The organism is Pseudomonas umsongensis (assembly GCF_012647205.1).
GTDB classification, from domain to species: Bacteria; Pseudomonadota; Gammaproteobacteria; order Pseudomonadales; family Pseudomonadaceae; genus Aquipseudomonas; species Aquipseudomonas umsongensis.
In genome coordinates this window covers 1,015,514-1,246,199 of record NZ_CP051487.1, presented here as the reverse complement: position 1 = coordinate 1,246,199, position 230,686 = coordinate 1,015,514, and the positions used below count along the sequence as shown (strand labels likewise).

Annotated in this window: 219 protein-coding genes, 1 tRNA gene and 2 pseudogenes (2 of these 222 cut by a window edge); 93 read left to right on the top strand and 129 right to left on the bottom strand. The window is 59.3% G+C overall.

Annotation, left to right across the window (positions count from 1 at the left end; translation table 11 throughout):
* From purT to HGP31_RS05510, 5 genes are all read right to left on the bottom strand, one after another.
* On the bottom strand, positions 1-222 hold the 5' end (the start) of the coding sequence (gene purT / locus HGP31_RS05530; protein WP_168757293.1) for a formate-dependent phosphoribosylglycinamide formyltransferase. It extends 960 nt beyond the left edge of the window; the window shows 222 of its 1,182 coding nt (coding positions 1-222); it begins with the start codon at positions 220-222; its stop codon lies off the left edge, out of view.
* Between the two features lie 99 nt (positions 223-321).
* Positions 322-789, bottom strand: a complete 468-nt coding sequence (locus HGP31_RS05525; RefSeq protein WP_110755143.1) for a preQ0 transporter — start codon at positions 787-789, stop codon at positions 322-324.
* Positions 790-914: 125 nt separating this feature from the next.
* Positions 915-1,130 carry a DUF1289 domain-containing protein gene (locus HGP31_RS05520; protein ID WP_020795636.1) on the bottom strand — a complete coding sequence of 72 codons (216 nt, stop codon included), beginning with the start codon at positions 1,128-1,130 and terminating at the stop codon, positions 915-917.
* The gene (locus HGP31_RS05515; RefSeq protein ID WP_168757292.1) at positions 1,127-1,651 is read right to left on the bottom strand and encodes a gamma carbonic anhydrase family protein; all 525 of its coding nucleotides are present in this window, start codon (positions 1,649-1,651) and stop codon (positions 1,127-1,129) included. The genes HGP31_RS05520 and HGP31_RS05515 overlap by 4 nt, the downstream gene beginning before the upstream one ends.
* 55 nt (positions 1,652-1,706) lie before the next feature.
* Entirely contained in the window at positions 1,707-2,306 is a 600-nt protein-coding gene (locus tag HGP31_RS05510) for a CoA pyrophosphatase (RefSeq protein ID WP_110755146.1), read from the bottom strand.
* Between the two features lie 147 nt (positions 2,307-2,453).
* Between HGP31_RS05510 and HGP31_RS05505 the strand changes: the two genes are divergently transcribed.
* The 9 genes from HGP31_RS05505 to cmoB all read left to right on the top strand — a co-directional run bounded on the left by HGP31_RS05505 (position 2,454) and on the right by cmoB (position 10,476).
* Positions 2,454-3,005, top strand: coding sequence for an NUDIX hydrolase (locus HGP31_RS05505; RefSeq protein WP_020795633.1), 552 nt, complete (start codon positions 2,454-2,456; stop codon positions 3,003-3,005).
* Between the two features lie 125 nt (positions 3,006-3,130).
* A complete protein-coding gene (locus HGP31_RS05500) occupies positions 3,131-3,634 on the top strand; it encodes a L,D-transpeptidase family protein (RefSeq protein ID WP_020795632.1) in 504 nt (167 codons plus the stop codon).
* A 184-nt stretch (positions 3,635-3,818) separates the two neighbouring features.
* A complete protein-coding gene (gene lon, locus HGP31_RS05495) occupies positions 3,819-6,236 on the top strand; it encodes an endopeptidase La (protein ID WP_033042241.1) in 2,418 nt (805 codons plus the stop codon).
* A gap of 167 nt (positions 6,237-6,403) precedes the next feature.
* Complete coding sequence (locus tag HGP31_RS05490; protein WP_168757291.1) at positions 6,404-6,790, top strand: hypothetical protein; 387 nt, start codon at positions 6,404-6,406, stop codon at positions 6,788-6,790.
* Between the two features lie 137 nt (positions 6,791-6,927).
* Positions 6,928-7,320 carry a protease inhibitor I42 family protein gene (locus HGP31_RS05485; RefSeq protein WP_033041515.1) on the top strand — a complete coding sequence of 131 codons (393 nt, stop codon included), beginning with the start codon at positions 6,928-6,930 and terminating at the stop codon, positions 7,318-7,320.
* Positions 7,321-7,322: 2 nt separating this feature from the next.
* Positions 7,323-7,958: a lysoplasmalogenase gene (locus HGP31_RS05480; protein ID WP_020795629.1), complete on the top strand. Its 636-nt coding sequence runs from the start codon at positions 7,323-7,325 to the stop codon at positions 7,956-7,958.
* A 182-nt stretch (positions 7,959-8,140) separates the two neighbouring features.
* Positions 8,141-8,599: a hypothetical protein gene (locus HGP31_RS05475; RefSeq protein WP_083348296.1), complete on the top strand. Its 459-nt coding sequence runs from the start codon at positions 8,141-8,143 to the stop codon at positions 8,597-8,599.
* 180 nt (positions 8,600-8,779) lie between these two features.
* Positions 8,780-9,523, top strand: a complete 744-nt coding sequence (gene cmoA / locus HGP31_RS05470; protein ID WP_020795627.1) for a carboxy-S-adenosyl-L-methionine synthase CmoA — start codon at positions 8,780-8,782, stop codon at positions 9,521-9,523.
* Positions 9,520-10,476 (top strand): tRNA 5-methoxyuridine(34)/uridine 5-oxyacetic acid(34) synthase CmoB, encoded by a 957-nt coding sequence (cmoB, locus tag HGP31_RS05465; protein WP_033044405.1) that lies wholly within the window; start codon positions 9,520-9,522, stop codon positions 10,474-10,476. The genes cmoA and cmoB overlap by 4 nt, the downstream gene beginning before the upstream one ends.
* A 132-nt stretch (positions 10,477-10,608) precedes the next feature.
* Here the strand turns inward: cmoB and tadA are convergent, their stop codons facing one another.
* From tadA to HGP31_RS05435, 6 genes are all read right to left on the bottom strand, one after another.
* On the bottom strand, positions 10,609-11,106 hold the full coding sequence (gene tadA / locus HGP31_RS05460) for a tRNA adenosine(34) deaminase TadA (RefSeq protein WP_110747066.1): 498 nt from the start codon (positions 11,104-11,106) through the stop codon (positions 10,609-10,611).
* On the bottom strand, positions 11,106-12,482 hold the full coding sequence (locus HGP31_RS05455; RefSeq protein WP_042955222.1) for a multicopper oxidase family protein: 1,377 nt from the start codon (positions 12,480-12,482) through the stop codon (positions 11,106-11,108). The genes tadA and HGP31_RS05455 overlap by 1 nt, the downstream gene beginning before the upstream one ends.
* Before the next feature lie 200 nt (positions 12,483-12,682).
* Entirely contained in the window at positions 12,683-14,260 is a 1,578-nt protein-coding gene (gene guaA, locus HGP31_RS05450; RefSeq protein ID WP_083348292.1) for a glutamine-hydrolyzing GMP synthase, read from the bottom strand.
* Positions 14,261-14,359: 99 nt separating this feature from the next.
* A complete protein-coding gene (guaB, locus tag HGP31_RS05445; protein WP_020795621.1) occupies positions 14,360-15,829 on the bottom strand; it encodes an IMP dehydrogenase in 1,470 nt (489 codons plus the stop codon).
* 217 nt (positions 15,830-16,046) lie between these two features.
* Positions 16,047-16,595: a hypothetical protein gene (locus tag HGP31_RS05440; RefSeq protein WP_033042611.1), complete on the bottom strand. Its 549-nt coding sequence runs from the start codon at positions 16,593-16,595 to the stop codon at positions 16,047-16,049.
* Positions 16,596-16,656: 61 nt separating this feature from the next.
* Positions 16,657-17,424: a sulfite exporter TauE/SafE family protein gene (locus tag HGP31_RS05435; RefSeq protein WP_168757290.1), complete on the bottom strand. Its 768-nt coding sequence runs from the start codon at positions 17,422-17,424 to the stop codon at positions 16,657-16,659.
* A gap of 182 nt (positions 17,425-17,606) precedes the next feature.
* Between HGP31_RS05435 and xseA the strand changes: the two genes are divergently transcribed.
* Both xseA and HGP31_RS05425 read left to right on the top strand, forming a co-directional pair.
* Positions 17,607-18,986, top strand: coding sequence for an exodeoxyribonuclease VII large subunit (gene xseA / locus HGP31_RS05430; RefSeq protein WP_033041363.1), 1,380 nt, complete (start codon positions 17,607-17,609; stop codon positions 18,984-18,986).
* A 3-nt stretch (positions 18,987-18,989) separates the two neighbouring features.
* Positions 18,990-19,811: a M23 family metallopeptidase gene (locus tag HGP31_RS05425; protein WP_083348290.1), complete on the top strand. Its 822-nt coding sequence runs from the start codon at positions 18,990-18,992 to the stop codon at positions 19,809-19,811.
* Between the two features lie 100 nt (positions 19,812-19,911).
* On the opposite strand, the gene HGP31_RS05420 is transcribed toward HGP31_RS05425, so the two are convergent.
* Positions 19,912-20,268 carry a hypothetical protein gene (locus HGP31_RS05420; RefSeq protein ID WP_020795616.1) on the bottom strand — a complete coding sequence of 119 codons (357 nt, stop codon included), beginning with the start codon at positions 20,266-20,268 and terminating at the stop codon, positions 19,912-19,914.
* Between the two features lie 388 nt (positions 20,269-20,656).
* Here HGP31_RS05420 and leuA point away from each other — a divergent pair, with 388 nt between their 5' ends.
* Positions 20,657-22,336, top strand: a complete 1,680-nt coding sequence (leuA, locus tag HGP31_RS05415; RefSeq protein WP_020795615.1) for a 2-isopropylmalate synthase — start codon at positions 20,657-20,659, stop codon at positions 22,334-22,336.
* 179 nt (positions 22,337-22,515) lie between these two features.
* Here the strand turns inward: leuA and HGP31_RS05410 are convergent, their stop codons facing one another.
* The 21 genes from HGP31_RS05410 to trmJ form a co-directional block, all read right to left on the bottom strand.
* The gene (locus HGP31_RS05410) at positions 22,516-23,307 is read right to left on the bottom strand and encodes an amidohydrolase (protein WP_168757289.1); all 792 of its coding nucleotides are present in this window, start codon (positions 23,305-23,307) and stop codon (positions 22,516-22,518) included.
* Entirely contained in the window at positions 23,295-24,443 is a 1,149-nt protein-coding gene (locus HGP31_RS05405) for a pyridoxal phosphate-dependent aminotransferase (RefSeq protein WP_168757288.1), read from the bottom strand. Before HGP31_RS05405 ends, HGP31_RS05410 begins: the two co-directional genes overlap by 13 nt.
* A gap of 225 nt (positions 24,444-24,668) precedes the next feature.
* Positions 24,669-26,138: a ribosome biogenesis GTPase Der gene (der, locus tag HGP31_RS05400; protein WP_110747055.1), complete on the bottom strand. Its 1,470-nt coding sequence runs from the start codon at positions 26,136-26,138 to the stop codon at positions 24,669-24,671.
* Between the two features lie 251 nt (positions 26,139-26,389).
* Positions 26,390-27,541: an outer membrane protein assembly factor BamB gene (gene bamB, locus HGP31_RS05395; RefSeq protein WP_020795610.1), complete on the bottom strand. Its 1,152-nt coding sequence runs from the start codon at positions 27,539-27,541 to the stop codon at positions 26,390-26,392.
* On the bottom strand, positions 27,534-28,175 hold the full coding sequence (locus HGP31_RS05390; protein ID WP_020795609.1) for a tetratricopeptide repeat protein: 642 nt from the start codon (positions 28,173-28,175) through the stop codon (positions 27,534-27,536). Before HGP31_RS05390 ends, bamB begins: the two co-directional genes overlap by 8 nt.
* Positions 28,176-28,216: 41 nt before the next feature.
* Entirely contained in the window at positions 28,217-29,506 is a 1,290-nt protein-coding gene (hisS, locus tag HGP31_RS05385) for a histidine--tRNA ligase (RefSeq protein ID WP_020795608.1), read from the bottom strand.
* 37 nt (positions 29,507-29,543) lie between these two features.
* Positions 29,544-30,653, bottom strand: coding sequence for a flavodoxin-dependent (E)-4-hydroxy-3-methylbut-2-enyl-diphosphate synthase (gene ispG / locus HGP31_RS05380; RefSeq protein ID WP_020795607.1), 1,110 nt, complete (start codon positions 30,651-30,653; stop codon positions 29,544-29,546).
* A gap of 3 nt (positions 30,654-30,656) precedes the next feature.
* Entirely contained in the window at positions 30,657-31,679 is a 1,023-nt protein-coding gene (locus HGP31_RS05375) for a RodZ domain-containing protein (protein WP_168757287.1), read from the bottom strand.
* Positions 31,679-32,437: a type IV pilus biogenesis/stability protein PilW gene (gene pilW / locus HGP31_RS05370; protein ID WP_033043496.1), complete on the bottom strand. Its 759-nt coding sequence runs from the start codon at positions 32,435-32,437 to the stop codon at positions 31,679-31,681. The genes HGP31_RS05375 and pilW overlap by 1 nt, the downstream gene beginning before the upstream one ends.
* 16 nt (positions 32,438-32,453) lie before the next feature.
* Positions 32,454-33,596 carry a dual-specificity RNA methyltransferase RlmN gene (rlmN, locus tag HGP31_RS05365; RefSeq protein ID WP_020795604.1) on the bottom strand — a complete coding sequence of 381 codons (1,143 nt, stop codon included), beginning with the start codon at positions 33,594-33,596 and terminating at the stop codon, positions 32,454-32,456.
* Positions 33,597-33,624: 28 nt separating this feature from the next.
* Complete coding sequence (gene ndk, locus HGP31_RS05360; RefSeq protein WP_020795603.1) at positions 33,625-34,050, bottom strand: nucleoside-diphosphate kinase; 426 nt, start codon at positions 34,048-34,050, stop codon at positions 33,625-33,627.
* A gap of 88 nt (positions 34,051-34,138) precedes the next feature.
* Positions 34,139-34,339, bottom strand: coding sequence for a Fe-S cluster assembly protein IscX (iscX, locus tag HGP31_RS05355; RefSeq protein ID WP_168757286.1), 201 nt, complete (start codon positions 34,337-34,339; stop codon positions 34,139-34,141).
* Positions 34,340-34,353: 14 nt separating this feature from the next.
* On the bottom strand, positions 34,354-34,695 hold the full coding sequence (gene fdx / locus HGP31_RS05350) for an ISC system 2Fe-2S type ferredoxin (RefSeq protein ID WP_020795601.1): 342 nt from the start codon (positions 34,693-34,695) through the stop codon (positions 34,354-34,356).
* Between the two features lie 2 nt (positions 34,696-34,697).
* The gene (gene hscA, locus HGP31_RS05345) at positions 34,698-36,560 is read right to left on the bottom strand and encodes a Fe-S protein assembly chaperone HscA (RefSeq protein WP_168757285.1); all 1,863 of its coding nucleotides are present in this window, start codon (positions 36,558-36,560) and stop codon (positions 34,698-34,700) included.
* A 51-nt stretch (positions 36,561-36,611) separates the two neighbouring features.
* A complete protein-coding gene (gene hscB, locus HGP31_RS05340; RefSeq protein WP_008025499.1) occupies positions 36,612-37,133 on the bottom strand; it encodes a co-chaperone HscB in 522 nt (173 codons plus the stop codon).
* Between the two features lie 8 nt (positions 37,134-37,141).
* Positions 37,142-37,465: an iron-sulfur cluster assembly protein IscA gene (gene iscA, locus HGP31_RS05335; protein WP_003227904.1), complete on the bottom strand. Its 324-nt coding sequence runs from the start codon at positions 37,463-37,465 to the stop codon at positions 37,142-37,144.
* A 34-nt stretch (positions 37,466-37,499) separates the two neighbouring features.
* Complete coding sequence (gene iscU, locus HGP31_RS05330; protein WP_007974006.1) at positions 37,500-37,886, bottom strand: Fe-S cluster assembly scaffold IscU; 387 nt, start codon at positions 37,884-37,886, stop codon at positions 37,500-37,502.
* Between the two features lie 102 nt (positions 37,887-37,988).
* A complete protein-coding gene (locus tag HGP31_RS05325; RefSeq protein ID WP_020795599.1) occupies positions 37,989-39,203 on the bottom strand; it encodes an IscS subfamily cysteine desulfurase in 1,215 nt (404 codons plus the stop codon).
* A 50-nt stretch (positions 39,204-39,253) separates the two neighbouring features.
* Positions 39,254-39,745, bottom strand: a complete 492-nt coding sequence (gene iscR, locus HGP31_RS05320) for a Fe-S cluster assembly transcriptional regulator IscR (protein ID WP_007903581.1) — start codon at positions 39,743-39,745, stop codon at positions 39,254-39,256.
* Between the two features lie 272 nt (positions 39,746-40,017).
* Positions 40,018-40,794, bottom strand: a complete 777-nt coding sequence (gene cysE, locus HGP31_RS05315) for a serine O-acetyltransferase (RefSeq protein ID WP_020795597.1) — start codon at positions 40,792-40,794, stop codon at positions 40,018-40,020.
* Between the two features lie 2 nt (positions 40,795-40,796).
* Entirely contained in the window at positions 40,797-41,567 is a 771-nt protein-coding gene (gene trmJ / locus HGP31_RS05310) for a tRNA (cytosine(32)/uridine(32)-2'-O)-methyltransferase TrmJ (RefSeq protein WP_033042604.1), read from the bottom strand.
* A 145-nt stretch (positions 41,568-41,712) separates the two neighbouring features.
* Here trmJ and suhB point away from each other — a divergent pair, with 145 nt between their 5' ends.
* Complete coding sequence (suhB, locus tag HGP31_RS05305; protein ID WP_110747042.1) at positions 41,713-42,531, top strand: type III secretion system regulator SuhB; 819 nt, start codon at positions 41,713-41,715, stop codon at positions 42,529-42,531.
* 250 nt (positions 42,532-42,781) lie between these two features.
* On the opposite strand, the gene HGP31_RS05300 is transcribed toward suhB, so the two are convergent.
* The 6 genes from HGP31_RS05300 to queA form a co-directional block, all read right to left on the bottom strand.
* A complete protein-coding gene (locus HGP31_RS05300) occupies positions 42,782-43,333 on the bottom strand; it encodes a glycine zipper 2TM domain-containing protein (RefSeq protein ID WP_020795595.1) in 552 nt (183 codons plus the stop codon).
* Between the two features lie 119 nt (positions 43,334-43,452).
* Complete coding sequence (gene secF, locus HGP31_RS05295; protein WP_168757284.1) at positions 43,453-44,367, bottom strand: protein translocase subunit SecF; 915 nt, start codon at positions 44,365-44,367, stop codon at positions 43,453-43,455.
* 9 nt (positions 44,368-44,376) lie between these two features.
* The gene (gene secD / locus HGP31_RS05290) at positions 44,377-46,245 is read right to left on the bottom strand and encodes a protein translocase subunit SecD (RefSeq protein WP_151140555.1); all 1,869 of its coding nucleotides are present in this window, start codon (positions 46,243-46,245) and stop codon (positions 44,377-44,379) included.
* A 63-nt stretch (positions 46,246-46,308) separates the two neighbouring features.
* A complete protein-coding gene (gene yajC / locus HGP31_RS05285; RefSeq protein WP_007982729.1) occupies positions 46,309-46,644 on the bottom strand; it encodes a preprotein translocase subunit YajC in 336 nt (111 codons plus the stop codon).
* Positions 46,645-46,687: 43 nt separating this feature from the next.
* Positions 46,688-47,803 (bottom strand): tRNA guanosine(34) transglycosylase Tgt, encoded by a 1,116-nt coding sequence (gene tgt / locus HGP31_RS05280; protein ID WP_020795592.1) that lies wholly within the window; start codon positions 47,801-47,803, stop codon positions 46,688-46,690.
* A 14-nt stretch (positions 47,804-47,817) separates the two neighbouring features.
* Positions 47,818-48,867, bottom strand: coding sequence for a tRNA preQ1(34) S-adenosylmethionine ribosyltransferase-isomerase QueA (gene queA / locus HGP31_RS05275; RefSeq protein ID WP_168757283.1), 1,050 nt, complete (start codon positions 48,865-48,867; stop codon positions 47,818-47,820).
* 105 nt (positions 48,868-48,972) lie between these two features.
* Here queA and HGP31_RS05270 point away from each other — a divergent pair.
* The 3 genes from HGP31_RS05270 to HGP31_RS05260 all read left to right on the top strand — a co-directional run bounded on the left by HGP31_RS05270 (position 48,973) and on the right by HGP31_RS05260 (position 50,867).
* Positions 48,973-49,057 (top strand) — tRNA-Leu (locus HGP31_RS05270).
* A gap of 177 nt (positions 49,058-49,234) precedes the next feature.
* Positions 49,235-49,564 carry a hypothetical protein gene (locus tag HGP31_RS05265; protein WP_168757282.1) on the top strand — a complete coding sequence of 110 codons (330 nt, stop codon included), beginning with the start codon at positions 49,235-49,237 and terminating at the stop codon, positions 49,562-49,564.
* Positions 49,565-49,841: 277 nt separating this feature from the next.
* Entirely contained in the window at positions 49,842-50,867 is a 1,026-nt protein-coding gene (locus HGP31_RS05260; protein WP_168757281.1) for a YaaC family protein, read from the top strand.
* Between the two features lie 262 nt (positions 50,868-51,129).
* On the opposite strand, the gene HGP31_RS05255 is transcribed toward HGP31_RS05260, so the two are convergent.
* The 3 genes from HGP31_RS05255 to HGP31_RS05245 are packed head-to-tail and all read right to left on the bottom strand — an operon-like array spanning position 51,130 to position 54,541.
* Entirely contained in the window at positions 51,130-52,899 is a 1,770-nt protein-coding gene (locus tag HGP31_RS05255) for a P-loop NTPase family protein (protein ID WP_168757280.1), read from the bottom strand.
* Positions 52,896-53,375 carry a hypothetical protein gene (locus HGP31_RS05250; protein WP_168757279.1) on the bottom strand — a complete coding sequence of 160 codons (480 nt, stop codon included), beginning with the start codon at positions 53,373-53,375 and terminating at the stop codon, positions 52,896-52,898. The genes HGP31_RS05255 and HGP31_RS05250 overlap by 4 nt, the downstream gene beginning before the upstream one ends.
* Positions 53,372-54,541, bottom strand: a complete 1,170-nt coding sequence (locus HGP31_RS05245; protein WP_168757278.1) for a dsDNA nuclease domain-containing protein — start codon at positions 54,539-54,541, stop codon at positions 53,372-53,374. Before HGP31_RS05245 ends, HGP31_RS05250 begins: the two co-directional genes overlap by 4 nt.
* An 809-nt stretch (positions 54,542-55,350) precedes the next feature.
* Between HGP31_RS05245 and HGP31_RS05240 the strand changes: the two genes are divergently transcribed.
* The 5 genes from HGP31_RS05240 (at position 55,351) to HGP31_RS05220 (ending at position 61,712) form a co-directional block, all read left to right on the top strand.
* A complete protein-coding gene (locus tag HGP31_RS05240; RefSeq protein WP_033044400.1) occupies positions 55,351-55,659 on the top strand; it encodes a DUF3077 domain-containing protein in 309 nt (102 codons plus the stop codon).
* A gap of 923 nt (positions 55,660-56,582) precedes the next feature.
* A complete protein-coding gene (locus tag HGP31_RS05235) occupies positions 56,583-57,059 on the top strand; it encodes a formate dehydrogenase subunit gamma (RefSeq protein ID WP_020795582.1) in 477 nt (158 codons plus the stop codon).
* A complete protein-coding gene (locus HGP31_RS05230) occupies positions 57,056-58,615 on the top strand; it encodes a formate dehydrogenase beta subunit (RefSeq protein WP_205896190.1) in 1,560 nt (519 codons plus the stop codon). The genes HGP31_RS05235 and HGP31_RS05230 overlap by 4 nt, the downstream gene beginning before the upstream one ends.
* Positions 58,612-61,494, top strand: a complete 2,883-nt coding sequence (gene fdhF / locus HGP31_RS05225; RefSeq protein WP_168757277.1) for a formate dehydrogenase subunit alpha — start codon at positions 58,612-58,614, stop codon at positions 61,492-61,494. The genes HGP31_RS05230 and fdhF overlap by 4 nt, the downstream gene beginning before the upstream one ends.
* Complete coding sequence (locus HGP31_RS05220) at positions 61,491-61,712, top strand: formate dehydrogenase subunit delta (RefSeq protein ID WP_168757276.1); 222 nt, start codon at positions 61,491-61,493, stop codon at positions 61,710-61,712. Before fdhF ends, HGP31_RS05220 begins: the two co-directional genes overlap by 4 nt.
* 142 nt (positions 61,713-61,854) lie before the next feature.
* On the opposite strand, the gene HGP31_RS05215 is transcribed toward HGP31_RS05220, so the two are convergent.
* The 7 genes from HGP31_RS05215 to HGP31_RS05185 all read right to left on the bottom strand — a co-directional run bounded on the left by HGP31_RS05215 (position 61,855) and on the right by HGP31_RS05185 (position 68,774).
* Positions 61,855-62,850 carry an asparaginase gene (locus HGP31_RS05215; RefSeq protein ID WP_168757275.1) on the bottom strand — a complete coding sequence of 332 codons (996 nt, stop codon included), beginning with the start codon at positions 62,848-62,850 and terminating at the stop codon, positions 61,855-61,857.
* Positions 62,851-62,926: 76 nt separating this feature from the next.
* Positions 62,927-64,126, bottom strand: coding sequence for a hypothetical protein (locus tag HGP31_RS05210; protein WP_168757274.1), 1,200 nt, complete (start codon positions 64,124-64,126; stop codon positions 62,927-62,929).
* Positions 64,127-64,141: 15 nt separating this feature from the next.
* The gene (locus HGP31_RS05205; protein WP_168757273.1) at positions 64,142-65,029 is read right to left on the bottom strand and encodes a nitrilase family protein; all 888 of its coding nucleotides are present in this window, start codon (positions 65,027-65,029) and stop codon (positions 64,142-64,144) included.
* A gap of 200 nt (positions 65,030-65,229) precedes the next feature.
* Positions 65,230-67,176 (bottom strand): flavin monoamine oxidase family protein, encoded by a 1,947-nt coding sequence (locus HGP31_RS05200; protein WP_168757272.1) that lies wholly within the window; start codon positions 67,174-67,176, stop codon positions 65,230-65,232.
* A 185-nt stretch (positions 67,177-67,361) separates the two neighbouring features.
* Positions 67,362-67,814, bottom strand: coding sequence for a hypothetical protein (locus tag HGP31_RS05195; RefSeq protein ID WP_020795574.1), 453 nt, complete (start codon positions 67,812-67,814; stop codon positions 67,362-67,364).
* A 188-nt stretch (positions 67,815-68,002) separates the two neighbouring features.
* A complete protein-coding gene (locus tag HGP31_RS05190; protein ID WP_020795573.1) occupies positions 68,003-68,371 on the bottom strand; it encodes a PH domain-containing protein in 369 nt (122 codons plus the stop codon).
* Between the two features lie 61 nt (positions 68,372-68,432).
* Entirely contained in the window at positions 68,433-68,774 is a 342-nt protein-coding gene (locus HGP31_RS05185) for a potassium channel family protein (RefSeq protein ID WP_168757271.1), read from the bottom strand.
* A gap of 127 nt (positions 68,775-68,901) precedes the next feature.
* Between HGP31_RS05185 and HGP31_RS05180 the strand changes: the two genes are divergently transcribed.
* The 4 genes from HGP31_RS05180 to HGP31_RS05165 all read left to right on the top strand — a co-directional run bounded on the left by HGP31_RS05180 (position 68,902) and on the right by HGP31_RS05165 (position 72,144).
* Positions 68,902-70,821 carry an alkaline phosphatase D family protein gene (locus tag HGP31_RS05180; RefSeq protein WP_168757270.1) on the top strand — a complete coding sequence of 640 codons (1,920 nt, stop codon included), beginning with the start codon at positions 68,902-68,904 and terminating at the stop codon, positions 70,819-70,821.
* Positions 70,822-70,962: 141 nt separating this feature from the next.
* Positions 70,963-71,457 (top strand): P-loop NTPase family protein, encoded by a 495-nt coding sequence (locus tag HGP31_RS05175; RefSeq protein WP_083348259.1) that lies wholly within the window; start codon positions 70,963-70,965, stop codon positions 71,455-71,457.
* A 181-nt stretch (positions 71,458-71,638) separates the two neighbouring features.
* A complete protein-coding gene (locus HGP31_RS05170) occupies positions 71,639-71,893 on the top strand; it encodes a type II toxin-antitoxin system Phd/YefM family antitoxin (RefSeq protein WP_020795569.1) in 255 nt (84 codons plus the stop codon).
* Positions 71,890-72,144, top strand: a complete 255-nt coding sequence (locus HGP31_RS05165; RefSeq protein ID WP_020795568.1) for a Txe/YoeB family addiction module toxin — start codon at positions 71,890-71,892, stop codon at positions 72,142-72,144. The genes HGP31_RS05170 and HGP31_RS05165 overlap by 4 nt, the downstream gene beginning before the upstream one ends.
* On the opposite strand, the gene HGP31_RS05160 is transcribed toward HGP31_RS05165, so the two are convergent.
* Positions 72,112-73,299: an aspartate aminotransferase family protein gene (locus HGP31_RS05160; RefSeq protein ID WP_151140526.1), complete on the bottom strand. Its 1,188-nt coding sequence runs from the start codon at positions 73,297-73,299 to the stop codon at positions 72,112-72,114. The two genes, HGP31_RS05165 and HGP31_RS05160, sit on opposite strands and share 33 nt — an antisense overlap.
* Positions 73,300-73,401: 102 nt before the next feature.
* On the opposite strand from HGP31_RS05160, the gene HGP31_RS05155 reads away from it, so the two are divergent.
* Positions 73,402-74,307 carry a LysR family transcriptional regulator gene (locus HGP31_RS05155; RefSeq protein ID WP_020795566.1) on the top strand — a complete coding sequence of 302 codons (906 nt, stop codon included), beginning with the start codon at positions 73,402-73,404 and terminating at the stop codon, positions 74,305-74,307.
* 77 nt (positions 74,308-74,384) lie between these two features.
* A complete protein-coding gene (locus HGP31_RS05150) occupies positions 74,385-75,398 on the top strand; it encodes a sensor domain-containing diguanylate cyclase (RefSeq protein WP_151140524.1) in 1,014 nt (337 codons plus the stop codon).
* Between the two features lie 6 nt (positions 75,399-75,404).
* Here HGP31_RS05150 and msrA read toward each other — a convergent pair whose 3' ends face one another.
* Positions 75,405-76,112: a peptide-methionine (S)-S-oxide reductase MsrA gene (msrA, locus tag HGP31_RS05145; protein ID WP_033043128.1), complete on the bottom strand. Its 708-nt coding sequence runs from the start codon at positions 76,110-76,112 to the stop codon at positions 75,405-75,407.
* 20 nt (positions 76,113-76,132) lie between these two features.
* Positions 76,133-76,651 (bottom strand): peptide-methionine (R)-S-oxide reductase MsrB, encoded by a 519-nt coding sequence (gene msrB, locus HGP31_RS05140; protein WP_020795563.1) that lies wholly within the window; start codon positions 76,649-76,651, stop codon positions 76,133-76,135.
* A gap of 285 nt (positions 76,652-76,936) precedes the next feature.
* Between msrB and HGP31_RS05135 the strand changes: the two genes are divergently transcribed.
* A complete protein-coding gene (locus HGP31_RS05135) occupies positions 76,937-77,656 on the top strand; it encodes a response regulator transcription factor (protein ID WP_083348256.1) in 720 nt (239 codons plus the stop codon).
* Complete coding sequence (locus HGP31_RS05130) at positions 77,653-79,173, top strand: sensor histidine kinase (RefSeq protein WP_168757269.1); 1,521 nt, start codon at positions 77,653-77,655, stop codon at positions 79,171-79,173. The genes HGP31_RS05135 and HGP31_RS05130 overlap by 4 nt, the downstream gene beginning before the upstream one ends.
* Positions 79,174-79,321: 148 nt before the next feature.
* Here HGP31_RS05130 and HGP31_RS05125 read toward each other — a convergent pair.
* Positions 79,322-80,017, bottom strand: a pseudogene (locus tag HGP31_RS05125) (class II aldolase/adducin family protein); the annotation flags it as partial.
* A 78-nt stretch (positions 80,018-80,095) separates the two neighbouring features.
* Here HGP31_RS05125 and HGP31_RS05120 point away from each other — a divergent pair.
* From HGP31_RS05120 to HGP31_RS05110, 3 genes are all read left to right on the top strand, one after another.
* Complete coding sequence (locus HGP31_RS05120; protein ID WP_033044637.1) at positions 80,096-80,614, top strand: ABC transporter permease; 519 nt, start codon at positions 80,096-80,098, stop codon at positions 80,612-80,614.
* A 239-nt stretch (positions 80,615-80,853) separates the two neighbouring features.
* Entirely contained in the window at positions 80,854-81,558 is a 705-nt protein-coding gene (locus HGP31_RS05115) for a hypothetical protein (protein ID WP_020796833.1), read from the top strand.
* Positions 81,559-81,757: 199 nt separating this feature from the next.
* A complete protein-coding gene (locus tag HGP31_RS05110; protein WP_020796834.1) occupies positions 81,758-83,188 on the top strand; it encodes an aminotransferase-like domain-containing protein in 1,431 nt (476 codons plus the stop codon).
* Between the two features lie 91 nt (positions 83,189-83,279).
* Here the strand turns inward: HGP31_RS05110 and HGP31_RS05105 are convergent, their stop codons facing one another.
* The 10 genes from HGP31_RS05105 to HGP31_RS05060 form a co-directional block, all read right to left on the bottom strand.
* On the bottom strand, positions 83,280-84,080 hold the full coding sequence (locus tag HGP31_RS05105) for an N-acyl homoserine lactonase family protein (protein WP_020796835.1): 801 nt from the start codon (positions 84,078-84,080) through the stop codon (positions 83,280-83,282).
* 14 nt (positions 84,081-84,094) lie between these two features.
* Complete coding sequence (locus HGP31_RS05100) at positions 84,095-85,054, bottom strand: diiron oxygenase (protein WP_168757268.1); 960 nt, start codon at positions 85,052-85,054, stop codon at positions 84,095-84,097.
* A 62-nt stretch (positions 85,055-85,116) separates the two neighbouring features.
* Positions 85,117-85,875 (bottom strand): TauD/TfdA family dioxygenase, encoded by a 759-nt coding sequence (locus tag HGP31_RS05095; RefSeq protein ID WP_083348252.1) that lies wholly within the window; start codon positions 85,873-85,875, stop codon positions 85,117-85,119.
* Positions 85,876-85,896: 21 nt separating this feature from the next.
* A complete protein-coding gene (locus HGP31_RS05090; RefSeq protein ID WP_168757267.1) occupies positions 85,897-86,769 on the bottom strand; it encodes a branched-chain amino acid aminotransferase in 873 nt (290 codons plus the stop codon).
* 31 nt (positions 86,770-86,800) lie between these two features.
* Positions 86,801-88,153 (bottom strand): KamA family radical SAM protein, encoded by a 1,353-nt coding sequence (locus tag HGP31_RS05085; RefSeq protein ID WP_168757266.1) that lies wholly within the window; start codon positions 88,151-88,153, stop codon positions 86,801-86,803.
* Between the two features lie 34 nt (positions 88,154-88,187).
* A complete protein-coding gene (yfcF, locus tag HGP31_RS05080) occupies positions 88,188-88,844 on the bottom strand; it encodes a glutathione transferase (RefSeq protein ID WP_020796840.1) in 657 nt (218 codons plus the stop codon).
* A 210-nt stretch (positions 88,845-89,054) separates the two neighbouring features.
* Positions 89,055-89,540, bottom strand: a complete 486-nt coding sequence (locus tag HGP31_RS05075) for a cupin domain-containing protein (protein WP_020796841.1) — start codon at positions 89,538-89,540, stop codon at positions 89,055-89,057.
* Between the two features lie 84 nt (positions 89,541-89,624).
* Positions 89,625-90,119 (bottom strand): RidA family protein, encoded by a 495-nt coding sequence (locus tag HGP31_RS05070; RefSeq protein WP_020796842.1) that lies wholly within the window; start codon positions 90,117-90,119, stop codon positions 89,625-89,627.
* Positions 90,120-90,167: 48 nt separating this feature from the next.
* On the bottom strand, positions 90,168-91,448 hold the full coding sequence (locus HGP31_RS05065) for an ATP-grasp domain-containing protein (RefSeq protein ID WP_083348251.1): 1,281 nt from the start codon (positions 91,446-91,448) through the stop codon (positions 90,168-90,170).
* A gap of 42 nt (positions 91,449-91,490) precedes the next feature.
* Positions 91,491-92,588: a hypothetical protein gene (locus HGP31_RS05060; protein WP_168757265.1), complete on the bottom strand. Its 1,098-nt coding sequence runs from the start codon at positions 92,586-92,588 to the stop codon at positions 91,491-91,493.
* A gap of 148 nt (positions 92,589-92,736) precedes the next feature.
* On the opposite strand from HGP31_RS05060, the gene HGP31_RS05055 reads away from it, so the two are divergent.
* Positions 92,737-94,155 (top strand): aminotransferase-like domain-containing protein, encoded by a 1,419-nt coding sequence (locus HGP31_RS05055; RefSeq protein WP_168757264.1) that lies wholly within the window; start codon positions 92,737-92,739, stop codon positions 94,153-94,155.
* Positions 94,156-94,253: 98 nt separating this feature from the next.
* On the opposite strand, the gene cyoE is transcribed toward HGP31_RS05055, so the two are convergent.
* The 7 genes from cyoE to HGP31_RS05020 all read right to left on the bottom strand — a co-directional run bounded on the left by cyoE (position 94,254) and on the right by HGP31_RS05020 (position 101,409).
* Entirely contained in the window at positions 94,254-95,141 is an 888-nt protein-coding gene (gene cyoE / locus HGP31_RS05050) for a heme o synthase (RefSeq protein ID WP_020796846.1), read from the bottom strand.
* Positions 95,142-95,151: 10 nt separating this feature from the next.
* On the bottom strand, positions 95,152-95,487 hold the full coding sequence (cyoD, locus tag HGP31_RS05045; RefSeq protein ID WP_007916940.1) for a cytochrome o ubiquinol oxidase subunit IV: 336 nt from the start codon (positions 95,485-95,487) through the stop codon (positions 95,152-95,154).
* Positions 95,487-96,110: a cytochrome o ubiquinol oxidase subunit III gene (locus tag HGP31_RS05040; protein ID WP_033038499.1), complete on the bottom strand. Its 624-nt coding sequence runs from the start codon at positions 96,108-96,110 to the stop codon at positions 95,487-95,489. Before HGP31_RS05040 ends, cyoD begins: the two co-directional genes overlap by 1 nt.
* Before the next feature lie 3 nt (positions 96,111-96,113).
* Entirely contained in the window at positions 96,114-98,144 is a 2,031-nt protein-coding gene (gene cyoB, locus HGP31_RS05035; protein WP_020796848.1) for a cytochrome o ubiquinol oxidase subunit I, read from the bottom strand.
* A 3-nt stretch (positions 98,145-98,147) separates the two neighbouring features.
* Positions 98,148-99,083, bottom strand: coding sequence for a ubiquinol oxidase subunit II (cyoA, locus tag HGP31_RS05030; RefSeq protein WP_033038503.1), 936 nt, complete (start codon positions 99,081-99,083; stop codon positions 98,148-98,150).
* 815 nt (positions 99,084-99,898) lie between these two features.
* Complete coding sequence (locus HGP31_RS05025) at positions 99,899-100,408, bottom strand: disulfide bond formation protein B (protein WP_033038505.1); 510 nt, start codon at positions 100,406-100,408, stop codon at positions 99,899-99,901.
* 107 nt (positions 100,409-100,515) lie between these two features.
* Positions 100,516-101,409, bottom strand: coding sequence for a LysR family transcriptional regulator (locus HGP31_RS05020; RefSeq protein ID WP_168757263.1), 894 nt, complete (start codon positions 101,407-101,409; stop codon positions 100,516-100,518).
* Between the two features lie 121 nt (positions 101,410-101,530).
* Here HGP31_RS05020 and HGP31_RS05015 point away from each other — a divergent pair, with 121 nt between their 5' ends.
* A complete protein-coding gene (locus HGP31_RS05015; RefSeq protein WP_168757262.1) occupies positions 101,531-102,466 on the top strand; it encodes a DMT family transporter in 936 nt (311 codons plus the stop codon).
* 21 nt (positions 102,467-102,487) lie between these two features.
* Here the strand turns inward: HGP31_RS05015 and HGP31_RS05010 are convergent, their stop codons facing one another.
* From HGP31_RS05010 to HGP31_RS04985, 6 genes are all read right to left on the bottom strand, one after another.
* Entirely contained in the window at positions 102,488-103,264 is a 777-nt protein-coding gene (locus tag HGP31_RS05010) for an ABC transporter substrate-binding protein (RefSeq protein ID WP_020796854.1), read from the bottom strand.
* Between the two features lie 306 nt (positions 103,265-103,570).
* Positions 103,571-104,023, bottom strand: coding sequence for a molybdopterin synthase catalytic subunit MoaE (moaE, locus tag HGP31_RS05005; RefSeq protein ID WP_033042207.1), 453 nt, complete (start codon positions 104,021-104,023; stop codon positions 103,571-103,573).
* Between the two features lie 3 nt (positions 104,024-104,026).
* A complete protein-coding gene (gene moaD, locus HGP31_RS05000) occupies positions 104,027-104,269 on the bottom strand; it encodes a molybdopterin converting factor subunit 1 (RefSeq protein WP_020796856.1) in 243 nt (80 codons plus the stop codon).
* Positions 104,266-104,739 (bottom strand): cyclic pyranopterin monophosphate synthase MoaC, encoded by a 474-nt coding sequence (moaC, locus tag HGP31_RS04995; protein WP_020796857.1) that lies wholly within the window; start codon positions 104,737-104,739, stop codon positions 104,266-104,268. The genes moaD and moaC overlap by 4 nt, the downstream gene beginning before the upstream one ends.
* Before the next feature lie 233 nt (positions 104,740-104,972).
* The gene (locus HGP31_RS04990) at positions 104,973-106,367 is read right to left on the bottom strand and encodes a PhoH family protein (RefSeq protein ID WP_020796858.1); all 1,395 of its coding nucleotides are present in this window, start codon (positions 106,365-106,367) and stop codon (positions 104,973-104,975) included.
* A 336-nt stretch (positions 106,368-106,703) separates the two neighbouring features.
* A complete protein-coding gene (locus HGP31_RS04985; RefSeq protein WP_168757261.1) occupies positions 106,704-107,828 on the bottom strand; it encodes a polysaccharide deacetylase family protein in 1,125 nt (374 codons plus the stop codon).
* A gap of 254 nt (positions 107,829-108,082) precedes the next feature.
* Between HGP31_RS04985 and yaaA the strand changes: the two genes are divergently transcribed.
* The 16 genes from yaaA (at position 108,083) to HGP31_RS04905 (ending at position 128,504) form a co-directional block, all read left to right on the top strand.
* Complete coding sequence (gene yaaA, locus HGP31_RS04980; RefSeq protein ID WP_168757260.1) at positions 108,083-108,862, top strand: peroxide stress protein YaaA; 780 nt, start codon at positions 108,083-108,085, stop codon at positions 108,860-108,862.
* A gap of 820 nt (positions 108,863-109,682) precedes the next feature.
* Complete coding sequence (locus HGP31_RS04975) at positions 109,683-110,999, top strand: nucleotide sugar dehydrogenase (protein WP_168757259.1); 1,317 nt, start codon at positions 109,683-109,685, stop codon at positions 110,997-110,999.
* Between the two features lie 169 nt (positions 111,000-111,168).
* Positions 111,169-112,650 carry a mannuronan synthase gene (gene alg8, locus HGP31_RS04970; protein WP_020796862.1) on the top strand — a complete coding sequence of 494 codons (1,482 nt, stop codon included), beginning with the start codon at positions 111,169-111,171 and terminating at the stop codon, positions 112,648-112,650.
* A gap of 36 nt (positions 112,651-112,686) precedes the next feature.
* A complete protein-coding gene (locus HGP31_RS04965) occupies positions 112,687-113,856 on the top strand; it encodes an alginate biosynthesis protein Alg44 (RefSeq protein ID WP_020796863.1) in 1,170 nt (389 codons plus the stop codon).
* 138 nt (positions 113,857-113,994) lie between these two features.
* Positions 113,995-115,374, top strand: a complete 1,380-nt coding sequence (algK, locus tag HGP31_RS04960; protein ID WP_020796864.1) for an alginate biosynthesis TPR repeat lipoprotein AlgK — start codon at positions 113,995-113,997, stop codon at positions 115,372-115,374.
* On the top strand, positions 115,371-116,861 hold the full coding sequence (locus tag HGP31_RS04955) for an alginate export family protein (RefSeq protein ID WP_020796865.1): 1,491 nt from the start codon (positions 115,371-115,373) through the stop codon (positions 116,859-116,861). The genes algK and HGP31_RS04955 overlap by 4 nt, the downstream gene beginning before the upstream one ends.
* A 26-nt stretch (positions 116,862-116,887) precedes the next feature.
* Entirely contained in the window at positions 116,888-118,492 is a 1,605-nt protein-coding gene (gene algG, locus HGP31_RS04950) for a mannuronan 5-epimerase AlgG (RefSeq protein ID WP_151140510.1), read from the top strand.
* A gap of 10 nt (positions 118,493-118,502) precedes the next feature.
* Entirely contained in the window at positions 118,503-119,966 is a 1,464-nt protein-coding gene (locus HGP31_RS04945) for an alginate O-acetyltransferase (protein ID WP_020796867.1), read from the top strand.
* An 8-nt stretch (positions 119,967-119,974) separates the two neighbouring features.
* Positions 119,975-121,099: a mannuronate-specific alginate lyase gene (locus HGP31_RS04940; RefSeq protein ID WP_020796868.1), complete on the top strand. Its 1,125-nt coding sequence runs from the start codon at positions 119,975-119,977 to the stop codon at positions 121,097-121,099.
* Positions 121,100-121,298: 199 nt separating this feature from the next.
* Positions 121,299-122,864 carry an MBOAT family O-acyltransferase gene (locus HGP31_RS04935; protein ID WP_020796869.1) on the top strand — a complete coding sequence of 522 codons (1,566 nt, stop codon included), beginning with the start codon at positions 121,299-121,301 and terminating at the stop codon, positions 122,862-122,864.
* An 11-nt stretch (positions 122,865-122,875) separates the two neighbouring features.
* Positions 122,876-124,051, top strand: a complete 1,176-nt coding sequence (locus tag HGP31_RS04930) for an alginate O-acetyltransferase (protein ID WP_020796870.1) — start codon at positions 122,876-122,878, stop codon at positions 124,049-124,051.
* 17 nt (positions 124,052-124,068) lie between these two features.
* Positions 124,069-124,725: an alginate O-acetyltransferase AlgF gene (locus tag HGP31_RS04925; protein ID WP_042955313.1), complete on the top strand. Its 657-nt coding sequence runs from the start codon at positions 124,069-124,071 to the stop codon at positions 124,723-124,725.
* 219 nt (positions 124,726-124,944) lie between these two features.
* Positions 124,945-126,396 (top strand): mannose-1-phosphate guanylyltransferase/mannose-6-phosphate isomerase, encoded by a 1,452-nt coding sequence (locus HGP31_RS04920; RefSeq protein WP_020796872.1) that lies wholly within the window; start codon positions 124,945-124,947, stop codon positions 126,394-126,396.
* Positions 126,397-126,687: 291 nt separating this feature from the next.
* Positions 126,688-127,152, top strand: a complete 465-nt coding sequence (locus HGP31_RS04915; RefSeq protein WP_033044341.1) for a hypothetical protein — start codon at positions 126,688-126,690, stop codon at positions 127,150-127,152.
* Positions 127,153-127,185: 33 nt separating this feature from the next.
* Complete coding sequence (locus HGP31_RS04910) at positions 127,186-128,010, top strand: SDR family oxidoreductase (RefSeq protein WP_151140504.1); 825 nt, start codon at positions 127,186-127,188, stop codon at positions 128,008-128,010.
* A gap of 104 nt (positions 128,011-128,114) precedes the next feature.
* Positions 128,115-128,504 (top strand): DUF4440 domain-containing protein, encoded by a 390-nt coding sequence (locus tag HGP31_RS04905; RefSeq protein ID WP_168757258.1) that lies wholly within the window; start codon positions 128,115-128,117, stop codon positions 128,502-128,504.
* Between the two features lie 3 nt (positions 128,505-128,507).
* Here HGP31_RS04905 and HGP31_RS04900 read toward each other — a convergent pair whose 3' ends face one another.
* From HGP31_RS04900 to HGP31_RS04885, 4 genes are all read right to left on the bottom strand, one after another.
* On the bottom strand, positions 128,508-129,362 hold the full coding sequence (locus HGP31_RS04900; RefSeq protein WP_020800722.1) for an efflux RND transporter periplasmic adaptor subunit: 855 nt from the start codon (positions 129,360-129,362) through the stop codon (positions 128,508-128,510).
* 24 nt (positions 129,363-129,386) lie between these two features.
* Complete coding sequence (locus tag HGP31_RS04895) at positions 129,387-129,587, bottom strand: DUF1656 domain-containing protein (RefSeq protein ID WP_007896379.1); 201 nt, start codon at positions 129,585-129,587, stop codon at positions 129,387-129,389.
* Positions 129,577-131,769 (bottom strand): FUSC family protein, encoded by a 2,193-nt coding sequence (locus HGP31_RS04890; RefSeq protein ID WP_151140498.1) that lies wholly within the window; start codon positions 131,767-131,769, stop codon positions 129,577-129,579. Before HGP31_RS04890 ends, HGP31_RS04895 begins: the two co-directional genes overlap by 11 nt.
* A gap of 139 nt (positions 131,770-131,908) precedes the next feature.
* Complete coding sequence (locus tag HGP31_RS04885) at positions 131,909-133,408, bottom strand: efflux transporter outer membrane subunit (protein ID WP_168757257.1); 1,500 nt, start codon at positions 133,406-133,408, stop codon at positions 131,909-131,911.
* 183 nt (positions 133,409-133,591) lie between these two features.
* Between HGP31_RS04885 and HGP31_RS04880 the strand changes: the two genes are divergently transcribed.
* Entirely contained in the window at positions 133,592-134,560 is a 969-nt protein-coding gene (locus HGP31_RS04880) for a LysR family transcriptional regulator (RefSeq protein WP_020800725.1), read from the top strand.
* Between the two features lie 953 nt (positions 134,561-135,513).
* Here HGP31_RS04880 and HGP31_RS04875 read toward each other — a convergent pair.
* The 4 genes from HGP31_RS04875 to HGP31_RS04860 form a co-directional block, all read right to left on the bottom strand.
* A complete protein-coding gene (locus HGP31_RS04875) occupies positions 135,514-136,278 on the bottom strand; it encodes an amino acid ABC transporter ATP-binding protein (RefSeq protein ID WP_007905492.1) in 765 nt (254 codons plus the stop codon).
* Between the two features lie 10 nt (positions 136,279-136,288).
* Positions 136,289-137,386, bottom strand: coding sequence for an amino acid ABC transporter permease (locus HGP31_RS04870; protein WP_020796719.1), 1,098 nt, complete (start codon positions 137,384-137,386; stop codon positions 136,289-136,291).
* Positions 137,387-137,396: 10 nt separating this feature from the next.
* Positions 137,397-138,578, bottom strand: a complete 1,182-nt coding sequence (locus HGP31_RS04865; RefSeq protein WP_020796718.1) for an amino acid ABC transporter permease — start codon at positions 138,576-138,578, stop codon at positions 137,397-137,399.
* A gap of 65 nt (positions 138,579-138,643) precedes the next feature.
* The gene (locus HGP31_RS04860) at positions 138,644-139,675 is read right to left on the bottom strand and encodes an amino acid ABC transporter substrate-binding protein (RefSeq protein WP_020796717.1); all 1,032 of its coding nucleotides are present in this window, start codon (positions 139,673-139,675) and stop codon (positions 138,644-138,646) included.
* 468 nt (positions 139,676-140,143) lie between these two features.
* On the opposite strand from HGP31_RS04860, the gene HGP31_RS04855 reads away from it, so the two are divergent.
* From HGP31_RS04855 to HGP31_RS04835, 5 genes are all read left to right on the top strand, one after another.
* Positions 140,144-140,800, top strand: coding sequence for an alpha/beta hydrolase (locus HGP31_RS04855; RefSeq protein WP_168757256.1), 657 nt, complete (start codon positions 140,144-140,146; stop codon positions 140,798-140,800).
* A 98-nt stretch (positions 140,801-140,898) separates the two neighbouring features.
* Positions 140,899-142,389, top strand: coding sequence for an ATP-dependent RNA helicase RhlB (gene rhlB / locus HGP31_RS04850; RefSeq protein WP_033044034.1), 1,491 nt, complete (start codon positions 140,899-140,901; stop codon positions 142,387-142,389).
* Positions 142,390-142,514: 125 nt separating this feature from the next.
* Positions 142,515-143,459, top strand: coding sequence for an ornithine cyclodeaminase family protein (locus HGP31_RS04845; RefSeq protein WP_168757255.1), 945 nt, complete (start codon positions 142,515-142,517; stop codon positions 143,457-143,459).
* Positions 143,460-143,609: 150 nt separating this feature from the next.
* Positions 143,610-144,737 carry an NAD(P)/FAD-dependent oxidoreductase gene (locus HGP31_RS04840; RefSeq protein ID WP_168757254.1) on the top strand — a complete coding sequence of 376 codons (1,128 nt, stop codon included), beginning with the start codon at positions 143,610-143,612 and terminating at the stop codon, positions 144,735-144,737.
* Between the two features lie 91 nt (positions 144,738-144,828).
* Positions 144,829-145,470, top strand: coding sequence for a helix-turn-helix transcriptional regulator (locus HGP31_RS04835; protein ID WP_008054465.1), 642 nt, complete (start codon positions 144,829-144,831; stop codon positions 145,468-145,470).
* Positions 145,471-145,679: 209 nt separating this feature from the next.
* Here HGP31_RS04835 and hmpA read toward each other — a convergent pair whose 3' ends face one another.
* Positions 145,680-146,861 carry an NO-inducible flavohemoprotein gene (hmpA, locus tag HGP31_RS04830; protein ID WP_020796709.1) on the bottom strand — a complete coding sequence of 394 codons (1,182 nt, stop codon included), beginning with the start codon at positions 146,859-146,861 and terminating at the stop codon, positions 145,680-145,682.
* A 155-nt stretch (positions 146,862-147,016) separates the two neighbouring features.
* On the opposite strand from hmpA, the gene norR reads away from it, so the two are divergent.
* Positions 147,017-148,567, top strand: coding sequence for a nitric oxide reductase transcriptional regulator NorR (norR, locus tag HGP31_RS04825; protein WP_020796708.1), 1,551 nt, complete (start codon positions 147,017-147,019; stop codon positions 148,565-148,567).
* Positions 148,568-148,672: 105 nt separating this feature from the next.
* Positions 148,673-149,422, top strand: a complete 750-nt coding sequence (locus tag HGP31_RS04820) for a YkgJ family cysteine cluster protein (protein WP_168757253.1) — start codon at positions 148,673-148,675, stop codon at positions 149,420-149,422.
* Between the two features lie 59 nt (positions 149,423-149,481).
* Here the strand turns inward: HGP31_RS04820 and HGP31_RS04815 are convergent, their stop codons facing one another.
* Complete coding sequence (locus HGP31_RS04815) at positions 149,482-149,739, bottom strand: hypothetical protein (RefSeq protein WP_020796706.1); 258 nt, start codon at positions 149,737-149,739, stop codon at positions 149,482-149,484.
* A 198-nt stretch (positions 149,740-149,937) separates the two neighbouring features.
* On the opposite strand from HGP31_RS04815, the gene HGP31_RS04810 reads away from it, so the two are divergent.
* Together HGP31_RS04810 and HGP31_RS04805 are read left to right on the top strand one after the other, a co-directional pair.
* Positions 149,938-150,912 (top strand): 2-hydroxyacid dehydrogenase, encoded by a 975-nt coding sequence (locus tag HGP31_RS04810; protein WP_020796705.1) that lies wholly within the window; start codon positions 149,938-149,940, stop codon positions 150,910-150,912.
* A gap of 174 nt (positions 150,913-151,086) precedes the next feature.
* Complete coding sequence (locus HGP31_RS04805) at positions 151,087-151,596, top strand: DUF2165 family protein (protein ID WP_083348242.1); 510 nt, start codon at positions 151,087-151,089, stop codon at positions 151,594-151,596.
* A 12-nt stretch (positions 151,597-151,608) separates the two neighbouring features.
* Here the strand turns inward: HGP31_RS04805 and HGP31_RS04800 are convergent, their stop codons facing one another.
* A complete protein-coding gene (locus tag HGP31_RS04800) occupies positions 151,609-152,511 on the bottom strand; it encodes a DMT family transporter (RefSeq protein WP_168757252.1) in 903 nt (300 codons plus the stop codon).
* Between the two features lie 138 nt (positions 152,512-152,649).
* Between HGP31_RS04800 and HGP31_RS04795 the strand changes: the two genes are divergently transcribed.
* Complete coding sequence (locus tag HGP31_RS04795; protein WP_020796702.1) at positions 152,650-153,525, top strand: helix-turn-helix domain-containing protein; 876 nt, start codon at positions 152,650-152,652, stop codon at positions 153,523-153,525.
* Between the two features lie 130 nt (positions 153,526-153,655).
* On the opposite strand, the gene HGP31_RS04790 is transcribed toward HGP31_RS04795, so the two are convergent.
* From HGP31_RS04790 to HGP31_RS04770, 5 genes are all read right to left on the bottom strand, one after another.
* Positions 153,656-156,082, bottom strand: a complete 2,427-nt coding sequence (locus tag HGP31_RS04790) for a TonB-dependent siderophore receptor (RefSeq protein ID WP_083348240.1) — start codon at positions 156,080-156,082, stop codon at positions 153,656-153,658.
* 213 nt (positions 156,083-156,295) lie between these two features.
* A complete protein-coding gene (locus tag HGP31_RS04785) occupies positions 156,296-157,285 on the bottom strand; it encodes a FecR family protein (RefSeq protein ID WP_168757251.1) in 990 nt (329 codons plus the stop codon).
* Positions 157,282-157,848 carry an RNA polymerase sigma factor gene (locus HGP31_RS04780; protein WP_033045642.1) on the bottom strand — a complete coding sequence of 189 codons (567 nt, stop codon included), beginning with the start codon at positions 157,846-157,848 and terminating at the stop codon, positions 157,282-157,284. Before HGP31_RS04780 ends, HGP31_RS04785 begins: the two co-directional genes overlap by 4 nt.
* A gap of 241 nt (positions 157,849-158,089) precedes the next feature.
* A complete protein-coding gene (locus tag HGP31_RS04775; RefSeq protein ID WP_008054445.1) occupies positions 158,090-158,500 on the bottom strand; it encodes an HPF/RaiA family ribosome-associated protein in 411 nt (136 codons plus the stop codon).
* Between the two features lie 214 nt (positions 158,501-158,714).
* Complete coding sequence (locus HGP31_RS04770) at positions 158,715-159,662, bottom strand: LysR substrate-binding domain-containing protein (RefSeq protein ID WP_020796698.1); 948 nt, start codon at positions 159,660-159,662, stop codon at positions 158,715-158,717.
* 135 nt (positions 159,663-159,797) lie between these two features.
* Between HGP31_RS04770 and HGP31_RS04765 the strand changes: the two genes are divergently transcribed.
* Positions 159,798-161,174: an L-serine ammonia-lyase gene (locus HGP31_RS04765; RefSeq protein WP_083348239.1), complete on the top strand. Its 1,377-nt coding sequence runs from the start codon at positions 159,798-159,800 to the stop codon at positions 161,172-161,174.
* Between the two features lie 301 nt (positions 161,175-161,475).
* Complete coding sequence (locus HGP31_RS04760) at positions 161,476-161,793, top strand: DUF3509 domain-containing protein (protein ID WP_020796696.1); 318 nt, start codon at positions 161,476-161,478, stop codon at positions 161,791-161,793.
* On the opposite strand, the gene HGP31_RS04755 is transcribed toward HGP31_RS04760, so the two are convergent.
* Positions 161,790-162,290, bottom strand: coding sequence for a phosphate-starvation-inducible protein PsiE (locus HGP31_RS04755; RefSeq protein WP_008054441.1), 501 nt, complete (start codon positions 162,288-162,290; stop codon positions 161,790-161,792). The genes HGP31_RS04760 and HGP31_RS04755 overlap by 4 nt on opposite strands.
* A gap of 291 nt (positions 162,291-162,581) precedes the next feature.
* On the opposite strand from HGP31_RS04755, the pseudogene HGP31_RS04750 reads away from it, so the two are divergent.
* A pseudogene (locus HGP31_RS04750) lies at positions 162,582-162,821 on the top strand (YebG family protein); the annotation flags it as partial.
* Between the two features lie 161 nt (positions 162,822-162,982).
* On the opposite strand, the gene HGP31_RS04745 reads toward HGP31_RS04750, so the two are convergent.
* Positions 162,983-164,002: a Glu/Leu/Phe/Val dehydrogenase family protein gene (locus tag HGP31_RS04745; protein ID WP_020796694.1), complete on the bottom strand. Its 1,020-nt coding sequence runs from the start codon at positions 164,000-164,002 to the stop codon at positions 162,983-162,985.
* Positions 164,003-164,185: 183 nt separating this feature from the next.
* Here HGP31_RS04745 and HGP31_RS04740 point away from each other — a divergent pair, with 183 nt between their 5' ends.
* Positions 164,186-164,989 carry a SirB1 family protein gene (locus tag HGP31_RS04740; protein ID WP_020796693.1) on the top strand — a complete coding sequence of 268 codons (804 nt, stop codon included), beginning with the start codon at positions 164,186-164,188 and terminating at the stop codon, positions 164,987-164,989.
* Positions 164,990-165,051: 62 nt separating this feature from the next.
* Here HGP31_RS04740 and maiA read toward each other — a convergent pair whose 3' ends face one another.
* From maiA to hmgA, 3 genes are read right to left on the bottom strand one after another with little or no spacing between them, the layout of a single operon-like run.
* Positions 165,052-165,687: a maleylacetoacetate isomerase gene (gene maiA / locus HGP31_RS04735; RefSeq protein WP_020796692.1), complete on the bottom strand. Its 636-nt coding sequence runs from the start codon at positions 165,685-165,687 to the stop codon at positions 165,052-165,054.
* Positions 165,688-165,699: 12 nt separating this feature from the next.
* A complete protein-coding gene (gene fahA / locus HGP31_RS04730; RefSeq protein WP_033039329.1) occupies positions 165,700-167,004 on the bottom strand; it encodes a fumarylacetoacetase in 1,305 nt (434 codons plus the stop codon).
* Between the two features lie 3 nt (positions 167,005-167,007).
* Positions 167,008-168,312: a homogentisate 1,2-dioxygenase gene (hmgA, locus tag HGP31_RS04725; protein WP_020796690.1), complete on the bottom strand. Its 1,305-nt coding sequence runs from the start codon at positions 168,310-168,312 to the stop codon at positions 167,008-167,010.
* Positions 168,313-168,477: 165 nt separating this feature from the next.
* Between hmgA and HGP31_RS04720 the strand changes: the two genes are divergently transcribed.
* Entirely contained in the window at positions 168,478-169,272 is a 795-nt protein-coding gene (locus HGP31_RS04720; protein ID WP_020796689.1) for an IclR family transcriptional regulator, read from the top strand.
* Positions 169,273-169,277: 5 nt separating this feature from the next.
* On the opposite strand, the gene HGP31_RS04715 is transcribed toward HGP31_RS04720, so the two are convergent.
* From HGP31_RS04715 to HGP31_RS04695, 5 genes are all read right to left on the bottom strand, one after another.
* On the bottom strand, positions 169,278-171,719 hold the full coding sequence (locus tag HGP31_RS04715) for a dermonecrotic toxin domain-containing protein (RefSeq protein ID WP_168757250.1): 2,442 nt from the start codon (positions 171,717-171,719) through the stop codon (positions 169,278-169,280).
* 186 nt (positions 171,720-171,905) lie between these two features.
* Positions 171,906-174,461 (bottom strand): LuxR C-terminal-related transcriptional regulator, encoded by a 2,556-nt coding sequence (locus tag HGP31_RS04710; RefSeq protein ID WP_168757249.1) that lies wholly within the window; start codon positions 174,459-174,461, stop codon positions 171,906-171,908.
* 140 nt (positions 174,462-174,601) lie between these two features.
* Positions 174,602-175,972 carry a DUF1329 domain-containing protein gene (locus HGP31_RS04705; protein WP_033039341.1) on the bottom strand — a complete coding sequence of 457 codons (1,371 nt, stop codon included), beginning with the start codon at positions 175,970-175,972 and terminating at the stop codon, positions 174,602-174,604.
* A 24-nt stretch (positions 175,973-175,996) separates the two neighbouring features.
* A complete protein-coding gene (locus tag HGP31_RS04700; RefSeq protein WP_168757248.1) occupies positions 175,997-177,790 on the bottom strand; it encodes a DUF1302 domain-containing protein in 1,794 nt (597 codons plus the stop codon).
* A 369-nt stretch (positions 177,791-178,159) separates the two neighbouring features.
* Entirely contained in the window at positions 178,160-178,348 is a 189-nt protein-coding gene (locus HGP31_RS04695; protein WP_020796684.1) for a hypothetical protein, read from the bottom strand.
* 332 nt (positions 178,349-178,680) lie between these two features.
* Between HGP31_RS04695 and HGP31_RS04690 the strand changes: the two genes are divergently transcribed.
* Entirely contained in the window at positions 178,681-180,813 is a 2,133-nt protein-coding gene (locus HGP31_RS04690; RefSeq protein WP_240963521.1) for an S-type pyocin domain-containing protein, read from the top strand.
* Complete coding sequence (locus HGP31_RS04685; RefSeq protein ID WP_168757247.1) at positions 180,810-181,067, top strand: hypothetical protein; 258 nt, start codon at positions 180,810-180,812, stop codon at positions 181,065-181,067. The genes HGP31_RS04690 and HGP31_RS04685 overlap by 4 nt, the downstream gene beginning before the upstream one ends.
* Before the next feature lie 50 nt (positions 181,068-181,117).
* On the opposite strand, the gene HGP31_RS04680 is transcribed toward HGP31_RS04685, so the two are convergent.
* From HGP31_RS04680 to HGP31_RS04665, 4 genes are all read right to left on the bottom strand, one after another.
* Positions 181,118-182,029, bottom strand: coding sequence for an SDR family oxidoreductase (locus tag HGP31_RS04680; RefSeq protein WP_020796681.1), 912 nt, complete (start codon positions 182,027-182,029; stop codon positions 181,118-181,120).
* A 372-nt stretch (positions 182,030-182,401) separates the two neighbouring features.
* Positions 182,402-183,304: an alpha/beta fold hydrolase gene (locus HGP31_RS04675; protein ID WP_020796680.1), complete on the bottom strand. Its 903-nt coding sequence runs from the start codon at positions 183,302-183,304 to the stop codon at positions 182,402-182,404.
* The gene (locus tag HGP31_RS04670) at positions 183,304-184,089 is read right to left on the bottom strand and encodes a class II aldolase/adducin family protein (RefSeq protein ID WP_020796679.1); all 786 of its coding nucleotides are present in this window, start codon (positions 184,087-184,089) and stop codon (positions 183,304-183,306) included. Before HGP31_RS04670 ends, HGP31_RS04675 begins: the two co-directional genes overlap by 1 nt.
* A 167-nt stretch (positions 184,090-184,256) precedes the next feature.
* Positions 184,257-184,712 carry a flavodoxin gene (locus tag HGP31_RS04665; protein WP_168757246.1) on the bottom strand — a complete coding sequence of 152 codons (456 nt, stop codon included), beginning with the start codon at positions 184,710-184,712 and terminating at the stop codon, positions 184,257-184,259.
* Between the two features lie 102 nt (positions 184,713-184,814).
* Here HGP31_RS04665 and HGP31_RS04660 point away from each other — a divergent pair, with 102 nt between their 5' ends.
* Positions 184,815-185,279: a PAS domain-containing protein gene (locus tag HGP31_RS04660; RefSeq protein ID WP_020796677.1), complete on the top strand. Its 465-nt coding sequence runs from the start codon at positions 184,815-184,817 to the stop codon at positions 185,277-185,279.
* Positions 185,280-185,346: 67 nt separating this feature from the next.
* Positions 185,347-185,952, top strand: coding sequence for a hypothetical protein (locus HGP31_RS04655; protein ID WP_168757245.1), 606 nt, complete (start codon positions 185,347-185,349; stop codon positions 185,950-185,952).
* Positions 185,953-185,955: 3 nt separating this feature from the next.
* On the opposite strand, the gene HGP31_RS04650 is transcribed toward HGP31_RS04655, so the two are convergent.
* Entirely contained in the window at positions 185,956-186,915 is a 960-nt protein-coding gene (locus HGP31_RS04650) for a MerR family transcriptional regulator (RefSeq protein WP_168757244.1), read from the bottom strand.
* Between the two features lie 240 nt (positions 186,916-187,155).
* Here HGP31_RS04650 and folM point away from each other — a divergent pair, with 240 nt between their 5' ends.
* The 6 genes from folM (at position 187,156) to HGP31_RS04620 (ending at position 191,043) form a co-directional block, all read left to right on the top strand.
* Complete coding sequence (gene folM / locus HGP31_RS04645; protein ID WP_168757243.1) at positions 187,156-187,866, top strand: dihydromonapterin reductase; 711 nt, start codon at positions 187,156-187,158, stop codon at positions 187,864-187,866.
* A gap of 18 nt (positions 187,867-187,884) precedes the next feature.
* A complete protein-coding gene (gene folE / locus HGP31_RS04640) occupies positions 187,885-188,460 on the top strand; it encodes a GTP cyclohydrolase I FolE (protein ID WP_020796673.1) in 576 nt (191 codons plus the stop codon).
* 2 nt (positions 188,461-188,462) lie between these two features.
* The gene (gene folX, locus HGP31_RS04635) at positions 188,463-188,834 is read left to right on the top strand and encodes a dihydroneopterin triphosphate 2'-epimerase (RefSeq protein WP_020796672.1); all 372 of its coding nucleotides are present in this window, start codon (positions 188,463-188,465) and stop codon (positions 188,832-188,834) included.
* 113 nt (positions 188,835-188,947) lie between these two features.
* Positions 188,948-189,244 (top strand): DUF1244 domain-containing protein, encoded by a 297-nt coding sequence (locus HGP31_RS04630; RefSeq protein WP_020796671.1) that lies wholly within the window; start codon positions 188,948-188,950, stop codon positions 189,242-189,244.
* Entirely contained in the window at positions 189,237-189,575 is a 339-nt protein-coding gene (locus HGP31_RS04625) for a HopJ type III effector protein (RefSeq protein ID WP_020796670.1), read from the top strand. Before HGP31_RS04630 ends, HGP31_RS04625 begins: the two co-directional genes overlap by 8 nt.
* A gap of 217 nt (positions 189,576-189,792) precedes the next feature.
* A complete protein-coding gene (locus tag HGP31_RS04620; RefSeq protein WP_168757242.1) occupies positions 189,793-191,043 on the top strand; it encodes a 2-aminoadipate transaminase in 1,251 nt (416 codons plus the stop codon).
* 162 nt (positions 191,044-191,205) lie between these two features.
* On the opposite strand, the gene trxB is transcribed toward HGP31_RS04620, so the two are convergent.
* A complete protein-coding gene (trxB, locus tag HGP31_RS04615) occupies positions 191,206-192,162 on the bottom strand; it encodes a thioredoxin-disulfide reductase (protein WP_033042914.1) in 957 nt (318 codons plus the stop codon).
* A 314-nt stretch (positions 192,163-192,476) separates the two neighbouring features.
* On the opposite strand from trxB, the gene cysZ reads away from it, so the two are divergent.
* On the top strand, positions 192,477-193,229 hold the full coding sequence (cysZ, locus tag HGP31_RS04610) for a sulfate transporter CysZ (RefSeq protein ID WP_020796667.1): 753 nt from the start codon (positions 192,477-192,479) through the stop codon (positions 193,227-193,229).
* A 40-nt stretch (positions 193,230-193,269) separates the two neighbouring features.
* Entirely contained in the window at positions 193,270-194,469 is a 1,200-nt protein-coding gene (locus HGP31_RS04605) for a glycosyltransferase family 4 protein (RefSeq protein WP_168757241.1), read from the top strand.
* A 118-nt stretch (positions 194,470-194,587) separates the two neighbouring features.
* Here the strand turns inward: HGP31_RS04605 and HGP31_RS04600 are convergent, their stop codons facing one another.
* From HGP31_RS04600 to HGP31_RS04590, 3 genes are all read right to left on the bottom strand, one after another.
* Positions 194,588-195,691 carry an NADH:flavin oxidoreductase gene (locus HGP31_RS04600; protein WP_168757240.1) on the bottom strand — a complete coding sequence of 368 codons (1,104 nt, stop codon included), beginning with the start codon at positions 195,689-195,691 and terminating at the stop codon, positions 194,588-194,590.
* Positions 195,692-195,907: 216 nt separating this feature from the next.
* A complete protein-coding gene (locus HGP31_RS04595; RefSeq protein ID WP_020796663.1) occupies positions 195,908-196,390 on the bottom strand; it encodes a glutathione peroxidase in 483 nt (160 codons plus the stop codon).
* A gap of 122 nt (positions 196,391-196,512) precedes the next feature.
* A complete protein-coding gene (locus HGP31_RS04590; protein WP_008054392.1) occupies positions 196,513-196,998 on the bottom strand; it encodes an FKBP-type peptidyl-prolyl cis-trans isomerase in 486 nt (161 codons plus the stop codon).
* On the opposite strand from HGP31_RS04590, the gene HGP31_RS04585 reads away from it, so the two are divergent.
* Genes HGP31_RS04585 through HGP31_RS04575 form a run of 3 tightly spaced genes read left to right on the top strand, consistent with a single transcriptional unit; the run spans position 196,967 to position 200,356 of the window.
* On the top strand, positions 196,967-197,293 hold the full coding sequence (locus HGP31_RS04585) for a DUF3565 domain-containing protein (RefSeq protein ID WP_033042908.1): 327 nt from the start codon (positions 196,967-196,969) through the stop codon (positions 197,291-197,293). The two genes, HGP31_RS04590 and HGP31_RS04585, sit on opposite strands and share 32 nt — an antisense overlap.
* A 60-nt stretch (positions 197,294-197,353) precedes the next feature.
* Positions 197,354-199,453 (top strand): phosphate acetyltransferase, encoded by a 2,100-nt coding sequence (gene pta / locus HGP31_RS04580; protein WP_033042906.1) that lies wholly within the window; start codon positions 197,354-197,356, stop codon positions 199,451-199,453.
* The gene (locus HGP31_RS04575) at positions 199,454-200,356 is read left to right on the top strand and encodes an acyltransferase (protein WP_168757239.1); all 903 of its coding nucleotides are present in this window, start codon (positions 199,454-199,456) and stop codon (positions 200,354-200,356) included.
* 101 nt (positions 200,357-200,457) lie between these two features.
* Here HGP31_RS04575 and HGP31_RS04570 read toward each other — a convergent pair whose 3' ends face one another.
* The 4 genes from HGP31_RS04570 to HGP31_RS04555 form a co-directional block, all read right to left on the bottom strand.
* Positions 200,458-201,405 carry an IS110 family RNA-guided transposase gene (locus tag HGP31_RS04570; protein WP_168757207.1) on the bottom strand — a complete coding sequence of 316 codons (948 nt, stop codon included), beginning with the start codon at positions 201,403-201,405 and terminating at the stop codon, positions 200,458-200,460.
* Between the two features lie 292 nt (positions 201,406-201,697).
* Entirely contained in the window at positions 201,698-203,596 is a 1,899-nt protein-coding gene (cysN, locus tag HGP31_RS04565) for a sulfate adenylyltransferase subunit CysN (protein WP_020796658.1), read from the bottom strand.
* Positions 203,597-203,605: 9 nt separating this feature from the next.
* The gene (gene cysD, locus HGP31_RS04560) at positions 203,606-204,523 is read right to left on the bottom strand and encodes a sulfate adenylyltransferase subunit CysD (RefSeq protein WP_020796656.1); all 918 of its coding nucleotides are present in this window, start codon (positions 204,521-204,523) and stop codon (positions 203,606-203,608) included.
* Positions 204,524-204,773: 250 nt separating this feature from the next.
* Positions 204,774-205,532, bottom strand: coding sequence for a Nif3-like dinuclear metal center hexameric protein (locus HGP31_RS04555; RefSeq protein WP_020796655.1), 759 nt, complete (start codon positions 205,530-205,532; stop codon positions 204,774-204,776).
* Between the two features lie 103 nt (positions 205,533-205,635).
* Between HGP31_RS04555 and algW the strand changes: the two genes are divergently transcribed.
* Positions 205,636-206,808: a Do family serine endopeptidase AlgW gene (gene algW, locus HGP31_RS04550; protein WP_168757238.1), complete on the top strand. Its 1,173-nt coding sequence runs from the start codon at positions 205,636-205,638 to the stop codon at positions 206,806-206,808.
* 133 nt (positions 206,809-206,941) lie between these two features.
* On the opposite strand, the gene hisC is transcribed toward algW, so the two are convergent.
* From hisC to HGP31_RS04500, 10 genes are all read right to left on the bottom strand, one after another.
* On the bottom strand, positions 206,942-207,994 hold the full coding sequence (gene hisC / locus HGP31_RS04545; RefSeq protein ID WP_020796653.1) for a histidinol-phosphate transaminase: 1,053 nt from the start codon (positions 207,992-207,994) through the stop codon (positions 206,942-206,944).
* Position 207,995: 1 nt separating this feature from the next.
* Positions 207,996-209,321, bottom strand: coding sequence for a histidinol dehydrogenase (gene hisD, locus HGP31_RS04540; protein ID WP_020796652.1), 1,326 nt, complete (start codon positions 209,319-209,321; stop codon positions 207,996-207,998).
* A gap of 125 nt (positions 209,322-209,446) precedes the next feature.
* Positions 209,447-210,082, bottom strand: a complete 636-nt coding sequence (gene hisG / locus HGP31_RS04535; RefSeq protein WP_008018703.1) for an ATP phosphoribosyltransferase — start codon at positions 210,080-210,082, stop codon at positions 209,447-209,449.
* A 127-nt stretch (positions 210,083-210,209) separates the two neighbouring features.
* A complete protein-coding gene (murA, locus tag HGP31_RS04530; RefSeq protein ID WP_020796651.1) occupies positions 210,210-211,475 on the bottom strand; it encodes a UDP-N-acetylglucosamine 1-carboxyvinyltransferase in 1,266 nt (421 codons plus the stop codon).
* A gap of 22 nt (positions 211,476-211,497) precedes the next feature.
* Positions 211,498-211,737 carry a BolA family protein gene (locus tag HGP31_RS04525; protein ID WP_020796650.1) on the bottom strand — a complete coding sequence of 80 codons (240 nt, stop codon included), beginning with the start codon at positions 211,735-211,737 and terminating at the stop codon, positions 211,498-211,500.
* Positions 211,738-211,851: 114 nt separating this feature from the next.
* Positions 211,852-212,157, bottom strand: a complete 306-nt coding sequence (locus HGP31_RS04520; protein WP_033044847.1) for an STAS domain-containing protein — start codon at positions 212,155-212,157, stop codon at positions 211,852-211,854.
* Positions 212,154-212,807 carry an MlaC/ttg2D family ABC transporter substrate-binding protein gene (locus HGP31_RS04515; protein ID WP_020796648.1) on the bottom strand — a complete coding sequence of 218 codons (654 nt, stop codon included), beginning with the start codon at positions 212,805-212,807 and terminating at the stop codon, positions 212,154-212,156. The genes HGP31_RS04520 and HGP31_RS04515 overlap by 4 nt, the downstream gene beginning before the upstream one ends.
* A gap of 11 nt (positions 212,808-212,818) precedes the next feature.
* On the bottom strand, positions 212,819-213,286 hold the full coding sequence (mlaD, locus tag HGP31_RS04510) for an outer membrane lipid asymmetry maintenance protein MlaD (protein WP_008054374.1): 468 nt from the start codon (positions 213,284-213,286) through the stop codon (positions 212,819-212,821).
* Positions 213,286-214,083 (bottom strand): lipid asymmetry maintenance ABC transporter permease subunit MlaE, encoded by a 798-nt coding sequence (gene mlaE, locus HGP31_RS04505; RefSeq protein ID WP_020796647.1) that lies wholly within the window; start codon positions 214,081-214,083, stop codon positions 213,286-213,288. Before mlaE ends, mlaD begins: the two co-directional genes overlap by 1 nt.
* A complete protein-coding gene (locus HGP31_RS04500) occupies positions 214,083-214,892 on the bottom strand; it encodes an ATP-binding cassette domain-containing protein (RefSeq protein WP_020796646.1) in 810 nt (269 codons plus the stop codon). The genes mlaE and HGP31_RS04500 overlap by 1 nt, the downstream gene beginning before the upstream one ends.
* Positions 214,893-215,166: 274 nt before the next feature.
* Between HGP31_RS04500 and HGP31_RS04495 the strand changes: the two genes are divergently transcribed.
* The 10 genes from HGP31_RS04495 to HGP31_RS04450 all read left to right on the top strand — a co-directional run bounded on the left by HGP31_RS04495 (position 215,167) and on the right by HGP31_RS04450 (position 222,196).
* The gene (locus HGP31_RS04495) at positions 215,167-216,141 is read left to right on the top strand and encodes a KpsF/GutQ family sugar-phosphate isomerase (protein ID WP_020796645.1); all 975 of its coding nucleotides are present in this window, start codon (positions 215,167-215,169) and stop codon (positions 216,139-216,141) included.
* Positions 216,141-216,665: a KdsC family phosphatase gene (locus HGP31_RS04490; protein ID WP_020796644.1), complete on the top strand. Its 525-nt coding sequence runs from the start codon at positions 216,141-216,143 to the stop codon at positions 216,663-216,665. Before HGP31_RS04495 ends, HGP31_RS04490 begins: the two co-directional genes overlap by 1 nt.
* Positions 216,666-216,673: 8 nt before the next feature.
* Positions 216,674-217,246, top strand: coding sequence for an LPS export ABC transporter periplasmic protein LptC (gene lptC / locus HGP31_RS04485; protein ID WP_020796643.1), 573 nt, complete (start codon positions 216,674-216,676; stop codon positions 217,244-217,246).
* A complete protein-coding gene (lptA, locus tag HGP31_RS04480; protein WP_033044848.1) occupies positions 217,233-217,781 on the top strand; it encodes a lipopolysaccharide transport periplasmic protein LptA in 549 nt (182 codons plus the stop codon). Before lptC ends, lptA begins: the two co-directional genes overlap by 14 nt.
* Positions 217,781-218,506: an LPS export ABC transporter ATP-binding protein gene (gene lptB / locus HGP31_RS04475; protein ID WP_008054366.1), complete on the top strand. Its 726-nt coding sequence runs from the start codon at positions 217,781-217,783 to the stop codon at positions 218,504-218,506. Before lptA ends, lptB begins: the two co-directional genes overlap by 1 nt.
* Before the next feature lie 184 nt (positions 218,507-218,690).
* Positions 218,691-220,184 (top strand): RNA polymerase factor sigma-54, encoded by a 1,494-nt coding sequence (locus HGP31_RS04470; RefSeq protein WP_033044849.1) that lies wholly within the window; start codon positions 218,691-218,693, stop codon positions 220,182-220,184.
* A gap of 75 nt (positions 220,185-220,259) precedes the next feature.
* A complete protein-coding gene (gene hpf, locus HGP31_RS04465) occupies positions 220,260-220,568 on the top strand; it encodes a ribosome hibernation-promoting factor, HPF/YfiA family (RefSeq protein ID WP_020796640.1) in 309 nt (102 codons plus the stop codon).
* 12 nt (positions 220,569-220,580) lie between these two features.
* Positions 220,581-221,045, top strand: coding sequence for a PTS IIA-like nitrogen regulatory protein PtsN (ptsN, locus tag HGP31_RS04460; protein WP_151140482.1), 465 nt, complete (start codon positions 220,581-220,583; stop codon positions 221,043-221,045).
* 2 nt (positions 221,046-221,047) lie between these two features.
* Complete coding sequence (gene rapZ / locus HGP31_RS04455; RefSeq protein WP_020796638.1) at positions 221,048-221,905, top strand: RNase adapter RapZ; 858 nt, start codon at positions 221,048-221,050, stop codon at positions 221,903-221,905.
* 15 nt (positions 221,906-221,920) lie between these two features.
* On the top strand, positions 221,921-222,196 hold the full coding sequence (locus HGP31_RS04450) for an HPr family phosphocarrier protein (protein WP_020796637.1): 276 nt from the start codon (positions 221,921-221,923) through the stop codon (positions 222,194-222,196).
* A gap of 185 nt (positions 222,197-222,381) precedes the next feature.
* Here HGP31_RS04450 and pmbA read toward each other — a convergent pair whose 3' ends face one another.
* Entirely contained in the window at positions 222,382-223,728 is a 1,347-nt protein-coding gene (gene pmbA / locus HGP31_RS04445) for a metalloprotease PmbA (protein WP_033043844.1), read from the bottom strand.
* A gap of 108 nt (positions 223,729-223,836) precedes the next feature.
* Between pmbA and yjgA the strand changes: the two genes are divergently transcribed.
* Positions 223,837-224,361 (top strand): ribosome biogenesis factor YjgA, encoded by a 525-nt coding sequence (yjgA, locus tag HGP31_RS04440; protein WP_008054354.1) that lies wholly within the window; start codon positions 223,837-223,839, stop codon positions 224,359-224,361.
* A gap of 105 nt (positions 224,362-224,466) precedes the next feature.
* On the opposite strand, the gene tldD is transcribed toward yjgA, so the two are convergent.
* From tldD to HGP31_RS04425, 3 genes are all read right to left on the bottom strand, one after another.
* On the bottom strand, positions 224,467-225,909 hold the full coding sequence (gene tldD / locus HGP31_RS04435) for a metalloprotease TldD (RefSeq protein ID WP_020796634.1): 1,443 nt from the start codon (positions 225,907-225,909) through the stop codon (positions 224,467-224,469).
* 18 nt (positions 225,910-225,927) lie between these two features.
* Positions 225,928-226,776, bottom strand: a complete 849-nt coding sequence (locus HGP31_RS04430; protein WP_020796633.1) for a carbon-nitrogen hydrolase family protein — start codon at positions 226,774-226,776, stop codon at positions 225,928-225,930.
* Positions 226,777-226,935: 159 nt separating this feature from the next.
* A protein-coding gene (locus HGP31_RS04425) for a YhdP family protein (RefSeq protein WP_168757237.1) crosses the window boundary here: on the bottom strand, positions 226,936-230,686 show its 3' portion. The gene runs 53 nt beyond the window's last position; the window shows 3,751 of its 3,804 coding nt (coding positions 54-3,804); its start codon lies beyond the right edge, outside the window; its stop codon occupies positions 226,936-226,938.

Sequence of the window (230,686 nt, the reverse complement as noted above, 5' to 3'; positions counted from 1 at the left end):
CTCGGCTTCGATGACCGCGCGCAGTGCCGCGCCATCGAGCATGTTGATCACGTGGCTGCGATGCGCCACCTGCATGGCCGGCGCATTGGCGTAGCGATCCACGGCAATCACTTCAACGCCCAGGCGCTGCAGCTCGATCACCACTTCCTTGCCCAGTTCGCCACAGCCACACATCAATACGCGGGTCGCGGTGGGCGACAATGGAGTTCCGATACGGGTCATCTCAAGTCCTCAAGAAGCGGATCATCGAGGGATGCGGCGCCTGGCGCGCTTCCCATGGGGAGAAAGCGCGGCATTTTACATGAACCGCAGGGTTTGGCTTCAGCTGACGAGCGCCTGCTTGCGCAAGCGCCAGGCCATGATCAGCCATACCGCCGTAACGCCGGCGAACTTGGACCCCAGCGCGGTGAGAATCACGCCCGGAGTCAGAGCGTCGATCATGCCGAAGAAAATAAACGTATCGAGCGGAATGCTCAGGGCTGAACTTATCCACAGCCGGTCGTGCAACGGGCGCCGGGTGATGCTGAACACCAGCCAGTCAATGCACTCCGACACGGCAAATGCCGTGGCGCTGGCCAGGGCAATGGAGGGATCGGAGGTGATGTAGGACAACACCAGCGCCGCCAGCATCGCCGCGATTGCGCCGTGACCGAAGCGGATTTGCACCATGTCGCGCAACACGAACACCAGGCCGCCCCAGGCCGACCAGATGATGTCCAGGTGCGGGGCGGTGGAAAAGGCGTAGTTGATCAGCACGACGCTGCTGATATAGGCGATCAGGAAGAACATGGAGGCACCTGTCAATTTGGCGCACAGGGTACTTCAACCAAACGCCAAATCAAAAGATCGCAGCCTGCGGCAGCTCCTACAGGGGATCAAATGTAGGAGCTGCCGCAGGCTGCGATTTTTTGATCTTATCGGCCGGGTGTCTTGCCGATCATCCACACCAACCCACTGGCCTTGGCCCGCTCATGGCACAACCCCAACACCGTGCGGCGCTCGTCGTTGCTCATGCGGCTCCAGCGGGTGATTTCCTCTACCGTGCGCTGACAGCCCGTGCAAATGTCATCGTCGTCCAGTGCGCAAATATTCACACAAGGCGATGCAACCGGGCGTTCGGGAGTGCTCATTCTTCCTGCTCAGCCAGATCGCGGGCATACCGCTGTGAGTTATGCACGTAGTGGGCGGCACTGGCTTCCAGCATCTTTTTCTGCGGTTCGGTCAGCTCGCGCACCACTTTGCCAGGGGACCCCATGACCAGCGAACCGTCGGGTATTTCCTTGCCTTCGCCGATCAGCGAATTGGCGCCGATGATGCAGTTCTTGCCGATTTTCGCGCCGTTGAGGATCACCGCGTTGATACCGATCAGGCTGTAGTCGCCCACGGTGCAGCCGTGCAGCATGGCATTATGGCCGATGGTCACGCCGATACCGATGGTCAGCGGGTACCCCATGTCGGTATGCATCACGGTGCCATCCTGGACGTTGCTGTTCCTGCCGATCAGGATCAACTCGTTGTCGCCCCGCAGCACGGCGTTGAACCAGACATTGGCGCCCTCTTCCAGTTTGACCTTGCCCACCAGCACGGCATTGGGAGCGACCCAGCTCTGCGGATGGGTCTCGACACGGGCGTCGCCCAGGCGGTATTTCATCTTGTTGTCCTCAAGGCTCAGGCAGCGGCGTGTTCAAGCCATTCGAGTGATGGCTTCAGGTATTGATAAAACTTTTAGGCGGTAGGTGCAGGCTGATCTTCGCGTCATAGAGCAGATTGATCAACTCGACAATCATGATCGCCGTCAGGCCCCAGATCTTGAATTCACCATAGCGATAACTCGGCACGTACCAACTTCGTCCCTGGTAATCGATGCGATGGGTGTGCTCGCGCGGGTCTTCGCGAAAGAACTCCAAGGGCACACTGAACACGGCGGCGATCTCGGCATCGTTGGCCCGGTACTCGACAAAATCCGGAATCACCCCGACATAAGGTGTGACCTTGATGCCGTGCAGGGAGATCAGCGGGCTCAGCGGGCCGATCACTTCGACCAGGCCCGGTGGCAGGCCGATTTCTTCTTCGGCTTCGCGCAGCGCGGTAAAAACCAGGTCGGGGTCTTCGGGGTCGCGTCGACCACCGGGAAAGGCGACTTCGCCACCATGGGTCGACAGCCCGCTGGCGCGCAGGGTCAATACCAGTTCCGGCTCGTCACTGCGGGTGATCGGCACCAGGACGGCGGCCTCTGGGAAACGTCGGTCGGTCTCCAACGTACGCGGTGTGTGGTGACTTACCCGATGCAGTAGCTCGTCCAGCATGAGTGTTCTCGATCAGTGCCTTACCCTGCATCATGCACCAATCGCTTCGGTCGCCCAACCCCCCGGACAGTGGCATGTCGCGAAACGACAACTTGCCGACAGCCACCGCCGCACGCCAAGATAGGCGCAGCATTCAGGAACCCAAGCATGAAATTTTGCAGTCAGTGCGGCAACCCGGTGACCCAACGCATTCCCGAGGGCGATTCACGCCTGCGTTTTGTCTGCGACAGCTGTCACGCCATTCACTACCAGAACCCCAACATCGTCGCCGGTTGTGTCGCGACCTGGGGCACCCAGGTCCTGTTGTGCCGTCGTGCCATCGAGCCGCGCCGGGGCTATTGGACCCTGCCCGCCGGCTTCATGGAAAACGGTGAGACCATCGAGCAGGCGGCCATTCGCGAGACGGCCGAGGAAGCCTGCGCCCGTGTGCGCAACCTGAGCATCTATACGCTGATCGATGTGCCGCACATCAGCCAGGTGCACGTGTTCTTCCGCGCCGAGTTGGCGGACCTCGATTTTGCCGCCGGTATAGAGAGCCTTGAGGTGCAACTATTCGACGAAGCCGACATCCCTTGGGACGAGCTGGCTTTCCGCACGGTGGGCCGTACCTTAGAATGCTTCTTCGCTGACCGGAAAACCGAAGTCTATCCCGTGCGGTCCGAATCGATCCCGCCGCTGGTTCAGTCTGTCATCACTTGATGTCATCTTGGTATCATCGCCAGGCGCATACAGATCGTCCGAACTCGGCCCGGACCTTCGGCAGCGCCTGCAAAAACACCTATAAATAGATATATGGTCGCGACACCTCTTGGGGAATCGTTTCAATGCGCTGGTTGCTTGCCCTGTTCTGCTTGTCGTTCATCACGGTGTCCCAGGCTACTGCCATGGAGCCCCTGGACGGCAAGGTCATCGAGAAAATCCTGGTTCTCAAGTCGGCCCATCAATTGCAGTTGATCAATGACGGCAAGCCATTCAAGACCTATCGAATTTCCCTGGGTAAACGGCCCAAGGGCCCCAAGCTGATGGAAGGCGACAAACGCACACCAGAAGGTTTCTACTGGATCGACTGGCGCAAGGTCAGCGACCGCTTCAACCTGGCGATGCACATTTCCTACCCGAACATCAGCGATTCCGCCCGCTCACGGCGTGAAGGCGTCGATCCCGGCGGCATGATCATGATCCACGGCACGCCGGACACCGAAGAAAACCCCGAGCACCTGTTCCACACCCTGGACTGGACCGACGGTTGCATTGCCATGCGCAACATGGACATGCGTGAAATCTGGAACCTGGTGCCGGACGGCACGATGATCGAGATTCGCCCTTGATTTGACGAATGAGCGTTCCCTTACTGTGGGAACGCTGCCCGTTTTGCCCTGCGCGCCAGGCGTGTAACAGACTGATCCCCGGGACCTGTCCAGATCCTGAACGCTCCCCGAATATCCCCTCCCCCATTGAAACCACCCTCGGCCTGCCCCATCTAACACCCATACCCCATTGCGCAGGTGCCCCATGAGCGACCAGCAAGCATTCCCCGAAGACCCCAGCGAATACGCCGACCCGGAACACGTCGAACACCACCACACCGGCAAGGGCCTCGCCCTGCCCGGCCAGAACCTGCCGGACAAGGTCTACATCATTCCGATTCACAACCGCCCTTTCTTCCCGGCCCAAGTGCTGCCGGTCATCGTCAATGAAGAACCCTGGGCGGAAACCCTCGACCTGGTCGCCAAATCCGAACATCACTCCCTGGCCCTGTTCTACATGGACACGCCCCAGGAAGACCCGCGCCATTTTGATACCTCGGCGCTGCCGCTGTACGGCACCCTGGTCAAGGTGCACCACGCCAGTCGCGAAAACGGCAAATTGCAATTCGTCGCCCAGGGCCTGACCCGTGTGCGTCTCAAGACCTGGCTCAAGCACCATCGCCCGCCGTACCTGGTGGAAGTCGAATACCCGCACCAGCCCACCGAGCCGACCGACGAGGTCAAGGCCTACGGGATGGCGCTGATCAATGCAATCAAGGAGCTGCTGCCCCTCAATCCGCTGTACAGCGAAGAGCTGAAGAACTACCTCAACCGCTTCAGCCCCAACGATCCATCGCCGTTGACCGACTTCGCCGCCGCACTGACGTCGGCGACCGGCAGCGAACTGCAGGAAGTGCTCGACTGCGTGCCCATGCTCAAGCGCATGGAAAAAGTCCTGCCGATGCTGCGCAAGGAAGTCGAGGTCGCACGCCTGCAGAAAGAGATTTCCGCCGAAGTGAACCGCAAGATTGGCGAGCATCAGCGCGAATTCTTCCTCAAGGAACAACTCAAGGTCATCCAGCAGGAGTTGGGGCTGACCAAGGACGATCGCAGCGCCGACATCGAACAATTCGAGCAACGGCTGGCCGGCAAGGTGCTGCCAGCGCAGGCGCAGAAGCGCATCGAAGAAGAGATGAACAAGCTCTCGATCCTCGAAACCGGCTCACCGGAGTACGCGGTCACGCGCAACTACCTGGACTGGGCGACATCGGTGCCATGGGGTGTGTACGGCGAGGACAAACTGGACCTCAAGCACGCCCGCAAGATCCTGGACAACCACCATGCCGGCCTCGACGATATCAAGGACCGCATCCTCGAGTTCCTCGCGGTCGGTGCCTACAAGGGTGAAATCAGCGGCTCCATCGTGCTGCTGGTGGGGCCGCCGGGCGTGGGCAAGACCAGCGTCGGCAAATCCATCGCCGAATCCCTCGGCCGACCGTTCTATCGCTTCAGCCTCGGCGGCATGCGCGACGAAGCGGAAATCAAGGGCCACCGCCGTACTTACATTGGTGCGATGCCGGGCAAACTCGTGCAAGCGCTGAAAGACGTCGAAGTGATGAACCCGGTGATCATGCTCGACGAAATCGACAAGATGGGCCAAAGCTATCAGGGCGACCCGGCCTCGGCGCTGCTGGAAACCCTCGACCCGGAGCAGAACGTCGAATTCCTCGACCACTACCTGGACCTGCGCCTGGACCTGTCGAAAGTGCTGTTCGTCTGCACCGCCAACACCCTGGACTCGATTCCCGGCCCCCTGCTGGACCGGATGGAAGTCATCCGCCTGTCGGGTTACATCACCGAAGAAAAAGTCGCCATCGCCAAACGCCACTTGTGGCCCAAACAGCTTGAGAAGGCCGGAGTCTCGAAAGGCAGCCTGAGCATCAGCGACAGCGCCCTCAGAGCGCTGATCGACGGTTATGCCCGTGAAGCCGGCGTTCGCCAACTGGAGAAAAATCTCGGCAAACTGGTGCGCAAAGCCGTGGTGAAGCTGCTCGAAGATCCAGGAGCGGTGATCAAATTTGGTCCGAAAGACCTCGAGGCTTCATTGGGCAAACCCGTGTTCCGTAATGAACAAGTACTGTCCGGGACGGGGGTAATCACCGGCCTGGCCTGGACCAGCATGGGCGGTGCAACCCTGCCGATCGAAGCCACACGCATTCATACCCTCAATCGCGGTTTCAAGCTCACCGGGCAACTGGGCGAAGTGATGAAAGAGTCCGCGGAAATTGCCTACAGCTACGTCAGCTCCAATCTGAAGTCGTTTGGCGGTGATCCGAAATTCTTCGACGAAGCCTTCGTGCACCTGCATGTTCCGGAAGGCGCCACTCCGAAAGACGGCCCGAGCGCTGGCGTGACCATGGCCAGTGCCCTGTTGTCGCTGGCACGCAACCAGCCGCCGAAAAAAGGCGTGGCCATGACCGGCGAACTGACGTTGACCGGGCATGTACTGCCGATTGGCGGAGTACGTGAGAAGGTGATTGCAGCGCGGCGGCAGAAGATTTTCGAGCTGATCTTGCCGGAGCCCAACCGTGGCAGCTTTGAAGAACTGCCGGACTACCTGAAGGAAGGGATTACCGTGCACTTTGCCAAGCGATTTGCGGATGTGGCGAAGGTGTTGTTCTAGTCACACACTGCAGTGGCCAGAGCGTGCTCTGGCCACTGCACACATGATTTTCTGAACAGCTATCGCGATCGGATATAAAAACTGTCATTAATGACAGTATTAACCCTATTACTAATGCCCTAGCCTGTCACTCGACTATCCGAACATCTTCAAGGGACGACCACAATATGTCGACTGATAAAACTCCGCGCGGGACGAAGTCTAGCGGTCATTTCGAATGGACAATTAAAGGAGAAAAATTTTATACCGACCAAATTTATATATGGCACGAAGGACCCAACATACAAATCAACGGTTATTTCGATTTTGCCGGCCCAAACCAAAAAATAATGACTGTCCTTATCGATCGCGACACCCCTGGAGAGGAGCAAACATTTGACCCTCCAACGTGGCTAAAGGAAGTGAGTTACCAAGCTGATAGCGGATCGGCTTATGCCATTACCGGAAAATACACTGCCACTCTCAACAAACACACTAAACAGTATAAGTTATCGTTCGACTTACTGTTTGGTGGCGGCCTATCAATTCAATGTAAGCTCGACGTTAGCGAGTAGATACTCAATCCGCTTAAATGCGCACCACTCGCGCCAGAGCCTGTACGTTAGCCATTCCTCGACCCGGCTCTGGTCACATTTTGTCTCATCTTCAGTTATGCTCGCCGTTCGTCGTGAATGCCGGAGCCACTGACCCCATGTCCCCCACCCGCCTGTTTGTTCCCCTCGCCCTCGCCTTGCTGGCCGCCTGTGCCACGCAACCGAAACATAACGTGACCGTGGAAAAACAAAGCGAATGCCCGGTGAAGCTCACCAGCGGGCAGAACCTGATCCTGACCCTGCCCAGCAATCCGACTACGGGTTACCGCTGGTCGGTCCAGGACTCGGCCGGTGGCGTATTGCGCGCGCTCAGCCCTGAGGTCTACAGCAACCCGGAAGATGCCGGCGTCGTAGGTGCTGCCGGTGTTTCGACCTGGCGATTCCAGGCGTTCGCCCCCGGCACTGGACGCTTACGCTTGACCTCGCAACAACCTTGGGCACCGGAAGTGCTGCCGGTGGACGCCTTCGACTGCGCCATTTCGGTCAACTAACCGTGGGCTGGCTGATTCTGGCGCTGATGGGCGCAGTGACTTTCCTCTATGGCCTGAGCGTGCACGCCGCGCTGCTTTGCCTGTTGGTCAAGCCGCTGCCTGTCCTGGCCCTGCTCGGCTGGCTGCACGACGCACCACCCGGGGAGTATCGGCGCTGGATCAGTCTTGGACTGATTTTCTCCCTGCTCGGCGACGTGCTGCTGGCATGGCCGGGGGATTTGTTTGTGTTCGGCCTCGGGGCGTTTCTCGTCGCCCACCTGGCTTATCTGAAAGCTTATTTAACGGACTGCAGACGGTTGGCCCTGTTGCCACTGGTCCTGGCCCTCGGCGTCGGCGCGATTCTGCTGGGGGTACTGATTGCCCACGGTCTCGGGCCTTTGCTGATTCCCGTGATCGTCTATGGCCTGGCGATCAGCGCCATGCTCTGGCGCGCACTGGCACGTCTGGGCACCGATGTGCCCAAGCGTTCGGCGCTGCTTGCGGCAGCCGGAGCCGTGGCGTTCGTGTTTTCCGATAGCGTGATCGGTATCAGCCGCTTTGTCGTGCCGTTTGAGGCGGCGCCGTACGTCATCATCCTCAGTTATTGGCTGGGGCAATGGGGCATCACGGCATCGGCGTTCGATCAAAAACCGCGTTAGATCGCGAAGGGACACGGAGCGTCCCGGGCGGCGTTCCCACGCAGAGCGTGGGAACGATCGATCGAACACCAATACATACATTGTCATTAATGTCTGTTGAAACCTGTTAGTTCGAATAGTCGTCCGGACCGCTCGCAGGCCGTACATTCAAGATTCCAACAATCCTTGAAGAGATAGGCCCTATGGATATCCAACAACGAAGAAGCTTTGTCGACAGTCGCATCCCTGTTGAAATGAAATTCCGCCAGTGCTGTCAGAAAAACTATCTGAGTGCCACCCTTCAGGATCGCGATGAGTTCAACTCCGAGGAGTTTTACATCAGCGTCGGCTCCCGGGAAATATTGGCTGTTTTCAAAGCTGGAGAAAAAGACACCCCTGAAGACCGCGCCTTCGATATCTATATCCCTAAAAATATCGAAACCGGTTACTACGAATTAAATTCACCGGATCAACTGATAGAAATCGCCTTGACTGAAAAATTCCCGACTTACACCAGTTACTGGGCATTCAAGGGCGCAATGGATCTGGTCGTTAACGCTGACAAGCAAGACTACTCCGGCACATTCAATGTTAGCTTCAAGGACAAAGAAAACCGTGAGTTTATATCCGAAGCCAAGTTTGCTTTTTCTGTGGAAGCTTGAATACAGGTAGCCGACGGAGCCGTGGCGTTCGCGTGCTCCGATAGCGTGATGGGTATCAGCCGCTTTGTGAGCGTGGGAGCGAGCAAAGCGTCAGTCCCGTCGGTTTATCAGACAACCCGCGCATCCCCGCGCCAACTTGGCTAAAATGCCGGCCTTTCCACCGACACCGCCGGAACCGCCGTGAGCAAAGAATCCGATCGCCTTTTCGCCCAGCCTTTGGCCCAGGTGCCTGACTTCGCCTTCAACGAGGACGTGGTGCGGGTGTTCCCGGACATGATCAAGCGCTCGGTGCCGGGTTATCCGACCATTGTCGAAAACCTCGGTGTGCTCGCCGCACAATTCGCCCAGCCCAACACTGTGCTCTACGATCTTGGCTCGTCCCTGGGCGCTGTAACACAGGCGCTGCGTCGACATGTGCGCACTGACGGCTGCCGTGTCATCGCTGTGGATAACTCCGCGGCGATGGTCGAGCGATGCCGTGAGTATCTCAACGGCCAGGACTCGATGTTCCAGGAGTTGCTGCCGGTGGAAGTGATCGAAGGTGACATCCTCGCCCTCGAATTCCAGCCTGCCTCGGTGGTGGCGCTGAACTTCACCCTGCAATTCATTGCTCCGGATCAGCGAAGCGCGCTGCTGTCGCGCATCCACCAGTCCCTGTTGCCCGGTGGTGCACTGATTCTCTCGGAAAAACTGCGGTTTGAAGACGAGCAGGAGCATGCGTTGCTCACCGACCTGCACGTCGCCTTCAAGCGCGCCAACGGCTATAGCGAACTGGAAATAGCCCAGAAGCGTAGCGCCATCGAAAACGTCATGAAGCCCGACAGCCTCGAAGAACACCGCGAACGCCTGTTGGCTGCCGGGTTCTCGAAAGTCGTGCCGTGGTTCCAGTGTCTTAACTTTGCCTCGTTGATTGCCTTGCCATGATTGATCTGTCCCCCCTCGCCCGCCGCCTGGCTGGCACACCGCTGGCCGAATGGGCCAACACACTGCAGGCGCAACTCGACAAGAAAATGGAGAAAGGTCACGGCGACCTGGAGCGCTGGCAAAGCGCGCTGGATGCCTTGCCTCAGATCCAGCCAAGCGAAATCGACCTGTTGAACGGCTTGAAGCTGGACACCGATTGCGACGATGAAACCCGTGCGCAAATGCGCACCGCGCTGATGGGCTTGTCGCCGTGGCGCAAAGGCCCCTTCGATCTGTTTGGCGTGCATGTCGACACCGAATGGCGTTCGGACTGGAAGTGGTCGCGTGTCGCCCCGCACCTGGACCTCAAGGGCAAGCGCATCCTCGACGTCGGCTGCGGCAATGGTTACTACATGTGGCGCATGCTCGGCGCGGGTGCGGACAGCGTAATCGGTGTCGATCCAAACTGGTTGTTCTTCTGCCAGTTCCAGGCGGTGCAACGTTACCTGTCCGAGCCGAATGCGTGGCACCTGCCATTTCCTTTCGAAGACCTGCCGCCGAATCTGGAAGGCTTCGACACAGTGTTTTCGATGGGTGTCTTCTACCACCGCCGATCGCCGATCGAGCACTTGCTGGCGCTGAAGGATTGCCTGGTCAAGGGCGGCGAACTGGTGCTGGAGACGCTGGTGGTCGAAGGCGACAAACATCAAGTGCTGGTGCCGGAAGACCGTTACGCGCAGATGCGCAACGTATGGTTCCTGCCGTCGGTGTCGGCGCTGGAGTTGTGGTTGCGCCGTGCCGGGTTCACTGATGTGAAATGCGTGGACGTGAGTGTGACCACGGTTGAAGAACAGCGCGGCACGGAATGGATGAAGTATCAGTCGCTGAGCGACTTCCTCGATCCCGAAGACCACAGCAAGACCATCGAAGGGCTGCCGGCGCCGATGCGGGCTGTCATCGTCGCCCGCAAATAACCCCCCGCCGCCCCTGCCGATGAAGATCAAATGTGGGAGCGGGCTTGCTCGCGAATGCGGTGAGTCAGCCAACATCTCTGTTGAATGTTAAATCGCATTCGCGAGCAAGCCCGCTCCCACAGGGTTTAGTGTTCAGTCTGAAGGTTTGGCTCTACGGGCCTTGAAGAACTCGCTGAGCACCGCCCCGCATTCCTCGGCCAACACCCCACCTTCATACAGCACCCGGTGGTTCAAAAAACCCTGGGTAAAAAACTGCCCCTGGCTCTGCACAATCCCGGCCTTGGGTTCCAGCGCGCCATACACCACCCGTGCAATCCGCGAATGCACGATCAGCCCGGCGCACATGCTGCACGGTTCCAGCGTCACATACAGCGTGCTGCCCGGCAGGCGATAGTTGCTGACGGCTAGTGCGGCGGCGCGGATCGCGACCATCTCGGCATGGGCACTCGGATCGTTGCCACTGATCGGGCAGTTGAAGCCGCGACCGATGATTTCACCGTCCTGCACCAGCACCGCACCCACGGGCACTTCGCCCAACGCGGCACCTTGAGCGGCGAGGGCAAGGGCTTCGCGCATGAAGTCGCGATCACGGCTGCGGTCGATGATCGCAGCGGGACGTATCTGACGCATTACGCCACCTCGATCGCGGCCATCAGGCCGGTTTCCATGTGATCGATCACATGGCAATGGAACATCCACACCCCGGGGTTATCCGCCACCAGCGCCACTTGCGCGCGCTCGTTCTTACCCAACAAATACGTGTCGGTGAAATACGGGATGACCTTGTGCCGATTCGAGGCGATGACCTTGAAGCTCATGCCATGCAGGTGAATCGGATGCTGATATTGAGTCATGTTTTTCAATTCAAAAATGTAGCTTTTGCCCTTTTCCAGCTTGGCGATCGGGCGGTCGGCGCAGGTTTTATCCGTAATGTCCCAGGCTTTGCCATTGATCTGCCACAGGCTTGGCGGCTTGCCGTTGTCGACATTCACCGACACCGACCCCACCCATTCGAAATTGAAGTTGAGTTTCTCGGCATTGGCCAGGTCCGGTTCCGCCACAGGGTTGGCGGGCAGTGCCGCAGGCCATGCAGTCGGCGCGTCGGTGTTGGCCACGGAGCGTAGCGTGCCCAAGCGAACCGGGCCGTTGCGCAGGGACAACTCTTCACCCGCCGGCGGCGCTTTGATCGCCAGGCATATACGCATGCCTGGGCCCAGCCAGTATTCCTTGCCCAGCGGACGCGGTTCGACGGGATTGCCGTCCAGCGCATAGATCTGCGCTTCGACGCCCGGGATATTGAGGCGATAGGTCAACGTGTTATCGAGGTTAAGCACCCGCACCCGGGTGATCTGCCCGGCAGGCAAGTCGATGATCGCCTGCGGGACACCGTTGATGGTCGACAGGCGCCCCGCCGTACCGCCTCGGGCGGCTTCGCGTGGAATGCTGAAGTCGACAAAAGCGCCCTGCTCATCGACATGCCAGCTCTTCAAGCTCAAGGTTTTCTCGTACTTGAAACCGGTCGGCTCGCGCTCCTCGACGATCAGCGGGCCGACCAGACCGCGCCCGAGTTCTTCGCTGCTGCTCACATGGGGGTGATACCAGTAGCTGCCTGCATCGGGCACGCGGAATTTGTAGTCGAAGTATTCACCGGGCAATACCGGCAACTGCGACACGTACGGCACACCGTCCATCTCCAGCGGCAGGCGGATGCCATGCCAGTGGATGGTCGTCGCCACTGGCAGGTGGTTGATGAACCGCACTCGCAGCCATTCGCCCTGACGCACGCGCAATTCGGTGCCCGGTGCCGAGGGACCGAACGCCCAGGCTTCGGTCTTGTGCCCCGCCACCAACTCGACGTCCAGCGGCGCGGCGATCAGCTCATAGTCATGGCCCGCCTCAGCGTCGGCCATCTTGCCCAGCCAGTACCGCGACGCGCCCCCCGCCCCGACACCAACGACAACAAGACCGGCCAGGCCACCGAGGATTTGGCGACGGGTAAAGGACATGAACTCAACTACCTCACACGAAAGCGGCAGGCCCAAGACCCGCAAAAGGCGAATACGATACACCCGCAGTTGCGAAAGAAACAGCAAAGCGGACGTGACGACGAGCCGCAGGCAGGGCTGGCATCAATGCAAAAAGCCGCGTGAACTCACGTTCACACGGCTTTTTATCCTGCGATCAGCCCTTCTGGGCTAGTGCGGGATCACTCCCACTCAATCGTCGCTGGCGGCTTGCTCGACACGTCGTAGGTGACGCGGGAGATGCCTTCGATTTCATTGATGATGCGGCCGCTGACAGTTTCCAGCAGTTCGTAAGGCAGGTGTGCCCAACGCGCGGTCATGAAGTCGATGGTTTCCACCGCACGCAGGGCCACGACCCAGGCGTAACGACGGCCATCGCCTACAACGCCAACCGATTTCACCGGCTGGAACACCACGAACGCCTGGCTGACCTTGTGGTACCAGTCGGCCTTGCGCAGTTCTTCGATGAAGATGTGGTCGGCACGACGCAGCAGGTCGGCGTATTCCTTCTTCACTTCGCCGAGGATGCGCACGCCCAGGCCCGGGCCCGGGAACGGGTGCCGGTAGACCATGTCGTACGGCAGGCCCAGCTCCAGGCCCAGACGACGGACTTCGTCCTTGAACAGCTCACGTAGCGGCTCGACCAGCTTGAGGTTCATTTCTTCCGGCAAGCCGCCCACGTTGTGGTGCGACTTGATCACGTGGGCCTTGCCGCTTTTCGCGCCAGCCGACTCGATCACGTCCGGGTAGATGGTGCCTTGGGCCAGGTACTTGATGTTGTCCAGCTTGCAGGATTCGGCATCGAACACGTCGATGAAGGTACGGCCGATGATCTTGCGCTTCTTCTCTGGGTCGGCTTCGCCGGCCAGGTTGTCGAGGAACTGGTCCTCGGCGTTGGCGCGGATCACCTTGACGCCCATGTTCTCGGCGAACATGGCCATTACTTGCTCGCCTTCGTGCAGGCGCAGCAGGCCGTTGTCGACGAAGACGCAGGTCAGTTGGTCGCCGATGGCCTTGTGCAGCAGTGCGGCAACCACGGACGAGTCCACGCCGCCGGACAGGCCCAGCAGGACGTTGTCGGTGCCGACCTGGGCGCGAACCTGGGCGATGGCGTCTTCAGCGATCTTCGATGGGGTCCACAGCGCTTCGCACTCGCAGATGTCGAGGATGAAGCGCGACAGGATGCGACCGCCCTGCTTGGTGTGGGTCACTTCCGGGTGGAACTGCACGCCGTAGTAACGACGCTCGTCGCTGAACATGCCAGCGATAGGGCAGCTCGGGGTGCTGGCCAGGATGTGGAAATCTTCCGGCATCCTGGTGACCTTGTCACCGTGGCTCATCCATACGTCGAGGCCAAACAGGCCATCGGCGTCGATGTGGTCTTCGATGCCGTCGAGCAGGCGGCTCTTGCCGACCACGTCTACGCGGGCATAGCCGAACTCACGCAGGTCGGAACCTTCAACCTTGCCGCCCAGTTGCTCGGCCATGGTCTGCATGCCGTAGCAGATACCGAAGACTGGCACGCCCAGGTCGAACACTGCTTGCGGACAGCGAGGGCTGTCGGCTTCGTGCACGGACTCGGGGCCGCCGGCGAGGATCACGCCTTTTGGAGCGAATTCGCGAATGGCTTCCTCGTCCATGTCGAACGGATGCAGTTCGCAGTAAACGCCGATTTCACGCACGCGGCGGGCAATCAGTTGGGTGTACTGGGAACCGAAATCGAGGATCAGGATGCGGTGAGCGTGAATGTCGAGGGCCATGATTCAGTCTCGTCTAAGTAATTCAGAAACAGTCGTGATTCAGAAACAACTCGGGGCTGAATAGAACAGCCCCGGTTGCTTAACGATTTGCTTGAAGCCTCAACCTACGCGGTAGTTTGGCGCTTCTTTGGTGATCTGTACGTCGTGGACGTGGGACTCGGCCATGCCAGCACCGGTGATCCGCACGAACTCAGGCTTGGTGCGCATTTCTTCGATGTCGGCACTGCCGGTGTAACCCATCGAGGAACGCAGGCCGCCCATCAGTTGATGGATGATGGCGCTCAGGGTGCCCTTGTACGGCACACGCCCTTCGATACCTTCCGGAACCAGCTTCTCGGCACCCGCGGAGGAGTCCTGGAAGTAACGGTCGGAGGAACCCTGGGCCTGGGACATGGCGCCCAGCGAACCCATGCCGCGATAAGCCTTGTACGAACGGCCCTGGAACAGTTCGATCTCGCCTGGCGCTTCTTCGGTACCGGCGAACATCGAGCCCATCATCACGCAGGAAGCACCGGCCACGATGGCCTTGGACAGGTCACCGGAGAAACGGATGCCGCCGTCGGCGATCAACGGAACGCCAGTGCCTTCGAGGGCAGCGGCGACGTTGGCGATGGCACTGATTTGCGGCACGCCGACACCAGCGACGATACGGGTGGTGCAGATCGAGCCAGGGCCGATACCGACCTTGACTGCGTCAGCGCCCGCTTCGGCCAGGGCCTTGGCGGCAGCGCCGGTGGCGATGTTGCCGCCGATCACCTGCACTTCAGGGAAGTTTTGTTTAACCCAGCGAACGCGGTCGATCACGCCTTTGGAGTGACCGTGGGCGGTGTCGACCACCACCACGTCAACGCCGGCGTTGACCAGGGCAGCAACACGGTCACCGGTGTCTTTACCGGTACCGACCGCGGCGCCCACGCGCAGACGACCTTGATCGTCCTTGCTGGCCAGCGGGTAAGCCTTGGCTTTTTCGATGTCGTTGACGGTCATCATGCCCTTGAGGGCGAACTTGTCGTCGACGATCAGTACGCGTTCGATGCGGTGCTTGTGCAGCAACTCGCGAACGTCGTTCTTGTCGGCGCCTTCCTTGACCGTGACCAGGCGCTCTTTAGGCGTCATCACTTCACGGACAGTGGCTTCCAGACGGTTCTCGAAACGCACGTCACGGGAAGTGACAATGCCGACCAGGTCGCCATTGTGCAGCACCGGAACGCCGGAGATGTTGTTCATGCGGGTCAATTCGAACAGTTCGCGCACGGTAGCGTCAGCATCGATGGTGATCGGATCCTTGACCACACCGGCTTCGTAACGCTTGACCTTGCGCACTTCGGCAGCTTGCTGCTCGATGGTCATGTTCTTGTGGATGATACCGATACCACCTTCCTGAGCCATGGCAATTGCCAGACGGGCTTCAGTGACGGTGTCCATGGCGGCGGAGACCAGTGGAATATTCAGCTCGATGCCACGGGTAAGGCGGGTCTTGAGACTGACTTCGTTAGGAAGCACCTCGGAATAACCAGGCACTAGGAGAATGTCGTCGAATGTCAGAGCTTCTTGGCTGATACGCAGCATCGCGGGGGCTCCCGAGCGGGAAAATGGAAGCGCGCCATTATAGTCAGACACCCCCTCGGGTTCAATGTAAAACTCTGTCTATTATCGACCTTATGGATATACGGAACATATCGCCCCCTGTAGGAGCTGTCGAAGGCTGCGATCTTTTGACATTGATCTTCAAAAGCAAGATCAAAAGATCGCAGCCTGCGGCAGCTCCTACAGGAGGATGCAACGATCAGAGCTCTACTTTCACCCAACTAACGGGTTGATCCAGCCAATCGGCAAATTCGTCGAGAAAGCTCTGCTTGAACCCCGCCTCGGCCCAGTTGTTGAAAATGAAGCCCAGGTTGGAAAAGCCGCACTCCTGCAGGAACAGGAAACCGTTGATGTCGTCTTCATGCCCGCATTCGGGGCAGGTGAAGTTATCGGTACGCCCGGGCATCCAGTCTTCGAGGCTTTCAAACAGTGCTTCACCGACTTCCTTGCGGCACTCGGCACAACCGGCCTCGCCAAGAAACCCTTTGGCCGGCGTATAGATGCAGCGTTTGGTGACGATCTCCAGGCCATTGATCGGCTCGCCGAACGGCAGGGCTTGCGGGTGCAGAACCACTTCCCTGGCACCCTCGGCGATGGCGTGGGCCATGCGATTGCCGGTGCGGCCACAGGTGGTCAACTCTTCGTTGATGATGTTCTTGCGCACCAGCCAACGCACGATCGCCCGGGCCCGTGGCTCATGCACCGGCAGTGTGGAAATTTTCGGGACAATGATGCTTTGGGAATTCATGGGGCGACCTGCTGTAACGCTTTGAAGGAAGCCCGGCAGCTTAAGCCCAAGGCTTCAGAGGTCAAGTACTCAAGTAACGCCCGACCAGGGCGATACCGCTGGCCAGGACCAGCCAGGTCACCAGGCGGACGAACGCCTCGCGTGACAATTTCAGGGTCAACCGTCGACCGATCCACAGGCCCAGCGCCATGGCCGGCAGCAAACACAACGCCAGCACCAACAAGGGTAGCTCGGCGTAGACACCTGCGACAATGAACAGGCTCAAGCGCACCACCGTGCTGCAACTGATCAACGCACTCTGGGTCGCTCGAGCCGCCTCCTTGGGCAAGCGGCTGTTCAAATAGATCGCGTACAGAAAGCCGCCACTGCCAAACAACGCCCCGAACATCCCGCCCACGGTGCCCATCGGCAATGCCCAGGCGGCAGACAGTTGCGCCGGACGGGTTTTAATCCACAGGCTGTAGATGGCGTAGGCACTGATAAACAGCCCCATCAACAGCAGCAACAGGTCGGACTTGAGGTTCAACAGGAAGATCACGCCCAGCGTGCAACCCACCGCCATGCAGGGCAACAATCGCAGCAGCTCAGGCTTGGCGACATCCCGCCGCGAGGGCAGCAGGTTGCCGAATGCCGCGACGAAATCGAGCAACACCAGCAACGGCACGATCTTCGACAGCGGCAGGAACAGGATCAGGATCGGCCCGGCGATCAGCGCCGTGCCGAAACCGGCAATGCCGAACACGATATAGGCCAGGGCGATGCCCAGCGCGATTACCAGCCAGTCCGTGGCGCCGAAGGGCCATTGGTTCATCAGCTCAAACACATTCATCCCCAGTCATCCATGAATCGCGAAGCAGACTCTACCCCTGTAGGAGCGAGCATGCTCGCGAAAAACCTGAGGACACCGCGGGGTGTCAGACTCCCCGCGTCATCATTGACCTCCATCGCGAGCGTGCTCGCGCCTACAGGGGATCGTGCATTCGGTTGGAGAATGCCTTTAAACTGCGCCCCATGATTAAAGATCCCTTTGCAAGACTCGGCCTGGACCGCGAAGTCCTGACCGTCAGCCAGCTCAACGGCCGCGCGCGGGTGTTGCTTGAAGACGTTTTCAGCAATATCTGGGTCGAAGGCGAAATCTCCAACCTCGCCCGGCCGGCGTCGGGCCACGTGTATTTCACCCTCAAGGACAGCGGCGCCCAGGTGCGTTGCGCGCTGTTCCGGCAAAACGCCGCGCGTGTGCGTCAAGCGCTGAAGGATGGCCTGGCCGTCAAGGTACGCGGCAAAGTCTCGTTGTTCGAGGGACGCGGCGATTACCAACTGATCCTCGATACCGTGGAGCCGGCCGGTGATGGAGCATTGCGCCTGGCGTTCGATGCCTTGAAGGAAAAACTCAGCGCCGAAGGCCTGTTCAGCGCCGAGCGCAAAGTACCGCTGCCGGCGCATCCACAACGCATCGGCATCATCAGTTCGCCCACCGGCGCGGTCATCCGCGACATCATCAGCGTGTTCCGCCGCCGCGCGCCGCAGGTGCAATTGACCCTGATCCCCACCGCCGTGCAAGGCCGCGAAGCCACCGCGCAGATTGTCCGCGCGTTAAAACTGGCGGATGCCCGTGGTTTCGACGCGCTGATCCTGGCCCGCGGTGGCGGTTCGCTGGAAGACCTCTGGTGCTTCAACGAAGAAGCCGTAGCGCGCGCGGTGGATGCCTGCGTGACGCCGATCGTCAGCGCCGTCGGCCACGAAACCGATGTATCGATCAGTGACTTCGTCGCCGACGTCCGCGCGCCCACGCCATCGGCCGCCGCCGAGCTGCTGGCACCGGATTCCAGCGATCTGGTCCGCCGGGTCGAGAGCCTGCATCGGCGCCTGGTGATGCGCATGCGTGATCGCTTGATGCGTGACCGGCTGCGCCTGGAAGGCATCTCTCGGCGCCTGCGCCATCCCGGCGAACGCCTGCGCCAGCAAGCGCAACGCCTGGATGATCTGGACATGCGCATGCGTCGGGCCTTCGAACGCAGTCTCAACACCCGTCGCGAACGGCTGATCCGCCTGGAAACCCGCTTGGCCGGGCAGCATCCGGGACGTCAATTGGCGATGCTGCGCCAACGTCTCGACAGCCTCGCCGAACGCTTGCCCCGCGCCATCCGCGAAGGCCTGAAAAACCGTCGCATGCAGCTGCAGAGCCAGATGCAAACACTGCACGTGGTCAGCCCCCTGGCGACTCTTGGCCGTGGCTACAGCATTTTGCTCGACGAGCGTGGCAATGCGATCCGCAGCGCCGCACAAACCCACACCGGCCAGCGCCTGAAGGCCAAGCTGGGTGAAGGCGAACTGCACGTGCGGGTCGAAGACAATCACCTGACGCCCGTCACCCTTTCTTTACTGGACTGATCCATGCCGCGTTTTTTAGCTCCGCTGCTGTTGCTTTGCCTGACCTTCAACGCCCACGCCGACAGCTACATCACCCGCCAGTTGAACAAACCGGTGCCGGGCGGCGTGGCGGTGGTCGACCTGGGAGCTGCCGCGCAAGCGCCGAAAGCCAGTTATCAGGGCAAACCCGTCCTGGTGATCAAGGAACAGAACAACTGGCTGGCGATTGTCGGCGTGCCGTTGACGGTCAAGCCGGGCGCCCAGGCCATCAGCAGTGGTGGGCGCAGCCTTGGTTTCACCGTCGGCAACAAGAAATACCCGGAGCAGCGAATCACCCTGAAAAACACCCAACAGGTCAATCCAGACCCGGACAATCTCAAGCGCATCGAGCGCGAACTGGCCGAGCAGATCGCTGCCTACCGTACGTTCAGCCCGAATTCGCCAAGTAACGTGCTGCTGGACAAACCGGTAAACGGACCGCTGTCGAGCAAGTTCGGGGTACGCCGGTTCTTCAACGGTGAGGAGCGTAATCCTCACTCAGGCCTGGATTTCGCCGTGCCTGCCGGTACGCCGATCAAGACGCCGGCCGCAGGCAAGGTGATCTTGATCGGCAACTACTTCTTCAACGGCAATACGGTGTTTGTCGACCATGGCCAAGGGTTCATCAGCATGTTCTGCCACATGTCGAAAATCGACGTGAAGGTCGGCCAGCAGATGGCTCGTGGCGGTGTGGTCGGAAAAGTCGGGGCGACCGGTCGGGCAACCGGGCCGCATATGCACTGGAATGTCAGCCTGAATGATGCGCGGGTGGATCCGGCTATCTTTATCGGGGCGTTTCAACCTTAAGCAAGATCAAAAGATCGCAGCCTGCGGCAGCTCCTACAAGGTTCGTGTCGTATCGCTGAACCCTGTAGGAGCTGCCGCAGGCTGCGATCTTTCAAGGCCACTACTCCGCATCCAGATCCTCAATGCCATGGACTTCCCGGTCCGCCAGGCAATGCCTGACCCACTCCTGAGTCTCCACTGAAAACCAGCTCAACTCCTGCGCCGTAATCAATTCCCGCGCACACAGCCCGAGCAAATGCGAACGGGCTTCATGCCGCGAGAACCTGAACACGCCAAACGCCCAGTACAGCTCCTTTTGCCCAGCCTTGAGCAATTCCTCGCTGCGATCTATCCGCTCGTACGGCGCGATACTCTTGTCCAATAGCGTCTTTTCGACATCCGATAGAATCCGCTCACACATCCGCTCATGGGCTATCGGACGCAACACGCAGTATTGCTTCCAATCAGACTCGTTCATCACCGACTCCTGCTGGGCCTCCAAGACTTAAGAATAGCTTCGCCACCAGAATAAGACGCCAGCATCATCGATTGCGCACAGCTCAAACCTTGCGCAAACAACCTGAAGATCACCGTACTCCAGAGCAATAAAATCTCGCCAAACAAGCCCTAAAGAGGATTCCTCTCAATTTTTTCCCACCGCTTGCCATCCTTCCCCCCCGCGGTTAGGGTTGAAGGCATGAAAACCTCTCACACCCTCATTCAGCTTCGTCAGCACCGCAGTTTGTGCCTTGTCAGCGCACGACTGCCGGGCTGAATCGCGGCGCCTCGTCCCAAGCGTTACTCCAAGAACATTTTGATCCACCGGCAGGCCGCCTTTTTTCGGCCAACACAATAAGGATTTCCCGATGAGCATGCTCAAAGACCCGTCTTCGAAATACCGCGCGTTCCCGACCATCGATCTGCCGGACCGCACCTGGCCGTCGAAGACCATCACCGCCGCGCCAATCTGGTGCAGCTCCGACCTGCGCGATGGTAACCAGTCGCTGATCGAACCGATGGACGCCGTCAAGAAGCTGCGCTTCTGGAAAACCCTGGTGCAGGTCGGCGTGAAGGAAATCGAAGCGTCGTTCCCGTCCGCCTCGCAGACCGATTTCGACTTCGTACGCACCCTGATCGAAGACGGTCATATCCCGGACGACACCACCATCCAGGTATTGACCCAGGCACGTGAAGATTTGATCGCGCGTACTTTCGAATCCCTGCGTGGCGCGAAAAAAGCCATCGTTCACCTGTACAACGCCACGTCTCCTTCTTTCCGCCGCATTGTCTTCAACCAGGACTTGGAAGGGGTCAAGGAAATCGCCGTAAACGCGGCCAAGCTGTTCGTCAAATATGCCGCCCAGCAGCCGGAAACCGAGTGGACCTTCCAGTACTCCCCGGAAACCTTCAGCGCCACAGAACTGGAGTTCGCCAAGGAAGTCTGCGACGCGGTGATCGAAGTCTGGAACCCGACGCCCGAGCGCAAGATCATCCTCAACCTGCCGGCCACCGTCGAATGCGCTACCCCGAACATCTATGCCGACCAGATCGAATGGTTCGGCCGTCACATCAACCGTCGTGACAGCGTGATCATCAGCCTGCACACCCACAACGACCGTGGCACTGGCGTTGCTGCCACAGAGCTGGGCCTGATGGCTGGCGCCGACCGCGTCGAAGGCTGCCTGTTCGGCAACGGCGAGCGTACCGGTAACGTCGACCTGGTGACCGTGGCCTTGAACATGTACACCCAGGGCCTGAACCCTGAGCTGGACTTCTCCGACATCGACGGCGTGCGCAAGGTCGTCGAAGAGTGCAACCAGATCCAGGTTCACCCGCGTCACCCGTACGTTGGCGACTTGGTGCACACCGCATTCTCCGGCTCGCACCAGGACGCGATTCGCAAGGGTTTCGCCCAGCAGAAACCGGACGCCCTGTGGGAAGTGCCGTACCTGCCGATCGACCCGGCCGACATCGGCCGCAGCTACGAGGCGGTCATCCGCGTCAACAGCCAGTCGGGCAAGGGCGGCATCGCCTATCTGTTGGAGCAGGAATACGGCATCAGCCTGCCACGTCGCATGCAGATCGAATTCAGCCAGGTCGTGCAGCGCGAAACCGATCGCCTGGGCCTGGAAATGACCGCCCAGCAAATCCACGCGCTGCTGCACAGCGAGTACTTGCAGGCCAACACCCCGTATGCGCTGGTCAGCCATCGCCTGCAGGAAGAAAACGGCCACAGCGCCGTCGAAGTGGAAGTGGCCAGCAAAGGCCAGGGCGAAACCAACCTGCACTGGCGCGGCAAGGGCAACGGCGCCCTGGAAGCACTGGTGGCCGGCCTGCCGATCCCGGTGGAAATCATGGACTACAACGAACACGCCATCGGCGCGGGCACCAATGCCAAGGCGGCGGCCTACATTGAACTGCGAGTGAATGGTGAGCGTGCGGTGCACGGCGTGGGTATCGATGAAAACATCACCACCGCCAGCTTCAAGGCCCTGTTCAGCGCGCTGAACCGCTCGCTGAGCCAGCCGGAAGCGAAAGCGGCGTAATTAGCCTTCGCTGAAATACAAAAGGCCCCGAGATGCGATCTCGGGGCCTTTTTGTTTGCCTGTAGTTTTTGTAGTGCCTGTCATGCCATCTTCGCGAGCAGGCTCGCTCCCACAGGAGAACGCAACCCAATGTGGGAGCGAGCCTGCTCGCGAAGGGGCCAGCTCAGGCAGTGCAAGTCTCAGGTGAACTCGAAGGTATCGGCATCCAGGTTCGCCGGAAAACGCGTGCGATACGCTGCCAGTTCCGCCGCATCCAGCACCACCTTGAACACCCCGTCCGCCTCTCCCGCGCTGAGCAACGTCTCGCCCTGGAAATCCAGCACCTGGCTGTCCCCGGTATAGGCAAAGCCTTTGCCATCGGTGCCGATGCGATTCACCGCTGCCACGTAGCACAGGTTCTCGATGGCCCGCGCCGGCAGCAAGCGGTTCCAGTGCTGGCGCCGTGCACCCGGCCAGTTGGCGGTGTACAGCAGCAGGTCAGTGTCCTGCGCATCGCGACTCCACACCGGGAAGCGCAGGTCGTAGCAAATCAGCGGCCGCACTCGCCAGCCCTTGAGTTCGAACTGCACCTGGCGTTCGCCCGGGGTGAAGTGATTGTGCTCGCCGGCCATGCGGAACAGGTGACGTTTGTCGTAGTGCCACACTTCGCCGTCCGGCCGCGCCCACAACAGGCGGTTACGATGGCTGCCATCAGCGGCCTGCACAATCACGCTACCGGTGATCACCGCATCGAATTTTGCCGCCTGAGCCCGCAACCATTTACTGGTCGGTCCGTTTTCCGCTTCAGCGAGGGTCTCGGACTCCATCGAGAAACCGGTGGTGAACATCTCCGGCAGAATGATCAGGTCCGCGCCGCGAGCCTGTTCCAGCAAGTGCTCGAAATGCTCCAGGTTGGCCTGGCGATCGTGCCAGGCCAGGGTGGTCTGGATCAGCGCAACGGTCAGGTTCGGCAGCGCACTCAGATCACGCATAATTTTTCCGCTGCTTCACGCAGGGTCTCCTCACGTTTGGCAAAGCACAGGCGTATCAGGCGCTGGCCTTCAGGCGGCGTCTGGTAGAACACCGAGATCGGGATGCTCGCAACGCCGTGTTCACGGGTCATCCACAGGGCCATCTCGACGTCGTTGAGATCCGGGCGGATCTGCGAGTAGTCGACCAGCTGGAAATACGTACCGCTTACCCGGGTGAAGCTGAAGCGCGAAGGCGCCAGCAGGTCGCAAAACAGGTCACGCTTGGCCTGATAGAAGCCTGGCAGTTCTTCGACATGTTCCGGATGCTCGGCCATGTAATCAGCCAAGGCGTATTGCAAGGGTGTTACGCCGCAAAAATTGACATATTGATGCACCTTGCGCAGCTCTGTCGTCAGGGCCGGTGGCGCGACCACATAGCCGGTTTTCCAGCCGGTGACGTGATAGGTCTTGCCGAAGGAGCTGACCACGAAGGCGCGCTGATACAACTCTTCATGGGCCAGCACACTGACGTGGGGCACACCGTCGTAGACCAGGTGTTCGTAGACCTCATCGCTGATCACATAGATGTCACGATCGCGGATTAACGCCGCCAGTTGGTCCAACTCCGCACGGTTGATCAGTGCGCCGCTGGGATTGTGCGGAGTGTTGAGGATGATCATCCGCGTACGCGGACTCAGTGCCTGGGCGAGCTTCTGGAAATCGATGCTGAAGTCATCCAACCCCAGTTGCACATGAACGCAACGGCCACCAGCCAGCTCAACCGAAGGCTCGTAACTGTCATAAGCCGGGTCGAACACGATGACTTCGTCACCGCTGTGGATAACGGCCTGAATGGCGCAGAAAATCGCCTCGGTCGCGCCGGGCGTCACGGTCACTTCGCTGTCCACATCGACGCTGACGCCATAGCTGCGGGCGATTTTCGCCGCGATCTGCTGACGCAGTACCGGCAGCCCGGTCATTGGCGAGTATTGGTTGTGGCCATTGGCAATATGCCGGCCGACCGCATCGCACAGAGCCTGCGGAGCAGCGAAATCGGGAAAGCCCTGGGACAGGTTGAGCGCCCCGGTTTGCGCCGCGAGCTGAGACATCTGCGTGAAGATGGTGACGCCGACATTCGGCAGCTTACTGGTGATCATCGAGGATTCCCTGCTCTACACCCGGCTCTAACGGCGGCGCGGGAGAGTCCGAGGATAGCCCAAACGGCGCCCATAAAAAAAGGGCGCCAAAAGCGCCCTTCTTCTCGTCCTACCCTGTGGGAGCGAGCCTGCTCGCGAAGGCGGTGTGTCAGTCGCGATAAACGTTGACTGACAGATTGCATTCGCGAGCAGGCTCGCTCCCACATGAGTGAGGCAAGCCTTAGATCAGCGCTTGTCGCGGCGCTTCTTGTCGGCTTTCTTGTGGTGCGACATCAAGCGACGCTTCTTGTTGACCTGGCGGTCGGTCAGCGAGTTCTTGTTGCCTTCATACGGGTTCTCGCCGCCCTTGAACTCGATGCGGATCGGCGTACCGACCAGCTTGAGCACACGACGGTAAGTGTTTTCCAGGTAGCGAACGTAGGACTTCGGCACCTTCTCGATCTGGTTACCGTGGATCACGATGATCGGCGGGTTGGCACCACCCAAGTGGGCGTAACGCAGCTTGATCCGGCGGTTGTTGACCATTGGCGGTGCGTGCTCGCCAACCGCGTCTTCCAGGATCTGGGTCAGGCGGTTGGTCGGCCAGCGGGTGACCGCGGACTTGAACGAGTTCTGCACCGAGGCGTAAAGGTTGCCCACGCCAGTGCCGTGCAGGGCCGAGATGAAGTGGATGTCGGCGTAGTCAACGAAGAACAGACGACGCTGCAGTTCGACCTTCACGAAGTCGCGCTCGCTCGGCGTCATGCCGTCCCACTTGTTGATCGCGATGACCAGCGCACGACCCGACTCGATGGCGAAGCCCAGCAGGTTCAGGTCGTGGTCCACCACGCCTTCGCGGGCGTCCATCACGAAGATCACCACGTTGGCGTCTTTGATCGCCTGCAGGGTTTTGACCACGGAGAACTTTTCGACTTCTTCGTGGATCTTGCCGCGCTTGCGCACACCGGCGGTGTCGATCAGCGTGTACTTCTCGTCGTTACGCTCGAACGGGATGTAGATACTGTCGCGGGTAGTGCCGGGTTGGTCATACACGATCACCCGGTCTTCACCGAGCATGCGGTTGACCAGGGTCGACTTGCCAACGTTCGGGCGACCGATGATCGCGATCTTGATCCCGTCTTTTTCGCTCGGGCCAGGAATGCGCTTGGCTTCCTCGCCTTCGGCAACGTCCTCTTCCTCGCCTTCTTCCGGCTCGTCTTCGTCTTTCGGGAAGTCGCCCAAGGCGATTTCCAGCAACTGGGTGATGCCACGACCGTGAGCACCGGCGATCGGGATCGCGTGGCCCATACCCAGTGGAGCGAATTCAGCGCGGGCCATTTCCGGGTCGATGTTGTCGACCTTGTTGGCGACCACGTGGGAACGCTTGTTACGCTTGCGCAAATGCTCGGCGATCATCTGGTCGGCGGCGGTGAAACCGGCCTTGGCATCTACCAGGAATAGAACGACATCCGCTTCTTCAATGGCCAGCAGCGACTGCTCGGCCATTTTTTCGTCCATACCATGCTCGTCACCGGAGATACCGCCGGTGTCGACCAGAATGTAGGAACGCCCTTGCCACTTGGCCTCACCGTACTGGCGATCACGGGTCAGACCGGACAAGTCGCCGACGATAGCGTCGCGAGTCCTGGTCAGGCGGTTGAACAAGGTGGACTTGCCGACGTTCGGTCGGCCCACCAGGGCGATTACGGGAACCATGCGGCTCTCCACTTCGTTTATTTCAGAAAATACAAAAGCCGCTGCGAGGGCAGCGGCTGGTGCTCGGGGCAACACTGTGCGCTTGTTTGTGGGAGCGAGCCTGCTCCGGGCGGCGTTCCGACGAAAAACGCCGGAGCACCGCGTTTATTCAGGATGCAAACGTTATCGTTGACGTCCATCGCGAGCAGGCTCGCTCCCACATTCATATCCACAAGTGAAGCAGCCCGGGGGATTAACCCCAAGCATAGTCGTTACTTAATGGTCAGGGCTTCCAGTTTGCCGCTGTTGCCATATACATAAATCGTGTCACCCACCACCAGCGGACGGGCACGCAGGCCGTCGCTGTCGATGCGCTCGCGGCCGACGAATCGACCGTCCACCTGACTCAACAGGTGCAGGTAACCTTCCAGGTCACCGACTGCAACATAACTGGAGAACACTTCTGGAGCCGACAGTTGGCGGCGAGCCAGCGAATCGTTGCTCCACAAGGCTGTGGTGGAACGCTCGTCGACGCCTTCAACGGTGCCCGAGGACAGGCTCACGTAGACGCTGCCGAAACCCTGGGCGACACCGGCATAGCTGGAAGCATCACGCTGCCAGAGTTGCCGACCGCTTTGCAGGTCCAGTGCCGCAACGCGACCCTGGTAGCTGGCGACATAAATCGTCTCACCGGACAACAGCAAGCCGCCATCGATGTCGACAACACGCTCCAGTTCCGAACGACCTTGCGGGATCGCTACACGCTGTTCCCACACCGGCACGCCGTTGGAAATGTCGAGAGCGACCACTTTACCAGTCGAGAAGCCAGCCACCGCGAGGCGGTTGGTCACGATCGGTGCGCTGGTACCGCGCAGGGTCAGTACCGCAGGCGTGCTGTCATACAACCAGCGCTGGTTGCCAGTGGCGGCATCCAGACCGATCAAACGATCGTCCTGGGTCTGGACCACGACCACATCGCCATTGTTGGCCGGCGGTGCGAGGACTTCACTGGACACGCGCGCGCGCCATTTCTCTTCGCCGTTGATGGCGTCCAGGGCAACGATTTCACCCTTGATCGTACCCACCGTCAGCAGACCGTAACCCACGCCAACAGCGCCGGAAACAGGCAGTTCGAGATCTTTCTTCCATTTGACGTCGCCGTTGCTGCGATCCAGCGCCATTACCACACCGGTGACATCGGCGGCATAGATGGTATCGCCATCGATGGCCGGAACCAGCATGTTGTAGGTTTCGCCCTGACCGTCACCGATCGAACGACTCCACTGCTTCTGCAGGACCACTTCTTCCTTGAAGTCGGTCAATTCGGCCGGTGGCAATTCTTTCTTGCTGTTGCTGCTGCAACCCGCGGCCAAAATGGCCAGGGCCAGCAATGCTGCATGCTTCCAACGAATCACGTCACGCATCCCCTTTGGCCAGGTCGTCCAGCTTGATTTGCAGGCCACCGACCGCCGCTTCATCCGACAGTGCCGCCTTGGCTTTTTGATACGCCGCGTGCGCTTCGTCGGTACGACCCAACTGCACCAGCAGGTCGCCCTTGAGTTCTTCGCGAGTGGCCAGGAAGGCCTTGTCGGCATCGCCTTCCAGCAGCTTCAGGGCTTCATCGACCTTGTCCTGCGCGGCCAGTACCTGCGCCAGGCGCTGACGGGCGATTTCGCCCAGTGCCGGGTTGGCCGGCTTGGCGACGATGGCCTTGAGCTCGCTGGCTGCGTCATCGAGCTTGCCACTGTCGACCGCGACTTTCGCCACGAACAGGCTGCCGTATTGCGCATAGGCGCTGCCGCCGAACTCGCTGTTGAGCTTGCCGGCCAGGTCCGAGACACGCGCCGCATCTGGCTTGCCGTCAGGCGTCAGCGTGGTTTCGAGCAATTGCTGATAGAGCATCGAGGCACCTTGCGACTGGTTGCTCTGATACTTCTGGAACGCCTGCCAACCGAACACGATGACCAGCGCCAACAGGCCGCCAGTAACCAGGGGCTTGCCGTTGCGTGACCACCATTCCTTAAAATCCGCCAGCTGTTCGTCTTCGGTACTCGACACCCCAATACTCCTTAATCGCTAATTCGGCTGTTATGACAGCTTCAACCCTGCACGACGCAGGTGGCCAGGTGTGCAGCAAGCGCATCCCAGGCAATGCTTTGTTGTTCGCCCTGGCCACGCAGGGGTTTGAAACCTACCACTTGCTGGGCCATCTCGTCGTCGCCGAGGATCAGTGCGAACAGCGCACCGCTCTTGTCGGCCTTCTTGAACTGGCTCTTGAAGCTGCCAGCGCCGGCATTGACTTGCAGGCGCAGGTTGGGCAACTGGTCGCGCACGCGCTCGGCCAGGGCCAGGCCTGCCAGCTCGGCGGCTTCACCGAAGGCACAGAGGTAGACGTCGACCTGACGGGAGATTTCTTCCGGGATCTGCTCCAGGGTTTCCAGCAGCAATACCAGGCGTTCGATACCCATGGCGAAACCCACGCCGGCAGTAGGCTTGCCGCCCATCTGCTCGACCAGGCCGTCGTAACGACCACCGGCACACACGGTGCCCTGGGCGCCAAGTTTGTCGGTGACCCATTCGAAAACGGTCTTGCTGTAGTAGTCCAGCCCGCGAACCAGCTTCGGGTTGATCACATAGGGGATGCCGGCGGCGTCCAGGCGAGCCTTGAGGCCCTCGAAGTGCACGCGAGATTCTTCGTCGAGGTAGTCGGCCATTTTCGGCGCATCGACCAGAATCGCCTGTGTATCGGCATTCTTGGTGTCCAGGACCCGCAGCGGGTTGGTTTTCAAGCGGCGCTGGCTGTCTTCGTCCAGCTTGTCCAGGTGACCGGACAGGAACTCGACCAGCGCTTCACGATAGCGGCCACGGGACTCGCTGGTGCCCAGGCTGTTGAGTTCGAGCTTGACCGCATCGCGGATGCCCAACTCGCCCCACAGGCGCCAGGTCAGCACGATCAGTTCGGCGTCGATGTCCGGACCGTCGAGGTTGAAAACCTCGACACCGATCTGGTGGAACTGGCGGTAACGGCCTTTCTGCGGACGCTCGTGGCGGAACATCGGACCGATGTACCAGAGCTTCTGCACCTGGCCACCGCCGGTGATGCCGTGCTCGAGCACCGCACGCACGCACGCTGCCGTGCCTTCGGGACGCAGGGTCAGGGAGTCGCCGTTACGGTCGTCGAAGGTGTACATCTCTTTTTCGACGATGTCGGTCACTTCACCGATGGAGCGCTTGAACAGCTCGGTGAACTCGACGATCGGCATGCGGATCTGCTTGTAACCGTAGTTATCCAGCAGGCGCGAAACGGTGCCTTCGAAATGACGCCACAGGGGGGTCTGTTCGGGCAGGATGTCGTTCATGCCACGAATGGCTTGCAGAGACTTGCTCACATTAAATCCTTAAATTCCGTTCGGCTCTTCAGTCGGCTCAGCCGCGCGCGATAACCGCTGCGTCGGCTTCGACCTTTTCGGCCGCTTTCTCGCGGATCAAGCGTTCAAGCTCATCCACCAGATTGTCATTCGTCAGTTTCTGCGACGGCTTGCCGTCGATGTAAATCAGGTTTGGCGTGCCGCCGGTCAAGCCGATATGGGCTTCCTTGGCTTCGCCCGGCCCGTTGACCACGCAACCGATGACCGCGACGTCAAGCGGCACCAGCAGGTCTTCGAGGCGCCCTTCCAGCTCGTTCATGGTCTTGACCACATCGAAGTTCTGCCGCGAGCAACTCGGGCAGGCGATGAAGTTGATGCCACGGGAACGCAGATGCAGGGACTTGAGAATGTCGTAGCCGACTTTCACTTCCTCGACCGGATCAGCCGCCAACGAGATGCGAATGGTATCGCCAATCCCTTCGGCGAGCAGCATACCGAGGCCCACGGCAGATTTCACCGTGCCTGAACGCAAACCACCGGCTTCGGTGATGCCCAGGTGCAGCGGCTGGACGATTTCCTTCGCCAGCAAGCGGTAGGCTTCGACGGCCATGAACACGTCGGAGGCTTTCACGCTGACCTTGAAGTCCTGGAAGTTCAGGCGCTCAAGGTGTTCGACGTGGCGCAGCGCCGATTCAACCAGCGCGGCTGGCGTCGGCTCGCCGTATTTTTTCTGCAGGTCTTTTTCCAGGGAGCCGGCGTTCACCCCGATACGGATCGGAATGCCACGATCGCGGGCGGCATCGACCACCGCGCGCACGCGGTCTTCGCGACCGATGTTGCCCGGGTTGATCCGCAGGCAGTCAACGCCAAGTTCGGCCACGCGCAAGGCGATGCGGTAGTCGAAGTGAATGTCGGCGACCAAGGGCACCTTGACCAGTTGCTTGATCTTGCCGAAGGCCTCGGCGGCGTCCATGTCCGGCACGGACACCCGCACGATATCGACACCCGCGGCTTCCAGGCGATTGATTTGCGCGACGGTCGCAGCGACGTCGTTGGTGTCGCTGTTGGTCATGCTTTGCACAGCGATGGGCGCATCGCCGCCAACAGGTACATTACCGACCCAGATCTTGCGCGATTCGCGACGTTTGATTGGAGATTCGCCGTGCATGACTTATTGACCCAACTTCAGGCGAGCAGTCTCGCCACTGGTGAACGGAGCGACATTGACCGCCTGACCGTTGTAGCTGACCTGCGCGCCGCGGGCATAACCCAGGCGCACGGAAAACGGCGGCTTGCCATTGAGGGAAACGCTTTCGCCTTTACGCTTCAGGCCGCTCAACAGCACCTTGCCGTTGCCGTCGGTGACCTGGGTCCAGCAGTCGGCGCTGTACTGTAGTTGGACCTGGCCCTGGCCTGCCACCGCAGGCGCTGCTGGCGCCGGTGCCGCAGCGGTTGGCGCTGCAACACTTGGAGCAACCGGTGCATTCACCGTCGGCGCTGCAACAGCTGGAGCTGCAGGAACAGCCGGGGCTGGCGTCACAGGCGGGGCGGCGGTCGGTGCGGGGGCGGTCGGTGCAACGGGTGCCGGCGCTGGCGTTTCAGCCGGAGCCGGGGTCGCGGAGTCGGCCTGCGGCAATGCCAGGGCCGTGGTGTTTTGCGCCTCACCCTCGGCCACCGCCTGGTCTTCCGGCTCATCCAGCGGATGAATCTGGGTAGTGCCATCGGCACCTTCGACTTCCACGTGTTCCGGGGTCAGGCTGATCAGGTCCTTGGTGCGCAGCGAGGTCTGGTCCTGCCACCAGACAAAACCACCACCCACCACGGCCACCAGCAACAACAGGCTGACAATGCGCAAGATGGTGTGGGACACGCGAACTGGCTCTTCGATACGGCCCAGGCTGTGAACGCTGCTGCCCTTGGAGTCGGTACCGGTGGATTGGTCGAACTGCTGGACCAGGACGGCCTGGTCCATGCCGAGCAATTTGGCATAAGCACGGATATAGCCGCGGGCGAAGGTATGCCCTGGCAGCTTGTCGAAATCGCCGGCTTCCAGATTGCTCAGGGAATTGACGGTAAGGTTGAGCTTAAGGGCCACTTCGGCCAGCGACCAGCCATTGCTTTCGCGGGCCTGGCGCAAGGTCTCACCGGGGTTAACGCGATTCGCTGCTACAACTTCGGGATGCGCCGCTTTCATCATTGCTCCGACAGGTATTGCTGATATTCCGATGTACCGGGATAAAGTCGTTTTAATTGCAGGCCCGCACTGGCGGCCTTGTCGCGATCATCAAACACTTTTGCCAGGCGAATGCCGAGCAATAGACTACGTGCATTTTGCTCGGCAAGCAGGCTAAAACGGTCGTAAAAGTCACGCGCGGGCACATAATGCCTGTCTTCGTAAGACAACTCAGCCATTTCCAACAATGCCCGAGGCTGTTGTCGATTCAAACGCAGGGCTTTTTCCAGTTGCTGCTGGGCCAACTCGCGCTGGCCGAGCATCGAAGCCGTCATGCCCAGGTTCTCGAACACGCGCGAACGCTCAGGATACAGGGTATCGGCGGCGGCCTGCTCGAAACGCTCGTAGGCTTCCTTGTAACGTTTCTGCTCGTAGAGAAAGCTGCCGTAGTTGTTGAGGATTCGCGCATCGGCGGGACGGGAAGCCAGCGCCTTGCGAAAATGCTGGTCAGCCAGTTCCGGCTCCATTTCGGCCTGGAACACCAACCCCAGCGCGGCATTGGCGTCCGGGTCTGCGGCGTCCAGCTCCAGCGCCTTCTTCAGAGGCACTTTTGCTCGCTCGGTCATGCCTTGTTGCAAATAACCGATGCCCAGTTGCACGTAGGCCTCGAGCGCCTCGCCACGGCCTTTGCTGGTCTTCATCGGGTTGTAGTCGCCCGAAAGCACACAGCCAGCGCACAGGCTGGCCATTAGCAAAAGCAGCGCAAAGCGCAGGGACATGGAGATCCTCTCTTGATTACTTCGCAGCGTTCGACGCCATATCGTTGTCGGCGCTCAGTTCACGCACGGCGATATAACGTTCGCTGCGACGGGTGCGATCCAGCACCTGCCCTACCAATTGACCACAGGCCGCGTCGATGTCTTCACCACGGGTGGTGCGTACAGTGACGTTGAAACCGGCATGATGAAGCTGATCCTGGAACCGACGAATGGCATTGTTGCTAGGCCGCTCGTAACCGGAGTGCGGGAACGGGTTGAACGGGATCAGGTTGATCTTGCACGGGATGTTCTTGAGCAGCTCGATCATTTCAACGGCGTGCTCGACCTTGTCGTTCACGTCCTTGAGCAAGGTGTACTCGATGGTCAGCACGCGCTTTTCGCCCAGGGACGACATGTAGCGCTGGCACGACTCGAGGAGCATCTTAAGCGGATACTTCTTGTTGATCGGCACCAATTGGTTACGCAATGCGTCATTCGGTGCGTGCAGGGACAACGCCAGGGAGACGTCGATGTGCTTGGACAGCTCATCGATCATCGGCACCACGCCGGAGGTCGACAGGGTCACGCGGCGCTTGGAAATGCCGTAGCCCAGGTCGTCCATCATCAGGTGCATGGCCGCGATGACGTTGTCGAAGTTCAGCAGCGGCTCACCCATGCCCATCATCACCACGTTGGTGATGGCACGGTCGACGGTTGCCGGGACGCTGCCAAAGGATTTGTTGGCAATCCACACTTGGCCGATGACTTCGGCGGCGGTGAGGTTGCTATTGAAGCCTTGCTTGCCGGTGGAGCAGAAACTGCAATCCAGGGCACAGCCTGCCTGGGACGAAACGCACAAGGTGCCGCGCTTGCCCTGGGGAATGTACACGGTCTCGACGCAGCTGCCGGACGCCACGCGCACCACCCACTTGCGGGTGCCGTCGCTGGAGATGTCCTCGCTGACCACTTCCGGACCGCGAACTTCAGCAACGGCCTTGAGCTTCTCGCGCAGGGCCTTGCTGACGTTCGTCATGGCGTCGAAATCATCGACGCCAAAGTGGTGAATCCATTTCATTACCTGACCGGCACGGAAACGCTTCTCCCCGATTGAGTCGAAGAATTTTTCCATTTCCTGTTGAGTCAGACCCAGCAGGTTGGTTTTTACAGTCGATGTAGTCATGGATTCACCTTCACTCTTAAGCCAATGCTTAGCGAGTGGTTACTTCAGTAGCTGCGAAGAAGTATGCGATTTCGCGAGCGGCAGCGGCTTCGGAGTCCGAACCGTGTACGGCGTTGGCGTCGATCGATTCAGCGAAGTCAGCACGGATGGTGCCGGCAGCAGCTTCTTTAGGGTTGGTAGCGCCCATCAGCTCACGGTTGCGAGCGATGGCGTTTTCGCCTTCCAGAACCTGGACAACAACCGGACCGGAGGTCATGAACGCTACCAGGTCACCGAAGAAACCGCGCTCGCTGTGCTCAGCGTAGAAGCCTTCGGCTTCGGCTTTGGACAGTTGCTTCATTTTCGAAGCTACAACGCGCAGGCCAGCGTCTTCGAAACGGGAAACGATCTTGCCGATCACGTTTTTAGCAACGGCGTCAGGCTTGATGATGGAGAAAGTACGTTGAACAGCCATGGTGTAACTCCAGAAACGGTAATTTGCGAAAAATTAAACCCGCGAATTATACGCGGGTTCTTGGGTATTGCCTAACCTGCTGCGTGGCTCAGTCGCGTTCTTCGATCCAGTGGGCCTGAATGGCCTCCAGGATCTTTTCGCCACAATGCTCAGGCTTGTCGTCGAATTCGGGCAATTCCATCACCCATTTACGCAGATCGACGAAGTTGACCGACATAGGGTCCACTTCAGGCTTGCTTTCAGCCAGCTGGATCGCGATTTCCAGCACATCAGTCCACTTGAGACTCATGACAGTTCCTTGAATCAGTGCGGCGCTTCGGCTGCGTGGTTGAGCGAGTACTTCGGAATTTCAACGGTCAGGTCTTCGGTGCCGACCTTGGCCTGACAGCCCAGGCGCGACTCACGCTCCAACCCCCAGGCCTTGTCGAGGTAGTCCTCCTCCAGCTCGTCAGCCTCTTCCAGCGAATCGAAACCTTCGCGGATGATGCAGTGGCAGGTGGTGCAGGCGCAGACGCCGCCACAGGCACTTTCCATCTCGATATGGTGTTCGTGAGCCAGCTCGAGGATGGAAATACCCGGCTCAGCCTCGACGACCATGCCTTCAGGGCAAAACTTCTCGTGTGGCAGAAAAATGACCTGCGGCATCGTTATTCCTCAATCTCATTCAGGTTGCGCCCCGCCAGCGCGGCTTTCACCGTCGAGTCCAGGCGGCGGGCAGCAAAGGCGTCGGTCACTTGCGACAGACGCTTGGTCTGCTGCTCGATGGCGTAGCCATCGGTACCTTTCATCAGTTCGGTCAGTTCCTGCACTTGCAGTTCGATGACCATGCGCTCGTCGGCGTCCAGCAAGCGCTCGCCGTCAGCTTCCAGGGCGGCCTGTACCGCCTCGATCAGGCGCTGGGCATCGACCTGCTGCTCACGCAGAACGCGGGCAACCTTGTCGTCGTTGGCGTGCTGGAACGAATCCTTGAGCATCTTGGCGATTTCGCCGTCGGTCAGGCCGTAGGACGGCTTGACCTGGATACTGGCCTCGACGCCCGAACCCAGTTCGCGAGCGGAAACACTGAGCAAGCCATCGGCATCGACCTGGAAGGTCACGCGAATCTTCGCCGCGCCGGCCACCATCGCCGGAATACCGCGCAATTCGAAGCGCGCCAGGGAGCGGCAGTCGCTGATCAGCTCGCGCTCGCCCTGCAACACGTGGATCGCCATGGCCGACTGGCCATCTTTGTAAGTCGTGAAGTCCTGCGCCCGAGCGACGGGGATGGTGGTGTTGCGTGGAATCACCTTCTCCATCAGGCCGCCCATGGTTTCCAGGCCCAGGGACAACGGAATCACGTCCAGCAGCAGCAATTCATCGCCATCGCGCTTGTTGCCGGCCAGGGTATCGGCCTGGATCGCGGCACCGATGGCCACCACTTGATCCGGGTCGATTTCAGTCAGAGGCTGGCGCCCAAAAGCTTCGGCGACAGCTTCGCGAACACGAGGCACGCGAGTCGAGCCGCCAACCATGACCACCGCATGCACGTCTTCCAGCTCTACACCGGAATCACGCACCGCGCGGCGACAGGCTTTCAGGCTGCGCGCGATCATCGGCTTGATCAAGGCATCGAAGGCTTCGCGGGTCAGCTCGGCTTTCCAGTCGCCATGAGTCACTTCGACCGACGAGGCGTTGGTCAGTGCTTCCTTGGCGGCGCAAGCCGTTTGCAGCAGCTGACGCTGCGCACCCGGATCGAGGTTGGCGGACAGACCAGCGCTCTCAATGATCCAGCCAGCAATTGCGTGGTCGAAGTCATCACCGCCCAGGGCGCTGTCGCCGCCGGTAGCCAGGACTTCGAACACACCGCCGGTCAGGCGCAGAATCGAAATATCGAAGGTGCCGCCGCCCAGGTCATAGATGGCAACCAGGCCTTCGGCGTGCTGGTCCAGACCGTAAGCCACCGCCGCGGCGGTCGGCTCGTTGAGCAAACGCAGCACATTCAGGCCGGCCAGTTTGGCCGCATCCTTGGTGGCTTGACGCTGGGCATCATCGAAATAGGCCGGAACAGTGATGACCGCACCTACCAGCTCGCCGCCCAAAGTGGCTTCGGCACGCTGGCGCAAGACCTTGAGGATGTCCGCCGAGACTTCGACCGGGCTTTTCGGCCCCTGGATCGTCTCGATGAACGGCATGTGCGACTCGCCGCCGACAAAGCGGTACGGCAACTGATCACCCAATTGCTTGACGTCGGACAGACCACGACCCATCAAGCGCTTGACCGACAGCACGGTGTTCAAGGGATCGGTGGCGGCAGCCAGCTTGGCGGATTCGCCAACCTCGACGCGATCGGCGTGATAGCGCACGGCAGACGGCAGGATGACCTGCCCTTGCGCGTCAGCCAGAGGCTCGGAAAGACCACTGCGCAACGCAGCGACCAGCGAATTGGTAGTGCCCAAGTCGATCCCCACAGCCAGGCGACGCTGGTGCGGTTGAGGACTTTGGCCGGGTTCGGCGATCTGCAGTAGGGCCATCGTTATCAGGACTTATCTGTATATCAGGCGTGCGACCGGAGCGGCACTGGGTTAATCGTCGAGGCGCTCTTCCAGCTGGCGCACTTCGTAGGTCAGCTTGTCGAGAAACTGCATGCGCCGCATCAGGCGTTCGGCCTGTTCACGTTGCGCTGCATCATTCCAGCAAGCTGCGAAACTGTCGTTCAGTTTTTCCTGAGCCACTTTCAGGCGGCGCTTGAAGACGGCAACGCCATTGAGGTCGGCGCTGTCCTGCAGGTCTTCGAGCTCTTCGCGCAACTCCATCTGTTGCAGAAGAAACTCCGGATCATGCACCGTGACCTCCAGCGGCAACTCACCACCATTCAAGGCGAGCAGGTAACGCGCGCGCTTGGGTGGACTCTTGAGCGTCTGGTAGGCCTCGTTGAGGCTCGCGGATTGCTCTAGCGCCAGCCGCTGCTCCCGCTCGGAAGCGTCGGCAAAGCGGTCTGGATGAACACTGCGCGCCAACTCACGGTAACGCGTAGCCAGCTGATCGAGATCCAGGTTGAAGCTCGGTTGCAGCTCGAATAAAGCGAAATGACAAGGAGTACCCACGACAAGCCTCAGATGTTGAAGCTTTCGCCGCAGCCACATTCACCGCGCACGTTGGGGTTGTTGAACTTGAAGCCTTCGTTCAACCCTTCCTTGACGAAATCGAGCTCGGTGCCGTCCAGGTAGGCCAGGCTTTTCGGGTCGATGATCACTTTCTCGCCGTGACTCTCGAACACCTGGTCCTCTGCAACCACCTCGTCGACAAACTCCAGCACGTAGGCAAGGCCGGAGCAGCCCGTGGTGCGAACACCCAGGCGAATCCCCTCACCTTTGCCGCGCCCGTCAAGGGAGCGTCGCACGTGTCGAGCAGCCGCTTCTGTCATGCTGATAGCCATCGGTGACTCCTTACTCGTCGCCAAAAACTGAAAGTCAGATCAAGCCTTTCTTCTGCTTGTAGTCGCGAACAGCCGCCTTGATGGCGTCTTCGGCGAGTACCGAGCAGTGAATTTTGACTGGCGGCAGGGCCAGCTCTTCAGCCAGCTGGGTGTTCTTGATGGTTTCCGCTTCGTCCAGGGTCTTGCCCTTCATCCACTCGGTGGCGAGGGAGCTGGAAGCGATAGCCGAACCGCAGCCGTAGGTCTTGAACTTGGCATCTTCGATGATGCCGGCGTCGTTGACCTTGATCTGCAGGCGCATCACGTCGCCGCACGCCGGAGCGCCGACCATGCCGGTGCCGACATCAGGATCTTCCGCGTCCATCTTGCCGACGTTGCGCGGGTTTTCGTAGTGGTCGATGACCTTTTCGCTGTAAGCCATGATTCTCAATCCTCACTCATCAGGGCCGCTCTTGAGACCCTGTAGCTGCGCTTGCGTCAGTCGCCGCGTCGCTACAGGAGCTGTATCTGGCGGCTTCTTTATTTAGTGTGCCGCCCACTCGATCTTCGAGATATCGACGCCGTCTTTGTACATGTCCCACAGCGGCGACAAAGCGCGCAGCTTGGTAACGGCCTCGCAAACTTTCTGCGCGGCATAATCGATTTCTTCTTCGGTGGTGAAACGGCCGAAGGTGAAGCGGATCGAGCTGTGTGCCAGTTCGTCGTTGCGGCCCAGGGCGCGCAGTACGTACGAAGGCTCAAGGGACGCCGAGGTGCAGGCCGAACCGGACGAAACCGCCAGGTCCTTGAGCGCCATGATCAGCGACTCGCCTTCAACGTAGTTGAAGCTCAGGTTCAGGTTGTGCGGGACGCGGGCGGTCATGCTGCCGTTGACGTACAGCTCTTCCAGGTGCTCGACCTGCTTGTAGAAACGGTCGCTCAAGGCCTTGATGCGCACGTTCTCGGCAGCCATGTCTTCTTTGGCTACGCGGAAAGCTTCGCCCATGCCGACGATCTGGTGGGTCGCCAGGGTGCCCGAACGCATGCCGCGCTCGTGACCGCCGCCGTGCATGGTCGCTTCGATGCGAACACGTGGCTTGCGGCTGACGTACAGGGCGCCGATGCCTTTAGGACCGTAGGTCTTGTGTGCGGAGAACGACATCATGTCGACTTTCAGCTTCTGCAGGTCGATCTCGACCTTGCCAGTGGACTGGGCGGCGTCGACGTGGAACAGGATGCCCTTGGAACGGGTCAGTTCGCCGATGGCCGCGATGTCGTTGATGGTGCCGATTTCGTTGTTCACGTGCATGACCGAAACCAGGATGGTGTCGTCGCGCAGTTCGGCTTCGATCATCTCAGGCGTGACCAGGCCGTCGGTGCGAGGCTCGATGTAGGTCACTTCGAAACCTTCACGCTCCAGTTGGCGCATGGTGTCCAGGACAGCCTTGTGCTCGATCTTGGTGGTGATCAGGTGCTTGCCTTTGGTGGCATAGAAATGTGCCGCACCCTTGATTGCCAGGTTGTCGGATTCGGTGGCACCGGAGGTCCAGACGATTTCGCGCGGGTCGGCGTTGACCAGGTCGGCCACCTGACGACGGGCATTTTCGACGGACTCTTCGGCTTTCCAGCCAAACACGTGGGAACGGGACGCCGGGTTACCGAAGTTTCCGTCGACCAGCAGGCATTCACTCATCTTTTGCGCGACACGCGGATCAACCGGGGTAGTCGCAGAGTAATCAAGGTAAATCGGCAATTTCATGGACTATCTCCTAAATCAGGCTGGCTGGCGTGCCGCTAGCTCTCTGGCTGTCATTCGACGGCGGACGCTTCAATCTTGTCCAGGCGTGGCGCCTTGCTGTTGCAACGGCGTTGATCCTGACGCTGGGCTACTTCTTGCACCTCACGGCGAGTCACAAGGTCAGCCAAGCTGATACCGCTCAGAAATTCGTGAATCTGCAGGCTCAGATCGCACCACAAGTGGTGGGTCAGGCAGGTGTCGCCTTGATGGCAATCACCCTGGCCCTGGCATTTGGTTGCATCGACCGATTCGTTCACCGCATCGATCACCTGGGCGACCTGGATACCTTGCATGTCGCGTGACAGCTGGTAACCGCCGCCTGGACCGCGAACGCTGGACACCAGATTGCTACGGCGCAATTTGGCAAACAGCTGCTCGAGGTAGGACAGGGAGATGCCTTGGCGCTCGGAGATATCGGCCAGGGACACGGGCCCGTGCTGCGCGTGCAACGCCAGGTCGAGCATGGCGGTCACGGCGTATCGGCCTTTTGTAGTCAGTCGCATGGACAATTACCACGGAGTTCGGAATGAGGCGAGTATGCAATTCCCGAGTATTTAAGTCAACTATAAGACCTAGTACTTTAGTCAGGTTTACCCGCAAAAGAGCGGCCGCATCATATCAGGATCTGCGACTTAATGGCACACCGCTTAGCGCGGTGCCATTGTCTAAATGCGACCTGTAGGAGCTGCCGCAGGCTGCGATCTTTTGATTTTGCTTATATAAGACAAGATCAAAAGATCGCAGCCTGCGGCAGCTCCTACAGGGGGGGGGGGATTCAGCCGGCCTGGCTTTGGTCCTTGTCCTTCACACAGGCGAAGTCTTCTTCGCGCAGCGAAGGCAGGTCCTTGGCACAGTAATTACTGCCCAGGTCCTTCAACGCCCCGCACATCCCCTCCAGACGCCCATCGACCGCCTGCAGGTGGTCGAGCAACTGGTTGATGGCGCGTGCCACCGGGTCCGGCATGTCTTCAGTCACGCCATAGGCATCGAAGCCAATCTTCTCGGCCATGGCCTTGCGCTTGGCATCCAGCTCCTGGTCCGGCTTGACGATGATCCGCCCCGGAATGCCCACCACCGTGGCGCCCGGCGGCACTTCCTTGGTGACCACGGCGTTGGAGCCGACTTTGGCACCCGCCCCCACAGTGAACGGGCCAAGCACCTTGGCACCGGCGCCGACCACCACACCATCACCCAGGGTCGGGTGGCGCTTGCCCTTGTTCCAACTAGTGCCGCCCAGGGTCACGCCCTGGTAAATGGTCACGTCATCGCCGATTTCGGCGGTTTCACCAATGACGATGCCCATGCCATGGTCAATGAAGAATCGCCGGCCGACCTTGGCCCCCGGGTGGATCTCGATCCCGGTCAGCCAGCGGCCGAAGTTCGACACCAGCCGCGCCAGCCATTTAAGGTCGGCGCGCCACAGCATCGCCGACAAACGGTGGATCCAGATGGCATGCATGCCGGGGTAGCAGGTCAGGACTTCAAAAGCGTTACGCGCTGCCGGGTCTCGATGGAAAACACTCTGGATATCTTCACGCAAACGCTCAAACATCATTAATCCTTCCGCTTAAGAAGCTCACCACGGGCCGCTTTCTGGGTTTCCGTGAGGATGCCACGCAAAATGTTCATTTCCGCTCGGCTGACCGAGCTGCGTCCGTACAACCGGCGCAGGCGCGCCATCAAGTGCCGTGGTTTTTCCGGGTCGAGGAATTCGATGGCCACCAGGGTTTGTTCCAGGTGCTCATAGAACCGCTCCAGCTCATCCATGGTCGCCAGCTCAGCGCTTTTGACCGATGCCACTTCTTCCTTCTCGACCTTGGTTGGCTGACCTTGGGCGGCCAGCCAGGCCATGCGCACTTCATAACTCAACACCTGCACCGCCGCCCCAAGGTTCAGAGAACTGAACTCAGGGTCTGATGGGATGTGCACGTGATAGTGACATCGCTGCAGCTCTTCGTTGGTCAGGCCGGAATCTTCCCGACCGAACACCAGGGCGATCTCGGCCCCCTGCCCGGCTTCCTCGACCACTTTGGTCCCGCATTCGCGCGGGTCCAGCAGCGGCCAGGGAATGCGCCGGTCGCGAGCACTGGTGCCCAGCACCAGATTGCAGCCGACCAAGGCATCTTCCAAGGTGGCGACGACTTGCGCCTTTTCAAGGATGTCACCGGCACCGGAAGCACGGGCATCGGCCTCGTGGTGCGGGAACAGGCGTGGTTCGACCAGCACCAGGCGCGACAGCCCCATGTTTTTCATGGCGCGCGCGGTCCCGCCGATATTGCCCGGATGGCTGGTATTGACCAGGACGACACGAATGTTTTGCAGCAAGGGAGGCGCTCTCGAACACATTATCGGGAGCAGAATCTTACAGCGCCCACTACCGTTAAGCCATGAAAGCGAACGTCGTCCTTCTCCTGTAGAAACTTTCTGATAGAATGCCCGGCTTTCTTTAACAACCTTAGGTGACACATCCATGCAGCCCATGCTGAATATCGCGCTGCGCGCCGCCCGCAGCGCCAGTGAATTGATCTTCCGCTCCATCGAGCGCCTGGATACCATCAAGGTCGACGAAAAAGACGCCAAGGATTACGTATCCGAGGTGGATCGCGCCGCCGAACAGAAAATCATCGACGCACTGCGCAAGGCGTACCCAAATCACTCGATCATGGGTGAAGAGACCGGCCTGCACGCCGGCAGCGGCATCGAAGGCGAAGAGTACCTGTGGATCATCGATCCGCTGGACGGCACCACCAACTTCCTGCGCGGCATTCCTCACTTCGCTGTCAGCATCGCCTGCAAATACCGCGGTCGCCTGGAACACGCTGTGGTCCTGGACCCGGTTCGTCAGGAAGAATTCACCGCCAGCCGTGGTCGCGGCGCCCAACTGAACGGCCGTCGCCTGCGCGTCAGCGGCCGCACCAGCCTGGACGGCGCCCTGCTGGGTACCGGTTTCCCGTTCCGTGACGACCAGATGGACAACCTCGACAACTACCTGGGCATGTTCCGCGCCCTGGTCGGCCAGACCGCCGGCATCCGCCGCGCTGGCTCGGCGAGCCTGGACCTGGCCTACGTGGCCGCCGGTCGTTTCGACGCCTTCTGGGAGTCGGGCCTGTCCGAGTGGGACATGGCAGCAGGCGCCCTGTTGATCCAGGAAGCAGGCGGCCTGGTGAGCGACTTCACCGGCGGTCACGACTTCCTTGAAAAAGGCCACGTCGTAGCCGGCAACACCAAATGCTTCAAGGCAGTATTGACGGCCATCCAGCCGCACCTGCCGGCCTCGCTGAAGCGCTAAGCTTCCAGCGACAGAAAAAGCACCCTGCGGGGTGCTTTTTTTATGCCTGGAATCCATCTCCGGCGGCAACACTACCCCCCTGTGGGAGCGAGCCTGCTCGCGAAAGCGGTGTATCAGCCGCCATCATTGCTGGATGCGGGGACGCCTTCGCGAGCAGGCTCGCTCCCACAGGGGATTGGGGTGCGGCATGACTCGTGCGCACAAAAAAGCACCCCGCAGGGTGCTTCTTTTTGAATCTGACTTCAGCGGATCAATGTGCCTGCTGATTCTCCGACAAGATCAACTTGCCCTCTTTATCCACAGGGATCTGGTTCCCTGGATCGCGATCCATCCGCACCTTGCCTTCCTTGCCATCAAGCGAATAACGCACGTCGTAACCCACGACCTTGTCGCTGATGTCATTCACCGTATTACAACGCGTCTGCGTCGTGGTGTAGGTGTCACGCTCTTGCATGCCCTCCTGCACCTTGTTACCGGCATAACCACCACCGACAGCGCCTGCAACCGTGGCAATCTTCTTGCCCGTGCCGCCGCCGATCTGGTTACCCAGCAAACCACCTGCCAGCGCACCTACCACGGTACCGGCAATCTGGTGTTGATCTTTGACCGGCGCTTGCCGGGTGACCGCTACATCCTTGCACACTTCACGTGGAGTCTTGATTTGCGTCTTGACCGGCTCAACGGCGAGTACTTGCGCGTACTCAGGGCCATTATCCTTAACCAGGCTGTAGGTGGCCACAGCACCGCCGGCAGTTACACCGACAGCACCCAGTACAGCACCAACCAGCATCGACTTGTTCACATGAACCTCCTGAACATCACATGCGGAGCGCGTCTGCGCTTCTCCCAGCCTTGGAGTATAAAAAAAGGCGCGAGTTCAACTCGCGCCTTTTTGGACTACATCGCCGAAGGAATTGACCTTCAAGGACGGTCGTCGACTTCCTTCTCGGTGTTGGCCGCAGGAATCAGGTCTTCAGAGCTCAGGTTCAGCCAGATCAGCACCACGTTGGCGATGTAGATCGACGAGTAAGTACCCGCCAATACACCAATGAACAGCGCGATGGAAAAGCCGAACAGGTTGTCACCACCGAAGAACAGCAGGGCCGCGATCGCCAGCAAGGTGGAGATCGAGGTGGCCATGGTGCGCAGCAGGGTTTGCGTGGTCGAGATGTTGATGTTCTCGATCAGGTTGGCCTTGCGCAGTACCCGGAAGTTCTCACGAACCCGGTCGAATACCACGATGGTGTCGTTGAGCGAGTAACCGATGATCGCCAGTACCGCCGCCAGCACCGTCAGGTCGAAGGTGATCTGGAAGAACGACAGGATACCGATGGTCACGATCACGTCGTGGATCAGGGACACGATCGCCCCGACCGCGAACTTCCACTGGAAGCGGAACGCCAGGTAGATCAGGATGCCGCCCAGCGCCATCAGCATGCCGAGGCCGCCCTGGTCGCGCAGCTCTTCACCCACCTGCGGGCCGACGAACTCGACGCGCTTGACCGTCGCCGGGTTTTCGCCGCCGACCTTCTGCAAGGCCTCGGCCACCTGGTGACCCAGTTGTGGATCTTCACCCGGCATACGCACCAGCAGGTCGGTGGTCGCACCGAAGTTCTGCACGATGGCTTCGTGATAACCCGCGGTCACCAGCTGCTCACGCACCTTGGTGACGTCGGCCGGACGCTCGTAGGTCAGCTCGATGAGCGTACCGCCGGTGAAGTCCAGGCCCCAGTTCATGCCCTTGGTGGCGACGCTGAACAAGGCCAGCACGGTAAGGAACAATGTGACGCCGAACGCAACGTTGCGAACGCCCATGAAGTTGATTGTACGTAACATGGCAGCCCCTTAAATCCACAACTTCTTGAAGTCACGTCCGCCGAAGATCAGGTTGACCATCGCGCGGGTCACCATGATGGCCGTGAACATCGAGGTAAAGATCCCGAGGGACATGGTCACTGCGAAGCCCTTGACCGGCCCTGTGCCCATGGCAAACAGGATGCCGCCGACCAGCAAGGTGGTCAGGTTGGCGTCGAGAATCGCGGTGAATGCCCGGCCGAAGCCTTCGTTGATTGCGCGCTGCACGGTCATGCCCGCGGCGATCTCTTCACGAATCCGCGAGAAGATCAGTACGTTGGCGTCGACCGCCATACCCATGGTCAACACGATACCGGCGATGCCCGGCAGGGTCAGCGTGGCCCCCAGCAGCGACATCAAGGCCAGCAGCATCACCATGTTCACCGCCAGTGCGACGGTGGCGATGATGCCGAAGAAGCGGTAGATGGCGATGATGAACAGCGAGACGAACAGCATGCCCCACAGCGACGCATCGATACCCTTGGTGATGTTGTCGGCACCCAGGCTCGGGCCAATGGTGCGCTCTTCAGCGAAGTACATTGGTGCAGCCAGGCCACCGGCACGCAGCAGCAGCGCCAGTTCGGACGACTCGCCCTGGCCGTTCAGGCCGGTGATACGGAATTGCGCACCCAGCGGCGACTGAATGGTCGCCAGGCTGATGATCTTTTTCTCTTCCTTGAACGTCTGGACCGCTACGTCTTTCTCGACGCCATTAACCATCTGCTTGGTGTAAGTGGTAACCGGACGCTGCTCGATGAAGATCACCGCCATGCTGCGACCCACGTTCGAACGGGTCGCACGGCTCATCAGCTCGCCACCGTGGCCATCCAGGCGGATGTTCACTTCTGGCGTACCGTGCTCGCCGAAACCAGCCTTGGCGTCAGTCACTTGGTCACCGGTGATGATCAGGCCACGCTCGATCAGCGCAGGAGGACGCTTGCCCTCACGGAACTCGAATTCCTCGGACGTGGCCTTCGAAGCGCCAGGCTCGGCGGCCAGGCGGAACTCAAGGTTGGCCGTCTTGCCGAGGATACGCTTGGCTTCGGCAGTGTCCTGCACGCCCGGCAGCTCAACCACGATGCGGTTGGCGCCCTGACGCTGGACGATCGGTTCGGCAACACCCAGCTCGTTGACGCGGTTACGGACCGTGGTCAAGTTCTGCTTGATGGAGTATTCGCGGATTTCCGCCAGCTTGGCCGGGGTCATCGCCAGACGCAGCACCGGCTGGCCATTGAGGTCGGCCGGAACAATGTCGAAATCGTTGAAATTCTTGCGGATCAGGCTGCGGGCCTGTTCACGACTGTCTTCATCGGAGAAGCCCAGCTGAATGGCGCCATTGAGTTGCGGCAGGCTGCGATAGCGCAGTTTCTCTTTACGCAACAGGCTCTTCACATCGCCTTCGTACACTTTCAAACGTGCATCCAGGGCTTTGTCCATGTCCACTTCCAGCAGGAAGTGCACGCCACCGGACAAGTCCAGGCCCAGCTTCATCGGGTGCGCGCCCAGGCTGCGCAGCCATTGCGGGGTGGTTTGCGCCAGGTTCAGTGCAACGACGTAGTCATCACCCAATGCCTTGCGCACGACGTCTTTGGCCGGCAACTGGTCTTCAGCCTTGGTCAGGCGAATCAAACCGCCCTTGCCGTTGGCAGCCAGGGTGGCAGCCTTGACGCTGATCCCGGATTCCTTGAGCGCAGCGCTCACACGATCCAGATCAGCCTGATTGACCTGCAGTGCAGTGCTTGCACCGCTGACCTGAATGGCCGGGTCATCAGGATAAAGATTGGGAGCGGAATAAATCAGACCGATCGCCAGCACCGCCAGGATCAGAATGTATTTCCACAGAGGGTATTTGTTCAGCATCACGCCGCCCGCTTATGACGCGGGGCGCCTTGCGCGCCCCGTCGATTGAGTAAAAGTTGAAACTTAGATCGCTTTGAGCGTGCCTTTTGGCAGCGTGGCGGCGATGGCGCCTTTCTGGAACTTCATTTCGACGGTGTCGGAAACTTCCAGAACCACGAAATCGTCGGCCACTTTGGTGATCTTGCCGGCGATGCCGCCGGTGGTCACGACTTCGTCGCCTTTCTGCAGGCTGCTCAGCAGGTTCTTCTGCTCTTTGGCGCGCTTGGCCTGTGGACGCCAGATCATCAGGTAGAAGATGACCAGGAAGCCGACCAGGAAAATCCACTCAAAGCCGCCGCCCATAGGGCCTGCCGCAGGTGCAGCAGCGTCTGCCATGGCGTTAGAGATAAAAAAGCTCATTTAGCACTCCAGTTGCAAATGTTGAATATTGGGGTCAGGAAACTCAGTCCAAAGGCGGCACGGGTAGCCCGCGTTTGGCGTAGAAGGCATCGACAAAGGCGGCCAATGTACCCTGTTGAATAGCCTCGCGCAAACCAGCCATAAGCACTTGATAATGACGCAAGTTATGGATGGTATTGAGCATGCTTCCCAGCATTTCGCCGCACTTGTCCAGGTGATGCAGATAAGCACGGGAGAAGTTCTGGCAGGTATAGCAATCGCAGGTCGGATCCAGCGGCGAATCATCATGGCGATGGAACGCGTTACGGATCTTGATCACGCCTGTGTCAATGAACAGATGCCCATTGCGGGCATTACGGGTTGGCATCACGCAATCGAACATGTCCACACCGCGGCGCACACCCTCCACGAGATCTTCCGGTTTGCCAACGCCCATAAGGTAACGAGGTTTGTCAGCCGGCATCTGGCCCGGCAGATAGTCCAGCACCTTTATCATTTCATGCTTGGGCTCGCCCACCGACAGACCGCCGATGGCCAGGCCGTCGAAGCCGATCTTGTCCAGGCCCTCCAGGGAGCGCATGCGCAAATCCTGGTGCATGCCGCCCTGAACGATACCGAACAGCGCCGCCGTGTTGTCGGCATGGGCGTTTTTCGAGCGCTGGGCCCAGCGCAGCGACAACTCCATGGACACGCGAGCGACGTCTTCGTCGGCCGGGTACGGCGTGCATTCGTCAAAAATCATCACGATGTCCGAGCCCAGGTCGCGCTGGACCTGCATCGACTCCTCCGGGCCCATGAACACCTTGGCGCCGTCGACCGGGGAGGCGAAGGTCACGCCCTCCTCCTTGATCTTGCGCATGGCGCCCAGGCTGAACACCTGGAAACCGCCGGAGTCGGTCAAAATCGGGCCTTTCCACTGCATGAAATCGTGCAAGTCGCCGTGCTTCTTGATCACTTCCATGCCTGGGCGCAGCCACAGGTGGAACGTGTTGCCCAGAATGATTTCAGCGCCAGTGGCCTCGATATCCCGCGGCAACATGCCCTTGACCGTGCCGTAGGTGCCCACCGGCATGAAGGCCGGGGTCTCGACGGTACCGCGCGGGAAGGTCAAACGACCGCGACGAGCCTTGCCGTCAGTAGCAAGTAACTCAAACGACATACGACATTGGCGACTCATTCTTTGTCCTCGGGGCCACGTGGTGCGGGGTTACGGGTGATAAACATCGCATCACCGTAGCTGAAAAAGCGATATTCGTTGTCGACGGCAGCCTTATAGGCGGCCATGGTTTCCGGATAACCGGCAAACGCGGAGACCAGCATCAACAACGTGGATTCAGGTAAATGGAAGTTGGTGACCAGGGCATCGACCACATGAAACGGCCGGCCCGGGTAGATGAAAATGTCGGTATCGCCGCTGAACGGCTTGAGCACGCCATCGCGGGCGGCACTTTCCAGGGAACGCACGCTGGTCGTCCCCACCGCCACCACCCGACCGCCACGCGCACGACAGGCGGCCACCGCATCCACCACGTCCTGGCCAACTTCCAGCCATTCAGTGTGCATGTGGTGGTCTTCGATCTTCTCGACCCGCACCGGCTGGAAGGTGCCAGCGCCCACGTGCAGGGTCACGAACGCCGTCTCGACGCCCTTGGCGGCAATCGCCTCCATCAACACCTGATCGAAATGCAGCCCCGCCGTCGGCGCCGCCACCGCGCCCAAACGCTCGGCGTAGACGGTCTGGTAACGCTCGCGGTCCGCGCCTTCGTCCGGGCGGTCTATATAAGGAGGCAGCGGCATGTGCCCGACACGGTCGAGCAGCGGCAACACCTCTTCGGCAAAGCCCAGCTCGAACAACGCATCGTGACGCGCCAGCATCTCGGCCTCGCCACCGCCGTCGATCAAAATCTTCGACCCGGGCTTGGGCGACTTGCTGGAACGCACATGGGCCAGCACGCGATGACTGTCCAGCACCCGCTCCACCAGGATTTCCAGCTTGCCGCCGGAAGCCTTCTGGCCAAACAGCCGCGCCGGGATCACCCGGGTATTGTTGAACACCATCAAATCGCCAGAGCGCAAATGCTCCAGCAAATCAGTGAATTGACGGTGTGCCAGGGCGCCGCTGACCCCATCCAGGGTCAACAGGCGACTACCGCGACGCTCGGCCAAAGGGTGGCGGGCGATCAGCGAATCAGGGAGCTCGAAAGTAAAGTCAGCAACGCGCATGATGGGGTTCGTCTAGCAGGGCCGGGAAGTCTAGCGGAAATATCAAAAATTCTCCATGTACCTGATTGACCGACGGTTATCTCATCTTTATACTCCGCGGCCATTGCCCTGATGGCGGAATTGGTAGACGCGGCGGATTCAAAATCCGTTTTCGAAAGGAGTGGGAGTTCGAGTCTCCCTCGGGGCACCAAATTAAGAAAGGTCTTGCTTAGCAAGGCCTTTTTTTTCGTCTGCAGAAAAGCACCTGGCACCCACCGCCAACGCCCTGACACCCCGTTGACCTGTAGGAGCCGGCTTGCTGGCGATGCTTTTGATCCTGCTTCTCCACGCGCCCCACACCCGCGGAACATTTCACAAGGACTCCCCAATGGAATCACAACTGGAAACCGTCGCCCTCTTCTCCCTCAAGCTGGCTTATGAGACGGAAGGTTCAAGCCCGATTTTGCGGGATGACCTGGTGATGGGTGATTACCAGCGGGATGTGTTTGAGTTGCTGGTGCGCCGGGGGGATGTTGAGGGGATTCAGGTGAAGGTGGGTGAGTGTGTGGGGTTGGCGTTGGAGGCTGTTGGGGGTGTGGATAAGCCGTTGGGGCGGGAGTTGGGGAGGTTGGTGGGGGAGTTTGCCGGGGTTCGGGGGATGGAGGAGCTTGATGTTCCGCTCGTTGCGCTCAAGGATTATTTGAAAGACATTCAATGAAAGAGGGCGAGCCATTTAGCTAGTGCTCCTGAAATGAGACGACTACTTCCATGTTGTTTCTTGTCCCCAGCTTGAGCTAACCTCGGCACCAACTGAACCCAGCACACAAAGGGAACTGCCATCTTGGTGCATAAACGAGTTGTACCCCTATGCGAATACTGCCTTCAAGAGCGGTGAAAGATGTTCGCCCCAGAGTGTTATCCGCCATGCACACCAAAGGTGTTATGCACAGTTAGCACTCTATTAATACTAAAACACAAAACCCGGGAGAATTTTATTGACTGAAGTTGAAATGAAGTACGGATTTCCGCTTTTCTCAAAACCATCGTCATTGGTGAGCCTTGGAAAAAACGAAAAAATCGTAATCTCTGACATTTGGGCGTTCTGGGATTATGTCATTAAGAAAGCCAGCAAAGATCGTAAAGAAGAAGATTTTCTACGATCTCTTCTTGAGCAAGCAAAGCACTTTTACATAACCGCAGATACAAGCCCAGTAAAGAGCCAGCCTCTCCTTTACTACTATTCCTTCCTCAACCTCTCAAAAATCATAATAAATCTTTCCGGAAAACATGGCCCAAAAAAGATGTACATGCACGGCATGCACGAAAACCACAACAACAAATTTGCACAATCAACAGTAACAAAACAAAAGAAAAAAAATCAAATAGTGCAAGTGGCACACGAAATAGTCTCTATTTTCGACCCCAACACAACCATCACCGACGCGATTATAAACGTTAAGGACATTTTAAATCATTGCGTAGGTGTACATCGAGCATACTCGGAAATTTATAATCAAACGGAAGTATTTTATCGCATAACAAGCCATAAGCTTTACAAAAACGGCAAAGAGCTCATTTTTAAAGCCGAACTCCAGTGTCTTTCTGCTGATATTCCGACACTAACTGCACGTGGATACTCAATTTCACAGGAGGACGAAAAAATCTATTACACTGTAAAGACCTCCATGCCAACTTACTCACCGACGCGCAAAGACTACGCCGCGTTAAGCGAAGCAATTCAAAGCAATGGCATCTGGTATTTTATTGGCAGCAGCGGCTACACAATGTACCTTTCAAATTCTGCTATAGGTCGCTACAGCCAAGAATCTATAATTTACATGGTGATGTTCTACCTTGGCTCAATAACTCGTTACCACCCTTACATGTTTGATGAGATATTTTCTGACAAAGAGCAATGGCTAATGAGCGAATTCTTAAATACTCAACCAAAACAATTTTTGTACCTTGCCACCGCAAGAATCCTCGGCCAGAGCGTTCTGAAAGCCTACGCTAGCTTCTAGATACAAAACCGATCACTAAATAAATACAACACAAAGGGGACAGGCTTATTGCTCTCTACCAGAACTCCCCTTTTCGCCGAGATACCAACCGCTACTTATCAAGCACCTCTGAAATAACAGTAAGTTCAAATGCCAGCTCGATGCACCGCTCGGCCCACTCAAGACCTATGAAAGCCACCCTGCGTGATGAAATCGCATCCATGCAATCGAATTATCAAAACAAGATGGCCTACGACTTTAATAGAGCATCTTTTCTTACTAACTAATCCGAGACACCTCCAACTTTAAGAAACATGTCTTGATCCTCACCAGGATATGAAGGATTCCATTCCATATCATGTTCATCACAAGCATGATGATACTCAGTTGTCGAGAATACTACTTGCACATCATGCGATGCGCACAAAGTTTTCAACGCGTCTAAGTATCGACCCAAATCATCATTATGAATTTCATGTTGCTTGGGAGTATCTAGAATTAAAAACCTAAACCCAGCAACATTTTTTTCGGCGAAAGTCTGAAATACAGCAGCATGATAAGCCAATACGGCACGAATTTTGGTACTACCCTTAAGTTGGGCTATAGTCTCCACACCTAGCAGAGGCGTGAAATCATCCTTAAATGTGATATCCTTACTAACATTATGAGTATGAAGAACATCTAACCACTCAATAAAATTCCTGCGTAGATCAGCCCTAACTTTTATCAAATCAGGAGATGAAGACCGTTCAACAGAAAAAGACTCAAAAAGGCTTAAAGCCTTATCCCTTTCTAAAATTACGCCAAAGTGTTTCTCCTCAATAACTTTTACTCGATCAAGCTCACTCAACTGAAGCTGAAGTGCAAAAATCTCTGACTTTATCTTTGTTATAGCTTGAACCAATGCCGATATTTCACTCCTATCTATGGATGCATTACGCTCATCCACCAAACCACCTATAACAAGCTCAAGAGATTCCTTTTGCCTAAGCATCTCTTCAATCCTGACTTCATCCAAGCTTGCGTTACGCTCTAAATCTTTAATTTGATCGCGCAAGTACAGCAGATTTTTACTATACGCATCCGAACTAGCAGAAAATAGCTGACAGAAATTCGCCCCACATATTTCCCTGAACGAAAGAAACACTCTTCGAGCTTCTTCATTAAGGTTCAAAGTTTCAACTTCAGTGTTTATTTCATGAACTATCGTACCTATACCCTCATTACGCTTTTGTAGTTGATATATTTCAGAGGATATATCTCTAACACGACTTCGATGGGTAGAAATTAGCCGATCCAACGCACCTAGCGAGTCATCTCGGCTCGCCCCTGCGCTTTGAAGCTGTTCAACTTCAAGTTCAAATTTTTCGATCTCAGACTCTAGCTCATTTCGTGTTTTCTTGATCGTAGACGCGTTTCCTCTAGCCACTCCGACCATTCGCCCAAGAGTTTGGACATCCTTATCAAGATAATCTAAACGCTCCTTTGCTTTAAATCGCTCCTTTTTTATATCGAATGAATTTTTAACAGGTAAATCCAGCACCATCCTCATCATTTCAGAAAATTGGTCCTTGATAAATTTTGCTGGAGGACAGTAAATCTCGCTATACCCAACATCCTGATCTAAATAATATATTGGCAAAAGAGTGGACAAATAGGGAGCACCTAACTGATTACCAGTAGTAACCAGATTGTGAGCGGTAAGCCCAAGCCACTCAAAAACAAAAACAGAGTAATCCCTTTCATTTAAAAAACGCCGAACATTACCCTTAGAATCGACAACCTCAACATCTAAATCACGACTATAAATACGCCGAAGAACAAGCTCCCCTTTAGCAGATGAAACCCGCAGCTCAACGTATTTACAACGATTATATATATCATTCCTAAAAACGCTAGGAAACCCAAGACAAAAAGCAATAGACTGTACAAGCGGGGTTTTACCACAACCATTTGGACCATATAACTGTGTAATATCACGACCAAACTTCAGCAGCTTAGACCCCCACCCTGATTGACCATTTGGAAAAATTTTAATATTTAATAATTTCATTCCAACTCCAAATCTAGCTGTTTAGCTACACAAATATTTCTGTAGGCCCTAGCAATTTGAGCAAGATTATAAGAAAGATCGTCATCACGCTCCATAGCTCTAGCTATCAATTTTTTTCCGAGCTCAGTAATAACCAGCCTACCTTGCCTGTTATTAACATCAATAAGAGACGTACTCTCTAAAAAAGTAATCGCCTTCACGGTCCTGACTCTTAAGTTTGCTGACCAGCCGATATGTTGCGCAGACCCCTTAAATCCAGGCATCCCGTCTTCAATACTTTCACCAACCAACCGCCCAACCTCAGAAACCTTTGGCTTCCTTTTATCCTTGGCCATAAGAAGAACAATAAAACATATTAAAGGCAGTTGAAACAATGCTTCATTACTAAGAAATTGCTGCCCTCCATACTCTGAATCACTTACAGATAAGACTATACCTCTATCTTCTACCGACTCGAAGAAACTATCAAAATTCATGATTTTCCTTTAACCAACTCAGAAAAAACACCACCTAACAAAAGTTCTTCTGTCAGATCGAATCTAAGACCTTCGTCGCCAAAATCGTTAAGCAACCTCTTTATCGGCGCTCTTAAACCACTAATTTTAAGCATTCCCTTCGGACCGACAGTCTCAAACAAAATAGTTCTAATGCGCTCAGAAATTGCCAACAGATCTATTTCCGGAATGACATGCCTATTATTCCTATACCACAGATCCCAATCTATCTTGCATTTTGAGCAATACATAATGATCGCATTGTCCGCACCACCAGCACTGAGTGATCGCTGAATTATTGATGCTGACTTTATTGCACTACTATCACCGCCCCGCAAAAGGCTATTGTAAGCATCTCTAGATATGCTCAATATTGAAAGCAAATCATCTATTGAAATTCCAGCGCAGCTTTCTATGGATTCTGCATTCCAAACTTTTATGACGCCGCTTGATTTTTTTTCGACAAGATCCAAAAGCCTCAACAGTATCTCTTTAAACTCAGCACGCTCAAGCTCAATCTCACTAAATTCATATATCTTTTCTTTGGCTATAATTTCAAAAAAACTATCATGCTCCTTCAGATAGGGAACGTCTGGTTCAAAACGCAGTTTTGACAAACAAACCTTGATCTCTTCAAGTGTATGCTCCCTACCGCCTTGGCCAAAACACTCATTAAATCTATCCAACAAAACCTTAGAAAATTTATTAGAGAACACACCATTTTCAACATCAGAAACCAGCTCATCAACTTCATCACTATTATGGATGTTAGTTTGAAACACGACAGAGTTACAATACTCATCAAACACAACAGTATGCAGCAAAAGCTTCCCAGCAAAACTATCCTTTATATTATCAGCATTTTGTTTCGACTGATCCTTCAACTTAGTATTCAGTCCAAACATCTCATTAATAGTCCAATTATGATTTTGCTTACCCTTGGTTTTTACTTGATAAAATATATAACCAAAACCACCAGGGCCATTTTTTCGAATTACAAAATCATCATGTAAATCACAGTAAACCCTATCAACCTCCCCACCTTCCAGGATAGATAAAGATGCTATTGCTGCGGAACGCACCTGTGCGCGATACCGACCGAACGAATCCCTACCACTTTGTTCCCGTGCCTTTTTTGTATCGAGCATCTTATCTATCCATTATCTATACAAATATAATGCTGAGTGCTAAAACCCTCAACATCAGGTAATAAAATTGACTTAGCGAATACCATTAAGTTAATAGAGAAATTCATCTTCATCAGCAAAAAGCTTTTGGTACTTAGTAATTCCCCTATTAGAAATCATCCTGAACTCTACTGAAAACCCATGTATTGGCACATTGCCATTGGAAGCTAAGCTAGCTCGCTAATCGCAGGAGGTAAAGGATACGGATATGGAATCTGGATATTTCTTGGTTCTCCGAGCACCACCGGTAGAAGCTTGCCCCTCCTACCAGGCCGAATACGACTCATCTCAGCCTTCCACACGACGATTCAATCGGTTGGTGTTCCACATTTAGATACGACACAACAGATCAACATCGGTTGATTCCGGCGAGAAAAATTGAGTTGGGACTTCGAAGGTTGCAGCAAAGGTATCCACGCGCTAACCTCCCACCCGTCGCTGCCAATTCAGCGACCGGGTGTGGAAACCCGTGTAATTCAAGGCGCAACAGCGCCCCCATCACGTCTGCCGGCGCTTTTTTTATGCCTGCGGCGTGAGTTATGGCGGCTGTGCGTGGGACGTCTTCGGGCGTGCCGGTTTCCTTGATTCCCGGTTTTCCACCCTGCGCACAGCTGTCACCCATTCGTGTGGAAACGAACGTGGCAGCTCCTCATATCAAGGAGTTGGATAATGCGCAGTATCAATCCGTTTGAAATTTGGCTTTTCCCACTACGTAATTCCCAATCGCGTAATACCCTCCCCCATTGCCTCTCCATCCTCGGAGGTGGCCAATGACCGAACAACCTGAACTCAAAACCATCGGATTAACCCCCGCCATTTACTGCTCCGATCAACCACTGTTCCACGTTACTCGCGGCGTTCCGCTCGGTGATGCGTTGTCGATGGCTTCTGATTTTCTGTTTCTGGCCAAGACGCTGACTGAAGATACTGCCTATGCCAGGGATACCGACCGGCATGCCTGGGCTGCGCATTATTTGACGTCGATGGGTAAGGCGTTGGTGGATGATGCGGTGAAGGTGTTGGAGCGGGATCGGGCGGTTGGGCCGATGGGCAAGCGGGCGGCGGAGGCTGGAGGGTAGCTTTTGCGTTTTAGACGTCAGGCATGACGTTTGTAGGGATGGGTTTGGTTGCGGGGGCTTGGGCATTCTGTGGGCGTGGGGGTTGCCTTGGGTTTTTCGCGAGCATGCTCGCTCCTACAGGAAGCTGGTATGGGCAATCTTCGTGGTTTGTAAACAAGAAGGCCCGAATGTAATGCCGGACTGAGCCAGTCTGATGATTGTGGCAATTTCGATTTCGCATTGAACACTGGTTTTGGTGACACCCGTGCGGGTGGCTAGCTTCAGCACTGATGTTGGCTGGGCTGGCGTTATCGCTGGCAAGCCAGCTCCTACAGGGTATTGCGGAAGGCTGGTGGGTATTGTTTGGCCCTGGTGGGTGAGTTGTTTTTTTATGCAGGACCCCATTTGGTATTTGTGTTGGCTGGGCTGGTGCTTTCGCGAGCAGGCTCGCTCCCACAGGGGGTTCACACAGGGGTTTTGCGTGCCGTTCGGTTGGATTAGCCCCGAGTTTCGGGCTTTGGTTGAGCGGACCGCTGCTTTTCCCGGAATGGTTTTGCCCATCTGCTCCGCAGAACTGCCTACGGTTCTGAGGCTTCTTTCCACCTCTAATGCTTGTTATACATCCCTCATCGACAAGCCTTCAGGCCGTTAGGCCAGTGTGTGAACGCCCCCTGCAGCGCTCATCTAGACTTTATGCATAGTCGTAGGCAGAACCGAGCACGTCGCTTTGGTGCGGTTTGATCAATAGCGGCGTGGCAAGCTGCCCTTTATGCCCAGTTGAGGTGCGGCGAAGACCGTGCCGGGCACAACAAGATGCCCGCTCAGGGTGCCCTGGCCAACGGCCTGTCAATGCCACGATGCCGTGACGTGGTGTGAGTGCCGCAGCCGACACTTTCGGACGACCGACGACCTTCTGGTTTGTCCGTGACCGTGAGGATTGCTGAATGCCTGATGTTGAGTTGCACCTGTCTGTGGTCAATACCCTGCTGGAGCGCCATAAGGGCACTCCCGGCGCCCTGTTGCCGATTCTTCATGATATTCAGGAGCGCATTGGGTATATCCCCGATGCGGCCGTGCCCGAGATTGCCCACGCGCTGAACCAGAGTCAGGCCGAGGTGCGCGGGGTGATCAGTTTTTACCATGACTTCCGTACTGCGCCGCCTGCCCGGCATATCCTGCGGCTGTGCCGCGCCGAGTCGTGCAAGAGCCGCGGGGCCGAGCAGTTGGCGGCGCAATTGCGTGAGCGTCTGCAGCTGGATGACCACGGCAGCAGCGCCGATGGCAGCATCAGTTTGCGGCCAGTGTATTGCCTGGGTGCTTGTGCCTGCTCGCCGGCCCTGGAGCTGGACGGCCGGGTGCATGCGCGGCTGAGCGCTGAGCGTCTGGATGCCTTGCTCGACGCTTGCCGGGAGGACGCATGATGCCGACTCTTTATCTGCCGACCGACTCGCTGGCCCGTGCCGTGGGGGCCGATGAGGTGTCCACGGCGCTGATCACTCAGGCCAGGGAGCGCAACCTGCCGCTGGAGTTGCAGCGCACCAGTTCGCGCGGCCTGTATTGGCTGGAGCCGTTGCTGGAGGTGGACTCGCCACAAGGCCGGATCGGCTTTGGTCCGCTGACCGCTGCCGATGTGCCGTCCGTTCTCGAAGCCCTAAGCAGCTCAACCGAACATCCTCTGTCCCTGGGCCTGGTAGAAGAGCTGCCTTATCTGAAGACCCAACAACGCCTGCTGTTCGCCCGCGCCGGCATTACCCGGCCTCTATCGCTGGACGACTACCGCGCCCACGGCGGTTTCGAAGGCCTGGCAAGGGCTGTCGCCATCGGCGGCGAGCAAACCGCCACAGCGGTGTTCGATTCGGGCCTGCGTGGCCGTGGCGGCGCGGCTTTCCCCGCCGGGATCAAATGGCGCACGGTGCGCGGCACCCAGGCTGCGCAAAAGTACATTGTGTGCAACGCCGACGAAGGCGACTCCGGCACCTTTGCCGACCGCATGTTGATGGAAGGCGACCCTTTCCTGCTGATCGAAGGCATGGCCATTGCCGGCATTACCGTCGGCGCCAGCTTCGGCTACATCTATGTGCGATCGGAATATCCAGACGCCGTCGCTACTCTGCGCGCAGCGCTGAACATCGCCCGTGACGCCGGCTATCTCGGCGCCAATGTCGGCGGCAGCGGCCAGGCGTTCGATATGGAAGTGCGGGGCGGTGCCGGCGCGTACATCTGCGGTGAGGAAACCGCCCTGCTGGATTCGCTCGAAGGCAAGCGCGGGGTCGTTCGCGCCAAGCCGCCGATCCCCGCGTTGCAGGGCCTGTTCGGCCAGCCGACGCTGGTGCACAACGTGCTGACCCTGGCCTCGGCGCCGCTGATTTTGGCCAAGGGTGCGCAGTTCTATCGCGACTACGGCATGGGCCGTTCCCTGGGCACCATGCCCTTCCAGTTGGCGGGCAATGTTCGTCACGGCGGCCTGGTGGAACGGGCCTTTGGCCTGACCCTGCGCGAGTTGGTGGAAGGCTACGGCGGCGGCACTGCCAGTGGCCGACCGCTGAAGGCTGCGCAGGTGGGTGGCCCGCTTGGCGCCTGGGTGCCGCCGGCGCAGTTCGACACGCCGCTGGATTACGAGGCCTTCGCCGCCATGGGCGCGATGCTCGGTCACGGTGGTGTGGTGGTGGCGGACGATACGCTGGACATGGCCCACATGGCGCGGTTCGCCATGGAGTTCTGCGCCGAGGAATCCTGTGGCAAATGCACGCCGTGCCGTATCGGCTCGACCCGGGGCGTGGAGGTGATCGACCGCTTGTTGGCCGCGCCAGATCAGGCCGGTCGTGATCAGCAGGTGATCATCCTCAAGGACCTGTGCGACACGATGCAATACGGTTCGCTGTGCGCCTTGGGCGGCATGGTCTCCTTTCCGGTCGCCAGCGCCCTCAAGTACTTCCCCGCCGACTTCGGCTTGCAGCCCTCGGAGGCCGAGCAATGATCACTGTATTCGATCCGAAAACCGACATGGATCTGGGCACGCCAGCCCGTGAAAGCCAGGTGCAGGTCACCCTGAACATCGATGGTCAAACCATCAGCGTGCCCGAAGGTACTTCGGTGATGCGCGCTGCCGCATTGCTGGGCACCACCATTCCCAAACTCTGCGCCACCGACAGCCTGGAAGCCTTCGGCTCCTGCCGCATGTGCCTGGTGGAGATCGATGGTATGCGCGGCTATCCCGCGTCCTGCACCACGCCGGTCACTGAAGGCATGACCGTACATACCCAGACGCCGAAGCTCGCCACCCTACGCCGCAACGTCATGGAGCTGTACATCTCCGATCACCCGCTGGACTGCCTGACCTGCTCGGCCAACGGCAACTGCGAACTGCAAACCGTGGCCGGTCAGGTCGGCCTGCGGGAGGTGCGTTACGGCTATGAAGGCGACAATCATCTGGCCGATGTGAAGGACACTTCCAACCCCTACTTCGACTACGACCCGAGCAAGTGCATCGTCTGCAACCGCTGCGTGCGCGCCTGCGAAGAAACCCAAGGCACCTTTGCCTTGACCATCACCGGACGTGGTTTTGAATCCCGGGTGGCGGCGGCTGGCGGGGATAACTTCCTCGATTCAGAATGCGTGTCCTGCGGCGCCTGTGTACAGGCCTGCCCGACCGCCACGCTGATGGAAAAAAGTGTGGTCGAACTGGGTCAGCCCGAACACAGCGTGATCACCACCTGCGCCTATTGCGGCGTGGGTTGTTCGTTCCGCGCCGAGATGAAAGGCGACCAACTGGTGCGCATGGTCCCGGACAAGAACGGCCAGGCCAACCACGGCCACTCCTGTGTCAAAGGGCGCTTTGCCTGGGGCTACGCCACCCACCCGGATCGCATCACCAAGCCGATGATCCGCAAGCACATCAACGACCCGTGGCAGGAAGTCAGCTGGGATGAAGCGGTGACCTACGCCGCCAGCGAATTCCGCCGCCTGCAGCAGAAATATGGCCGCGACTCCATTGGCGGCATCACTTCCAGCCGCTGCACCAATGAAGAAACCTACCTGGTGCAGAAACTGGTGCGCGCCGCGTTCGGCAACAACAACGTCGACACCTGTGCCCGGGTCTGCCATTCGCCAACTGGTTATGGCTTGAAGCAAACGTTGGGCGAGTCCGCTGGCACCCAGAGTTTCGACTCGGTGATGCAGGCCGACGTGATCCTGGTGATGGGCGCCAACCCGAGCGATGCGCACCCGGTGTTCGCTTCGCAACTCAAGCGCCGCCTGCGTGAAGGCGCACGGCTGATCGTCATCGACCCACGGCGTATTGATCTGGTGGACTCGGTGCACGCCCGCGCCGACTATCACCTGGCCCTGCGCCCCGGCACCAACGTCGCCATGCTCAACGCTCTGGCCCACGTGATCATCACTGAAGGCTTGCAAAACCAGGCCTTCATCGACGCCCGCTGCGAGGGTAACGATTTCGCCCGCTGGAGCGAGTTTGTCAGCCGTGCGGAGAATTCACCGGAAGCCCTTGCCCCAGTCTGTGGGGTCGACGCTGCCGATATTCGTGCTGCCGCGCGCCTGTACGCCACCGGCGGCAACGCCGCGATCTATTACGGCCTGGGCGTCACCGAGCACAGCCAGGGCAGCACCGCGGTGATGGGTATCGCCAACCTGGCCATGGCCACCGGCAACATCGGCCGCGAAGGCGTGGGCGTGAACCCGCTGCGGGGGCAGAACAACGTGCAGGGCTCCTGCGACATGGGCTCCTTCCCCCACGAATTGCCCGGCTACCGGCACATTTCCAACGAAGTGGTGCGGGCGCAGTTCGAGCAGGCGTGGAACGTCACGTTGCAACCCGATCCGGGCTTGCGCATTCCCAACATGTTCGAGTCGGCGCTGGCCGGCAGTTTCAAGGGCTTGTATTGCCAGGGCGAGGACATCGCCCAGAGTGACCCGAATACCCAGCACGTCACCGCGGCCCTGTCGGCCATGGAGTGCGTGGTGGTGCAGGATATCTTCCTCAACGAAACCGCCAAGTTCGCCCACGTGTTCCTGCCGGGCGCTTCGTTCCTGGAAAAGGACGGCACCTTCACCAACGCCGAGCGGCGCATCTCGCGGGTACGCAAGGTCATGGATCCCCTGGGCGGCAAGGCCGACTGGGAAGGCACGGTGGCGCTGGCCAATGCCTTGGGTTACCCGATGAACTACAAGCATCCATCGGAAATCATGGATGAAATCGCCCGCCTGACGCCGACCTTCACCAACGTCAGCTACGCCGAACTCGAGCGCCACGGCAGCCTGCAATGGCCGTGCAACGCCGAGGCACCGGACGGCACGCCGACCATGCACATCGATCAATTCGTGCGCGGCAAGGGGCGCTTCATGCTCACCGGCTACGTGCCCACCGAGGAGAAGGTCAACAGCCGCTATCCGCTGCTGCTGACCACCGGGCGCATCCTCAGCCAGTACAACGTCGGCGCCCAGACCCGACGCACCGAAAACGTCGCCTGGCACGATGAAGACCGCCTGGAAATCCACCCGACCGACGCCGAGAGCCGTGGCATCAACGAAGGCGACTGGGTCGGCATCGGCAGCCGCGCCGGGCAGACCGTGCTGCGCGCGCGGGTCACTGAACGAGTGGCGCCGGGCGTGGTGTACACCACCTTCCACTTCCCGGAATCGGGGGCCAACGTGATCACCACCGACAACTCCGACTGGGCCACCAACTGTCCGGAGTACAAGGTCACGGCCGTGGAGGTCAGCCGCGTGTACCACCCTTCGGAGTGGCAAAAACGCTTCCAGGAATTCACCGAAGAACAGCACCGCTTGCTCAAGGAGCGCCGCCAGGCCCGTGGCGATAAGGCAGAGGTGCGCCGATGAGCACCGAAAACCTGATCAAGATGGCCAACCAGATCGCCCAGTACTTCGCCAGCGAACCGGACCGGCAACAGGCAGTACTGGGTGTGCGTAATCATCTCAAGATGTACTGGACGCCGGGCATGCGCAAGGAGCTGCTGGCCTGGCAGACCGAGCATCATGGCGCGGATATGCACCCGCTGGCGCAAGAGGCGGTCAGCGGGGCAGGTTGGGAGGCTTAGCCTGCTGGCGGAAAACCTGTAGGAGCGAGCATGCTCGCGATGGACTCGAGAACGCCGCGGGGTGCCAGGCTTCCCCCGTCAGCGTTAACGACCATCGCGACGGTGCGACGATTCGACATGCTCGCTCCTACAGGGTTATGTATCAATTTTGAATGCAGCTTTCGTCTTTGAGGTAGCGCGACAACTCATGTTGCCGCTGACAACCAAGCAACAGCCAAAGCAGTACCCTGGCTTTACGCGGACATAGAAATCCCGCCATCGATGCACCCTTGCGAATCAAATCCATCTCACTGCCGTTAAAACCATAGCTGGCTTGCGCGGTAGAGCCGGAACCGGTGCGAGTCGCGATGATGACCGGGATACTTTCGGCGACGTGCTCAATCACGGTCGCCCAGCTCTGCGAGACATGTCCGGCGCCGAAACCGGCTATCACCAGCCCGTCATAACCGAGGGTGAGGGCGCTTTCCAGAAACAGCGTGTCGGCCGAGAGGGATGCCTCGAGCATCGCAACCTTCTGTGTTGTCTGGTGTGGCAAAGGCAAAACCGTGCGCTGAGCCGGCGCACGCAGGTAGTGAACGCGGTCTTCCATGATCAAGCCTGTAGGCCCCACGACCGGAGAGGTAAACGCCTGCAGCGCCAGCGAATCGGTTTTGCGCACGCGTCTCGCTTGATGAATCTCCCCGTTCATAACGACATGAACGCCCCGCCGCCGGCTATTCTCGGACAGCGCTACGCGGCATGCATCCAGCAGATTCGCCGGCCCCTCGGCCCCCGGCTGTGCTGCCGAGCGCATCGCACCGGTCAGCACCAGCGGCGCGTCGTGAGGCCACAGGTAATCGAAAAAAACTGCCGTTTCTTCGAGTGTGTCGGTGCCTTGGATCAACACGACACCCACGGCGCCTTGTTTGATTTGAAATTCTGCCCAAGACAATACGTTCAGTAAAAGTTCGAAATCCAGTGAAGCGCTGGGAAGCAGTCCAAGGGTTTCAACGGTCACCCGGGCAAGCGTCGTCAATTGCGGAACGGACGCCAGTAGAGTCTCGCCGCTGACGGTCGGGATAACGCCTTCGCCAGCATTCCTGGCTTGCATGCTCACTGTGCCACCGAGCGCCGCGATAGCTAGTTTGGGCAGATCCATGTGATACCTCACGTGTTCAGGAGGAGAGGTGGCTGTACCCGGTTCAAGACGGGGACAGCCGAAGGGGCGGGGGCATTTACTCCGCGATAAGAACGCCGATCAGCGGCACGATCAACAACGTGCTGATGGCCATGGACAGGACATTGCCAATGTAGGTATGCATGTCGGCCGGCAATCGCTTGGCAATCGCACAGGCCAGGGGCGGTGCGATCAATGCCCCCAGCAACGCACTCGAGCCGATCACCAGCCCACTGCCACCATGGGTCAGGATCGCAGCGGGCACCACTGACACCAGAGGCACGTAAGTGGGGTACCAGCCGCGCAGCCTCCATTGTCGACGCCAGACCAGCACCCCGATAGCCGAGGTCAGCGCCTGTGCAGCAATGATATGCAGCAATAGTCCCGACCCGTACGCCGGGCTGATCGGGTTCATCGCGTACGCCAGCAATACCCCCAGTAACAAGCCAAGACTGGCCAGTTCATTGCCAAAGAATGGCGCTTCGGAAAAGTCTGCCAAGACCCGGCGCAGGCTCCAGACGACCCCGTAGTCGGGCGCTTTGGTGACGGGCGCGGGAGACTTGGCGGGTGGTATCACGGACTGCTCGGACTTCATCAGACCGGGTCGATAGCGGCACAGTAGAAATGCCACGACGCTGGCGACCGCCATGCCCAGCACATTGCCGATCACCGCTGGCAACCCCAAGGGGTTACACAGGTAATTAACGATCAACAGGCACATGGGTGTGACGAGTACGGCCCCCATGATTGCGCCGTTGATCGTGACCTTCCAGCCCCTGCCAAACATCAGCACCATCGCCGCTGGCAGCGACACGAACGCGGCGAATGTCGGTTGCCAGCTGGTGGCGGTCACCGTCCAGCCCCACAGCACGTTACTCAGCAACAACCCGAGCAACGAACTGGTGATCAGCCACGGCCATAACCCGGTGCCGTAGGCAATGCTGAAGCCTTGCCAGGCTCTGCCCGTTCGATTCGCCCAATAGGCGAGATAGGCGCCCGCCAAGAGTCCGATCGAGGCGAACTCGTGTTTGTAGAACGCCACCTCGCTGATGTCGCCAAGCAGCCAGCGCAACCAGGCACTCGGCTGGGAAAGGCTCGACACCATGTCGCTATAACTCGGCCAATGCGCGGCCCAGAGCGAGCGATAGGTGAATGAAAGCCAGATGATCAGCGATGTCGCGCCGACCAGCATCAGGATGACCGCCATATCAAATGGCGATCTGTGGGCAATGCGGTTTTTGTCGGTAGTCGTTTGCATGTCAGGTCTCCCCTATCAGCGTGGGAGACATGGGTGTTGGGTGTAGCCGAGCATCTGATCGTAGAGGTCGGCTCTACGGTCACGATGCAGATCGTTCAGGTTGTTCCAGATGGGGGCGCTGCGGGAGCTGGTCAGGTCAATATCGGCATACAGGATTTCCTCCTGGTCTGCCGAGGCTACGGCGCCAATCGGCCAGCCATTGGTGCCAGCGATCAGCGAGCATCCGAGGTAGCGGGCACCTCGTTCCTCACCGATCCGGCTGGCAGCGGCGATAAACACATTGTTTACGTGCGCCGCTGTCATCGTCAGGTACGACGCCATGCATTTGCCGGCATCGTCGAACAGCGGCGGCGGTGTCCAGACCCAGTTATTGGGACTGCAAATGATGTCGGCGCCTTGTTGACTCAGGATGCGTGGCACCTCGGGGAACCAGATATCCCAGCAAATCAACATGCCGATTCGACCAATCGGCGTATCAAAAACCGGAAACCCCAGATCGCCGGGTGTGAACCAGAGTTTCTCCAGGTTCCACAAATGCGCCTTTCGATACTTGCCGATAAAACCGTCAGGGCCGACCAACATCGCGGTGTTGAACAGTCGCATGCCGTCGCGCTCCGCCAGGCCGGCCACGAGGTAGACGTTGTGCCTGCAGGCAAAATCGATCCACAGTTGCGCGCTTGGCCCGCCGGGTATCAACTGCGCATGTGCAAAGGCATCCTGCCGACTGCTGAAGAAATAACCGGTGCTGGACAGTTCAGGCAGCACGACAAGATTCGCACCGCCGTTGACCGCCTCCAGCGCCAATTCCAGGCTGCGACACAGATTTGCATCACAGTTTTCAATGCCGACTTGTGGATCGAATTGCACGACTGCTACACGCACAGGGCTTATTGGCTCGCTCATTTCGGGTGACCTCTTTTTATTTTTATTCACGCTGTTTAATTGCGTGTTTATAAGACTCGAAAAGCCAACCGACGTAAGTCAGACGTTTCCGATAAGGCTGTAGCCTTTGTCCGAAGATGCATGAGCGAGTTTTTTGTTCGTCGGCCTGGTCAGGCGGGAAAGCAGAGCCATGCCAGAGGTGCATGGCTCTGGAGGAGGCATCAGGTTTTAAGTTTGTAGTGTGGATAGTCACTCATGGAAAAACCGCCGTTGAATTTTGCTGCGGTTTTGTCGCAGATGTGAATCGCCGCATCGACGGCCGCCCGGAAACAAGGCTCGGTCCAGCCAGCATCGACTGAAAATGACTCCCCAGAAAAATACAGGCCTGATGAACGCGCGAAGTCTCTGTTGTACTTCATCAGGCTCACTGCGTCGTAATAAGTGCCGGGCCGGTAGAGCTTTGCACAACCCAAGGCGTTTTTGTCGGTTATCCAGCGTTGGACCACCGCCTGATCACTCCCAACGTAAGGAGAAATTTTCTCCTGAATATTGGCGGAGTTCATGAGGATGCGATCCAGCTCTTTGACGCACTTGGTAACCAGTTCTTTGTCGGTGAATGAGGCGAGTTTTGTTGCGTCATCCTCCCATGTATAACTCAAGAGGATGCAGTCGTATGTATAGTTTTCGTTGTAGCGGTAGGTGTAGACATCGTGGATAAAGCTGTCGGTGACGATGGTTTGCGGGATTTTGTGGTTCTTCGAAAGAAATGATTTTTTCAAAGGTGCATAAACTTTACAGCTGGTTTCCCAGTGTGCCGTTTTGTAGGCGTTAATTGTCTCGAATGGCAGCATTTCCTGAGAGAAATTTTTCAGTTCGATTCGAGTCTCGATTAACCAGGACGGTAGAGTCATGATGACCGAATCAAATTCGTCGAACCTCTCTTCGGCATGCTCGGGTCGACTGTTTTGCCAGTTGAAGTAGACGCGTATCTTCTGGTTAGTCAGTTTTTCAAGTTTTGTAACGGATGAGTCCGTGAGGAGGCCATTGCCTCTTTCGATGCTGTGTTCGTAAACGGACTTTCCGGTTTCGGCGGTCCTCAGAAACATCAGGCATTCGTCCAACGCGGCGAGTCCGATGTAGCGCGGAGCGTCGAAACTCAATCCAGCCGAGTCAAAAACGGCTTTGCTGTGGAGGTATGGCGAGGCCAGTGGGTCTCCGTTAGCGTCTACCCGACCATGGATCAGTTGCAACTGACTGCTAAAGCCAAAAATGGCAGTTCGCAGTGGATAAAGGCAGCAGACGTCGTAAAAAGCCCCCCAACTCCCGTCACCGATACCAATCGCATAGAAAATTGCGGATTCTTCCGCAGACATTCCCATTCCGCCAAAGTCCCCGGGGGAGCGTTCATCCCATGCTGTCAGGGCCGGCATACTGACCAGGTCGCGAAATGAAACGCTCTCGTACTTGTTTACGATCGCAGCCCACATGCTTTCCCATTTCGGACTCGCGTAAATTTCCGAAACATGTTTCGTCATACGATCGGCAAAATCCTTCCACTTTGCATAAACCTTTTGCAGTTCCTCGCCAGGAGGAGGGGTGATCCCATCGGCATTTTTCCAGATCAACATCTCCGGTGTGCCGGTGTTTCCCATGCTGCCCTCTCTGAGATAAATGCCGGTTGAACGGACCCACTGGCTTCCGGGATTCGCGAAGTCTGAAAAAGTCAGGTCAAACGCCTTGGCGTAATAAGCCATGAGCGATCTGCCCTCTGTCGGTGGCTCGTCTGCCCGATTGAAAAAGGGCATGCGCATGGCCCCCATTTCAAACGGCGTATGACTTTGCGTGGAGTTACGACTTCCTGGAATGGTTAAGTGCCTGCCCCCTATTCGAGAGGACTGTTCTATGAGGGTGATATTGGTGAAACCGCAGCGATACAGTTCTCGGGCTGCCGTCAGTCCGGTAACGCCTGCGCCGACGATACAAATTCGGTGATCCGGGGCAGCGGTCTTGGCTATTCCATTTGCCTGTTCAACCAGTGATCGATAGTCGAAGCACAAGTCGGGTGGATTGGGAAAGCGGGCAGCCCATTTGTTGTCAGTCGAACGCTTTTTTCTGGTGGTTTGCGTGGCTGCGTATGAAGGGTAGTTGTAGCTTGAACCTATAGTCATTTGATCTTCCCTGACAGTATTGATGTTGTATGCAGGGACGACCTTGAAGTTTTGAGCGAGCAACATAAATCGGCCAAGTGGGACGCTGGGACACTCCGCTTTCTGTTTTTTTTGTAGGAAATGAAGAAATCTCAAATTCACCACAAGCCCCCTATGGGAGCATCGTTCTCGAGTTCCTGTTTTGATCACTCGATCTCAATCGGCCCCTTGGTCCCGGCATCACTGTCCGTCCAGTAATCCTCGCCCGTCAGCCGCCGATCACCTTGAAGCGTGAAGGTAAGTTTGCCCTGGTGAAATTGCAGGGTGCCGTCGGTGCGTTTGGCGTCAACCCGTTTGCCGTTCACCCAGACCTGTTCCTTGGCATCGATGCGGATGGTGGCCACTGTCGCGCCTGCATCGCTTTTGGCTACCCACTGGCCGGCATAGGGCGTCTGGGTCGTCGAGTTGTCCGTGGCGGGGTTGGTGAACCCGGCCTTGGCGTTTTCCGCCTTGCTCTTGTGGATATCACAGCCCTGGGTCTCGCTGACCTGGGTGCAGCCCGATTGCTCGAGTTGCTTGCGGTACTTGTCGTTGATGGCAAACGCCGGGGATTGCGCGGTCAGCAGGATTGCCAGCACTGGCAGGATGATTCTGTTCATGATTGCCCTCTTATTGATCAACAACTTGGTCATTGGCTGCGAACAGTATGGGTGGGATGGAGCGGTGCCCCATACCTGCGGACGGCGTTCCGACGAGGGCGCCGCGGGGTGCCAGGGTTCCCGCGTTATCGTTAACGACCATCGTCGGAACGCCGCCCGGAGCGTGCTCGCTCCTACAGGGGGGGGGGTTAGAGCAGGTGTTGGGAGATCAGCTTGGAGATCTCGACCATCGAGGTCTTGCCGGTGAACTCGAATTTTACTTTGCCCAATGACGAAAAGTAGATTTCCAGCTCGGAATCCAGGTCGAACGTCCCCGAGGTTTCCACCGAATACGCCACGATGTTTTTGTATGGCAACGAGGTGAAGTCTTTCTTGCTGCCGGTGATGCCTTGTACGTTCACCGCAATGATGCGCTTGTTGGTGAACACCACGCCGTCGCGCATGGACTTGTAGGAATCGATGACCTGTTCGCCGTCGAGCAAAAGGTCGGCAACCCGTTCGGCGTATTCCGCATTTTGCTTGAGCTTGAAGAATCCCTTGTTGTTGAAGTCGATCATTGGCCTCTCCCTGTTTGTCAAAAAGTGCATCTAAGCACGAGTTCGTGCCATTGGGCCTGTCTTACTTTTCTTCGCCGGTGGTGCGTACCGCACTCTCGATCGCCCGCACGCTGATCGCCGCAAAGATCGCGGTGAGCAGCACGCCGTTGAACCCCAGCAATATCGCGAGTATTCGCGACATCGGCAGTTTCGGCACGAGTTCGCCGTAGCCGATGGTCAACCCGGTCACGAAACCGAAGTAAATGCCGTCGAAAGCGTCCCAGCCTTCCAGGTAGCTGATGATCAGGCCGCAGGTGACGATGACGACCAGCATGGTGGAAAAAATCGGCCAGACAATTCGCAGGTAGTAACCTACGGCTTTGTAGAACTCTCGACGGATGTGCGAGGTATGGGTGGGCTTCATGTCATGGGTATCCTGGGGGCGGCGGATCATTTCGTGACAGACGCAATCGCCACTTCACTTTAGCCTGTGTCGCCGTCAGCTGCGCTATCATCGCCCGCCTCTGTATCTTCAAGAGTTTGTATCCCGGATGTCCCAAGCGCTGCCAATACCCGATGCCCCTCAATCGCTGCCACCCGTGCTGGCCGGCCCGCTGTTGCGACGCCTGGAACCCACGCGGCTGGTGCTGTGGCTGGTGGGCTCGCGGGCGCTGGAGCTGACGCTGCGCTTGCAGGGCGTGGGCGATATTCGCCTCGATGCCGGGCTATGCACGGTGGTTGCCGTGGGTACCCATGCATTTGTGCACCTGATTGATGTAGCGCTGGACGTTGCCCTGCCCTGCGATGAACTGATCGAGTACGACCTGCTGATCGATGACGGCACCGGCATCGCCACCTGGGCGCCGCATCTGTTGTATGGCGAGGCCTCTGCGCCGAACTTCGTCCTGCGCGCTCGCGTCGATCAGTTGCTGCACGGCTCCTGCCGCAAGCCCCATCACCCGGCCTCCGACGGGCTGCTGTGTGTCGACGAGCTGTTGGCGCAAGACCATCCGGCCACGGACCGTCCGGCGCTGCTGATGATGAGCGGCGATCAGGTCTACGCCGATGATGTTGCCGGGCCGACCCTGCGGGCGATCCATGCCTTGATCGAACGCCTGGGGTTGTTCGGTGAGCATCTGGAGGGCGCCGTGGTCAGCGACAGCGCCGAGCTTTACGGGCACGCGGCCTGTTATTACCACCGCGCGGATTTGTTACCGGCGCTGGAGAGCAACGAAACCCTGCGCGAGCGCTTTTTCGGCGGTGCGCGCAAGCCGATTTTCACCAGCAGCAGTGCCGACAATCACCTGGTGACGTTCGCCGAAGTCATGGCCATGTACCTGTTGGTCTGGTCGCCGACGCCCTGGACCCTGATCGCGCCAAAACCGCCGAAACTGATCAAGGAGCGGCGCGAGCGGTATGCCCTGGAACAGACGCGCATCGACGGATTCAAGGCCGGCCTGGGCAAGGTCGCCCGAGCCCTGGCGCACGTGCCAACGCTGATGATTTTCGATGACCACGACATTACCGACGACTGGAATCTTTCCGCGCAGTGGGAGGAAACGGCCTACGGCCATCCGTTTTCCAAACGCATCATCGGCAATGCGCTGCTTGCCTACATGTTGTGCCAGGGCTGGGGCAACAATCCGGATGCCTTCACCGCTGTCCTGGAAAAGACCCGTTTGCTCAGCGCCACCGGCGATGATCGCTACCTCGACAGCGATGTCCAGGACGCTTTGATCGATGAACTACTGCGCTTTCAGCATTGGCATTACGTGCTGCCCACCACACCGGCCATGGTGGTGCTCGATACCCGTACCCGGCGCTGGCGCAGCGAGATGAACCTCAAGCAACCGTCGGGCCTGCTGGACTGGGAAGCCCTCTGCGAACTGCAGCAGGAGCTGCTCGATCACCCCTCGGCGATCATTGTGTCGCCGGCACCGATCTTCGGCGTCAAACTGATTGAAACCGTGCAAAGAGTGTTCAGCTGGCTGGGCTATCCACTGCTGGTGGACGCCGAGAACTGGATGGCCCATCGCGGCGCGGCCCAGGTGATCCTGAACATCTTCCGCCACTCGCGCACGCCGGGTAACTATGTGGTGCTGTCCGGCGATGTGCATTACTCCTTCGTCTACGAAGTGCTGATCCGCCACCGCAAGGCCGGCCCGCGCATCTGGCAGATCACCAGCAGCGGGATCAAGAACGAATTTCCACCGACCCTGCTGGAGTGGTTCGACCGCCTCAATCGCTGGCTGTACTCACCGCGCTCGCCCCTGAACTGGCTGACCAAGCGCCGACGCATGCGCATCGTGCCGCACGTGCCCGAACATGCCGAAGCGGGTGAACGGCTGTGGAATTCGGCGGGGATCGGCCAGGTGTACTTCAATGAACAAGGGCAGCCCCGGGATATTTTTCAGCACAACGCCAATGGCTCGCCGAAGACGCGGATGGTGGCGCCTGCAAACGATGACTGAGGGGCTGTACGGAGAACCTGTGGGAGCGACGGTGCGGCGATCCGACCTGCTCGCGAAGACTGCTTAACATTCAGCATTTATGCTACCTGATACACCGCTTTCGCGAGCAGGCTCGCTCCCACACTTTGATCGGTGTCGCTCATGGACCTCATCCGAACCCTGATCATCGGTAACTCCGGCTCCGGCAAGAGCTGGCTGGCGCAACGCCTGGCCGAGCGATTGCAGGTGCCATGGACCGATCTCGACCGCATTCACTGGCTGTCCGACGAACACAGCATCGCCCGCCCCCGCGCCGAAGCCTTGGCCATGGCGAGGATCGCGGCCGAGCAAGAACGCTGGGTGATCGAAGGCGTGTATGGCTGGATCGCCAGCGAACTGCTGCCCCGCACGACGACGCTGATCTGGTTGAGCGTTGCCGACGAGGTTTGCGTCGCCAACATCCGCCAACGTGAAGCCAACGACGACGAACGCCTGATCGCCCTGCTGGAGTGGGCGGGGAGCTATCGCCAGCGCGATGGGTCCAGCGGATATACGGCCCATCGGCAGCTGTTCGAAGGGTTTGACGGTTGCAGAATTCAATTGATGGACTGGACTGAAATCACCGATTTCGCCAGCGCAATGCACTACGCCGATTGATTTATCTTCACGGCTTCTCATCAGATAAGGACTACAGCGTTCTCGGAAACGTCCCGAGAAGGTTTCGACGATACTCAGGAGAAGCGTTGATGCGCCAATTGCATAACGACCATTCGGAGCTATCGCCTTGTCAACCTGTACTGATTTCTGTACGTTCCTTGCATCGAGCGAGGATTTCACCATGCACACCATCAATTACACCACCGCACGCGCGCACCTGGCTGAAACCATGGATCGCGTCAATGAAGACCGCACCCCACTACTGGTCACCCGCCAGAAAGGCGAGCCGGTGGTGATGATGTCGCTGGCGGAATACAACGCCCTTGAGGAGACCGCCTACCTGCTTCGCTCCCCCGCCAACGCTGAACGCCTGATCAAGTCGATTGGCAACCTGCGCGCCGGGAAAACCAAGTCTCGGCAACTCATTGAAGAATGAATATCGAGTTCACTCCTGAAGGCTGGGACGACTACCTTTGGTTTCAGCAAAACGATAAGGCGGGACTCAAACGCATCAACCTGCTGATCAAAGCCATCCTGCGTGAACCGTTCGAGGGTCTCGGAAAACCGGAACCGCTCAAACACAACTTGAGCGGCTTCTGGTCGCGCCGGATAACGGCTGAACATCGCTTGGTCTACACCATCGAAGACGGTGAGTTATGCGTTGTCATGTGCAGATACCACTACTGAACTCACTCCCCTGACAATCATCTCCACCTCCCGCTCATCAATCGTCAGCGGCGGCAACAAACGAATGGTTTGCCCCCGCGTCACGTTGATCAGCAGCCCGTGGTCCCGGGCGGCGATCAGGCTCAGGTCGCGGATCGGTTGCTTGAGTTCGATGCCGATCATCAGGCCCTGGCCACGGATCGCCAGGACGTTCGGTTGGTCCGCCAATTCCATGCGCAACCTGCTTATCAGGCGTTCGCCCTGAAGCCGGGCATTTTCCAGCAAGCCTTGCTCCTCGATGATGTCCAGCACCGTGCAACCGACCCGACAGGCCAGCGGGTTGCCGCCGAAGGTGCTGCCGTGACTACCGGGGGTAAAGAGTTCGGCGGCTCTGCCACGGGCCAGGCAGGCGCCGATAGGGACGCCGTTACCCAGGCCTTTGGCCAGGGTCATCACATCCGGGACGATGCCTTCGTGCTGGAACGCGAACCACTGCCCGGTACGGCCGATGCCGGTCTGGATTTCATCCAGCATCAACAACCAGGAGCGCCGGTTGCAGAGCTCGCGCACGGCTTTCAAGTAACCGGGTGGTGCCAGCTGCACACCGCCTTCGCCCTGGATCGGCTCCATCAGGATGGCCACGATGCGCGAGCCGTGATCCTGGCGCACCTTGTCCAGTGCCTTGAGGTCGCCGAACGGCACTTTGACGAAGTCCCCTGGCAACTTGTTGAAACCCAGGCGCACCGCCGGGCCATCGCTGGCGCACAGGGTGCCGAGGGTGCGGCCGTGGAAAGCGTTTTCCATGACCACCACCAAGGGTTGCTCGATGCCTTTGTGCCAGCCATGCAGGCGGGCAATTTTCAGCGCCGTTTCATTGGCCTCGGCCCCGGAGTTGTTGAAGAACGCCCGGTCCATGCGCGCCAGTTGGGTCAGTTTGCGCGCCAGGCGTTGCTGCCAGTCGATGCTGTAGAGGTTGGAAGTGTGCAGCAACAGGCCGGCCTGTTCGCTGATCGCCGCGACGATTTTCGGATGAGAGTGGCCGACGTTGGTCACCGCCACCCCGGCCACCGCGTCCAGGTATTCACGACCGGCCTGGTCCCATAGGCGCGTGCCCAGGCCCTTGTTGAAACTCAAGGCCAAGGGTTGGTAAGTGCTCATCAGGCAGGCGGCGGTCATGACATCAAGCTCCATCAAGGGTCAGTGTTTTTGCAGTATGGTTAGCCACCTGAACTGGATAAATACTGCAATACTTCAATCATTTTAAAGTTGAGCTTGATAATGGACCTGTTCCAGGCAATGACCGTCTACGTCAAGGTGGTGGAAACCGGCAGCATGACGAGCGCCGCTGCGCAGTGCAAAATGTCCACGACCATGGTCGGCAACCACCTCAAGGCCCTCGAGCAGCGCCTGGGCGTGCGCCTGCTCAACCGCACGACCCGGCGCCAGCGGTTGACCGAATTTGGCGTTGCGTATTACCAGCGCTGCCTCGAAGTGTTGGGGCTGGTGGCTGATTCCGAACGCCTGGCCGAGCAAGCGCTGGATGAACCCAGCGGCACGTTGCGCATCTCGGCGCCCTTGACCTTCGGCACGGAAAAACTGGCACCCGCCCTGAGCGAATTCGCCCTGCTCTACCCCAGGGTAAAACTCGACGTGATGCTCACCAACCGGCGTCCGGACCTGCTGGAAAACGGACTGGACGTGGCCTTTCGCCTGGGCGCTATCGAGGCGTCCAACCTGATCGCCCGCCCGCTGCTCGACTACACCCTGACCATGTGCGCATCGCCGGCGTATGTGGCCCGTCGCGGCGCACCGCAAACCCCTGAAGACCTGCGCCACCACGATTGCCTGTCCTTCGCCTATCCGGCTGGCGATGACTGGCATTCGGTGGAGAAAGAATGGCGCCTGGCCGGCCCGGAAGGCGAAGTCACGGTAGCGGTCAGCGGACCGATGCTGATCAACAGCTCGGCAGGGCTGCATCAGGCGGCGCGAACCGGCATGGGTATCGTGATGTTGCCCGATGTCCTGGTCGAGCAAGACATCCAGGACGGCAAACTGCTGGCCTTGATGCCCGGATTCAACCCGCCGAGCCGGCCGATGCACCTGATGTATGCCCAGGATCGCTACCGCCTGCCGAAATTGCGACGTTTCGTCGACTTCGCCGTGCAGATGTGGGGCAAGCACTAGCAGCCTCGCCGAGCCTTGGACTAATCTCCCTACTGAGCAGGTCATTGGCTATCAGGCGTGTGCCAGGGAGAGCAGCGATGGGAGAAGCATCGAGTATCGAACCCTTGAAGTTCAATGTCTCGGACATGAACGAAGGCATGCTGCACACCATCATGGAACTGGTCAGCGACGGAATATGGGACTGGAACGCCAACACCGGCTTCGTCTACCGCAACGCCCGTTGGTACGAAATGCTCGGCTACACGCCGCACTCCCTGGATAACAACGTGTTGACCTGGGAAAACATCATTCACCCCGATGATTTCCCGCAGGTGATGGCCCTGTTCGATGACTACCTGAGCCAGCGCACCCCCGTGTATCAGGCCGAGTACCGCTGCCGCACGCATGACGGCCGTTATATCTGGATCGAAGACCGCGGCCACGTGCTGGCACGCAATGCCGACGGTTCGGTGGCGCGAATGGTCGGCGCCCACCGCAGCATCGAAGACAAGAAGCGCCTGCTCGAAGCCCTCGAACGGCGCAATCAATCCCTTGAAGCCCTCGTTGAAGAACGCACCCGCGAGCTGTCCAGCGTCAATCAGCAACTGCAGAGGCAACTGGAAGAAAATCGTAAGTTGGCTGAAACCGATGCCCTGACGTCGACTGCCAATCGATATCGCCTGGATCAGGCCCTGCGCCAGGAATGCGAGCGGTCCCAGCGCTTTCGCCAGCCGTTGTCACTGATCGCCATGGACATCGACGATTTCAAGAGCATCAACGATCACTACGGCCATGCACTGGGCGATGCCGCCTTGATTCAGGTGGTCGAACGAGTCAAGCGCAGTTTGCGTGCGGGTGATGTGCTGGCCCGTTGGGGCGGCGACGAATTCATCGCGGTCCTGCCCGATACCTCGTTGGCTGAGGCCAGGACCCTGGCCGAAGCCATCCGCCAGGGTCTATCGGAGATGCCATCGGTGGGCGACTTTCACGTGAGCATGAGTTTCGGCGTGGTCCAGCGCTTCGAGGAGGAGCAACAGACCGGCCTGATGGCCAGGGCCGATCAGGCACTGTATCGGTCGAAAGTCGCCGGCAAGAATGTGATCAGCGGATAACCGCCGTCACATCCCCGTTTTCACCAGCACCGGTTTTTCCTGATAGCGATCCGGGTACAGCTGCTTGAGCTGTGCCACCTTTGGCAAGTCATTGATCACGATGTAGGGATAGGTCGGGTGCTCGGTCAGGAAGTCCTGGTGTTCTTCTTCGGCCGGATAAAAACCGTTGAAGCTTTCCAGCTTGGTCACGATCGGCTTATCGAACGAATGCGCGGCATCGAGCTGGGCAATGTAGGCCTGGGCGACCCGTTGCTGTTCGCTGCTCTTGGTAAAGATCGCCGAGCGGTATTGGGTGCCGGTGTCGGGCCCCTGGCGGTTGAGTTCGGTCGGGTTGTGCGCCACGGAAAAGTAGATCTGCAGCAAGGTGCCGTAGCTGACCTGGCTCGGGTCGAAGGTCACTTCCACCGATTCCGCATGACCGGTACTGCCGCTGCTGACGCGTTCGTACTGCGCCGTGTTGGCTGCGCCACCGGCGTAACCGGAGACGGCATTCTTCACGCCTTTGACATGCTGGAACACCCCTTGCACACCCCAGAAACAACCACCGGCAAATACCGCGGTTTCGCTGTGGGCCTGGGTGGTTTCGTCGAGGGCAGGAGGGGGAAGGAGCACGCCTTCTTCAGCCCCGCCCAGGGAAAATGCCGAGCATTGGCCGATGATGCCGGCAGCGGCCAGCCCCAATAGCGTGCGGCGCCAGGTGAAAAGATTTTTCATGTCACAGACTCCTGAGAAATTCAGACGGCTTTGGGCTCGAACTTGAGCGCCAGACCGTTCATGCAGTAACGCAAACCGGTCGGTTTCGGCCCGTCGTCAAAGACATGGCCCAGATGCCCGCCGCAACGCCGGCAGTGCACCTCTTCGCGCGACATGCCGTAGGAGCGGTCCTGGCGGGTGGCCACGGCCTTGTCCAGCGGCGCCCAGAAACTCGGCCAGCCAGTGTGGCTATCGAACTTGGTCGCCGATGAGAACAGCGGCAACTGGCACCCGGCGCAGAGGAATGTGCCGTCGCGGTGCTCGTTGTTCAGCGGGCTGCTGTAGGCCCGTTCAGTGCCTTCTTCGCGGAGGATTTCATACTGTTCGTCGCTCAATATGGCGTGCCATTCGCTGTCGCTGTGGGTCACTTCGAACGCCTCGGCGGCGCTGGCATCGCTGATCAATGCCGTGCCTGTGGAAAACTTCGGCAACAGGCCGATTGCCAGGGCTGCCACCCCCAGCCCGCCGCTCGCGAGAAGAAATTGCCGTCGTGAAAACATGCTCGTCTCCAAAAATCCAGGGGTGTTTCATGGAACACAGCCTAGGCTTTGGGTGATCGCCAAATCCTCACGGGAAGTTAAACAATTCGTGATAACTCGGGCCACGAAAAACCCGCACAATGGACCCTTCACTGACTTCACTGACTTGACTGACTTAATTGTAGGAGCTGCCGCAGGCTGCGATCTTTTGATCTTGTTTTTTTAAATCAAAGTCAAAAGATCGCAGCCTTCGGCAGCTCCTACAGTGAGTGGCATTACGCACATTGCGCCGAAGGATTGAAGTGGATGGAACAGACCAAACGCGTCCTCGTGGTCGAGGACGACCTGCATATCGCCGACCTGATTTGCCTGCACCTGCGTGACGAGCAGTTCGAGGTGGTGCACAGCGCCGACGGCAATGAAGGCATGCGCCTGCTGCAGCAAGGCAACTGGGATGCGCTGATCCTCGACCTGATGCTGCCCGGTGTCGACGGCCTGGAAATCTGCCGCCGCGCCCGCGCCATGGCCCGCTACACGCCGATCATCATCACCAGTGCGCGCTCCAGCGAAGTGCACCGGATCCTCGGCCTGGAGCTCGGTGCCGACGATTACCTGGCCAAGCCATTTTCCATGCTCGAACTGGTGGCCCGGGTCAAAGCTTTGCTGCGCCGGGTGGATGCCATGGCACGCAACCTGAAGATGGACGCCGGCAGCCTGCTCATCGACGGACTGGCCATTGACCCGATCACCCGCGAAGTGTCCCAGGGCGGCCGACGCCTGGACCTCACACCCCGGGAGTTCGACTTGCTGTACTTCTTCGCCCGCCAGCCGGGCAAGGTGTTTTCGCGCATGGACCTGCTCAACGCCGTCTGGGGCTATAGCCACGAAGGCTACGAGCACACGGTCAACACCCACATCAATCGCCTGCGCGCCAAGATCGAGGCCGACCCGGCGCAACCGGTGCGCATCCTCACGGTCTGGGGCCGCGGCTACAAGTTCGCCACCGGGGAGGAATCGCCGCCATGAGGCTGACCCTGACGCAGCGCCTGTCCCTGGTGTTCGCCGTGCTACTGCTGGTGTGCTGCGGCACCTCGGCGTGGCTACAGGTGCGTTCCAACCAGATGCATGAACAGGAAGTGGTGCAAGGGTTGTCCCGGGACCTGGCGCAGCACATCGCCAGTGACACGGTGCTGATGGACACCCAGGGCCTGATGCCCAATGCCGTGCGGGATCTGTTCAGCAAGCTGATGCAGGTCAACCCCAGTGTCGAGGTGTACCTGTTGGACACCGAGGGCAAGATTGTCGGCAGTGCCGCGCCCGAAGGCAGGATTCGACGCGAGCGTGTCGACCTGGCGCCAATCCAGCGCCTGCTCAGGGGCGACGCCCTGCCGATTACCGGTGATGATCCGCGCAGCGTCGACGCGCGCAAGGTGTTCAGCGCCGCACCGTTGAAGGTCAATGGCAAGGCCGTCGGGTATCTCTACGTGGTGCTGCTGGGCGAAGACCATGATCGCCTGGCCGAACGGGGCGCCACCAGTGCTGCACTCAATACCGCCCTGATGTCCATTGGATTGGTTGCGCTGTTGTGCCTGATTGCCGGTCTCACCGCGTTTGCGCTGATCACCCGGCCATTGCGCCGCCTCACCGAAACCGTCAGCCAGTTCGACATCGATGGCGTCCCGGTGACGCCGGCCCTGCCCGTCCCCCTGGAAAAAGTCGCCAGCCACGATGAAATTGCTGTTCTCGACGCTGCCTTCCGGCAGATGCAGGCGCGTTTGGGCGAACAATGGCGCTCATTGACCCGCCAGGACCAGGAACGCCGCGAACTGGTGGCAAACATCTCCCACGATCTGCGTACGCCGCTGGCCTCGTTGCACGGCTATCTGGAAACCCTGTCGCTCAAGGACGCCACGCTGTCCGCCACCGACCGCCGCCGCTACCTGGGCATCGCCCTTGATCAAAGCCGCAAGGTCGGCGGGCTGGCGCAGTCGCTGCTGGAACTGGTGCGCCTGGAACATGGTTTTGTGCAACCGGTGCTGGAGCGTTTTTCGCTGACCGACCTGGTCCAGGACATTTTCCAGAAGTTCGAACTGACGGCCGAGGCGCGGCAGGTTGAATTGAAGGCCACGTTCGCCCCCAACGTTTCTGCAGCTTGCGCTGACCTGGGATTGATCGAGCGGGTGTTGACCAATCTTTTCGACAACGCGTTGCGCCATACACCGCCAGGTGTCGAGATCGAACTGGGTTTGCGTCCCCAAGGCTCGTTCATTGAAGTGACTGTCAGCGACACTGGCCCTGGTATCGCTCCCGAATTGCGCGAGGGTCTGTTTTTGCGGCCGTTCAATATCGGTGGCGCACGGCGCGATGGCGGGCTGGGGTTGCGTATTGTGCACCGCATCCTGCAATTGCATGGGCTTGAGATTCAGTTGATCGACAGGCCGGGGCGTGGGGCGACGTTTCGGTTTTTGTTGCCGATCGATGAACAGACTGCGGCGGGATTGGCGGAGCGGTCGATGAACCTGAATACCCCTCGGCAAGTCTGAAAAGTCAGGGCGCCTGACAAACCGCTTTCGCGAGCAGGCTCGCTCCCACAGGGGATTTGCGTCGTACACAGAATTTGTGGCAACCCGAATCAACTGTGGGAGCGAGCCTGCTCGCGAATAGGCCAGCTCGAACAACCGAGCATTCAGGTCAGTCCCGATAATCCGGCGCCACACGCTCCAGCAATCTCAGCAACGCCGCCCAGGCCAGTTGCATGGCATCTGGATCATTGAGCTCACCCTCCTCCAGCGCCCGTCCCGGCTCATTGAACTGCCGCTCGGTATGCGCGCAAACCTCGGCCGGCGGCAACACCAACTCCCCGGCAGCCATGGCTGCCAACTGAATGTCGCAGGCCTTTTCCAGATAATACATGCGCATGAACGCCTGCCCCACCGTCTCCCCCACCGTCAGCAAACCGTGATTGCGCAGCATCAGCACCGGCTTGTCGCCCATGTCCGCCACCAGCCGCTATTCGCTCATGTCCAGCGCCACGCCTTCGTAGTCGTGGTAGGCCACACGGTTGTAGAACTCCATGGAAATCTGGTTCACCGGCAACAGCCCGCACTTCAACGCCGCCATCGCGCAACCGGATTTTGTGTGCGTGTGCAACACGCATTGCGCGTCTTCACGAGCACCGTGAATGGCGCTGTGAATCACGAAACCGGCCGGGTTCACCGGGTACGGCGACGGTTCCACCGCGTTGCCATCGAGGTCGATTTTCACCAGGTTCGACGCCGTGATCTCATCGAACATCAGCCCGTAGGGGTTGATCAGGAAGTGATGCTCCGGCCCCGGAATGCGCACTGAGATGTGGGTGAAGATCAAATCGGTCATGCGAAAATGCGCTGCTGGCCCTGGTCAGCGCATTGATCTGGGTGCTGTTGAAAATGACCCGCGTGAACCGACTGGTAGGCTGAGATCACTATGAACACCCATCGTACAAGCCTGAGTACCCGCCTGCTGGCCGTGGTCGCCATGGCCTTCATGTTGTTCCCGTTGCTGACGGTCATCCCGGTGTCGTTCACCAGCAAGCGTTTCCTGTCGATGCCCCAAGGCAATTGGTCGCTGCGGCATTACGAAGCGCTGATGAGCAACCCTGACTGGTTCAATGCCATCAGCCAAAGCCTGACCATCGCCTTTGCCACGAGCATCATCGCGACCTTGCTGGCCGCCAGCTTCAGCCTGGGCATCTGGTACATGCGCTCCAAATGGGCCACGGCGTTGATCGGCCTGGTGCTGCTGCCGATGGCGATTCCGTTCATTACCAGCGTCAACGTCGACACCCTGCCCAAGCGGATCTGGAGCGGCTTGCGCGATAACGTTGATCCGAGTGTGGCGGCGATTTCGGTGCTGCTTATCTCGTTGACCTTGCTGGTGCTGATCGGGCGGTTGGTGGCTCAACACTTGGCGGATAAACGCGCGCAGAAACTGTTGCATCCATAACCAAGTCGTTACCGCGCCCCCTTGTAGGAGCTGCCGCAGGCTGCGATCTTTTGATCTTGATTTTTCAAGATCAAAAGATCGCAGCCTGCGGCAGCTCCTACAAGGATTCCCGCCTCTCTCTTGAACTCATCCGCCCGTTGACCGTGACAACCGCTTCCCGGTCCAATAGATTAGTCGGCCTGAAAAAGCCCCCGGGCTTTCTCGCCTCTATTCAAGTTCAAAGAAGTAGTGAAATTTCAATGTCCGATTCCAACACCGCTGAATCCGTAGTCACCTTGTCGTCCAAAGCGGAATACGAAAACTCCATCAATCTTTCACAGCATGTGCCCCAGGCCAAGACCATCAGCGAGATGGTCCTGGACGCTTTCCAGTCCACCCGCGAAAGCGAGCAGATCCGCGAGCTACGCGCCGCGATCCGCCAGGCCCATGACAGCTTCGACGACGATAAAGCCTACGAACTGATGGGTGAGCTCAAGCAACTCAAGGACGCCGAGGCCGCCGACATCGCCGCCCTCGAAGACTTGAGCAGCAAATTCCCGATCAGCCGCATCCTGTCCAGTTTCAAGGACGACCCGGCTTTCCAGGAAATCGTCTACGGCCTGGCCCTCAAGGTGCTGAACCAGACGCACCAGGCCATCAGCAGCCCGAGCGGCGGCAAGAGCAAAGCCGCCAAGGCGAAAAAAGAAGTCGAAGTGTTCACCATCAGCAAGGACGGCATGAGCGTCACCTTGCCGCTGCGCACCCCACGCTCGCGCCTGAACGTCGACCGTGAAGCCCTTGAGTTCCTCGGTTTCAGCTTCGTTGGCGAAGGCGACGAGGCAGAGCTGCAAAGCGAAACGTTCCTGGACAACCAGGGCGCCGAACAGGCCGTGAACCGCAAGAACATCATCACCGCCCTGCAACAGCAGACCGCCTTCGACGGCTACAGCATCGCCGCCCAGTAAACCCCGCCAGCATCCCCAGAGCCCCGCCCCCGTGCGGGGCTTTTTATTGCCCGCGATTCCTGCAAAACCGCGTTTAGTGTTCCAGTATCAAGGCCAGAGAAACACTTCCCTTCACCCACCTGCACCACGGGGCCGCCTGCGGGGAGCGTCAACTCACTTTCCAGCCCAAGACCTCAGTGGTGCGACTGCTGAGGTCATCATGAACACGCCACCCCTGTACCGTCAGTTGGCCAACCACTACCTGGACGCAATCCGCAGCGGCACCCTGAAGACCGGCGAGCGCCTGCCCTCGATTCGCCTGATGATGGAAAAACACGCCGTCAGCCTGTCCACCGCCGTACAGGTCTGTCGGGAGCTCGAAGACCATGGCGTGCTGGAAGCCCGACCGCGCTCCGGCAACTACATTCGCCAGCCCGACACTGCGCCCGGACCCAAGCCGATCGCCCACCCCCCGGCACTGGAGAGTGGGGTGTACGTGGGCATCCATGAAAAGGTTTCCTCGGTCCTGAAGGCCAGCCAGCGCGCCACGGTGAAGGTCAATTTCGCCAGTGCCTATTGCGCGCCGCAGCTCTATCCGCTCAAGACCTTGCAGGACAACATGATCAAGGCGTTGCGCCTGGACCAGCATCTGTTCGATACCACGAGTTCGACCTGCGGCAACAGTGCACTGCGCAACGTCCTTGCCCGCCGGATGCTGACCGTCAAAACCAACCTGACGGCCGAACGCATTGTGATCACTCACGGCGCCACCGAAGCGATCAACCTGGCATTGCGTGCCGTGACCCGTCCCGGCGATACCGTGGCCGTGGAGTCACCGACCTTCTACGGCCTGCTGCAAATTCTCGAAAGCCTGAACCTGCGGGTGCTGGAAGTCCCAGCCTCGACCCATGCCGGGATTCACCTGCCGGCCCTTGAACACCTGCTGCAAGGGCCAGAGCTAATCAAGGCGCTGATCGTCATGCCCAACCTGCACAATCCGCTGGGCAGCATCATGCCCGACACCCACAAGGCACGGCTGGTGAAGCTCTGTGCCGAGCACGATACGGTGCTGATCGAGGACGACACCTACGGTGACCTGGTGGACACCGAGCAACCGCTGTCCACCCTCAAGCACTGGGACCGCACCGACAATGTGATCTATTGCGCTTCGCTGAACAAAACCCTCGCCCCGGGCCTGCGCCTGGGCTGGATCAGCGCTGGCAAATGGCACGATCGCGTGGAAATGCTCAAGCACACGCAAACCCGTGGCTGCGAGAAGCTGTCGCAACTGGCCGTTAGTGCATTCATGGGTACGCCCTCCTACGAACGCTACCTGCGTCGCTTGAGAAAAACCCTGACCCAGCAGCGCGAGCAAATGAGCGGGGCGATCATGCGTTATTTTCCCGAGGGCACCCGCGTGACCCACCCTCAGGGCGGCACCTTGCTATGGGTGGAGTTGCCGGCTCGGCATTCGTCCATGGGGCTGTTTCATGATGCGCTGAGCCTCGGCATCCAGATTTCACCTGGGGATATCTTTTCCAACGCCAAGCGTTTCACGAATTTTGTGCGCATCGGCTGTGGAGCGCCGTATTCACCGAGGATCGATGAGGCACTGCAGACCCTGGGCCGCCTCCTCAAGAGCCAGAGCTGACCAGAACCCTGTAGGAGCTGCCGCAGGCTGCGATCTTTTGATCTTAAAAAAACAAGATCAAAAATCGCAGCCTGCGGCAGCTCCTACAGGGTCAACGTGGCGGTTGGTGCAGGCAAATGATATGCGGGTCGTCATTCCAATGCGGGAAACGTTCGGCGATCAGCGGGTCGTGGCCAGGGATGACGTGGTCTTCGCTGTCGGCCAGGCGATCGATTTCACTGAACGCTTCGAGCGACTGCGCCAGGTCATCGATGATCGGAAACGGACTGCGCTCGCGAATGTTCACCCACAAGTGCGCCGCGTCCGATGCCAACACGATCCAGCCCCGTTCAGTGTTCACCCGCACCACCTGGCTGCCGGGTGTGTGACCGCCCACCGCGTGCAGTGTCACTCCCGGCAGCACCTCGACAGTACCGTTGTGCAAACGCATCCTTCCTTCGAACAGCGGTGGCAGCGCCGACATCACATCCTCGACCTCATAGGTCTTGTTCACCGTGTGATGGGTCATCTTCGGTCCGGTGCAGAAACGCAGTTCCGCTTCCTGCAAATGCACCGTGGCCTTGGGAAACAGCCCCAGGTTGCCAGCGTGATCCCAGTGCAGGTGCGTGAGGATCAGGTGCTCGACCTGCGCCGGATCGATGTCCAGTTGCCGCAGGGAGTCTTGCGGCAGGCGATACATCTGCCGGTTGCGCCGGTCCGCCGTGGCCGGTTGAAAACAGGTGTCGACCACGATCACCTGGTGCTCGTTGCGAATCACCCAGAAGTAATAGTCCAGCGGCATCGGCGCATTCGGATCGCCGCAGCAGGCGTCGTAGAGGAAGTTCTCCCGGGCAGTGCGCTGCGCGTTGGCGCCGACACGCAGGGCGAACACTTCGTACATGGGAACGGACATGGGCACCTCCAGGTTCAGGCGGCTGCGGTGGCTTTGAGGGTCGGACGAAAATCGAAGTCGATCTGCTCGCTGATGCCCAGGTCCTGCGCCAGCTTATGCAGACCACTGTAGTCGCGCATGATCGTCGCGTTCCTGTTGCTCTCGCGGGTGTCGGCAATGATTGCCTGCGCGTCCTCGACCCCGAGCTGCGTGAGGATCGCCTCCCACATCGAGTAGTCCTGGGCGATAAAAGCACTCAGCGCCACCGACAGGTTGCGGGCGAAAAATTCCCGTTGGACTGGCTGCATGTTGGCGTACATCACCTTGGCGACTTCGGCCAGCACCTTGCTGTGGGCGTATTCGTCGCGGTTGTGCAGCTCGGCCACGCGGCGGTTTTGCGGCTGGATGGTCGGGTCGTCCGCCAGCAGGTCGAGATAGGCATTGACACTGATCTCGGCGACTACCGCGAAGGTGATCGCCGCCAGGTCGCGCTGCCAGGGTTCGGGCAGTTCCTCGCGCAGGGCCTTGAGGCGCAGGTAAGTCACCGACGGCGGCAACTCCAGGTCCTGGTCCAGTGCGCGATCGCGCTTGGTCCGCTCGATGGCCCGCAGGTGCATGAGCGTGTGGTAGTGCTCGTCGATCAGGGTCTGCTGCATCGCTTCGCGAAAATGCCAGTCGTCCTTGCCCAGGTATTGATTGGCGATGACGCTCAGCGCCGGGTTCACCACGAGCTCTTCGGCGGTGACCGTGCGCAGGTTGTAGCCGATCCAACCCCAGGTCACCACCTTGCTCTTGAGCTCATCACTCAAGGCCTGGAATGTCGGATGATGGAAAAACGGCACCATGCACTCCGGGTAATCCGGGCGTGCCGGGTCGAACACTTCGTTGATATGGGCCTTGTCCGGCGAGCAGACTGCGGCGCGTTTGATCCAGGCCTGATTGAGCCGTACGATCAGTTGATGATCGACCTGGGCGATCTCGATTGCTGTTTGCATGACGCGATACCTGTAAACGCGTACCCCTGGGGGTACGCTGAAAAAGAAGGGCGACGGAAAAATCAGGCCAGCCAGTAGCGGGTCAGGTGGCGCGCCGGGTCAGTGTATCGGCTGCGGGCATGAATCATCCGCCAGTTGTCCCAAATCAGCATGCATCCGTCGGGAATCAGCACCGGGATGTTGTGTTCGACGAAGTACGCTTCGCCGAGCACCGCAAACCTGGCAAGCGGCGAGTCGTTGTCGGCGACCTGTGATTGCTGCAAGGCTTCCTTGGACGGATTCACATCGCCGTAGTGAAACTGGTTGTAGCTGAAGCGGAAAATATCGCCTTCCTCGGTCGGTGTCAGGATGTATTCCCTGACCCGGGTTTGCGCCGGTTCGCCGGGCTTGGCAGTGGCGACGAATTCCACCGGCGTATCGTCGAGCCACTTGCGCAGTTCCGGTTCGGATCGCTCAAGCGATCTCAAGAACGCATAGCCGTCCACCAGCCCGGTGTGACCGCCACCGCAGGTCGCCTGTTTATGGCAATGCAACGCCAGGTAACGCGGTGGCGGGCCGTACACCGGCGCTTCGGTGTGAGGGCCGATGCCGTTCATGCTCTGGGAGTACGGCAAGTCCTCGTAGCCCGGCTTGCGGGTGATGGCGAAAGCTATCTGGCCATTGAACTGCGGAATGATCGGGCCGAACTCATGCAGTGTTCCCGCGACATCGTGGGCAAATTCCCCTGGCGTCAGCACGGTCCAGCCACGATTCGACAATTCTTCATGGCGATGGCCCAGCGAAACATAAGGTGTGGACGCAACAATCCCTTGGTCTGACATGGTGAGTTTCCTGGCGGTTTATCAGGCGTTTACGGTTGAGGTGTAAGCGGCAATCAATTCACTGCAGGCGGTGCCCGGTCGGTATCGCTGCTCATCGATGCTCTGTACCGGGGTGATTTCAGCGGCGGTACCGGTGAGAAAACACTCGTCGAAGTCGCCCAGTTCCGTGGGCAATATCGTGCGTTCGATGACCTGGTAATCCAGGGCACGGGCCAGTTCGATGACGGTCTGGCGGGTAATGCCGTCGAGGAAGCAGTCAGGCACCGGCGTGTGCAAGGTCCGGCCTTTGGCGAAGAACACGTTAGCGCTGGTGGCTTCGGCCACATGGCCGCGCCAGTCGAGCATCAAGGCGTCGTGGTAGCCGGTGTTTTCGGCGTCGTGCTTGCTCAGCGTGGCGATCTGGTAATGCCCGGACGCCTTGGCTTCGAAGGGACTGCTGCTGGGAGGCGGACGACGCCAGGTGGCGGTCTTCAGACGGATGCCGGCCATGCGCGCGGCCGGGTCGAAATAGCTCGGCCATTGCCAGCAGGCGATCGCCACATGCACGCGATTGAAACGCGCCGACGTGGAAATCATCTCGCTGCCGCGCCAGGCCACCGGGCGCAAATAGCCGTCGTTCACCTGGTTGCGTTGCAGCAATTGATGGCTGGCCGCTTCCAGCTCGGCGGGTTCGAAGGGGATGGCAAAATCCATCAGCTGCGCCGAGCGATACAAACGCTCAGTGTGTTCGCGCAACTTGAAGATCTTGCCGTTATACACGCGCTCGCCCTCGTACACGGTGCTTGCATAATGCAAGCCGTGAGTCAGCACATGCAGGCGCGCCTGGGACCACTCGACGAATTCGCCATCGAGCCAGATCAATCCTTCGCGCTGATCAAACGGGATACCGCTCATGTCCTTGTCTCCCCAATAATCAAGTGTCGTCCTAGGCCGTTTGCAGCAGGACCGGTATCAACTCAGGCGTTGGCGCCAGCAACAGCTCAGCTTCGGCCTGAAAGAAAAAGCTTCGTTCGCCAAAGGCCGGGCGCAGCTCATCGAACCAGGTCGCCTGCGAATCGAAGCGCGCATAGAAGGTCCGCAATACCCATTGCGGGTCCCGGGCCTGGAGGAACTGCAGCACGAAGACTTTTTCCCCGGCGACGGTCTCGATGCCATTGATCAAGACCTTGCCGTAGAAGGTGCTCATCGACGGCCCGCGCACCGTTCGCGCCAGGCCCGAGACCGTGCGGTACGCTGCCTGGAAGATTTCGAACGCCCGGGCCAGCGGCATCGCAAAGTAGTGGCTGGGGCCGGTGTCGCGCTCGACGAACATGTAATACGGCACTGCACCGAGCCGTACGCCTTCGGTCCAGAGATCCGCCCAATCGGCGGGGTTTTCGTTGATATGGCGGATCACCGGCGCCTGCATGCGCAGGGTCGCGCCCGTGGAGCGAATGCGTTCGACTGCGAGCCGGGCAATGTCCTGGCGAATCTCTACCGGGTGGTTGTAGTGCCCCATGATCGACAGGTTTTTACCCGCCGCGACGATCCGCCGGAACAGCTCGAGCAACTCGTCTGCGTCCTTGTCGCTGACAAACCGTTGCGGCCAGTACGCCACCGACTTGGTGCCGATGCGGATGCTCTTGAGATGCGCCAGCTCCAGCAGCGGCTCGATGTACCCGGCCAGCGAGCGGGTGTTCATGATCAGGGGATCGCCACCGGTGACCAGTACGTCGGTCACTTCCGTGTGCACACGCAGGTAGCTCAGCAGCTCTTGGGATTCCCGCGCGTTGAACTTGAGCTCCTCCTCGCCGATGAACTGCGCCCAGCGGAAACAGAAGGTGCAATAGGCATGACAGGTTTGACCGGCACCGGGGAAAAACAGCACGGTCTCGCGATATTTGTGCTGAATGCCCGGCAAGACTTTTCCGTCGAGGGTCGCGCCGTTGTGCGTCAGTTGCCCGGCCGGGTGGGGGTTCATGCGCAGCCAGATCGCCTCGATCCGGCGCTTGATCGCAGCGGCGTCATCCTGCTCGATCAGTTGTTTGAGCGAGTCATATTCATCGACCAGCAACATGTCTTTGTGGGGAAAGGTCATGCGGAAGATCGGATCGTCCGGGATGTTGTTCCAGTCGATCAGCGTTCCCAGCACGTATTCGTTGGTGCGAAATGGCATGACCCGGGCCACGACCGTCATGGCTTCCTGCAACTGCGGCGTCAGCCTGTGCCAATACGGTGTGTCGCGAATGGTGCGAGCGTTGTAGGGTTTGTAGCGTTCGTGCTCCGACAGTCCTTGCATGGCAGCGCTCCTGGTGATTGCCCTGACGGTCGCCTTAAACCACCGCGGGTGCGATGGCCGGCGCTTTGCGCTCTATGTCCATCCATGCCCGAACGCTGTCGCGATCCCACTGGCGACGGACATAGGCGGCGAGTCGCGCCGGGACTTGATCACCATTGGCGACCAGTCGATTGAGCATGATCGCCAGGTCGGTATCGGCAATGCTCCAGTCGCCGAAGAGGTGCTCGGCGCCCTCCTCCAACAAGCGCTCGGCGACGAAGAACAGACGTTCGACCGCGGCCTTGGCATCGTCGGAGAGCGGCGCGTCCTTCTTGCCGAAGTACACCAGGTCAAACGGGCGCTCTTTGCGGATCACCAGCAAATCGCTGCGCAGCCAGGCCTGGAGTTGACGGGCCCGGGCGCGCTGCTGGAGGTCCTGGGGGAAAAGCCGTGCATGCCCTGGCGCGAGTTCCTCGAGGTATTCGGCGATGGCGGAAGACTCTGAAAGCGCAAAACCTGTGTGAACTAATGTAGGAATCTTGCAGGTAAGTGAAATATCTCGATATTTCGCCTGATAGTTCTCTCGCGCCTTTAAATCCAGCGTGACAAGTTCAAATGAAAGTTGCTTCTCCTTGAGCGCTACAAACGCTGACATCGCAAACGCGCTGACAAAATCCGCGCCGACATAAAGTTTAATCCTGTTATTTTCCATGGAACGCTCCCTTGCACTAAGCACATTAATCCGTTGCATTCGAGTCGATCGTAGTAAGTTGATCGAACGCTGAACAGATACAGAAATTATCCGTTTGCATCGATACAGAAATTCGAAAATTCGCATCGCCAAGGGCTTATCGAGGGCACGACAGAAACGAAAAAAGGGAGTCCGCGAACGCGGACTCCCTCGTGTGTAATGAAGGGGGATTTACAGCTGGCGGGGGATCAGGCCGACGTTGTCGGTGCAATTGGCGAGTAGCAGCGCCTGGGGCATATTGCTGATATTGAGCATGGCCAGCGGCTCGGTGGTGCTGGTGTTGACGAAGCCGTGGCGGGTCCAGGCCGGCACCAGCAGCACGTCCCCACTGCCGACGCACACGGCCTCGGCATCCCCCAGGGTCAAGGTGCCGTTACCGCTCTGGATGATGAACAGGTGCCACCACGAATGATCATGACCTTGGAGCTGCGCGCCCGGTATCAACCATTGCATGGACACGGCCATGCCAGGCGTCAGCGAGCAGCCATCGAGGCTGTTGTCGTGGGCCAGCGCGACAATATCGACATCGCTGTCCTCAAGGCTCTGACGTATTCCCGTTAGTTCAACTTCCTTCCACACCCGTGGCTTGATCGGCTGGCGAACCAGACTTTGACGAAAGTCCTTATAGGAAAAGAACGCACCTTGAACGTTATTCATGCTCGTCTTCCAACTTATTCTTCAGCGTTGAGTCACTCGACCTTAGGCGAACAATTAATCGCTGTAAAGCCGAACACCCCTTACTTATAACGCCGAAGGTCGCAACGCTACGATCATGTCCACTTCTACTGCCGCATTTTTTGGTAATTGATAAACACCGACGGTCGTGCGCGTATGTTTCCCGGCATCGCCGAGTACGTGACTGAAAACATCCGAGGCGCCGTTGGCCACATCGCTGAGGTCGACAAAATCTGCCGTGGATTTCACATACACCGTGATCCTTATCAACGACTTGATCTTGTCCAGCGAACCGATGGCGTCGACGATCAACGCCAACCCGCGCATCGCGCAGAGGCTGGCGGCCGCTTGCGCATCCGCCATGTCGAGGTCCAGGCCGACGCGCCCAGGGAATTGGATCTTGCCATTCACGCGCGGCACCATGCCGCTGACATACAACTCGTCGTGATGACGGATCAGCGGAGCGTAATGCCCACCTACACTGTTTTCACCGTAGATGTCGTAGTCGAATTCCTTCGCCAGCGCGATGAAGCGCTCGTCACAAGTCATGTGCTCAATCATTTACCGAACCTCTTGATCAATACTGCAAAAAACATCGATCCCTGACACTCAACACACCGCCTTTGCAGAAGACGCCAGGCTGGTGATCCCGATGTTCGTTTCAATCGTTTCGGCCAGGCGTAACAGGTCATGGCTGAGCCGCTCGTAGTCTTCGTTGAACAACACGATGTGGCCGATAAACGAGAAGTTGTCTTTCACCAGCGCGCTGACCGGTTCGCCGATGCGTTTGCTCACCACCGAATCCAGCAGATCGATATTCAGCGAGCGGGCCAGGGACGGGATGTCTGGTACATCTCGCAGGATGCCGCCCGTGGTCGCCCGCAGCAGGCGTATGCCGCAGTAGCCGCGAGGTACCGGGTCCTGGCTATCGACCTGGCCTTCCACGGCCCAGCGGACCCAACGCTCCCACGGGTCGAAATCGACGAACGCCTGGCGCGCCAGGTCCCAGATGTGCATGCCACCGGGGCGCATGTTGGTTTCCACGGCCGAGGTGCGATGATTGGCCCTGTAGAACACTTCGTTGTGCCAGGCACCGTTGTCCTGGGAAACCAACCCCGCCATGTGCTGGCCGGCAGCCTTCAGTCGAGCCTGCACCTCAGGCGCCAACGGTGCGGGCACCACTTGCTGGATCTCGGCGCGGTAGGCACCGTCGGTGGTGGTTTTTTCGGTGATCCAGGTGCTCCCGGCGACAGAATCCCAGCTGTATTCCCGGGCATTCTGGATCAGTTCCTCGAGCACGATGCCGCCCTCGCGATAGGGCTTGAGTGCTTGCCACGCGTCGTCGCATTCGGACGGGTGACGGATGACCCGGCAGCCTCGACTTGCACCTTCGCAGGCTGGCTTGATGAAAGCCTTGCCGCCCAGTTCGATCACTCGCTGACGCAGTTCCGGCAGGCTTTCGATACGGCTGGAAACCACCGGCCGGTAATCTTCGGGAGCCGTGGTGGCCGACGCTTCGAGCTGGCGGAAAATCTGTTTATCCAACCCGGCCCTGGCCTCGACGGGAGAAATACCGGGCAAGCCGAAATGACTGGCCAGCGCCGCACCGAGCAGCACGCCACGGTCGGAAAACGGCAGCACGCCGATCAGCTTCCAGCGATCGGCATTCAGGCACCCCACCACCAGTTCGAGGGATGACGCAACGTCTTGTTCGGCCAGTGAAGTGCTGCAAACGTGATCCGCCACCTGGTCGTCATGGGGCTGGACCTGCTCGACCAGCAGGATCAGCCTGGCGTCGTACAGCGACTTGCACAGGTCACGCAGCTTCTGGATATCGTGAACCCGACTGCCGTTGTACCCCACCACTACTACGCATGAAGTCGTATTCATAATGCCCCCGACTTGCAAAGTTAAAACCGGAACAGCGATGACTCAGTCATGCAATGCGATTGATCGACGGTTGAGCCAGTACCAGGCCAGGATCCCGCCAGCGCCGATGGCCGCCAGTACCAATGCGTTGTAGGGCGGTGGCGCGACCCGCATGATCAACACGGTCAACCCCGCGCCGACGCCCAGGGACACTTCCTTGACGAACATGTTGTTCTGCTTGACCGAGAAGTAATCGAGGTGACTGAAGGCGCACTCGGCGATGGACAGCAGCGCCACCCAGATCAGTGCGCCGACCAGGGTTTCGACGTGGAACGCGGCAGGCGAAGACAGCACGGCAAAACCGCCGACGATGATTGCGATCACCGTCAGCACCTTGAAGCGCCCGGTGCTCTCGATCAGTTTCATGACCGGTACTTGCGCGAACACCACCACGGCGCTGTTGAGGATCAGCATCAGGCCATACCAGGCCGGCAGCTCGCCGGTCTTGAGCAGGATCGCCTGGGGCAGGATCGAGAACACGCCGAACAGCTTGATGCCCATGATGACGCCGGCGATGACCCACGGCAGCTTGTTGCGCCAGCCGCTGCCATCCTGGCTGGCGGGACGGGCAACCACGGGGTCGCAGGTGAACGTCGCGCCCATGGCGATCGGCAGGCACAACAGGACAAACCCGGCGGCGCCGAGGAAAAACAGGGTCGGGGTGAGCAACGGCGACAACAGGATCAACCCTGCCAGCAGGCTGCCCATGTTCATGGCGACGCGGTTGTAGGCGGCGCCCTCCTTGGTCTGGGCCGCCTCGCTCTTGATCAGGTAGCCGGCAATTGCAATGCCGTAGGCAAACAACGCCGCGGCAAACATGACCACTCCCTGGTTGCTGGTGACCGCCAGTAATATCAGCCCGAGGGCGGCGCACAGCAGCGTGACGCTCAAGGAGCCGCGACCGAGGACCAGCAACGTCAATGGCAACAGTAGCAACAAGGCCCGATAACCCAGGGCCAGGATGCTGTTGGTGGCGGTATCGAGCCAGACGTTGGCCTTGCCCAGCACCGCGAACAGCGACACGGCAGTGATGATCCGGATAGTGAACAACCGCAGGTTGATCACCGGTTTCGCCACGACGACCGTTGTTTCGACACTCATGCAACACCTCACGAACCTGGCATGGATCGACCGGCATAGGCCGACCATCCAGAAAGTCTGTAAAGCGATGGTAGAAAGAGATGCTTGTCTTGATCAGAGCAAGTTCGTATAGAATCGAACGAACTTTACTGCCGGAGAGACCAGTAAAATGCACGCTCAGCGAGCAGTGATCGCCGCTATCGAGTTCCAGCCGGGTGTGCCGCTGGTGCAGCAGATCGTCGATCAGTTGACGGTGGCGATCAGCAAGGGTGGACTGCCCCACGGCTCCAGGCTGCCACCGATTCGCGAACTCTCCGACCTGATGCACGTGGGCAAGTCCACGGTGGTCGACGCTCTCGATCGCTTGCGGGCCAAGGGGCTGGTGGTGTCACGCCAGGGCTCGGGGCATTACGTGCACCGTTCGAGCACCACCGCCCAGACCAACGCCGGCCCCGACCTGTTGCCCCAGGACACACTCAGCGTGGTCCGTCGCGCAGTCTTGCAGGACAACGGTGCGCTGCGTCCGGGTGCCGGTTTTCTGCCGTCTTCATGGTTGCCTGCCGAAGAGTTGCTCAAGGCCGTGCGCGGCACACTTCGCGCAACGTCACTGCGCATGGGCGAATACGGTAACGCCAGCGGCTACCTGCCGTTGCGCCAGGCCTTGCGGGTCAAGATGTCGACCCTGGGCATCGAAGCGCCCGTCGACCAGATCATTACCACCGCCAACACCGTACAAGCCATCGACATGCTGATGCGCCTGTTGGTCAAGCCCGGCGACACGGTGCTGCTCGATGATCCCTGTTACTTCACGATGCACACCAACCTGGCCTGGCACGGCGCCAAGGTCATCACCATCCGCCGCGATTGCGACGGCATGGACCTTGATGCCCTGGAGCAGTTGCTGATCGCCCACCGTCCCGTGCTCTACTTGACCAACAATGCACTGCACAACCCGACCGGGCACTCGTTCACCTCGGCGCAGGTCTACCGCTTGGTGGAACTGAGCCATCGCTACAATTTCCACATCGTCGAAGATGATCTGTACTGCGACATGCAGCAACGCCGAACGCCGCGCCTGGCCGCGAGCGGGCTGGACAACGTGTCTTACGTCTCTGGTTTCTCCAAGACCCTGACCGCCAACAGCCGCGTCAGCTTCGCGGTGCTGTCCCCACAACTCGCGGCGCGGATGGTGACCCTGAAAATGGCCTGCGGTGGCATGACCTCGGAAATGGCCGAGCAGATTATTTGCACCATGCTCAGCGATGGCAGCTATGCCAAGCACATGCGTCGTACGGTGGACCGGCTCTATGAGTCGAACAGCCGGGTGGCGGCGTGGCTGGGCGAAGCCGGGTGTTCGGTATCGTCGTTGCCTGGAGAAGGCTTGTACATCTGGACGCGGCTTCCCGATGGCTTTGAAGCCGAGGCACTGGCCCGCAAAGGCCTGGAAATAGACCTGGTGCTGGCGCCGGGGACCATGCTCAGCAAAGCGGCGGACGGCAATCGGTTTCTGCGTTTCAACGTGGCGCACGGTGATCATGTGCAGGTGCGGGAGCGGTTTTTCCGGTTACTGGACAAGCCACACAAATAACCGACAACCGCTATCCCCTCGCCACAGATGACATTTCGGCCAACAAAAAGCCCCGCTCTTCTCTCGAAGGCGGGGCTTTTCGATGCAGCGTCCAAACCTTAAGGCGCGTACGTCAGCAGCAGCTCGGTCGGCACTTTGAAGTCCAGGGACATCATCACGCTCAACGCGGTAATGGTGAAGATCGAGAACACGAACAGCTTGCGTGCCCAGACCGTGTCATCCACTGCCTTGTAGCCGGTCCAGGCCATGTACAACCAGTACATGCCCATGGCTGCCGCGACGGCGAGGTAGCTCATGCCGGCGTAGCCGCTGAAGGTCAGCATCAAGGTCGCCACGAGGAAGGCCAGGATGTAGATCAGGATGTGCTTCTTGGCCACCTGGATTCCGCGCTTCACTGGCAGCACCGGGATCGATGCGGCCAGGTAATCGTTGAAGCGGAAGATCGCGATGGCGTAGGAATGCGGCATCTGCCACAGGCTGAACATCACCAGCAGGGTCAGTGCGGCCATGTCGAAGGTGTTGCTCACCGCGACATAACCGATCACCGGCGGCATGGCGCCAGACAGGCTGCCCACCAGCGTGCCGTGAACCGACTTGCGCTTGAGGTACAGGCTGTAGAAGCCGACGTAGATCACGAAGCCGATCACGGCGAACAAAGCAGCCAACGGGTTGGCTACTTTGTACAACAACGCAACGCCGAGAACACCCAGGACGGTCGCATAGATCAGGGCCAGTTTCAGGGAGATGAGGCCCTGGACCAGCACTCGGTTCTTGGTGCGTTCCATCTTGATGTCGATGTCGCGGTCGATGCAGTTGTTGAACACGCAACCGGAGGCGACGACCAGGGAAGTGCCGATCATGGCTGCCAGAAACACGGCCAGATCGACATGCCCTTTCGAGGCCAGGAAGAACCCGCCTGCCACAGAAAGCACGTTACCGAAAATGATCCCCGGTTTGGTGATTTGGATAAAGTGCTTGAGCGACATCGGGTCTACCTCACTTCGCCATCATGTACGTGTGGATGCTGAACATGATCCACAGCGACAGGCCAACCAGCAGCACGATCACGATGGCCGTAAAGACGAAAGCGATCACGTTGTTACGCTGAGCGATGGAACGGTCCAGGTGCAGGAAGTAATACAGGTGAACGATCACCTGGATCACTGCGAACAGCAGAACGATTGCCAGCGTGGTGGCCTTCGGCAGGCTCGGGTACATCACCAGACCGAACGGGATGACGGTCAGGATCACCGACAGGATGAAGCCGATGGCGTACGACTTTACGCTGCCGTGGCCAGCATCATGGCTGTCATGGGAGTGTGCATTAGCCATTACAGAGTCCCCATCAGGTAAACAACGGTGAATACACAGATCCACACCACGTCCAGGAAGTGCCAGAACAGGCTCAGGCAGCTCAGACGGGTCTTGTTGGTCGACGTCAGGCCCTTTTTCTGCACCTGATACATCATGATCGCCATCCAAATCAAACCGGCGGACACGTGCAGACCGTGAGTACCGACCAGGGTAAAGAACGCGGACAGGAAGCCTGAACGGCTAGGGCCGTAGCCTTCGGAGATCAAGATGTGGAACTCGTTGATCTCCATCGCGATAAAGCCTGCGCCCAACAGGAAGGTCATGCCCAGCCAGGTCAGCACCGCCTTCTTGTTGCCCTTGTACAACGCCAGCATGGCGAAGCCGTAGGTGATCGAACTGAACAGCAGCAGAGCGGTTTCGCCCAGTACGTATGGCAGTTCGAAGATGTCGTGGCCCGACGGGCCACCCGCTACGTTGTTAACCAGTACCGCGTACACCGCGAAGATCGACGCAAACAGAATGCAGTCGGTCATCAGGTAGAGCCAGAAACCGTATACGGTCATCTCGCCCGAGTCGTGGTGGTGGTCATCGTGCCCATGGTCACCATGGGCGTGTCCAACATTGGTCACTAAGTTCGACATGGTTTAAGCCTGTTCCAACGAGGTTTCAACACGGGTGGCGGTGGCCGGGATTTTCCCTGCCGCTACCAGACGCTTGTGCTGCTCGGCTTCGATGCGCTCGATCGTTTCAACCGGGACCATATAGCCCTGGTCGTCACGTGCAGCGTGGATCGCGAAGTAGACGACAGTGCCTACCAGGCTCGCGATTGCCAGCCACCAGATGTGCCAGATCATCGCGAAACCGAACACGGTCAGCAGAGCCCCCATGACCACACCGGTAGCGGTGTTGTTTGGCATGTGGATCGGCTCGTATTTGGCCGGAGCCTTGTACGCGGTGCCGTTTTCCTTGGCTTCGGTGAACGGGTCGATGCAGTCAGCCTTAGGCAGCACGGCAAAGTTGTAGAACGGAGGTGGCGACGAGGTCGACCATTCCAGAGTGTGGGCATTCCACGGGTCACCGTGTTCGCACATGTTCTCTGGCTTCTTGCGGTCACGCACACTGACGTACAGCTGGATCAGTTGGCAGGCGATACCGAAGGCGATCATCACCGCACCGAACATGGCGACGTACAGATACGGCACCCACTCAGGGTTGGTGGTGGCGTTCAGACGACGGGTCATGCCCATGAAGCCCAGTGCATAGAGCGGCATGAACGCGACGAAGAAGCCCGAAATCCAGAACCAGAACGCTGCTTTACCCCAGCCTTCGTGCAGCTTGAAGCCGAACGCTTTCGGGAAGTAGAACGCGAAACCTGCGATGTAGCCGAATACCGCACCGCCGATGATCACGTTATGGAAGTGCGCGATCACGAACAGGCTGTTGTGCAGAACGAAGTCAGCACCCGGGATGGCCAGCAGTACGCCGGTCATGCCGCCGATGGCGAAGGTCACCATGAAGCCCAGGGTCCACAGCACTTGGCTGGTGAAACGCAGACGGCCCTGGTAGATGGTGAACAGCCAGTTGAACAGTTTCACACCCGTCGGGATGGAAATCAGCATCGTCGCCAGGCCGAAGAAGGCGTTGACGCTGGCACCCGAACCCATGGTGAAGAAGTGGTGCAGCCAAACCATGAAGCCCAGTACCGAGATCGCGCCCGAAGCGTAGATCATCGAGTGGTGGCCGAACAGTTTCTTGCCGGTGAAGGCCGAGATCACTTCCGAGAAGATGCCGAATGCCGGCAGGATCAGGATGTAAACCTCAGGGTGGCCCCAGGCCCAGAACAGGTTGACGTACATCATTGGATTGCCACCAAGTTCATTGGTGAAAATGTGGAAATCCATGTAACGGTCGAGGGTCAGCAGTGCCAGGGTAGCGGTCAGGATCGGGAACGAAGCCACGATCAGGACGTTGGCCCAGGTGCAGGTCCAGGTGAAGATCGGCATGTCCATCAGCTTCATGCCAGGGGTACGCATTTTCAGCACGGTGGCCAGGAAGTTGACCCCCGTCAGCGTCGTACCCAGGCCGGATAGCTGTAGCGCCCAGATGTAGTAGTCCATCCCCACGCCAGGGCTGTATTGCAGGCCCGACAGTGGCGGATAGGCAACCCAACCGGTCTTGGCGAATTCGCCGACGCCCAGGGACAGGTTGATCAGTACAACGCCGGACACCAGCAGCCAGAAGCTCAGGGAGTTCAGGAACGGGAAGGCAACGTCACGCGCGCCGATCTGCAGCGGCACTGCAAGGTTCATCAGGCCGGTGAAGAATGGCATCGCCATGAAGATGATCATGATCACACCGTGGGCGGTGAAGATCTGGTCATAGTGTTCAGGTGGCAGGTAGCCAGGCGAACCCTCGGTGGCCATGGCCAGTTGGGTACGCATCATGATGGCGTCGGCAAAGCCGCGCAGCAGCATGACCATGGCGACGATGATGTACATCACGCCGATTTTCTTGTGGTCGACCGAGGTCAACCACTCGGTCCACAGATAGGTCCACTTCTTGAAGTAAGTGATACCCGCGAACAGTGCCAGACCGCCGAGCGCGATCATGGCGATGGTCACCATCACGATCGGCTCGTGGAATGGGACCGCTTCCCAACTTAATTTACCAAACATCGTTTACTCCTCTGCCCCGGCAGCTGAATGCGAGTTCATGTCCGTAGCGGCCACTTCTTTCTCTTTCTTCTCGTGCTTGACCTTCGGGCCTGGTTTCATGCCTTCGTACTTGTCGACGATGATCTGGAACAGGTTCGGCGTCACCGAGGAGTAGAGCTCGACTGGGTTGTTCTGGCTCTGCTTGGAAAGGGCTGCGTATTCAGCTTGTTCAAGCTGTTTAGGTGCCTTTTTGACTTCACTTACCCAGGCGTCGAAATCTTCCTGGGAAGTTGCGATCGCTTTGAATTTCATACCGGTGAAACCGGCACCGCTGTAGTTGGCGGAGATGCCGTCCATTTCAGCGTTGCGGTCGGCGATCAGGTGCATTCTGGTCTGCATGCCCGCCATCGCGTAGATCTGGCCGCCCAGGCCCGGGATGAAGAACGAGTTCATCACGGCGTCGGAGGTGATCTTGAAGTTGATTGGCGTGTGCGCCGGGAACACGATCTTGTTGACCGTGGCAATGCCTTGTTCCGGGTAGATGAACAGCCACTTCCAGTCCAGCGCGACCACTTCGATGGTCACAGGCTTCACGTCGGATTCGATCGGACGGTACGGGTCCAGCTCGTGGGTCGACTTGTAGGTGATGTAACCCAGGGCAATGATGATCAACACCGGAACAGTCCACACCGCGATCTCGATCTTGGTGGAGTGGTTCCATTTAGGCGTGTAGGTCGCCTTGGTGTTGGATGCGCGGTATTTCCAGGCAAACAGGAAGGTCATCACGATGACCGGGATCACAACCAACAGCATCAGCAGCGTTGCGGTGATGATCAGGTTTCGCTGTTCCAGGCCAACCTGGCCCGTGGGATTGAGCAAGGTCATGTTGCAGCCTCCCAGCAACAACGTGCCGAGCAGCGGCAATAAGCCTAGTAGTCTGGGGTACCTGTTTTTACTCATCTCACGACCTCTAAAGCAGCTTGCGCAATGCAGTTGGGTTTTGATCGCCAACACTTCACCCTGCCAAGGGTTGGCATTTTTCTTGGATTGAATAAGGGCTTGCCCGTCGAGCGTCAGAGGCGTTTCGACAAATCCTGGGCCAGCAGTGAGTTCTTATTCGAATTCGTGGTCAAAGGCCTTGTTACAGCCCAATTCCATTTGGTGCGGATAGTTGGAGGCACCGACACCTGGGCGTCGCATCAAGCCCGAAGGCCTCTCGACACCCTCGTGCCATTCATGCACCAGAGCCAGGGTGAGCAGTGCCGGGAATTCAGTGCGGGCGATTGTAGATATGTAGCGTTTTATAAACCATGTCTTATCCCGAAATAATTTTTATCCCAGCCCGCAACAATCCTGACCCAATTCTGTAAAAGTGGCGCATCTTATCGAAATTGATTCTCAACAAAAACACCAAAAAAAGTAGGGCTACCACCCGCAATTCAGACAGTATCGAAGGCGCGGAAACGACCCTGAATGCCGCCCTGGCCCCGATGAGACAAGGGCTTCGGCAAATCGCCACAACCTGTTAAAACTGCCTGCTTCCTTTTGGGCCGGCGAAAAACCGGCGGCACTCTAACACACCAATTTCATTACAGGAGACTGCACCAATCCGGCACCCGAAAGCGCGCTGCGACACTCGCGATGTGACAACATGTCGCAGACTTGTCGCACCCCTGATTGCCGTGCATCAGGGTGTCCTTGCCTGCCCCCTGAAACGCAAAAACGCCCCGGCCCTCTCATCGAGGACCGGGGCGTTTGGCATCAATCGGATGACTTCAGCGCAGCGCCTTTCGATTGCGTAGCGTCAGCAGCGGCACCAGCACCACCACCAGCACGAAGGCCAGCAGCGCCCATTGCGCCAGGGACAACCCCAGGATCGGTGGGTAAGGCGTGGAGCAGAAACCGTCTACCTGGAAACCCAGCGGGAAGATCTTCGCCAGCGGCAAGCCATCGACGATCGGTTGCAGCACATCGATGCCGCAACTGACGGCCGGATAGAACTGCGTATAGACGTGGTGCCCGGCCACCGCGACGCCCGCCAGGGCACAAATGACCACCAGGGTCTCCAGCACCGTGATGCTGCGTCGGGTGCGCATGGCCGCACCGATGAAAGCGAAGAGCGCGATCAACAGCAGCGCGTAACGCTGCAGGATGCACAATGGGCACGGGGCCTCGCCCAAAACCACTTGCATGTATAACGCACCGCCGATCAGCGCCAGGCAGATGATGCCCAACAGCACCAGGTAGCGCCGCTCACGGCCCAGACGCATCGTTTCCTCGCTCATCGTGTTTCCCTTTTGACTTTCGATTGCCCGCCAGTTTACACGCTGGCCTTGACCTTTGAGAGCCTGGCGCGTGCAAGCGGGTATCGTGGGAATAGACGACAGGTCGGTTAAGAAGACATTAACTGTAACGACCCTGGCCCCGAGAACTCGGCCTGCAGCAACTTCACAAACGCCTCACGAGCCGGGTGTCGACCTGCGTTCTCGTGCCAGTAAAAAAGGTTGTCGATGCTGGTCAGTTCCGGGAATTCATATCCCTGGCAGCCTGCCCCGAGACAATACTGCTCGTAGATTCCACGGGGTACCAGCGAGACGCCCGCACCGGCACTGACACAGCCAACGATGGTGCCATAGCTGGCGATGCTGACAATCGGTTGCACCTGGTCATGGCGCAGCAGCCACTGTTCCAGTGCGAAGCGGTACGGGCAGCCCGGGGGCCACATGAAAATCGCCTTGCCCTGCAGATCCGCCGCCTGGCGCAAAGGCCCGTGGGAGGCGGACGCGATGAGAATCAGATCTTCGCGGTACATCACTTCCCGCTGCAGTCCCGGGCGTTCAACGTTCACCGCTACGAACGCCCCATCCAGCCGACGATGTTGCGTGTCGTCGAGCAATTGAGCCCAAGTGCCGGTGCTCAGCTCCAGCATCACCTTTGGGTAGAGCGCGTGGTACTTGGCCAATAGTCGCGGCAAGCGTCCCGTGGCACTGGACTCGATGGCACCAATGCGCAGAGGACCGCTTGGCGCACCGTCGGGGGCCAACGCCCTGCGCGCTTCCTCGGCCAGGCCGAGAATTTTCGTCGTGTAATCGAGAAACACTTCACCGGCCGGCGTGATCCGCAATCCTCGGCCATCGCGTGAAAACAGCGGCGTACCGAGTTCACGCTCCAGGGACTTGAGGCGTGCAGTGATATTGGACGGTACGCAATGCAGCACCTCAGCCGCACGCGCGATGCTGCCGAGATGGTGAACCGTGTTGAACATGCGCAGCTGGGACAGTTCCATAGCTCACCCAAAGTGAATGCTTGAGTCAGTTTAAGTCACTTGTAGTGAATCTGGATGGTTTTGATAATTCGAGCGAGAGCCATCCAGTCGCACCTTCACACTTTGGGGAATCAGGCAGTCTATGGGTTTTATCCAGCGCAAGATCCAGTCTTTCGCCAAAAGCCCTGGCGCTAGAATCGTCCTGGCGGCTTTTTTCGTCATCCTTTGCTGGGCCTATTCGCCCATTGGCATCCACATCGGGTTAGAGGCTTACCAGCCCGGTCATCTGGCGCTGATCCGCTTTCTCATCGCCTCGACATTCATGGCCGGGGTCGCAGGGGTGATGGGTATTTCCCTGCCTCGCCTGAAAGACCTGCCGCTGTTGGCTGTCCTGGGATTCTTTGCTGTTAGTCTGCACCACATCGCCCTCAACTTTGGCCAACGAGAGGTCAGCGCCGGCGCCGCGAGTGTCCTCGCACAATCCACGCCGCTGTTCAGCACGTTACTGGCGCATTTCGTGCTCAAGGAGCGCGTCAACCACTGGCAATGGGTCTGTGTGCTGGGCGGTTTGCTCGGTGCCGCTGTCGTGGTCACGGGGGATCGTGGTTTTGGTGACCTGGATGCCCATGGGTTGCTGATTCTGCTGGCGGCATTGTCCTGGAGTGTTTATTTCGCCATGCAAAAACGCCATTCCCATCGCTACAACGGGCTGACAATGGTGTGCTACACCCTTTGGTCGGGCACCATTCTATTGCTTGTGTATGCACCGGGGTTGTGGAGTGAAGTGCAGAAAGCCCCGGCATCGGTCAATCTGGCGGTGCTCATCCTGGGGATTTTCCCCAGTGCCCTTGCTTACCTCGCCTGGGCATATGTACTGGCGCACAGCAACGTGAGCCGCGCGTCCATTTCGCTTTACCTGATTCCGCCCACCGCCATGCTGATGGCCTCGGTGGCCCTGGCTGAACGCCCTTCGATCATGGTCGTCATCGGGATGATCATCGTGCTGACGAGCGTACTTGCCCTCAACCTGAAACCATCGAAATCCAGGGAATCTGCAGCGCACCGGGGGCTTTCGTGAGAAAGCCCCGGGAGCGATCGATCAGTCGCCGTAGATATCGGACTTGAAGTACTGTTGCGAAATCTTCTGGTACTCGCCATTGGCGCGAATGCCGTCGATGGCGGCGTTCAGCTGTGATACCAGCTCGGTGTTGCCCTTGCGTACCGCAATCCCCGCGCCCTCACCCACGTATTTCGGGTCCTTGAGCTCCGGGCCGGCAAATGCGTAGCCCTTGCCGCGCGGCATCGACAGGAAGTCGTTGAGCGGAATGGTGTCGGCAAAGATGGCATCGAGGCGACCGGCTGCCAGGTCCATGTAGATCTCTTCGTTGTTGCTGTAGCGCTTGACGTTGACGCCCTTGGGTTCGAAGACTTCGGTCGCGTAGCGGTCGGTGGTGGTTGCCCGTTGCACGCCAACGGTCTTGCCCTTGAGGCTGTTGTATTGATCATCCACGACTGCGCCTTCCTTCATGACCAGGCGCGACGAGGTGAAGTAGTACTTGTGGGTGAAATCCACCGACTTCTTGCGGTCTTCATTGATGGTCATCGACGACAGCGCCATGTCGATTTTCTTCACTTTCAAGGAAGGAATCAGACCGTCGAACTCGCCCTCGACCCACACGCACTTGACCTTCATCTGCGCGCACAGGGCATTGCCGATGTCGTAGTCGAAACCGACGATTTCGCCTTTGTCGGTCTTGGAGGCGAACGGCGGGTAGGCCGCTTCGATGCCGATACGCAGGGTTTTCTCGGCGGCAAACACGCTGCTGCACGCCAACAAGCTCAGGGCCAGACCGGTGATGAGGGGGAATTTCTTCATGTTCGTTCTCTCGCGGGTTGTTGTTGGTTTGGCAAGATGGAAGAAGAGCAGAAACGGGAGAAGCCTTTTTTGTACTTATAAATCCATACTGGACTTTTATGTATTAGGCGTCAATCCGGCCCGCGCTCTTAAATCACCCTCTGGTCGGGAGGTGAGTCAAGAGAAAATCGGATGTTGCAGATGGCCCCTTCGCGAGTAGGCTCGCTCCCACATTTGAACTTTGAAGAACACACATTCTGTGTTCGACAAAAATCCCCTGTGGGAGCGAGCCTGCTCGCGAAGGCGTACTTGCAGAAGTCGTCGGAGTCACTGCTTCCAGCGATCCGCCGCCGCATGATCGCTGTCACGCCCCTCGACCCAACGCGGGCCGTCGCTGGTGTTTTCCTTCTTCCAGAACGGTGCGCGGGTTTTCAGGTAGTCCATGACAAAGGCGCAGGCGTCGAATGCCGCCTGGCGGTGGGCGCTGGCGGCGCCGACAAAGACAATCGGTTCGCCGGGCTCAAGGGCACCGATGCGATGCAGCACTTCCAGCTTGAGCAAGGGCCAGCGCTGCTCGGCCTCGGTGGCGATCTTGCCAAGGGCCTTTTCGGTCATGCCCGGGTAGTGTTCGAGGAACATCCCGGCGACATCCAGGCCATCATTGAAGTCGCGCACATAGCCGACAAAACTCACCACCGCCCCGACGCCGACATTTGCATCGTGCATGGCGTTGACTTCTGCACCGGGATCGAACGCGGTCGATTGCACGCGAATGGCCATGGCTCAGCCCCCGGTCACGGTAGGGAAAAACGCCACTTCATCGCCATCGCTCACCGGCTCATCGAGCTGGCAGAGGTCTTCGTTGCGGGCGCACATCAGGTTTTGCTCACTCAATACCTCGGCACCCTCACGCTGGGCCAACAGTGCGCGGACGTCATCGACAGTGGCGAAGTCGCCTTGAACCTTCATCGAGTCCAACCCCAGCGCTTCACGATATCGAGCAAAAAACTTCACGGTGACGTTCATGATGGATCCGCCTGAAAATGACCGCTCTTGCCGCCGACCTTTTCCAGCAGCCGTACACTTTCAATGGTCATGCCACGATCCACGGCCTTGCACATGTCATAGATAGTCAAGGCGGCGACACTGGCAGCCGTCAGCGCTTCCATCTCGACCCCGGTCTGCCCGGACAATTTGCAGCGCGCGACGATGCGTACGCTGTCCTCGCCTTCGGCACTGAGCTCGACTTTGACCCCGGTCAGCATCAACGGATGGCACAGGGGGATCAGGTCACTGGTTTTTTTCGCCGCCTGAATGCCGGCAATGCGGGCCACGGCGAACACATCGCCCTTGGGATGACCACCGCTGACGATCATTTGCAAGGTTTCGGGCAGCATGCGCACCAGCGCTTGGGCCGTCGCTTCACGGAACGTCACGGCTTTTTCGGTGACGTCGACCATATTGGCGCGACCTTGGGAATCGAGATGAGTCAGCACGGGGTTACTCCTGATCAGGAGTCCCGATTGTAAACCTGTGGGTCAGATTTCCGCACGCGAGATTATCGGATCACCACAGAACACTGTGGGAGCGAGCCTGCTCGCGAAGGCGTATCAGGCACCTCTGTGTCGACTGACACACCTTCGCGAGCAGGCTCGCTCCGACAATGGGGAATTGTGTCGGGCATGGAAAACCGGGCGGCTTTTGGGGCCGCCCGGTCTGGGTGAAGTGGTTACAGATGCGATTCGGCGTATTCGGCCAGGATCGAACGAGGCACCCCTTGCAGGGTGATGTGCACGCCGTTAGGGAAGTCCTTGAAGCGCTCGGTCAGGTACGTCAGCCCGGAGCTGGTCGCGGACAGGTAAGGGGTGTCGATTTGCGCCAGGTTACCCAGGCACACCACTTTGGAGCCGGCACCGGCACGGGTGATGATGGTTTTCATCTGATGCGGTGTGAGGTTCTGGCATTCGTCGATCAGGATCAGGCTCTGCTGGAAGCTGCGGCCACGGATGTAGTTGAGGGATTTGAACTGCAACGGCACTTTGCTGAGGATGTAGTCGACGCTGCCATGGGTGCTTTCGTCATCCATGTGCAAGGCTTCGAGGTTGTCGGTGATAGCGCCCAGCCAAGGCTCCATTTTTTCCGCTTCGGTGCCGGGCAGGAAGCCGATTTCCTGGTCCAGGCCTTGCACGCTGCGGGTGGCGATGATGCGGCGGTAGCGCTTGCTGACCATGGTCTGCTCGATGGCCGCGGCCAGCGCGAGGATGGTTTTACCGGAACCTGCGGCACCGGACAGGTTGACCAAGTGGATGTCCGGATCAAGCAAGGCATACAGCGCCAGGCTCTGATAGATGTCACGCGGCTTGAGGCCCCAGGCTTCCTGGTGCAGCAGCGGCTCCTGGTGCAGGTCCAGGATCAGCAGCTTGTCTTCCTCGATCTCCTTGATCCAGCCGACGAAACCCTGCTCATCGATGATGAATTCGTTGATATGCACGGCTGGCAGATTGTCGATCAACTGCACCTGGTGCCAGGTGCGACCGTGGTCCTGACGGGTCTCGACCTTGCTTACCCGGTCCCAGAAGGAGCCGCTCATGTTGTGGTAGCCATTAGGCAACAGCGACACGTCGTCGACCAACTGGTCGGTGCTGTAGTCCTCGGCCGCGATCCCACAGGCACGCGCCTTGAGGCGCATGTTGATGTCTTTGGTGACCAGCACCACGGGCTTCTTCGGCTCGCGTGCGTGCAGGTCGATCAGTTGGTTGATGATCCTGTTGTCATTCAGATGCTCAGGCAGAACGATGTGGGGTTCAGCCTGCTTGCTCATCAGAATTGACAGCAATCCCTTGGGCCCGCTCTTGCCCCGCTGGATCGGCACGCCCTGCTCGACGTCCTCGGGCGAGGCATCACCCAGGGTCTTGTCGATCAGCCTGATGGCCTGGCGGCATTCGGCGGCAACGCTGTGATGCCCGCTCTTGAGCTTGTCGAGCTCCTCAAGGACGGTCATCGGGATCGCGACGTGGTGTTCTTCGAAGTTAAGCAGCGCGTTTGGATCGTGAATCAATACGTTGGTATCGAGTACATAAAGGATTGGCTGGTTGGAAGAAGAGCTACGTCCGTGATCATCCATACTCGGTCACCTTTGTCAGAGCCAGTGGACGCAATACCTTGGCGGTGCTGCGCCTCGAAGTGACTACCGAATACACCTGCGGGGACTCAAGTGTTCTGCATACATGCGGGGTCTTGGAAGACGCCACCTGTGTTGCAGGTTTCGGCGGTCTGTCTTCGTAATACTCCAAAACCCATGACAGAAAAAAGCACTTTGACGCTTTTTTGAAGTTTATTTTGCAGAGTGACGAAAAGCCCTTGGCGGACTGCCATCACTTGTTTACAGTCGGAGATCAACCTGCAGCAAAACCCCCTCAAAAATCGCCACTTACCCAATGTTTCCGGGCTTTGGCCGTTTTCAGCGGAACCCTTCCTGACAGTCTTCCCAACCGATCCCGCTTTGCGCCGTTTGCGTGATCAGCCAGGGCAACGCCGTTTTCACTCCGTCCTGTTTCACATTGAAATTGATCACCCCGTGGCGCCACAGCAGCATCAGGGTCAACACCCTTTGCGCACTCTGGCTGCCCTTGAGCTTGCCCGCGCCGTCCTGGGCATCGATGTCCCACAGTGCGACCTGCAGCCCCTGGGCCTTGAAGAAAGCGCTGGCGTCGGCGCGACGCTGGCCGTCGGGCGGGCGAAACAGGGGGACGAAGTTCTCCGGCAGTTTGTTCCTGGCCAGCTCGACGCTGCGGCGTACCGAGTCCTGCCAATCCTGCCAATGGCTGTGGGAGCGAAACTCCCAGCCCTGCACACCGACGCACTGGGTTGACCAGGTTGCTTGCAGACTGGTCCCCGGGCGCTCGCCCAGGCGCGCCTGGAGGTCCTTGCCGAGCACGAAGAACGTGCCGCTCAGGTTGGCCTTGCGCAAGTACCCGGCGACCCAGTCGGTATTGTCCGGCACGGCATTGGCGGCGCTGTCGAACGTCAACAGGAACAGCCGGTCATGCATCGCGTCGCCATTGCGCTCATAGTCTCCAAAATGATCGACTTCACTGCTGGTTTGCGGAAACAGTGCCGCCTTGCGCAGTTGCTCATCCAGGTACTGGGTGTGGAACAGGCGACTTGGTTCGGCCCAGCGTATGTAGTAGCTGTCTTCGCTGAGCTGGAACTTGCCCGCCTGCTCGCGCAAGGTGGCCATGTCCTCGACCAGGAAACAGAAGGAGGCATCCTGGTCGCAGCTCTGTTGGGCGAAGTTGTAGTTGGCCAACAGGCGTTGCCATAGACGCTGGCGAACACGATTGACCGACTCCAGGTTGATCGTGCGCAGGCCCAGGCGTTGCGCCAGTGCCGCTTCGTCCAGGGATTCACTGGCCAGCAGCACACGGGCGAACATGAGGATTTCGGCACGCGACGCGACATCGAACAGGGTCGGGTTGACGAGCTTTTCCGGCCAGGTGCTGCGATCCAGCGTGGCCACTTCACCTGGCGCCGCCATGACGCCGAAGCTCAGCAGCCAGGCGCTGAGCAGAAAAACGATACGCAATGGGATGTCTCCATAACAAAACCCGGGCGGCACTATATCGCGGGAAGATCAAAAGATCGCAGCCTCGCTTCGCTCGACAGCTCCTACAGGAATGCATGTTCCGATTTCACGCCAACGCGGTCCCGTAGGAGCTGTCTCGCGAAGCGAGGCTGCGATCTTGTCCCATGACACCACCGATCACCTATCACACCCATAGCTGGAGTCAACGATGACAACCCCCTAGAATCGCCGCCACGATTAAAGGAGACGACTTCATGCTGATGGTGATTTCCCCCGCCAAGACCCTTGATTACGAAACACCGCCGGCGACCCAGCGCTTTACCCAGCCGCAGTACCTCGACCACTCCCAGGAACTGATCCAGCAATTGCGCGACCTGACCCCGGCGCAGATCAGCGAGTTGATGCACGTTTCCGACAAGATCGGCGGGCTCAACGCCGCCCGATTTGGCAGCTGGACACCCGCCTTTACCCCGGCCAACGCCAAGCAGGCCTTGCTGGCCTTCAAAGGCGACGTCTACACCGGGCTCAATGCACAAACCTTCAGCGAAGCCGACTTCGACTACGCCCAGCAACATCTACGCATGCTTTCCGGCCTGTATGGCCTGCTACGCCCCCTGGACCTGATGCAACCGTACCGCCTGGAAATGGGCACCAAGCTGGCCAATGCCCGGGGCAAGGACCTGTATGCCTTCTGGGGCACACGTATCAGCGAATGGTTGAACGAAGCCCTGGCCGATCAGGGCGATGACGTGCTGCTCAACCTGGCCTCCAACGAGTATTTCTCGGCGGTCAAGCGCAGCGCCTTGAAGGCACGCATCATCAACACTGACTTCAAGGACCTGAAGAACGGTCAGTACAAAATCATCAGCTTCTACGCGAAAAAGGCCCGGGGCATGATGAGCCGCTTCATCATCGAAGAGCGCATCAACGATCCGGCAGACTTGAAAAAGTTTGACGTTGAAGGCTATCGGTACAGTGCCGAACAGTCTAAACCAGACAGTCTGGTGTTCCTGCGCGACCACACTTCAGAGTAAGCAACTGATCGGTGCACGACTTCATGAACTGTCGCGCACCGATGCCTGATCGTCCGACAATCCCCCGCCCCATTCGTCGATCCTTTGACGCCAAAAAACCAACACCCAATTTGCTAACTTTTGTTTCACTGGACGTCAGTGATTTTTTTTGTAGTGGCACTGAAAATTTTTCTCAGTAGTGGCACAAAACTACCAGACAGGACATTGAGCCAATATATAAAGGGCCAAATCGCAAGTGCTATCAATATGAGAGCAGTGCCATCTTTCTCAATATTTCAAGAAATTTCAAAATTCGCGATGGGTGGGCTGGAACTATGTCCAAATGCGTAGCTCATACCACCTGTAACGAATCTCTCAATGCGTGTACGAGATAACTTACGCAGAGAAGAGATCTACGCAGCCAAGTTGTCACATTAACTTTGGCAGACTGATCTCTGATTTGGGCAACACATTAAGGACTGGAGATACGCATATCACTATCCCTTACAAGGCCAAGGCTGCGCCCCCTATAAACGTGCTTCCCTGAGCACCCAACCGCTTGATTTACAGGCCTCACGGCCTGGCTTTGAGCGCGCAAGACCTTTGCCCATTGTCTTCTGACTGGAAGACCGGCTGCATGGCAAGGCACATCAGAACAATAAGGCCTAGTTGCGCACACTTTGAGTGAACTGCTTAGACACTCGAAACTTTGAATGCCTGCACGCGACACTGTGGCGCCTATAAGCCGTAGTTGCCCGTGCACTATGACCGCTGAACACCCTTAACTTCGGCCAATTAATGGCTCGATGAAAACAGGCTTGATAATAGAGAGGTAATTGCGATGCGCATCAGCATATTTGGTTTGGGTTACGTTGGCGCCGTCTGTGCCGGTTGCCTGTCTGCACGGGGCCATGACGTCGTTGGCGTCGATGTTGCCAAAGACAAGATCGATATGATCAATGCCGGCAAATCGCCGATCGTTGAACCGGGCCTGGGCGAACTTCTGGCGCAGGGAATCGAGACTGGCCGTCTGCGCGGCACGACCAACTTCGCCGAGGCGATTCGCGATACCGACCTGTCGATGATTTGCGTCGGCACGCCGAGCAAGAAGAACGGCGACCTGGAACTGAACTACATCGAGGCCGTGTGCCGCGAGATTGGTTTTGTCCTGCGCGACAAGACTACCCGTCACACTATCGTGGTCCGCAGCACCGTTTTGCCGGGTACCGTGGCAAACGTTGTCATCCCGATTCTCGAAGACTGCTCCGGCAAGAAGGCCGGTGTCGATTTCGGTGTCGCGGTCAACCCTGAGTTCCTGCGCGAAAGCACCGCGATCGCCGACTACGACCAGCCGCCAATGACCGTCATCGGCGAGTTCGACAAGGCCTCGGGCGACGTCCTGCAATCGCTGTACGAAGAACTCGACGCGCCGATCATCCGCAAGGACATCGCCGTTGCCGAAATGATCAAGTACACCTGCAACGTGTGGCACGCCACCAAGGTGACCTTCGCCAACGAGATCGGCAACATCGCCAAGGCTGTCGGCGTCGATGGTCGTGAAGTGATGGACGTGGTTTGCCAGGACAAGACCCTGAACCTGTCCCAGTACTACATGCGCCCAGGCTTCGCCTTCGGCGGCTCCTGCCTGCCCAAGGACGTGCGTGCCCTGACCTACCGCGCCGGTTCCCTGGACGTCGAAGCACCGCTGCTCAACTCGCTGATGCGCAGTAACGAGTCCCAGGTGCAGAACGCCTTCGACATCGTGTCCAGCCACGACAAACGCAAAGTCGCGCTGCTGGGCCTGAGCTTCAAGGCCGGCACCGACGACCTGCGCGAAAGCCCATTGGTTGACCTGGCAGAAATGCTGATCGGCAAGGGCTACGACCTGAGCATCTACGACAGCAACGTCGAGTACGCCCGTGTCCACGGTGCGAACAAGGACTACATCGAGTCGAAGATCCCGCATGTCTCGTCCTTGCTCAATTCCGACTTCGACGCGGTGATCAACAACTCCGACGTGATCATCCTCGGCAACCGTGACGAGAAATTCCGCGCCCTGGTGCAAGACGTCCCGCACGGCAAGCAAGTGATCGACCTGGTCGGCTTCATGTCCAAGGCCACCAGCACGGATGGCCGGGCTGAAGGCATTTGCTGGTAACCGGCGGGTTGTAAGCGCTTCAAGCTGATCGCCAGCAAGCCGGCTCCTACAGATCACCGCAAATCTGTAGGAGCTGGCTTGCCAGCGATGGCGTACCTGAGATCGCCATCGCCGACAAGCCGGCTCCTACAGGGGCGCGAGACTTGCAACTGACTTTAGGATTCCGATTATGCACAGGCTAAAGAACGGCCTACTCCAGGCCGCCGGTTGGCTGTTTTATCTAAGTTTACTGATGGGCATCGCCATGGCGCTGCCTGTGTCCACGTTCGACTCCGAGTCGAAGGACTTCATTTTCCTGATCGGTATCGTCGGTATCTGGCGCTACTCGATGGGTGCCACGCACTTCCTGCGCGGCATGCTGTTCCTGTACGTGGTCTATCCGCACCTGCGGCGCAAAGTGCGCAAGCTGGGCAAGGCGGCGGACCCGTCCCACGTATTTTTGATGGTCACCAGTTTCCGTATCGACGCCCTGACCACCGCGCAGGTCTACAGCTCAGTGATCCGCGAAGCGATCGACTGCGAGTTGCCGACCACCGTGGTCTGCTCCATCGTCGAAATGTCCGATGAACTGCTGGTCAAGAGCCTGTGGAGCCGGATGAATCCGCCTGCCCGGGTGAAGCTCGACTTCGTGCGCATTCCCGGTACAGGTAAGCGCGATGGCCTGGCTTTCGGTTTCCGCGCCATCTCCCGTCACCTGCCGGACGACCGCGCCGTGGTGGCCGTGATCGATGGCGATACCGTGCTCGGCGAAGGCGTCGTGCGCAAGACCGTGCCGTGGTTCCAGCTGTTCGGCAACGTCGGTGGCCTGACCACCAACGAATTCTGCGAAGTGCGCGGCGGCTACATCATGAGCGAGTGGCACAAGCTGCGTTTCGCCCAGCGTCACATCAACATGTGCTCGATGGCCCTGTCCAAGCGCGTGCTGACCATGACCGGGCGGATGTCGGTGTTCCGTGCCACCGTGGTCACCAACCCGGAATTCATCGCCGACGTGGAAAGCGACTCGCTGCAACACTGGCGCCTGGGTCGTTTCAAGTTCCTCACCGGCGACGACAAGTCCAGCTGGTTCAGCCTGATGCGCCTGGGCTACGACACCTTCTACGTGCCTGATGCCGCGATCAACACCGTCGAGCATCCTCCGGAAAAGAGCTTCATCAAGGCCAGTCGCAAGCTGATGTTCCGCTGGTACGGCAACAACCTGCGGCAGAACTCCCGCGCACTCGGCCTGGGGGTCAAGCGCCTCGGTGCGTTCACATCCGTGGTGTTGTTCGATCAGCGCGTGTCGATGTGGACCTCGCTGCTGGGCCTGACCGTGGCGTTGATCGCCAGCTTCAAGTACGGCACCGCGTTCATCCTGGTGTACCTGCTGTGGATCGGCATCACCCGCCTGATCCTGACCCTGCTGCTGTCGTGCTCCGGCCACCGGATCGGTCCAGCCTACCCAGCGATTCTCTATTACAACCAGATCGTTGGCGCACTGGTGAAGATCTACGTGTTCTTCCGCCTCGACCAACAGTCCTGGACTCGCCAGCCCACTGCCCTGACCCGTGATCTCGCCAGCTTTCAACGTTGGTTCAACACCTGGTCGTCTCGGACCATGACCTTCTCCGCCGGCAGCATCTTTGTCGCCGTGCTGCTGATGATGGTCTGACCGCCCCCTTTTTGAATTAACCAGGAAATCGCCTTTATGAATACCGCCGTCAACGCCAACGTAGTGCACGAATCCGAAGCCCAGCGCCAACACGCCCGCGTGAAAATCCCGGCCAAGCTGCGTTTCTTCGGCCCCGACCGGACCCCGGTCGAGGCGCGAGTGATCGACCTTTCCGCCGGTGGCCTGGCCTTCAACGCCGGGCAACTGCCACTGAAAGTCGGCGACAAGTACAAGGCCCGACTGCAATTCGTCATCGACAACCTTGGCCTGGCCATGGACGTGGAATTGCAGGTACGTTCCTGCGATCGCGAGACCGGTCGCACCGGTTGCCAGTTCCAGAACCTGGAGCCGCAAGACATTTCGACCTTGCGCCACCTGATCACGTCGCACCTGGCCGGCGACATCGTCACCATCGGCGAAGTGCTGGCGACCCTGCAGCGCGACAACTTCACCAAGGCGCGCAAGAACAAGGATGGCGGTCACGGCATGAGCGCCTTCGGGCGCATGAAAGCGGTGACCTTCAGCCTGGGGATTTTTGTCGTCGGCCTGGCGGCGTTCGGCTTCATCTTCAAGTCGGTGTACGGCATGTACTTTGTCAGCCACGCCCAGGCGGGCATTGTCAGCGTGCCGGGTGTGAACATCACCATGCCCCGCGACGGCACCGTGCAGAGCCTGGTGAAAGCTGATGGCGTTGCCGCCAAAGGCGCGCCGCTGGCAACCTTCAGCACCAGCATGCTCGACGTGCTCAAAGGTCACCTGGAAGACGATCAACTGGCCCCGGCCAAGGTTGCAGAGCTCTTCGGCAAGCAAATGACGGGCACCCTGACGTCGCCTTGCGATTGCATCGTGGCCCAGCAAATGGTGTCCAACGGTCAATACGCCAGCAAGGGTGACGTGATCTTCCAGCTGGTGCCACGCAACACCGAAGCCAACGTCGAGGCGCGCTTCTCCTATCGCCAGTTCAGCGACGTATTGCCGGGCACCCCGGTGCGCTTCCAGATCGCCGGCGAAGACAAGACCCGCACCGGCAAAATCGTCAGCAGCACCAGCCTGAAAAGCGCCGACCTGTCCTCCGACATCCGCGTACTGATCCAGCCTGACGAAGCCCTGGGCAGCAACCTGGCCGGCCGTCCCGTGGAAGTTAACAGCGACCGTGGCCCTAACCTGAACTGGCTGATCGATAAAGCCATGGCTGCTGGTCTGTAACCGGAGGACATGCCTGTGACGATTCCACCAATCCTCAGAACACCAAAAGCCCTGTGGGAGCGAGCCTGCTCGCGAAGGGCTCAGCGCGGTCTGTCTGATGCACCAAGTGGTCTGCTTCGCGAGCAGGCTCGCTCCCACATGGGATCTCTGTGTGCAGTAGCATTGGCAGTCAGCCTGGCGGGTTGCGCCGGCCTGCCCGACCAACGCCTGGCCAACGAAGCGCTCAAGCGTGGCGATACCGCCACCGCGGCGGCGAACTACCAGCAACTGGCGGAGCTGGGCTACAGCGAAGCCCAGGTCGGCCTGGCCGATATTCAGGTCGACAGCCGCGACCCGGCGCAGATGAAACAGGCCGAGGCGACCTACCGCGCCGCCGCCAGCGTTTCACCGCGTGCCCAGGCACGCCTGGGTCGCCTGCTGGTGGCCAAACCTGGTTCAACCGAAGCTGAACAGCACGAAGCCGAAGGCCTGTTGAAAAAGGCCTCGGCCGCCGGTGAAGGCAACACCCTGATCCCGTTGGCGATGCTGTATCTGCAATATCCGCACAGCTTCCCCAACGTCAATGCGCAACAGCAGATCAGCCAATGGCGCGCCGAAGGCAAACCGGAAGCGGGTCTGGCGCAGGTGCTGCTCTATCGCACCCAAGGCACCTACGACCAGCATCTCGATGAAGTCGAAACGGTCTGCAAAGCCGCGCTCAACACCACCGACATCTGCTACGTCGAACTGGCCACGGTCTACCAGAAACAAGGTAAACCGGAACAACAGGCCGAGCTGATCAAGCAGATGCAGGCGGCGCACAGTCGCGGCACCGTCTCCGCCCAGCGGGTGGACAGTGTGGCTCGCGTGCTCGGCGATGCGAGCCTGGGCAAGACCGACGAAAAAACCGCGCAGTCGCTGCTCGAAGAGATCGCCCCCGGCTACCCCGCTTCCTGGGTCAGCCTGGCGCAACTGCTCTATGACTTCCCGGAACTTGGCGATGTCGACCAGATGATGAAGTACCTGGACAACGGCCGCGCCGCTGACCAACCGCGCGCCGAGCTGCTGCTGGGCAAGCTCTACTACGAAGGCAAGATGGTCCCGGCCGACGCCAAGGTCGCCGAGGAACACTTCCAGAAAGCAGTCGGCCGCGAAATCGCCGCCGATTACTACCTCGGCCAGATCTATCGCCGTGGCTACCTGGGCAAGGTCTACCCGCAGAAGGCCCTCGACCACCTGCTGACCGCTGCGCGCAATGGCCAGAACAGTGCCGACTTCGCCATCGCCCAACTGTTTTCCCAAGGCAAAGGCACCAAGCCTGACCCACTCAATGCGTACGTGTTCAGCCAGCTCGCCAAGGCCCAGAACACCCCGCAAGCCACCGAGCTTGCGCAAACACTTGAAGCCCAACTGCCACCTGCGCAGCTGGCCCAGGCCCAACGCCTGTTGAAACAGGAACAGGCCGTTCGCGGCAACTTGAGCCAGAACACGCTGCAACTGCACGCCCTGCAAGAAGAAGACGGCGAGGAATCCCTATGAAGTTGAATCCATTCATGAAGGCCGGTATCGGCCTGACGTTCGCGCTGATCTGGTCCTGCCCGACACTGGCGGCGATGACAGAAGAAACCAAGAACTACGGCCTGGACGTGAAAATCACCGGCCAGTCCGAGGACGACCGTGACCTCGGCACCCAGAGTGGCGGCGACGTCAACGGCCTGGGCCTGGACTTGCGCCCTTGGGTGTATGGCGAGAGCGGCGCGTGGAGCGCGTACGCCATGGGCCAGGCCGTGACGTCAACAGACATCATCGAGACCGACACCTTGCAGGAATCCGCCAGCGATGGCACGCAGAATACCGACAACAGCGACCGCAAAACCAAGAAGAACTACCTGGCGATGCGCGAGTTCTGGGTCGGCTACAGCGGCTTCACGCCCTACCCCGGCGAGATCCTCAAACTCGGTCGCCAGCGTCTGAACAACGATGACGGTCAATGGCGTGACACCAACATCGAAGCCCTGAACTGGACCTTCGACACCACGCTGTTGCGCGCCAACGCCGGTATCGCCGAACGCTTCAGCGAGTACCGCACCGATCTCAAGGAACTGGCACCCAAGGACAAGGACCGCCTGCACGCCTACGCCGATGCCGAATACCAGTGGACACCAGGTCATTGGGCCGGCATCCGCGGTCATCACACCCACGATGACGGCAAGCTGGACTACGCGCAGCCAGGGGTTGCCAGTGATTCGCTGGACAAGAAACAGAACGGCGACATCAGTTGGCTGGGCCTGCAGGCCAACAGCGACGCCTATAACTGGCGCAACACCAACACCTTCAACTACTGGGGCAGCATCACCGGCATGAGTGGCGACCGCGATACGGTCAACCCGCTGAACGCCGATGGAACCGCCCCCGCGCAACCCAAGAGCAGCGGCAATGTCGATGGCTGGGCTACCGACCTCGGTGTACGCCTGCGCCTGGATCCGCAATGGCAGGTCGGTGCCGCCTACGCCCGTGCCAGCGCTGATTACGAACAGAACGGCCTGGAAAGCAACCGCTCGAACTACACCGGTACCCGCTCGCGGGTGCACCGTTTCGGCGAAGCCTTCCGTGGCGAAATGAACAACATGCAATCGGCCACGCTGTTCGGTTCATGGATGCTTAACGACGAATACGACGCCAGCCTGATCTACCACAAATTCTGGCGTGTCGACGGTAACAAGCCGATCACCAGCGACGGCATTGACGCAGTGCAGAACAACACCGACGACGTTACCGGCGCCGTACTGTCCAGCACCTCCCTGCCGCTCAACGATGGCGACAAAGACCTCGGCCAGGAAATGGATCTGGTAGTCACCAAGTACTTCAAGCAAGGCCTGTTGCCGGCGGCGTTGAGCCAGAAGATCGATGAACCTTCGGCCCTGGTGCGCTTCCGCGGCGGTGTGTTCAAACCGGGCGATGCCTATGGCAAAGAAGTCGATTCGTACATGCACCGCGCGTTCGTCGACGTGGTCTGGCGCTTCTGATGCACATTGCGAAGGGAGTCTCCCAGATGAATCATCAAGCCATGAAAGGCTCGATCAGCCTGTTGGCCGGCGCGTTGCTACTGGCCAGCGCGGCCAGCTTCGCCAACGCAGCGCAGGCCAATGTGGAGTCGGCGGCGCCTCAAGCAACCAAGTCGGCCACCATGGCCAAGGGACTGCAACACGCCAGGACCTACACCGTCAGCAGCGCGCCGGTCGCGCCGCTGGAGTTGGCCAAGCCGAAACTGCCGGACACCTCGGGCTACACCGCCGAGGCGATCGCCGCGAAAATCGTGCGCACAAAGGCCGGCAAGATCAGCGTGCGCCGGATGATGCAAGAGAACGCCCTGAAGGACTTCATCGGTGGCGACAACAAGATGGCCGAGTGGGTGGTGCGTCAGCACGGCATCCCACAGGCGATCTTCGTCGACGACGGCTACATGAACCTCAAGGACCTGGCCAAGAAGCTGCCCAAGCAGTACTTCAGCGAAACTTCGCCGGGCGTATTCCTGGCCAGATTGCCGATCGTCGTGGGTGAGAAAGGCATCCTTGAAATCGACCAACAGACCCAGGAACTGCGCCTGTCCCAGGAGGCCGGGTCGTTCCTGGTCAACGACGGCCAGTTGTTCGTGCGTGATACCAAGGTCACTGGCTGGAGCGAGAAGGCGAACGGCCCGGCGGCCTTCAAGTCGCCCAAGGAATTCCGCCCGTTCCTGCTGGCCTGGGGTGGCACCGAGACCTACATCGCCAACAGCAAGATGGCCAGTTTCGGCTACGCCAACAGTAAGTCCTACGGTGTGAGTATTTCCCAGTACACGCCGAACATGGCGAAGGTGCTCAAGCGTCCTGAACCGACCGGCTGGATCATTGGTTCCGAATTCTCGGACATGTGGTACGGCTTCTACTGCTACGAAACCCGCGATTTCGTGGTCAAGGGCAACACCTACAAGGACAACATCGTCTACGGCATTGACCCGCATGACCGTTCCCATGGCCTGATCATTGCCGACAACACGGTGCATGGCACGAAGAAGAAGCACGGGATCATCATTTCCCGTGAGGTCAACGACAGCTTCATCTTCAACAACCGCAGCTACGACAACAAGTTGTCGGGCATCGTGATCGACCGTAACAGCATCAACAACCTGATCGCCTACAACGAGATCTACCAGAACCACACCGACGGCATCACTCTCTACGAGAGTGGCGACAACCTGCTGTGGGGCAACAAGGTGATCAGCAACCGGCGCCATGGCATCCGCGTTCGTAACAGCGTGAACATCCGCCTCTACGAAAACATCGCCATGGCCAACGGCCTGACCGGCGTCTACGGGCACATCAAGGACCTGAGCGACACCGACCGTGACATCAAGCTCGACCCGTTCGACGCCCAGGTGTCGCTGATCGTGGTCGGCGGTGAACTGGCGGCCAACGGCAGTGGCCCGCTGTCCATCGACTCGCCGTTGAGCGTCGAGTTGTATCGCGTGTCCATGCTCGCACCGACCAAAACCAGCGGCATCAGCTTCACGGGGATCCTCGGCGAGCGCCAGGATGAAATTCTCGACCTGCTGGTGCGCCAGCAGAAAGCCGTGCTGATCGACCCTGTCGAACGCCAGACCGAAATGCAGGACTGAGGATAATTTTATGCACCCACACTTGATCAAATTACTCAGCCTGTCGGCCCTGACCGCCGGCATTCTCGCCGCCAGCGGCGGTGTGCGAGCAGACGATGCTGCCGGTAACGTAAGTCCACCGAAATTCAGCGCCGAACCGTGCTGCAGCCTGTGCCCCGCGGCCCACGATCCGAAGAACTACACCACGCGCTACCAGCAGAACTTCACCACCCTGGTGCAGGCTCAAGGCGACTGGTTGTTTCGTACCCAGGAAGACTTGCGCACCGAATTCGACACCACGCCCGCCGGCTACAAGCGCATGAAGCAACTGCACGATGCGTTCAAGAGCAAAGGCGTGGAACTCGTGGTGGTTTATCAACCCACCCGTGGCCTGGTGAACCGCAACAAGTTGAACCCGGCAGAGAAAGCCAGCTTCGACTTCGACAAGGCATTGAAGAACTACAAGACCATGCTCGGCCGCTTCGCGCAGATGGGTTACGTGGTGCCGGACCTGTCGCCGCTGACCAACGAACAGCTGCCCGAGACCCTGCCCGCCCACGACTTCTACTTCCGTGGCGACCAGCACTGGACGCCTTATGGCGCGCAGCGCACGGCGAAAATCGTGGCCGAGAAGGTCAAGCAGATTCCGGCCTTCGCCGACATTCCCAAGCGCGAATTCGAGACCCACAAGTCGGGTCGCATGGGCAAGAACGGAACGTTGCATAACATGGCCGGTCAACTCTGTGGCACCAGCTATGCGGTCCAGTACATGGATCAATTCACCACCGAACCCAAGGGTGAGGCAGGTGATGGCGATCTGTTCGGCGAATCCGGCAATCCGCAGATCACCCTGGTCGGCACCAGTCACAGCGGCAAGAACTACAACTTCTCCGGTTTCCTCGAAGAGGCCATCGGCGCCGATGTGCTCAACGTAGCCTTCCCCGGCGGCGGCCTGGAAGGTTCGATGCTGCAGTACCTGGGCAGCGACGAGTTCCAGAAGACTCCACCGAAAATTCTCATCTGGGAATTCTCGCCGCTCTATCGCCTGGACCAGGAAACCATCTACCGCCAGATGATGGCGCTGCTGGACAACGGTTGCGAAGGCAAGGCTGCACAGTTGTCCGGCAGCACCACCCTGAAACCTGGCAAGAACGAACTGATGGTCAACAGCAAAAACCTGAATCTGCAAAACAGCAGTCACCAGGTCGACATCCGCTTCGCCGACACCTCGGTGAAAACCCTGCAAGCCACCCTCTGGTACATGAACGGGCGCCACGAGGACATCAAGATCGAAAAACCGGAAACTTCCGACACCGACGGGCGTTTCGCCTTCGAGTTGCGCACGGACGAAGACTGGGCCTCGCAGAATCTGCTGGCCGTCGAAATCCAGGGGCCTGAAAAAGCAGGCGCCGCGCCACAGAAAGTCGAAGCGAAAGTCTGCAAACGCAACGTATTCCCGGACGCTGGGCAACGTACCGCTTCAGCCGGGCAATGAGGTCTGCTATGCGAAATCCGAACTTGAAAAAACTGTTGGCGCCGACGCTTTTGAGCCTGGCGATGTTCGCCGGCGCAACTCAAGCCGCGGCGCCATTGCGTCCGCCGCAGGGTTACTTCGCGCCCATCGAGAAAGTCAAAGCCGGCGACAAGAGCGAAGACTGTGATGCGATGCCGACACCGTACACCGGCTCGCTGCAATTTCGCAGCAAGTACGAAGGCTCGGACAAAGCGCGTTCAACGCTGAACGTGCAATCGGAAAAAGCCTTTCGTGACAGCACCGCCGACATCACCAAGATCGAGCGCGGTACCAGCAAGCGCGTCATGCAGTTCATGCGCGATGGTCGTCCGGAACAGCTGGAATGCACGTTGAACTGGTTGACTGCATGGGCCAAGGCGGATGCCTTGATGTCCAAGGACTTCAACCACACCGGCAAGTCGATGCGCAAATGGGCATTGGGCAGCATGGCGTCTTCGTACATCCGCCTGAAATTCTCCGACTCCCGTCCGCTGGCCAACCATCAGCAGGAGTCGCAGCTGATTGAGGCCTGGTTCAGCAAGATGGCCGATCAGGTGGTCAGCGACTGGGACAACCTGCCGCTGGAAAAAACCAACAACCACTCGTACTGGGCAGCCTGGTCGGTGATGGCAACGTCCGTCGCCACCAACCGCCGCGACCTGTTCGACTGGGCCGTCAAGGAATACAAGGTCGGCGTCAATCAGGTCGACGCCCAGGGATTCTTGCCCAACGAACTCAAGCGCCAGCAACGGGCGCTGGCCTATCACAACTACGCCCTGCCGCCGCTGGCGATGATCGCCAGTTTCGCCCAGGTCAATGGCGTGGATCTGCGCCAGGAAAACAACAGCGCGCTCAAGCGCCTGGGTGATCGCGTGCTGGCCGGGGTGAAAGATCCTGACGAGTTCGAAGAAAAGAACGGCAAGGAACAGGACATGACCGACCTGAAGGTCGACTCGAAATTCGCCTGGCTCGAACCGTTCTGCACGCTCTACACCTGCTCGCCGGATGTGCTGGAGAAGAAGCACAAGATGCAACCGTTCAAGACCTTCCGCCTCGGCGGTGACCTGACCAAGGTCTATGACCCGGCGAACGAGAAGGGTAACAAAGGCAGTTGAGTCAACGCTGATCGTTCCCACGCTCTGCGTGGGAATGCAGCCCGTGACGCTCCGCGTCACATGCCGAAGCGGACGCAGAGCGTCCATTGAGGCATTCCCACGCAGAGCGTGGGAACGATCATGTATCTCTCCGGATTTTGCGGGGGGTTTGGGGGGGCCGTTGGCCCTTGAATGTAGTTTCAGACAAGGAGAGATCGGGATGGTGTTTTCATCCAACGTGTTCCTGTTTTTGTTCTTGCCGATCTTTCTCGGCTTGTACTACTTGAGCGGGCAACGCTATCGCAATTTGCTGCTGCTGATTGCCAGCTATATGTTCTACGCCTGGTGGCGTGTGGACTTCCTCGCACTGTTCGCGGCGGTCACGCTGTGGAACTACTGGATCGGCCTGAAAGTCGGTGCCGCCGGCGTCAGGACCAAACCGGCGCAGCGCTGGCTGCTGCTGGGCGTTGCCGTCGACCTGTGTATCCTCGGCTACTTCAAGTACGCCAACTTCGGCGTCGACAGCATCAACGCCATGATGACCTCGGTCGGTCTTGAGCCATTCATCCTGACCCACGTGCTGCTGCCGATCGGTATCTCGTTCTACATCTTCGAGTCCATCAGCTACATCATCGACGTCTACCGTGGTGATACCCCGGCGACTCGCAACCTGATCGACTTCGCAGCGTTCGTGGCGATCTTCCCGCACCTGATCGCCGGTCCCGTGTTGCGTTTTCGCGACCTGGCCGACCAATTCAACAACCGCACCCATACCCTCGACAAGTTCTCCGAGGGCTGCACGCGGTTCATGCAGGGTTTCATCAAGAAGGTCTTCATCGCCGACACCCTCGCGGTGGTGGCTGACCATTGCTTCGCCCTGCAAAACCCGACCACGGGTGATGCCTGGCTCGGCGCCCTCGCCTACACCGCGCAGTTGTACTTCGACTTCTCCGGCTACAGCGACATGGCCATCGGCCTAGGCTTGATGATGGGTTTCCGCTTCATGGAAAACTTCAAGCAGCCGTACATCAGCCAGTCAATCACCGAGTTCTGGCGCCGCTGGCACATCAGCCTGTCGACCTGGCTGCGTGACTACCTGTACATCACCCTGGGCGGTAACCGCAAAGGCACGCTGACCACCTATCGCAACCTGTTCCTGACCATGCTGCTCGGTGGCCTTTGGCACGGTGCGAACATCACCTACATCGTCTGGGGTGCGTGGCACGGCATGTGGCTGGCGATCGAGAAAGCCATCGGCCTGAACACTTCACCGCGCAGCTTCAACCCGATCCGCTGGGCACTGACCTTCCTGCTGGTGGTGATGGGCTGGGTGATCTTCCGTGCGGAAAACCTGCACGTGGCCGGTCGCATGTACGGCGCCATGTTCAGCTTCGGCGAATGGTCGCTGTCGGAACTCAACCAGGCCAGCCTCACCGGCTTGCAGATCGCAACCCTGATCGTGGCCTACGTAACCCTGGCGTTCTTCGGCCTGCGTGATTTCTACAGCAATCAGCCACCGGTCAAGACCAAGCCTGCGGTGAACGTCGATGCAGACGGTCCGGCCGCCGCAACAGCCGGCACGATCAAAGCCGTGCCTGGGGATAACCCGGCGAGCATCCACCAGCCTGGCTACACCGTCGGCGTCGAAGCCCAGGTGCAACCGGCCTACTGGACTGCTGACTGGTCACGCTACGCAATGCGTGCCCTGGTGCTGCTGCTGTTCATCGCCTCGATTCTCAAACTCTCGGCGCAAAGCTTCTCGCCGTTCCTTTACTTCCAGTTCTGAGGGATCTGACCATGACCCGCTCATTACGCATCTTCTACATCGCCCTGTTCCTGGTGACGCTGCTGGCCCTGGGCCTGTGGTCGGTCCGCAGCTTCCTCGGCTTCAGCACCAACGCCGATGCGACAGTGCTCAACGGCCGCTGGACCAAGGCCGTGGAGACGCACTACGACGAGGAATTCCCGATCAAGCGCCTGGGCACCAACCTCTGGGCCGCGCTGGATTTCAAACTGTTCAACGAAGGTCGTCCTGGCGTTGTGCTCGGTCGCGACCAGTGGCTGTACAGCGATGAAGAATTCCATCCGGTCGTCAACGAAGAGCTGAACCTGCAAGGCAACTACGCGCTGGTCGAAGGCGTGCGTCAAACCCTGAAGGACAAAGGCGTGAAACTGGTGATGGCGGTGGTTCCGGCCAAGGTGCGCCTGTACCCGGAACACCTGGGTGAGGCGAAACCGGCCAGCATCCACGCCAACCTTTACCAGGACTTCCACAAGCGCCTGGCCGCTAACCGCATCCTTGCCCCTGATTTGCTGGGCCCCTTGCAAGCGGCCAAAAACGACGGCAAGCAAGTGTTCCTGCGCACCGACACCCACTGGACTCCGGAAGGCGCCGAGGTTGCCGCCGATCGCCTGGCCAAGACCATTGCCGACAAGTACCCGCTGAGCGGCGAACCGCAAGACTTCGTCACCGAGCCTGCGGAAAAAATCACCCACAAAGGCGACCTGCGCCTGTTCCTGCCGCTGGACCCGCTGTTCGAAAACCTGATGCCGGCGCAAGAGCCTTTGCAGAAGCGCAACACCGTTGCCGCGCAAGACCAGCCGGCTGGTGACGATGCCCTGTTCGCCAACACCGAAGTACCGGTTGCGCTGATCGGCACCAGCTACAGCGCCAACCCGAACTGGAACTTCGTCGGCGCGCTGAAACAAGCCCTGCGCAGCGACGTGGTCAGTTACGCCGAAGACGGCCACGGCCCGATCCTGCCGATGCTCAGCTACCTCAAGAGCGACGCATTCAAGAACAGCCCGCCACAAGTGCTGATCTGGGAGTTTCCTGAACGTTATCTGCCTGTGAACAACGAAATCGGCGACGCCGACCCGCAGTGGGTCGCAGAGCTTAAACAAGCCGGTGCCCGCCAACAAAACGTAGCCGCAAACACTAAATCCGAGACGCCCGACCGGGCGCAAAACTGAAAGAGAGAGGTACTACCATGACTTTCAAGACTACTCCTCGCCGTCTCGCCAAGACTTTTGCTCTGGTTGCTGGTATGAGCGTGCTTTCGATGCAAGCGTTCGCCGCTGGCGACGCCGCGCTGTACGGCCCGACCGCACCAAAAGGCTCGTCCTTCGTGCGCATCTACAATGCCAGTAACGCCGAAGTCAGCGCCACCGTCGGCAGCACCAACCTGAGCGATGTCGCGCCACTGTCCAGCAGCGACTTCAGCTTCATGCCGGGCGGTGACTACAGCGCCAAGGTCGGCAGCCAGACGCTGCCGGTGAAACTGGCCGGCGACCACTATTACACCCTGGTCAACAACGCCAGCGGCGCCCCGCAACTGATCGAAGAGCCGCCGTTCCGGAACAAGCAGAAATCCCTGGTACGCGTGCAGAACCTCAGCGACAAGGCGCTGACCCTGAAAACCGCCGACGGCAAGACCGACGTGGTCCCGAACGTGGCCGCCAAGGGCCGTGGCGAGCGTGAAATCAACCCGGTGAAGGTCAGCCTGGCGCTATACGATGGCGCAACGAAAGTTGGCGACGTGAAGCCAGTCGCCCTGGAACGCGGTGAAGCCGCGGTGCTGTACGTCACCGGCAGCGGCAGCAGCCTGTCGCCGGTCTGGGTAAAACGCCCGGTATCGACGCGCTAATCATTTTTTCCAGAGGATGAAACACAGTCCCCTGTAGGAGCTGCCGCAGGCTGCGATCTTTTGATCTTCAATGATTTTCAAGAACGTCAAAGATCAAAAGATCGCAGCCTTCGGCAGCTCCTACCCAGGACAGTCAGCCTTTGGACACGGAACAAGAACAAGAGTGAAACGACACAGCGTTCGTAGCTCTAACCAAACGATTTTCAAGGAGTAACAAACATGATTCCGGTGATCTTGTCAGGTGGTAGTGGCTCACGTCTTTGGCCGCTTTCCCGTAAGCAATTCCCGAAACAGTTCCTGGCCCTGACCGGCGAGCACACCCTGTTCCAGCAAACCCTGGAACGCCTGGTGTTCGACGGTATGGACACACCGATCGTGGTCTGCAACAAGGACCATCGCTTCATCGTCAACGAGCAACTGGCCGCTCGCAAACTGGAAACCCAGCGCATCCTGATGGAACCGTTCGGCCGCAACACTGCGCCGGCCGTGGCCCTGACCGCGATGATGCTGGTCAACGAAGGTCGCGACGAGCTGATGCTGGTACTGCCGGCCGACCACGTGCTGGAAGACCAGAAAGCCCTGCAACGCGCCCTGGCGTTGGCCACCGTCGCCGCCGAAAACGGCGAAATGGTGCTGTTCGGCGTACCGGCCACCAAACCGGAAACCGGTTATGGCTACATCAAGTCGACCAACGATTCGCTGCTGCCCGAAGGCGTCAGCCGCGTTTCGCACTTCGTCGAAAAACCGGACGTCAAACGCGCCACCGAATATGTCCAGTCCGGCGGTTACTTCTGGAACAGCGGCATGTTCCTGTTCCGCGCCAGCCGCTTCCTCGAAGAGCTGAAGAAACACGACCCGGATATCTATGACACCTGCCTGTTGACCCTGGAGCGCAGCGCTCAAGACGCCGACACCGTCAGCATCGACGAAGCCACGTTCGCCTGCTGCCCGGACAATTCCATCGACTATTCGGTGATGGAAAAGACCCAGCGCGCCTGCGTCGTGCCATTGACTGCAGGCTGGAGTGATGTCGGCTGCTGGTCGTCGTTGTGGGAAGTGAACGCAAAAGATGCCAATGGCAACGTCACCAAAGGCGACGTGGTGATCCAGGACAGCAAGAATTGCATGATCCACGGCAACGGCAAGCTGGTCTCGGTGATCGGCCTGGAAAACATCGTCGTGGTCGAGACCAAGGACGCCATGATGATTGTCCACAAGGACAAGGTCCAGGGCGTCAAGCAGATGGTCAACACCCTCAACGAACAGGGCCGCAGCGAAACCCAGAACCACTGCGAAGTCTATCGTCCATGGGGCTCCTACGACTCGGTGGACATGGGCGGGCGCTTCCAGGTCAAGCACATCTCGGTCAAGCCGGGCGCGTGCCTGTCGCTGCAGATGCACCACCACCGCGCCGAGCACTGGATCGTTGTCAGCGGCACGGCTGAAGTGACCTGCGATGAGAATGTGTTCCTGTTGACCGAAAACCAGTCGACCTACATTCCGATCGCTTCGGTTCACCGTTTGCGCAACCCGGGCAAGATTCCGCTTGAGATCATCGAAGTGCAATCGGGCAGCTATCTGGGCGAAGACGATATCCAGCGCTTTGAAGATATCTACGGTCGCACCGCGCCGATCGAGAGTGGCGTTTCGGTAAAGACCATCGCGCAGTAAGCGAGCGCTGAAATAAAAGCCCCCGCCCGGTTCACTGCGTCCCCTATCCGCAGTGAGTTGGGCGGGGGCTTTTTTTTCCGGGGTTTTGTGTTGTCAGACCTGGCCCCTTCGCGAGCAGGCTCGCTCCCACAGGGTTTTGAGTCGGTCACAAACTTTGTGGTCAACTCCGGTCCACTGTGGGAGCGAGCCTGCTCGCGAAGGGGCCAGCACATCCACCGCAAATCTCACCCATCGCCAACCTCCCCCACGCTTAGGTAGGATGACCCTCTATCCCCCCGAGGTTTGCGCATCATGTTCATCGGTGTCCTGCTGGTCATCACCTGGCTGATCCTGTTGCTGCGCTATCCGGCCAAGGCCTTGCCGGTGTCCATGGCGGCTGCCTTGGGCCTGGGCATCGTCGCTACCTGGGTCATCTGGATGGACCACCGCGAGCTCAAGCAACTGGAGCGCCTGGAATTGCGCATCAGCTACGCACCGCAACACTGCCCGGCAGACCGACCGCTGCAACTGACCCTGAACAACGGCAACGATGTACCGCTGACCGAATTGCGCTGGCGTGTTGCCGCTTATGCACCGGGCGACACGGTCAATCTCGCCGACAATCAGTACACCGCCCCACGCTACCGCGGACCTGGCGAATTGCAGGCCGGTGGCAACTGGGAAGACTGCTTGCCGCTGCCGCCCCTGCGGCCCGGCTATCGCCCGGAAACTTTGGAGTTTCGCGCCGAGCGTTTGCAGGGTAGTTTCTCGGACTGACCTCACCTTACCTTTCCGCACAAGGACCGCGCCATGCCCGTTGCGTTGATTACCGGATGTTCCAGCGGCATCGGCCGCGCCCTCGCCGATGCGTTCAAGGCTGCTGGCTACGAAGTCTGGGCCAGCGCCCGCAAGGCTGAAGATGTCGCAGCGCTGACCGCGGCCGGTTTTATCGCCGTGCAACTGGACGTCAACGATGGCCAGGCACTCGAACAGTTGAGCGAACGCATCAACCAGCAACATGGCGGCCTCGATGTGCTGGTCAACAACGCCGGCTACGGCGCCATGGGGCCGTTGCTCGATGGCGGTGTGCAGGCGATGCAGCGTCAGTTCGAAACCAACGTGTTCGCCATCGTTGGCGTGACCCGTGCGTTGTTTCCCGTGTTGCGACGGGCCAAAGGCATCGTGGTGAACATCGGCAGCGTTTCGGGGGTGCTGGTCACGCCGTTTGCAGGTGCTTACTGCGCGTCCAAAGCCGCGGTGCATGCCCTGAGCGATGCCTTGCGCATGGAACTGGCACCCTTTGGGGTGCGGGTCATGGAAGTCCAGCCCGGTGCCATCGCCTCCAGTTTCGCCAAGAATGCCGGCCACGAAGCCGAGCAGTTGATCAGCGAACAATCGCCGTGGTTCCCGTTGCGCGAAGGTATCCGGGCACGGGCCAAGGCCTCCCAGGACAACCCGACACCGGCCAGTGAGTTTGCCGCCGGATTGCTCAAGGCCGTGCAGCAGAGCAAGCCACCGCGCCTGCTTCGATTGGGCAATGGCAGCCGGGCATTGCCGTTGATGGCAGGGTTGTTGCCCAAGGGCTTGCTGGAGTCGGCGTTGATGAAGCGGTTCGGCTTGCGCGGGCAGCTCTGAGCCCGGGTCGACACCTTCGCGGGCAAGCCCTGTGCATGACCTCTGGGAGCGAGCCTGCTCGCGAAGGCGCCAAAACAGACTCCACAGAATTCAAGGAATCAAACATGACCGACTACAACGAATACTTCGACGAAGTGATCCAGGCGCACGTCGCCATCGAACAATGGCTGGCCAAGGAACGCGACCCGGCCGAACTCGAACAATTACTAAGGCGTTTTTCGCCACAGTTTTCCATGGTCTCGCCGTTGGGCCGGGTGCTGGATTTCGATGCGTTGAACGAGTTGTTCCTGATGGCCGCAGGCAAGAAGCTTGGGTTGCGCATCGAACTTGGCGAGTTGAGCGGCATTGCCTTGCACAACGGCGGCGCAATCGTGAGTTACCGAGAACAACAGACCGATGCCACCGGCCTGCATTCCGATCGCCGCTCGACCGTGGTGTTCGAGAAGGTAGAAGGCAAGATTCTTTGGCGGCATCTGCATGAGACGTTTTGTTGAAACCTACAATGCGTTGACAACCACCGTACAGGTAATCCCCGCCGCCAACAGCACGCCCTCCGGCACTTCATCGATGTGAATCCGCACCGGCACGCGCTGCGCCAGGCGCACCCAGTTGAAGGTCGGATTCACGTCGGCAACCAGCTCGCGACTTTCCGGATTGTCGCGGTCGTAGATGCCTCGCGAGATGCTTTCCACATGGCCCTTGAGCACTTCACCGCTCATCAGTTGCATGTCGGCCTTATCGCCCACGCGCACGTGGGGCAGTTTGGTTTCTTCGAAGAAGCCGTAGACCCAGAACGAGTTCATGTCGACCACGGCCATCTTCGCTTCGCCGATGCGCGCGTAATCGCCGCGATGCACATTCAGGTTGGTCACGTAGCCGTCGACGGCTGCACGCACTTCAGTGCGCTTGAGGTTGAGTTCGGCGGCTTCCAGTTGGGCCTGGGCGTGCTGGTAGTCGGCCAGGGCCGAGTCGGCGAGGTTGCTGGCGTCGTCGCGGTTTTCCCTGGAGATCACCAGGTTGTCCATATCGGCGCGGCGATGGGCATTGACCTTGCGCATCTCCCAGGTGGCCTTGCGCGACGCCACCAATGACTGCGCCTGCTTGACCGCGAGGCGGTAGTGCTCGGGGTCGATCTGCATCAGCAAGTCGCCCTTCTTCACCAACTGGTTATCGCGCACGGGCACGTTCACTACTTCGCCCGTGACATCGGCGGCAACGTTGATGATGTCGGCGCGCACCCGGCCATCGCGGGTCCAGGGGGTGTTCATGTAGTGCTCCCACAGGGAGCGACCGATCCATATCGCGAGGGCCAGCACCAACAAGGTCGCGAGTAGGCTGAAAAGCTTTTTCATCAGGGCATTCTCAGTGGTAGAGAGTCAACGGTAGACAGTCAGCGCCAGGGCGCCGAACAGACAGGTAAAGAGGCTCAGGCGCAGCAGCGCCGGGTGCCAGAAGAAGCGGTACAGGTCGAAGCCGGACAAAAATCGGTCCAGTGCCCAGGCCAACGCCGCCGCGATGAAAAACATCAGGGTCATGGTCGGCATGTACACGCCGTGGAAGGCGATTTCACGAGGCATGTTCAAGTCCTTTGGGCTTGGTATTGGCGTAGGCGGTGAGCGGTGATTGCGGGTCGAGCAACGAGGTGCGGATAAAGTGCAGGTAGCTCTTGACCCGGCGCAGCGCCGACGTGTCGAAGTGCGGGGCAAAGGGTTCGTCGGTAGCTTGTACGCGGCTGATGGCGTGATCGACGGCGATCAGGGCGCGCTCCAGATTGCTCTGGCCCGGTTGCAGGAACAGCCGCACCAGCGAACGGCCCATCACACGGATCGACTGGCGCCATGGCTGGGACTCGGCGTACGCCGGATGCACCGGCAGGATCGCCTGCTCCTTGCGCAACTCGATGATGGCGTGCCCGACCTCCAGTACCACGAACATCCAGCGCAGCAGATCGCGCTGGACCTGTGGCTGCCCCGCCGCGAAGCCGTAGGCCTGATGCACCAGGTCGCGGGTGCGGCTTTCGAAACGCGACGCCAGCCCCTTGAGCTTGCCGCTGATGGCGTAGACCACCTGGCCACGCAAGTCCTGCTCCAGGCGCCGCCACAGCCAGCGACTGTTCGGCGGCAGAATGATCGCGCCGGCCGCCGCGCACACCAGCATGCCAAGCACCATGGCGATGTAGTCGTTGATGAAGGTGTACGGGTTGTAGACCGTGAGGTTGTCCGGCACCGAACCGGTGCTGAAGAAGATCAGCAAGCCGAGGCCGACACCGGCATATTGCGGCCGCGAGCTCAGGAATGAACCGAGCACGATCACCGGTGCGAGCATCACACACAGCAACGGGAAGCCGTCGATCCAGGGGAAGATAAAAAACATCTCGACGAAACCGATCAGCGCCCCGAGAAACGTCCCGCAGGCCATCTGGAACGCCATGCGCTTGGGGTTCGGCGTGGCGGCGGACAAGCCGACGGTGGCGGCGGCGATCAATGTCATGGTCGCCCCGCTCGGCCATGCCGTCGCCACCCAATAACTGCCCAGCACCACCAGGATGAATGCGGCCCGAATCCCCGAGGCGGCCGACACCAGCCAGTTGGTTTGCGGTGTGAACGGTTCGTCCCAGCGCTCGCGTTCATGGCTGTGATCGGCCAGGGATGCGTGGGTCTGTGCATAACTGTGCAAGTCGTCGACGAAGCGATAGAGCAATTCGTACGCCGTGTGGAAGTCCAGCAGCTCGGCATCGCTCGGACCGCCCTCCTGGAAGATCGCGCGCAGGCTTCGTACCCGCGCCGGCAAACCGGCCTTGTAGGCTGTCAGCGCAGTGACCAGGCGCGCCGCGTCGGCACTGGTCAGCGCACGGCCGCTAAAGCCATCGAGCAGTTCGGCGAGGTCTTGCAAGCCTGGTTTGATGGCCGCCACGGCGTGATCGGTGTCACTGCTGCGCAGGCGTTCGAGCAACTGGTGCAAGGCGTTGAAACGCGTGGTGATCCCCATGAACTCGCTGTTCAAGCGGCTGAGCCGACCGTTGCGCCGACGCATGTGCGGGTCTTCGAACACGGTGACGCTGCGCAGCCCTTCCAGGCCCACCGCTTCGGCGATGAAGCGCACGTTACCGGCCTCGAAGGCCTCGCGCTGACTGCGACCGCGCAAACCATCGGTGACGAACAGGGCAAATACCCCGAAGCGCTGATACAAGGCATTGCGCATCGCGGCACTGGCGGTTTGCGGCAAGATCGCGGCGCTGACCAGGGTCGCGCAGAGAATCCCCAGGGAGATTTCCAGCACCCGCCAGACCGCCGCCATGAACGCACCGTCTGGATGGGCCAGCGCTGGCAACCCGACCATCGCGGCGGTGTAGCCGGCCAACACAAAGCCGTAGGCGCGGAAGTTGCGGCAACGCGCCGCGCCGGCCGAGCAGATACCCACCCAGATCGCCAGCGAACCGAGGAACAGTTCGGTGTTCTGCGCAAACAGGGCGATCAACGCCACCATCACCGTCGAACCGGCCAAGGTGCCCAGAAAGCGATAGAAACTCTTGGCGAACACCTGGCCGCTTTGCGGCTGCATGACGATGAACACGGTGATCATCGCCGTTCGCGGCTGCGGCAATTCCAGGCGCATGGCCAGCCACAGGGTCAGGAAGGCTGCGATCAATACCTTGAAAATGTAGACCCAGGTCACGCCGTCGCTGCGTGCCCAGTCGAAGAAACCCCGGCGCCATTCAAGGGAGTACAGCCAGCGCAAGGGTGCGGGCAAGGGCGTCATCAGATCCTGCTCATTGGATAAAAGGTCAGACTCAGTACCTGTGGGAGCGAGCCTGCTCGCGAAAGCGGTGTGTCAGGCGACAACTTCTTTGACTGACAAGGCCTCTTCGCGAGCAGGCTCGCTCCCACTGGGGTTATGTTCAACGCAAAAGGACCGGGGTTTTCGGTGCAGCGGTCTGGCTGTCTTTCGGCACATCGTTGCCTGCACCGAGCCCGCCGCCCAACGCCGTCACCAACTCGGCATGGGCGCTGAGGCGCGCTGCCTGCACCTGCTGCTGCACCTGCTGCTGCTTGAACAACAGCGTCTGCGCATTGAGCACGTTGAGGTAATCGGTGAGCCCGCGCTGATAAGCGATCGTCGCGATGTCATAGGTTCTCTGTGCAGTGGCAACCGACTCGGCGGCGAAGGCCTGCTGCTTGTCCATGGACTCGCGACGAATCAACTGGTCAGAGATGTTCTTCAGGGCATTGACCAGGGTCTGGTTGTACTTGGCCACGGCAATGTCATAACCCGCCGAAGCCTCGCCCAGCTCCGCGCGCAAACGGCCGCCGTCGAAGATCGGCAGGGATATCGCCGGGCCGACGCTGTAGTTGAGCTTCCTGCCGGTCAGGAACTCCAGCGCCCCGCCACCGGTGGCCATGTAGCCCAGGCTGCCGACCAGATCGACGTTGGGATAGAAGCCTGCATGCGCCACGTCGATGCCCCGTGCTTGCGCCGCCACTTGCCAGCGGCTGGCGACAACGTCCGGACGTTGCCCGAGCAACTGCGCCGGCAACGACGACGGCAGTTTGAGCGCTGCACCCAGTGACAGGGTCGGCCGTTGCAATTGCGCCCCCTGCCCCGGCCCAAAGCCTGCGAGTGCGGCCAGTTGGTTACGGCTCAGGGCGATTTCCTCGTCCAGAGCATCGATCTGGCGATGGGTTTCCGGCAGGGGCGTCTCGGCCTGGCTGACTTCGAAATGGGTCCCGATGCCGCCGTTCAGGCGCTTGTGCGCCAGATCCAGGATTTGCTGTTGTTGCTTCAATGTCGCTTCGACGATGTCCCGCTGCGCGTAATGCAACGAGAGCTCGATGTAGACGCGCACGATGTTGTTCTGTAATTCGAGCTGCGCCTGACGCGCTTCGGCGACGGTCATGTGGGCAATGTCCACGGCGCGCTCGGTGGCATTGCTTTCACGACCCCAGAGGTCGAGGGCGTAACTGAAGCCCAGCGCGGCGTTGTTGTCCCAGGTCGTGCTGTTGGCCAGATCGCCGGGGCCGTAGAACTGATCGGTGGGCCAGTTGTGGCGCTTGAGGGTGGATTGGCCGTTGATCTGCAACGACTCGGCCGACTCGGCCACACCGGCGATGGAATTGGCCTGACGCACCCGCGCGGCGGCCATGGCCATGGTCGGGCTGCCTTGCACGGCGAGGTCGATCCAGCGATTCAGTTGCGGATCGCCATAAGCCTGCCACCATTGAGCGGTGGGCCAATGCGCATCCTGCGCGGCGCTCTGGATGGCTTCGTCGGTGGCCAGCGAATCAGCCTCCAGCGCCTTGCCCTGCGGGGCGATACCTCCGGTTCCGATGCAGCCGCTGATTACCAGGGTTAAAGCCAGAATACTGAGGGGTTGAAGCGCTCTGCTGATGCGACGCGGCACTGCTGAAAATTCCTGAGGTGGGGAACATAGGAGGGGGACGGCGCAATTCTAGGGGTGGGTTTTCAACGCGATAAGCTGGGATTCCTGTGAATCTTTGTTACCGTTAACGCGATAATCCCTTTGTAGGGGTCTCCGCCCCTGAAACTTCGTGTCACAATTTGCCATCGAACCCGAGAGCACCCCATGGACACATTGCAAAACATGCGCGCCTTCAGTTACGTGGCCGAGGCCGGCAGCTTCACCGCCGCCGCGGTGCAACTGGACACCACCACGGCCAACGTCTCGCGCGCGGTCTCCAACCTGGAAGCCCACCTGCAAACCCGTCTGCTCAACCGAACGACACGACGCATCGCCCTGACGGAAGCCGGCAAGCGCTATTTGCTGCGCTGTGAGCAGATTTTGACGTACGTGGAAGAAGCCGAAGCCGAAGCCAGCGATGCCCACGCGCGCCCGGCCGGGCAGCTCAAGGTGCACACCATGACCGGTATCGGCCAGCACTTCGTGATCGACGCCATCGCCCGCTATCGCAAGACCCACCCGGACGTGACGTTCGACCTGACCATGGCCAACCGCGTGCCGGACCTGCTGGACGAGGGCTACGACGTGTCCATCGTGCTCGCCAGCGAACTGCCGGATTCGGGCTTCGTTTCCCAGCGCCTGGGAATCACCTACAGCATCGTTTGCGCGTCGCCGGCCTACGTTAAAGCCAACGGTTGCGCGCAAAAACCCAGCGACCTGCTGAACCACGCGTGCCTGCGCCTGGTGAGCCCGGTCATCCCCCTGGAAAAATGGGCCTTCGACGGTCCCGACGGGCAGGAAATGGTCACCATCAACAGCTCGCCGTTTCTGGTGAACTCGGCCGATGCGATGAAAACCGCGATCACCAGTGGCATGGGCGTCGGTGTACTGCCGCTGTACGCCGCGATCGACGGTTTGCGTAACGGCACGCTGGTGCGGGTGATGCCCAAGTACCGCTCGCAGGAGCTGAACCTGTACGCGATCTATCCGTCGCGGCAGTACCTGGATGCGAAGATCAAGACTTGGGTGGAGTACCTGCGCGGGTCGTTGCCGGAGCTGCTGGCGGCGCATCAGGCGGAATTGGCGGCGTATGAATTGAGCGGCAGTCTCGCCGGGGCGCGAGTGGCAAACTGAGACGTACTTGAACGAATGGCGATTAAAAACCCGGACCTGGTCCGTAAAGCTGCTGTTCACTTAAGCATGGGGTTGTATTTAAGGACTGGATTGGGGGGATATCCATTGCTGCGGTAACGGCCGCTTATGGTTTCGCCCTTACGGCGAGTCCCTTTTTCAAACGCCGGAGTGCCGGCCCAGCAAAAAGGAACCAAAAGGCTTTGCCCCACCACTCGGTGCCTCGCTAGGGCTCGGCATGCCAGAACGAAGGCATTGCTCCGTGGGTCGCCGCGATGGGCCATCCCTGGCCCAGCGCGGCTAAACCGGCGTCCTGCCGGTTTACCCACTGCGCAATGCCTGCGTTCGGCCATCGTGGTTAACGGGGCACCCAAATCCAAAGCAAAGCGAGGCGGCCTTACAGCCGACCTGATCTTTGCGGATACCCCCAGCCCCCTGTAGGAGCCAGCGGTGCGGCGATCCGACTTGCCGGCGAACCAGGCGCCGCGGTGTATCTGTTGTACCGCGTTATCGTTCTTTGCCGGCAGGCCTGGCTCCTACAGGAGGAACACGTACGGCTCCCGATCAGGTCGGCTGTAAGGCCGCCTCGCTTTTGCGTTTGATTTCGCTTTTGATTTTCTTGCCCCATCGAGAGGCCGAGTGGAGGTTCTGCGCAGTGGGTAAACCGGCAGGGATGCCGGTTTAGCCGCGCTGGGCCAAGGATGGCCCATCGCGGCGGGCCCACGGAGCAGGACCGGAGCGAGGGTATGCCGAGCATTAGCGAGGCACCGAACGCCAGGGGCAAGAGCCCTTGGTTACTTGGGGCCGGGCGGCGTTCCGTGCTTCCAAGTGACTCGCTGTAAGAGCGAAACCATAGGCCGCCGTTACCGCAGCAATGGATATACACCCAATCCAAATGCCACCAACCTAAAGAACAGCATTACTGCCGAGGCCGGTTTTTTATGGCCTGGGCTAGATCAATGCAAGATCTGGCTCAGGAACAGCTTGGTGCGCTCGTTCTGCGGGTTGTCGAAGAAGTCGTTCGGCGCCGCCTGCTCGACGATTTCGCCCTTGTCCATGAAGATCACGCGATTGGCCACGGTGCGGGCGAAGCCCATTTCGTGGGTTACGCAGAGCATGGTCATGCCGTCTTCGGCCAGGCCGATCATGGTGTCGAGCACCTCCTTCACCATCTCCGGATCGAGCGCCGAAGTCGGCTCGTCGAACAGCATGATTTTCGGTTTCATGCACAGCGCCCGGGCAATCGCCACGCGCTGCTGCTGGCCGCCGGACAGTTGCCCCGGGTATTTGTGCGCCTGCTCCGGAATGCGCACGCGCTCCAGGTAATGCATGGCGATTTCCTCGGCCTTGCGCTTGGGCATCTTGCGCACCCACATTGGCGCCAGGGTGCAGTTCTGCAGGATGGTCAGGTGCGGGAACAGGTTGAAATGCTGGAACACCATGCCGACTTCACGACGGATCGCTTCGATCTGCTTGAGGTCGTTGGTCAGTTCCACGCCATCGACCACGATGCGGCCCTGCTGGTGTTCTTCCAGGCGATTGAGGCAGCGGATAGTGGTGGATTTGCCCGAACCCGACGGCCCGCACAGGACGATCCGCTCGCCCTGCTTGACGTTGAGGTTGATGTCCTTGAGTACGTGGAACTGACCGTACCACTTGTTCACGCCCTGCATCTGGATAATGCCTTCAGGGCTCACAGGCTTCTTGATTGCTTCGCTCATTACAGAACTCCTAACGCTTGTGGCCAGTGTCGAGCTTGCGTTCCAGATGCATGGAATAGCGCGACATACCAAAACAGAAAATCCAGAACACCAGGGCCGCGAACACATAGCCTTCAGTGGCCATGCCCAGCCATTTCGGGTCGGCGGCGGCTTGCTTGACGCTGTTGAGCAGGTCGAAGAGGCCGATGATGATCACCAGGCTCGTGTCCTTGAACAGCGCGATGAAGGTGTTGACGATGCCGGGGATCACCAGCTTCAGGGCTTGCGGCAGAATCACCAGGCCCATGCTGCGCCAGTAGCCCAGGCCCATTGCCGCGGCCGCTTCGTACTGTCCTTTAGGGATCGCTTGCAGGCCGCCACGCACCACTTCGGCCACGTAGGCCGACTGGAACAGGATCACGCCGATCAGCGCCCGCAGCAATTTGTCGAAGTTCATGCCTTCAGGCAGGAACAACGGCAGCATCACCGAGGACATGAACAGCACCGTGATCAACGGCACGCCGCGCCAGAATTCGATGAAGGTCACGCAGACCACGCGAATTGCCGGCATGTTCGAACGTCGGCCCAATGCCAGGACAATCCCCAGGGGCAACGCACCGGCAATACCGACGGTGGCGATCACCAGGGTCAGCATCAGGCCGCCCCATTGGCTGGTCGCCACTTGGGTCAGGCCAAAGACGCCGCCGTGCAGCAGGCACCAGGCAATGATCGGGTACAGCACCAGGAAGCTCAGGCCATACACGGCTTTATGATGAAAGCGCGAGATGAACAACGGTGCCACGCCAATGACCGCCAGCCACACCGTCAGGTCGACGCGCCAGCGCAGTTCCGGCGGGTAATAGCCGTACATGAACTGGCCGAAGCGCTGCTGGATGAACACCCAGCAGGCGCCCTCCTTCGTGCAGTCGGCGCGGGTGGTGCCCACCCAGTTGGCATCGATGATTGCCCAGCTCAGGATCGGCGGTATCACCAGGTAGATCAGGTAGAACGCGAACAAGGTCAGCAGGGTGTTGAGCCAGCTGGAGAACATGTTCGCGCGTATCCACGCCATCGGGCCGAAGACCTTGGCCGGCGGTGGCATGTCGGGTTTGAAAGTATGAGTACTCATGCGCTATTCCTTACCGCTCGATCAGCGCAATGCGCTTGTTGTACCAGTTCATCAGCAGGGAAATGCTGATACTGATCGCCAGGTAAACGCTCATGGTGATGGCAATCACCTCGATCGCCTGGCCGGTCTGGTTGAGCACCGTGCCTGCGAACAGCGAGACCATCTCCGGATACCCGATACCGGCCGCCAGCGAGGAGTTCTTCGCCAGGTTCAGGTATTGGCTGGTCAGCGGCGGAATGATCACGCGCAGGGCTTGCGGGATGATCACCTTGCGCAGGGTCGGACCGTTGCGCAGGCCGAGCGAATGCGCAGCTTCGGTCTGGCCGTGGCTGACCGACTTGATGCCCGAACGCACGATCTCGGCGATGAACGCTGCGGTGTACACCGTGAGCGCCAGGGTCAAGGCCAGCAGTTCCGGGATCAGTACCCAGCCGCCGACGAAGTTGAAGCCTTGCAGCTTGGGCATTTCCCAGTGCACTGGCGCACCGAAGATCAACACGCACAGCGCCGGGATCGCCAGGAACAACGCCAGGCCAACCCAGAACTTGTGGAACGGCTCGCCCGTGGCTTCAAAGCGCTTGTTGGCCCAGCGGGTCATCAGCACGATGGCGACAATGGCCACGACGATGCTGATCACGAACGCCCAGAAACCATCGGCCATCAGCGCCGCCGGCATGTTCAGGCCGCGGCTGCTGACGAAGAAGGTGTCGCCGAAGTTGTGGCTGTTGCGCGGCCCCGGCATGGTCAGGAACACCGCGAAGTACCAGAACAGGATCTGCAGCAGAGGCGGAATGTTGCGGAAAACCTCCACGTACACGGTCGCCAGCTTGGCGATGATCCAGTTCTTCGACAGTCGGGCCACGCCGACGATGAAACCGAGGATCGTCGCCAGGATCACGCCGATGAAGGTCACCAGCAAGGTGTTTAGCAAGCCGATGACAAACACCCGGGCATAGCTGTCCGCTTCGGTGTAGTCGATCAGGTGTTGGGCGATGCCGAACCCGGCACTGCGCTCCAGAAAGTCAAAACCGGAGGTAATGCCCCGGTGTTGCAGGTTGGTCTGTGTGTTGTCGAACAGATACCAGCCTAGCGAGACCACCCCGATAATGGTGATGATCTGGAATACCCACGCACGCACTCGTGGATCGCTGAGGCTGAGCCTCTGCTTTGGTGCGCCGATTGAATTTTGCATGAAGTGCCCCGCAAAGAATGGAACAGAACATCACCCGGTGGTTGGCCCACCGGGTGATAGAACCATCAGCGCACTGGTGGTGCGTATTGAATGCCGCCAGCGTTCCACAAGGCGTTCAGCCCGCGGTCGATCTCCAGCGGAGTGCTCTTGCCGAGGTTTTTCTCGAACACTTCACCGTAGTTGCCGACTTGCTTGACGATCTGCACGACCCAGTCTTTCTTCACTTTCAGGTCTTTGCCGTATTCACCGTCAGTGCCCAGCAGTCGAGCGACGTCCGGGTTCTTGGTGGCCTTGGCTTCGGCTTCGACGTTTTTCGAGGTGATGCCGGCTTCTTCAGCGTTGAGCATGGCGTAGCCAACCCAGCGCACGATGGCCAGCCACTCGTCGTCGCCGTTACGCACGACCGGGCCCAGTGGTTCCTTGGAAATGGTTTCCGGCAGCACCACGTAGTCCTTCGGCGAGGCCAGCTTGCTGCGCTGGGCAAACAGTTGGGACTTATCGGAGGTCAGTACGTCGCAACGACCGGATTCAAGCGACTTGGCGCTCTCGTCGGAGGTGTCGAAAGTGATCGGGGTGTATTTCAGACCGTTGCCACGGAAGTAGTCGGAAACGTTCAGTTCGGTGGTGGTACCGGCCTGGATGCAGATGGTCGCGCCATCCAGCTCTTTGGCGCTCTTGACGCCCAGCTTGTTGTTGACCAGGAAGCCGATGCCATCGTAGTAAGTGATGAAGCCAGGGAATTTCAGACCCATGCCCGCGTCACGGGAGCTGGTCATGGTGGTGTTGCGCGACAGGATGTCGATCTCGCCGGACTGCAGCGCGGTGAAACGCTCCTTGGCGTTCAACTGGCTGAACTTGACCTTGGTCGCGTCGCCGAATACGGCAGCGGCCACGGCACGGCAGTAGTCTGCATCGATACCGACGATCTTGCCGGTGGAATCTGGAACCGAGAAGCCAGGCAGGCCATCGCTGACGCCGCACTGTACGAAACCTTTCTTCTGTACTGCATCCAGGGTCGCGCCCGCCTGAGCGAACCCACTGACGCCGAGTACCGCGGCTGCAGTCACGACTGCCAGGGTGGATTTCAACATCTTCATTCAAACCTCCAGTTTTGCTCTTGTTGTGTCGGAGCGTGAGTCCAGTCGCACCCTTTTGAGGCGTTGGTGACCCTTGTTGGCTTTTTATAGGGTCAACCGACGTAGGACCGTAGCCATGAGTCTAGTAGGAGAAAATCCATATAAAGGACAACTCACTTCTCACCAATCGGCCGAACGGGCTGTAGCCCTTTCTCGTTCGCGAAGCCCGTAGCGGCCATTGGCGAACATCCATTACCGGATTTTTTTGCTATCCCACTGCCAACAATGGCCTGATAGTGTTACCGACAGATGTGGGATTTTCGTACCAGCTTGCGTATAGCAAAGCCCGTACCACACCGACCGCTTAAGCGGTTAAGCGACAGGTCAATAGCAAAACTTGTAACCTTGCGACATCTTCGTAACTGATCAACCAGAGACGCCCTCAGACCTCGCACTCAATGAGAGCGCCCGCACATGTTTGGAGCAGCCATGACCAACCCTTTGATTCTTGAACCCATCAAGACCGCAGATGCCTGCGTTATCTGGCTCCACGGCCTGGGCGCCGATCGATACGACTTCCTGCCGGTGGTCGAAGCCCTGCAGGAGACTTTGCTGAGTACACGTTTCGTCTTGCCCCAGGCACCGACCCGCGCCGTCACCATCAATGGCGGTTACGAGATGCCGAGCTGGTACGACATATTGGCCATGAGCCCGGCACGGGCGATCAATCGCGAGCAGCTGGAAGAGTCGGCCAACTGGATAATCGAATTGCTCGAACAGCAGCGCGCCACCGGAATAGACGCTTCGCGAATTTTTCTCGCCGGCTTTTCCCAGGGCGGCGCCGTGGTTCTACACACCGCGTTTCTGAAATGGCAGGGCCCGCTGGGTGGCGTACTTGCCCTCTCGACTTATGCACCGACCTTCAGCGACGCGCTGGAACTGTCTGCCAGCCAGCAGCGCATTCCGGTGCTTTCGCTGCACGGGCAGTACGATGACGTGGTGCAGAACTCGATGGGACGTAGCGCCTACGAGCATTTGAAACAGCGTGGTGTCACCGTGACATGGCAGGAATACCCAATGGGCCATGAAGTGTTACCTGAGGAAATTCGCGACATCGGCGTGTGGCTCGACGAGCGCCTGCGGTAAACAATGACGTTTAAAAACGCCCTTTGATCCATCCCTCTACGCCGCGCCCGATTCTTGCATTACACTGGCCGGCGTACATTCCTTAACCAATTGATGAGATGACCGTGCTCAAAGCACTCAAGAAAATGTTCGGTAAAAGCGAGACTGAGCAACTCGCGCCAGTCCCCAGCGCTCCTTCTCACGCCCCCAGCCACCGCACCGACGGTAGTCAGCCTGGCCGTACCGCTGCCGTCGCGGCACCGAAACATGAGCCCGCGAGCACGGCGGCCGTCCAACCTGCGGTGGTCACTGCCCCCGAGCAGCCACACAGCGAAACGCCGAAACCCGCCAAACCCCGCCGCGAACCGAAGCCGAAAGCGCCGGTCATCCCGTGGAAACTCGAAGACTTTGTCGTCGAACCCCAGGAAGGCAAGACCCGTTTCCACGATTTCAAACTCGCCCCCGAACTGATGCACGCCATCCAGGACCTGGGCTTTCCGTACTGCACGCCGATCCAGGCCCAGGTGCTGGGCTTCACCCTCGCCGGCAAAGACGCCATCGGCCGCGCGCAGACCGGTACCGGCAAGACTGCGGCATTCCTGATATCGATCATCACCCAGCTGCTGCAGACCCCGCCGCCGAAAGAGCGCTACATGGGTGAGCCGCGCGCGCTGATCATCGCACCGACTCGCGAACTGGTGGTGCAGATCGCCAAGGACGCGGCGGACCTGACCAAGTACACCGGCCTGAACGTCATGACGTTTGTGGGCGGCATGGACTTCGACAAGCAGCTCAAGCACCTCGAGGCTCGCCATTGCGACATTCTCGTGGCCACCCCGGGTCGCCTGCTGGACTTCAACCAGCGCGGCGACGTGCACCTGGACATGGTCGAAGTGATGGTGCTGGACGAAGCCGACCGCATGCTCGACATGGGCTTCATCCCGCAGGTGCGCCAGATCATTCGCCAGACCCCGCCGAAGAATGAGCGTCAAACGCTGCTGTTCTCGGCGACCTTCACCGATGACGTGATGAACCTGGCCAAGCAGTGGACCACCGACCCGGCCATCGTCGAGATCGAGTCGCAGAATGTGGCCAGCGAAAACGTCGAGCAGCACATCTACGCGGTGGCCGGTGCCGACAAATACAAACTGCTCTACAACCTGGTCACCGACAACGGCTGGGAGCGGGTCATCGTCTTCGCCAACCGCAAGGATGAAGTACGCCGCATCGAAGAACGCCTGGTACGCGACGGGGTCAACGCCGCGCAGCTATCGGGTGATGTGCCGCAACACAAGCGCATCAAGACCCTGGAAGGTTTCCGCGAAGGCAAGATCCGCGTGCTGGTCGCCACCGACGTGGCAGGTCGCGGTATCCACATCGACGGCATCAGCCACGTGATCAACTTCACCCTGCCGGAAGTCCCGGACGACTACGTGCATCGCATCGGCCGTACCGGCCGTGCCGGCGCCGACGGCGTTTCCATCAGTTTTGCCGGTGAAGACGACTCCTACCAGCTACCGGCTATCGAGGAAAAACTGGGGCGCAAGATCAGCTGTGAAACACCGCCGACGCATCTATTGCGGGCGGTTGAGCGCAAGCGGCCGCACTGAGCCCCCTTGCAGTAACAAGCGCAGCCGGAAACGGACTGCGCTTTTTTTTCGCCCGGAGATTGCCAGAGATATCTAAAAGTCCATAATAGACAAATTAGTTTACATTCCAGCGCCCGGAGCCGACCATGCCCAGCACCCCTTACGTGATCAATCAGACCCAGGCCCGCGAGTTGCTGGCACAGGTGGACGTGCCGCAAATCCTGCGCAAGCTATTCCGCGACCTGGCCGCCGGGCAAGCGGTGCAGCCGGCACAGCAACTGGTGGAGTTTCCACAGGGTGCCGGCGACTTCATCAATTACCTGGGCGTGCTGGCCGAAGACGGCGTGTACGGAATCAAGACTTCGCCATACATCGTCCGTGAACAGGGGCCATTGGTAACGGCGTGGACGTTGTTGATGTCGATGCAAACCGGGCAGCCGCTGATGCTTTGCGATGCGGGCGAACTGACCACGGCCCGCACCGCTGCAACCACCGCCGTGGCGGTCGATGCCCTCGCGCCGCTCACCGCCAATCGCCTGGCAATCATCGGCAGCGGCAAAGTGGCCCAGGCGCACCTGCATTACGTGAAAGGCCTGCGCGACTGGCAAAGCATCAGCCTGTACTCGCCGAGCCTGAGTGAAGACCTTGAAACGGTGAGCCTGCTGAAAACCATCGAGCCGCGCCTGACCATCGCGCAAAGTCTCGAGGCCGCCATCAGTGACGCGGATGTTGTCATGCTCTGCACCTCGTCCGCAGGTCCGGTGATCGATCCGTCGAGCCTGAGTAAACCGGCGTTGATCACCTCCATCAGCACCAACGCGCCACGCGCCCACGAGGTGCCGCCGCAGAGCCTCAATGACATGCAGGTATTTTGCGACTACCGCCTGACCACCCCGGGTTCGGCCGGTGAGATGCTGATTGCAGGCGAGCAGCATGGCTGGGATAAAAGTGCGATTGTTGGCGACTTGGCCGACCTGCTGAGCGAGAAAGTGCAGCGCCCCGAATATGAGCGTCATGTGTTCTTCCGCTCGATCGGCCTCGGTCTGGAGGACATTGCGCTGGCCCATGCCATCTACCGCTTGCACCCCTGACACCCCAGTCCACTTGTGGGAGCGAGCCTGCTCGCGAATACGATCTTTCATTCAACGTTGATGTTGACTGATACGACGCTTTCGCGAGCAGGCTCGCTCCCACAGAGAATCTCGACAACATTGGCATTTGCGCCCCATCAGGAGACGTTCATGAGCCAGGCAGACTTCATCATCATCGGCGGCGGGATTGCCGGCGCTTCCACCGGTTTCTGGCTGTCGCAGCACAGTCGCGTGATCGTGCTCGAACGCGAGTCCCACCCGGCCTATCACTCCACCGGTCGTTCCGCGGCGCTGTACACCGCCGCCTACGGAACACCTCAGGTGCGTGCGTTAACCCAGGCCAGCCGCGACTTCTTCGACAATCCGCCAAGCGGTTTCTGCGAACACCCGCTGCTGACCCCGCGCGGCGAGATGACCGTGGACTTTACCGGCGACCCGGCCGAACTGAACAATCAATACCTGAGCGCCAAAGCCACGGTCCCTGAAATGCAATTGCTGAGCGCCGATGAGGCCTGCGTGCGCGTGCCGATCCTGCGCCGGGAAAAAGTCCACGGCGCGATCTACGATCCGACCGCCAGCGACATCGACACCGATGCCCTGCATCAGGGCTACCTGCGTGGCATCCGCCGCAACCAGGGCGAAGTCCATACCGACAGCGAAGTCCTGAGCCTGAGCCGCGATGCCGCAGGCTTGTGGCAAGTACAAACCCAGGGTCAGACCTTCAGCGCGCCGGTCATCATCAACGCCGCCGGCGCCTGGGCCGACAAGATCGGTGAAATGGCCGGCGCCCGGCCCCTGGGCCTGCAACCCAAGCGCCGCGCGGCCTTCATCTTCGCCGGCCCCGAGGGCGTGGACATCCACCATTGGCCGATGCTGGTGAGCCTCGACGAATCCTTCTATATGAAACCCGATGCCGGAATGTTCCTCGGCTCGCCGGCCAACGCAGACCCGGTCGAACCCCACGACGTACAGCCCGAAGAACTGGACATCGCCATGGGCATCTACCAGATCGAGGAAGCCACCACCCTGACCATCCGCCGCCCGACCCGAACCTGGGCCGGCCTGCGCAGTTTTGTCAGCGATGGTGACTTGCTGTCCGGTTTCGATCCGCAGGTGCAGGGATTGTTCTGGGTGGCGGCACAAGGCGGCTACGGCATCCAGACCTCGCCCGCCATGGGCCAGGCCAGTGCCGCGCTCGTACGCGGTGAACCCCTGCCCGAACCCCTTACCCGCTTCGGCCTGAATGCCGGAATGCTGTCCCCTGCCCGCCTGGGTTGAATGTAGTCCTCAGGTGACGCGCCGATTCGATTGCGGCACACTTTCAGCGTCCTGGTTGACGGGGCGCTGAAGCTGCCCGGAGCCCCACTGTATGAACGCACCTGAACAAGATCCGGTCCTGAACGAGACGTCCCTGGACAACTTCCGGGCCATCGCCGATGCCATCGCCACGCTGTTTTTCCCCCACGCCGAAGTGGTGCTGCACGATTTGCGCACGCAAAAAGTCGACTACATCGCCAACAACCTGTCGAAACGGGAAATCGGTGACGACTCGGCCCTGGAGGACATGCTCAGCGACGATGTCAGCGAACGCAACATCGGGCCCTACGAAAAGCTTAATTGGGATGGTCAGAAGATTCGCAGTCTCAGCACCGTGCTGCGCGACCGCGAGGGACACCCGCTGGCGGTGCTGTGCATCAATCTGAATATTTCGCTGTTCGAGAATGCCAAGGCCGCGCTGGACTTGTTCCTGTCGCCGACCAAGCTGATTCCGCAGCCCGATTCACTGTTTCGCGATGACTGGCAGGAGCGGATCAACACCTTCCTCCACGCCTGGCTGCGCGAACGCCAACTGAGCCTGAACCTGCTCACCCGCGACCACAAACGAGAACTGGTACTGGCCCTGCACGCCGAAGGCGCCTTCAAGGGCAAGAGCGCATCGAACTATGTGGCCAATGTACTGAACATGGGGCGGGCGACGGTGTACAAGCATTTGAAGGAACTCAAAGGCTGAGCAACTGACACCAAGACACCGAAGGGCCACGGCCGCCAACGATAACGCGGGAAACCCGACACCCCGCCGCGACCTCAGGCTCATCTGTAGGAGCGAGCATGCTCGCGATGGTCGTCAACGATAACGCGGGAAACCTGACACCCCGCCGCGACCTCAGGTTCATCGCGAGCATGCTCGCTCCTACAGATGGGGCGTCCCCAGCCCCCTCGTTATTCCAGCGCCGCAGCCGGGCCGAAGAACTCGTAGCGGCTCTGCTTTTCCGGTACGCCCAACGCCTTGAGGTGGCGCTTGACCGCCGCCATGAAGCCTTTAGGCCCAAGGAAGTAAGCATCCAGGTCGCGCTCTTCGGGCAACCAGGCGGCCAGTTGTTCCTGGCTCAACAGCCCGACCTTGTGCGCTGCCGGGCTGACACCGTCATCTTCGGCATAGCAGTAGAAACGCTTGAGTTGCGGGTGACGCTCGGCCAGCCCGTCGATCCAGTCGCGGAAGGCGTGGACGCTGCCATTGCGCGCGCAGTGGATGAAGTGCACCGGCCGCTCGGTTTCCAGCGCCGCTTCCAGCATGGCCAGGGTCGGGGTGATGCCGACGCCACCGCTGATCAGCACCAGCGGTTTGTCACTGGCGCTCAGGGTGAACTCGCCCGATGGCGGGAACAGCTGGATGCTCGCCCCTACATGCAATTGATCGTGCAAGTGATTGGAGGCTCGCCCGCCATCTTCACGCTTGACGCTAATGCGGTATTGGCCCTTGTTCGCCAACGCCGACAGCGAATAGTTGCGGCGAATCTCTTCGCCATCGAGGATCAGTTTCATGCCGATGTACTGGCCTGGCTCGGCGGCGAGGATAGGCCCCTTGTCAGCCGGTTCGAAATAGAAAGAGGTGATTTCCGCACTTTCCTCGACCTTGGCCGCCACGATGAATTCCCGCGCCCCGCGCCAGCCGCCCGGTGCCTGCTCTTTCTGGTCGTAGATGCTGGTTTCGGCACCGATCAGGATGTCCGCCAGTTGACCGTAAGCCGCTCCCCATGCCGCAATCACTTCAGGCGTGGCGATTTCTTCGCCCAGCACCTCGGCAATGGCCCGCAGCAGGCAGCTACCTACAATCGGGTAGTGTTCCGGCAGAATCTGCAGGGCCACGTGCTTGTTGATGATCTTGGCCACCAGGTCGCCCAACTGATCGAGCTGGTCGATGTGGCGGGCGTACATCAATACACCGTTCGCCAGGGCGCGCGGTTGGTCACCGCTGGCCTGGTGAGCCTGGTTGAACAGAGGACGGACTTGCGGATATTCGGACAACATCATCCGGTAGAAGTGAGTGATCAGCGCTTCGCCACCGCTTTCAAGCAATGGCACAGTGGACTTGACGATGGCACGGTCTTGAACGCTCAGCATAAGGTGACTCCTGGGCAACGGGTTTTTTTAACAGTTGCCTTAGACTTATCAGTTTCCGTGCCAACTATTAAAACCTTAAAAATCAATTACTTAATTGCACAGTAGTCATTACGACACACAGCAGGTTATAGTCTTATCGACTACACGGAGTCACTATGACTGCAAAATCCTTGCTCACTGCGCTGTTGCCACTGGTGGCGGACCTGTCCCGCGAACTCCCCGAGGGCGAACGCTATCGACGCTTGCTGGAAGCCATGCGCGCCCTGCTCCCCTGTGATGCCGCCGCCCTGCTGCGCCTCGATGGTGAATGGCTGGTGCCGCTGGCTGTCGATGGCTTGAGCACCGACACCCTAGGCCGGCGCTTCAAGGTCAGCGAACACCCACGTTTTGAGGCACTGCTCAGCAGCACCGGCCCCACGCGGTTTGCCGCTGACAGCAATATGCCCGACCCGTATGACGGCCTGGTCGATGGCCTGGACGATCATCTGGAAGTCCACGATTGCATGGGTTGCCCGCTGTTTATCGATGAGCGACCGTGGGGCCTGCTGACACTCGACGCCCTCAACCCGGAACAGTTCGAACCGATCGAGCTGGATGCCCTGGAGGCCTTCGCCAGCCTCGCGGCGGCTACCGTCAACGCCGCTGAACGTATCGAGCGTTTGAACAACAGGGTCGAAGACGAACACCAGCGCGCCGAGGTGTACCGTCAGGCCAGCGGCCAGCAAAGCCGCGAAATGATTGGTCAAAGCAAAGCGCACAAACGCCTGGTGGAAGAGATCAACCTGGTGGGCGGCAGCGATCTGACGGTGCTGATCACCGGGGAAACCGGGGTGGGCAAGGAGCTGGTGGCCCAGGCTATCCACGCCGCCTCGCCGCGTGCCGACAAACCCATCATCAGCCTCAACTGTGCTGCCTTGCCGGATACGCTGGTGGAGAGCGAGCTGTTCGGGCACGTCCGCGGGGCCTTCACCGGGGCGCTGAACGACCGACGCGGCAAGTTTGAACTAGCCAATGGCGGCACGCTGTTCCTGGATGAGGTGGGCGAGCTGTCGCTGACCGTGCAGGCCAAATTGCTGCGCGTGCTGCAAAGCGGTCAGCTACAGCGGCTGGGTTCGGACAAGGAGCATCAGGTCGATGTGCGACTGATCGCAGCGACCAATCGCGACTTGGCCGAAGAAGTGCGCAGTGGTCGCTACCGCGCCGATTTTTATCACCGGCTCAGCGTTTACCCGTTGCTGGTACCGGCACTGCGTGACCGTGGGCGAGATGTGTTGCTGCTCAGCGGTTACTTCCTCGAGCAGAACCGCTCGCGCATGGGCCTCAACAGCCTGCGCCTGAGCACCGATGCCCAAGCGGCGTTGTTGGCCTACGGCTGGCCCGGCAATGTGCGCGAGCTGGAACACCTGATCGGCCGCAGCGCGTTGAAGGCGCTGGGCAACTGCAAGGAGCGACCGAAAATTCTCAGCTTGAGTGCCGCCGACCTCGATCTGCCCCATGGCAACGTCGAAGTCAGCGCCGAGCAACCCACCGCTGCGGCCGTGGAAACGGTGACCGGGGATTTGCGCGAAGCCACCGAGCGTTATCAGCGCCAATTGATCGGCGCTTGCCTTGAACGACACCACCACAACTGGGCGAGCGCTGCCCGCGAGCTGGGCCTGGATCGGGCCAATCTCGGGCGGATGGCCAAGCGCCTGGGGATGAAATAGGCACCGGGGGCAATCGTTGCGAGTGGCGCATAACTTGCTTCGAGAGCCACCTTCGCGGCGACATTCTGTCGCCGCTGCCTGCCCCCGGATGCGACTGACCGCCCAATGAATACGACGTTTTCCTGTGTAGGCTGTGGCAAATGCTGCAATGACCACCACGTGCCCCTGACCCTGCAAGAAGCCCGGATGTGGGCGGCCGACGGTGGCCAGGTCATCGTTTTGGTGGAAGCCTTCCTGAACAATGGCCTGGGCCTGTCGGCGCATCAACGCGAGCACGCCGCACGGCGCTCGGCAGTGGTGCGCAGCGGTATCTGCGAGGCTTTCGTTGCCATCACTTTTGCCGCCTACAGCACCGGCGCCTGCCGCCATCTTGACCAGGACAACCTGTGCCGCATCTATGAACGCCGGCCGCTGGTGTGCCGCATCTATCCGATGGAGATCAATCCGCACATTCCCCTGAACATCGCGGCCAAGGAATGTCCGCCGCAATCATGGGAACAGGGACCGCCGCTGATTGTCGGTGGCGAGTTGGCGGATCCGCAACTGGCGGACCTGATCCAGCGCTCTCGCCAGGCGGATCGCGATGACATCCACGTCAAGGACGCGATATGCGCGCTATTGGAGATTCGAACCACTGCACTCAAGGGCGACGGGTTTACCGCTTACCTGCCGGACATGACCGCGTTCGCCACGATCATCGACGAATTGGCCGGACAGACGTTACCGGCGTGGGAAAGCGAATGGCAGTTTCATGTGTCGGGGGACGATGTCGCCGGCCCCCTATTGGCAGCGGGTGCGCAGGTGGCGACCGAGTCGCCCGCTCACTATGCTTTCATTTCGTTGCGAACGGCTTGAGCCCACCAGGCGACACCTGTATTCGCCCCTTCGCGAAGCACACTGGATAAACCTGAGACCTAACGCTTGCCCATCGAACGGCGTGTCCCCGGAGGCGCCATCCCCGGCGTCTTGGTGTGGCCATTCTTGGCGCCGTTCTTGTACCACGGCTGGCTGGCGTCCTTAGTGGCCTGCAGCTCACCGGGCTTGAACGGGAACTTGAACGCCGGGATTGCGGTTTTGGTCTCGCTGTCAGCGCTGGAGTCGACGCTGTCTGGCAGCTCTGCCTGTTCGTCGCTCAAGGCGTCGGCTACCGGCGGTTGTTTCGGGGAAGTCATGAAAAGCTCCGGGTGATGCACACTGTGTCGGGCCCGTTCAGCGAGCCACGAAAGACGCCAGTATAGCGGAAGGGCAGGTACAGGCTTCAAGCTGCAAGCTTCAAGTTAAACGCGCTGCGGGTAGCTTTTAACTTGCGGCTTGCAGCTTGAAACTTGTAGCTTTCCTTCCATTCTCTCCGCCCGACGAGCCCTGCGCCCATGAAAAAGACTGTTCTCGCCTTCAGCCGCGTCACGCCAGAAATGGTTGAACGCCTGCAACAAGACTTCGACGTCATCGTGCCGAACCCGAAAAAGGGTGATATCAACGCCCAGTTCAACGAAGCCCTGCCCCATGCCCACGGATTGATCGGGGTCGGCCGCAAGCTCGGTCGTGCACAACTGGAAAACGCCGCCAGTCTGGAAGTCGTGTCCAGCGTTTCGGTGGGCTATGACAACTACGACGTGGACTATTTCAACGAGCGCGGGATCATGCTCACCAACACGCCGGACGTGCTCACCGAAAGCACCGCCGACCTGGCCTTCGCTTTGTTGATGAGTAGTGCACGCCGCGTCGCCGAGCTCGACGCCTGGACCAAGGCAGGCCAGTGGCAAGCCACCGTCGGTGCACCGCTGTTCGGCTGCGATGTCCACGGCAAGACCCTGGGCATCGTCGGCATGGGCAACATCGGCGCGGCCATCGCGCGCCGAGGTCGGCTGGGCTTCAACATGCCAATCATCTACAGCGGCAACAGCCGCAAGACTGCGCTGGAACAGGAACTCGGTGCGCAGATGCGTAGCCTGGACGAGCTGTTGGCTGAAGCCGACTTCGTCTGCCTGGTGGTTCCGCTCAGCGAGAAGACCAGACACTTGATCAGCCATCGCGAACTGGCCCTGATGAAGCCGAGCGCGATCCTGGTGAACATCGCCCGGGGTCCGGTGGTGGACGAGCCGGCACTGATCGATGCGCTGCAAAACAACCGCATTCGCGGTGCCGGGCTGGATGTGTATGAAAAGGAGCCGCTGGCCGAGTCGCCGCTGTTTCAGCTGAAAAACGCAGTGACCTTGCCGCATATCGGTTCGGCCACCCATGAGACCCGCGATGCCATGGCCAACCGCGCCTTGGCGAACCTGCGCAGCGCATTGCTAGGTGAGCGTCCACAAGACCTGGTCAACCCGCAGGTCTGGAAAGGTTGAATGAACGAAGGCACGTCTGGCTGGACGTGCCATTTGCCATAACATCAAGCGAGCTGCAATTTAAGTAGAACAGACGACATAACTTGCAATGCAGTCTCCGACTGAACTTCCCTGAAGAACTATAAACTTCGAGCGATCAAAGAACGCACCAAGGGCGCACTCGGAGAATAACCAATGAACAAACTCACCACCGCCTCTGTGATAAGGCGGAGCAAAGTACTTGTTGTTTTAACCGCAACATTATTCGGGCTAATGACGCTCGCCAACAATGTTACCGATTATGCGGCATATGCCGAATACATCGGGCGCATCATCAGCATGAGCGACACCACGGGCAACGACTCACGGCGCTACAGGTCCATCACGTCCAACATGTTTCACCATCGTTTTTACTGGGCAATCATTTCACTCGAAATTATTTTTACCTTTAGTTGCCTGGTGGGGACCTGGCAGCTCTATCGAAAACTTGATGCACCACGCAACGAGTTTCACGAAGCAAAAAAATTCGCAATCGCTGGCTTCGTGACAGGTATTTTTGTATATCAGGGTTTATACGTCATCATTCTCAATGAATGGTTCGACATGGATTACTCCGTTCATCGCAACACCTATGTTTGGGCACAAAACAATATTGAATATATGTTTCTCGGCCTGATCTTTCTCACGGCAGTAAAAGACAGCTGAACAGCCTGCGGCTCAGGCCAGCTTCCCCGCCACGGTTTTGGCGCTCGTGCCGGGTTTGCGAAACACCAACACGTTGCCCAGCATGACCAGTACCAGGCCCATGAGCGCCGGGGGCGTCCATTGGTAGCCTTCGGCAAACGCCGAGACATTCAGCGCCACCACCGGAAACAGAACGGTGCAATAGGCTGCGCGCTCGGGGCCCATGCGCCCGACCAGAGTCAGGTAGGCTGTGAAACCAATGACCGAACCGGGAATCACCAGGTACAACAGCGAGCCGATGTAGCGAGCGTTCCATTCCATGTCGAACGGAATCCCATTGACCACGCACCATACCGACAACATCGCCGCGCCATAGGCCATGCCCCAGGCATTGGTCGTCAGTGGCTTGAGCCCGGCTTTTTGTTGCAGGCTCGACAGCATGTTCCCCGCCGAGAAACACAGGGTGCCACACAGGGCCAGGCCAAGGCCAAGCAAGGTTTGCGGGCTGGCGGCGTGACCCGCCAGCTCGGGCCAGAACAGCAGGCCCAGACCGAGCAAGCCCAGCGCGCCGCCCATCAGCACATTGCGGGCGATTTTCTGAGCGAAGAACACCCGTGCATTCAGCGCATTCCACAGCGTGGCCGTGGAAAACACCACGGCGACCAGTCCGCTGGGGATCCACTGACTGGCGGTCAGGAAACACATGAAGTTGACGCAGAACAGGCATAACCCTTGCGCCAGGCAAATCAAGTGCCCGCGGCGGTTCATCAATTGCAGGCGGCGGCTAAGCAGCAGGATCACGAACAGCACCAGCGCCGCCAAGCCAAAGCGATAGACAATGGACACGGGAATCGCCACCACGCCCAGTTGCCATTTCAGGGCGATCCAGGTGGTGCCCCAGATCAGCACGGTCAGCAGGTACAACGAAAGGTTCATGGCAAAGGCTCCTTGATAGGCGACCAGTGTCCTGCGCCGCGTTGCGCCGCACTTGCATAATCTTGCGCTTTTGTCAGTCGACGGGCTGGCAGGCGAAGGCCTACGGAGTAGGATGCAAGGCGTTGGAGAGAAACGATCATGCCCGCACTGGAATCCCTGCAAGTCTTTCAAGCCCTCAACCGCTCGCCCAATGCTCGCCTGGAGCACAGCGCCGAGCTCGGTGACGGATTGGCAGCAGCCTTGTGGAACAACCACCACGATGCCCAGGACTACGAAGCGCCGAGCCACCACACGCTGTCCTGCTACATCGCTGGCGGCACCGGGACCTTCCGGCGCGACCAGCCCGGCACCAAGGGCGGTCCGGACAAGCTGTGCATCCTGCCGGCCGACCATCAGTCAGGCTGGGTGATCAATGGCGACATTCGCCTGGCCCACCTGTATTTCAGCCCGGAACAATTTGCCCTCGGCTGCGTCACCCTGCTCGATCGCGAGCCACGGCAACTGCAGTTGCGTGAGCAAACTTTTCTGGATGACCCACAACAGGCGTTGCGCTTTCGGCACTTGATCCGCCTCAACTGGGACGAACCGGGAGAACGTCTGCTCACCAGCAGCCTGGCCCATGAAATGCTCGCCCACGCCCTGCTCAGCCAGGTCAGCGTACGTCCCGGCTTGCGACTCAAGGGTGGCCTGGCCGCGCATCAGCGACGGCATCTAGTGGAGTTCATCGACAGTCAATTGGCTGAAGCCATCAGCCTGGGGCAGTTGGCTGCTCTGTGCGCATTATCCGAGTACCACTTTGCGCGGATGTTTCGTGAGAGCTTCGGTTTGCCGCCCCATCAGTATGTACTGGCGCGGCGCTTGAGCCGGGCGCGGGAGTTGCTGCGCAGCACCTCGCAGCCGTTGGGAGAGATTGCATTGGCGTGCGGGTTTGCCAGTGCCAGTCACTTCACCAATCGATTCAGGCAGGCGCTAGGTGGAACGCCGGGAGAATATCGGCAGGCGTTTTTGCGTTAATGCCGGGATATTCATTGCCTGTCAGGCCGCCATCGCTGGCAAGCCAGCTCCCACAGCTTTCGGTGTCGATTGCATACACAAACCCTGTGGGAGCTGGCTTGCCAGCGTTGAACGATGACGCGATTTCTAATCAGAACTCCAGGGTGCTCGACAACGTCACCTGCCGCGAATCCCCCATCGACACAAAGAACCGGCTCGCCGCCGAGGTGTAATACGTACGGTCAAACAGGTTTTTCACGTTGAGTTGAAACTTGACCCGCTGCCCATCGAGTTGGGTGTCATAGGTGGCGAACGCGTCGGCGACGGTGTAGCTCGGCAGGTCAAAATCATTCACGGCATTGCCCGCTCGTTCCCCGACATAGCGTGCTCCAGCGCCAATCCGCAGCTGATCGCCACCGACGATCGTGCCGAAGTCATAGACCGCCGACAGTGAGCCACTATTCTTCGCGACGTTCTGCAGCTGTTTACCTTTGTAGACCGGGTCCTGCGTCACTTCGGCATCGGTGTAGGCATAACTGCCGATCATGCTCCAGCGGTCGCTGAGCTGGCCGCTCAAGTCCACTTCCAGGCCACGGGAACGCACTTCACCGGCCGCACTGTAGAGTGTCACCGGGCCTTCGGCGTTAGCCACCAGGACGTTGCGTTTCTTGATGTCGAACAGCGCAAGGTTGCCCGTTACGCGGCCCGGCATTTCCAGCCTGGCCCCCACTTCCCACGACTTGGCTTCTTCCGGCGCAATGCTGCCGTCGAGCACGGCGCTGCTGCCGCTCAACGGCGCGATGGTCGAGTTGGGTTTGAACGATTCGGTGTAGCTGCCATAGAACGACAGTTCATTGGTATAGCGGTAGACCAGGCCGGCGCGCGGCACCCATTTTTGCCCGTTGCTGTCGGTGTTGGCCTTGAACGGCACGCCTTTGCCGGCGTACTGGTCGTACTCCTGGAAACGTCCGCCAGCGACCAGGATCCATTGGTCGGTGAGGTGGATCGAGTCCTGCAAGAACACCGAATCGCTACGCAGGATATCGGTCTGCGCACTGTCGGCCGGGCTGACCGTGGTGCCCGGGACTTCGCGGCCGTATACCGGGTCGAGGTAGCTGAAGGTTGTCAGGCTTTTCTGACGGATCAGGTCGGCGCGGTAGATCTTGCGGTACTCGTCATCGACCCCGAGCACCAGGTCATGTTGCATGCCGGCGACATCGATCTTGCCTTCGAGGCTCGCAGTCGTGAAACGGTCCGTACTGATAGCATTCTGCGTGCCGTCCATGCTGCGTGTGAGCGTGCCATTGCTGGTGTCGACAGCGGTCACACGCACCTGGCTGGCGTCATAGGTCTCACGATTCCAGCTGTAGCCGAAATGGGCTTTCCAGTTGTCGTTGAGGTCGTGATCGGCCTGGAAGTGATACAGGTCGGAGCGCCCTTCCATGTTGTTGAACGGTTCGTCGAGCCGGCGATCACGGGGGATGTCCAGCGGATGATTATCCCGCGGATCGATCACCGTGCCACGGTCGAACGGGGTCAGGAACTCCCGGTGTTCATAGGCGAACGTCAGCTGGGTGCTTTCACCAAACCAGGCCAGCGACGGCGCCACCAGCGTCTCGCGATGCACACCGTAGTTGCGCCAGTAATCCTCGTCTTCGTGGTCCAGCACCAGACGGTAGGCCAACCCGGACTCACCCAGGGCACCCGTGCTGTCAAAGGTGCCGCCGCTGCCGTTCTTGCCCTCGCCATAAGTCGAGCCACGCAGGGTCAGGGCATTGTAGGGATCAAGCTCCGGCTGCTTGCTGACCATGTTGACCACGCCGCCGGGATCCTGGATACCATAGAGCAGCGAGGCCGGGCCCTTGAGCACTTCGACCCGGTCCACCGTCGCGTTCAAGCCCCGCCCCTGCACCACCGGCATGCCGTCACGCATGATCGAGCCGTTGCGGTTGTCGCCGAAACCGCGGGTCATCACCGAATCCTGGGTGCTGCCCAGCGTGTTGCCCTGGGTGATACCGCTGACGTTCGCCAGCGCGTCATCCAGGTTACGCGGAGCCTGGTCGCGAATGACCTGGGCCGGGACGACGTTGACCGTCTGGGGAATTTCCTGAAGCGGCGTCGAGGAACGCATCACCGAGCTGGTAGGCGGAGGCTGGTAGCTTGTGGAAGGTTCCATCACCGAGGTGATGGTGGTAGCGCCCAGATTCAACGCGCCCTCGGTCGGTAGCGGTTCCAGGACCATGGTGTGGCCATCGATGCGCCGCGTGGTCAAGCCGGAACCGCCGAGCAACCGCTGCAGGGCCTGTTCGGCACTCAACTGGCCATTGAGCGCCGGGGCATTGAGGCCATACGGCGCCTCATCGGTATAGACCACGCTGATACCGGTGACGTGACTGAAGTCGCTCAACGCCTGGGGCAAGGGTTTGGCGACCATCGAAAAGCTGAATAGCGCACTTTGCGGGGTGCTGGCAGACGCGGCCAGTGCCCCGTTCAGCGGCAGCAGCGCCAACGCCGCGAAGCTCAACGCAGACACACCCAACCATTGTTTGACCGAACCCGGTATTGCCCTGGACTTCATGACTCATGACCTGTGTAGAACCACAACGGATGCGAATGACTCGCAGTTTCAGTCACTACACGGATGGCGTTCGGTTTTACCTCAGCAGAAAGTTGAAAATAATTATTCCAAGAGGTGTGGTGTTAGATTCGCCCCTTCGCGAGCAGGCTCGCTCCCACATTTGGAATGCGTTCTCCTGTGGGAGCGAGCCTGCTCGCGAAGGGGCCAATCGTCTCAGCGCAAAATAATCAGATGTCCCAGAACCTGGTGTTGCTCAAAGCCCAACACCCCCTGCAATGAACTCAATACCGCCTGCGGGTCCTTGCTCGGAAAGCTGCCGCTGATCTGCCGCTGTGCCACGTCATCATTGAGCACCACGATCCTCCCCGGGTAGTAACGGCGCAAATCCTCGACCACATCAGCCAGCGTCGCCTTGTAGTAAGTCAGCCATCCCTGGCGCCACGCGAGCTGCGCTTCGCTGTCCACCGCATGAAGTTTTCCCGCTGAGCCTTCGCCGTAAGCCACTTGCTGGCCGGCCGTCAGGATCTGCTGGTCCGCGTTCTTTTGCGCCGTCACGCCAACCCGGCCAGACAACACCGTCACCTGCGCCCCACGAGGTTGCAGTCGCACTTCGAACTGTGTGCCGAGCACCCGCGCCTGGCCCTTCCCGGCGTCGACCACAAATGGCTCGCCGGTATGGGTCACGCTGAAAAATCCGGCACCGCGGCGCACTTGCACACGCCGCTCCCCCTCACTGAAATCCACCGCAATCGCACTGTCGGCATCAAGAGTGACCTGCGATTGATCGGCCAGAGTGATGGTGCGGACTTCCCCCGGTGCCGAGACATAATCGGCGCCCAGGTCGTCGATCCAACGCAACGGCTGCCAACCGCCACCGAGGCTGATCATCAGCAGCAGGGAAGCCGCCATGGCCAGCGCGCCCGACCAGCGCCGAACGCTGCTGCGACGTGAGCGATTCATGGCGTTGAGGTAACCCTGCAAGGCCAGCGCGTCCTCGTCGGCGAGTCTGCGCGCCGGCACTTCACTCAACTCCCACAACACTTGCGCACGGGCATAAGCCTGCGCATGCGCGGGGTCGGCCTGCAACCATTGACTGAAGGTGGCTTGGTCACCGCTGCAGGGCTGGTCATGCAACAGACTTAACCAGGCCAGCGCTTGCTGTTCCTGAGCAGGCGTCGGCCTGACGCGTTCGATGCTGTTCACAGTGCTTTCCCTGGCATACGCGGCTCGCATTCGCGCAGGCTGGCTTTGCAGGCCTCGAGCGCGCGCATCATATGTTTTTCCACGGCACTCTGGGACAGGCCCATGGCCTTGGCGATCTCGGCGTACTTGCGACCATGGATGCGGTTGAGCAAAAAAATCTGCCGCGTGCGTTCCGGTAACGCGCGTAACGCCGCTTCGACGTGGCGCAGATCGTTGCCTGCTTCCAGCGCCGCTTGCGGCTCGCCGCCCATACAGTGCGCCGGTTCGGCCATTAAACCTTCGTTGGCCCGCACCCGCGTACCTTCGCTGCGCAAGTGGTCGATGGCGATGTTGCCGGCGCAGCGCAACAGATAGGTGCTGAGTTCTTCAACTTGTACCAGGGGGCGTCGCCAGAACCGCACGAACAAGTCTTGCACCAGGTCCGCCGCCGTGGCCCGGCAACCCACGCGACGACTCACCAACGCTTCCATTTGCGAACGCTGGGAGAGAAATACCTGGAGAAAATGCGCACGATCGCCGCGTGGTTCGCCGTGCTCGATCTCGGGAGATTCGGGAGTAGTCATTGATTCAATACTGCGCCATAGCGGCAATCGGGCCGGCCAACAACCGGGTGTGTACCCAGCAAGGCGCAATACTAATGATAAATATTCTCATAAGCAAAGCTGTCGAGGGAGATCACTTATCTTGACAGCAGCTATCAGTGCGACCAGTTCGACGAGTGCGGCGGTTCACTGAATCCCTTGGCCACAAAACAAAACGGGCCTGCATTGCAGGCCCGTTTTCATTGGGAGGGTCAATCAGGCATCAAGCGTTTTGCGCAGCCTGTTCGTTTTCAAGAAACTCTTCTTCCAGCAGCTTGTCGGCGTGAGGCCTGCGCTCGAAGGGCACCACGGCAGCGCGTGGTTTGCCGCGCAGTTTGCCGAACAGGTGTTCAAGGGCGTGTTCGAGTTTCTCGGCAGCTCCGTCGATCGCCAGTTCCAGGCTGGCGGCTTTATGGGTGACAGAAATCGGTTGGTGGCCTTTTGGCCGCGCTTCCAGCTGGCAGCGCAAATCATGGGGACCAGGCTTGTCGCCATTCTCGTCCCGCAGGTGAACCTCGACGCGGGTCAGGTCCTCCTCATAACGTTCGAGCGTGCTCTCAATGGTGGTTCGTACCCACTCCTCCAGTCGGATGCTGCTTTGAATATGGTTATCGCTATTGACTTGGATTTGCATAGTTCATCCCTTATTTCAGCTAGCTCGCGAGAGGCCGGTCAGCTAAGCCCTTGGGCGTCATCACCGTGACCTCTTACTTACACAATCGGTCTGTACGATGAACAATTCAACCCCTAAAAAAAGATAAATATCTAATCGCAAAAAAAGCCGGACAACCGGCAAAAGCGCTGTTAAGGTCGGGAGTTGGGTCGCCCCTCTCTTACGAAATAATTGCTCACATCTGCCGCTCCCCCAGCGGGTGCAGGCCGCGAAAAATCGCCGCCTCCTCCACCAGCCAGTCATGTACCGCCCGCACGCCCGGATGGCTCAGCGCCCCCGGCGCGTAGAGCACCATGTAGCGCTTGTGATTGGGCACCGCCAGGCCGAACGGTACGATCAATGCGCCCCGCTCCAGCTCGTCATTGAGCAGCGTACGCCGTGCAATCGCCACGCCCATCCCGGCGATGGCCGCTTCGATGGTCAGGTGATTGCGATTGAAGGTATGCCCGCGCCGCACATCGGCACCTTCAAAGCCGATGGCATCGAGATAGAACTCCCATTCCGCGTATTCGTAGCTGCCGCGCCAGGCAGTAATGTCATGCAGCAACGGAAAATGCAGCAGGTCCGCCGGGCCATGCAACGGCGGACGCCCGCGTAACAGGCCCGGGGCACACACCGGGAAAATCTGCTCATCGAGCAAGGCTGTGGATAACAATCCGGGGTAGCTGCCGTCATTCAGGTCGATGGCCAGGTCGAAATCGCCTTCGTGCAACGGCACGCTGCTGTCTTCGGCGACCAGGCGTAGCTGGATGTCCGGGAAGCGCTGCTGCAAGCGTGGCAGGCGCGGCGTCAGCCATTTGCTCAGGAAAGAAGGAATCGAACGCACCCGCAGTGTGCCGCTGATCATCCCCGCGTCCAGCCGGCGCAATTCGGCATCGATGCTGCCGTAGGCCTCGTTGACCGTAATGGCCAGTCGCTGGCCTTCGGCGCTCAGTTCCACGCCCCGGGCACGCCGGTGAAACAGTCGAAAACCAAGGCGCTCTTCCAGCTGTCGGATCTGCTGGCTGACCGCCCCCGGCGTGATGTGCAGCTCTTCGGCGCAACGGGTGAACGACAAGTGCCGCGCGGCACAGGAAAACACCTGTAGCCAAACGTAAGTCTGGGCGTGTAATTGGCGGCTCATGGTTTAGTCCTGCTAAAGGCTGTCTTAGGAAGTTTCGTTGGTCACGTAGGACTGAGAGAGGCAGTATCGCTGAAAGTGCGCTTGTCCTACAAAAATGGCAGCGATTCATCTTCCATTGCAGGAATAGGCTTTAGCATGGCTATCAGTGTTTTCGATCTCTTCAAAGTCGGCATCGGTCCATCCAGCTCCCACACGGTCGGCCCCATGCGTGCTGCCGCGACCTTCGCCCAGGCGCTGGTGGACCAGGGTTCAGTGACTGACGTACGGCGGGTGGAAATCCGCTTGTACGGCTCCCTGTCGGCGACCGGTGTCGGTCATGCCACCGACCGAGCTTGCGTCATGGGCTTGATGGGCGAATGGCCAGACCGTATCGATCCCTCCACCATCGACAGCCGGATCCATACCCTGCGTGAGACCGGCGAGTTGTTGCTGGCAGGCCAGGTGAGCATTGCGTTCAACTGGTCGCGCGATCTGCTGCTGCTCGACGAGAGTTTGCCCTACCACCCCAACGCCATGTCCCTGACTGCCTTCGGCGAAACCGGCGAACTGTTCGAACAGACGTACTACTCGGTCGGTGGTGGGTTCATCATCGAGGCGGCAGAAGCCGAGTCCGGGCTATCACCTGCCCGAGACGTGGTTTTGCCCTACGACTTTTCCAGTGCCGTCGAGCTGCTCAAGCTCTGCAACCAGCACGGTCTGCGTGTCAGCGAGCTGATGATGGCCAACGAACGGGCCTGGCGCAGTGACGAAGAAATACGCCAGGGCTTGCTGCATATCTGGTCGGTGATGCGCGAGTGCGTCGAGCAGGGGCTGGAGCACGAAGGCATCCTCCCCGGTGGCCTGAACGTGCCGCGACGTGCGGCGAAATTGCACCGCAGCCTGTTGGAAATCGGCAAGCCGAACGTCATCACTTCGACCCTGTCGGCCATGGAATGGGTGAACCTTTTCGCCCTCGCCGTGAACGAAGAAAACGCTGCCGGCGGTCGCATGGTGACAGCACCGACCAACGGTGCAGCGGGGATTATTCCGGCGGTGCTGCACTACTACATGAAATTCAACCCCGATGCGTCGGACGATGACGTCGTGGCGTTCTTTTTGGGTGCCGCCGCCGTCGGCATCCTGTGCAAGAAAAACGCCTCGATCTCTGGTGCCGAAGTCGGTTGTCAGGGCGAGGTCGGCTCTGCCTGCGCCATGGCCGCCGCCGGCCTGGCAGAAGTCCTCGGCGCCACGCCGGAGCAATTGGAAAACGCCGCCGAAATCGGCCTTGAACACAACCTCGGACTGACCTGTGACCCGGTCGGCGGGCTGGTGCAAGTGCCATGTATCGAGCGCAACGCAATTGCTGCCGTAAAGGCGATCAACGCCACGCAAATGGCCCTGCGTGGCGACGGCAAGCACTTCATCTCCCTGGACCGGGTGATCCGCACCATGCGCGACACGGGCGCCGACATGCACGACAAATACAAGGAGACATCCCGAGGCGGTCTGGCGGTGAACTGGGTAGAGTGCTGACCGGTTTGGTGGCATGCAGGCGCAAATTGCCCTGAAACGGGCAGCCCCCTGTAGGAGCGAGCCTGCTCGCGAAAAACCTGAGAGCGCCGCGTGGCGCCAGATATCCCGCGTCATCGTTGACCTGCATCGCGAGCATGCTCGCTCCTACAATTCGTGCTTCTTGTCCGGCATGCCCTTTGCTACATCCCGTTTGGAACATTGATGGCGATATTGACGAGAGAATGGCCGATGGTCCGGCGTTGCGAACCAACCCGATCACGGCCGGTCAACAACTGCACGTTCAATCAAGCGGTGACGCATCATGGACAACCCTTTCCAGCTCATTACCGATGCTTTTGCAGCGGACTATCAGATCAACCTGAGCATTCAGGGTCTTGATGGCAGCATCATGCTGACCCTGTCCAACAATGGCCGAGTAGTCGCAAAGCGCATGATCAGTGCCGAACAACGCAACGATCCACAACGGCTCAAGCGCCTGGTGCAAAGCATCCAGTTCGGCATCGCCATCGAACAGGGGCACAGCGCAGTGGCCATCCTCGAAGCCATGACCGATGGCGGCACGCACAGCCTGCCGCCACCCTCGATAAAAAACCGCCCGCGCCCGGCCATCAGGCTTTAAAGCTCGCCCTTCTCCACTTCCGGATGTTCACCCGAGCCCGCACCTGTCTTACGGTGCGGATGCTCGATCTTCACCGAAGGAAATTGCGAGGAGGCGTAGCGCACTACCAGGATCGCAAACGCCAGCAACAGGATCCCGCCGCACAGGTAGATGATCCCCAAGTCGGGTGGATTGTGATGGGACACGTTGGAAATCAGCAGCCGCGTGAGCGCCGTGATCGCCACGTAGATCAGGAAACGTACCGGCATGTGGTTGGTCTTGAAGTAAATCCCGACCATCGCCCCCAGTTCCAGGTAGATGAACAGCAGCAGGATGTCGTCGATCTTGATATGCCCCTGCTCGAGCATCCCGAGAAACTCCATCACCGCAGCCCACGCGGTCACCGCACCAATGGCAAACAGCGCCAGGTAGTGGAAAGTTTCGACGAACAGGTTGCCCAGTGACTCGGCCAGTTCATGCACGTTCTGCCGCAGCTTTTCGGCCCAGTTGATTTTCACGATGATGCTTCCTTAGGTCGACTCGACCGGATAATGCAGGTTGGACGTGACGGTTGTTCTGCATGCAGAAACAAGGCCACGTCCATGATGGCGAGACGCCTTGGATTGCGCTCCGTGACGTTTGGTCGCAGCTATCTTTACCCAGCTACCAAAACCCGACGCCTGACAAATCCCGAAACCGGCCTACATTAAAAAGCCACTACCCAAATCCGAGAGATTCGCTTATCCTTTGCTGTATATAGATACAGTAGTCGAATCAGACTAATAATTTGAAGGCATGTGAGGTGGTGAATGGCCGTCGAAGTGGTATACCGCAGCAGCCGAGATCTGGAGCGCTTGTTCATGGATAAAGCCGAAGCTGACCGTCATGACAAAATGCTCGAGCTGGCGGAGTTGCTGGCTGACGTATTGCAAAAAGCTGTTCCGTCCTTGACCGAACAGCAAGTGGAAGAAGTCGGGATCTACATGGCGAAAAACCGCGACGTGTTCGCCAAGGCGTTCAAGAGCCAGCCGGACGCCTTGTCCGAACTGCTCACAGCGCCAGCGCAAGTCGTAGAGTCGGTTAAAGAGGCAATACCCGTTGAAGAGGCAATCGCTGAGCCGGTGGCCCCGACGAAGCCTGCCAAAGCCGCGAAAACCCCGAAGTAAGCAGCCCCCGTAGGAGCTGCCGCAGGCTGCGATCTTTTGATTTTTTATCGATACAGCACCTTCTCCGCCAACTCGTCTGCCACGCGAGCCGGAGAGCGTTTTTCCGCCTGGGCGTGGGCGAAGACTTCGGTGAGCCGCGAGCTGATTTTCGACAGGTGCGCGGTGATGGTCCCCAAGTCTTCGCCACGATGCTTGAGCGAAACATAGATCAATCCGCCGGCATTGATCACGTAGTCGGGCGCATACAGGATGCCCCGCCTTTCCAGCTGGTCGGCGACGTCCAGATGGGTCAGTTGATTGTTCGCCGAACCGGCCACTGCCGAGCAGCGTAGTTGCGTCACGCTGTGGCTGTTCAGCACCCCGCCCAGACCGCACGGCGCGAGAATGTCGCAAGGTGTGCTTAGCAATGCGTCGTTGGCTATCGGGTGCGCGCCAAGTTGCTCCATCGCCAGTTGTACCTTGCCGTGGTCGATGTCGCTGACCAGCAGCTCGGCGCCGGCGGCGTGCAGCTGCTCTGCCAGGGCAAATCCAACGTTGCCCAGGCCTTGGATGGCGACGCGTAGGCCTTCGAGGTTATCGCTGCCCAACCGGGCCATCGCCGTGGCGCGGATGCCGGTAAACACGCCCATCGCCGCGTGAGGCGCGGGGTCGCCGGCCGATGTGGTGCTGGTGACGTGTTGGGTCTGTTGGGCAATGCAATCCATGTCCGCCACCGAGGTGCCACTGTCGATGGCGGTAATGTAGCGCCCGTCGAGTTGATTGATACAACGCCCGAACGCTTCAAACAGTGCAGCGCGATTGGCCACGTGAACGGGGCGAATGATCACCGCCACGCCGCCGCCCTGGGCCAGACCGGCCAAGGCCGCCTTGTAACTCATGCCTTGGGCAAGGCGCACCGCATCCTCGACTGCAGACTCGTCGCTGGGATAGGCAAGGTAACGGCAACCGCCCAGAGCAGGCCCCAAACGGCTGTTATGAATGGCAATCACCGCCTTCAACCCGGTGGCCGGGTCGACGCTCAGATGCAGCGATTCAAGGCGAGTGCTTTGCATGAGAGCGAACATCGTAAGGCTCCCGAATCACTTCTTGTAGTCGCCAGTATAGGCTTGTGCACAAAAATTGCAGAAGCGCACCGGAATAAGCAAAAGCGCCATGCAAGCTTTAGGAAATAACCGAAACTAGCCCCTGTGCGGTACTGGACGAATGGCAAAGACCGGTCTAAAACGAGGCATAGCCCGGAGATTTTCATGACGCCGCGCCAATCTTTTTTCGCCTGCCTGCAACGATCACCGCCTGCGCTGTTCGAGGCGGCGCTGTGGATCGCCGTCGAACATGACAAGCAGGTTAACCCCGAGGCAGTGTTGGCGCACTTCAAGGAGCTGCAACTGCGGGTCAGTAGCGGCTTGCCGATGTTACCCGTGAGCGAGTTGGCGCAACCGTTGCTCAGGCGCATGGTCGAATTGGGGTTCGCCCAGGATGACTTCGCCCCCTTGCGGCCGCAAGTGGCATTGCTCGATAAGGTCCTGGTGCGTCGCCGCGGGCAGCCATTAGCCTTGGCGATGATAGCCCTGGAACTGGCCAGAGGCCTGGAGATTCCGCTGGTCGGCGTCAATTTCCCGGGGCATTTCCTGCTGCGGGTGCCAGGTGCCGATCATCTGCTCGACCCCTGTGGCGGCCGGCGCCTTTATCCCAACGATTGCCGGGAGCTGCTGCATCGCCAGTATGGCCCGAACATGCAACTCAACGCTGAGCAACTGGTCACGGCCACACCCGCGCAAATGCTTCAACGCCTGTCACGCAACCTGCGCCAGCTACATCTTTCCCACGACGATTACATTGGCGCGTTGATCGACGCCGAACGCGTACTGGAACTGGGCAACGCCAGCGCCTCCGACTACTTGGCCCGGGCCAGCCTGTACCAACGGCTGGACTGCCCGAATGCCGAGCGCTTCGACCTGGAACATGCATTGCTGCTCAGCGACGATCCGATCCAGCGGATTCGCCTGACCGAGCGACTTGGGCATTTGCCTCCTAATTCCATCGTCCACTGAACCCTACAGCACCGCGTTATCGTTCTTCGCGGGCAAGCCTCGCTCCTACGGGTATATGCAAATCAAGGCGTGTCAGGCTGGTTAGCTGGATGCGCCTTGATGAACGCCGGGTGGCTGGCGACCAGCGTCGCTACCCGGCGGATTCGCGGATAAGCCTCAAGGGAAATGTTGAAGCGTTCGGCGGCATACAACTGTGGAATCAAGTACACATCCGCCAACCCGGGCTGCGAACCAAAGCAGTAACCCTCATCACCAATCAGCTGCTCCACGGTCGCCAGCCCCTGGTTGATCCAGTGCGCAATCCACTCAAGAACCTGCGGTTCATCAAAGCCCAACTGGCGCAGCCGATTGAGCACGCTGACATTGTGCAGCGGATGTACATCGCAGCCGATCAGCGCCGCCACGCCACGCTCATGGGCGCGGGCAACGAGATCCTTGGACAGCAGCGGTACCTGTGGATAACGCTCCTCCAGGTACTCGATGATCGCCGGTGACTGAATCAGCAGCTCGCCTTCGTCGGTGCGCAATGCCGGCACGCGGCCTTGCGGATTGATGCCCAGGTACGCTGGCTGGCGATGCTCTCCACCCGGTGGCGCAATCAGGTTGATTGGCAGCGCCTGGTAATCCAGGCCCTTGAGCGCCAACGCGATACGCACCCGATAGGACGACGTTGAGCGGTAGTAGGTATAGAGTTCCATGAACCGATCCCCTTAGCGAGCCGGCAACACTTTGCCGCGGCATTCACCGAAGCCGATGGAGGCAAACCCTTCGCGGCTGCAACGGCCACGCAAGATGATCTCGTCGCCGTCCTCGAGGAATTTACGCACTTCGCCCGAGGCCAGTTCGATTGGCTTCTTACCGCCTTCGGTGATCTCCAGCAGGCTGCCGAACTGGCCGCTTTGAGGACCGGACAAGGTGCCCGAACCGAACAGATCACCGGCCTGCAACTGGCAGCCATTGACGCTGTGATGCGCCACCATTTGCGCCACGGTCCAATACATGTGTTTCGAGTTGCTCAGGGTCAGGCGATGGGCCGGCAGGTTCTGCTCGCGCATGGCTTCGGTGAGCAGCAGGACTTCCAGTTCGATGTCGAATGCGCCAGCGGCTTGATCGCGTTTATCGAACAGGTACGGCAGCGGCTGTGGATCGCCTTCCGGACGTGCCGGCTGGGCAAGACGGAATGGCTCAAGCGCTTCGGCCGTCACGACCCACGGAGAAATGCTAGTGATGAAGCTCTTCGACAGGAATGGCCCCAACGGCTGGTATTCCCAAGCCTGGATGTCACGTGCCGACCAGTCATTGAGCAGGCAGAAACCGGCGATGTGATCAGCGGCGTCACCAATGGCTATGGAGTCGCCCATGTCGTTGCCCTGGCCGATCCAGATGCCCAGTTCCAATTCGTAGTCCAAGCGTGCACAGGGACCGAATGTCGGTTCAGTCTGACCGGCTGGCAGCGTCTGGCCCTTGGGACGGCGCACGTCGGTGCCCGACGGGCGGATGGTCGAGGCGCGGCCGTGATAGCCGATCGGCACATACTTGTAGTTGGGCAGCAACGGGTTGTCCGGGCGGAACAGTTTGCCAACGTTTTGAGCGTGCTCGATGCCGACGTAAAAGTCGGTGTAATCATTGATTTTCGCTGGCAGATGCATCTGGCAATCGGCAGCCAGAGGCAGCAACTTCGCGCCCTGTGCTTCGATCTTGCCGCGCAGGGTGCTGCCCTCCTTGAGCAATTCTATCAAACGCTCACGCAAGGCTACGCGAGCTTCGCGACCCAATTCGAAGAACGCATTCAACTGACCGCCACGGGTGGCTTCGACCGCAGCCTTTGCAGCGCCATCGAACAGGCCGGCATCGAGTGCCGCTTCCAGATCGAAGATATGCTCGCCAATGGCCACGCCACTACGGGGCGCTGCCCCCTTCACGCTGAACACGCCCAGCGGCAGGTTTTGCAGCGGGAAATCCTCGTGGCCGTTGGCCGAAGCAACCCAGCTGCGAGTAATGGAAGTTTGCGTCATGGGTTATCTCCGGGTCGGGTCGAAAGTGGCTGGGAAGGTAGCCCAGCAGGCATCGTAGTTGTCTTGCAGTTGCGGGCAATCGAGGGCGAACGTGCTCGGGCGCAGCACCTGGCTGGTCTCGAACATGAAGGCCATGGTGTTGTCGATTTTCGAAGGTTTCAGGTCGACGTTGATCGCTTTGGTGCAGGTCTCACCATCTGGCCCATGAGCGCTCATGCAGCTGTGCAGAGAAGCGCCACCGGGCACAAAACCTTCGGCCTTGGCGTCGTATTCGCCCTGGATCAGGCCCATGAATTCATTCATCAGGTTGCGGTGGAACCACGGTGGACGGAAGGTTTTCTCAGCGACCATCCAGCGTGGCGGAAAGATCACGAAATCGAGGTTGGCCAAGCCGTGGACGCTGGTCGGCGAGGTCAGCACCGTGAAGATCGACGGGTCCGGGTGGTCGAAGCTGACCGAGCCGATGGTGTTGAAACGGCGCAGGTCATATTTATAAGGCACGTTGTTACCGTGCCAGGCGACCACGTTCAACGGTGAGTGGTCGAGCTCGCATCCCCACAACTGGCCTAGGAACTTCTGCACCAGCGTCGTGGGCTGTTGAAGGTTTTCGTAGCAAGCCACCGGCGTCAGGAAATCACGCGGATTCGCCAGGCCGTTGCTGCCGATCGGCCCCAGATCCGGCAGGCGCAACGGCGCACCGTGGTTCTCGGCGATGTAACCGCGCGCTTGTGGGTCGAGTAGTTCGATGCGCCATTTCAGCCCGCGAGGTAATACCGCGATTTCCAGCGGCTCCACTTCCAGTACGCCCAGTTCGGTGGCGATGCGCAGACGCCCCTGTTGCGGCACCAGCAGCATTTCGCCGTCGGCATTGAAGAATACGCGCTCCATGGAACGGTTGGCGCGGTACTGGTAGATGCTGATCCCCGCCGGTTTATCCGCGCTGGAGTTGGCCGCCATGCTCACCAGGCCATCGATGAAATCGGTTGGCTCGGCGGGAATGTCCAACGCGTTCCAGCGCAGGCGATTGGGGGTCACTTCACCTAATGGGCCGCCGGCCAATTGCCGATCGAGCTTGATAAATGCCGGGTGATTGGCCGAAGGCTGAATCCGGTACATCCACGTCCGCCGTGCTTCGCTGCGTGCCATCGTGAACGCAGTGCCGGAGAACAGTTCGGTGTAGAGGCCGTAAGGCGCTTTTTGCGGGGAGTTCTGGCCAACGGGAAGTGCCCCAGGCAATGCCTCACTGCAAAATTCGTTGCCGAAGCCTGACTGATAGGCCAGCGCTGGCGTCGTTGAATCGGAGTTCATGGAGCCTCCTGAACAGGGAGTCGACAGTGGCCGGTCGCTCTGTTGCAGAGTTCGTGGCACGTCGGGGTTATTTTTATCGTAATTCAATTACGCTTAACGTAATTTGATTGGGATTGACCGTCAAGCTATAAAGACGCCCATTCGTCCCGGGATCACAACGCCTCCATGGAAAAGCCTGACAGCAACGGTAAACAGAAAGTCCGCTCGGCCGAGGTGGGTACTGACATCCTCAAGGCCTTGGCCGAGTTGTCGCCCTCGACTTCACTCTCGCGCCTGGCCGAGCACGTGCAAATGCCAGCGAGCAAGGTTCACCGCTACCTACAGGCGTTGATCGCCAGTGGCTTTGCCGAACAGAATGCGGCGACCAATCATTACGGCCTGGGCCGTGAAGCCTTGCGCGTCGGATTGGCGGCACTCAACAGTATGGACGTGCTGAAAGTCGCCGCCCTACCGTTGGCCGAGTTGCGCGACGACTTGAACGAAACCTGTTTCGTGGCGGTGTGGGGCAATCAGGGAGCGACCGTGGTGCACATCGAACCGGCGGTGCGGGCGGTGACGGTGGTGACACAGTTGGGGTCGGTGTTGCCCTTGCTCAGCTCCTCCACGGGCCTGGTGTTTGGCGCGTACCTGCCCAAGCGTGAAACCGTGGAGTTGCGTGAGCAGGAACTGCTGTCGGCCGGCGCTCACGCCCTCAGCGATGATCAAGTCTATGAAACGCTATGTGGGCAGATCCGCGGCCGCGGCTTGCATCACGTGCACGGTTTACTGATGCCTGGTGTCGATGCATTGTCGGCACCGGTGTTCAACGCCGCCGGGCATGTGGTGGCAGTCATTACCATTGTCGGCCCGACCTCGTTGTTTCATGCCGACGAAAACGGCCCGGCGGCGCAGCGCTTGCTGGCGGCGACACGGGCCGTAAGTTGGCGGATGGGCTATGAACCGCCCACGATCACCGGCTAGCCGGATTACATCAAAATCGTTTGCTCGCTGGAGTCAGGCTCGGCGAGCGACTGCTTTATCAGTTCGCTGACGACGGCCAGGTCCACCGTTTTGCCGGTGCACGCAGAGATTACGCCCATGCAGGTATTAACATTGCCGACCTGCTTGGCAATGGCCTTCTGCGCCATTGAAAAACCTAGCTTTCCGATGCGCATCGTAGCCAGCTCCAACAGGCAATCGAGGTAACTCGAGAACATCTTCTCGTGGTCCCCTTCCATGTACGCCTTCGCCCCCTCAAACACCGCGTTGGTCATCACCACAGCACTCAAGGCGAGTCCGATAGGTGCGAAAGGGAGGCTAAAAACGGTGACTGCCACGATTGCATTATCGTAGATCAGCTTGCTGACAATCTCCCCAAGACTGGTGGTCTTGGCATCCACGTCGTCAACGATCTGAGCCATTGCATCGGTGTAGCAACGGGAGAAATCGCGGACTCGGCTATCGGACTGCAAATGAGGAATGTCCTCGATACTACGCAGCTTCACTTTCTCAAGGTATGCACTGACAACTTTCTGCTGCGTGAACTTGACTCGCTTGCTGTAATAACTGCCAAGTTCTGCCGTTTTCACCGATCTGGCAAACTCGGCCAAGGGTCTGAACGATCGGCAATCCGGCGCATGTGGGGTATACAGCAAATCATCCGCAGCGCCATTGCGCATGAGGCGGAACACATAAATGCCGTCAACCCGGCAGTTTTGAAGATAAAACCTGTAGAGACCCTCGCGTTGAGGAGACTCGGGATCTTCAACATGCGAGATTGGATCAGGTTCCACTTCGCGCGACTGCTCAATGAGCTGTTCAATCTGCTCATATTGCTTGCGTTCAATATGACCACAGAACAGCGCTTCCAACGCTGAACGATGCATTTCATGGCGCCGCAGATCGACGTAGACGTCACGTTTCAAGGCATAGTCCGGGGCATCCTGGTCCAGGTAATCGGCCTTTAACATGGCGAGATACTGCTCACCTGGGCGCAACGTTCTTGACCAGCCTGGCACATATTTGATCAGCAGATCGGAAACAGGTGGATGGCCGGGTGATAGACGAATGGACGGGTAAATTCCGCGGTTATGAGTCGGACCACTTTCTTCGGTAATGTGATGTTCATCGATGATCATCCGGGACAAGGTCATCTCTTTGGAATCATCAAGCCTCACCACAATCAGGTCAGGATCTATGTCGACGGTTTCGCCGTGTTGCGCCAGGACTTCCTCTGCACGCTTCATGATCAGCTTGCAGGCGAAGTCCTCGTAACTGATCAACGCTGCCTCGCGCCCTGCAAGTTTGGTTAAACCCTTGAGCTCAATGTTCAACCGCGCAAAACATTGTCGCTGGGCGGTGGTGGCCGAGCGATACCCGGCAGGAACGACCGCTTGCATTTCCCCGCGCAACCAATCGACATGCAGCATAACCCCCTGGCGCAATGCACCCTCTGCGCTGTTTGGCCAAGGGCTGCGCTGGATACCACACCACTGGCTCGGCAGGTCCTGGAGACGTCTCATGTACGCGTCCAGGCTGGCGCGTTCACTGGCCAATGTCTGGCGGCTCAAATAACTGCGCCCTTCGGGTTTTGCGGTCCAATCGAACAAATGGAAATTCAACTGCCTGAAGCTCGCGAACTCATACCAGCTCCTGCCACCCGGAGCCTGCGGTGCATACAGCACACAAAGCCCTTCTTCGCCCTGCGGCCCGCAGCAGACAATCATCCCCTCGAAAGCGCCTTTCGCATCACCCAACGAGAGCGCTCCCATGGAACAACGCTCATCACCTTGCGAGGAGATAGCGACGATCTGCAGGCTCTCGTCACTGATATGGCCCTGCAGCTTCGCGCTGAATGAACTCAGACCTATACGACTACTCAACAGAATTTGTTGCGCTTGAAGCACCGCTTCGTCCGTGTACTTCTTTTCGAATTTTTCCGCATGGAATTTGCGCATGCTCGCGCCGACCATCACCTCCAGAATATCGTCTGCGGTCACGCCGGACGGCAGCGCGCCCCCTTCCAGTTTGATCTCCAACGCAATGGTGGTGGAGCCGTACAAATCGTTGAGCATGAATTCGGGAAGCGTCAAGCGATTGCTCTGCACAACCTTTTGCTCGCCGACGAAGAAAGTATAGTGAGTGCGGACGAAAATATGGTCCGGGTCCACCACTTCACCGCTGAGTAGTCGAACAACTTCCCGCGCTTGAAACCTGGCGAACGCCTTCAGCGACTTAACTTCTCCAAGCAGTGCATCCAGCGCCTGTTCGCTTTCAGTCAGGGACTGCTCAGCATCAAAGTAGTACTGGCGATCCTCCTCACTTGCACGTTGCAGCCAATCCGGCAGCTGTGGTGTTTTCCTGGAGGGGCGTAAAACTTCTTCTTGAAGCTTGTACGCGGACTCATTGGTTAATCCATTAATTTCCATGCACTGTCCTTTTTGCATAAATTATTATGTTTGTCGTTATTGCGCCCCTATTAACTTGTATAAAAATTAAACTGAGAAACTGAAACTATCGGGGCGATTCCAGACATATAAACACTACAGCCATGGAAGCACACCCCGAAACTTGTGTGCATTCATGAACAAACAAAACGCCTTAGAATTCGTACATCAAGTAACAATACCCAATACTTTCGCCTTGGCCACGGCTTGCGTCCTGCGCTCCACACCCAACTTCCCATTGATACGTCGCGCATGGGTCTTGACCGTGTGCAAGGAAATGAACAACAGATCAGCAATCTGTTGATTGGAGTTGCCCTGCGCCACTAACCGCAGCACCTGTATTTCCCGTTGGCTCAAACGGTTTTGCGGTGCACCCGGCGCCTGGTGATCATCGCCTAACCCGGTCAACCCAATGGCTTGCGGCAGTAGCGGCTGGCGCAACTGCAAATCGCACAAGGCCTGTTGCAGGTTGCACCGTTCAACCAATGCCAATCCTTGCGCCAGCGATTGCCGGGCAGCGTCCGGATCGCCCTTGAGCCAGGCGACTTCAGCCACGGCAAGGTGCAATTGCGCTTGCAGTGCCACCATTCCCCGCTGACTGGCCCGTTGCAGTTGGGCTTCAAGCCGCTCCAGAGGCGCTTGTGCCCGCCCCAGGTAAACCTCGGCCAGGACCAGCAGATACTCCAGGCTGTCAACCAGCTCCAGCGTTGCCGGTGGAGCCTGGCGTGCACAAGGCCCGCGATAGTGACGCAGCACCCGTATCAGGGCCTCATGAGCCAGTTCCGATCGCCCTTGTTGCAGCCAGAACTGGATACTGGTGTGCAGCAAGGCACTGCGATACACCGTTTCGGGAATCCGCCGTTGCTGCATCATCCGCTCGGCGTCACGCAGCAGGTCGAAAGCCTGAGCGTAATCCAGGCGATTGGCCGCCAGTTGCGCCAACCCCAGAAAACCATAAAGCGCTCGTTTGTCCTGGCTGCGCAGGCAGATCTGCAGGCCGCTCTCGAAGTATGTGGCAGCCTGTTGCGCCCGGCCCAGACTCAAGTTCAATCGGCCACGACGCAGGGCGATCCGTCCCAACAGGGGTTCGGCATTCGAATGCTGCCGGCTGAGCAGGCTGTGCATGTTGGCGAGCAGCTCATCAGCCCTGCAGGACGCGCCCCGCTGCTCGAGCAATTGGGCGTGATCGAGCTCCAGCAACCCTTCGTATACCAGTGAACCTTGCGCCCGGGCGAGGCACAACGCTTCGCGATTAAGCGCCTGTGCGACGTCGAGTTCGCCCCGCAGCAAGGCCTGTTGCGTCAAGCCGGACAGGCACATCAGCCGAGCAGGCCAGCACTCAAGGTCGAGCTCGCCCAGCGCCTCGAGAAAGTGTGCCCGTGACGCTTCCATGCGCCCCAGCAAATGCAGGAGCCAACCCTGTTGAGCCTGCCAACGGGCGATCAATTGCCTTTGCAGGGTTGCCGACGGCTGGGGCGTGAAGCGTGACAACTGTTCGATGCATTCGGCCGCCTGCTCGAAACGCCCGGCAAACAACAGGGCCGCGGTGATCAGGCCGACCAGTTGCGGCGAGCCGAACAGCAGTTCATCACCGCGTTGCTCGTGCAAACGCAGCAGCAGTACCACGGTCTGTTCTTCGAACAACTGCTCGAAACTGAAATGCTGCAACAGGCTGATCGCAACCTCGAATTCTTGCGCCAGCAAAGCCTGTTCGAACGCGGCCTTCCAGTCCTGTTCAGCGACGAACCACTGACAGGCACGACGATGCCAGAAGCGGGCGGCCGGCCATGGTTCATCGCGCATCAACAGGGCCAGGGGGGCGAAAACCTGCAACCAGTCTGTCGAGTCTTGCCAGGGTTCGATGAAACAGCCCAGCGCCTGCAACACACTCAAGTATTGCGCGCCCTCGCCCGCACCGAACAGGTGATCGCTGAGCCGGGCGTTGAATCGCGGCAACAGCGCCAGCACCCGCCAAGCCTCGGCAAATTCCGGTGTCAGGTTGGCGAAGAGCTCATGCTCGAGGTAGTCGTGCAGGGTGTCCGGTCGACCGCAGAGGGTGTCGTGACGCGTCCAGTCGCATTTTTGCAGCAGCGCGATCCGCACCCCGGCGCACCAGCCACCGCTGTGACGCAAAATCCTCTCGGCACCTTTCGCGGCCTGGGCCGGTTCCAGGTGATGCAACAGCTTTTCGATTTCCCCTTGATTGAACGCCAGCGCAGCGCGATCGCCATCGTACAATTCATCATCGAGCAGTAACCGTGGCCAGTTGCACTGCGGACGCCGCCGCCCACTCAGCCACCAGGTGACCATCGGGCTGCTGCTGGCCAACAACCGGTCGAGCAACAGGTCCAGTTCCGGGTCAGGGACACGGCAATAGTCATCGATAAACAACCAGGTGGCTGTCGGTAATCGAGCCAGATATTCCAACAATTCGGACTCATCCGAGGTTTTCAGTCCCAGCGTTCGCGCCAGGCGCTGGCAAAAGCCACCCACACTGATCGCCTCACCCGCCAAGGGCAGCCAGCGCACCTCACAGGTTGCCGGCGCGCTCAACATGCATTCTGCGAGCAGTGCACTCTTGCCGCTGCCGGGCGGTGCACAGAGCAATTTCACCCGCGCCGTCGAGGCCAGCAACGGTTCAACCAGGCGCGCGCGATACAAGTGATGGGGAGACAATCGGGGCAGGAGTCCAGGACGGTCCAGACACGTCGTCATGGCAGTCATAGTGGTGCGCCTTTTTTATTTTTGTGGCGCCACCCTAGTCCTCTGTTGAGCGCTTGTTGAAGAAGTATTCAACACACTGATCAAGCCCTATAAAAAAGGTGACCAAAAGGTCACCTTTTTGTGTAACAGCTGTAGGAAATCTACCTCACACCTGTGCTCCGTAGCGCCGCTGGCGTGTAGTCCCCAGCTTTTGCAGCAATGTTGAATTCGAAACTGCGTTTCTCCTCATTCTTCATCCCCAAGGCTATGTAGCGACCGGCGATCAGGTCGTACAGCGCTTCGACCGTGTAGGCCGGGACCTGATGATCGTAGTAGAACTGCGCGTGCCCTTCTGCCACTCGCCAGAGCTGGCCACGACCGTCGTAGTGGTCAGCCAGGGCAACCTGCCAGGTGTCTTCGTCGATGTACATGTGACGCTTGGCGTACACGTGCCGCTCATTGGGCTTGACCGTGGCGACGACCTCCCAGACCCGATGCAGTTCATAACGGGTGAGGTCCTGATTGATGTGCCCGGCCTTGATCACATCCGTGTACTTGAGGTCGGGCGAGTCAAGTTTGTAGCTGTTGTAGGGTATGTACATCTCTTTCTTGCCGATCAGCTTCCAGTCATAACGATCCGGCGCGCCGGAAAACATGTCGAAGTTGTCGGTGGTGCGCAAACCGTCGGAAGAGGTGCCCACACCGTCGTAGGCCACTTGCGGCGCCCGTCGAACACGGCGCTGACCTGCGTTGTAGATCCAGGCCTTACGGGGTTCCTGGACCTGGTCAAGGGTTTCGTGAACCAGCAGCACGTTGCCCGCCAGACGGGCCGGCGCGGTGACTTCCTGCTTGAAATAGTTGAGGACGTTTTCATCGCTGCCTGGCTTGAGGTCACCCAGCAGCGACGGCACTGCCACTTCGTCCTTGAAGCGGATGACCGTGAAATCGCCATTGGACTGCGGCGTTGCCTGGGTAATGGTGCGACGCAGGTTACCGCCGTGATAACGGGTGATGTGGTTCCAGATCACCTCGACCCCGTTCTTCGGAATCGGAAAGGCGTAGTAGCGATTGCCGGTGAAGTTGGCCAGGCCGTTGCCGTCGTTGGTGGGTGTCACATTCAGTGCGCTGCGTTTGGCCGCTTCATACACTTCCGGTGGCAGCGCTGCCGTGCGATGGCTCGGATAGACCGGGATCCGGTAGGTCTCCGGGTAACGCTTGAACATCGCGACCTGGCCATCGGACAGCTTGTCCTTGTACTGGTCGACCGTGGCTGCGGTGATGATGAACAAGGGCTTTTCGTTGGCGAACGGATCGGCCAAAAAGCCCTTGCTGTCCACTGCGCCCGCATTTTTAGCAATGCCGCCGGTCCACGCTGGAATCGATCCAGCGGCATTGCCGGCCTTCTCGGCGCCCAGCGGTGTGAGGCTGGTACCAAGCTTGTTCGCTTCCTCCACCGATACCGCCGCCATCACGTTGACGGCCAGCAAACTCAAGGCCAGGGCGGAGCCCAATTGCAGAATCATCTTGCGCATCGAATTCATCCTCTTTCAGCCAGGTCAGAAGTTCACGCCAAAGCTCAACGCCACGAAATCGCGGTCTTCGAGCACGTTGTAGTCACCCCCGAAAAAGTCGGTGTAACTGAGGCTTGCGGTATAGGTGTTGCGGTAGTCCGCATCGACGCCGAGGCTGACGGCCTTGGCACCTTCGTTGAACAGCCCGTTGGGGCCGTAGCCGGCGACGTCGTGGGACCACGACAGGTTGGGCCGAAAATTGATCCCGGCGATGACGTTGTTGTAATCGAGGATGGCGCGGGCACGATAACCCCAGGAGGTCGAGGTCACGAAACCATCGGTGTCGCCGCCAAAACCGTATTGCCCGTACACCGAGTCGCGGCCGTAGCGCAACTTGCTGCGCGACTCCAGGCCAGCGACGTGAACCACCGCGGCTTCACCAACCAGGGTCAGGCGATCCGCGCCTGCGACCTGATCGACGAAGTGCGTCAGGGTGCTCTGGACCTGGGTCACTTCCTTGCGTCGGTAGCCCTTGTTATCGGCCCCAGGCGAGGTCGCAATCGGTGACGCCGCGCCACCGGCGATAGGGTTGAGCATCGCCAGTGTCAGGTCATTGGTGTTGACCTGCACCGGCGCGTTGGGGCGATAGCTGATCTCGCCGGTCCACGCCGTACCGGTGGGCAAGGTGGTGGAAAAACTCGCGCCATACAGGCGAATGTCTTCCGGGTACTCAAGGTAATACTGGCCGCGACCGAGCATCACGCTTTGCGCCAGGCCCGAACCGCTACCGGGAGCGATACGGTTGGCGGTCGCGACAATTCCCGGAATGCTCGCCAGGGTGGACAGGCCAGCCGTGGTGGTACCGACGTTGGGCGTGCGACTGTGATAGTTCATGAAGTACAGACCGTACTCGGTGTCGTCCCCCAGCCAGCGCAACGCCGTGCCCCACTGCCCGGAATCCCGGGCATCGCGGTCCTGGCCGCGAGGAACGACCACCCCTTCGCGGGTAACCTCGAAGCCCTGGCCAAAGGCGGCGGCAATCGGCTGCAATGGCGCAATCGCCGGGCTGGCCACGGTGTAGCCCTTGTTGCAACCATCGGCCACCACGTCGACGCCGAAGAAGGTGCCGCAGTTATCGACGACGGTCTGGTCCCACTCCAGTTGATAGAAGCCTTCCACCGTCAACTTGTCGGTCAGGCCTTGGGAGGCGAACAGCATGTTGACCGGAATCAGGCCCTCCTTGATCTCGGCACCGGGACGGCGAAAAGCGGACACGTCGACCGGGTTGATGCTGTTGATCGAGTTGCCGATGAAGGTGCTTTCGCCCCAACTGACCACCTGCTTACCGGCGCGCACCGTTCCTGGCAAGTCGGCGATGGAGTAGTTGTGATAGACGAAGGCATCGAGGATTTGCCCACCGGACGATTTGGAACCTTCCTTACGATTGTGATCGCTGATCGGCTTGAACGGCCGGTCTTCGTCCTTCAATTCGAAGTCGTACCAGTACTTACCCCGGACGAACACGCCGGTGTCGCCGTATTTAAGTTCGAGGTCGTGAATGCCCTTGAAGATCTTCGAGAAGGTTTCACCCTTCTTGAAATTCTGTCGCCCGTCGTCACCGGTCGACGCCTGCCCGCTGCCACCGTTGACGATACCGACCAGCGCATCATCGGCATCGCGCATGCCCCAGCTCGCACCGACCGACAGCGAAGAGTCGAACGTGCCCTCGATTTCGCCAATGTTGAATGAAAGAGCCTGCGCCTGGGCACAGCACCCCAAGGCCACCGCAGCGGCCAGCGCCTGCGGAGTGAAGATGGCGCGCATTGTTGTTTTTGTCATGCGTCTTCCCCGGTGAGTGACAGAAGGCCACACCCTACTGCCGCACGCCGGGAGCGATAAGCGCACCAAGGAGGTATTCGTGGTGTCGCTCGAAAGGATGACTGGTTGCATGGCACGGGGGATCAGGCGGGGGCATAGATGCACTGGATGTGGCGGCATCAATTGGAAATATGGTCTAGGCTGCTGCCAGGCAGGACTGTTGCGCCAGCGGTAACGGTGCATCTCCCTGATCGCTATTTTTCCCTTGCCGGCAAAGACTTATCCTTGCCCTGCGCTTTGGGGACAACAGCCGCAAAGCGCGAAGCAACGGAAGGTGTTCCCCTCCCGCCGTTCGCGACAGACTTCAGATGATTTGAACGTATCGAGTCATCACCCCGTGTACATCGACGTTGATTTGTAGCTCCTGGATCCAACGTCTTCTTTGGCCGCTGCGTTTGCAGCGGCCTTTTTTATTTTCGGGCTTTTTTCCCCTGTAGGAGCGAGCATGCTCGCGATGAATTCAAAGACGCCGCTGGGTGTCAGACTTCCAGCGTCATCGTTGAGGACCATCGCGAGCATGCTCGCTCCTACCGGGATATAAACGATCTCAACGGATCGGCGTTCTTGTTTTCTATGTTTCCCAAGCTTGAGTAAAGAACCTTTTTATGGGTGGCGGTTTTTGCGGTACCGTCCAACCTTATAGTTGAAAACACGTCCTACAAAATACTTCCTATAACTGCATAGGAAATTTCTTTTAATGCGCGGGAGTTTCCTGCTTGCGCATCTAATACCGCGAAACCCCTTTCAATTTTATATGTAATAGCTCACAACCACCTCAGACCCGCCCCAAACATTCCTGGCGTAGCATTATTCGGCAGCATCGATTAATCACGCACAAGGAAGAATAACCAATGTCAGAGAAACAAGGACCACCGTTGCCCCTGCCGCCAATTGATATCCGAGGAGAAGATCGCACAGTTTATTTAGAAACAACTCATGTAGGAGCACAACCAAAACCAGGGAAAAACCCTCAAGGTGGTGGTTTTCGACCACCAACACGAGCTGGAGGAATGGGCTCTGGGATTACAAACACAGAAGGACTAAGGCGCGAAACCCGGGACAATATTAAAGCTACGGAAAACGCCGTCAAAGCTGCCTATACAGTTAATTCCGCAAATTCAGGAGTAGCAATCGAGGCTGACCTGGCGAACCTGAGAGCCCAATTCCCGGCCGCAGTATCGACAACCGCACAGGCATACCAGCACGAACTGAACATCAGAAACATTTTAACTCAGCAGAAGACGACTCAACTGCACACGCAGACGTCACTCGCCGACTCCTTTTACGGGCTCAGCCCACTCAACTCAACCATTGGTGATTACCTTGCCAGAGCTCAAGCTTTGGATGGGGCAGTAACGCCCTATGGTCCTGCCTATTCAAAATGGGTTGCGTCTTTTAAAGCTGGCTACTCCGCAAAGCTGCTGACAGAGCACATTCAACTTTTGAATAGTCAGCAGGTACACGTACAGAATCTACTTGCCGGTGCGCAAGCTGAAGAACGCCGGGTTGCCGCGGAGCAGCAAGCACAACGCGTCGCTGCCGAACAGTCACGCATCAGGGCAGAAGCTGAAGCACTCGCCCATGCTCAAGAGCAGGTCCGATTAGCAGCATTGGCAGAAGCCGAACGAGTGGCTGCCGAGCAAGCGCGGCTTGCCGCTGAAGCTGCCGCACGCTACATCGCAGCTGAACAGGCTCGTCTGGAAGCCGAGGCCGATGTTCAACGGCAAGCCGAGCAGTTGCGGCTCGAAAATCAACGGAAAGCGGAGGAGCAAGCGCTCCGGGATGCAATGGCGGCTCTTGATGCCGCAAAGGGCAGTCGTCCGTTTCGAGTATCGGGCGCGGCGGCGGCAAGCGGTCCGGTGTTCACCGTTGCAGCAGGAACCCTGGCAGTCGATGCGGTCACCAACCTCGCGATCAGGACTGCTCTGCGATCGGCCGCAGCCACTGCAATCACGGCGTTGGCAGCAGCCGTCGGGACAGCGTCAGGCGTCGTGATAGTTGTTGGCGTCGCAGCGCTTGTTTATTACGCACTGCGGGACAACAAAGAACCGTACGCCTTGAGCCTGCCGCTCTCGGATTTAACGACCTACGACGCCGGCGCACTGAATGCCATCGCCCAGGCCAATGGAGACATCGAACTGCCGGTCGCGATCGGCTCCCGGTCTGTGGATAACACCACAGAGTTTTCCGTCGCTGCCACGAATGGCACCTCGGTGTCGCGCAAAGTACCGGTGCGTTTCGCGACCTACGATCCGGCTCTGAATGTTTACAGGAGCGAGAGCGCAACCGCCCAGTCGCCCGGCATGACATGGACGCCAATTGTCAGCCCGGGCGATGCATCAACAGCTCTTCCTGCGGCACAACCGGACGTCGCGCCCTACACCGGAGCTACCGCAACCGCCCTCGAGGGAAGGATCGATCCAAACCCGCAGCTGGATCTCTACAGTTTTGGAGGCTTTATCTACGTATTCCCGGTCGAATCGGGGATTCCGCCTCAGTATGTGATTTTCCACAGCCCATATGAGGGTGCAATAGCCGAAGGTGAGCACAGTGGCCGCGATTTCAACCCTGAGCAATCAGGTGGACCAATTTTAGATATGAAATGGAACGATGCAATCGTTTCACAAGAAGGATCCAATATCGTGAAACGGCATACATCAAAATTTATTCAATCCGATGCCAATAAAGTGATGATTGACCGTCTGGATCGAATTCTCCGTGGGGAGCTAGAGATGACCGATACCGATAAACGCTTCTATACTCACGAGATCAGGGAATTTGAAAGATTTAAGGCTTTGGGATATGGAGACACCGAAATGCCGGATCCCGATTCCCCGGCATGGAACAATGTTCACACTGCAACTTTGGAAGACTTCAAGCTGAAAGATGATCCTTCTCTACTCTACACGCCAGAAGCACTAGCAGCTGCTGCGGAACAGGATGAGCGTGACTATCAACGTTTTTTGAAGGAAATCTTGAAATGAGCAATATTGAGCAGTTAGTTAAAGGTGAGTCCCTGGACGATATCGTTACCGTTTTCGCCTTGATCAAGGCTCCACCTTACTTAGACATGATGATCAGTCGCTACAAGCCCGAAACAATCAGACACGGGGAACTTCAACTGACCTACACGCGACTGTTCGAAAAGGGTGTATTAGAAAAAGGAGAAATGGGATTGGCGAAAAAAGGCCCTAACTGGAAAGCTCCTAAATTCGTGACAGAAAACAAATACGGCTGATAGCAAAAATGCCCCAAGCCTCACCCAGAGGGTTTGGGGCTTCACGGCCCTTACAACGAATACTTCTGCAAATTCCCCATCATCTCCTTCAGCGCCTCAATGTTGTCCTTCGGATGCGCCGCCCCTTCGAAATCACAAATCTGCTGCCAATGCGCCGCCACGTCTTCCGGGGAGAACCCCACCCGCGGATCGAAACCGGCGCCGAGGCTGCGTTCCCAGCGCACCTTGCCCATCCAGCCGCCGCCCACTTCGAACAGCCCGGAGGTTTCCTGGCAGTTTTCGCTGGCCAGGTACACCACCAGCGGGCTGACGAGTTCCGGTTTGAGTTGTTCGAACACTTGCGGCGGGATCAGGCCTTCGGTCATGCGGGTGCCGCCGGTGGGAGCGATAGCGTTGACCAGGATGTTGTTCTTGCGACCTTCGATGGCCAGGGTACGGGTCAGGCCGTAGAGGCCGAGTTTGGCCATGCCGTAGTTGGACTGGCCGAAGTTGCCGTAGATGCCCGAGGTGGACGCTGTGAAGATCACTCGCCCGTAGTTTTGCTGGCGCAGGTGCGGCCAGGCGGCGCGGGTGACTTTGTAGGCGCCTTCGACATGGACGCGGTAAACCAGGTCCCAGTCGGCGTCTTCCATTTTGTGGAAGGTCTTGTCCCGCAGGATGCCGGCATTGTTGACCACTACATCGACGCGGCCAAAGGCGTCGAGGGCGTGTTGGACGATTTTGTCGCCGTCGGTGACCGAGTCGTGGTTGGCCTCGGCGGTGCCGCCCGCGTCGCGGATTTCGTTGACCACGCGGTCTGCCGCCGAGGCGTTGGCGCCTTCGCCCTGGGTCGAACCGCCGAGGTCGTTGACCAGTACCTTGGCGCCCTGCTTGGCGAACAGCAGTGCGTGCGCCCGTCCCAGGCCGCCACCCGCACCGGTGATGATCACGACTTTATCTTCGAAACGCACAGACTCATTCATGGGGAACTCCAGCAGGCCAGGACATTGCCTTGGAGTTTCAGGCACGGCGCTACGGGTCACAATGAACAGGGGGGAGGCTGAATGGTGTGCGATAAGGTAGGGGGATGATGAACACGAGGCGGCCCGGCGGCCGACCTGTTGTTTGTCGACCGCGTAGATATCCATTGCTGCGGTAACGGCCACCTATGGCTTCGCGGCGGGTGGGAACCTGTAGGAGCGAGCATGCTCGCGATGGTAGCCAACAATGACGCGGGGAGCCTGACACCCCCAGGTGCTCTCAGGTTTTTCGCGAGCATGCTCGCTCCTACGGGGGTGAGAGCGCCCGGAAAGGCGGCGCCGTGCTCAAGGGCGCCTTCGCCGGCAAGCCGGTTGCTACGAACAAGCCACCTTGAGCGGCGGTGAGGTCGTCCGGTCGCGGAATGCCAGGTAGTGCTTGAGCACCTGGCAGGGCGCCTCGATCTGCGGGTAATGACCGATGTCGCTGAGCAGGACCGTGTCCGGGTTGGGTATCAGCTCACGGTAGCGCGCGATCATGTGGGCACCGGAGATCGGGTCGACCTCGCCATCGATCACCCGCAGCGGCACCTCGCCGCGCTGCATCGCGCCGACCCAACGCTCGCGCTGGGTTCGCCGCTCGGGGATGTAGGCAATCAATTTATGCATGACCCGTGGCCCGTGATTGCTTTCGACGAGGCTCCAGAAATCGTCCATCTGGCTCTCGCTGGGACGAGTTTGCGGGCCGAAGATCTGACGGAAACTCTTTACCAGGCCATCACGGCTAAAAGCACGGCCGATCATCCATCCCAACGGGCTGAGCAGGAGTTTTTGCACCAGCACCGGGCGATGGGTTTCGGGGAACAACCCGCCATTGAGGAATACGCAACTGGCGAGGTCGATGCGCGCTTCGTAATGCCGGGCCAACAGCTCCTGGGCCACGCTGTCGCCGTAGTCATGGGCAAGCAGGTGCAGCGGTTGCTCGACGTTGAGATGAGCCAGCAGCGCCTGCTGCAAATCGGCCTGTTCCAGCAAACTGTACTCGTGATCCACCGGTTTGGCCGAGTCGCCGAATCCGAGCATGTCACAGGCAATTACCCGATAGCGCTGGGCCAGTGGTTGCCAAAGGTAATGCCAGTCCCAACTGGCGCTGGGAAAGCCATGGATGAGCAACAACGGCTCACCCTGCCCCGCCGTCCAGTAACGGATAGCTTGGCCATGGAACATGAAAGTCTGGCCGCGCTTGCGCCAGACACTCAGGGGAATCTCGGCGAGTTGCATTAGAGTTTGTACCCCGGGTCCAGTTTATCGAGCTTGCGCAGCAACGCCGGCCAAGCCAGCGCTCCGCCCATTCCTTGAGCACTTTTGGTGACACCGGCGATCATCGCCTTGGCACCCGCCAGAATCTGCGGTTCGATGGCAATCAATTCAGCCCCACCGTTCTGCGCCATGACCTGGATGTCGCAGGCACGTTGAAAGATAAACATCATCAGGAAGGTGTCGGCGATGCTGGGCCCACAGGTCAGCAGACCGTGGTTGTGTAACATCAGGAAGTTGTTTTCTCCGAGGTCGGCTTGCAGCCGCGCTTTTTCCTCGTGATTGAGCGCAACACCTTCGTAGGCGTGATACGCCAGGCTGGAAAGAACAAACAGCGACTGTTGGCTGATCGGCAAAATGCCTTGTCGCTGCGCCGACACCGCCACGCCCGAAGCGGTATGGGTATGCAGCACGCACACAACATCGTGACGAACTTCATGCACCGCGCTATGGATGGTGTACCCCGCCGGATTGATCTCGTAGGGGCTGTCCATCAACTTGTTGCCGGACTGATCGACCTTGACCAGGCTCGACGCAGTAATTTCGTGAAACATCAGACCGTATGGGTTGATCAGGAAATCTTCGGTGCCCGGCACCTTGGCGGAGATGTGCGTGAAAATCAGATCATCCCAGCCATGCTGGGCGACCAGGCGATAGCAGGCAGCGAGGTCGACGCGGGCCTGCCACTCGGCAGCGCTGACCTGGTCTTTGACACAGGAGGAGGACGACTGGACGGGGGCTACGCTCACGGCAAGGAACCTCGGTTCTTATTATGGAGTGTTTCCAATAACTACCGAGTCTAGTCACCCTCCGAGCTTCGCGTAGTTGCATTGGCAGCCAGCTTGATGGCCGAGCGAGTCAGCGGCTCGAAGAGTTTGGATCCATGGCCTGGCTGCCGGTGCACCCGCGTTACCGATCAGCCCCGCAGCGCGTCGATCAGTTCCGCCAGCCAAGGCTCGGCATCCGCTTCAGGGGTCACGCTTTCACTGGCGTCCAGGCGCAGCATCGGCAGGATTTCGCGAATGCCCAGCTCACCGAACAACTCCCGCATTAGCTCGCCACCGCCGCAAAAGGTATCGCCATAGCTTGCGTCGCCCAGGCCGATGACGGCCCCTGGCAAGCCTCGCCAGGCGGCGGGCAACTGGTCTCGAATCGTCGAGTACAGGGGTTGCAGGTTGTCCGGTAGCTCGCCCATGCCAGTGGTCGACGTTACCGCCAGCAAGGCTTCGGGAGCGAAGGCCTGAATATCCGCGAGGCTTGCCCGCGGGTTGTGGAAGGTTTCGAAACCGGCGTTTTTCAAAATACTGGCGGCGTGGCGGGCAACTTCTTCAGCCGTGCCGTATACCGAGCCGGAAATGATGGCGACTTTCATCAATCTGATCCTGACGCTGAATAAAAGACCGGGATATTAACAGCACGGTCTGCATTGTTCTTTTAGAATCCCACAGACAACCAACAAGGAAGGGTGTCACCGATGATCAACGCGAAACTGCTGCAGTTGGCGATCAATGCCTCCAACGACGGTATCGTGATTGCTGAGAAAGAAGGCGATCAAGACAAGATCCTGATTTACGTCAACCCGGCCTTCGAACGCCTGACCGGTTACACCAGCGAGGAAATCCTCTACCAGGATTGCCGCTTTCTGCAATCAGGCGACCGTGATCAGGATGCCCTGGCGAAAATTCGTGACGCATTGAACAGTGAAGGCTCCTGCCGGGAAATCCTGCGCAATTATCGCAAGGATGGCACCCCATTCTGGAACGAGCTGTCGCTTTCGACGGTGAAAAATCCGAATGACGGGCAGGTTTATTTTATCGGAGTGCAGAAGGACGTGACCCTGCAGGTCAAGGCGCAGCAGCGAGTGACGCAGCTTGAAGCGCAACTGGCAGAGGTCCAGGCGGAGCTTGCTGCGCTCAAAGCGACGAACGGCAAAAACTAAACAGTGAATTAATTGTCATTAACTACAATCACCAGAGCCTCTGTAACTAAATTTTTCGAGCCTAACCATGCAACGCGACGCGCTCCTGACCCAGGATGAGCTGGATTTTATCCAGACCATGCAACACAACCCGCAACTGAACGTGCGGGATGCGACGTCGAGTCTGCTCGTTAATGGTGGATCGCAGATCCGTGACCTGCTCACGCGCCTGGCCGCGCATGAACAGGTTACCCTTCAAGCCAACTTCGAAAACCAGCAAATGACCTTCCCCCTGCACTTGGTGGAAGACGAGTTTCATGCCATGCACCTGCGCCTGGGCGTGCCGAGTATTTATGAAGGCGGGCCATCGGTCCGGCCGTGGCGACTGGTGCTCGACGAGCCGGTTGCGCTGGAAAACGCCAAGGGTCAACCCGGCACCCTGTGGGTGCACGAAGTATCGTTCAAAGGGGTTTTGCTGGAGATTCGCAACAAGACCAAGGCACCCAAGCACTTCGCCCTGTGGTTCAGCCCCTCAGGCTATGAGCGCATCGCCTTGCGCGGGACACTCGAAAAAGAAACCGAACAGGGTTTCTACGCCTACCAGTTGAGCCAGAACGACCTGGACGAAACCGAGCGCCTGCGTCAATTCATTCTGCAACAGCATCGCCTGGCGCATCCAACCCTGCACCTCTGACCTTCAGGTATCCAGGCTGCCGGCCAGAAACTGGTTCAGGCGCTGGCGCATCACCGTACCTTCGTTGCCCAGGCAACCGATCGATGACCCGGCGAGGCTTTCCTGCGCCAGGTCACTGGCATCACCAGCCAGTAGCAAGGGGCAATCCAGGCTCATCGCCAGGCGATTCAGGCGCCGGGGCAAGTCGGGAGTGGGGACGTGATTGGAAACCAGCACCAGCGCCCTTGGCTTGATACGCTCGCAGACCAGCGTCAGTTCGTCGAACGGTTGGCCGGTGGTCAGCACCCGCACCCCCATTTGATCGTTGCCGAGGAACAGGGCGGCGATCAGCAACTCAAGTTCGCGACACTGGCCCGCCAAGGCGCTGACGATGACTCGCCGGGGGTGACGGTCACGGATCAACAGCAGGCGCTGTACCACCCGCGAGCGCAGAAACCCATCAAGGAACAGCCACTCGCTGGCCCGGCCAAACGTATCCTGGCGCTGCAGCAATTGCCTCCACAGCGGAAGAATAATGTCCTGGAAAACCACCGGTTGGGAGTAGCTGGAAAAAATCTGCCCGTAGACCTGCTCCAGCCGGATATCGTCAAACGCACTGACCGCGACTGCAAGCTGTTGCTGCCACTGTGCGTAATCCGCCTGCACCAGATCGCTGGGGATGATGTGAGCCAATACCTGTAGCGGCTCTGCCTTGGCCAGGATCTTGCCGATCTTGCTGACCGCCACACCGCGTTCGATCCAGTTGAGGATGCTTCGGACCCGCCCAATGTCCTGCATCGAATACAGGCGATGCCCGCTTTCGGTGCGAGTGGGTACGATCAGGCCATAACGACGCTCCCATGCGCGAAGCGTGACCGGGTTCACACCGGTCAGGCGCGCCACTTCGCGAATCGGGAAAAGCTCTTCCCGTTCCAGGGAGAGCGCTGGCGACACACCCGGGGCAACGTCGGTCAAGACAGGCATTTATAGGCCTACGTCCATGTAATTATCTGGGCCCATTCTACCTCCCCTACACCTCAATCATTCAAGAAATAGATTGTTACCAAGGTCACCGGCCTGGCAGGGAAATCAGGAATAGTACTTGCTTGCCCCAAAATACAGCCGCCACCACGGCGTTGCGCCTGCGCAACCGAAGACCCGAAACCTGTAGGTTCACGGCTCGTCGCTGGTATAGTTTTGCTCTTACCGCGATGCGAGCCGTTCATGACCTCTTCTGCAGCCCCCATTCTGATCACCGGTGCCGGCCAGCGTGTAGGCCTGCATTGCGCGCAGCGATTGCTCGATGATGGCCATCGCGTGATTTTCAGTTATCGCAGCGAACGTCCCGGCGTACAAATCCTGCGCGATTTGGGCGCGATCGGGCTGTTCGCGGATTTCTCCAGCGAAGCCGGGATCGTCACCTTCATCAGTCAACTGAAAACCCACACCGACAGCTTGCGGGCAATCATCCATAACGCTTCCGAATGGCTGGCCGAGACGACGGACACCGATGCCGCCGCATTCACCCGCATGTTCAACGTGCACATGCTGGCGCCCTACCTGATCAACTTGCATTGCGCCGACCTGCTCGAACGCTCAAGCCCCGCCGACATTGTGCACATCAGCGATGATGTGACCCGCAAGGGCAGCAGCAAGCACATCGGCTACTGCGCCAGCAAAGCCGGGCTCGACAGCCTGACCCTGTCCTTCGCCGCCCGATACGCGCCCGGCATCAAGGTCAACACGATCGCACCCGCCCTGCTACTGTTCAATGCCGACGACGATGCCGACTATCGCGCCAAGGCACTGGCCAAATCCGCGCTGGGCATCGAACCTGGCAGCGAAGTGATCTACCAGAGCTTGCGTTATCTGCTCGATAACCCTTATGTCACCGGCACGACCCTGACCGTCAACGGCGGAAGGCACATCAAATAAGTGTCCCGAGGATCTTCCATGACGCTTTCCCTACATCAGAACTGCCTGTCACAGAGCTATCGCGAGATCCTCATCGGTCTCGGTGAAAACCCCGAGCGCGAAGGCCTGCGTGACACTCCGCTGCGCGCCGCCAAGGCCATGCAGTACCTGTGTCACGGTTACGAGCAAAGTGTCGAGGAAATCATCAACGGCGCCCTGTTCGCCTCCGACAACGATGAAATGGTGATCGTCGACAATATCGAACTCTATTCCCTCTGCGAACATCACCTGCTGCCCTTCATCGGCAAGGCGCATGTGGCTTATATTCCAACGGGCAAGGTGCTGGGTCTGTCGAAGATTGCCCGGCTGGTGGACATGTTCGCCCGTCGCCTGCAGATCCAGGAAAACCTCACCCGGCAAATCGCCGACGCCGTGCAACAGGTAACCGGCGCGGCAGGCGTTGCCGTGGTCATCGAAGCACAGCACATGTGCATGATGATGCGCGGCGTCGAGAAACAGAATTCGACCATGAACACCTCGGTGATGCTCGGCGCCTTCCGCGAGTCGAGCAATACCCGCCAGGAGTTCCTGCAATTGATTGGACGGAGCAAGTAGCAATGCCACAACTTCAACCAGGCATGGCGCGCATCCGGGTCAAGGACCTGTGCCTGCGCACCTACATTGGCATCAACGAAGACGAGATCCTCAACAAGCAGGATGTGTTGATCAACCTGACCATCCTCTATGCAGCCCAGGAAGCGGTGCGCGACAACGATATCGATCACGCGCTGAACTACCGCACCATCACCAAGGCGATCATCGCCCACGTGGAAGGCAATCGCTTTGCCCTGCTCGAACGCCTGACCCAGGAGCTGCTGGACCTGGTCATGGCCAACGCGTCGGTGCTGTACGCCGAGGTCGAAGTCGACAAGCCCCACGCCTTGCGATTCGCCGAGTCGGTGTCGATAACGCTCGCGGCAAGCCGCTAAGCTTCAAGCTTCAAGCTTCAAGCTTCAAGCTTCAAGCGGTAAGCTACAAGCCACCGCCATCCATCTTGCAGCTTGAAGCTTGCCGCTTGAAGCTGTCTCGAAGAGACCCCCCTATGACCGATCAAGAACGCCTTGAGCTCGAAGCCGCCGCCTTCCGCCGGCTGGTGGCCCACCTGGACAGCCGCAAGGATGTGCAGAATATCGACCTGATGAACCTCTCGGGCTTCTGTCGCAACTGCCTGTCCAAGTGGTACAAGGCAGCGGCCGATGAACGCCAGATCGAGGTCAGCCTCGATCAAGCCCGCGAAGTGGTCTACGGCATGCCGTACGCCGAGTGGAAAGCCCAATATCAGCAAGAGGCCAGCGCCGAACAACAAGCGGCGTTCGCCAAAGGAAAACCCAATGAGTGATTTGAACACCCTGCGCGCCAGCCTCAAGAGTGGCGAACACGCTTTCGCCGATACGCTGGCATTCATTGCCGCCGGCTACGATTACCAGCCCCAGGCCTTCACCAATGGCGGCGTGGAAAACGCCGCCGGGCAGAACGAAGGTTCGTGCAAGACGCTGGGCCTGGCCCTGCTGGAAGGCCTGAGCGATGAAGAAGCGCTGCTGGCGTTCGGCGAGCATTACCGCTCGGTGGTTGCCACGCCTGAGGGCAGTGACCACGCCAACATTCGCGCGTTGATCGAGCATGGCCTGGCCGGTGTGAAATTCACCCGACGGCCGCTGACCCGCCGCTGATTCAGACGCAAAAGATCGCAGCCTGCGGCAGCTCCTACAGGATCTAGTTCATTCGCAACATGGCGGTGCGCCCGTAGGAGCTGCCGAAGGCTGCGATCTTTTGATCTTTTGCACATCCCGACTTTAAAGATTAACCCGGCGACTTTATTTCGTTTGCCGGGCACCGCTGCTCCCGGCTTAGATAAAAACAATCTTCCTTCTTCCGAGCCGGTCAGCCATGCGCAGCGAAACCATCAGCCAGTCGATCAATATCGTCCACCCTGTCACGCTCAGCCACGGCAAAAATGCCGAGGTCTGGGACACCGACGGCAAACGTTACATCGACTTTGTCGGCGGCATCGGCGTACTGAATCTAGGTCACTGCCATCCCCGTATCGTCGAAGCCATTCGCGAACAGGCCACGAGGCTGACCCACTACGCCTTCAACGCCGCGCCCCATAGCCCCTACCTTGAGCTCATGGATCGCCTGGCGGCGTTCATTCCGGTGGATTACCCGGTCAGCGGCATGCTCACCAACAGCGGCGCCGAAGCAGCGGAGAATGCACTGAAGATCGTCCGTGGCGCGACTGGTCGCACAGCCGTGATTGCCTTCGATGGCGCCTTTCATGGCCGCACGCTGGCCACTCTCAACCTCAACGGCAAGGTTGCCCCCTACAAACAGAAAGTCGGCGTGTTGCCGGGGCCGGTGTATCACTTGCCGTTCCCCAGCCGGGACAACGGCGTGACCTGTGTCGAGGCGCTCAAGGCCATGGAGCGCCTGTTCAGCGTCGAGATCGACGTCGAGGACGTGGCCTGCTTTATCGTCGAACCCGTGCAGGGCGAAGCGGGTTTCCTGGCCATGGATGTCGAGTTCGCCCAGGCGCTGCGCACGTTTTGCGACGAAAAAGGCATCGTACTGATTGCCGATGAAATCCAGTCTGGTTTTGGCCGCACTGGCCAGCGGTTTGCGTTCTCGCGCCTGGGCATCGAACCGGACCTGATCCTGTTGGGCAAAAGCATCGCCGGCGGCATGCCGCTGGGTGCGGTGGTCGGGCGTAAGTCGCTGCTGGATAACTTGCCCAAGGGTGGGCTTGGCGGTACATATTCCGGCAACCCGATCGCCTGTGCCGCAGCGCTCGCGACCCTGGATGAAATGACGGACGCCAATCTGCGAGCCTGGGGCTCACAACAGGAGGAAGCGATAGTCAGTCGCGTTGAAACCTGGCACGCGAACAAGCTGTCGCCGTACCTGGGTCGCCTGACCGGCGTGGGCACGATGCGCGGCATTGAGCTGATCAAGACCGACGGCACACCCGCTTCGGCGCAGTTGACGCAACTGCTGGCCCTGGCCCGGGACGCCGGGTTGTTGCTGATGCCCAGCGGAAAATCGCGGCACATCATTCGGCTGTTGGCGCCGTTGACGATTGAAGCGGCTGTGCTTGAAGAAGGCCTCGACATCCTTGAGGCGTGCCTGCAGAAGTTAACCTGAACATACGGTCCCCTGTAGGAGCTGCCGAAGGCTGCGATCTTTTGATCTTGCTTTGTATAAGATCAAGATCAAAAGATCGCAGCCTTCGGCAGCTCCTACAGGGGGGCATTTGTGTTGCCCACAAAAAAACCGGCAGAAGCCGGTTTTTTCTTTTCTACAGGATCAAGCGTTCTGCAGGTTGTCCAGGTAACGCTCGGCATCCAGTGCCGCCATGCAACCGGCGCCAGCGGAGGTAATCGCCTGGCGGTAGACGTGGTCAGCCACGTCACCGGCGGCGAAGATGCCTTCGAGGTTGGTCGCAGTGGCGTTGCCGTCACGGCCGCCGTGTACGACCAGGTAGCCGTCTTTCAGCGTCAACTGCCCTTCGAACAACGAAGTGTTCGGGGTGTGGCCGATGGCGATGAACACGCCATCGACTTTCACTTCGTCGAAGCTGCCGTCGTTGTTCTTCAGGCGGGCACCGGTCACGCCCATGTTGTCGCCCAGGACTTCGTCCAGGGTCGCGTTCAGCTTCAGGATGATCTTGCCTTCGGCCACGCGAGCGTTGAGCTTGTCGATCAGGATCTTCTCGGCGCGGAAGGTTTCGCGACGATGGATCAGGGTCACGGTGCTGGCGATGTTGGCCAGGTACAGGGCTTCTTCGACAGCGGTGTTACCGCCACCGACCACAGCCACGGGCTTGTTGCGGTAGAAGAAACCGTCGCAGGTCGCGCAGGCCGAAACGCCTTTGCCCATGAACGCTTCTTCCGATGGCAGGCCCAGGTAGCGAGCGCTGGCGCCGGTGGCAATGATCAGGGCGTCGCAGGTGTAGGTCGCGCTGTCGCCGGTCAGGGTGTAAGGCTTGGCGGCGAAGTCCACGGCATTGATGTGATCGAAAACGATCTCGGTTTCAAAGCGCTCGGCGTGCTCACGCATCCGCTCCATCAACGCCGGGCCGGTCAGGCCGTGGACATCACCCGGCCAGTTGTCGACTTCAGTGGTGGTGGTCAGTTGACCGCCGGCCTGCATGCCGGTGATCAAAAGTGGCTTGAGGTTGGCACGGGCGGCATAGACGGCGGCGCTGTAACCGGCAGGGCCGGAACCGAGAATAATCACTCGCGAATGACGAACTTCAGACATGACCTGCTCCTGTTGACCGGCCCGGAATACCTGGCGCGGAACGCCGGCTGACCGGCGGGAATAAAAAAGGACCATTGAAAGCACTTGGGGAAGGCTTGAACTCGACAGTCCTGTAAAAAGATTGGGTGCAGCGTATCGAGGGGGCGAAGATTAAGGAAATACGGTTTAACAATCCAGCTCATAGGTGGTCTCTATCCCCACAGAGTGTTTCCCAGGACGCCTTTGTTACAGTTAATGTCGATGTCGCTGTCGCGCTTTCGCCGGTCAGGCAAAGCCGGTAAGGTCGGCGCGTTTCCCACTGCCCGGAGCCTGTTATGCCCGCCCCTGTTCTGTCCGGCCCGCAATACTTGCGCGAAGGCCTCAAGCTGGTCCTGAGCCCCAGTTTGCGTTTGTTCGTATTGTTACCGCTGGCAATCAACCTGGTGCTGTTCGTCGGATTGATCTACCTGGCCGGCCATCAGTTCAGTCTGTGGGTCGATACACTGATGCCGTCCCTGCCCGAGTGGCTGAGTTTTCTCAGTTACATCCTGTGGCCGATTTTCGTCGTGCTGGTGGTGTTGATGGTGTTCTTCACCTTCACCATGCTGGCCAACGTCATCGCTGCGCCGTTCAATGGTTTTCTCGCAGAGAAAGTCGAAGTGGTGGTGCGCGGCACCGACGACTTCCCGGCCTTCAGCTGGGGTGAGCTGATCGCCATGATCCCCCGTACCCTCGCACGGGAAATGCGCAAGCTCGGGTATTTCCTGCCCCGGGCGCTCGGGTTGTTCATTCTTTCGTTCATCCCGGTGGTGAACATCATCGCGGCACCGCTGTGGCTGGTGTTCGGCGTGTGGATGATGGCGATCCAGTACATCGACTACCCGGCGGACAACCACAAGCTTGGGTGGAACGAGATGCTCGCCTGGCTGCGCGAAAAGCGCTGGCAGAGCATGAGTTTCGGCGGGAGTGTTTACCTGGTGCTGCTGATTCCGGTGGTCAACATCCTGATGATGCCGGCGGCGGTGGCCGGGGCGACTTTGTTCTGGGTGCGCGAGCGTGGGGCGGAGAATCTGGTGACCCAACGCTAGATCGGTCACAAATCCATCATCTCGTCGTCACAACGCCGACATGGCCTCAGCCGACACTGGGGCCATGACGACAGCCCTGCATATCACCCTGATCACCGAAACCTTCCCTCCGGAAATCAATGGCGTGGCCAATACCCTTGGCCGCCTGTGCGACGGTTTGCGCGCGCGCGGGCACCAGGTGGAATTGGTGCGACCACGCCAGGGTTGCGATCAATCGGCGAGCAGTGACGATGAGTTGTTGCTGTGCCGGGGCTGGCCGCTGCCGGGCTATCCCGGATTGCAATGGGGGCAGTCGTCGATGCACAAGCTGCTGCGGCGCTGGAAGCGTCATCGCCCGGATGTGCTGTACATCGCCACCGAGGGTCCTTTGGGATTGTCGGCATTGCGCGCGGCACGACGCCTGGGTATTTCAGTGGTGAGCGGCTTTCACACCAACTTCCAGCAGTACTCCAGCCAGTATGGATTCGGCATGCTGACTCGATTGCTGACCCATTACCTGCGTTGGTTCCACAATCGCTCGAACCTGACGCTGGTGCCCAGTGTCAGCCAGCGCATGGAGCTGGAACGTCGGCATTTCGAGCGCCTGGCATTGCTGTCCCGCGGCGTCGACAGCCAGCTGTTTCACCCAAGCAAACGCTTGAATGCGCTGCGTGAGCAATGGGGGCTGGGCGAGAAGGACATTGCCGTTATCCATGTAGGCCGTTTGGCACCGGAGAAAAACCTCGGTTTGCTCAAACGCTGTTTCGACACGCTCAAGGGCACTTATCCACAGCGCATTCTGAAACTGATCGTGGTGGGCGATGGTCCGCAACGACAGCTGATGGAAAGCGAGTTACCCGAGGCGATTTTCTGCGGGACACAACGCGGTGAAGCCCTGGCCAGTCACTATGCGTCCGGGGATGTGTTTCTGTTCCCAAGCCTGACCGAGACCTTCGGCAATGTGGTGCTTGAGGCATTGGCCTCTGGACTGGGGGTGGTGGCTTACGACCAGGCGGCAGCGGCGCAGCATATTCGTCATGGCTACAACGGCGTGCTGGCGATGCCGGGGGATGAAGCGGCATTTTGTGATGCCGCGACGTGGTTGCTGGAGAAGCGCGAAACCTTGCGCTGTGTGCGGCTCAATGCGCGCCAGCATGCCAGTCGGCAAGGGTGGGCGGCGATTGTCGAGCAATTCGAGGGGCAGTTGCGGGGGGCCTGTGTTGGGGAGGTGGTGGTGCCGAATGCACCGACTCTGCCCTGAGATATTGGGTGCCATTCAGTCAGTCTTCGCGAGCAGGCTCGCTCCCACAGGTTTTGTGTACAACGCATAACCACTGTGGGAGCGAGCCTGCTCGCGAAAGCATTCTTCCAGACGCCGCTTAAACCAGCGTCATCAACGCCTCGCGGCTGAACGGCAGGATGTCTTCCTCGCGACCGTCACGTACTTTCTGCGCCCAGTCGGGGTCCACCAACAGTGCACGGCCGACCGCCACCAGATCGAACTCGTCGTTGTTCAGGCGCTCCAGCAGTTTTTCCAGGCTGGCCGGCTGCGCCACCTTGTCGGTGTTGACCATGAACTGCAGGAACTCACCGTCCAGGCCTACGCTGCCTACGGTGATGGTCGGCTTGCCAGTGAGCTTGCGGGCCCAGCCCGCCAGGTTCAGCTCGGAACCGTCGAACTCCGGCTCCCAGAAACGGCGTGTCGAACAGTGGAAAATATCCACCCCGGCATCGGACAATGGCTTGAGGAATTCGCCCAACGCCTGCGGTGTTTGCACCAGGCGCGCGGTGTAGTCCTGCTGCTTCCACTGGGAGAAACGGAAGATGATCGGGAAACCTTCGCCGACCGCTGCACGCGTGGCCTGAATCAATTCAATGGCGAAACGCGAACGGTTGGCCAGGCTACCGCCGTATTCGTCGGTGCGCTGGTTGCTGCCTTCCCAGAAGAACTGGTCGATCAGGTAGCCGTGGGCACCATGGATTTCCACGCCGTCCATGCCAATGCCCTGGGCATCCTTTGCCGCCTGGGCGAACGCGGCGATCACGTCCTGAATGTCCTGCTTGGTCATACCGTGAACCACGACCTGACCGTCCTTCACTTTTTCCGACGGGCCATAACCCGGCACGCTGGCGTCCGGCTCGGTGCCGATACGGCGTACACTGCCGACGTGCCACAGTTGCGGAACGATCTTGCCACCCTCGGCATGAACCGCATCGACGACTTTTTTCCAGCCAGTCAGCGCCGCTTCGCCGTAGAACTGCGGAACGTTCGGGTAGCCGTTGGAAGCCTTGTGCCCGACAGTGGTGCCTTCGGTGATGATCAAGCCCACGCCGGCCGCAGCGCGACGGCGGTAATACTCGATCACTTTGGAATTCGGTACGCCGCCCGGCGAAAACGAACGGGTCATCGGCGCCATGACGACGCGGGTCGGCAGTTCGAGGGTGCCGAGGTGGAACGGTTTGAACAAGGCTTTGACGGGCATGGGGACGCTCCACGGGAATAGTCTTTATGACGGCTATAATATGGAGGCTTGCACGCGCTGAACAGCACTATTGATATGGGTGATTAAACATCAGAAGGGGGGATGTTGTAGGAGCCGGCTTGCTGGCGATGGACACGAAAACACCGCGTGGTGTCAGGCAATGCGCGTCATCGTTGACGACCATCACCAGCAGGCCGGCTCCTACGAAGGGGTATGTCAGGCCAAGGCTTTTTCGATTGCCTGAACCACACTCGGATCATCCGGCGCCGTACGCGGTGAAAACCGCGCCAGCACACGACCATCTTTACCCAGCAGGAACTTCTCGAAGTTCCAGGTGATGTCACCAGGAAACTCCGCGCCCTCGCCTGCCAGCAACTTGTACAGCTGGTGACGCTCGTGACCGTTGACTTCCAGCTTGCTGGACAACGGAAAGGTCACGCCATAGTTGAGGCTGCAGAAGTTCTTTATTTCCTGCTCGGTACCGGGTTCCTGACCGGCAAACTGGTTGCATGGCAAGCCCAGCACGCTGAAGCCTTTACCTTTGTATTGCTGGTAGAGGTTTTCCAGCGCCGCGTACTGTGGCGTCAAGCCACATTTGGAGGCCACGTTGACCACCAGCACGACTTGCCCCTTGAAAGGTGCCAGAGGCAGCACCTGGCCATCCAGGGCTGTCAAATTAAGTTCGTGAAAAGCACTCATGACGTACTCCAGATTCCCGTGTTCTTCTCGAAACAGCCACTTGGTGGTGTCGCCTGGAACAGCCGCAGACTAAAAAGGCGCCCTCGGGGCGCCTCTCCAGCTATCTGAGCTTAGCGCAGAAATCAGTGGTGATGGCCACCTTCGCCATGGACGTGGCCATGAGCGATTTCTTCCTGGCTGGCATCACGAATGTTGATGATCTTGACCTGGAAATTCAGGCGCTGACCCGCCAATGGGTGGTTGCCGTCTACGGTGACGTCGTCGCCGTCCAGATCGCGGATGGTCACGATCTGCATTTGGCCGTCCGGAGCGGAAGCATGGAACTGCATGCCCACTTCCAGCTCGTCGACACCTTCGAACATGCTGCGGCTCAGGGTGCTGACCAGTTCCGCAGCGTACTCGCCATAGGCATCTTCCGGTTCAACGGCTACGGTCAGCTCGTCGCCGACTGCTTTGCCTTCCAGCGCCTTTTCCAGGCCCGGGATGATGTTGCCTGCGCCTTGCAGGTAGACCAGCGGCGCGCCGCCGGCGGAGCTGTCGATGACCTCACCAGCGTCGTTGGTCAGGGTATAGTCGATGGAGACAGCCTTATTGGCGGCGATCAGCATGGGGCGAGACCTTTTGCATAAGAATATAGAAAGACCCAGTTTAGCGAAGCAATCGCCCGAAAGCGAACACAACCCGGACAGACGGGGTGCGACGATCACAGGCTTCCATCAGGACGAGGACGGCCACTGGGTGGCCGAGCTTTCGTGCGGCCATACCCAACACCTGCGCCATCAGCCACCCTGGCAATTGCGGGCCTGGGTCATGGACCCTGCGCAGCGCCAGGAAAAAATAGGCCAGCCCTTTGATTGCGGTTGGTGCGCACAAGGCTCGGTTAGCGATAACCTTGGCGACTGAATTTCGGTAGTTGGCCAGTTATAGGCCGGCACCATTGCCATGCACCTTTAGAGAATCCGCATGCAAACTTTTTTTATCGCACCCACCGATTTTGGCGTGGGCCTGACCTCCATCAGCCTCGGGCTGGTGCGCACTCTCGAGCGGGCCGGCCTCAAGGTTGGCTTTTTCAAGCCGATTGCCCAGCCCCATCCAGGTGACACCGGCCCTGAACGCTCCACCGAGCTGGTGGCGCGCACCCACGGCCTGAAACCGCCAAAACCTTTGGGCCTGGCCCATGTCGAGCGCATGCTCGGCGACGGCCAGCTCGATGAGTTGCTGGAAGAAATCATCACCCTTTATCAGCAGGCCGCCATCGGCAAGGATGTGTTGATCGTCGAAGGCATGGTCCCGACCCGCAGCGCCAGCTATGCCGCGCGGGTCAACTTGCACCTGGCCAAGAGCCTCGATGCCGAGGTGATCCTGGTTTCGGCACCGGAAAACGAAGTACTGACCGAATTGTCTGGCCGAGTGGAACTGCAAGCGCAATTGTTCGGCGGCCCCAAGGATCCGAAAGTCCTCGGCGTGATCCTCAACAAGGTCAAGACCGAGGAAAGCATGGAGGCCTTCGCCGCACGCCTGAACGAACACTCGCCGCTGTTGCGCAGTGGCGACTTCCGTCTGCTCGGTTGTATTCCATATCAGCCGGAACTGAATGCGCCGCGCACGCGAGACGTGGCGGACTTGATGGGCGCACAGGTGCTCAACGCCGGCGACTACGAAACCCGGCGCATGACCAAGATCATCATTTGCGCGCGTACCATGCGCAACACCGTGGAGCTGCTCAAGCCCGGCGTACTGGTGGTGACCCCGGGCGATCGTGACGACATCATCCTCGCCGTGAGCCTCGCGGCCATGAACGGCGTACCCCTGGCCGGCCTGTTGCTGACCAGCGACACCCTGCCCGACCCGCGCATCATGGACTTGTGTCGCGGCGCCCTGCAGGCGGGCTTGCCCGTGTTGTCGGTGAGCACCGGGTCCTATGACACCGCCAACCAGCTCAATGGCTTGAACAAGGAAATCCCGATCGACGACCGCGAGCGCGCAGAAATCATCACCGATTTCGTCGCCAGCCACCTGGACGCCAACTGGCTGCACCAGCGCTGCGGTACCCCTCGGGAAATGCGCCTGTCCCCAGCGGTGTTCCGTTATCAATTGATCCAGCGCGCCCAGTCCGCCAACAAGCGCATCGTCCTGCCGGAAGGCAGCGAACCGCTGACCGTACAAGCCGCCGCCATCTGCCAGGCCCGTGGCATTGCGCGATGCGTGTTGCTGGCCAAACCTGCAGATGTCGAAGCGGTGGCCCGCGCGCAAGGCATCGAACTGCCGCCAGGGTTGGAAATTCTCGACCCTGACCTGATTCGCGAACGCTACGTCGAGCCGATGGTCGCCCTGCGCAAGAGCAAAAGCCTCAACGCCCCGATGGCCGAGCAACAACTGGAAGACACCGTGGTGATCGGCACCATGATGCTGGCGCTGGATGAAGTCGACGGCCTCGTATCGGGCGTCATTCACTCCACCGCCAATACCATCCGCCCGGCACTGCAACTGATCAAGACCGCACCGGGCTGCACCTTGGTGTCGTCGGTGTTCTTCATGCTGTTTCCCGAAGAAGTGCTGGTCTATGGCGACTGCGTGATGAACCCGCACCCGAGCGCCGTCGAACTGGCCGAGATTGCCCTGCAAAGCGCCGACTCGGCGGCGGCATTCGGCATCACTCCTCGTGTGGCGATGATCAGTTATTCCAGCGGTGAATCAGCCAGTGGCGAGGAAGTCGAGAAAGTACGCGAGGCGACGTTGCTTGCCCATGAACAACAAAACTCGTTGCTGATCGACGGCCCGTTGCAGTATGACGCCGCCGCCAACGAAACCGTGGCCCGGCAACTGGCACCGAACAGCCAGGTGGCCGGTCGCGCCACTGTGTTCGTATTCCCCGACCTGAACACCGGCAACACCACCCACAAAGCCGTACAGCGCAGCGCCGACTGCGTCAGCCTCGGCCCGATGCTGCAGGGACTGCGCAAACCGGTGAACGATCTGCCGCGCGGCGCGCAGGTCGACGACATCGTCTACACGATTGCCCTGACCGCGATTCAGGCGGCCAACCGACCTATGGATGTGTAAATGCTGGATTTTCTACCTGCCCCGGCGCGCGGCGTGATCGCCGCGCTGCTGCTGGCGCTGAACACGATTTTGCTGTGCTCGTTCCTGTTCTGTGTGGCGCTGATCAAGGTCCTGCCGTTCGCATTCACCCAACGCATTGCACACTGGTTGATGAGCCATACCCACGAAGCCTGGATCAGCGTCAATAAAGGCTGGATGAACCTGGTCCGTCGCACGCGCTGGCACGTCAGCGGCCTGCAAGGCCTGGACTATCAACACTCGTACCTGGTCACCAGCAATCACCAGAGCTGGGTCGACATCCTGGTGCTGCAATATGTGCTCAATCGACGTATCCAGCCGCTGAAGTTCTTTCTCAAGCAGGAGTTGATCTGGGTACCGGTGATCGGCCTGGCCTGGTGGGCACTGGGCTTTCCGTTCATGAAGCGCTACTCCAAGGCCTACCTGGAAAAGCACCCGGAGAAGAAAGGCAAGGACCTGGAAACCACGCGCAAGACTTGTGCGAAGTTTCGCAACAACCCGGTGGGTATTTTCAATTTCGTTGAAGGCACGCGCTTCACCGAAGGCAAGCATGCCCAGCAGAAATCGCCGTTCAAGTACCTGCTGAAACCCAAGGCCGGTGGGATTGCGTTTGTGCTAGATGCCATGGGTGAACAACTGGAATCCATCGTCAACGTGACGATCCATTATCCAGCCGGGCGCCCGGGTTTCCGGGATTTGCTGTGCGGGAATGTTGCGGATGTGGTGGTGCACTTTGAAGAGCTGAAGATTCCGCCGCAGTTCATAGGCAAGAACTACGACCAGGACGGTGAGTATCGCCTGCAGTTCCAGGGCTGGATCAACCAGATGTGGCAGGACAAGGATGCTCTGCTTGCGCAGATGCACCGCGAGTATCCATCGAAGTAGTTCGGTGAATGTTCTGCCCTCTTCGCGAGCAGGCTCGCTCCCACAAGGTTAATGTTCACCGAAGATCAACTGTGGGAGATTCTATGGTTGAGGGGAAGCCCTCAACTGGTTTTCGGTTGGTATTCACTCTGCCCCTTCAGCAGGGCGAATACGATACGAGCGAGCTTGCGAGCCAGCATCACCAGGGCTTGAGTGGTGCTGAAACCCCGATTTCTTTGTTCTTGGTAAAACCCTTTCCAGGCTTCGGTTCGACTCGCCGACATAGCCGCATTGTGCAGAAGGCGGCGGGCTTCTGGATCGCCTCGCTTGGTCAAACTCCGGCGACCATCTTTTTGCCCTGATTTTGACACCCGCAAGTCCATTCCAAGAAAGGCGATAAAGGCATCTGCGTTTCGGAAGTCTCCGCGCTGGAACGCCGTGAGCAAGCGCGCGCCAGTCAAAAATCCAACCCCTTCAACTTTCAAGCAACGCTTCAACTGCCCCAGCAAACCGGCTTCTTTCAGCTGATCGTTGATCGTCTTTTCGATCAGCGTCTCAAGCTGCTGCATGGACTTTATTTGCTCGGAAAAAGCAGCCTTCAGCAAGGGCTCATTCGACCAGCTTTGCACTAGGCCGACCCTGGCCTGGACCAAGGCCGCCCGGCGGCGAAAAAGACTCAGGAGTTGGCGATACAGCGGTGTCGGCGGCGTCCATGGGTGAAGTTCTTCATGCTCGTTCTTCAGATAGCGAGCAAGCAGTTTGGCATCCAGTGCATCGGTTTTGGCACGGACCTTCACACCTTCTCGGTAATGTTTGAGCTCATAGCCGCCCACCATGTAAATCACGCAGCCGGCCTCAAAGGCCAGGTCAGCGAACTCCAGGTGGTAGATGTTGGTGGCTTCAATAGCAATAGCCACACTCCCCGGCAAGTCCTTTAACCACTTGTTGATGCTGGTTTTGTTGTTGGGAATCTCTTCAAGCAGGTCCAGTTCGGCGTGATAAATCACCAATTCTTTCTTGGCGACATCCACGCCCACGATCGGCTTTGAAACAGAAACCGGCATTGCCATAGGTTTTCCTCCGGGATAAGGTTTTAAGCACTTGAAGGGCTCACCCAGAGGCGCAGGCTTGTTCCTATCGTCGGTCTAGGCCAGATGCATTCTTTATCGGCGCTTGGGTGAAAGGAGGAGGGGCGAACTCTCCCACAGTCTGTACTGCGTCAACAGTCAGAATCGAGCCTTGTCCCTCCTCCTCCCTTCAAGTCCTACCATACAAGCGAGCCTGCTCGCGAAGGGGGCCTCCCAGAAATAAAAAACCCGCCGATGATCACTCATCGGCGGGTTTTTTATTTGCGGCCAGCGCTTAGATCGCGCCGCGCTTGCGCAGCAATTCCAGCACCTGCTTCACGCCGTCTTCCAGCGACACGGACTGGGTGTCGATCACCAGATCGGCATCCAGCGGCACGTCGTACGGGAAGGACTCGCCCGGGATGTTATCCCCGGCCGCCGCGTACAGGCCCTGCGGGTCACGTTCGGCACAGACCGTCGGCGAGGCCTGGACGTAGACCGTCAGCAGGCGTTCTTTGCCGATCAGCTCCCGAGCCTGTTCACGACCTTCGGCACTCGGAGCAACGAACGCTGCCAGGGTCAGCAGACCGGCTTCGTTGAACTGACGCGCCACGTGCGCGGCACGACGCCAGTTCTCGGTGCGCCCGGCGCGATCCTGCGGCAGACCTTTGTTCAGGTCGTGACGCAGGTTCTGGCCATCGAGCACGTACACCGCACGACCCAGGTCGAACAGTTTGCGCTCGACTGCATAAGCCAGGGTGCTTTTGCCCGCGCCCGACAAGCCACTGAACAGCACGGTGGCGGGTTGCTGGCCAAAGCGCTGCGCGCGCTCTTCGGTAGCGACGTGGGCCAGCTTGCCGTGGTGGGTGCTGGTGCCATGCGCCAACGGCTGCGCGACGATCATGCCGGCACCGACGGTGCCGTTGGTCAGGCGATCGATAATGATGAATGCGCCGGTGGTGCGGTTGCTGTCGTAACCGTCGAGGGCAATCGGCGCGTCGAGCGCGATCTTGACCTTACCGATTTCGTTCAGCTGCAGCGCACTGGCCGGGCCTTCTTCCAGGGTGTTCACGTCGACCTTGTTGACGATGCTGGCGATGGAGCCCGGCACGTAACTGGTGGCGCGCTTGATGTCGTATTTCTTGCCCGGCAGCATCGGCTCTTCAGCCATCCACACCAGCATCGCTTCGAAGCTGTCGGTGACCGGCGGCACGTTGTCGGCATGCACCAACAGGTCGCCACGGGAGATGTCAATCTCGTCTTCCATGGTCAGGGTTACCGCCTGACCTGGACCTGCGTGCTCCAGTTCACCTTCGAAGGTGACGATGGATTTCACGCGGCTACTCTTGCCCGACGGCAGCACCACGACTTCGTCGCCCTTCTTGACGATGCCGCTGGCCAGGGTGCCGGCGAAACCGCGGAAGTTCAGGTTTGGACGGTTGACGTATTGCACCGGGAAACGCAGGTCGGTGAAGTTGCGGTCGCCCGCCACTTCCACGGTCTCGAGGATTTCCATCAGCGACTGGCCGGTGTACCACGGCGAGCGCTCGGATTTGTTCACCACGTTGTCGCCTTTGAGCGCAGACATCGGCACGAAGTGCATCGTGGTGGGCTTCATCTTCAAGCCTTCGGCGAACTGCAGGTAGTCAGCCTTGATCGACTCGAACACGCCCTGGTCGAAGTCCTTGAGGTCCATCTTGTTGATGGCAACGACGATATGCTTGATGCCCAGCAACGAGGCGATGAAGCTGTGGCGACGGGTCTGGGTCTGCACGCCGTAGCGGGCGTCGACCAGGATGATCGCCAGGTCACAGGTGGAGGCACCGGTGGCCATGTTGCGGGTGTACTGCTCATGGCCGGGGGTGTCGGCAATGATGAATTTGCGTTTGGCGGTGGAGAAATAGCGGTACGCGACATCGATGGTGATGCCTTGCTCACGCTCGGCCTGCAGGCCATCGACCAGCAGTGCCAGGTCGATGTCTTCACCGGTGGTGCCGACTTTTTTCGAGTCGCGGGTAATCGCTTCCAGGTGATCTTCGTAGATCATCTTGGAGTCGTGCAGCAGGCGCCCGATCAGGGTGCTCTTGCCGTCGTCGACGTTACCGCAAGTCAGGAAGCGCAGCAGCTCTTTACGTTCGTGCTGGCCCAGGTAGGCGAGGATGTCCTCGCTGATCAAATCAGATGCGTGCGACATGACAGCCCCTTAGAAATAACCTTGACGTTTTTTGTCTTCCATCGAGCCTGCGCCATCGTGGTCGATGACACGGCCCTGGCGCTCGGAAGTTCGCGTCAGGAGCATTTCCTGAATGATGTCCGTGAGGCTTTCGGCCTCGGACTCCACCGCGCCCGTCAACGGATAGCAGCCAAGGGTACGGAACCGCACTTTCTTCTTGACGATGCGCGCTTTGTCTTCATCGCTCAGGTGTTCGAGGATGCGCTCGTCGTCGATCATGATCAGGGTGCCGTTCTTCTCGATGACTTCACGCTCGGCGGCGAAGTACAGCGGGACGATCGGGATGCCTTCCAGATAGATGTACTGCCAGATGTCCAGCTCGGTCCAGTTCGACAACGGGAATACGCGGATGGATTCGCCCTTGTTGACCTTGCCGTTGTAGACGTTCCACAGCTCGGGGCGCTGGTTTTTCGGGTCCCAGCGGTGCTTGCTGTCGCGGAACGAGTACACACGCTCTTTGGCGCGGGACTTCTCTTCGTCGCGGCGGGCACCACCGAAGGCGGCGTCGAAACCATATTTGTCCAAGGCCTGCTTCAGGCCTTCGGTCTTCATGATGTCGGTATGCTTGGCACTGCCGTGGGTGAACGGATTGATGCCTTGTGCCACGCCGTCGGGGTTCACATGGGTGATCAGGTCCAGGCCCAGCTCGGCGACCATCTTGTCGCGGAACCTGTACATCTCCTGGAATTTCCACTGGGTGTCGACGTGCATCACCGGGAACGGCAGCTTGCCGGGGAAGAACGCCTTGCGTGCCAGGTGCAGCATCACGGCGGAGTCTTTACCGATGGAGTACAGCATCACCGGGTTGTCGAACTCGGCGGCCACCTCGCGGATGATGTGGATGCTTTCCGCCTCCAGCTGTTTCAGATGCGTCAGTTTGTCGACCATGGCTACTCACGAAAACATTCTTATGAACGGCCAGCGGGCCGTGTTCGAGCGGGGAATCCTAGCACAGCGCCCCCTTCTAATCAGGACGCGAACTAGATCGAAAGAGCATATGAATATGCCCGCCTGTTTGGGCGTTCATCGGCGAACTCATCTCTGTAGGAGCTGCCGCAGGCTGCGATCTTTTGATCTTGATCTTGAAAAAGCAAAATCAAAAGATCGCAGCCTGCGGCAGCTCCTACAGGGGGGCCTCTCAGATGGGGTTCGGGCAATCGATGAAGATGTGCTCAAGGGCAAACCGTTTCGCCAGGTAATCACCCAGCGCCTGCACGCCGTAACGCTCGGTGGCGTGGTGCCCGGCAGCAATGAAGCTGATGTCGTTTTCACGGGCGCTGTGGAAGGTTTGCTCCGAGGCTTCGCCGCTGAGGTACAGATCGACGCCCGCCAGTATCGCCTGGTCGATGTAGCCCTGACCGCCACCGGTGCACCAGCCAACGCGGCGGATCATTGCGCTGCCTTCAATCAGCAATGGCTCGCGGCCCATGACTTCTTGCACACGGCGGGCGAAATCCCGGGGGGTGGCGGGCTCGTTCAACGAACCGACCAGGCCGACGATCTTCAGGTTGTCAGGGTCCAACGGACCTTCGACGGTGATGTCCAGTTGCCGTGCCAACTGCACGTTGTTGCCAACATCAGGGTGCAGGTCCAGCGGCAGGTGATAGGACAGCAGGCTGATGTCGTGCTTGAGCAGGGTCTTGAGGCGGCGCTGCTTCATGCCGGTGATGCACGGGTTCTCGCCTTTCCAGAAGTAGCCGTGATGCACCAGCACCAGATCCGCGTTGGCCTCCACCGCAGCATCGAGCAAGGCCTGGCTGGCGGTGACGCCGCTGACGATGCGCATCACCTGCGGCCGGCCCTCGACCTGCAGGCCGTTGGGGCAGTAATCGGCAATTTTCGAACTAGCGAGGTAACGGTCGGCTTCTTCGACCAGGGTGCTCAGGGCGACGGCCATAAAAGACTCCTAAATATCCCGTTCAGAGGCACGCGTGGCCTCGTATAATGCGCGTCATTATGAGCGGTCTCATACCGCCTGCAACTCTCTCAGGACGTACTTAATGCTCAAGGCGCTGCGTTTTTCCGGCTGGCCGCTGTTGGCCGGCGTGCTTGTCGCTCTGTTAATCATCCAGCGTTACCCGCAGTGGGTCGGGCTTCCAAGCCTCGACGTCAACCTGCAACAGGCCCCGCAAACCACCAGTATGCAGCAAGGCCCGGTGTCCTATTCCGACGCGGTAACCACCGCCGCGCCGTCGGTGGTGAACCTGTACACCACCAAAGTCATCAACAAACCCAATCATCCGCTGTTCGAGGACCCGCAGTTTCGTCGATTCTTCGGCGACAACTCGCCCAAGCAGAAACGCATGGAGTCGAGCCTGGGCTCCGGCGTGATCATGAGCCCGGAAGGCTACATCCTGACCAACAACCACGTGACCAGCGGTGCCGACCAGATCGTGGTGGCGCTCAAGGACGGCCGTGAAACCCTGGCTCGGGTGATTGGTAGCGACCCGGAAACTGACCTCGCGGTCCTCAAGATCGACCTGAAGAAACTGCCTTCGATCACTGTCGGCCGCTCGGACAACATCCGCATCGGCGACGTGGCCCTCGCCATCGGCAACCCGTTCGGCGTCGGCCAGACCGTAACCATGGGCATCATCAGTGCCACCGGGCGTAATCAGCTGGGCCTGAACAACTACGAAGACTTCATCCAGACCGACGCCGCGATCAACCCCGGCAACTCCGGCGGTGCGCTGGTGGACGCCAACGGCAACCTGACCGGCATTAACACGGCGATCTTCTCCAAGTCAGGAGGTTCACAAGGCATTGGCTTCGCGATTCCGGTGAAGCTGGCCATGGAAGTGATGAAATCGATCATCGAACACGGCCAGGTGATTCGCGGCTGGCTCGGTATTGAAGTGCAGCCATTGTCCCAGGAACTGGCGGAGTCGTTTGGCCTGTCGGGGCGTCCGGGCATCGTCGTCGCCGGGATTTTCCGCGACGGTCCGGCGCAGAAAGCCGGCCTGCAACTGGGCGACGTGATTCTCAGCATCGACGGCGAACCGGCTGGCGATGGCCGACGCTCGATGAACCAGGTCGCGCGGATCAAGCCGACCGATAAGGTCACGATCGAGGTGATGCGCAACGGCAAGGAACTCAAGCTCACGGCGGAAATCGGCTTGCGCCCGCCACCGGCACCGGCACCGGCACCGGTCAAAGAGAAAGAAGAAAACTAAGCGATCAACACAAAACCCCTGTAGGAGCGAACATGCTCGCGATGGTCGTCAACGATAACGCTGGAAGCCTGACACCCCACTGCGTTCTCTAGTCCATCGCGAGCATGCTCGCTCCTACAGGGTTGGCTGTGGTTCAGAGGTCGCCGAGGCCGTCGATCAGGGCCTGGTTTTGCTCAGGCGTGCCGATCGAAATCCGCAGGAACTGGGCAATTCGCTCCTGCTTGAAGTGCCGGACGATCACACCTTGCTCGCGCAGTTTAGCTGCCAGGCCTGCCGCATCGTGCTTGGGGTGACGGGCAAAAATGAAGTTCGCGGCCGACGGCAGCACTTCAAAGCCCTTAGCCTGCAACTGCGCGACCACCTTGTCGCGGCTCTCAATGACCAATCGGCACGTCTTGTCGAAGTACTCACGATCTTCGAACGCCGCCGCCGCGCCGACGTTCGCCATGCGATCGATCGGATAGGAGTTAAAGCTGTTCTTGATCCGCTCCAGCGCCTCGATCAGGTCCGGATGCCCCACCGCCAAGCCAACCCGCAGGCCCGCCAGGGAGCGGGATTTTGACAGGGTCTGGGTCACCAGCAGGTTCGGATAACGGTCTACCAACGTGATTGCCGTCTCGCCACCGAAGTCGATGTAAGCCTCATCCACCACGACCACCGAGTCCGGGCTGCCCTTGAGGATTTGCTCGACCGCCTCCAGCGCCAACAGGCAACCGGTCGGTGCGTTCGGGTTGGGGAAAATGATCCCGCCGTTCGGTTTTGCGTAGTCCGCAGGATTGATCTGGAACTGCTCGTCCAGCGGCACTGCATCGAACTTGATGCCGTACAGCCCGCAATAGACCGGATAGAAGCTGTAGCTGATGTCCGGGAACAGCAGCGGCTGATCGTGCTGCAGCAACCCGTGGAAGATGTGCGCCAGCACTTCGTCGGAGCCGTTGCCGAGAAATACCTGGTTACTCTGCACGCCGTAGTACTTGGCCACGGCATTTTTCAGCAGATCGCTGTTCGGGTCCGGGTACAGGCGCAGATTGTCGTTCAGTTCGGCCTGCATCGCAGCCAAGGCCTTGGGCGATGGACCGTACGGGTTTTCGTTGGTGTTGAGCTTCACCAGTTTCGCCAGCTTTGGCTGCTCGCCCGGTACGTAAGGCACCAGGTTCTTGACGAACGGGCTCCAGAATTTACTCATCTCAGTTCCCCTGCTTGTCGTCGATGATGCGGTATTCGGCACTGCGGGCGTGGGCAGTCAGCGACTCGCCACGGGCCAGCACGGAAGCGGTTTTACCCAGGTCGGACGCGCCCTGTTCCGAGCAAAAAATGATCGACGAACGTTTCTGGAAGTCGTATACGCCCAGCGGCGACGAGAACCGCGCCGTGCCGGAAGTCGGCAATACGTGGTTCGGGCCTGCGCAGTAGTCGCCCAGTGCTTCGCTGGTGTGGCGACCCATGAAGATGGCGCCGGCATGACGGATCTGTGGAAGCCAGGCTTGCGGATCGGCAACCGACAACTCCAGGTGCTCCGGCGCGATGCGGTTGGCCACTTCGATGGCTTGCTCCATGTCACGCACCTGGATCAGCGCACCACGGCCGTTGATCGAGGTTTCGATGATCTCGGCGCGCTCCATGGTCGGCATCAGTTTGGCAATGCTCGCGGCGACCTGATCGAGAAAGGCCGCATCCGGGCTGACCAGGATCGCCTGGGCGTCTTCGTCATGCTCGGCCTGGGAGAACAGGTCCATGGCGATCCAGTCAGGATCAGTCAGGCCGTCACATACCACGAGGATCTCGGACGGGCCGGCAATCATGTCGATACCGACCTGGCCAAACACGTGACGCTTGGCGGTGGCGACATAGATGTTGCCCGGGCCAACCACTTTGTCGACTTGCGGCACGCTTTCGGTGCCATAAGCCAGCGCGGCAACAGCTTGTGCGCCACCGATGGTGAACACACGGTCAACGCCCGCGATGCAGGCAGCAGCCAGCACCAGCTCGTTGATTTCACCGCGCGGGGTCGGCACCACCATGACCACCTCGGTCACACCGGCAACCTTGGCCGGAATCGCGTTCATCAACACGGAAGAAGGGTACGACGCCTTGCCGCCCGGCACGTACAGACCGGCGCGATCGAGCGGCGTGACCTTCTGGCCCAGCACGGTGCCGTCAGCTTCGGTGTAGCTCCAGGAGTCCTGTTTCTGCTTCTCGTGGTAGCTGCGTACGCGGGCCGCGGCTTTTTCCAGGGCCTCGCGCTGTGGCACGGTAATGCGGGTCAACGCCAGTTCCAGGCGCTCGCGCGGCAGGATCAGGTCGGCCATGGAGGCGACGTCCAACCCGTCGAACTGTCGGGTGAACTCCACCAACGCGGCATCGCCACGCTCGCGCACGGCCTTGATGATGTCCAGCACCCGCTGATTGACCGAGTCGTCAGACACACTTTCCCAGCTCAGCAGATGATCCAGATGATGTGCGAAATCCGGGTCAGCAGCGTTGAGTCGGCGAATTGCAGTCGGTGCGGTCATAGCGAGAGCCTCATAGGATTGGCAAAAAACTCAGGCGCCCGAAGCTAACATTCGATCCGCTTGGGCACCTGAGAATTCTGGCTATGAGGCGGATAGACGGCGCAACTCAAAGTCGCGCGGGTGAATCAGCCGCGGTGTCGAGACTCCACTGCCTTGCGCAGGGTGTCGATCAACGCCTGGATACGGGCGTGCTGCATTTTCATCGAAGCTTTGTTGACGATCAGCCGGGAGCTGATGGCCGCGATGAAATCCTGTGGCTCCAGGCCGTTGGCCCGCAGCGTGTTACCGGTGTCGACCACGTCGATAATCTTGTCGGCCAAGCCGATCAGCGGCGCCAGCTCCATCGAGCCGTAGAGCTTGATGATGTCGACCTGACGGCCCTGCTCGGCATAGTAGCGCTTGGCAACGTTGACGAACTTGGTGGCGATACGCAGGCGACCCTTGGGCTCGACCGCGCCGACCTTGCCGGCGGTCATCAACTTGCACTGGGCAATCTGCAAGTCCAATGGCTCGTACAGGCCTTGACCGCCGTATTCCATCAGCACGTCTTTACCAGCAACACCGAGGTCGGCGGCACCATGCTCGACATAAGTCGGCACGTCGGTGGCACGCACGATCAACAGGCGTACATCTTCCTGGGTCGTGGGAATGATCAGCTTGCGACTCTTGTCCGGATTCTCGGTCGGCACGATGCCCGCTTCAGCCAGAAGCGGCAGGGTGTCGTCAAGGATGCGGCCCTTGGACAGTGCGATGGTCAACATGGGAAACGTCAGTCCTTATCAAGGTACTCATGTCCGGTCGCAAATGGCGCCGGACACACATCGAGCCGGAAACCGGCTCGACTTACAACAATTCAACGGGCACGTCCCTGCGCCCATGCAGCAGAAACTAGCCCGGAACGCGGCGGATCTTGGCGCCCAGCATCTGCAGTTTCTCTTCGATGCACTCGTAACCACGGTCTATGTGGTAGATGCGGTCGATCAGGGTATCGCCGTCGGCAATCAGCGCCGAAATCACCAGGCTGGCCGAAGCCCGCAGGTCGGTGGCCATCACTGGCGCGCCCTTGAGCTTCTCGGTGCCGGTAACGATGGCGGTGTTGCCCTCGACCTGGATCTTGGCGCCCATGCGGTGCAGTTCGTACACGTGCATGAAGCGGTTTTCGAAGATCGTCTCGATCACAGCGCCCGTGCCTTCGGCAATGGCGTTGAGGGAGATGAACTGCGCCTGCATGTCGGTCGGGAACGCCGGGTATGGAGCGGTTCGCACGTTCACGGCTTTAGGCCGCTTGCCGTGCATGTTCAACTCGATCCAGTCTTCACCGGTGGTGATTTCGGCGCCCGCTTCGCGGAGTTTCTCCAGCACGGCTTCGAGAATGGTCGGATCGGTGTCCTTGACCTTCACACGCCCGCCGGTCACGGCTGCGGCCACCAGGTAGGTGCCGGTTTCGATACGGTCCGGCATCACCTTGTAGGTGGTGGTGTGCAGACGCTCAACGCCATCGATGGTGATGGTGTCGGTACCAGCGCCGGAAACCTTGGCACCCATCGCGTTCAGGAAGTTCGCCAGGTCGACGACTTCAGGCTCGCGCGCGGCGTTCGCCAGGACACTGCGTCCCTTGGCCAGGGCTGCAGCCATCATGATGTTTTCGGTACCGGTCACACTGACGGTGTCGAAGAAGAAATGCGCACCGCGCAGGCCGCCTTCTGGCGCCTTGGCCTTGATGTAGCCGCCTTCGACGTCGATGATCGCGCCCATGGCCTCCAGGCCACGGATGTGCAGGTCCACCGGTCGCGAACCGATGGCGCAACCGCCAGGCAACGCGACTTCGGCTTCACCGAAACGGGCAACCATCGGGCCCAGCACCAGGATCGACGCACGCATGGTCTTAACCAGTTCGTACGGAGCGATCAGGGTCTTGATGGTCCGCGGATCGATTTCGACGGCCAGTTTCTCGTCGATCACCGGCTCGATCCCCATGCGACCGAACAATTCGATCATGGTGGTGATGTCGTGCAGGTGTGGCAGGTTGGCAACGGTCACCGGACCATCGCACAGCAGGGTAGCCGCCAGGATCGGCAGGGCAGAGTTCTTTGCCCCGGAGATGCGGATCTCGCCGTCAAGACGAGCACCGCCAGTAATAATCAATTTATCCATAAGAATCTCTACGCCCGTGGGCTCAGGTGCGCTCGGCCCAGGCCGCGCTGCTGAAAAATTTCATAGTGACCGCATGGATGCTGCCATCGGTGATCCATGGGTTCAAATGGGCATAGACCTGCTGCTGACGCTTCACCGGGCTCAACGCCGCCAGTTCATCGCTAATCACGTTCAGCTGGAAATTGCAGCCTTCGCCCTCGACTTCTACCTTCGTTCCGGGCAGCTTTCCTTCAAGAAAGCTCTTCACTTCGTTGGCCTGCATGCTCAACCTCAATCGGCGCCCTGTGCGCGCGGGTCGGACATCATACAAAAAAGCCCCGCGCCTGCGAACCCCGGGAAGCAGGACTCTGACGGGGGGCTTCTTTATAGATGCGGGTTAGGGATGCGCCAACAGCTCGGTCAGTTCACTGACCTGAGCGATTTCGCGCATGTCTTCTGGCATCCCGCGGATGCTCAGCGCCTTGCCGGCCGCCTGGGCATCTCGCATGAAACACAACAGCAACGACAGACCGACGCTGCTGGATTTCTCCACCGCCGAACAATCGACTACCACGGCCGCAGCCTTGCTGGCCTTGATCAGCGCCTGCCCCTGCTCGCGCAATTGAGGGCCGGTGCGATAATCCAGCACACCGCTGAGCCGCAGCTCGCCGGCGTCGTCCATCTGGACCGCCGCCTCACTCATTGGGTCTGTTTCTCGGTGGATTGCTCAGCGGTTTCCTTGGCCTTGGCGACTTCCCCGGCCCAACCATTGATGGTTTTGTCCAGGTCGTTGCCATTGCGCTGCATCGCATCAGCGAACTGATCACGGAACAGCTTGCCAATGTTGATACCGTTGATGATGACGTTGCGCAGCTTCCACTCGCCGCCGATCTTTTCCAGTGTATAGGACACAGGATAGATAGCGCCGTTGCTGCCCTTGACTGTCATGCCGACGCTCGTACGGTTGCCCGACTCGTCCTTGGCAGGATCAACGGTGATGCCTTGGTTGTTGTACTCAAGCAAGGCATTGCCATAGAACTGGAACAGACCCTTCTTGAAGTTTTCTTCAAAGGTCTTCATTTGCGCAGGGGTCGCCTTGCGCGAGTACTTGACCGTCATGATGCTCTTGGAAATACCTTCGGCATCCACTACAGGCCCGACAATGCTGTTGAGCGCCGCGTAGAAGTCCTGCGGATCCTGCTTGTACTTCTCTTTGTTGGCGGCCAGGTCGGCCAGCAGCCGGTTGGTGGTGTCCTGGACCAGCTCGTGCGCGCTAGGCGCCGCCACGGCATGGGCCATCATCGGCAAGGCCGCGAGCAAAACCAACAGGCCACGTCGCAAGGTAGAGATCATTCAAAAGCTCCTCATTTGGCGTCTTTGCTAACGGTATTGAGCAGGAATTTACCGATCAGGTCCTCGAGCACCAGCGACGACTGGGTGTCGTGGATGGTCCCGCCATCCTTGAGCAGAGCCTCTTCCCCGCCCACACTGATGCCGATGTACTTCTCGCCCAACAGGCCAGCGGTCAGGATAGATGCAGTGGAATCTGCCGGTAGGTTATCTACGCGCTTCTCCAGTTGCATGGTTACCCGACCGGTGAAACTGTCGCGATCCAGATCGATTGCCGTGACCTTGCCGATGGTCACACCGGCCATGGTCACTTTAGCTCTGACAGTCAAACCGGCGATATTGTCGAAATACGCATAAAGTTTATAGGTTTCGGTGCTCGGGCTCGGGGACAGTCCACTGACCCGCAACGCCAGCAACAGCAAAGCCAGGATGCCAGCCAGCAAGAAAAGGCCGACACCGATTTCCAGGGTGCGGTTTTGCATCAGAAATCTCCAAACATCAAGGCGGTCAGAATAAAGTCCAGGCCGAGCACAGCCAAAGAGGCATACACCACGGTCTTGGTAGTGGCACGACTGATCCCCTCTGAAGTGGGTTCACAGTCATAGCCTTGGAATACGGCGATCCAGGTCACGACAAAGGCGAAGACAATGCTTTTGATGATGCCGTTGAGCACATCGTCGACAAAGGTCACGCTGTTCTGCATGTTCGACCAGTAGGAGCCTTCATACACGCCCAGCCAGTCGACGGCCACCCAGGAACCGCCCCAGATACCCACCACGCTGAAGATCATCGCCAGCACCGGCAAGGAAATGAAGCCGGCCCACAGGCGCGGGGCAATGATGTACTTGAGCGGGTCCACCCCGATCATCTCCAGGCTGGAGAGCTGTTCGGTGGACTTCATGTTGCCGATTTCCGCGGTCAGTGCCGAACCGGCACGCCCGGCGAACAGCAATGCCGTGACCACCGGCCCCAACTCACGCAGCAGCGTCAGCGCCACCATCTGCCCCACCGCCTGCTCCGAACCGTAGCTGGACAGGATGTTGAAGCCTTGCAGCGCCAGCACCATGCCGATGAATATCCCGGAGACCACGATGATCACCAGGGACATCACGCCCACCGAATGCAGTTGCTTGACCAGCAGGCCAAACCCGCCACCGATGCCACCACGCCCCAGCAGTGCGTGAAACAGAAACAGCGAAGAGCGCCCGAACACCGCCAGCACGTCGATGCCGCCCTGGCCGAACCGGCGCACCCTTTCCAAAAGTGAAATCTTGCGCATCAACGCTTCCCCAGGAGATCTGCGCGGTAATCCGTCGCTGGAAAGTGATAGGGGACCGGACCGTCGGGCTCGCCTGTCATGAATTGACGGATACGCGGATCGTCCGAGTTCATCAGCTCGTCGGGCGAGCCCTGCCCCAACACCTGCCCGTCGCCCACGACATAGATGTAGTCGGCGATGCTGGCGGTTTCGGCCAGGTCATGGGAAACCACGATACTGGTAATGCCCAGCGCATCGTTGAGCAAGCGGATCAGGCGCACCAGCACGCCCATGGCAATGGGGTCCTGGCCGACGAAGGGCTCGTCATACATGAGAATCTGCGGATCGAGCGCAATCGCCCGCGCCAGTGCGACACGACGCTTCATGCCGCCGGACAGTTCGTCGGGCATCAGGTCGATCGCACCGCGCAATCCCACGGCCTGCAATTTGAGCAGGACGATGTCGCGGATCATTTCTTCGGGCAGCTCGGTGTGAACGCGCAACGGAAACGCGACGTTCTCGAAGACATCGAGGTCGGTAAACAGTGCGCCACTCTGAAACAGCACACCCATGTGCTTGCGTGCATCGAACAGATCACTGCGCGACAACGCCGGCAGGTTCTGACCATTGACCCATACTTCGCCACTGGCAGGCCGCAACTGCGCGCCCATCAAGCGCAATAGCGTGGTCTTGCCACACCCGGAAGGCCCCATGATGCCGGTGACCTTGCCGCGCGGGATGCGGATATCAATGTTATTGAAAATGCTGCGCGCACCGCGCTTGAAGGTCAGTCCCTTCAGCTCGACCGCGTAGGCGTTATCGGCACTCATCTAAACTCCTTGCGATGCAGCCTCACACTCGGACGCCGGGCTTCCTGACAAAAGCACATACTCCTGGGCGGGCCGAACTGGCGGCGAACTATATCACTGCAAGCGTCACGCGCCCAAGGCCAATGCCAGACCATGTTCAGCGACATGACAGCCAGAAAGCTCCATCTAGAGGGGATTCGGTAACAACAGATGACGATGGGCAACGAACTTGCGTGAGGGTTTCAACCATACCGGCTATAATCGCCGCCTTTTCATCAGGCCAAACATTTTCAAAATGAGCCAATCCAGCGACCTGATCAAGTCAGCACAACGCACCATTCGCCTCGAACTGGAAGCCGTAAAAAGCTTGCTGCCCCGTATCGACAAGGATTTCGTGCGCGCCTGCGAAATGATTCTGGCCAGCAAAGGCCGCGTCGTCGTGGTCGGCATGGGCAAATCGGGGCACATCGGCAACAAGATCGCCGCCACCCTGGCCAGTACCGGTACCACGGCCTTTTTCGTGCACCCGGCCGAAGCCAGCCATGGCGACATGGGCATGATTACCCGTGATGACATCATCCTGGCACTGTCGAACTCCGGCTCGACCAATGAAATCATCACCCTGCTGCCGCTGATCAAGCGCCTGGGCATCCAGCTGATCAGCATGACGGGCAAGCCCGACTCGCCGCTGGCCAAGGCGGCAGAGGTCAACCTGAATGTACAGGTCGACCACGAGGCCTGCCCATTGAACCTGGCGCCCACCTCGTCGACGACCGCGGCACTGGTCATGGGTGACGCCCTCGCCGTCGCGCTGCTGGAAGCTCGCGGTTTTACCGCTGAGGATTTCGCCTTTTCCCATCCGGGCGGTGCGCTGGGCCGACGCCTGCTGCTGAAAGTGGAAGACGTCATGCACGCCGGGCAAGAGCTGCCGCAGGTACAACGCGGCACCCTGCTCAAGGATGCGCTGATGGAAATGACCCGCAAGGGCCTGGGCATGACCGTGATAATGGAGGCCGACGGCAAGCTGGCCGGGATCTTCACCGATGGTGATTTACGCCGCACGCTGGACCGCAGCATCGACATCCACACCGCCACTATTGATCAGGTCATGACGGCCCATGGCAAGACGGCCCGTTCCGAAATGCTCGCCGCCGAGGCCCTGAAAATAATGGAAGATCACAAAATCAACGCGCTGGTCGTGGTCGACAGCGAAGATCGCCCGGTCGGTGCCCTGAACATGCACGACTTGCTGCGTGCGGGAGTAATGTAATGAGCACGGACCTGCTGCAACGCGGCCAACAGATCAAACTGGCGGTGTTCGACGTCGACGGCGTCCTGACCGACGGGCGCCTGTACTTCCTCGAAGACGGTAGCGAATTCAAGACGTTCAACACCCTCGACGGCCAGGGCATCAAGATGCTGATGGCCGCCGGCGTACAGACCGCGATCATCAGCGGCCGCAAAACCCCGGTAGTCGAACGACGCGCGAAGAACCTCGGCATTCCCCACCTGTACCAGGGCCGCGAAGACAAACTGGTGGTACTCGACGAGCTTCTTGCGCAACTCGGCCTAAGCTATGAACAGGTCGCCTACCTCGGTGACGACCTGCCGGACCTGCCGGTGATCCGCCGCGTCGGCCTGGGCATGGCAGTGGCCAACGCCGCCAGCTTCGTGCGCGAACACGCACATGGCATCACCCTGGCCCGTGGCGGCGAAGGTGCTGCCCGCGAGTTCTGCGAATTGATCCTGCGCGCCCAGGGCCGCCTCGATGCGGCCAATGCCGCGTACCTGTGAGCCAAATCATGTTCAGCAAAAAAGTTCGCAAGACATTGGTGGTCAGTTGCATCGTGGCGATTTTCGCCGCGGTCGGCTACTGGAACATCAGCCCGGAACGCTTTCTCGACAAGCCACCGGCCAAGACTGAAGAAAGCCCGATCGACTGGTACGCGACCAACACTCACACCTTGCAGTACCTCGAAGACGGCAAGGTGCAATACGAAATGACGTCGGAAAAAGCCGAGCACGTCAAGGCAACCGACATCACGCTGGTGACCAAACCCGACCTGAACATGTACCGCGGCACTGATTTTCCGTGGCATGTGACCAGCGATCACGGTGAGGTGAACTCCGGCGGGACCGAGGTCGAACTGATCGACAACGTGCGCGTCAAGCGTACCGACGAAAAGAACCGCGACACCCTGATCACCAGTACTCGCATGACCGTGTTCCCGCAGCAGCAATATGCGCAGACCCAGCAACCCGTTAGAATCGACGGCGCTGGCGGTGTATCGACTGGTGTCGGCATGAAGGCGTATTTGAAAGAAAGCAGGATACACCTGCTATCGAACGTAAGAGGACAGTATGAGGCTCGTTAAAACCCTCCCTATTTTGCTCAGTCTGGGCGCAGCACTGGGAAGCGTGAGCGCCTGGGCTCTGCCGGACGATCAGCAGCAACCCATCCGCATCCAGGCCGACGACGCCCAACTGGACGACAAGAACGGTGTGGCCACCTATACGGGCGATGTGGTCATCACCCAGGGCTCGATCATTGTCAAGGGCAACAAGGTGACCATGACCCGCGCCCCCGATGGCGACGTCGACGTGGTGACCTCGGTGGGTAACCTGGCCTACTTCGAGCAACTGCAGACCGCAGGCGACACCAAGCCCGTGCAGGGATGGGGCGTGACCATCCAGTACCTCGCCAAGCAAAATCGTGTCGTGCTGATCGACCGCGCCAAGGTCATCGACAAGGACAGCAACGTCACTCAAGGCGAGAAAATCGTCTATGACACCGAGAAAAAGCTGGCCAGCGCCGGTCGCGCAACGGGCAGCAAGGTGACCGAGTCGCGTCCGCGCATCGACATGGTGATCCAGCCGAAAAAGAAAACCGACGAGCAAAAGGCCCCTTAATGGCAACTCTGAAAGCCCAGCACCTGGCCAAGAGCTACAAGAGCCGCCAGGTCGTGCGAGACGTCAGCCTGTCCATCGACAGCGGCCAGATCGTCGGCCTGCTCGGCCCCAACGGCGCCGGCAAGACCACCTGCTTCTACATGATCGTCGGCCTGGTACAGGCTGATCAGGGGCGCGTGCTGATTGATGACCTCGATGTCAGCCACCAGCCGATGCACGGTCGTGCCAAGGCGGGTATCGGTTATCTGCCGCAAGAAGCGTCGATCTTCCGCAAACTCTCCGTGGCCGACAACATCATGGCCATCCTCGAGACCCGCAAGGAACTCGACAAGGCCGGTCGCCGCAAGGAACTGGAAAGCCTGCTGCAGGAGTTCCACATCAGCCACATCCGCGACAACCTCGGCATGAGCCTGTCCGGTGGCGAACGCCGTCGCGTGGAAATCGCCCGGGCACTGGCCACCAACCCGAAATTCATCCTGCTCGACGAACCGTTCGCCGGCGTTGACCCGATCTCCGTGGGTGACATCAAGCAGATCATCCACCACCTCAAGGCCAAGGGCATCGGCGTACTGATCACCGACCACAACGTCCGCGAAACCCTGGATATCTGCGAAACCGCCTATATTGTCAACGATGGTCAACTGATCGCCGAAGGCGACGCTGAAACCATCCTGGCCAATGACCTGGTGAAAGAAGTGTACCTGGGGCATGAATTCCGCCTGTAAGCATCGCGGTGTCCGGCGAGTCGGCAGAGCGCTTGGCGCAATAAAAAATCAACCTTTTTTTATTGTTACAGCGCTCTAGGCAAACGCCGCGGTTTCGGGCATATAATTTGCTTATGTTTGGCGCTCCGGCGCCCTGTAGTGGATGGCGCATGTGCGCCGGCGAATAAGGTGTTAAGCCCCTGCCATGAAACCATCGCTAGTCTTGAGAATGGGCCAGCAGCTGACGATGACACCGCAGCTGCAACAGGCCATCCGCCTGCTCCAATTGTCGACCCTGGACCTGCAACAGGAAATCCAGGAGGCCCTGGAGTCCAATCCGATGCTCGAGCGCCAGGAAGAAGGCGACGACTTCGACAATTCCGACCCGCTGGCCGACAACGCCGAACACAAACCCAGTACCGACACCCAGGAACCCTCCTACCAGGAAAGCGCCACGACCGTCGATAATATCGAGGAAGGCGACTGGAACGAGCGCATTCCCAACGAACTGCCTGTCGACACCGCCTGGGAAGACGTCTACCAGACCAGCGCCAGCAGCCTGCCGAGCAACGATGACGACGAGTGGGATTTCACCACCCGCACATCAGCCGGCGAGAGCCTGCAAAGCCACCTGCTGTGGCAATTGAACCTGGCACCGATGTCCGACACCGATCGCCTGATCGCCGTGACCCTGATCGACTGCATCAACAACCAGGGCTACCTGGACGAGACGCTGGAGGAAATCCTCGAAGCCTTCGATCCGGAACTGGACATCGAACTGGACGAAATCGAAGCCGTCCTGCACCGCATCCAGCAATTCGAACCTGCCGGCATCGGCGCACGCAACCTGGGTGAATGCCTGCTGTTGCAATTGCGCCAACTGCCCGCCAAGACGCCTTGGCTGGCCGAAGCCAAGCGCCTGGTCACTGACTATATCGACTTGCTCGGCAGCCGCGACTACAGCCAGCTGATGCGCCGCATGAAGCTCAAGGAAGATGAGCTGCGCCAGGTGATCGAGCTGGTCCAGAGCCTCAACCCGCGCCCGGGCTCGCAAATCGAGTCGACCGAAGCCGAATACGTGGTTCCGGACGTGATCGTGCGCAAGGATAACGAACGCTGGCTGGTGGAGCTCAACCAGGAGTCGGTGCCCCGCCTGAGGGTCAACGCCCAGTATGCGGGCTTCGTTCGTCGTGCCGACACCAGCGCCGACAACACCTTCATGCGCAATCAACTGCAGGAAGCCCGCTGGTTCATCAAGAGCCTGCAAAGCCGCAACGAAACCCTGATGAAAGTGGCCACGCAGATCGTCGAGCATCAGCGCGGCTTCCTGGAGTATGGCGACGAAGCCATGAAGCCATTGGTCCTGCATGACATCGCCGAAGCGGTCGGCATGCATGAGTCGACGATTTCGCGGGTTACCACGCAGAAATTCATGCATACCCCTCGGGGCATTTATGAACTGAAATACTTTTTCTCCAGTCACGTCAGCACCTCCGAGGGCGGAGAATGCTCGTCCACGGCGATTCGCGCGATCATCAAAAAACTGGTGGCGGCGGAAAATCAGAAAAAGCCGTTGAGTGACAGCAAGATCGCTGGTTTACTGGAGGCACAAGGCATTCAGGTGGCTCGCCGCACCGTCGCCAAGTACCGCGAATCCCTCGGGATCGCGCCTTCGAGCGAACGCAAGCGGTTGATGTAGGGCCACGCCACAGCGTTCCAGTGGCAGATCATCTGGATCTGCCGCTTTATGCACTGGCAACGAAGGAGAAGCTGTATGCAAGTCAACATCAGTGGACACCAACTGGAAGTGACCAAGCCCCTGCGTGAATACGTCGAGCTCAAGTTCAAGAAGCTCGAGGGGCATTTCGACAAGATCACCAACGTGCAAGTCACGATGTGCGTCGAAAAGTTGAAGCAGAAAATCGAAGCCACGCTGCATATACCCGGCAATGAGGTCGTCGCCAACGCGGAACATACCGATATGTACGCGGCAATCGACGCACTGACCGACAAGCTGGATAAACAACTCAAAAAGCATAAGGAAAAGACTCAGAGCCTCCTCCAGGGCGCTACGGGTCGTTAACACTCCCAACCCATGATCCGACTTGAAAGCATCCTGACCCCCGGCCGTTCCCTGGTGAACGTGCCGGGCGGCAGTAAAAAGAAAGCCCTCGAGCAAATTGCCAACCTCATCCATCGCGAAGTGCCGGATCTGGCCATGCAGGATGTTTTCGAGAGCCTGGTCGCCCGTGAAAAACTCGGCTCCACCGGCTTTGGTAATGGCATCGCCATTCCCCACTGCCGTCTAAAGGGCTGTGATGCGCCCATCAGTGCCTTGATGCACCTGGACGCCCCTATCGATTTCGACGCCATCGACGGCGCTCCGGTTGACCTGTTGTTCGTGCTACTGGTCCCGCAAGCCGCTACCGATGCGCACCTTGAGTTGTTGCGCCAGATTGCCAGCATGCTCGACCGCAAGGACGTGCGCGACAAACTGCGCAACGCTGCGAGCAATCAAGCCTTGTATCAGGTTGTCCTGGACGAGCAAAACGGGCAGTAATCATGCGCTTGATCATCGTCAGCGGCCGCTCCGGCTCAGGTAAAAGTACCGCCCTCGACGTCCTCGAGGACAACGGCTACTACTGCATTGACAACCTGCCTGCCGGGTTGCTGCCTGAACTGGCCGAGCGAGCGCTGATACACACCGAACTGGCACAGCCACTGGTTGCCGTGTCCATCGATGCTCGCAACCTGCCAAGCCACTTGTCGCGGTTCCCCGAGTTACTGGCAGAAGTGCGCAGTCGCCACATCCAGTGCGATGTCCTCTACCTGGATGCCGACGAAGAAACCCTGCTCAAACGTTTCTCGGAAACCCGTCGGCGTCACCCGCTGAGCAACGCCAACCGCTCGCTGGCCGAAGCGATCAACGACGAGACCACCCTGCTCGGTCCAATTGCCGACCTTGCCGATCTCAAGCTCAACACCACCAGTCTGAATTTGTATCAACTGCGCGATACCATCAAGCTGCGCCTGCTAAACCAGCCGGAACCCGGTACGGCGTTTCTCGTGGAGTCGTTCGGGTTCAAGCGTGGTATGCCGGTCGACGCCGACCTGGTATTCGATGTGCGCTGCCTGCCCAATCCTTATTGGAAGCCTGAGCTGCGCGAGCAGTCCGGGCTCGACCAACCGGTGGCCGAGTACCTGGCTGCGCAACCCGATGTCGAGGAAATGTTCCAGGACATTTCTACCTACTTGCTCAAATGGCTGCCACGCTTTGCCGCCAGCAACCGTGCCTATGTCACCATAGCCATTGGCTGCACCGGCGGCCATCACCGCTCCGTCTACCTGACTGAACGTCTTGGCCAGGTCCTGCAGCAATCCCTGAAGAATGTCCAGGTCCGCCACCGCGACCTCAGCTAAAGGATTCACACCGCGATGCCTGCTCTGGAAATCGAAATCATCAACAAGCTGGGCCTGCATGCCCGCGCTTCGGCAAAATTCGTTGGGGTTGCCGGTCAATACAAGGATTGCACGATCAGGGTAGGACGCACGCCGGAAACCACCGTCGATGGTAAAAGCATCATGGCGATGATGATGCTGGCCGCCGGCAAGGGCACCAAGATTCATTTGAGCACCGAAGGCGAGCAGGCACAGGAAGCGCTGGATGCGCTGGTGGCGTTGATCAATAACTATTTCGACGAAGGCGAGTAAAGCTCAAGGACCGTCCGAACTCGGACCGAGCCGGGGCTTGCTGGCCAAGCGGCCTTAAACATCAGGATGATCTTTCTGGCGCCATCGCTGGCAAGCCAGCCCCCACACGCTTGGCCAAAGCTCGACAAAAAAAAAGGCGCGCCACCCAATGGGTGGCGCGCCTTTTTTTGTCCAACGGGCGAAGCTTAGCTGCCCGCCACCGTCATCCGCTCGATCAACACCGAGCCCGTGCGAATGTTGCTGCGCAGTTCCAGGTCATTGCCCACGGCAACGATCTGCTTGAACATGTCTCGCATGTTGCCGGCGATGGTCACTTCCTGGACCGCGAACTGGATTTCGCCGTTCTCAACCCAGTAACCCGCCGCGCCACGGGAGTAATCACCGGTGACCATGTTCAGGCCCTGGCCCATCAATTCGGTGACCAGCAGGCCGCGCCCCATACGACGCAGCAGGGCAGCCTGGTCCTCATCGCCATGGGTAACGAACAGGTTGTGCACGCCACCCGCATTGGCGGTGCTCGGCATGCCAAGCTTGCGGCCTGAGTAGGTGCCGAGGATGTAGGACACCAACTCGCCCTTTTCGACAAACGGCTTGGCGTAGGTTGCCAGGCCGTCGCCATCGAACGCTGCACTGCCCATGGCCTGCATCAGGTGCGGCCGCTCGTCGATGGTCAGCCATTCCGGAAACAGCTTCTGCCCCAGCGTACCTTCGAGGAACGAGGATTTACGGTACAGGCTGCCACCGGAGATCGCCGAGAGGAAACTGCCGAACAAGCCGCCGGCCAGTTCCGCGGAGAACAGTACCGGCACTTCACAGGTCGGCACCGGACGCGCACCCAGACGGCTTGCGGCGCGTTGCGCAGCACGCTGGCCGATGCTCACCGGGTCCGCCAGCAGATTGCCCTGGCGGTTCACGTCATACCAGTAATCGCGCTGCATCTGGCCATCAGCCTCGGCGATCATCACGCAACTCAAACTGTGCCGGGTCGACGCATAACCGCCGATAAACCCGTGGCTGTTGCCGTAGACGCGGCAGCCCTGATGCGTGCTCAGGGTGGTGCCATCGGCATTGCTGATCCGGCTGTCGGCGGCAAACGCTGCGGCCTCACAGGCCAGCGCCTGCTCAATCGCCTGTTCCGGGGTAATGTCCCATTGGTGGAACAAATCGAAGTCCTGAACATCCCTGGCCATCAGCGCGGCATCCGCCAGGCCCGAGGCTTCGTCTTCAGAGGTGTGCTTGGCGATAGCCAGGGCAGCGGCAACGGTTTCGCGAATCGCCTCTGGCCCACTGGCCGACGTACTGGCCGAGCCCTTGCGCTGACCGACATACAAGGTGATGCCAAAACCCTGGTCGCGGTTGAACTCGACGGTTTCGACTTCGCGCTGGCGAACGGTGGTCGACAGGCCCTGCTCAAGGGACACCGCCACTTCACAGGCACTGGCGCCCTGTCGCTTGGCTTCAGCGATGATTTGCTCGACTTGTTCTTGCAGTGCCGGCAACGCTTGTGGGCCGACGCTTTCAACTGCACTCATGCTGTTCTCCACTCAAATTCTGCTTTCGGTAACGGTCATCGAGCGACCGGGCCGGACAAGCGGCCCCCGACTGGTTATCATGGCGGCGTTTCTTTGCGGACGGCCACCATGGTTGATTCTTACGACGACTCCCTCGATACGGGAGAAAAAAGCAAATCCCAGGTTAAACGCGAGCTGCATGCTCTAGTTGACCTCGGCGAGCGCCTTACAACGCTCAAGCCCGACTTGCTGGCAAAACTGCCGTTGACCGACGCCTTGCGCCGGGCCCTGGCCGATGCGCCCAAGCACACCGCGAACATCGCGCGTAAACGGCACCTGCAGTTCATCGGCAAACTGATGCGCGATCAGGACACTGACGCAATTCTGGTTTTGCTCGATCAACTCGATGCCTCCACTCGCCAGTACAACGAACGCTTCCATAACCTGGAACGTTGGCGCGATCGCCTGATCGCCGGCGACGATGCCGTACTGGAAAAATTCGTCGTCGACTACCCGGACGCGGACCGCCAGCAATTGCGTTCCCTGATCCGTCAGGCGCAGCACGAGGTTGCGCAAAACAAGCCTCCTGCATCCAGCCGTAAAATCTTCAAGTACATCCGTGAGCTGGACGAAACTCAACGCGGTCTGCGTTGATTCTCGTCCATCCCCTGTAGGAGCTGCCGCAGGCTGCGATCTTTTGATCTTTTAAAAAGCAAAAGATCGCAGCCTGCGGCAGCTCCTACAGGGGGATGTATGTGCCTAAGCGCCCGTGCCACCCACGGTGATCGCATCAATCTTCAGCGTTGGCTGGCCGACACCCACCGGCACCGACTGACCATCCTTGCCACACGTCCCCACACCGCTGTCCAGCGCCAAGTCATTGCCGACCATCGACACCTTGCTCATGGCCTCCGGGCCGTTGCCGATCAACGTCGCGCCTTTGACCGGGGCGGTGATCTTGCCGTCTTCGATCAGGTACGCCTCGCTGGTGGAGAACACGAACTTGCCGCTGGTGATGTCCACCTGGCCGCCGCCGAGGTTGGCGCAGTAGATGCCGCGCTTCACCGACGCGATGATTTCTTGCGGGTCGCTTTCGCCGGCCAGCATGTAGGTGTTGGTCATGCGCGGCATCGGCAGGTGCGCGTAAGATTCGCGACGACCGTTACCGGTGCGGGCTACGCCCATCAGGCGGGCGTTGAGCTTGTCCTGCATGTAGCCCTTGAGTACGCCGTTTTCGATCAGTGTGGTGCACTCGGTTGGCGTGCCTTCGTCGTCAACGCTCAAGGAGCCACGACGACCGGCCAAGGTGCCATCATCGACGATGGTGCACAGCTTGGACGCCACCATCTCGCCCATGCGCCCGCTGTAGGCCGAACTGCCCTTGCGGTTGAAGTCGCCTTCCAGGCCGTGGCCGACCGCTTCATGCAGCAGCACGCCCGACCAGCCGGAGCCCAGCACCACCGGCAAGGTTCCGGCCGGCGCCGGAATGGCTTCCAGGTTGACCAGCGCCTGGCGCAACGCTTCACGGGCATAACCCATGGCGCGATCTTCAGCCAGGAAATAACGGTAATCGGTACGCCCGCCACCGCCGTGACCACCGCGTTCGCGACGGCCGTTCTGTTCGACGATCACACTGACGTTGAAGCGCACCAGTGGCCGGACATCCGCCGCCAGGCCGCCATCGGTGGACGCCACCAGGATCCGCTCCCAGACCCCGGCCATGCTCACGGTGACTTGCTGGATACGCGGATCAAGGGCACGGGTGGCGGCATCGATGCGCTTGAGCAGGTCGACTTTCTCGGCACGGGTCAGCACTTCCAGCGGATTGTCCGGCCCGTACAACTGCGCCACATCCTGGGTGGTGAACGCTTGCACGGTGCCATTCTGTCCGGCCCGGGAGATCGACCGGGCGGCTCGGGCAGCCGCGCCCAAGGCTTCCAGGGTGATGGCATTGCTGTAGGCAAAACCGGTCTTCTCACCGGATTGCGCGCGAACACCAACCCCTTGGTCGAGGTTGAAGCTGCCTTCCTTGACGATGCCGTCTTCCAGCGCCCAGGACTCGGAAATCTGCCCCTGGAAATACAGGTCGGCGGCATCGATGCCAGGGCCGGCCAGGTCGCCAAGCACACCTTGCAGGCTTTCGATCGTTACGCCACCGGGTGCCAGGAGGTGCTCACTGACTGAGGACAACAACTCGCTCATATGCTTTACGCCTTAAATTCATCGTTCTGAGGCAGGCCGCTGGGCGCCCTGCGAGAAAAAGCGCCGGTGACTGGACACCGGCATCCGCGCCCGGATGGACGCCTGTTCGCTGCTATCGCGTTCGGCCAGCAGCACGGCCTCGCCTTGACCCTGTTGTGCCAGCACCCGTCCCCATGGGTCGACGATTGCCGCGTGTCCCCAGGTTTCCCTTGGCCCCGGATGCGTTCCACCCTGGGCGGCCGCGAGCACATAACACTGGGTTTCGATGGCTCGCGCACGAATCAGCACATCCCAGTGCGCGGCGCCGGTTACGGCGGTGAAAGCCGACGGCGCGGTAATCAGTTCCGCGCCGGCAGCACGCAATTCACTGTAGAGCTCCGGGAAGCGCAGGTCATAACAAACCGTCAGGCCGACTCGGCCGACCGGCGTATCCGCAACCACTATCCCGCTGCCATAAGCATAGTCATCGGATTCGCGATAACGGCCGCGATTGTCTGCCACGTCCACGTCAAACAGGTGCAGCTTGTCGTAGCGAGCGACCGTTTCGCCTTGGTCGTCAACCAGCAACGAGCAGGCATGCACCTTGGCCGACGGTTGATCCACCGGCGGCAACGGCAAGGTGCCCGCCACAATCCATAACTTGAGGTCGCGGGCCGTCTGTTTCAACCAGGGCAGGATCGGGCCTTCGCCCAACGCCTCGGCGCGACCGATGTCGGCGATGTCGCGCCGGCCCATGGCGGCGAAATTTTCCGGCAGCACAGCCAATTTCGCACCGCCCACGGCCGCTTGTTCCAGCAACTGACGCGCCCGGGCCAGGTTGGCCAGCACATCGCTCTGGCTGACCATTTGAATTACCGCTACAGACATGGCCTTTCCCTGATCGGATACCAACGCATACCTGTAGGAGCTGCCGCAGGCTGCGATCTTTTGATGTTGCTTTTAAGATCAAGATCAAAAGATCGCAGCCTGCGGCAGCTCCTACAGTGGAGTTAAGGCCATGCTACTCCATAGGTTTGGAGGATGGCGTCAAAAAGCCTTGTCGAAGGTGATTTTCGGTTCTTTCCACGGTCCCTTGACGGTGTACTTCACGCTGGCGAAGCGCGCCACACGGTCACCGATCAACTTGTCGATCAGGAACAGTGCCCCACCGATCGCCGGTGCGCCGACGATCAGCGCGGCGATGGGCAGGTTGTTGGTCACTGGCAGGGTCACCAGCAGTTTCGCATCGATCTGATCGGCCACCATATTCAGGGTGCCGTCGAGCTCAATGGTGCTCGATGGACCGGTCAGGCGGATTGGCTCCCGTGTCACGTACACCCCGTTGGTCGCCACCAGCAGGCCCTTGACCCGGTCATAGCTCAGGCCTTTGCCGAACAGGTCGGAGAAGTCCAGGCGCAAGCGGCGGCCAATGGAGTTGAAGTTGAGCAGGCCAAATACACGCAACGCCTGGGCACTGCCTTCGACCTCGACAAACTGGCCTTCCTTGAGCGACGCATCGAGGGTGCCAGAGAGACGCTTGGTCCCCATCCATGCCGGCGAGCCCGGCCAGCGGGCGTCGACATCCATGTGAAATTCCTGGCTGGTGACGCTCGGCGCGTAGCCCCAGCCCTTGAGGACATCCGCCAGGTTCTTGCCGCTGATCCGCCCCTTGTACCAACTGGTGCTGGCACCAGGTGGACCTTCCCATCCGCCGCTGCCTTGCAACAACATGCCCTTGAGGCCCATGTCCAGCGAGTTGAGCGCGATACCCCTGGCCGTCGGACGCACCTTCAGCGACCAGGCGCCCACCAGGTCGTTGCCCTGATACAACTGATTGATGATGATATCCAACGCCGGGATCTTGGTCGGGTCCACCGAGGCCAGGGGATCCGGCGAGTTTTCGTCGGCCAGAACCTTTGGGTCCGGGGCGGGCAGGCGCACCGTTTGCAGGTTGATCACCATCGGCGCAGCCTTGGCATCGGGGATGCTGGCGGCGCCCTTGACCTGCTGGCTGTCGAGTTGCAGGGCCCACGAGGACGGTTTGCGCGTCAGCTGCACCACCGCCTGATCCAGGGTGGTACCCAAGGCGCTGAGCTTGCCGACCTTGATGTCCGCTCCGCTGAGCAACTGCTTGGCGTTGCCACCGGGGTCTTGGCCGGCATACTTGCTCACCAGGTCCTGCCAGGGGCCGACATCCAGTTCCGAGAGCACGCCACGAATGCGCAAACCCTTGGCCCCGGGCAGCGCGGCCGTGCCATTGCCGAGAAACAATTCACCGCGACCGCCGGCAAAATTGCCGGCCGGTGCAGCAAACGTGAAGCTCGCCAGCTCCCCGTAATTTGCCCAGTAGCGCCGCTCCGCTCCTTGCAGGGTCATGCGAAACGAAGTGTCGCGCCCGACATCCGCCGCCAGGCCAAAGGGCGCCGGCAGATCGACCGCCACACCCTTGAGACTGGAATTGACCATCAATTGGCTATCGGCACCATCCAGGGTCAGTTGCAGTTGGTACGGGATAACGCCACTCACTGGCAACGGCTGGGTCACGCCCAGCCAATCCTTGAGCTTCTTGACTTCGACCTGCCCGGAAGCGGTGACCCGGGTGTTGAGCTTGCCTTCACGACCGTCGGCGAAAATTTGCGCAGTGACCGGCTTATCGAAGGCGCGCGCACTGATGTTCTGCCCACTCAAGCCTTTGCTGCTGTCAAAACGGAAGTCACCCTTGAGCTGAGTCAGCTCGAGGGGGGGCTCGGGCAGTTTCAAACGGGCCTTTGCCGTCTTGAAGTCAACCAGGATCTTGGGCTGTTCGCCCTTGGCCAGCGGAATATCCAGCTTCAGTTTGCCTTGCAGATCGCCCTCGCCTTCCCAACCCGCGAAAGTCTCGGCAGTGCCTATCGGCGCTTCCTTGAGGATTTTCAGGCCATCACCCAATCCACCGGCGAACGCACCGTCGAGAAACAGGTGACTGTTTTGCCCGGCGGGCACATGGGGAATGTTGACGTAGATATCGCGGACCTGGGTGTCGAGCAATTGCCCCTTGCTGGCCAGAATCCGTACGCCACTGTCTTCAACGAATACGTCACCCGTGACCTTGCTGACATGCGGCCAGCCAGGCTGGAACGCCAGCTCGGCATCGTGGACCTTGAAAAACAGGCTGATGCTGCGTGCCGTTTCCTCTGCGCCGTGGTTCAACGAGCCTTGGTACTGGAAGAATCCCTGATCCACCGCACCTTTGAGAATCGCCGTGCGCAGCCATTCGTCCAGCGCCGGGCTGAGGACGGTCGGCAGGTATTTGGCGGTGTAGCGACCGTCGCCGTCCACCAGACCAACCCGCAGGTCCATGTAGTCTTCCCGTGCCTCATCGAAAAACAGGCGGATCAAGAAGTCGCCGGCAATCTTGCCTTCCTCGCCCAACACCTTCAGGTACGGCGCGATCAGCGTGAAACTTTCCTTGTCGAGCTTCCAGGTCAAGGTCGCGTTGGCCTGGATGTATTGCCATGGCTTGGCGAAAATCGGGTCCAGGTGCAGCATGAAATCCTTGCTGTCCATGCGCAACTCGCCATGGCCAAGGTCGCCGCTGATGCTGCCCGTGACATTACGTGCCGCTGGGGCACCGTGATACGCGTCAAAGCCGACGCGATCAAGGTTGGCTGCGAAGCTGAACCGGCTGTCATCGGTGGCATTGGGCTTCACGTCGATCAGCACGTTGCGCAACCCACCGGTGACCTTGAGCCGCTCGACCACCGTGGCGACCCCTTCCGGCAATGGCGCCAGGGCGTTGAGCACCGGCGTGAGTGGTGTCAGGTCGAGACGGTCGGCTTGCAGATGCCAGATGTTTTGCGTCTGGTCCGAGGCCGTGACCTGCTTCAATTGCAGTCGTGATTCCCAGCGGGTCTCGCCAAGGTTCATGGCCAGGGAGTCAACCGTTACCAGCATGCCCTCGGCGCTGCGCTGGAAATAACCGTTAAGCGCCAGGTTGTTGATCTGGATCGGCTTGCGTTCGGCATAGGCCCCTTTGAATTGCGGCGCATTCAACCGCACGGCGCCGCTTTGCAAGGCGCCTTTGCCCCAGGTTGCCCACAGCTCGCCACCCGCCTTGAGTTCGGAGAAATTCCACTGCTGGGTCAGGGTTTCGGGCAACCATTTCGACCAGTCGCTTTGCGGCAAGCTCACATAGACTTGCGCCTCGCCGTCCTGCCACTGGCTGGCTCGAATACGGGTACGCACACTCAAGGCCAATGGCTGGCCATCGGGCAGGGTCAAGCGGGCATCGAGTCGTTGGCGGGATGCGCCGGTTTTCAGCGTCGCGCCAACGTACGTCAGGGTCAGCGGCGATTCTCCCCAAGGCTGCAACGTGACCTGGCTGTCGAGTACCGACAGTTGCTGGATCATTTGCATGCGATTGAGTAGCTGCTCCGGCTCAAATGGCTGATCGTCCTTGACCGGCAAGCCTTCCAGCGCCCACGCGCCGTCATCGCCTTGCTTGAGGCTGATCTTCAGGCCATTGAGTTCCAGATTGGCGATGCGCACCTCGCGGGCCAGCAGACTCTCCCACAGGTCCGGGACAGCCCGCACGTTTTCCAGGTGCAGGGCGTTGGCCCCCTCGCCTACGGTCACGTCGTGAGCCGACAGAATGGGCGCGAAGCCACTCCAGCTGCCTTTCAGCTCGCCGATTTGCAGGGGCATGCCCAAGGCCTCGCTGGCCTTGGTTTCGACTTCGCCACGGTACTCGGCCACCAACGGCGCCAGTTCCCGGCCCAGGCTGACGTACAACGCCATCACCACCAAAACCAACGCGCAC

Coding starts and splice junctions, on each gene's coding strand:
- HGP31_RS05070 (WP_020796842.1), bottom strand. CDS start 90,119: ATGATTGAGCACATGACTTGTGACGAGCGCTTCATCGCGCTGGCGAAG.
- cysZ (WP_020796667.1), top strand. CDS start 192,477: ATGCCCGCCCCTGTTCTGTCCGGCCCGCAATACTTGCGCGAAGGCCTC.
- HGP31_RS05520 (WP_020795636.1), bottom strand. CDS start 1,130: ATGAGCACTCCCGAACGCCCGGTTGCATCGCCTTGTGTGAATATTTGC.
- HGP31_RS05475 (WP_083348296.1), top strand. CDS start 8,141: ATGGATATCCAACAACGAAGAAGCTTTGTCGACAGTCGCATCCCTGTT.
- HGP31_RS05455 (WP_042955222.1), bottom strand. CDS start 12,482: ATGTCCTTTACCCGTCGCCAAATCCTCGGTGGCCTGGCCGGTCTTGTT.
- HGP31_RS05135 (WP_083348256.1), top strand. CDS start 76,937: ATGGAACAGACCAAACGCGTCCTCGTGGTCGAGGACGACCTGCATATC.
- HGP31_RS05175 (WP_083348259.1), top strand. CDS start 70,963: ATGGACCTCATCCGAACCCTGATCATCGGTAACTCCGGCTCCGGCAAG.
- HGP31_RS05235 (WP_020795582.1), top strand. CDS start 56,583: ATGCCTGATGTTGAGTTGCACCTGTCTGTGGTCAATACCCTGCTGGAG.
- iscA (WP_003227904.1), bottom strand. CDS start 37,465: ATGGCTATCAGCATGACAGAAGCGGCTGCTCGACACGTGCGACGCTCC.
- HGP31_RS04775 (WP_008054445.1), bottom strand. CDS start 158,500: ATGCAAATCCAAGTCAATAGCGATAACCATATTCAAAGCAGCATCCGA.
- folX (WP_020796672.1), top strand. CDS start 188,463: ATGCCACAACTTCAACCAGGCATGGCGCGCATCCGGGTCAAGGACCTG.
- HGP31_RS05375 (WP_168757287.1), bottom strand. CDS start 31,679: ATGAAAGCGGCGCATCCCGAAGTTGTAGCAGCGAATCGCGTTAACCCC.
- HGP31_RS05190 (WP_020795573.1), bottom strand. CDS start 68,371: ATGATCGACTTCAACAACAAGGGATTCTTCAAGCTCAAGCAAAATGCG.
- tgt (WP_020795592.1), bottom strand. CDS start 47,803: ATGTCGTTTGAGTTACTTGCTACTGACGGCAAGGCTCGTCGCGGTCGT.
- HGP31_RS05265 (WP_168757282.1), top strand. CDS start 49,235: ATGGAATCACAACTGGAAACCGTCGCCCTCTTCTCCCTCAAGCTGGCT.
- HGP31_RS04910 (WP_151140504.1), top strand. CDS start 127,186: ATGCCCGTTGCGTTGATTACCGGATGTTCCAGCGGCATCGGCCGCGCC.
- norR (WP_020796708.1), top strand. CDS start 147,017: ATGACTGCAAAATCCTTGCTCACTGCGCTGTTGCCACTGGTGGCGGAC.
- HGP31_RS04765 (WP_083348239.1), top strand. CDS start 159,798: ATGGCTATCAGTGTTTTCGATCTCTTCAAAGTCGGCATCGGTCCATCC.
- HGP31_RS04845 (WP_168757255.1), top strand. CDS start 142,515: ATGCCCAGCACCCCTTACGTGATCAATCAGACCCAGGCCCGCGAGTTG.
- HGP31_RS04930 (WP_020796870.1), top strand. CDS start 122,876: ATGACCCGCTCATTACGCATCTTCTACATCGCCCTGTTCCTGGTGACG.
- xseA (WP_033041363.1), top strand. CDS start 17,607: ATGATTAAAGATCCCTTTGCAAGACTCGGCCTGGACCGCGAAGTCCTG.
- lptB (WP_008054366.1), top strand. CDS start 217,781: ATGGCAACTCTGAAAGCCCAGCACCTGGCCAAGAGCTACAAGAGCCGC.
- HGP31_RS04430 (WP_020796633.1), bottom strand. CDS start 226,776: ATGTCTGTAGCGGTAATTCAAATGGTCAGCCAGAGCGATGTGCTGGCC.
- hmpA (WP_020796709.1), bottom strand. CDS start 146,861: ATGCTGAGCGTTCAAGACCGTGCCATCGTCAAGTCCACTGTGCCATTG.
- fdhF (WP_168757277.1), top strand. CDS start 58,612: ATGATCACTGTATTCGATCCGAAAACCGACATGGATCTGGGCACGCCA.
- alg8 (WP_020796862.1), top strand. CDS start 111,169: ATGCACAGGCTAAAGAACGGCCTACTCCAGGCCGCCGGTTGGCTGTTT.
- pmbA (WP_033043844.1), bottom strand. CDS start 223,728: ATGAGTGCAGTTGAAAGCGTCGGCCCACAAGCGTTGCCGGCACTGCAA.
- HGP31_RS04870 (WP_020796719.1), bottom strand. CDS start 137,386: ATGAGTACTCATACTTTCAAACCCGACATGCCACCGCCGGCCAAGGTC.
- cmoB (WP_033044405.1), top strand. CDS start 9,520: ATGATTGATCTGTCCCCCCTCGCCCGCCGCCTGGCTGGCACACCGCTG.
- HGP31_RS04975 (WP_168757259.1), top strand. CDS start 109,683: ATGCGCATCAGCATATTTGGTTTGGGTTACGTTGGCGCCGTCTGTGCC.
- HGP31_RS04710 (WP_168757249.1), bottom strand. CDS start 174,461: ATGACTGCCATGACGACGTGTCTGGACCGTCCTGGACTCCTGCCCCGA.
- HGP31_RS05020 (WP_168757263.1), bottom strand. CDS start 101,409: ATGGAACTGTCCCAGCTGCGCATGTTCAACACGGTTCACCATCTCGGC.
- queA (WP_168757283.1), bottom strand. CDS start 48,867: ATGCGCGTTGCTGACTTTACTTTCGAGCTCCCTGATTCGCTGATCGCC.
- HGP31_RS04935 (WP_020796869.1), top strand. CDS start 121,299: ATGGTGTTTTCATCCAACGTGTTCCTGTTTTTGTTCTTGCCGATCTTT.
- HGP31_RS05255 (WP_168757280.1), bottom strand. CDS start 52,899: ATGAAATTATTAAATATTAAAATTTTTCCAAATGGTCAATCAGGGTGG.
- HGP31_RS04655 (WP_168757245.1), top strand. CDS start 185,347: ATGCAACGCGACGCGCTCCTGACCCAGGATGAGCTGGATTTTATCCAG.
- HGP31_RS05095 (WP_083348252.1), bottom strand. CDS start 85,875: ATGTCAGACCAAGGGATTGTTGCGTCCACACCTTATGTTTCGCTGGGC.
- HGP31_RS05040 (WP_033038499.1), bottom strand. CDS start 96,110: ATGTCGAACTTAGTGACCAATGTTGGACACGCCCATGGTGACCATGGG.
- HGP31_RS04760 (WP_020796696.1), top strand. CDS start 161,476: ATGGACAACCCTTTCCAGCTCATTACCGATGCTTTTGCAGCGGACTAT.
- HGP31_RS04965 (WP_020796863.1), top strand. CDS start 112,687: ATGAATACCGCCGTCAACGCCAACGTAGTGCACGAATCCGAAGCCCAG.
- HGP31_RS04515 (WP_020796648.1), bottom strand. CDS start 212,807: ATGATCTCTACCTTGCGACGTGGCCTGTTGGTTTTGCTCGCGGCCTTG.
- folE (WP_020796673.1), top strand. CDS start 187,885: ATGACGCTTTCCCTACATCAGAACTGCCTGTCACAGAGCTATCGCGAG.
- moaE (WP_033042207.1), bottom strand. CDS start 104,023: ATGGCCATTCGCGTGCAATCGACCGCGTTCGATCCCGGTGCAGAAGTC.
- trxB (WP_033042914.1), bottom strand. CDS start 192,162: ATGTCTGAAGTTCGTCATTCGCGAGTGATTATTCTCGGTTCCGGCCCT.
- HGP31_RS04835 (WP_008054465.1), top strand. CDS start 144,829: ATGAACGCACCTGAACAAGATCCGGTCCTGAACGAGACGTCCCTGGAC.
- HGP31_RS05185 (WP_168757271.1), bottom strand. CDS start 68,774: ATGAAGCCCACCCATACCTCGCACATCCGTCGAGAGTTCTACAAAGCC.
- HGP31_RS04955 (WP_020796865.1), top strand. CDS start 115,371: ATGAAGTTGAATCCATTCATGAAGGCCGGTATCGGCCTGACGTTCGCG.
- suhB (WP_110747042.1), top strand. CDS start 41,713: ATGCAGCCCATGCTGAATATCGCGCTGCGCGCCGCCCGCAGCGCCAGT.
- HGP31_RS05245 (WP_168757278.1), bottom strand. CDS start 54,541: ATGCTCGATACAAAAAAGGCACGGGAACAAAGTGGTAGGGATTCGTTC.
- HGP31_RS05105 (WP_020796835.1), bottom strand. CDS start 84,080: ATGTCCGTTCCCATGTACGAAGTGTTCGCCCTGCGTGTCGGCGCCAAC.
- HGP31_RS05180 (WP_168757270.1), top strand. CDS start 68,902: ATGTCCCAAGCGCTGCCAATACCCGATGCCCCTCAATCGCTGCCACCC.
- HGP31_RS05505 (WP_020795633.1), top strand. CDS start 2,454: ATGAAATTTTGCAGTCAGTGCGGCAACCCGGTGACCCAACGCATTCCC.
- HGP31_RS05220 (WP_168757276.1), top strand. CDS start 61,491: ATGAGCACCGAAAACCTGATCAAGATGGCCAACCAGATCGCCCAGTAC.
- HGP31_RS04805 (WP_083348242.1), top strand. CDS start 151,087: ATGAACAAACTCACCACCGCCTCTGTGATAAGGCGGAGCAAAGTACTT.
- algK (WP_020796864.1), top strand. CDS start 113,995: ATGGGATCTCTGTGTGCAGTAGCATTGGCAGTCAGCCTGGCGGGTTGC.
- HGP31_RS05075 (WP_020796841.1), bottom strand. CDS start 89,540: ATGAATAACGTTCAAGGTGCGTTCTTTTCCTATAAGGACTTTCGTCAA.
- HGP31_RS05010 (WP_020796854.1), bottom strand. CDS start 103,264: ATGAAGAAATTCCCCCTCATCACCGGTCTGGCCCTGAGCTTGTTGGCG.
- HGP31_RS04790 (WP_083348240.1), bottom strand. CDS start 156,082: ATGAAGTCCAGGGCAATACCGGGTTCGGTCAAACAATGGTTGGGTGTG.
- HGP31_RS04695 (WP_020796684.1), bottom strand. CDS start 178,348: ATGCTCGCGATGGTCCTCAACGATGACGCTGGAAGTCTGACACCCAGC.
- HGP31_RS04855 (WP_168757256.1), top strand. CDS start 140,144: ATGACCAACCCTTTGATTCTTGAACCCATCAAGACCGCAGATGCCTGC.
- cyoD (WP_007916940.1), bottom strand. CDS start 95,487: ATGGCTAATGCACACTCCCATGACAGCCATGATGCTGGCCACGGCAGC.
- guaB (WP_020795621.1), bottom strand. CDS start 15,829: ATGCTGCGTATCAGCCAAGAAGCTCTGACATTCGACGACATTCTCCTA.
- HGP31_RS04660 (WP_020796677.1), top strand. CDS start 184,815: ATGATCAACGCGAAACTGCTGCAGTTGGCGATCAATGCCTCCAACGAC.
- HGP31_RS05420 (WP_020795616.1), bottom strand. CDS start 20,268: ATGAACGAGTCTGATTGGAAGCAATACTGCGTGTTGCGTCCGATAGCC.
- secD (WP_151140555.1), bottom strand. CDS start 46,245: ATGCTGAACAAATACCCTCTGTGGAAATACATTCTGATCCTGGCGGTG.
- ndk (WP_020795603.1), bottom strand. CDS start 34,050: ATGGCTGTTCAACGTACTTTCTCCATCATCAAGCCTGACGCCGTTGCT.
- HGP31_RS04795 (WP_020796702.1), top strand. CDS start 152,650: ATGCCCGCACTGGAATCCCTGCAAGTCTTTCAAGCCCTCAACCGCTCG.
- murA (WP_020796651.1), bottom strand. CDS start 211,475: ATGGATAAATTGATTATTACTGGCGGTGCTCGTCTTGACGGCGAGATC.
- cyoE (WP_020796846.1), bottom strand. CDS start 95,141: ATGTCGCTCAAGCACTTTATCCAAATCACCAAACCGGGGATCATTTTC.
- HGP31_RS05205 (WP_168757273.1), bottom strand. CDS start 65,029: ATGAGCGAGCCAATAAGCCCTGTGCGTGTAGCAGTCGTGCAATTCGAT.
- HGP31_RS05195 (WP_020795574.1), bottom strand. CDS start 67,814: ATGAACAGAATCATCCTGCCAGTGCTGGCAATCCTGCTGACCGCGCAA.
- HGP31_RS04520 (WP_033044847.1), bottom strand. CDS start 212,157: ATGAGTGAGGCGGCGGTCCAGATGGACGACGCCGGCGAGCTGCGGCTC.
- HGP31_RS05115 (WP_020796833.1), top strand. CDS start 80,854: ATGTCCGATTCCAACACCGCTGAATCCGTAGTCACCTTGTCGTCCAAA.
- HGP31_RS04905 (WP_168757258.1), top strand. CDS start 128,115: ATGACCGACTACAACGAATACTTCGACGAAGTGATCCAGGCGCACGTC.
- HGP31_RS04940 (WP_020796868.1), top strand. CDS start 119,975: ATGCGAAATCCGAACTTGAAAAAACTGTTGGCGCCGACGCTTTTGAGC.
- HGP31_RS05510 (WP_110755146.1), bottom strand. CDS start 2,306: ATGCTGGACGAGCTACTGCATCGGGTAAGTCACCACACACCGCGTACG.
- HGP31_RS04740 (WP_020796693.1), top strand. CDS start 164,186: ATGACGCCGCGCCAATCTTTTTTCGCCTGCCTGCAACGATCACCGCCT.
- HGP31_RS04890 (WP_151140498.1), bottom strand. CDS start 131,769: ATGACGCCCTTGCCCGCACCCTTGCGCTGGCTGTACTCCCTTGAATGG.
- HGP31_RS04605 (WP_168757241.1), top strand. CDS start 193,270: ATGGCCTCAGCCGACACTGGGGCCATGACGACAGCCCTGCATATCACC.
- hmgA (WP_020796690.1), bottom strand. CDS start 168,312: ATGAACTCCGATTCAACGACGCCAGCGCTGGCCTATCAGTCAGGCTTC.
- HGP31_RS05055 (WP_168757264.1), top strand. CDS start 92,737: ATGCACGCTCAGCGAGCAGTGATCGCCGCTATCGAGTTCCAGCCGGGT.
- HGP31_RS04450 (WP_020796637.1), top strand. CDS start 221,921: ATGCCTGCTCTGGAAATCGAAATCATCAACAAGCTGGGCCTGCATGCC.
- iscU (WP_007974006.1), bottom strand. CDS start 37,886: ATGGCTTACAGCGAAAAGGTCATCGACCACTACGAAAACCCGCGCAAC.
- guaA (WP_083348292.1), bottom strand. CDS start 14,260: ATGGCCCTCGACATTCACGCTCACCGCATCCTGATCCTCGATTTCGGT.
- hpf (WP_020796640.1), top strand. CDS start 220,260: ATGCAAGTCAACATCAGTGGACACCAACTGGAAGTGACCAAGCCCCTG.
- HGP31_RS05500 (WP_020795632.1), top strand. CDS start 3,131: ATGCGCTGGTTGCTTGCCCTGTTCTGCTTGTCGTTCATCACGGTGTCC.
- HGP31_RS04685 (WP_168757247.1), top strand. CDS start 180,810: ATGAGCAATATTGAGCAGTTAGTTAAAGGTGAGTCCCTGGACGATATC.
- yaaA (WP_168757260.1), top strand. CDS start 108,083: ATGCTGATGGTGATTTCCCCCGCCAAGACCCTTGATTACGAAACACCG.
- hisG (WP_008018703.1), bottom strand. CDS start 210,082: ATGTTGACCATCGCACTGTCCAAGGGCCGCATCCTTGACGACACCCTG.
- HGP31_RS05060 (WP_168757265.1), bottom strand. CDS start 92,588: ATGAGTGTCGAAACAACGGTCGTCGTGGCGAAACCGGTGATCAACCTG.
- cysE (WP_020795597.1), bottom strand. CDS start 40,794: ATGTTTGAGCGTTTGCGTGAAGATATCCAGAGTGTTTTCCATCGAGAC.
- HGP31_RS04595 (WP_020796663.1), bottom strand. CDS start 196,390: ATGAGTGCTTTTCACGAACTTAATTTGACAGCCCTGGATGGCCAGGTG.
- mlaE (WP_020796647.1), bottom strand. CDS start 214,083: ATGCGCAAGATTTCACTTTTGGAAAGGGTGCGCCGGTTCGGCCAGGGC.
- HGP31_RS05025 (WP_033038505.1), bottom strand. CDS start 100,408: ATGAGCGAGGAAACGATGCGTCTGGGCCGTGAGCGGCGCTACCTGGTG.
- HGP31_RS05425 (WP_083348290.1), top strand. CDS start 18,990: ATGCCGCGTTTTTTAGCTCCGCTGCTGTTGCTTTGCCTGACCTTCAAC.
- lptA (WP_033044848.1), top strand. CDS start 217,233: ATGAGGCTCGTTAAAACCCTCCCTATTTTGCTCAGTCTGGGCGCAGCA.
- HGP31_RS05200 (WP_168757272.1), bottom strand. CDS start 67,176: ATGACTATAGGTTCAAGCTACAACTACCCTTCATACGCAGCCACGCAA.
- fdx (WP_020795601.1), bottom strand. CDS start 34,695: ATGCCGCAGGTCATTTTTCTGCCACACGAGAAGTTTTGCCCTGAAGGC.
- bamB (WP_020795610.1), bottom strand. CDS start 27,541: ATGCGTGACGTGATTCGTTGGAAGCATGCAGCATTGCTGGCCCTGGCC.
- HGP31_RS05065 (WP_083348251.1), bottom strand. CDS start 91,448: ATGAATACGACTTCATGCGTAGTAGTGGTGGGGTACAACGGCAGTCGG.
- HGP31_RS05405 (WP_168757288.1), bottom strand. CDS start 24,443: ATGATCACCAGTAAGCTGCCGAATGTCGGCGTCACCATCTTCACGCAG.
- HGP31_RS05440 (WP_033042611.1), bottom strand. CDS start 16,595: ATGAATTCCCAAAGCATCATTGTCCCGAAAATTTCCACACTGCCGGTG.
- HGP31_RS05165 (WP_020795568.1), top strand. CDS start 71,890: ATGAATATCGAGTTCACTCCTGAAGGCTGGGACGACTACCTTTGGTTT.
- ptsN (WP_151140482.1), top strand. CDS start 220,581: ATGATCCGACTTGAAAGCATCCTGACCCCCGGCCGTTCCCTGGTGAAC.
- HGP31_RS05210 (WP_168757274.1), bottom strand. CDS start 64,126: ATGCAAACGACTACCGACAAAAACCGCATTGCCCACAGATCGCCATTT.
- HGP31_RS05325 (WP_020795599.1), bottom strand. CDS start 39,203: ATGAAATTGCCGATTTACCTTGATTACTCTGCGACTACCCCGGTTGAT.
- HGP31_RS04810 (WP_020796705.1), top strand. CDS start 149,938: ATGAAAAAGACTGTTCTCGCCTTCAGCCGCGTCACGCCAGAAATGGTT.
- msrA (WP_033043128.1), bottom strand. CDS start 76,112: ATGAAAAATCTTTTCACCTGGCGCCGCACGCTATTGGGGCTGGCCGCT.
- HGP31_RS04840 (WP_168757254.1), top strand. CDS start 143,610: ATGAGCCAGGCAGACTTCATCATCATCGGCGGCGGGATTGCCGGCGCT.
- HGP31_RS04555 (WP_020796655.1), bottom strand. CDS start 205,532: ATGGCCGTCGCCCTGAGCACCCTGGTCGAAGAAGCCGACCGTTACCTC.
- HGP31_RS04915 (WP_033044341.1), top strand. CDS start 126,688: ATGTTCATCGGTGTCCTGCTGGTCATCACCTGGCTGATCCTGTTGCTG.
- cysN (WP_020796658.1), bottom strand. CDS start 203,596: ATGTCGCACGCATCTGATTTGATCAGCGAGGACATCCTCGCCTACCTG.
- HGP31_RS05130 (WP_168757269.1), top strand. CDS start 77,653: ATGAGGCTGACCCTGACGCAGCGCCTGTCCCTGGTGTTCGCCGTGCTA.
- HGP31_RS04470 (WP_033044849.1), top strand. CDS start 218,691: ATGAAACCATCGCTAGTCTTGAGAATGGGCCAGCAGCTGACGATGACA.
- HGP31_RS04715 (WP_168757250.1), bottom strand. CDS start 171,719: ATGGAAATTAATGGATTAACCAATGAGTCCGCGTACAAGCTTCAAGAA.
- HGP31_RS04630 (WP_020796671.1), top strand. CDS start 188,948: ATGACCGATCAAGAACGCCTTGAGCTCGAAGCCGCCGCCTTCCGCCGG.
- ispG (WP_020795607.1), bottom strand. CDS start 30,653: ATGCACGGCGAATCTCCAATCAAACGTCGCGAATCGCGCAAGATCTGG.
- HGP31_RS05150 (WP_151140524.1), top strand. CDS start 74,385: ATGGGAGAAGCATCGAGTATCGAACCCTTGAAGTTCAATGTCTCGGAC.
- HGP31_RS04500 (WP_020796646.1), bottom strand. CDS start 214,892: ATGAGTGCCGATAACGCCTACGCGGTCGAGCTGAAGGGACTGACCTTC.
- cysD (WP_020796656.1), bottom strand. CDS start 204,523: ATGGTCGACAAACTGACGCATCTGAAACAGCTGGAGGCGGAAAGCATC.
- HGP31_RS05155 (WP_020795566.1), top strand. CDS start 73,402: ATGGACCTGTTCCAGGCAATGACCGTCTACGTCAAGGTGGTGGAAACC.
- iscX (WP_168757286.1), bottom strand. CDS start 34,339: ATGAGTCTCAAGTGGACTGATGTGCTGGAAATCGCGATCCAGCTGGCT.
- hisC (WP_020796653.1), bottom strand. CDS start 207,994: ATGAGTAAATTCTGGAGCCCGTTCGTCAAGAACCTGGTGCCTTACGTA.
- yajC (WP_007982729.1), bottom strand. CDS start 46,644: ATGAGCTTTTTTATCTCTAACGCCATGGCAGACGCTGCTGCACCTGCG.
- rapZ (WP_020796638.1), top strand. CDS start 221,048: ATGCGCTTGATCATCGTCAGCGGCCGCTCCGGCTCAGGTAAAAGTACC.
- HGP31_RS05485 (WP_033041515.1), top strand. CDS start 6,928: ATGTCCCCCACCCGCCTGTTTGTTCCCCTCGCCCTCGCCTTGCTGGCC.
- HGP31_RS04675 (WP_020796680.1), bottom strand. CDS start 183,304: ATGCAACTCGCCGAGATTCCCCTGAGTGTCTGGCGCAAGCGCGGCCAG.
- HGP31_RS04600 (WP_168757240.1), bottom strand. CDS start 195,691: ATGCCCGTCAAAGCCTTGTTCAAACCGTTCCACCTCGGCACCCTCGAA.
- HGP31_RS05090 (WP_168757267.1), bottom strand. CDS start 86,769: ATGAGCGGTATCCCGTTTGATCAGCGCGAAGGATTGATCTGGCTCGAT.
- HGP31_RS04860 (WP_020796717.1), bottom strand. CDS start 139,675: ATGAAGATGTTGAAATCCACCCTGGCAGTCGTGACTGCAGCCGCGGTA.
- HGP31_RS05490 (WP_168757291.1), top strand. CDS start 6,404: ATGTCGACTGATAAAACTCCGCGCGGGACGAAGTCTAGCGGTCATTTC.
- der (WP_110747055.1), bottom strand. CDS start 26,138: ATGGTTCCCGTAATCGCCCTGGTGGGCCGACCGAACGTCGGCAAGTCC.
- HGP31_RS05100 (WP_168757268.1), bottom strand. CDS start 85,054: ATGCAAACAGCAATCGAGATCGCCCAGGTCGATCATCAACTGATCGTA.
- HGP31_RS05085 (WP_168757266.1), bottom strand. CDS start 88,153: ATGCAAGGACTGTCGGAGCACGAACGCTACAAACCCTACAACGCTCGC.
- HGP31_RS05240 (WP_033044400.1), top strand. CDS start 55,351: ATGACCGAACAACCTGAACTCAAAACCATCGGATTAACCCCCGCCATT.
- HGP31_RS05120 (WP_033044637.1), top strand. CDS start 80,096: ATGAACACCCATCGTACAAGCCTGAGTACCCGCCTGCTGGCCGTGGTC.
- HGP31_RS05015 (WP_168757262.1), top strand. CDS start 101,531: ATGGGTTTTATCCAGCGCAAGATCCAGTCTTTCGCCAAAAGCCCTGGC.
- HGP31_RS05160 (WP_151140526.1), bottom strand. CDS start 73,299: ATGACCGCCGCCTGCCTGATGAGCACTTACCAACCCTTGGCCTTGAGT.
- secF (WP_168757284.1), bottom strand. CDS start 44,367: ATGTTACGTACAATCAACTTCATGGGCGTTCGCAACGTTGCGTTCGGC.
- HGP31_RS05515 (WP_168757292.1), bottom strand. CDS start 1,651: ATGAAATACCGCCTGGGCGACGCCCGTGTCGAGACCCATCCGCAGAGC.
- HGP31_RS04920 (WP_020796872.1), top strand. CDS start 124,945: ATGATTCCGGTGATCTTGTCAGGTGGTAGTGGCTCACGTCTTTGGCCG.
- algW (WP_168757238.1), top strand. CDS start 205,636: ATGCTCAAGGCGCTGCGTTTTTCCGGCTGGCCGCTGTTGGCCGGCGTG.
- HGP31_RS05230 (WP_205896190.1), top strand. CDS start 57,056: ATGATGCCGACTCTTTATCTGCCGACCGACTCGCTGGCCCGTGCCGTG.
- msrB (WP_020795563.1), bottom strand. CDS start 76,651: ATGTTTTCACGACGGCAATTTCTTCTCGCGAGCGGCGGGCTGGGGGTG.
- HGP31_RS04590 (WP_008054392.1), bottom strand. CDS start 196,998: ATGCTGATCGCCGCCAATAAGGCTGTCTCCATCGACTATACCCTGACC.
- mlaD (WP_008054374.1), bottom strand. CDS start 213,286: ATGCAAAACCGCACCCTGGAAATCGGTGTCGGCCTTTTCTTGCTGGCT.
- HGP31_RS04895 (WP_007896379.1), bottom strand. CDS start 129,587: ATGCCTCGTGAAATCGCCTTCCACGGCGTGTACATGCCGACCATGACC.
- HGP31_RS04665 (WP_168757246.1), bottom strand. CDS start 184,712: ATGAAAGTCGCCATCATTTCCGGCTCGGTATACGGCACGGCTGAAGAA.
- HGP31_RS04900 (WP_020800722.1), bottom strand. CDS start 129,362: ATGAAAAAGCTTTTCAGCCTACTCGCGACCTTGTTGGTGCTGGCCCTC.
- HGP31_RS04945 (WP_020796867.1), top strand. CDS start 118,503: ATGCACCCACACTTGATCAAATTACTCAGCCTGTCGGCCCTGACCGCC.
- HGP31_RS04720 (WP_020796689.1), top strand. CDS start 168,478: ATGGAAAAGCCTGACAGCAACGGTAAACAGAAAGTCCGCTCGGCCGAG.
- HGP31_RS05435 (WP_168757290.1), bottom strand. CDS start 17,424: ATGAATGTGTTTGAGCTGATGAACCAATGGCCCTTCGGCGCCACGGAC.
- yfcF (WP_020796840.1), bottom strand. CDS start 88,844: ATGGAAAATAACAGGATTAAACTTTATGTCGGCGCGGATTTTGTCAGC.
- pta (WP_033042906.1), top strand. CDS start 197,354: ATGCAAACTTTTTTTATCGCACCCACCGATTTTGGCGTGGGCCTGACC.
- HGP31_RS04700 (WP_168757248.1), bottom strand. CDS start 177,790: ATGACAAAAACAACAATGCGCGCCATCTTCACTCCGCAGGCGCTGGCC.
- rlmN (WP_020795604.1), bottom strand. CDS start 33,596: ATGACTACATCGACTGTAAAAACCAACCTGCTGGGTCTGACTCAACAG.
- leuA (WP_020795615.1), top strand. CDS start 20,657: ATGAGCATGCTCAAAGACCCGTCTTCGAAATACCGCGCGTTCCCGACC.
- folM (WP_168757243.1), top strand. CDS start 187,156: ATGACCTCTTCTGCAGCCCCCATTCTGATCACCGGTGCCGGCCAGCGT.
- HGP31_RS04780 (WP_033045642.1), bottom strand. CDS start 157,848: ATGACTACTCCCGAATCTCCCGAGATCGAGCACGGCGAACCACGCGGC.
- tadA (WP_110747066.1), bottom strand. CDS start 11,106: ATGCGTCAGATACGTCCCGCTGCGATCATCGACCGCAGCCGTGATCGC.
- HGP31_RS05170 (WP_020795569.1), top strand. CDS start 71,639: ATGCACACCATCAATTACACCACCGCACGCGCGCACCTGGCTGAAACC.
- HGP31_RS04880 (WP_020800725.1), top strand. CDS start 133,592: ATGGACACATTGCAAAACATGCGCGCCTTCAGTTACGTGGCCGAGGCC.
- HGP31_RS04815 (WP_020796706.1), bottom strand. CDS start 149,739: ATGACTTCCCCGAAACAACCGCCGGTAGCCGACGCCTTGAGCGACGAA.
- HGP31_RS04585 (WP_033042908.1), top strand. CDS start 196,967: ATGGAGACAGCCTTATTGGCGGCGATCAGCATGGGGCGAGACCTTTTG.
- fahA (WP_033039329.1), bottom strand. CDS start 167,004: ATGACGCAAACTTCCATTACTCGCAGCTGGGTTGCTTCGGCCAACGGC.
- moaD (WP_020796856.1), bottom strand. CDS start 104,269: ATGAACGTCACCGTGAAGTTTTTTGCTCGATATCGTGAAGCGCTGGGG.
- HGP31_RS04820 (WP_168757253.1), top strand. CDS start 148,673: ATGAATACGACGTTTTCCTGTGTAGGCTGTGGCAAATGCTGCAATGAC.
- HGP31_RS04490 (WP_020796644.1), top strand. CDS start 216,141: ATGAGCACGGACCTGCTGCAACGCGGCCAACAGATCAAACTGGCGGTG.
- HGP31_RS04625 (WP_020796670.1), top strand. CDS start 189,237: ATGAGTGATTTGAACACCCTGCGCGCCAGCCTCAAGAGTGGCGAACAC.
- rhlB (WP_033044034.1), top strand. CDS start 140,899: ATGACCGTGCTCAAAGCACTCAAGAAAATGTTCGGTAAAAGCGAGACT.
- HGP31_RS04495 (WP_020796645.1), top strand. CDS start 215,167: ATGAGCCAATCCAGCGACCTGATCAAGTCAGCACAACGCACCATTCGC.
- HGP31_RS04690 (WP_240963521.1), top strand. CDS start 178,681: ATGTCAGAGAAACAAGGACCACCGTTGCCCCTGCCGCCAATTGATATC.
- cyoB (WP_020796848.1), bottom strand. CDS start 98,144: ATGTTTGGTAAATTAAGTTGGGAAGCGGTCCCATTCCACGAGCCGATC.
- HGP31_RS04650 (WP_168757244.1), bottom strand. CDS start 186,915: ATGCCTGTCTTGACCGACGTTGCCCCGGGTGTGTCGCCAGCGCTCTCC.
- HGP31_RS05250 (WP_168757279.1), bottom strand. CDS start 53,375: ATGAATTTTGATAGTTTCTTCGAGTCGGTAGAAGATAGAGGTATAGTC.
- yjgA (WP_008054354.1), top strand. CDS start 223,837: ATGGTTGATTCTTACGACGACTCCCTCGATACGGGAGAAAAAAGCAAA.
- lon (WP_033042241.1), top strand. CDS start 3,819: ATGAGCGACCAGCAAGCATTCCCCGAAGACCCCAGCGAATACGCCGAC.
- HGP31_RS04990 (WP_020796858.1), bottom strand. CDS start 106,367: ATGGATGATCACGGACGTAGCTCTTCTTCCAACCAGCCAATCCTTTAT.
- tldD (WP_020796634.1), bottom strand. CDS start 225,909: ATGAGCGAGTTGTTGTCCTCAGTCAGTGAGCACCTCCTGGCACCCGGT.
- HGP31_RS04865 (WP_020796718.1), bottom strand. CDS start 138,578: ATGCAAAATTCAATCGGCGCACCAAAGCAGAGGCTCAGCCTCAGCGAT.
- cyoA (WP_033038503.1), bottom strand. CDS start 99,083: ATGAGTAAAAACAGGTACCCCAGACTACTAGGCTTATTGCCGCTGCTC.
- maiA (WP_020796692.1), bottom strand. CDS start 165,687: ATGGAACTCTATACCTACTACCGCTCAACGTCGTCCTATCGGGTGCGT.
- HGP31_RS05215 (WP_168757275.1), bottom strand. CDS start 62,850: ATGGATCTGCCCAAACTAGCTATCGCGGCGCTCGGTGGCACAGTGAGC.
- HGP31_RS04800 (WP_168757252.1), bottom strand. CDS start 152,511: ATGAACCTTTCGTTGTACCTGCTGACCGTGCTGATCTGGGGCACCACC.
- HGP31_RS04680 (WP_020796681.1), bottom strand. CDS start 182,029: ATGAATGAGTCTGTGCGTTTCGAAGATAAAGTCGTGATCATCACCGGT.
- HGP31_RS04925 (WP_042955313.1), top strand. CDS start 124,069: ATGACTTTCAAGACTACTCCTCGCCGTCTCGCCAAGACTTTTGCTCTG.
- pilW (WP_033043496.1), bottom strand. CDS start 32,437: ATGTCCCTGCGCTTTGCGCTGCTTTTGCTAATGGCCAGCCTGTGCGCT.
- HGP31_RS04705 (WP_033039341.1), bottom strand. CDS start 175,972: ATGCGCAAGATGATTCTGCAATTGGGCTCCGCCCTGGCCTTGAGTTTG.
- HGP31_RS04875 (WP_007905492.1), bottom strand. CDS start 136,278: ATGAGCGAAGCAATCAAGAAGCCTGTGAGCCCTGAAGGCATTATCCAG.
- HGP31_RS04620 (WP_168757242.1), top strand. CDS start 189,793: ATGCGCAGCGAAACCATCAGCCAGTCGATCAATATCGTCCACCCTGTC.
- HGP31_RS04570 (WP_168757207.1), bottom strand. CDS start 201,405: ATGGCAATGCCGGTTTCTGTTTCAAAGCCGATCGTGGGCGTGGATGTC.
- hscA (WP_168757285.1), bottom strand. CDS start 36,560: ATGGCCCTACTGCAGATCGCCGAACCCGGCCAAAGTCCTCAACCGCAC.
- HGP31_RS04525 (WP_020796650.1), bottom strand. CDS start 211,737: ATGCAGGCCAACGAAGTGAAGAGCTTTCTTGAAGGAAAGCTGCCCGGA.
- HGP31_RS04745 (WP_020796694.1), bottom strand. CDS start 164,002: ATGTTCGCTCTCATGCAAAGCACTCGCCTTGAATCGCTGCATCTGAGC.
- algG (WP_151140510.1), top strand. CDS start 116,888: ATGAATCATCAAGCCATGAAAGGCTCGATCAGCCTGTTGGCCGGCGCG.
- HGP31_RS05410 (WP_168757289.1), bottom strand. CDS start 23,307: ATGCGTGATCTGAGTGCGCTGCCGAACCTGACCGTTGCGCTGATCCAG.
- HGP31_RS04575 (WP_168757239.1), top strand. CDS start 199,454: ATGCTGGATTTTCTACCTGCCCCGGCGCGCGGCGTGATCGCCGCGCTG.
- HGP31_RS05525 (WP_110755143.1), bottom strand. CDS start 789: ATGTTCTTCCTGATCGCCTATATCAGCAGCGTCGTGCTGATCAACTAC.
- iscR (WP_007903581.1), bottom strand. CDS start 39,745: ATGCGACTGACTACAAAAGGCCGATACGCCGTGACCGCCATGCTCGAC.
- HGP31_RS05110 (WP_020796834.1), top strand. CDS start 81,758: ATGAACACGCCACCCCTGTACCGTCAGTTGGCCAACCACTACCTGGAC.
- HGP31_RS04770 (WP_020796698.1), bottom strand. CDS start 159,662: ATGAGCCGCCAATTACACGCCCAGACTTACGTTTGGCTACAGGTGTTT.
- lptC (WP_020796643.1), top strand. CDS start 216,674: ATGTTCAGCAAAAAAGTTCGCAAGACATTGGTGGTCAGTTGCATCGTG.
- hisD (WP_020796652.1), bottom strand. CDS start 209,321: ATGACCGCACCGACTGCAATTCGCCGACTCAACGCTGCTGACCCGGAT.